General features: G+C 67.1%; 143 protein-coding genes, 2 pseudogenes and 2 riboswitches. Of the genes and pseudogenes, 69 read left to right on the plus strand and 76 right to left on the minus strand.

All coding sequences use genetic code 11. The annotated features are described in order from the left end of the window. From DIE11_RS22480 to DIE11_RS22490, 3 genes are all read right to left on the minus strand, one after another. Positions 1-152, minus strand: a 152-nt coding sequence (locus DIE11_RS22480; protein ID WP_124627112.1) for an FAD-dependent oxidoreductase, incomplete at its 3' end; no start/stop codon positions are given. Between the two features lie 34 nt (positions 153-186). After that, entirely contained in the window at positions 187-1977 is a 1791-nt protein-coding gene (locus DIE11_RS22485; protein ID WP_124627114.1) for an acyl-CoA dehydrogenase, read from the minus strand. Next, positions 1967-2281: a hypothetical protein gene (locus DIE11_RS22490; RefSeq protein ID WP_124627116.1), complete on the minus strand. Its 315-nt coding sequence runs from the start codon at positions 2279-2281 to the stop codon at positions 1967-1969. The genes DIE11_RS22485 and DIE11_RS22490 overlap by 11 nt, the downstream gene beginning before the upstream one ends. A 157-nt stretch (positions 2282-2438) precedes the next feature. Between DIE11_RS22490 and DIE11_RS22495 the strand changes: the two genes are divergently transcribed. The 3 genes from DIE11_RS22495 to pntB all read left to right on the plus strand — a co-directional run bounded on the left by DIE11_RS22495 (position 2439) and on the right by pntB (position 6513). Then, the gene (locus DIE11_RS22495; protein WP_124627118.1) at positions 2439-3029 is read left to right on the plus strand and encodes a dimethylsulfoniopropionate lyase; all 591 of its coding nucleotides are present in this window, start codon (positions 2439-2441) and stop codon (positions 3027-3029) included. 453 nt (positions 3030-3482) lie between these two features. Further along, on the plus strand, positions 3483-5084 hold the full coding sequence (locus tag DIE11_RS22500) for a Re/Si-specific NAD(P)(+) transhydrogenase subunit alpha (RefSeq protein ID WP_124627336.1): 1602 nt from the start codon (positions 3483-3485) through the stop codon (positions 5082-5084). 13 nt (positions 5085-5097) lie between these two features. Continuing rightward, a complete protein-coding gene (pntB, locus tag DIE11_RS22505) occupies positions 5098-6513 on the plus strand; it encodes a Re/Si-specific NAD(P)(+) transhydrogenase subunit beta (protein ID WP_124627120.1) in 1416 nt (471 codons plus the stop codon). 128 nt (positions 6514-6641) lie between these two features. On the opposite strand, the gene DIE11_RS22510 is transcribed toward pntB, so the two are convergent. From DIE11_RS22510 to DIE11_RS22565, 12 genes are all read right to left on the minus strand, one after another. Beyond that, complete coding sequence (locus tag DIE11_RS22510) at positions 6642-7079, minus strand: Lrp/AsnC family transcriptional regulator (protein ID WP_124627122.1); 438 nt, start codon at positions 7077-7079, stop codon at positions 6642-6644. After that, positions 7076-8005 (minus strand): homocysteine S-methyltransferase family protein, encoded by a 930-nt coding sequence (locus tag DIE11_RS22515; RefSeq protein ID WP_124627124.1) that lies wholly within the window; start codon positions 8003-8005, stop codon positions 7076-7078. The genes DIE11_RS22510 and DIE11_RS22515 overlap by 4 nt, the downstream gene beginning before the upstream one ends. Before the next feature lie 104 nt (positions 8006-8109). Then, positions 8110-9279: a PLP-dependent aspartate aminotransferase family protein gene (locus DIE11_RS22520; RefSeq protein WP_124627126.1), complete on the minus strand. Its 1170-nt coding sequence runs from the start codon at positions 9277-9279 to the stop codon at positions 8110-8112. A gap of 44 nt (positions 9280-9323) precedes the next feature. Beyond that, positions 9324-10019 (minus strand): ABC transporter permease, encoded by a 696-nt coding sequence (locus tag DIE11_RS22525; protein ID WP_124627128.1) that lies wholly within the window; start codon positions 10017-10019, stop codon positions 9324-9326. Positions 10020-10032: 13 nt separating this feature from the next. Further along, positions 10033-10716, minus strand: coding sequence for an ABC transporter permease (locus DIE11_RS22530; protein ID WP_260437157.1), 684 nt, complete (start codon positions 10714-10716; stop codon positions 10033-10035). A 66-nt stretch (positions 10717-10782) separates the two neighbouring features. Beyond that, a complete protein-coding gene (locus tag DIE11_RS22535; protein ID WP_124627130.1) occupies positions 10783-11562 on the minus strand; it encodes a transporter substrate-binding domain-containing protein in 780 nt (259 codons plus the stop codon). A 32-nt stretch (positions 11563-11594) separates the two neighbouring features. Then, the gene (locus tag DIE11_RS22540; protein ID WP_124627132.1) at positions 11595-12392 is read right to left on the minus strand and encodes an ABC transporter ATP-binding protein; all 798 of its coding nucleotides are present in this window, start codon (positions 12390-12392) and stop codon (positions 11595-11597) included. Between the two features lie 80 nt (positions 12393-12472). Further along, on the minus strand, positions 12473-13903 hold the full coding sequence (locus tag DIE11_RS22545; protein ID WP_124627134.1) for an aldehyde dehydrogenase family protein: 1431 nt from the start codon (positions 13901-13903) through the stop codon (positions 12473-12475). Continuing rightward, entirely contained in the window at positions 13900-14979 is a 1080-nt protein-coding gene (locus DIE11_RS22550; RefSeq protein WP_124627136.1) for a homoserine dehydrogenase, read from the minus strand. The genes DIE11_RS22545 and DIE11_RS22550 overlap by 4 nt, the downstream gene beginning before the upstream one ends. Positions 14980-15129: 150 nt before the next feature. Then, the gene (locus DIE11_RS22555) at positions 15130-15627 is read right to left on the minus strand and encodes an Lrp/AsnC family transcriptional regulator (protein ID WP_048021211.1); all 498 of its coding nucleotides are present in this window, start codon (positions 15625-15627) and stop codon (positions 15130-15132) included. A gap of 31 nt (positions 15628-15658) precedes the next feature. Further along, a complete protein-coding gene (locus DIE11_RS22560) occupies positions 15659-16339 on the minus strand; it encodes a hypothetical protein (RefSeq protein ID WP_124627138.1) in 681 nt (226 codons plus the stop codon). A 227-nt stretch (positions 16340-16566) separates the two neighbouring features. Next, the gene (locus DIE11_RS22565) at positions 16567-17487 is read right to left on the minus strand and encodes a LysR family transcriptional regulator (protein ID WP_124627339.1); all 921 of its coding nucleotides are present in this window, start codon (positions 17485-17487) and stop codon (positions 16567-16569) included. Positions 17488-17568: 81 nt separating this feature from the next. On the opposite strand from DIE11_RS22565, the gene DIE11_RS22570 reads away from it, so the two are divergent. Genes DIE11_RS22570 through DIE11_RS22595 form a run of 6 tightly spaced genes read left to right on the plus strand, consistent with a single transcriptional unit; the run spans position 17569 to position 21858 of the window. After that, positions 17569-18519 carry a ketopantoate reductase family protein gene (locus DIE11_RS22570; RefSeq protein ID WP_124627139.1) on the plus strand — a complete coding sequence of 317 codons (951 nt, stop codon included), beginning with the start codon at positions 17569-17571 and terminating at the stop codon, positions 18517-18519. Next, positions 18516-18908, plus strand: coding sequence for a VOC family protein (locus DIE11_RS22575; RefSeq protein WP_124627141.1), 393 nt, complete (start codon positions 18516-18518; stop codon positions 18906-18908). The genes DIE11_RS22570 and DIE11_RS22575 overlap by 4 nt, the downstream gene beginning before the upstream one ends. 2 nt (positions 18909-18910) lie before the next feature. Further along, positions 18911-19369 carry a MaoC family dehydratase gene (locus tag DIE11_RS22580; RefSeq protein ID WP_059606268.1) on the plus strand — a complete coding sequence of 153 codons (459 nt, stop codon included), beginning with the start codon at positions 18911-18913 and terminating at the stop codon, positions 19367-19369. After that, complete coding sequence (locus DIE11_RS22585; RefSeq protein ID WP_124627143.1) at positions 19369-20589, plus strand: CaiB/BaiF CoA-transferase family protein; 1221 nt, start codon at positions 19369-19371, stop codon at positions 20587-20589. The genes DIE11_RS22580 and DIE11_RS22585 overlap by 1 nt, the downstream gene beginning before the upstream one ends. Further along, entirely contained in the window at positions 20589-21422 is an 834-nt protein-coding gene (aroE, locus tag DIE11_RS22590; protein ID WP_124627145.1) for a shikimate dehydrogenase, read from the plus strand. Before DIE11_RS22585 ends, aroE begins: the two co-directional genes overlap by 1 nt. Before the next feature lie 19 nt (positions 21423-21441). Continuing rightward, positions 21442-21858, plus strand: a complete 417-nt coding sequence (locus DIE11_RS22595) for a type II 3-dehydroquinate dehydratase (RefSeq protein ID WP_260437158.1) — start codon at positions 21442-21444, stop codon at positions 21856-21858. Between the two features lie 90 nt (positions 21859-21948). Here DIE11_RS22595 and DIE11_RS22600 read toward each other — a convergent pair whose 3' ends face one another. Beyond that, positions 21949-23118, minus strand: a complete 1170-nt coding sequence (locus tag DIE11_RS22600; protein WP_124627147.1) for an AraC family transcriptional regulator — start codon at positions 23116-23118, stop codon at positions 21949-21951. Further along, positions 23118-24752 (minus strand): AMP-binding protein, encoded by a 1635-nt coding sequence (locus DIE11_RS22605; protein WP_124627149.1) that lies wholly within the window; start codon positions 24750-24752, stop codon positions 23118-23120. Before DIE11_RS22605 ends, DIE11_RS22600 begins: the two co-directional genes overlap by 1 nt. A 320-nt stretch (positions 24753-25072) precedes the next feature. Here DIE11_RS22605 and DIE11_RS22610 point away from each other — a divergent pair, with 320 nt between their 5' ends. Further along, positions 25073-26173: an AraC family transcriptional regulator gene (locus DIE11_RS22610; protein ID WP_124627151.1), complete on the plus strand. Its 1101-nt coding sequence runs from the start codon at positions 25073-25075 to the stop codon at positions 26171-26173. 275 nt (positions 26174-26448) lie between these two features. Here the strand turns inward: DIE11_RS22610 and DIE11_RS22620 are convergent, their stop codons facing one another. The 10 genes from DIE11_RS22620 to DIE11_RS22665 all read right to left on the minus strand — a co-directional run bounded on the left by DIE11_RS22620 (position 26449) and on the right by DIE11_RS22665 (position 40927). Then, on the minus strand, positions 26449-27942 hold the full coding sequence (locus DIE11_RS22620; RefSeq protein ID WP_124627153.1) for a HAMP domain-containing sensor histidine kinase: 1494 nt from the start codon (positions 27940-27942) through the stop codon (positions 26449-26451). Next, positions 27942-28661 carry a response regulator transcription factor gene (locus DIE11_RS22625; RefSeq protein WP_059606358.1) on the minus strand — a complete coding sequence of 240 codons (720 nt, stop codon included), beginning with the start codon at positions 28659-28661 and terminating at the stop codon, positions 27942-27944. The genes DIE11_RS22620 and DIE11_RS22625 overlap by 1 nt, the downstream gene beginning before the upstream one ends. Positions 28662-28953: 292 nt before the next feature. After that, positions 28954-29499, minus strand: coding sequence for a hypothetical protein (locus tag DIE11_RS22630; protein ID WP_185633806.1), 546 nt, complete (start codon positions 29497-29499; stop codon positions 28954-28956). A gap of 138 nt (positions 29500-29637) precedes the next feature. Continuing rightward, positions 29638-30687 carry a patatin-like phospholipase family protein gene (locus DIE11_RS22635; protein WP_124627157.1) on the minus strand — a complete coding sequence of 350 codons (1050 nt, stop codon included), beginning with the start codon at positions 30685-30687 and terminating at the stop codon, positions 29638-29640. Positions 30688-30779: 92 nt separating this feature from the next. Then, positions 30780-34232 (minus strand): adenylate/guanylate cyclase domain-containing protein, encoded by a 3453-nt coding sequence (locus tag DIE11_RS22640; RefSeq protein WP_124627159.1) that lies wholly within the window; start codon positions 34230-34232, stop codon positions 30780-30782. A 181-nt stretch (positions 34233-34413) separates the two neighbouring features. Further along, a complete protein-coding gene (locus DIE11_RS22645; RefSeq protein WP_124627161.1) occupies positions 34414-35955 on the minus strand; it encodes a UxaA family hydrolase in 1542 nt (513 codons plus the stop codon). Positions 35956-36024: 69 nt separating this feature from the next. Beyond that, positions 36025-37362, minus strand: coding sequence for an MFS transporter (locus DIE11_RS22650; protein WP_124627164.1), 1338 nt, complete (start codon positions 37360-37362; stop codon positions 36025-36027). A gap of 40 nt (positions 37363-37402) precedes the next feature. Next, entirely contained in the window at positions 37403-38710 is a 1308-nt protein-coding gene (locus DIE11_RS22655) for an enolase C-terminal domain-like protein (RefSeq protein WP_124627166.1), read from the minus strand. A gap of 64 nt (positions 38711-38774) precedes the next feature. After that, the gene (locus DIE11_RS22660) at positions 38775-39887 is read right to left on the minus strand and encodes a mannitol dehydrogenase family protein (protein ID WP_124627168.1); all 1113 of its coding nucleotides are present in this window, start codon (positions 39885-39887) and stop codon (positions 38775-38777) included. Between the two features lie 17 nt (positions 39888-39904). After that, a complete protein-coding gene (locus tag DIE11_RS22665; RefSeq protein ID WP_124627170.1) occupies positions 39905-40927 on the minus strand; it encodes a zinc-binding alcohol dehydrogenase family protein in 1023 nt (340 codons plus the stop codon). A gap of 377 nt (positions 40928-41304) precedes the next feature. On the opposite strand from DIE11_RS22665, the gene DIE11_RS22670 reads away from it, so the two are divergent. Further along, positions 41305-42006 carry a FadR/GntR family transcriptional regulator gene (locus DIE11_RS22670; protein ID WP_226117223.1) on the plus strand — a complete coding sequence of 234 codons (702 nt, stop codon included), beginning with the start codon at positions 41305-41307 and terminating at the stop codon, positions 42004-42006. Between the two features lie 158 nt (positions 42007-42164). On the opposite strand, the gene DIE11_RS22675 is transcribed toward DIE11_RS22670, so the two are convergent. The 8 genes from DIE11_RS22675 to DIE11_RS22710 form a co-directional block, all read right to left on the minus strand. After that, positions 42165-42683 (minus strand): AidA/PixA family protein, encoded by a 519-nt coding sequence (locus DIE11_RS22675; RefSeq protein ID WP_124627174.1) that lies wholly within the window; start codon positions 42681-42683, stop codon positions 42165-42167. A 64-nt stretch (positions 42684-42747) separates the two neighbouring features. Continuing rightward, positions 42748-43251 (minus strand): inclusion body family protein, encoded by a 504-nt coding sequence (locus DIE11_RS22680; RefSeq protein ID WP_124627176.1) that lies wholly within the window; start codon positions 43249-43251, stop codon positions 42748-42750. Between the two features lie 505 nt (positions 43252-43756). Then, positions 43757-44665, minus strand: coding sequence for an ABC transporter ATP-binding protein (locus DIE11_RS22685; RefSeq protein ID WP_059606234.1), 909 nt, complete (start codon positions 44663-44665; stop codon positions 43757-43759). A 45-nt stretch (positions 44666-44710) separates the two neighbouring features. Continuing rightward, positions 44711-45685 (minus strand): ABC transporter permease, encoded by a 975-nt coding sequence (locus tag DIE11_RS22690; protein WP_059449282.1) that lies wholly within the window; start codon positions 45683-45685, stop codon positions 44711-44713. Between the two features lie 64 nt (positions 45686-45749). Beyond that, on the minus strand, positions 45750-47636 hold the full coding sequence (atzF, locus tag DIE11_RS22695) for an allophanate hydrolase (RefSeq protein ID WP_124627178.1): 1887 nt from the start codon (positions 47634-47636) through the stop codon (positions 45750-45752). After that, positions 47633-51235, minus strand: a complete 3603-nt coding sequence (gene uca / locus DIE11_RS22700; protein WP_124627180.1) for an urea carboxylase — start codon at positions 51233-51235, stop codon at positions 47633-47635. Before uca ends, atzF begins: the two co-directional genes overlap by 4 nt. Before the next feature lie 37 nt (positions 51236-51272). Next, complete coding sequence (locus tag DIE11_RS22705; RefSeq protein WP_124627182.1) at positions 51273-51929, minus strand: urea amidolyase associated protein UAAP2; 657 nt, start codon at positions 51927-51929, stop codon at positions 51273-51275. Positions 51930-51940: 11 nt separating this feature from the next. Further along, positions 51941-52702, minus strand: coding sequence for an urea amidolyase associated protein UAAP1 (locus DIE11_RS22710; protein WP_124627185.1), 762 nt, complete (start codon positions 52700-52702; stop codon positions 51941-51943). Positions 52703-52759: 57 nt separating this feature from the next. Next, positions 52760-52893: riboswitch (guanidine-I (ykkC/yxkD leader) on the minus strand. Between the two features lie 432 nt (positions 52894-53325). Then, positions 53326-53447: riboswitch (guanidine-I (ykkC/yxkD leader) on the plus strand. Positions 53448-53583: 136 nt separating this feature from the next. Between DIE11_RS22710 and DIE11_RS22720 the strand changes: the two genes are divergently transcribed. From DIE11_RS22720 to DIE11_RS22775, 12 genes are all read left to right on the plus strand, one after another. Then, positions 53584-54624 (plus strand): ABC transporter substrate-binding protein, encoded by a 1041-nt coding sequence (locus DIE11_RS22720; protein ID WP_124627188.1) that lies wholly within the window; start codon positions 53584-53586, stop codon positions 54622-54624. A gap of 484 nt (positions 54625-55108) precedes the next feature. Further along, entirely contained in the window at positions 55109-56803 is a 1695-nt protein-coding gene (locus DIE11_RS22725; protein ID WP_124627190.1) for a 5-guanidino-2-oxopentanoate decarboxylase, read from the plus strand. Further along, positions 56800-58272 carry an aldehyde dehydrogenase family protein gene (locus DIE11_RS22730; RefSeq protein ID WP_124627192.1) on the plus strand — a complete coding sequence of 491 codons (1473 nt, stop codon included), beginning with the start codon at positions 56800-56802 and terminating at the stop codon, positions 58270-58272. Before DIE11_RS22725 ends, DIE11_RS22730 begins: the two co-directional genes overlap by 4 nt. A gap of 149 nt (positions 58273-58421) precedes the next feature. After that, positions 58422-59519, plus strand: coding sequence for a PotD/PotF family extracellular solute-binding protein (locus tag DIE11_RS22735; protein WP_124627194.1), 1098 nt, complete (start codon positions 58422-58424; stop codon positions 59517-59519). Between the two features lie 4 nt (positions 59520-59523). Beyond that, positions 59524-60450: an ABC transporter permease gene (locus tag DIE11_RS22740; RefSeq protein WP_124627196.1), complete on the plus strand. Its 927-nt coding sequence runs from the start codon at positions 59524-59526 to the stop codon at positions 60448-60450. Next, the gene (locus DIE11_RS22745; protein ID WP_059683865.1) at positions 60447-61289 is read left to right on the plus strand and encodes an ABC transporter permease; all 843 of its coding nucleotides are present in this window, start codon (positions 60447-60449) and stop codon (positions 61287-61289) included. The genes DIE11_RS22740 and DIE11_RS22745 overlap by 4 nt, the downstream gene beginning before the upstream one ends. A gap of 40 nt (positions 61290-61329) precedes the next feature. Continuing rightward, positions 61330-62400 (plus strand): ABC transporter ATP-binding protein, encoded by a 1071-nt coding sequence (locus DIE11_RS22750; protein ID WP_124627198.1) that lies wholly within the window; start codon positions 61330-61332, stop codon positions 62398-62400. A gap of 40 nt (positions 62401-62440) precedes the next feature. Then, entirely contained in the window at positions 62441-63259 is an 819-nt protein-coding gene (locus DIE11_RS22755; protein WP_124627200.1) for a transporter substrate-binding domain-containing protein, read from the plus strand. A 43-nt stretch (positions 63260-63302) separates the two neighbouring features. Then, positions 63303-64067, plus strand: a complete 765-nt coding sequence (locus DIE11_RS22760; RefSeq protein WP_059683861.1) for an amino acid ABC transporter permease — start codon at positions 63303-63305, stop codon at positions 64065-64067. Further along, positions 64064-64720, plus strand: a complete 657-nt coding sequence (locus tag DIE11_RS22765; RefSeq protein ID WP_124627202.1) for an amino acid ABC transporter permease — start codon at positions 64064-64066, stop codon at positions 64718-64720. Before DIE11_RS22760 ends, DIE11_RS22765 begins: the two co-directional genes overlap by 4 nt. A 40-nt stretch (positions 64721-64760) precedes the next feature. Continuing rightward, positions 64761-65486, plus strand: a complete 726-nt coding sequence (locus DIE11_RS22770) for an amino acid ABC transporter ATP-binding protein (RefSeq protein WP_124627204.1) — start codon at positions 64761-64763, stop codon at positions 65484-65486. A gap of 40 nt (positions 65487-65526) precedes the next feature. Continuing rightward, positions 65527-66471, plus strand: a complete 945-nt coding sequence (locus DIE11_RS22775) for a LysR substrate-binding domain-containing protein (RefSeq protein WP_260437159.1) — start codon at positions 65527-65529, stop codon at positions 66469-66471. On the opposite strand, the gene DIE11_RS22780 is transcribed toward DIE11_RS22775, so the two are convergent. Beyond that, positions 66407-67462, minus strand: a complete 1056-nt coding sequence (locus DIE11_RS22780; protein WP_124627206.1) for a LysR family transcriptional regulator — start codon at positions 67460-67462, stop codon at positions 66407-66409. The genes DIE11_RS22775 and DIE11_RS22780 overlap by 65 nt on opposite strands. 83 nt (positions 67463-67545) lie before the next feature. Beyond that, positions 67546-68289 (minus strand): SDR family oxidoreductase, encoded by a 744-nt coding sequence (locus DIE11_RS22785; protein WP_124627208.1) that lies wholly within the window; start codon positions 68287-68289, stop codon positions 67546-67548. Between the two features lie 192 nt (positions 68290-68481). On the opposite strand from DIE11_RS22785, the gene DIE11_RS22790 reads away from it, so the two are divergent. Next, positions 68482-70002 carry a PLP-dependent aminotransferase family protein gene (locus tag DIE11_RS22790; RefSeq protein ID WP_124627210.1) on the plus strand — a complete coding sequence of 507 codons (1521 nt, stop codon included), beginning with the start codon at positions 68482-68484 and terminating at the stop codon, positions 70000-70002. 349 nt (positions 70003-70351) lie between these two features. Next, a complete protein-coding gene (locus DIE11_RS22795) occupies positions 70352-70852 on the plus strand; it encodes an Ohr family peroxiredoxin (RefSeq protein WP_124627212.1) in 501 nt (166 codons plus the stop codon). A 114-nt stretch (positions 70853-70966) separates the two neighbouring features. On the opposite strand, the gene DIE11_RS22800 is transcribed toward DIE11_RS22795, so the two are convergent. Then, a complete protein-coding gene (locus DIE11_RS22800; RefSeq protein WP_124627214.1) occupies positions 70967-72175 on the minus strand; it encodes an NAD(P)/FAD-dependent oxidoreductase in 1209 nt (402 codons plus the stop codon). A gap of 229 nt (positions 72176-72404) precedes the next feature. Between DIE11_RS22800 and DIE11_RS22805 the strand changes: the two genes are divergently transcribed. From DIE11_RS22805 to DIE11_RS22825, 5 genes are all read left to right on the plus strand, one after another. After that, complete coding sequence (locus tag DIE11_RS22805; protein WP_124627216.1) at positions 72405-73406, plus strand: bestrophin family protein; 1002 nt, start codon at positions 72405-72407, stop codon at positions 73404-73406. Positions 73407-73702: 296 nt separating this feature from the next. Then, positions 73703-74482, plus strand: coding sequence for an acetoacetate decarboxylase (locus DIE11_RS22810; RefSeq protein ID WP_124627218.1), 780 nt, complete (start codon positions 73703-73705; stop codon positions 74480-74482). A gap of 15 nt (positions 74483-74497) precedes the next feature. Continuing rightward, on the plus strand, positions 74498-75280 hold the full coding sequence (locus DIE11_RS22815) for a 3-hydroxybutyrate dehydrogenase (RefSeq protein ID WP_124627220.1): 783 nt from the start codon (positions 74498-74500) through the stop codon (positions 75278-75280). A 10-nt stretch (positions 75281-75290) separates the two neighbouring features. After that, entirely contained in the window at positions 75291-76562 is a 1272-nt protein-coding gene (locus DIE11_RS22820; protein ID WP_226117197.1) for a patatin-like phospholipase family protein, read from the plus strand. A 22-nt stretch (positions 76563-76584) separates the two neighbouring features. Further along, positions 76585-77742, plus strand: coding sequence for a VTT domain-containing protein (locus DIE11_RS22825; RefSeq protein WP_260437160.1), 1158 nt, complete (start codon positions 76585-76587; stop codon positions 77740-77742). Positions 77743-78372: 630 nt separating this feature from the next. Here the strand turns inward: DIE11_RS22825 and DIE11_RS22830 are convergent. The 3 genes from DIE11_RS22830 to DIE11_RS22840 form a co-directional block, all read right to left on the minus strand. Continuing rightward, entirely contained in the window at positions 78373-79929 is a 1557-nt protein-coding gene (locus tag DIE11_RS22830) for a DHA2 family efflux MFS transporter permease subunit (RefSeq protein ID WP_124627222.1), read from the minus strand. A gap of 103 nt (positions 79930-80032) precedes the next feature. Further along, positions 80033-81349 (minus strand): HlyD family efflux transporter periplasmic adaptor subunit, encoded by a 1317-nt coding sequence (locus tag DIE11_RS22835; RefSeq protein ID WP_124627224.1) that lies wholly within the window; start codon positions 81347-81349, stop codon positions 80033-80035. Positions 81350-81383: 34 nt separating this feature from the next. After that, the gene (locus DIE11_RS22840; RefSeq protein WP_124627226.1) at positions 81384-83351 is read right to left on the minus strand and encodes an efflux transporter outer membrane subunit; all 1968 of its coding nucleotides are present in this window, start codon (positions 83349-83351) and stop codon (positions 81384-81386) included. 456 nt (positions 83352-83807) lie between these two features. Here DIE11_RS22840 and DIE11_RS22845 point away from each other — a divergent pair, with 456 nt between their 5' ends. From DIE11_RS22845 to gfa, 4 genes are all read left to right on the plus strand, one after another. After that, positions 83808-84308, plus strand: a complete 501-nt coding sequence (locus DIE11_RS22845) for an Ohr family peroxiredoxin (RefSeq protein ID WP_124627227.1) — start codon at positions 83808-83810, stop codon at positions 84306-84308. Positions 84309-84456: 148 nt separating this feature from the next. Next, the gene (locus DIE11_RS22850; RefSeq protein WP_124627229.1) at positions 84457-84936 is read left to right on the plus strand and encodes a carboxymuconolactone decarboxylase family protein; all 480 of its coding nucleotides are present in this window, start codon (positions 84457-84459) and stop codon (positions 84934-84936) included. A 4-nt stretch (positions 84937-84940) separates the two neighbouring features. Then, a complete protein-coding gene (locus DIE11_RS22855) occupies positions 84941-85345 on the plus strand; it encodes a cupin domain-containing protein (RefSeq protein ID WP_124627231.1) in 405 nt (134 codons plus the stop codon). Positions 85346-85783: 438 nt separating this feature from the next. Further along, a complete protein-coding gene (gfa, locus tag DIE11_RS22860; protein ID WP_059606341.1) occupies positions 85784-86359 on the plus strand; it encodes an S-(hydroxymethyl)glutathione synthase in 576 nt (191 codons plus the stop codon). Between the two features lie 166 nt (positions 86360-86525). On the opposite strand, the gene DIE11_RS22865 is transcribed toward gfa, so the two are convergent. The 4 genes from DIE11_RS22865 to DIE11_RS22880 form a co-directional block, all read right to left on the minus strand. After that, positions 86526-86972: a DoxX family protein gene (locus DIE11_RS22865; RefSeq protein ID WP_124627233.1), complete on the minus strand. Its 447-nt coding sequence runs from the start codon at positions 86970-86972 to the stop codon at positions 86526-86528. Position 86973: 1 nt separating this feature from the next. Beyond that, positions 86974-88863, minus strand: a complete 1890-nt coding sequence (locus DIE11_RS22870; protein WP_124627235.1) for an amidohydrolase — start codon at positions 88861-88863, stop codon at positions 86974-86976. Between the two features lie 19 nt (positions 88864-88882). Next, positions 88883-89050 (minus strand): DUF1427 family protein, encoded by a 168-nt coding sequence (locus DIE11_RS22875; protein WP_059606194.1) that lies wholly within the window; start codon positions 89048-89050, stop codon positions 88883-88885. A 169-nt stretch (positions 89051-89219) separates the two neighbouring features. Next, entirely contained in the window at positions 89220-89906 is a 687-nt protein-coding gene (locus tag DIE11_RS22880; protein WP_124627236.1) for a hydrolase, read from the minus strand. Positions 89907-90215: 309 nt separating this feature from the next. Between DIE11_RS22880 and DIE11_RS22885 the strand changes: the two genes are divergently transcribed. Beyond that, entirely contained in the window at positions 90216-90485 is a 270-nt protein-coding gene (locus DIE11_RS22885) for a XapX domain-containing protein (RefSeq protein WP_124627238.1), read from the plus strand. A gap of 328 nt (positions 90486-90813) precedes the next feature. Then, on the plus strand, positions 90814-91722 hold the full coding sequence (locus tag DIE11_RS22890) for a LysR family transcriptional regulator (RefSeq protein WP_059606188.1): 909 nt from the start codon (positions 90814-90816) through the stop codon (positions 91720-91722). 59 nt (positions 91723-91781) lie between these two features. Here DIE11_RS22890 and DIE11_RS22895 read toward each other — a convergent pair whose 3' ends face one another. The 3 genes from DIE11_RS22895 to DIE11_RS37015 all read right to left on the minus strand — a co-directional run bounded on the left by DIE11_RS22895 (position 91782) and on the right by DIE11_RS37015 (position 95635). Next, positions 91782-93245, minus strand: a complete 1464-nt coding sequence (locus tag DIE11_RS22895) for a mechanosensitive ion channel family protein (RefSeq protein WP_124627240.1) — start codon at positions 93243-93245, stop codon at positions 91782-91784. Between the two features lie 359 nt (positions 93246-93604). After that, the gene (locus DIE11_RS22900; protein WP_124627242.1) at positions 93605-95401 is read right to left on the minus strand and encodes a winged helix-turn-helix domain-containing protein; all 1797 of its coding nucleotides are present in this window, start codon (positions 95399-95401) and stop codon (positions 93605-93607) included. Between the two features lie 99 nt (positions 95402-95500). Then, the gene (locus DIE11_RS37015; protein ID WP_260436532.1) at positions 95501-95635 is read right to left on the minus strand and encodes a hypothetical protein; all 135 of its coding nucleotides are present in this window, start codon (positions 95633-95635) and stop codon (positions 95501-95503) included. A gap of 271 nt (positions 95636-95906) precedes the next feature. On the opposite strand from DIE11_RS37015, the gene DIE11_RS22905 reads away from it, so the two are divergent. Next, the gene (locus tag DIE11_RS22905) at positions 95907-96548 is read left to right on the plus strand and encodes an HD domain-containing protein (RefSeq protein WP_124627244.1); all 642 of its coding nucleotides are present in this window, start codon (positions 95907-95909) and stop codon (positions 96546-96548) included. A gap of 51 nt (positions 96549-96599) precedes the next feature. On the opposite strand, the gene DIE11_RS22910 is transcribed toward DIE11_RS22905, so the two are convergent. Next, complete coding sequence (locus tag DIE11_RS22910; protein ID WP_124627246.1) at positions 96600-97421, minus strand: alpha/beta fold hydrolase; 822 nt, start codon at positions 97419-97421, stop codon at positions 96600-96602. 59 nt (positions 97422-97480) lie between these two features. After that, on the minus strand, positions 97481-97906 hold the full coding sequence (locus DIE11_RS22915; RefSeq protein ID WP_124627248.1) for a DUF3331 domain-containing protein: 426 nt from the start codon (positions 97904-97906) through the stop codon (positions 97481-97483). Between the two features lie 552 nt (positions 97907-98458). On the opposite strand from DIE11_RS22915, the gene DIE11_RS22920 reads away from it, so the two are divergent. Then, positions 98459-99280, plus strand: coding sequence for an alpha/beta fold hydrolase (locus DIE11_RS22920; RefSeq protein WP_059606166.1), 822 nt, complete (start codon positions 98459-98461; stop codon positions 99278-99280). Between the two features lie 151 nt (positions 99281-99431). Here the strand turns inward: DIE11_RS22920 and DIE11_RS22925 are convergent, their stop codons facing one another. After that, a complete protein-coding gene (locus DIE11_RS22925) occupies positions 99432-101012 on the minus strand; it encodes an MFS transporter (protein ID WP_124627250.1) in 1581 nt (526 codons plus the stop codon). 83 nt (positions 101013-101095) lie between these two features. Here DIE11_RS22925 and DIE11_RS22930 point away from each other — a divergent pair, with 83 nt between their 5' ends. The 3 genes from DIE11_RS22930 (at position 101096) to DIE11_RS22940 (ending at position 104662) form a co-directional block, all read left to right on the plus strand. Then, positions 101096-102124, plus strand: coding sequence for an HlyD family secretion protein (locus tag DIE11_RS22930; protein WP_059606160.1), 1029 nt, complete (start codon positions 101096-101098; stop codon positions 102122-102124). Then, complete coding sequence (locus DIE11_RS22935) at positions 102121-103545, plus strand: efflux transporter outer membrane subunit (protein ID WP_124627252.1); 1425 nt, start codon at positions 102121-102123, stop codon at positions 103543-103545. Before DIE11_RS22930 ends, DIE11_RS22935 begins: the two co-directional genes overlap by 4 nt. A 148-nt stretch (positions 103546-103693) precedes the next feature. Next, a complete protein-coding gene (locus DIE11_RS22940) occupies positions 103694-104662 on the plus strand; it encodes a LysR family transcriptional regulator (protein WP_185633804.1) in 969 nt (322 codons plus the stop codon). Between the two features lie 80 nt (positions 104663-104742). Here the strand turns inward: DIE11_RS22940 and DIE11_RS22945 are convergent, their stop codons facing one another. From DIE11_RS22945 to DIE11_RS22955, 3 genes are all read right to left on the minus strand, one after another. Next, positions 104743-105417 (minus strand): response regulator transcription factor, encoded by a 675-nt coding sequence (locus DIE11_RS22945; protein ID WP_124627256.1) that lies wholly within the window; start codon positions 105415-105417, stop codon positions 104743-104745. A gap of 106 nt (positions 105418-105523) precedes the next feature. Next, entirely contained in the window at positions 105524-105895 is a 372-nt protein-coding gene (locus DIE11_RS22950; RefSeq protein WP_124627258.1) for a response regulator transcription factor, read from the minus strand. A 103-nt stretch (positions 105896-105998) separates the two neighbouring features. Next, positions 105999-107483 carry a winged helix-turn-helix domain-containing protein gene (locus DIE11_RS22955; protein ID WP_185633805.1) on the minus strand — a complete coding sequence of 495 codons (1485 nt, stop codon included), beginning with the start codon at positions 107481-107483 and terminating at the stop codon, positions 105999-106001. Positions 107484-107842: 359 nt separating this feature from the next. On the opposite strand from DIE11_RS22955, the gene DIE11_RS22960 reads away from it, so the two are divergent. Next, complete coding sequence (locus DIE11_RS22960; protein ID WP_124627262.1) at positions 107843-112927, plus strand: AAA family ATPase; 5085 nt, start codon at positions 107843-107845, stop codon at positions 112925-112927. A gap of 40 nt (positions 112928-112967) precedes the next feature. Here DIE11_RS22960 and DIE11_RS22965 read toward each other — a convergent pair whose 3' ends face one another. After that, on the minus strand, positions 112968-114245 hold the full coding sequence (locus DIE11_RS22965; RefSeq protein WP_124627264.1) for an NAD(P)/FAD-dependent oxidoreductase: 1278 nt from the start codon (positions 114243-114245) through the stop codon (positions 112968-112970). A 218-nt stretch (positions 114246-114463) separates the two neighbouring features. On the opposite strand from DIE11_RS22965, the gene DIE11_RS22970 reads away from it, so the two are divergent. From DIE11_RS22970 to DIE11_RS23035, 14 genes are all read left to right on the plus strand, one after another. After that, entirely contained in the window at positions 114464-114736 is a 273-nt protein-coding gene (locus DIE11_RS22970; RefSeq protein ID WP_124627266.1) for a ubiquitin carboxyl-terminal hydrolase 14, read from the plus strand. Positions 114737-114877: 141 nt separating this feature from the next. Next, positions 114878-115360, plus strand: coding sequence for a VOC family protein (locus tag DIE11_RS22975; RefSeq protein ID WP_124627268.1), 483 nt, complete (start codon positions 114878-114880; stop codon positions 115358-115360). Position 115361: 1 nt separating this feature from the next. Next, complete coding sequence (locus DIE11_RS22980; protein WP_059606133.1) at positions 115362-116588, plus strand: FAD binding domain-containing protein; 1227 nt, start codon at positions 115362-115364, stop codon at positions 116586-116588. 82 nt (positions 116589-116670) lie between these two features. Further along, positions 116671-117030 carry a DUF485 domain-containing protein gene (locus DIE11_RS22985; protein ID WP_124627270.1) on the plus strand — a complete coding sequence of 120 codons (360 nt, stop codon included), beginning with the start codon at positions 116671-116673 and terminating at the stop codon, positions 117028-117030. Further along, positions 117027-118667, plus strand: coding sequence for a cation acetate symporter (locus tag DIE11_RS22990; RefSeq protein ID WP_124627272.1), 1641 nt, complete (start codon positions 117027-117029; stop codon positions 118665-118667). The genes DIE11_RS22985 and DIE11_RS22990 overlap by 4 nt, the downstream gene beginning before the upstream one ends. Positions 118668-118707: 40 nt before the next feature. Then, positions 118708-119832, plus strand: a complete 1125-nt coding sequence (locus DIE11_RS22995) for an amidohydrolase family protein (protein ID WP_124627274.1) — start codon at positions 118708-118710, stop codon at positions 119830-119832. Between the two features lie 174 nt (positions 119833-120006). Further along, a complete protein-coding gene (locus DIE11_RS23000) occupies positions 120007-121131 on the plus strand; it encodes an FAD-dependent monooxygenase (protein ID WP_124627276.1) in 1125 nt (374 codons plus the stop codon). Positions 121132-121546: 415 nt separating this feature from the next. Continuing rightward, positions 121547-122827, plus strand: a complete 1281-nt coding sequence (locus DIE11_RS23005) for a cytochrome c (protein WP_124627278.1) — start codon at positions 121547-121549, stop codon at positions 122825-122827. Next, positions 122824-123324 carry a (2Fe-2S)-binding protein gene (locus DIE11_RS23010; RefSeq protein WP_059606119.1) on the plus strand — a complete coding sequence of 167 codons (501 nt, stop codon included), beginning with the start codon at positions 122824-122826 and terminating at the stop codon, positions 123322-123324. The genes DIE11_RS23005 and DIE11_RS23010 overlap by 4 nt, the downstream gene beginning before the upstream one ends. Next, a complete protein-coding gene (locus DIE11_RS23015) occupies positions 123324-125585 on the plus strand; it encodes a molybdopterin cofactor-binding domain-containing protein (RefSeq protein WP_124627280.1) in 2262 nt (753 codons plus the stop codon). Before DIE11_RS23010 ends, DIE11_RS23015 begins: the two co-directional genes overlap by 1 nt. A 76-nt stretch (positions 125586-125661) precedes the next feature. Continuing rightward, on the plus strand, positions 125662-126579 hold the full coding sequence (locus tag DIE11_RS23020; protein WP_059606109.1) for a LysR family transcriptional regulator: 918 nt from the start codon (positions 125662-125664) through the stop codon (positions 126577-126579). A gap of 176 nt (positions 126580-126755) precedes the next feature. Continuing rightward, positions 126756-126938, plus strand: a complete 183-nt coding sequence (locus tag DIE11_RS23025; RefSeq protein WP_124627282.1) for a hypothetical protein — start codon at positions 126756-126758, stop codon at positions 126936-126938. 184 nt (positions 126939-127122) lie between these two features. Continuing rightward, entirely contained in the window at positions 127123-128340 is a 1218-nt protein-coding gene (locus DIE11_RS23030; RefSeq protein WP_059606102.1) for an MFS transporter, read from the plus strand. 153 nt (positions 128341-128493) lie between these two features. Beyond that, positions 128494-129606, plus strand: coding sequence for an alkene reductase (locus tag DIE11_RS23035; RefSeq protein ID WP_124627284.1), 1113 nt, complete (start codon positions 128494-128496; stop codon positions 129604-129606). 86 nt (positions 129607-129692) lie between these two features. On the opposite strand, the gene DIE11_RS23040 is transcribed toward DIE11_RS23035, so the two are convergent. The 3 genes from DIE11_RS23040 to DIE11_RS23050 form a co-directional block, all read right to left on the minus strand. After that, positions 129693-130364, minus strand: a complete 672-nt coding sequence (locus DIE11_RS23040; RefSeq protein ID WP_124627286.1) for a phosphohydrolase — start codon at positions 130362-130364, stop codon at positions 129693-129695. Between the two features lie 96 nt (positions 130365-130460). Beyond that, on the minus strand, positions 130461-132350 hold the full coding sequence (locus DIE11_RS23045; protein ID WP_124627288.1) for an amidohydrolase: 1890 nt from the start codon (positions 132348-132350) through the stop codon (positions 130461-130463). A gap of 164 nt (positions 132351-132514) precedes the next feature. After that, positions 132515-135412 carry a winged helix-turn-helix domain-containing protein gene (locus DIE11_RS23050; RefSeq protein ID WP_124627290.1) on the minus strand — a complete coding sequence of 966 codons (2898 nt, stop codon included), beginning with the start codon at positions 135410-135412 and terminating at the stop codon, positions 132515-132517. Between the two features lie 398 nt (positions 135413-135810). On the opposite strand from DIE11_RS23050, the gene DIE11_RS23060 reads away from it, so the two are divergent. Beyond that, positions 135811-136719, plus strand: coding sequence for an AraC family transcriptional regulator (locus DIE11_RS23060; RefSeq protein ID WP_124627294.1), 909 nt, complete (start codon positions 135811-135813; stop codon positions 136717-136719). Between the two features lie 39 nt (positions 136720-136758). On the opposite strand, the gene DIE11_RS23065 is transcribed toward DIE11_RS23060, so the two are convergent. Both DIE11_RS23065 and DIE11_RS23070 read right to left on the minus strand, forming a co-directional pair. Beyond that, positions 136759-137700 (minus strand): MBL fold metallo-hydrolase, encoded by a 942-nt coding sequence (locus DIE11_RS23065; RefSeq protein WP_124627344.1) that lies wholly within the window; start codon positions 137698-137700, stop codon positions 136759-136761. Between the two features lie 199 nt (positions 137701-137899). Continuing rightward, entirely contained in the window at positions 137900-138550 is a 651-nt protein-coding gene (locus tag DIE11_RS23070) for a DsbA family oxidoreductase (RefSeq protein WP_124627297.1), read from the minus strand. A gap of 141 nt (positions 138551-138691) precedes the next feature. Between DIE11_RS23070 and DIE11_RS23075 the strand changes: the two genes are divergently transcribed. Then, a complete protein-coding gene (locus DIE11_RS23075; protein WP_059606070.1) occupies positions 138692-139597 on the plus strand; it encodes a LysR family transcriptional regulator in 906 nt (301 codons plus the stop codon). 18 nt (positions 139598-139615) lie between these two features. On the opposite strand, the gene DIE11_RS23080 is transcribed toward DIE11_RS23075, so the two are convergent. Genes DIE11_RS23080 through DIE11_RS23090 form a run of 3 tightly spaced genes read right to left on the minus strand, consistent with a single transcriptional unit; the run spans position 139616 to position 142807 of the window. Continuing rightward, positions 139616-141058, minus strand: coding sequence for an alginate export family protein (locus DIE11_RS23080; RefSeq protein ID WP_124627299.1), 1443 nt, complete (start codon positions 141056-141058; stop codon positions 139616-139618). Between the two features lie 26 nt (positions 141059-141084). Continuing rightward, positions 141085-142026, minus strand: a complete 942-nt coding sequence (locus tag DIE11_RS23085) for a glyoxalase (RefSeq protein ID WP_124627301.1) — start codon at positions 142024-142026, stop codon at positions 141085-141087. Positions 142027-142075: 49 nt separating this feature from the next. Beyond that, a complete protein-coding gene (locus DIE11_RS23090) occupies positions 142076-142807 on the minus strand; it encodes a YoaK family protein (protein ID WP_059606064.1) in 732 nt (243 codons plus the stop codon). 366 nt (positions 142808-143173) lie between these two features. On the opposite strand from DIE11_RS23090, the gene DIE11_RS23095 reads away from it, so the two are divergent. The 3 genes from DIE11_RS23095 (at position 143174) to DIE11_RS23105 (ending at position 145386) form a co-directional block, all read left to right on the plus strand. Continuing rightward, positions 143174-143893: a TetR/AcrR family transcriptional regulator gene (locus tag DIE11_RS23095; protein ID WP_059606062.1), complete on the plus strand. Its 720-nt coding sequence runs from the start codon at positions 143174-143176 to the stop codon at positions 143891-143893. 129 nt (positions 143894-144022) lie between these two features. Continuing rightward, positions 144023-144244 carry a hypothetical protein gene (locus tag DIE11_RS23100; RefSeq protein ID WP_124627303.1) on the plus strand — a complete coding sequence of 74 codons (222 nt, stop codon included), beginning with the start codon at positions 144023-144025 and terminating at the stop codon, positions 144242-144244. Further along, a complete protein-coding gene (locus DIE11_RS23105) occupies positions 144244-145386 on the plus strand; it encodes an FAD binding domain-containing protein (protein ID WP_124627305.1) in 1143 nt (380 codons plus the stop codon). Before DIE11_RS23100 ends, DIE11_RS23105 begins: the two co-directional genes overlap by 1 nt. Before the next feature lie 121 nt (positions 145387-145507). Here DIE11_RS23105 and DIE11_RS37415 read toward each other — a convergent pair whose 3' ends face one another. After that, a complete protein-coding gene (locus tag DIE11_RS37415; RefSeq protein WP_311767595.1) occupies positions 145508-146695 on the minus strand; it encodes a hypothetical protein in 1188 nt (395 codons plus the stop codon). On the opposite strand from DIE11_RS37415, the gene DIE11_RS37020 reads away from it, so the two are divergent. The 5 genes from DIE11_RS37020 to DIE11_RS23130 all read left to right on the plus strand — a co-directional run bounded on the left by DIE11_RS37020 (position 146694) and on the right by DIE11_RS23130 (position 151738). Beyond that, positions 146694-146822 (plus strand): hypothetical protein, encoded by a 129-nt coding sequence (locus DIE11_RS37020; protein WP_257129397.1) that lies wholly within the window; start codon positions 146694-146696, stop codon positions 146820-146822. The genes DIE11_RS37415 and DIE11_RS37020 overlap by 2 nt on opposite strands. Before the next feature lie 340 nt (positions 146823-147162). Then, positions 147163-147696: a peptide-methionine (R)-S-oxide reductase MsrB gene (msrB, locus tag DIE11_RS23115; protein WP_124627307.1), complete on the plus strand. Its 534-nt coding sequence runs from the start codon at positions 147163-147165 to the stop codon at positions 147694-147696. Positions 147697-147731: 35 nt separating this feature from the next. Continuing rightward, on the plus strand, positions 147732-149612 hold the full coding sequence (locus tag DIE11_RS23120; protein ID WP_124627309.1) for a cytochrome c biogenesis protein DipZ: 1881 nt from the start codon (positions 147732-147734) through the stop codon (positions 149610-149612). 60 nt (positions 149613-149672) lie between these two features. Further along, positions 149673-150416: a peptide-methionine (S)-S-oxide reductase MsrA gene (msrA, locus tag DIE11_RS23125; protein WP_124627311.1), complete on the plus strand. Its 744-nt coding sequence runs from the start codon at positions 149673-149675 to the stop codon at positions 150414-150416. 206 nt (positions 150417-150622) lie between these two features. Continuing rightward, positions 150623-151738 (plus strand): aromatic ring-hydroxylating dioxygenase subunit alpha, encoded by a 1116-nt coding sequence (locus DIE11_RS23130; protein WP_124627313.1) that lies wholly within the window; start codon positions 150623-150625, stop codon positions 151736-151738. Positions 151739-151765: 27 nt separating this feature from the next. Here the strand turns inward: DIE11_RS23130 and DIE11_RS23135 are convergent, their stop codons facing one another. The 8 genes from DIE11_RS23135 to DIE11_RS23170 form a co-directional block, all read right to left on the minus strand. Beyond that, on the minus strand, positions 151766-152155 hold the full coding sequence (locus DIE11_RS23135) for a cytidine deaminase (RefSeq protein ID WP_124627316.1): 390 nt from the start codon (positions 152153-152155) through the stop codon (positions 151766-151768). 129 nt (positions 152156-152284) lie between these two features. Beyond that, complete coding sequence (gene deoA, locus DIE11_RS23140; protein ID WP_124627318.1) at positions 152285-153601, minus strand: thymidine phosphorylase; 1317 nt, start codon at positions 153599-153601, stop codon at positions 152285-152287. A gap of 20 nt (positions 153602-153621) precedes the next feature. Further along, a complete protein-coding gene (locus tag DIE11_RS23145) occupies positions 153622-154896 on the minus strand; it encodes a NupC/NupG family nucleoside CNT transporter (protein ID WP_124627320.1) in 1275 nt (424 codons plus the stop codon). A 341-nt stretch (positions 154897-155237) separates the two neighbouring features. After that, complete coding sequence (hydA, locus tag DIE11_RS23150) at positions 155238-156695, minus strand: dihydropyrimidinase (protein ID WP_124627322.1); 1458 nt, start codon at positions 156693-156695, stop codon at positions 155238-155240. Positions 156696-156741: 46 nt separating this feature from the next. Further along, positions 156742-158250, minus strand: a complete 1509-nt coding sequence (locus DIE11_RS23155) for an NCS1 family nucleobase:cation symporter-1 (protein WP_124627324.1) — start codon at positions 158248-158250, stop codon at positions 156742-156744. 99 nt (positions 158251-158349) lie between these two features. Next, positions 158350-159657 (minus strand): NAD-dependent dihydropyrimidine dehydrogenase subunit PreA, encoded by a 1308-nt coding sequence (gene preA, locus DIE11_RS23160; RefSeq protein WP_059606025.1) that lies wholly within the window; start codon positions 159655-159657, stop codon positions 158350-158352. A 90-nt stretch (positions 159658-159747) separates the two neighbouring features. Beyond that, complete coding sequence (locus tag DIE11_RS23165) at positions 159748-161085, minus strand: NAD(P)-dependent oxidoreductase (RefSeq protein WP_124627326.1); 1338 nt, start codon at positions 161083-161085, stop codon at positions 159748-159750. A gap of 129 nt (positions 161086-161214) precedes the next feature. Beyond that, positions 161215-162495 (minus strand): Zn-dependent hydrolase, encoded by a 1281-nt coding sequence (locus DIE11_RS23170; RefSeq protein ID WP_059606020.1) that lies wholly within the window; start codon positions 162493-162495, stop codon positions 161215-161217. 362 nt (positions 162496-162857) lie between these two features. Here DIE11_RS23170 and DIE11_RS23180 point away from each other — a divergent pair, with 362 nt between their 5' ends. Continuing rightward, the gene (locus DIE11_RS23180; RefSeq protein ID WP_124627328.1) at positions 162858-163550 is read left to right on the plus strand and encodes a TetR/AcrR family transcriptional regulator; all 693 of its coding nucleotides are present in this window, start codon (positions 162858-162860) and stop codon (positions 163548-163550) included. A 112-nt stretch (positions 163551-163662) separates the two neighbouring features. Here DIE11_RS23180 and DIE11_RS23185 read toward each other — a convergent pair whose 3' ends face one another. Genes DIE11_RS23185 through DIE11_RS23195 form a run of 3 tightly spaced genes read right to left on the minus strand, consistent with a single transcriptional unit; the run spans position 163663 to position 167333 of the window. Next, positions 163663-164853 (minus strand): acetyl-CoA C-acetyltransferase, encoded by a 1191-nt coding sequence (locus DIE11_RS23185; protein ID WP_124627330.1) that lies wholly within the window; start codon positions 164851-164853, stop codon positions 163663-163665. 18 nt (positions 164854-164871) lie between these two features. Continuing rightward, positions 164872-165639 (minus strand): 3-hydroxyacyl-CoA dehydrogenase, encoded by a 768-nt coding sequence (locus DIE11_RS23190; RefSeq protein WP_059606011.1) that lies wholly within the window; start codon positions 165637-165639, stop codon positions 164872-164874. A 20-nt stretch (positions 165640-165659) separates the two neighbouring features. Continuing rightward, the gene (locus DIE11_RS23195) at positions 165660-167333 is read right to left on the minus strand and encodes an acyl-CoA synthetase (protein ID WP_124627332.1); all 1674 of its coding nucleotides are present in this window, start codon (positions 167331-167333) and stop codon (positions 165660-165662) included. A 136-nt stretch (positions 167334-167469) separates the two neighbouring features. Here DIE11_RS23195 and DIE11_RS23205 point away from each other — a divergent pair, with 136 nt between their 5' ends. After that, entirely contained in the window at positions 167470-168474 is a 1005-nt protein-coding gene (locus tag DIE11_RS23205; RefSeq protein WP_124627334.1) for an AraC family transcriptional regulator, read from the plus strand. Positions 168475-168596: 122 nt separating this feature from the next. On the opposite strand, the pseudogene DIE11_RS23210 reads toward DIE11_RS23205, so the two are convergent. Continuing rightward, positions 168597-168851 (minus strand): annotated as a pseudogene (locus DIE11_RS23210) (hypothetical protein); the annotation flags it as partial. A 264-nt stretch (positions 168852-169115) separates the two neighbouring features. Between DIE11_RS23210 and DIE11_RS36730 the strand changes: the two are divergent. Beyond that, a pseudogene (locus DIE11_RS36730) lies at positions 169116-169422 on the plus strand (GNAT family N-acetyltransferase); the annotation flags it as partial. Between the last annotated feature and the right edge of the window lie 162 nt (positions 169423-169584).

Below are 169584 nucleotides of genomic sequence, written 5' to 3' on the forward strand. Positions count from 1 at the left end.
ACGCACACGCCGATCTCGGTGCCTTTCTCGGCGGCCAGCTGCTTGAGCCGGATCGCCGCCGACAGCCCGGCGGGGCCGCCGCCGACGATCACGACGTCGTATTCCATCGATTCGCGCGGGCCGTATTGCGCGAGCAAGTCCTGTGTGGTCAAAATCCTGTCTCCTCCTGCGCCCCGACCGTTACGGTCAGAACTGGTCTTCCGTCAACGCGAGCACGCTCTCGCTACCCTTCGCGCCGACGATCGACGCTTCGAGCCCGCCTGCCTGCACGAGAACGTGTTCCGCGTAGCATTGTGCGATCGCGATCTTCGCATCGAAGAACGCCGTGTCGCTCGCGCGGTTCGCGTGCGCCGCCAGCAGCGCGCGCGCCATCTGCCATCCGCACAGCACCACGCCGGCCAGCTTCAGGTACGGCACGCTGCCCGCGAACACCGCGTTCGGGTCCTGCTTCACGTTCGCGACCACGTAGTCGACCACCGCCGACAGCGAGCGCGCGCCTTTCTCGAGCTGCGCCCTCATCGACGCGGCCGCAGCGCCGTCCACCTTGCCGAGCGCCGCGACGGTCTCGCCGATCTCCGCGATCAGCGCCTTCGCCACCGCACCGCCGTCGCGCATCGTCTTGCGGCCCACCAGGTCGTTCGCCTGGATCGCGGTCGTGCCTTCGTAGATCGCGAGGATTCGCGCATCGCGGTAGTACTGCGCGGCGCCGGTTTCCTCGATGAAGCCCATCCCGCCATGCACCTGCACGCCCAGGCTCGCCACGTCGTTCACCATCTCCGTGCTCCAGCCCTTCACGACCGGCACCAGATATTCGTAGATTGCCTGATGACGCGTGCGCGTCGCCTCGTCCGAATGGCGGTGGGCAATGTCGCTGTGCGCGGCTGCCACGTAGGCCAGCGCCCGCGCGCCTTCGGTCAGCGCGCGCATCGTGCCGAGCATGCGGCGCACGTCCGGGTGATGGATGATCGTCACCGACTGCTTCGCCGCCCCGTCGACCGGGCGGCTCTGCACACGCTCCTTCGCGAATGCCGCGGCCTTCTGGTATGCGCGGTCGGCCACGCCGATCCCCTGCATCCCGACGCCGAAGCGCGCCGCGTTCATCATGATGAACATGTATTCGAGGCCGCGATTCTCCTCGCCGACCAGGTAGCCGATCGCGCCGCCGTGGTCGCCGTATTGCAGCACCGCGGTCGGGCTCGCCTTGATCCCGAGCTTGTGCTCGATCGACACGCAGTGCACGTCGTTGCGTGCGCCGAGCGAGCCGTCTTCGTTGACGAGGAACTTCGGCACGATGAACAGCGAAATGCCCTTCACGCCTTCCGGCGCGTTCGGCGTGCGCGCCAGCACCAGGTGGACGATGTTGTCCGCCATGTCGTGCTCGCCCCACGTGATGAAGATCTTCGTGCCGAACACCTTGTACGTGCCGTCGCCCTGCGGCTCAGCACGCGAGCGCACCAGCGCCAGGTCCGAGCCGGCCTGCGGCTCGGTCAGGTTCATCGTGCCGGTCCATTCGCCCGAGATCAGCTTCGGCACGTAGCGCTGCTTCTGTTCGTCGGTGCCGGCCGTCAGCAGCGCCTCGATCGCGCCGTCGGTGAGCAGCGGACACAGCGCGAACGACAGGTTCGACGCATTCAGCATCTCGATGCACGGCGTCGCGATCAGCTTCGGCAGCCCCTGGCCGTCATATTCGGCCGGGTGCTGCAAACCTTGCCAGCCGCCTTCGACGAACTGGCGGAACGCGGCGCCGAAGCCGGGCGTCGCCGTCACGACGCCGTCCTTCCAGCTGCTCGGGTTGCGGTCGCCCTCGACGTTCAGCGGCGCCAGCACTTCACCGCAGAATTTCGCGGATTCGTCGAGCACGGCCTGCGCGGTGTCGTAGCCGGCTTCCTCGAAGCCCGGCAACTGCGCGACGGTGTCGATGCCCGCGAGTTCCTTCAGCACGAACAGCATGTCCTTGACAGGGGCGTTATAGCTCATGGTCGATGTTCCAAATCAGGCAGTGAATGAGGCGCGCGGCCCGGGCGGCTGCAGCAAAACCGGCCAGCGCCAGGCGACGTCGTGGCCCATCGTAATGCCGTGCCGGCGGTTTTCCATTGTCATATCCGGCCCACATGGTGACAAAACCGGCCACGCGATGCGCGCGGCGATGGCGGAAACGGGCGTCCGGGTGGCGGGTTCGGATGCCGATTGCGGCACAAACGACGCGCAATCCGCGTGCCGGCCCGATGGGTTGGCTGGCGACTCGAATCGCCGGCGAAGCCGAAGACCGGGAGTTGATCATGGAAAGTCGCCGACGGTGCCTCGGGATGGACGGAAGTCGCAGCGGGCGCATGGCGGCCGGTGCCAAATCGGCCGCCCTTTTTCGCTGTCCGGGCCGGCAGGTTTCTGCGTAGACTTTCGTGTCATCAGGCCAAGCAAGCGCGGGAGCAGAGACCAGAATGAGTGTACGCCCGAAAGACATCACGGATTTCGTCCGGGTCGCCGGCGATCTGTTCGAGTCGGACAAGCTTCCACCCGCCGCGCGCGCATTCGCGCCGCAAGTATTCGCACGGCTGCAGACCCCGTCGGACAATGGAACGCGGCTCCCGGCGCGATACCCTGCATGCGAATGGCTCGACCCGGCGCTCGAGTCGGTCGCGCGCGTCAGCCCGACGTTCGCCACCGTCGCAAGGCTGATCAAGTCGCTCGAACCCGTGATCGGATGGTCGCGTCGCACGTCCGGCAAGGACGGCAGCCCGAACTACATCGACGGGCACGTGAACGGGATGATCTGCGGGCCCGGCGGCGCCGAAAGCCGTGACGACATCCAGCTCGGCTTCTCGTTGATGATGCCCGACGTCAGATATCCGGATCACGGTCACGCACCGGAGGAAGCGTACGTGCTCATGACGGCCGGCGAATTCCGGCAGCGAAACGGCACGTGGTTCGATCCCGGGATCGGCGGCGGCATCCACAATGCGCCTGGCGCCGTGCACGCGATGCGCTCCGGCCACGCGCCATTCCTCGCGATCTGGTGCCTGCTGAATTGATCCGACGACCGACGCGTGATGCCAACGGACTCGCCTGCGACAAGCAGCCGGCCATTGACCAGCCGGTCGGTCGGAATCGCCAATGGGGAGCCGGCCATGGGAACCCGCGCAGGAAGCCGGTTATGGGAAGCCCATGCAGTCCCGCCGCGCGGCTGCGCCGCACCGTGGAAGCGGTGATCCGATCCCATCGTCAACATCCATTCGGCCGACGCGATATCGCCCGCGCGTGGATAAAACGCAACAGAACACCGGAAAACGCGTTCGACGCATTTGTGTCCCCGATAGCCTCATCGTTATGCGGCATACTCTATCCGCATTCAGCGAACGGTCGTTCTATTTTTGACACAGACCGTCACGCACTCCACTAAACACGCACATGATTCTGGTACCTTGACGCACCGGCCCGAGCGCTTCGCGATGGCCATCACCGATCTATCACCCATCTTTCATACTATGACACTACAGATTGGGATTCCTCTGGAGACAGCCACTCAGGAGCGGCGCGTTGCGTCCGTCCCCGAAGTGGTCGAGAAACTGATCAAGCTGGGTTTTACGGTGGCCGTCCAAAGCGGCGCCGGGGCCGGCGCGAACTTTGGCGACGACGCGTATCGCGCGGCCGGTGCGAGCATCGCCGCCACCGCCGCCGAGCTCTGGTCCGGCAGCGATATCGTATTCAAGGTCCGCCCGCCGAGCGCCGACGAAGTGGCGCTGATGCGCGAGGGCGGCACGCTGATCGGCTTCGTGTGGCCCGCGCAGAACCCCGAGTTGATGCAGCAGCTGGCCGCGAAGCGCGCCACGGTGCTGGCGATCGATTCGCTGCCGCGCACGCTGTCGCGCGCGCAGAAGATGGACGCGCTCACGTCGATGGCCAGCATCAGCGGCTATCGCGCCGTGATCGAGGCCGCGCATGCGTTCGGCCGCTTCCTGAACGGCCAGGTCACGGCAGCCGGCAAGATCCCGCCGGCCAAAGTGTTCATCGCCGGCGCCGGCGTGGCCGGACTGGCCGCGATCGGCACCGCCGCGAGTCTCGGCGCGATCGTGCGCGCGAACGACACGCGCGCCGAGGTGGCCGATCAGGTCAAGTCGCTGGGCGGCGAGTTCGTCAAGGTCGACTACGAAGAGGAAGGCTCGGGCGGCGGCGGCTATGCGAAGGTGATGAGCGAGGGCTTCCAGCAGGCGCAGCGCGCGATGTACGCGCAGCAGGCGAAGGATGCCGACATCATCATCACCACCGCGCTGATCCCCGGCAAGCCGGCGCCGAAGCTCATCACCGCCGAGATGGTGCAGTCGATGAAGCCCGGCAGCGTGATCGTCGACATGGCTGCCGAGCAAGGCGGCAACTGCGAGCTCACCGTGCCCGGCGAGGCGGTCGTGCGCCATGGCGTGACGATCGTTGGCTACACCGATCTCGCGTCGCGCCTGTCGCGGCAGTCGTCCACGCTGTATGCGACGAACCTGCTGCGCGTGATCGAGGAGCTGTGCAAGGCCAAGGACGGCACGATCAACGTCGACTTCGACGACGACGCGATCCGAGGCCTCACCGTGATCAAGGAAGGCAACGTCACCTGGCCGCCGCCGCCGATCAAGCAGGCGGCCGTCGCGCCCAAGCCCCCGGCAGCCGCACCCGCGGCGGCCGCCCCGGCGAAGTCGAAGGGCCACGGCCACAGCGGCGAGCCGATGTCGGCCAAGGCGCTCGCGATCGTATTCGCGATCGGCGCGCTGGCATTCCTGCTGGTCGGCCAGTTCGCGCCAGCCAGCTTCCTGTCGCACTTCACGGTGTTCGTGCTCGCGTGCTTCGTCGGCTACATGGTGATCTGGAACGTCACGCCGTCGCTGCACACGCCGCTGATGAGCGTGACCAACGCGATCTCGTCGATCATCGCGATCGGCGCGCTCGTGCAGGTCGCGCCGCCCCTCGGTGAGCTGGCCAACGCCGGCGACCGCCCGTCCGGGCTGATCCTGGGCCTGGCGGTGGGCGCGCTCACGCTCACGGCCGTCAACATGTTCGGCGGCTTCGCGGTCACGCGCCGCATGCTGGCGATGTTCCGCAAATAAGGGGACGACAACAATGACTTCCAACCTGACTACCGTCTCCTATATCGGCGCCGCGATCCTGTTCATCCTGAGCCTCGGCGGCCTCGCGAACCCCGAAACCGCGCGCCGCGGCAACCTGCTCGGCATGATCGGCATGCTGATCGCCGTCCTGGCCACCGTGGCCGGTCCGCGCGTGTCGGCCGCGGGCATTCCGTACGTGATCGCCGCGCTCGTCGTCGGCGGCGCGGTCGGCCTGTACGCCGCAAAGAAAGTGCAGATGACGCAGATGCCGGAACTGGTCGCGCTGATGCACAGCCTGGTCGGCCTCGCGGCCTGCCTGGTCGGCTTCGCGAGCTACATCGACACGTCGCTGCAATTCACCGGCGCGGAGAAGGCCATTCATGAGGTCGAGATTTATGTCGGCATCCTGATCGGTGCCGTCACCTTCGCGGGCTCGATCATCGCGTTCGGCAAGCTGTCGGGCAAGATCGGCGGCAAGCCGCTGCTGCTGCCGGCGCGGCACTGGATGAACCTGGCCGCACTGCTGATCGTGATCTACTACGGCCGCGCGTTCCTGCATGCCGAGACGATCCAGGACGGCATGCTGCCGCTCGTCGTGATGACCGTGATCTCGCTGCTGTTCGGCGTGCACATGGTGATGGCGATCGGCGGCGCGGACATGCCGGTCGTGGTGTCGATGCTCAACAGCTACTCGGGGTGGGCGGCGGCGGCCACCGGCTTCATGCTCGGCAACGACCTGCTGATCGTGATCGGCGCGCTGGTGGGCTCGTCCGGTGCGATCCTGTCGTACATCATGTGCCGCGCGATGAACCGCAACTTCATCAGCGTGATCGCGGGCGGCTTCGGCAGCGGCGCGGGCGCACCGGCGGCAGCCGGCGGCGGCGCGGCGCAGCCGGCCGGCGAGGCGGTCGCGGTGAGCGCGGCGGAGACGGCCGAGCTGCTGCGCGAAGCGAAGCGCGTGATCATCGTACCCGGCTATGGGATGGCCGTTGCACAGGCCCAGCACACGGTGTTCGAGCTGACGAAGCTGCTGCGCGAGAAGGGCGTCGACGTGCGTTTTGCGATCCACCCGGTTGCGGGCCGCATGCCGGGGCACATGAACGTGCTGCTGGCCGAAGCGAAGGTGCCGTACGACATCGTGCTGGAGATGGACGAGATCAACGGCGACTTCCCCGAGGCCGACGTGTCGATGGTGATCGGCGCGAACGACATCGTGAACCCGGCCGCGCAGGACGACCCGTCGAGCCCGATCGCCGGCATGCCGGTGCTGGAAGTGTGGAAGGCGAAGACGTCGATCGTGATGAAGCGCAGCATGGCGTCCGGCTATGCGGGCGTCGACAATCCGCTGTTCTACAAGGACAACAACCGCATGTTGTTCGGCGACGCGAAGTCGATGCTCAATGAAATCTTCGGTGCACTGAAAGCCTGAGTACGGCCACGCGCGTGGAGCGGGCAGCAAGCCGCTCCAGCGCCGCGTGGCTTCGATACGCCGACACGGACGCCGAACCGGGCGACGAGCAGTTCCCCACCTGCCCTTTTCCCATTGCGCCGGTTTAGTCAGCGCTTGTGGACAACGGAGTCGAGCACGAAACTGGTCGTCATGTTTTGCACGCCGTCCAGCGCGCTGATCGTTGCCCAGATGTCGCTGATGCGCTCGTGTGTGGCCGCCTCGATCTGCACGAGCAAATCGACCTCGCCGCTGAGGACCGCGCAATCGCGCACCTCGGCGATCCGCTCGAGCGCGGCGAGCACGTCGGCGCCGCGCATCCGGTCCTTGCGATACACCAGCATCACGGCGCGCACCGGCACGACATCGTCGGGCACTGCGAGCCGCACCGTATAGCCGGCAATGATGTTCAGCGCTTCGAGCCGGTCGATCCGGTTCCGGACCGCCTGCCTGGACAGACCAATCCTGTCGGCCAATACCGCGAGCGGAATCCGCGCATCGGCACACAACGCGTCGATTATCTTCTGGTCCAGGCCGTCGATCTTCATTGTCCGAATCCGGTGTACCCGGCGCCGCGCGCATCGACCGCGTCGCGCAATGCCGCGATGTGGCCGGGGCCGATTCCGCAACACCCGCCGACAATCCGCGCGCCCAGCGCGAGCCATTGCTCTGCCCATCCTGCATAGCCGGGCGGATCGATGTCGCCGCGCAGGCCGTCGAGCTCCTCGTTCGCGCGCGCATCGGCGCGCTGAGGCGGAAACGCGTTCGCATAGGCGCCGATCACGAGCGACGTTCCCGCTCTCGCGAGCGTGCGCTGCGCCGTCTCGATCGCCGCACCCATCACTTCCGGCTGGCTGCAGTTGAACAGCAGCGCGGTCGCGCGCGCGGACACGGCGGCGTCGATCGCTTCGTCGAGCGTCTGTCCCGATCGGAGTACCGGCGTGGCGCCTGCGTCGACGTCGTCGCGCAGCGTGAACGAGACCCAGAGCGGCTTCGGATTCGCATCGAGCACACGCCGGACCGCGCCGATCTCGTCCGTCAGGCTCTGCGTCTCGGCCAGCCACAGGTCGACGTATGGATCGAGCCCATCGACGAGCGTCGCCAGGATCGCATCCGCGCGCGCTGCGTCGAACAGGTCGGGTCGATAGGAACCGCCGGTCGGCGGCAGCGATCCTGCGACGCGCACGGGCCGCCCTGCGCGGTCCGCCGCTTGCCGCGCGAGTTGCCCGGCAAGTGCCGCGAGCGCGACTCCGTCGCGACGGAACCGCTCCTCGCCGATATGGAACGGCACGACCGCATAGCTGTTCGCGGTGATCACGTCGGCACCCGCCGCGATGAATGCGTCGTGCGCAAGGCCGACGTAATCCGGTGCTTCCATCAGTGCGAGCGCCGACCATTCCGGCTGTCTGAACGGCGCGCCCATCCGCGCCAGTTCGCGGCCCATGCCGCCGTCGAGTACCGTGATGTCATGCATAGTCCGTGCTCCGTCGTTGCAATCCGCGCATCTCGTGCGCGAATCGATTCAAAGGTCGGCGCGACGCGCGTCGGGCTTCGATCGAGCGTGCGCGCGAGTCCGTGTCAGATCTGCTCCAATGCCTGCGCGATATCGCTTTTCAGGTCGTCGATGTGCTCGATGCCAACCGAATAGCGGATGAAATTGAGCGGGATGTCGGCAGCGCGCATCTGCTCCGCCGACATCGTGCCCGCCCACATGGACGCCGTATGGATCGCGAGCGAATCGACGCCGCCGAGATTGCCTGCATTCAGCGGCAAGCGCAGCGCCTCGACAAAGCGCTGCGCTTCGCCGTAGCTTCCCCGCACACCGAACGCAACCACGCCGCCGAAACCGCGCATCTGCCGGCATGCGAGCCCATGCTGCGGATGGCTGCGCAGGCCCGGATAGAACACGCGCTCGATCTTCTCGTGCGCTTCGAGGAATTCGGCGAGCGCCTGAGCGTTCGCGTTGATCCGCTCGACGCGCATCGGCAGCGTGCGCAGCCCGCGCAGCAGCAGCCACGCGTCCATCGGCGACAGCACCGCCCCGAGCGTGATGTGCGTATGCCAGATCTGCTCGGCGAGCACGCGGCTCGTGCAGATCACGCCGCCCGTCAGGTCGTGATGGCCGCCCAGATACTTGGTCGCGCTGTGCACGACGATGTCGACACCGAGCCGGTGCGGTTGCTGATTGATCGGCGACGCGAAGGTGTTGTCCGCGAGCGTGAGGATGCCGCGGGCTCTTGCGATTTCGGTCACCGCGGCGATGTCGGTCACGAGCAGCAGCGGATTGACCGGCGACTCGAGCACGATCAGCCGTGTGTTCGGCCGGATCGCGCGATCGAACGCGGACACGTCCGTCTGGTCGACGAACGTCACCTCGACGCCGAACCGGCGCAGCATGTCGTCGAGCAGCTTCGTGGTGCTCATGTAATGACGCGTCTGGCCGACCACATGATCGCCGGCCTTCACGACACTGAGGATCGCGGTCGCGATCGCGCCCATTCCGGACGCCGTGACGAGCGCGGTCTCGGTGCCCTCGAGCTCCGCCATGATCGCCTTCACGCGCTCGTGAACCGGATTGCCGTAGCGGGTGTAGTTGCGCGGATGCTGCGGCACGCTCGACATCTCCGCGAATTCCTCGCTGCCGGCTGCCTTGAATACCGCCGAATAGTGGATCGCCGGCGCGACCGACTTCTCGTCGGTCACGTCGCGGTCCGCGGCGAGCGCCAGCGTTTCAAGCTTGTATCCCATGTCGTCCTCGGATCGTTCGTTGTGTCGCGTTCATGCGGCGCCCGTCAGGCACGCACGCTGCCCAGATGGCGATTCAGCAGACCTTCGACGCGTTTGAGCGCGGTCGAAAGCACAGCCGTGATACCGACGTACACTATGCCGGCCAGCATCAGCGCGTCGGTCGTATAGGTTTCGATGGAGATGCGTCGCGCGACACCGGTCAGGTCGAGCACGGTGATCGTGCTGGCAAGCGCGGTCGACTTCAGCTGCAGCACGATCTCGTTGCCGAGCGTCGGTGCGACGATGCCGATCGCGCGCGGCACGATCACGAACCAGGTGAGCATGAAGCGGCTCATCCCGAACGCGAGCGCGGCTTCCTTCTCGCCGGCGGGGACGCCGGCGATCCCACCCCGGATGTCTTCCGCCATGTAGGCCGCGAGATTGAGCGTCAGCGCGCACAATGCACACGAGAACGATCCGCCGACCAGCAGCCACAGAGGCGACGCACGCACGATCGAGAACTGCGCGAGCCCGTAATACAGCACGAAGATCTGCACCAGCAGCGGCGTGCCGCGAAACACCGACATGAACAGGCGGCTCGGTGTCGACAACCACCGGCGCGCCGACGTGCGCGCGACAGCCAGCGGCACCGCGAGCGCGAACGCAAGGGTGCATGACAGCACCAGCAGCTCGAGCGTGATCCATATGCCGTGCGCGACGTCCGGGCCGGACTGCTCGATGAGGGAAAGAAAGTCGTTCATCACATGGCCCTCTTCAGGTGCGTTTTGCGTAACCGCGGCCCGCGATGCGCTCGAGCCACGCGAACACGGGGTTGGATGCGGCGAGAAAGCCGAAATAGACGATTCCGACCGTCACGTAGAAGACGAACGGCTGCTTGGTGAACTGCGCGGCGATGTTCGCCTTGCGCAACATGTCCTCGAGCCCGACGATCGACACCAGCGACGTGTCCTTCAGCAGGTTCTGCCACATGTTGTTCAGGCTCGGCAGGCAGATGCGCCACGCCTGCGGCAGCCGCACGTACCACAGTGTCTGCAGGCGTGTCATCCCGAACGCGCGCGCGGCCTCGATCTGTCCGGCCGGCACCGCGATGAACGCGCCGCGGAACATCTCCGACGAGTAGGCGCCGAACACCACGGCGAGCGCGATCACGCCGGCGGAGAACGGGCTGATGACAAGGGCGCCATCGAATTGCGCGTTGAGCAGATGCGACAGCCCGAAGTAGCAGATCAACAGGATCAGGAACTCGGGAATGCCGCGCAGGAAATTGGTCAGTGCATAGGTCGCATGCCTGAGCCACCCCAGGCTCGACAGTTTTGCCGACGCACCGGCGATGCCGAGCAGCATGCCGACACACAGCGCGGCGACCGCAAGCTCCAGCGTGACGAGCGCGCCAGCCGCGATCTGCGCGCCGTAGTTCATCAAGATGTCCATCGTCATGTCGCTCCGTGTAAGACGCGGATCGCGCAGGCCGCCGTCCGGCGCCCGCGCGGTGCCGATGCGCGGTTATTGCGGCGCGATGCTGAACGGGAAATAGCGCTTGTTGGCCGCGGCGAACGTGCCGTCCGCCTGCACCTGCGCGATGCCCCTGTCGAACAGCGCCTTCAACGGCGCGTCGCCCTTGCGTACCGCGATCGCGGTGCCGTCGCCGAAGATCTCCGCATCGGCGATCGGCTTGCCGACGAAGTCGAAGCCCTCCTTCCTGCCGGCCTTCGTCAGCCAGTCGTACGCAACCGTGTTGTCGGCAAACACCGCATCGACGCGCCCGGCCTCGAGATCGAGCCACGCCTCGTCGAGCGTCTGATAGACCTTCACGTTGATGCCCGACTTGCTCGCCGGCAGGCGGCGGCGCAAATAGGATTCGTGCGTCGATGCCGTCTGAACCCCGATCGTCTTGCCACGCAGCGTGGCGGCGTTGTCCGTGATGCCCGAGCCCTGCTTCGCGACGAGCTGCACGGGCGCCGTCGTGAAAATGCGCGTGAAGTCCACCGACTGCTCACGCTCCGGCGTCTTCGACATTTGCGCGAGCACCGCATCGATCTGCTTCGCCTTGAGTGCAGGAATCAGCGCGTCGAAATCCATCGTCACCCACTGGCACTTGACCTTCATCGTGTCGCACATCTTCTTGCCGATGTCGATCTCCATGCCCTGCAGCTTGCCGGATGCATCCTTGTATTCGAACGGCGCGTAATCGGCGAGCGTGCCGACCCGCACGACCTGCTCGGCATGCGCGACCGAACCGAGCAATGCCGCGCCCACGCACAGCGACTGAAGCAGCTTTTTCATGATTTCCCCCTCCGGTTGACATTGAATCCGCATCAGATGATGCTGGACAGAAACTTCTGGAAACGCGGCGATTTCTGGCTCGCGAATACCTCGTCGGGACTGCCGTCTTCCTCGATTCGTCCCTGGTGGACGAACACGACGCGGTTCGCGACTTCGCGCGCAAATCCCATCTCGTGCGTGACGACGAGCATCGTGCGTCCCTCGTCCGCCAGCGAGCGCATCACCTTCAATACTTCGCCGACGAGTTCCGGATCGAGCGCCGATGTCGGCTCGTCGAACAGCATCACGTCGGGGTCGGTCGCGAGCGCTCGTGCAATCGCGACGCGCTGCTGCTGGCCGCCTGACAGCTGGTTCGGATAGTGTTCGCACTTGCCGGCGAGCCCGACCCGTTCGAGCATCGCGATCGCCTTGTCGCGGGCGTCGCGCTTCGGCACGCCGAGCACGCGCACCGGCACGAACATCACGTTCTGCAGCACGGTCATGTGCGCCCAGAGGTTGAACTGCTGGAACACCATCGCGAGCTTGCGGCGCACGCGCATCACCTGCCGCGCGTCGGCCGCGACGAGCGCGCCGGCGCGGCCTGCCCGTTTCAGCGCGAGCGTTTCGCCATTCACGCAGATCCGGCCACGGTCGGGCATTTCCAGCAAGTTGATGCACCTGAGGAAGGTACTTTTTCCCGACCCGCTGCTGCCGAGGATCGACACGACCTCATGATTCTTCGCGGTCAGCGAGATGCCCTTCAGCACCTCGACACCGCCGAACGACTTGTGAATATCCTCGACCACCAGCGCGTCCGCCGCCGGTTTGCATGCAGGAATTGCTGCTGGCATCCTCGACTCCTTCTTCGATACGTTGCTCACACCGCTCCGGTTCGCGCCGTGCCGGCCCGCGAGGGGCCCGCGCTTGCGCATCAGCTCGACAGCCGCCGGTTGCGCCTGAAGCAGACCACCTTCGGCTGCGTCATTTCCGTCATCGCGAATCGAACGCCTTCGCGACCCAGCGACCCATGCTTGAATCCGCCGAACGGCATGCCGTCGAAGCGGTAATCGGACGAATCGTTGATCATCACGCCGCCCGCCTGCAGGCGCTCGGCCGCGCCGAGCGCCACCTCCAGGCGGTTGGTGAACACGCCTGCATGCAGGCAGCTCTCCGACGCGTTGGCCGCGTCGAGCGCCTGCTGCAGGTCGGTGAATTTCTCGATGGTCACGACCGGCGCGAATACCTCGTCGGTCCATACACGCGCGTCGTGCGGCACATCCGCGAGCACCGTCGGTTCATACAGCGCCCCGCGCCGCCGATGGCCGGTCAGCACCGTCGCACCGCCCGAGATTGCTTCGTCGACCCAGCGCTCGATGCGGATCGCCTGCTCCTCGCCGATCATCGGCCCCATGTCGGTCGCATCGTCCAGCGGATCGCCGACGACCATCCTGCCGGTCAGTTCGACGAAATAACGCACGAACGGCTCGTACGCGGCCTCGGCGACGAAGATCCGCTGCGTGCCGATGCAGTTCTGTCCCGCCGCCCAGAACGCGCCCGACACGCACGATTCGGCGGCATCCTTCAGGTCACAGTCGGCCATGACGATCACCGGCGCATTTCCGCCCAGGTCCATCGCCATCTTCTTGAGCCCCGCATCGCGCGTGATGGCCTCGCCGGTCTGCGGGCCACCGGTAAAGGTCACCATCCGGATCCGCCGGTCGCGCACCAGAGCGGACGCGATATCCGCGCCGCCGTGCACGATCTGCAGCGCGGCGCGCGGCGCACCGGCATCCCACAGAACCTCGACGAGCGCCTGTGCGGACAGCGGTGCAAGCAACGAGGGCTTCAGGATGACCGCATTGCCGGTCGCGATCGCCGGCCCGAGCTTGTGTGCGACGAGGTTCAACGGGTCGTTGAAGGGCGTGATCGCGAGAATCACGCCCAGCGGCTCCAGCGTGTAGTAGCCGCTCCGATCCTCCGAGCCGGGATACCCGTCGAACGGGATCGTCTCGCCGTTGAGTCGTTTCGCTTCCTCGCCCGACAGGCGCAGCGTGTTCACGCAGCGCGCGACTTCCTTGCGGGCCTGCCGCAGCGGCTTGCCCGCTTCGAGCGCGATCGTGCGTGCGAACGTCTCCGCTTGTGCCTCGACGCTCACGGCTGCGCGAAACAGGATGTCGGCCCGCTGGCTGCGCGGCATGGTTGCGGCCGCGCGCGCGCCGTCGAGCGCGCGCTCGACGAGGACCGGCGCCGCATCGGCTCGCGACAGACGAACCTGGCCGACGATCGAGCCGTCATACGGCGACCGAACATCGGCTACGCCGGCTGCCGTGCAGTCGCTCATCACCGCATCGCGCGCGCTCATGCCGCCACCTCGTGCGAGGCTGCGCCAATCCTGTCCGCCAGTTCGATCAGGTCGGAGAGGATCGCGAACGCCGTTTCCTCGCGGCCGGCACCCGGCCCGCTGATCGTCACGCCGCCGAGCACGTCGGTGTCGAACGTGATCGCATTCGTCACGCCGCTCGCGGCAAGCAGCGGATGGCCGGCCGGCAGCTTGCGCGGTTCGACGCTCGCGGTAACGGTGCCGTCCGGATGGCGGATGGCGGATCCGATCAACCGCCAGGACGTGCGCTCCGCCGCCGCTGCGCGCACGTCGTGCTCGGTCAGTCCCACGATGCCGCGGCACGTCACGTCGCCACGCTTGAGGCCGGCATTCCACAGTGCGTTCGCCAGAATGACGACCTTCAGCTGTACGTCCGAACCGTTGACGTCGGCCGCCGGGTTCGCCTCCGCATAGCCGCGCTGCTGCGCATCCCGGATCGCCGCATCGAAGCTCGCGCCGGCCTCGACCTCACCGAGCACGTAATTCGACGTGCCGTTCAGGATGCCGGCGAAGCCGTGGATGTCGCAGCCGCGCAGCGAGGTCGCGAGCTGCCGCAGCACCGGCGTGCCGCTCATTACCGTGCCCTCGTACATCACACAAGCACCCGATTGCGAGGCGATCCGCGCCAGCGCCGGCTGCGCGAGCGCGATCGGCCCCTTGTTGGTCGTGATTACGTGCTTGCCGCATTCGAGCGCGGTACGGCAATGCGACAGCGCGGGCTCACCGGTGTTCGGATCGGTGAAGGTCGCCTCGATGACGACATCCACGTGTTCCGACGCGATGGCCTTCAGCACCGCGCCGAGGCTGACGTCCGGCGACACCAGCGTGCCGGGATCGCGACGCAACGCTTCGGCATCGACACCCCGCCGAGCGGTTTCGTCGAGGACGTCCAGCGCGATACCGCGAGGATTCGTCGCGATCCCGAGCCGCAGGTCGGCGACCGTCGTCACCGATACGTCGAGTCCCGCCGCACCCAGCATCGCACGCTTCTTTTTGAGCAAATCGACCAGTCCCTGATTGACTCCGCCGAAACCGACCAGTGCCAGTTTGAGTTCCATCTTGATCTTCTCCTGTTCATTGACGACACGACACAGGTTAGTTATGCGAATCGATTTTCAAATTAGGCGTTTCGCCCGATTCAAGTCATCATCCGTTGCGGTTTGTCATGCGGGACGGACGGATCGCCCGTCCCGCGCGAAACAAGTACGTCAGGTGGCCGGCGGTTCGTCGTCGCCGTCCTTGTCGACCGGCACGAACAGCCCGACCTTGACCGCGCTCAGCACGACATTCGTGTTGATCCGGCGGATCATCGGATTGCTCTGCATGATCCGCGCGGACAGCCGGTCGTACGCCTCGACGTCGTGCGCGGTGATGATCGCGATCAGGTCAACGGAGCCGGTCACGTAGTAGATCTGCTGGATTTCGTCATGCGCCTTCGACCACTCGCGGAACCTGGCGACCGTCTCGTAGTTTTCGCGTTCGATCTCGATTGCCGCGATGAACGTCATCGGCCTGCCGACCGCCGCGCGATCGACCACCGCGATTTCCGCCGAAATGATCTTTTCGGTGCGCATGCGCTTCAGCCGCTTTTGCACGGCCGACGTGGACAGGCCGATTCGTTCGGCAATGGCATCCGCAGTCGCGGTGCAATCGCGCTGGACGATATTCAGGATCTTGCGGTCGAAGGAGTCGAGTGCGTCGGTCATGGCGTGGCCTGCCGGAGAACGGGTGCTTGCGTCAAAGATAGAAAGGGCGCGCCGATCTTAGCCCGACCAGATGCCGGACACGGTCGAACGCGGTGACGAGCGTTTCGCGCCACTGCGCCGCCGGCCCGCAGATACGTACCGGTGCGAAATGGATCGTATCCACGCCCGCAGGAATTCGGAACGGACGCTCGATGCCATCGTCCGATTCGGTCACGAGTGCAGTGCCGTCGACTTCGGTCAGGCTCATCATCAGATGGGCGGATGCGGTCGCACCGAGCAGGTCGCGCAGAGGCGGCTCGTTCGCGGACAACTGTTCGAGCAGCGGCAACTCGTACGCGCCGGGCCACCAGGTGTCGTGCTCGTCGAGCCACGGGCCGACGCCCGGCATGCCGACCATCTCGAGGACCCGGTCCGCACCGAGATGCGCATAGGCGCGACACCGGCCGGCCCCGTCGGTCGAAGCGCGCGCCAGCCAGCCGCCGGCGCTCGGGACTGGGTTCGTCAACACGACGTTCGCAGGCTTCAGTCGACCGAGCACTTCAGCCGCGCTTGCAGCGGACTGGCGCCCTTCGCAGGACTGCTGCGCGTGCTCCGGGACGATCCTGCACACCCACTTGGGACCATCCTGCAAGGCGGCCGGAACGTCGCCGGCCCGGACTTGAGCGGTTCGCCTGCGGGCGTGTTCAACGATGACGATTGGCGTGTCCGGCATACAACTCTCTCGTGCTTGCGGGGCCGCGTCGCAGCGATGCTGGCGCGCTTCATGGTTTGGCCGACGATGTTGGGGCTGGAGAAATCATATCGCCTCGATGCGACTAAAAAAATCTCAACCGCATCAAACATCGACGCAAAACGTCGAAAAACACCGCTTGACGGACGTTTCGCATCCAGCCAGACGCCGGCCAGTCCGGCGTCCCTCGCGAACACCAAAGCCGCAGGTCACTGCGATGCACCGAACAGTTGAATCACGACGCCGCGCAGCCACCGGTTGCCTGCCTCATGGTGATATCGCGCATGCCAATGCTGCCGTACCGCAAACCCGTCGACCGGGATCGGACACGCATGAACCGCCAGATCACTCGCCTGAGCCAGTGTCTGGCCGATATGCCGGGGTAGCGTCGTGATCAGGTCGGTCGTCTGGACGATCGCACCCAGACCCAGAAAACCCGGCAACTCCAGCACGACGTCTCGCTCGATGCGCGCCTGCCGCAGCGCCTGTTCGAGGAGTTGCGCCCCGGTTCCCGCGGTGATGGCGACATGTCCTTCGGAACGATACTGCTTGGCCCCGAGGCGGCCGCGAATCCTCGGATGATGCCGGTTGGCCAGACATACCCAGTCCTGGTCGTACAGCTTCTGCTGATAGATGCCGCCACCCAGCCACGGCACATAGCCGATCGCGAGATCGGCTTCGCCGGATTCGAGCGCGCGTTCCGTATTGCCGTCGATCCGTGCGACTTCCAGCCGGACGCCGGGCGCCTGCGCCCGGACATGGGCCAGTAGCCTTGGAAGCAGCGTGATGTGGCTCGCGTCGGTCATGCAGATACGAAAGCGTCGCTGGGCCGTCGCTGGATCGAACGCGATCTCCCATGCGGTGAAGCGCCGAAGCGATTCGAGAATTTCCCGGCATGGCCCGATCAGCGCGTCGGCTTGCGGTGTCGGCGCCATGCCGCCGGGTGTCCGGATGAAGAGCGGATCGTGCAGGTGTTCCCTCAAGTGCCCGAGCCAGATGCTGACCGTCGGCTGGCTCTGGCCCAGTTGCTCGGCGACGCGCGTGACGCTGCGCACGTCGTACAGGAGATCGAAAAGCTGAAGCAGCTTCAGGTCGGGCAGGTCGGCGGGCATCGTGGCGTTATTGTCCATGGCAATGATGCCATTGTATCCATTGCATTGTCGGCATGAGCGGCGACTCCTATCGTGATGCCTTACGTCAAGGAGAAGCCATTGAAAATAGCAATTCTGGGCGCTGGCGCGCTGGGCTGCGCGATCGGCGCCACCCTTACCCAAGGCGGCCACGAGACCTGGCTGATCGACCGCTCGCCTGCACACGTCGATGCGATGCGCCGTGACGGCCTGCGCGTCGACGACGCGGGCGGCACCCGCCACGTACGCGTCCACGCGACGACTCAGGCTGACGATGTCGGCGTGGCCGACCTGGTGGTGGTGCTGGTCAAGTCGTTCCAAACCGACGCGGCCATCCGCGGCGCCCAATCGCTGGTGGGGCCGGATACCGCCGTGCTGTCGCTGCAGAACGGCCTCGGACACGAGGACATCCTGATCGACGTCGTCGGCCGCGAGCGCGTGCTCGCGGGCAAGACCTACGTCGGCGGCGTGCTGCGCGGCGCGGGCCATATCGAATCCGGCGTGATCGGCAAATACACCTATATCGGCGAACTCGACGGCCGCATCACGCCGCGCGTGCAGGCAATCGCCGCCGCGTTCGATGCCGCCGGCCTCGCCACGACGATCAGCGACAACATCGTCGGCACGATGTGGGACAAGCTGCTGGTGAATGTCGCGACGGGTGCGCTGACCGGCCTTACCGGCCTCACCTACGGGCAGCTTTACGATGAGCCGCTGCTGAAGGCGACGTCGCTTGCAGCCGTGGCCGAGGCGATCTCGGCGGCGCAGGCGGCCGGCGTCAAGCTGTCGATGACCGATCCGGAACAGGCCTGGACGCTCGCCGCCGAGGGGCTCCCCGCGACCTTCAAGACGTCGATGCTGCAAAGCCTGGAGAAGGGCTCGATCACCGAAATCGACTTCATCAACGGTTCGGTCGTGCGCTGGGGGCAGCGCTACGGCGTGCCGACCCCGGTCAATGCAACGCTCGTCGCCTGCATCAAGGGGCTGGAACGCGCGATGGCCGATCGCCAACGGCAGGAGACCGCCGCATGAATGCCACGAAAGCCTATCTCGAACACGTTGCGATCTGGGTGAAGGACATCCGCTGGCACATCCGCTTCTTCGAGGAAGTGCTCGGCATGACCCTGCGCGAAGTGGACGGCACGCTCGACGCGCCGCGGCAGTACTGGACGCTCGGCGGCCTGCAGTTCATCCACGCGCCGGAACACGATGGCCCGGAAGGCCGGCTCGCGCATCTCGGCGTGATGTGCGAAGACCTGGAAGCCGCGCTGGCCCAGGCACAACGGTTCGGCGTGTCGGAGATGCCGCAAGGGCGGAACTGGCTTCGCCTGCCCGACGGGCTCGCCGTCGAACTGATCCAGGCCCGGCCGGCTTCCTGCGTCGCGCAGGCACTGGCCATCAACCCGCGCGCGGAGGCATGACCATGACGATCGTCGAGAAATACTGGGACGACGCCCGCGAGGGTGACACGTGCACGAGCCCGAGCTACATCGTGACCAAGGAACGCATTCTCGCGTACGCCGACCTCACCGGCGACCATACGCCCGTCCACGTGGACGAGGAATACGCCAACGCGAGCCATTTCGGGTGCCTCGTCGCGCACGGGCTGTTCGGCTTGTCCATCGCCGACGGCCTGAAGACGCAGAGCGACTATCGCTTTCTGCCAGGCATGTCGCTCGGCTGGAGCTGGGATTTCCTGCTGCCGATCAAGGTCGGCGACGTGCTGCACGTGAAGTTCCGCGTCGGCTCGATGCGGGCCAGCAAGAGTCGCCCGGATTGGGGCATCGTCGTGCTGCCGTCGGAGCTGATCAATCAGGACGGTCAGGTCGTTCAACGCGGCGAGCATCGCCTGATGGTGCCGCGCCGCCCGGAGGCACTGTAATGCAGGCTCGCCCACTCGAAGGTATTCGCGTCGTCGACTACAGCCACTTCCTTGCCGGTCCGTATGTCGGGCGCTGTCTCGCGGCGCTCGGCGCCGAAGTCATCAAGGTCGAGCGCCCCGGATCGGGCGACGCCGGACGCCAGCACGCGACCGTGCTCGACGACCAGCAAAGCGGCTACTTCCTGCAGCTCAACATGGGCAAGCGCGGCGTGAGCGTCAACATGAAGGACGCGCGCGGCAAGGCGTTCATGCAGCGGCTGTGCGACTCCGCCGACGTGTTCATCGAGAACTATCGGCCGGGTGCACTGGACAAGCTCGGGCTCGGCTTTCCGGAATTGTCGGCGCGCAATCCGGGCCTCGTCTACTGTTCGATTTCGGCGTACGGGCACACCGGTCCGGACACGCATCGCGCAGGCTTCGGGCTGATCGCGGAAGCCAGGAGCGGAATCATGCAGATGGTGGGCATGCCGGGCGAGCGGCCGCCGCTGCTGCGCATCTCGCTCGGCGACATGTACACCGGCATTCATGCGGTCGCGGCCATCAACGCCGCGCTGCTGGGGCGCGTGAAGAGCGGCCGCGGGCAACACATCGACATGGCGCTGTACGACACGCTGGTATCGATGCACGAATATGCGGTGCAGTGCTACACGCTGCAGGGCGTGCTGCCCGAGCAGACCGGGCACGACATGCCGACCTCGACACTCTATGGCGTGTTCCGTGCCGCGGACGGCGATCTCGTGATCGCCGCACAAGTCGACGACGCGTGGAAACGCTTCGCCGGGCTGATCGCGACGCACGGCGGCCCGTCGGACTTCGGCGCCGACACACGGTTTCACGACAGCACCGGGCGCAACGCGCACCGCGCGGAGATTCTGTCGGTGGTCGAGCCGTGGGTGGCCGAGCGTTCCGTCGCGTCGGTGCTCGAACTGCTCGACGGCATCGACGTTCCGTGCGCGAAGGTGCAGCGCATCGACGAGGTATTGAACGATCCGCAGATCCAGGCGAGAGGCATGGTCGTCGAGCAACAGCATCCGCGCTACGGGACGCTGCGCCTGCCCAACCTGCCGTTCCGGTTTTCCGATTGCGATACGACGATTCGCGACGTCGCGCCCGATCTCGGGCAGCACAACGCGGAAGTCGCGCGCTCCCTCGGATTCGATTCGGCCGAAATCGACGCGATGCAGGCCGACGGCGTCCTCTATTCAAAAGCGAGCCAATGATGACCGACCCATACGCGGTGATCGGCAATCCGATCGGGCACACGAAATCCCCACTGATTCACGGCCTCTTCGCGCAGCAGACGCGTCAGGACATCAGCTATACGCCCATCGAGGGGCCCGTCGAGCCGGCAGGCGCTTTCGCAGCCGCGGTTCGTGCCTTTTTCGAAGGCGGCGGCAAGGGCATCAACGTCACTGCGCCGTTCAAGCTCGACGCGTTCGCGATGTCGGACGAACGCAGCGAGCGGGCGCAGCTCGCGGGCGCGGCCAACGCGCTCAAGTTCGACGGCGGCCGCATCCTGGCCGACAACTTCGACGGCATCGGCCTGGTTCGCGATATCGAGGTGAACCTCAATCTGCCGATGGCCGGCAAGCGTGTCCTGGTGCTCGGTGCGGGCGGCGCGGCACGCGGCGCGCTTTTGCCGTTCCTCGAAGCCGGACCGGCTGAACTGGTCATCGCGAATCGCAACGTCGACAAGGCGCGAGCCTTGGTCGCGCAGGTTGCCGGACGCGGTCCGCTCGTTGCCGGCGGCTACGCAGACCTCGCACGGATGGGGCGTTTCGACCTGGTCGTCAATGCGACGTCGGCGAGCCTGACCGGCGACCTGCCGCCGGTCCCGCCGAGCGTGTTCAGTCCGACCGGCACCGCCTACGAACTTGCATACGGCAAGCGTCTGACGCCGTTTCTGCGGCTCGCGAAAAACGCAGGCGTACACGGAATTGCGGATGGTGTCGGCATGCTGGTCGAGCAGGCGGCCGAAGCGTTTGCATGGTGGCGCGGCGTACGCCCCGAGACCAGCGCGGTGATCGATCGGCTGGCCGTGCCCTTTGATTGAACACGCGATGGAGATTCGCATGAAGAAGATCCTGATGCTGCACGGCATCAATCACAACATGTTCGGCAAGCGCGACCCCGCACAGTACGGGACGATCACGCTCGCGCAGATCGATGCACGGCTGCAAGGGTTGGCGGAGGAACTGGGTGTACAGGTGGAATCGTTCCAGACGAACGGCGAAGGCGCGATGTGCGAGCGCATTCATCGCGCTTTCGAGGAACGCCAGGATGCGGTGCTGATCAACGCCGGGGCATGGACGCATTACAGCTACGGCATTCGCGATGCCCTTGCCATCCTCACGCGCTCGCCCTGTCCGTCGAATTCGTCGAGCGCGACGCGACGCCGCTCGCTCGTGACGGCGAACGACGCGATGTGGACGATCTTCGCGATGCGCCATTCCCGATACAAAAAGCGCAACAGCATGCCGCACGCATGATGACGCGTGACGACGGGGAGCCGTCCATGGGAGCGCGCGAAGGATGCCGGTTATGGGAGCGGGATTGAAATCGGGTTCGAAAAAACCGCACTACGTGCGCCGCCGGTAAGTCCCCGGCGTGCTGCCCGTCCAGTGGCGGAACGCGCGATGGAACGCGCTCGGATCGTCGAAGCCGATATCGGCGCCGATCGCGGCGATCGTGTCGAGCGTATCGGTGAGCCGCTGGATCGCGATGTCGCGCCGCAGTTCATCCTTGAGCGCCTGGAACGTCGTGCCTTCCGAGGCCAGGTGGCGGCTCAGCGTGCGCACCGAACAATGCAGATGCTCGGCCGCCTGGTCGATCACCGGCAGGTCGGGCAGCGCCGCTGACAGGTATTGCCGCACGCGATGGCACACGAGCTGTTCGCTGAACGATTCGAAGATCCAGTCGCCGGGCGCGCGCGCGAGGAACTTGCGCAGGTTGCGCTTGCTCTGCCGGATCGGTGCGTCGAGGTAGTCGGCGCTGAAGCGCATCAACGTGCGTTCGCAATCGAACTGCACGGAACCGGTGAAGAAGTACAGGTGCTCGACCGCATGGCGCGGCCGCGGGCACGCGAACTCGATCTTCAGCAGCGGGATCTTCTGCCCGATCAGCCAGGAACACACGCCGTGCACGAGCTTGAGCATCAATTCCTGGCCGAGCGCGCCGATCGGGCCGACGGCCGGGTTCGGCCGCAGCAGCACCTGCGCGACGAGGCCGTCGCGCTTCGATTCGACGAAGAAGTCGTCGAGCAGGATATGGAAGAACTGGCCGAAACGGTGCAGCGCCGTTTCGAGGTTGCGCGCATCGAGCAGGCTCAGGCACAGGTACTTCAGCGTGCCGCCGCGCAGCGGGCGCGAGAAGATGCCGGGCATCTCGTCGTCGAGGTCGATCGCGAGCGTGCGGTACAGCGTCGAGAACTGCTCTTCCGTCACGCGCGCATGCGGCTCGCCGAGCAGCTCGAGCGGGATGCCGGCCCCGCGCAGGTAGCGCTCGACCACATCGCGCCGCGCGCCGGCGCTCGCCAGAAAACCGTTGACGAGCGAGATCGGCACCGTCGCGCTCGGCGACGGCAGCGCCTGCCCGGGCCGGGCGGAAGGTGAGTCTGAACCGGTCATCGCGTCCCCGTCGGTCGAACCGCTCGCATTGTACTTGAGCGGCCCGGACCGGGCCTTCGGGGCCTTCGGGGCTTTCGGCGTGCCGGCCCGCGCGCCGACGGGCGCGCGGCGCTTCGGCGCCATCAGTCGGCGCGGCTGAGTTCCCGGCGCAGGATCTTGCCGACCGTCGACTTCGGCAGCCGATCGACCAGGCGGATCAGCTTCGGCACCTTGTAGGCCGCGAGGTTCGCGCGGCAATGCGCGACGATCTCCGCTTCGGTAACGGCCGCATCCGGCGCAAGCACCACGAACAGCTTGACGGCCTCGCCCGTGCGCTCGTCGGGCACGCCGATACAGGCGCATTCGGCCACGCCCGCCAGCGACGTGGCCGCAGCTTCCACCTCGTTCGGGTACACGTTGAAGCCGGACACGATGATCATGTCCTTCTTGCGGTCGACGATCTTCAGGAAGCCGGCCGCGTCGAACACGCCGATGTCGCCGGTGCGGAAGTAGCCGTCCGCGGTGAACGCGGCCGCGTTCGCTTCCGGCTTCTGCCAGTAGCCGCCCATCACCTGCGGCCCCTGCACGCAGATCTCGCCCGCTTCGCCGATCGCCACCTCGCGATCCTGGTCGTCGAGCAGCTTCACGTCGGTTGATGGCAGCGGCAAGCCCGTCGTGCCCGTGAACGCGTCGATCGACTGCGGATTGAACGTGACCACCGGCGACGTTTCCGACAGCCCATACCCTTCGCGGATGAAGTTGCCCGTCACCGCCTTCCAGCGCGCGGAGATCACGTCGATCACCGCCGCGCCGCCGCCGGCCGACAGCTTCAGCCGCGACCAGTCCACTTCCTTCAGCCGCGGATGGCCCGCGAGCCCCGCATACAGCGTGTTGACGCCGACGAACACCGACGGCCGCGCCGCCTTCAGCACGTCGATGAAGCCGTCCATGTCGCGCGGGTTCGCGACGAGCCAGTTCTCCGCGCCGATCGCGAAGTAGGACAGGAAGTTCACGGTCAGCGCGAAGATGTGATACAGCGGGATCGCCGTGACGACGACCTCCTCGCCCGGCTGACGCGCGGCAGGTACGATCGCCGCGAACTGCTCGATGTTCGCGACGAGGTTGCGGTGCGACAGCGCGGCACCCTTCGACAGCCCGGTCGTGCCGCCCGTGTACTGCAGCAGCAGCAGATCGGCGCCGCCGAGCGCGACCGGCTCGAAGGCGAGCGATTCGCCGGCGGCGATCGCGTCCGCGAGCGGGATCGAGCCGGGCGGCAGCGCGTCGCACGCGCCGGCCGGCGCATCGACGACGCCAAGATCGCCGCGCCCGACGCTCAGCACGGTTCGCATGCGCGTCTTGCCGACCACGTCGGCGAACGTGCCCATCGATCCGCCGCACACCACGGCCACTTCGACGCCCGCGTCGTTCAGCTGGTGTTCGAGCTCGTGCGCGGTGTAGAACGGATTCACGTTGACCTGGATCGCGCCGATCCGCGCGAGCGCGACGAACGTCACCGGAAACGCGAGCACGTTGGGCAGCATCACGGCCACGCGGTCGCCTTTGCGCACGCCCACGACCTGCTGCAGGTATGCGGCGAGCGCGGCCGACAGGCGGTCGACGTCGGCGTAGGTCAGCGTGCGGCCGAATGCACGGAACGCGGGGCGATCGGCAAAGCGGCGCATCGCGTCGTCCAGCAGCGCGGTTACGGAAGGATGGCGATCGGCATCGATCTCGGCGGGGATCGAGCCGTACGAGCCGATCCAGTGTCTCTTCGTCATGTCCTGCTCCTCGGGGGACGGCGCCAGGCAGCGCCGTTCGCACGGCGGCCCGCGCACCGGATGCGCATGGGCCGTCGCCTGACCGACGACTATCGCCCGCCAACGGTGCTTTGAAAATGATCCGGGCGGTCGAAAAGATGATCGAAACGGACACGCGGGCGCGCGGCGCACCGCCAGCCACGGCTTGCGCTCGCGCGTCGGTTTGCCGTTGTCGGGCCGTGCAAGGCCATGCGCATCAGGGTGAACCCTATGGCGCGCCCGCGCGTTCCGGCGCAAAATCGCGAACCCGGAACGGTATCGAATCGGACGCAGAACCAGCCATGCCGCGCAGTGCGCTCTTGACCCCGACGGCCGCCGGCGCCGCCCCGCTGCCGGACGCCCCGCTCGCCCACGCGTTGCGCGAGAAGCGCTTCTCGCCGGCCAAGCTGGCCGTGCTGGTCGGTGTCGCCCAGGAACTCGGCCTCGACCCGACCGCCGTGCTCGACGGCACCGGCCTGTCGCCGGACGCCGTCACCGACCCATTCACGCTCACATCGCAACTGCAGTTCCTGACCGCCGCGCGCAACGCGATCGGCCGCTATGACGGCACCGATCTCGGCGTGCGCGTCGGCCGCCGGCTGCATGCGTCGAGCTACGGAATGTACGGCTACGCGATGCTGTGTTCGGAATCGCTCGCGCATGCGTTCGATTCGGCAGTCAAATATCACCAGCTCGCGAACGGGATGCTCGCGATCCGCTGGGTCGAACAAGGCGACACCGCGTCGTGGCTGTTCCCGGATCCGCACGAAGCCGCGCTGCCGGAGCCGGACCTGCCGCTCTACCGCTTCCTGATCGACATGCAATTCGCGCTGCACGTGACGATCATCAAGGACGTGATGGGCGCGTGGTGCGTGCCGGCCCGCGCGCAGTTCGCGCAGCCGCGACCGCCGCATGCGGCGCTGCTGTCCGATGCGCTCGAATGCCCGATCGCGTTCGACCAGCCGCACCATGTGTTGAGCTACCCGGCCGCGTGGCTCACGCGCGCGCCGCAGCTCGCGAATCCGATCACCGCCGCGCAGGTGTCGTCGCACTGCGCGCGCCTGCTCGACGAATTGCGCAGCCAGGCGGGCGTCACGCGGCGCGTCTACCATGAACTCACGCGCACGCCCGGGCAGTTTCCGGACATCGACGCGATCGCCGACACCCTGTGCATGACGTCGCGCACATTGCGCCGCAAGCTCGACGCCGAAGGCACGTCGTACAGCGAGTTGCTGACGAGCGTGCGCAAGGCGCTCGCGATCGACTACCTGAGCACCACCACGCTCAGCACCGAGGACATCGCGCTGACGCTCGGCTTCAGCGACGCGGTGGGATTCCGCCACGCGTTCAAGCGGTGGACCGGCACGACGCCGAGCGACGTGCGGCGCAAGCGCGGCGGGTAGACGCTACGCACGAGCGGGCATGAGCCCGACCGTATCCGTCACATCGGCATCCGTCGGCCATCGTTCGTGCAAATCTCGCGTTCTGCCGGTCGCACGTCGCGTGGTTCAAACGCGTCTGCACGATCAGCCAGACCGGCCCGGGCATCGATGCGTAGCGTCTCCGGCCACGCCGCACGCGGCGCCAACTGCCGTGGACGGCCGATGGGCTGGCGTCGGCCGTCCACCATTCCACGCATGCAGATCGGCAGAAATCGCGACGACGGCGCCGGTCGGTTTCAGCGCGCCTCTCCGGCCGCCGGCTGCGCGACCGTCAGCGCGAACTCGAACACCGCGCCCCTCCCCTCCCGGTCGACGAGCCGGATCCCGCTGCCGTTGAGCGCGAGCATCCGGTGCACGATCAGCAGCCCGAGCCCGCCGCTCGTCGCCGCACCGCCGCTCATCGGCCGTTGCGGCCGCTGGAACAGCCCTTCGCGCCGCGCCGGCGGAATCCCTTCGCCGGTATCCGACACGGTCACCACCACGCGGTCTTCCTGCGGCGTCAGCGCCACTTCGACTTCGCCATGCTGCGGCGTGTGCCGCAATGCATTGTCGAGCAGGTTGGTCAGCACGCGCTCGATCATCCCGAGATCGGCCGACACGACCGGCACGCGCGGCGGGATGCGCGCATGCAGCGTGACGCCGCGCGACTGCGCGGCGAGTTCGAACTTCTCGAATACGTCCTGCACGAGATCGACGAGCGAGAACGGCTCGCGCTCGGCCTGCACGCCGCCCGATTCGAGCCGCGCGAGCTCGAACAGCGCCTGCGCGAGGCGGCCGACCTTCGTGCTCTGCGCGAGCGCGATCGACAGGTAGCGGCGGCGCTCGGACTCCGCGAGCGCGTCGGACTTCAGCGACAGCGTTTCGAGATAACCGTGCAGCGACGTCAGCGGCGTGCGCAGGTCGTGCGAGATGTTCGTGATCAGTTCGCGCCGCTGCTGGTCCTGACGCGTCAGCGCGCGCCACTGGTCGCCGATCCGGTCGGCCATCTGCGCGAACGCGGATTCGAGCACCGCGATGTCGTCGCCGCGCCGCCCGGGCGGCGAACGTGGCACCGGCGGCTGCGTGTCGGGCGCCGCGTTCGCGTCGAAGCGGCGCATCGCATCGGTCAACCGGCGCAGCGGGCTCGTGATGAAACTGAACGCGGTCAGGCCTGCGAGCAGGCCGAGCAGCGCGACAAGCGCCATCGACCACAGCGTCGTGCGCAGCACGTTGCCGGCGTCGACGCGCGCGGCCAGCCGGTCGTGCGCTTCGCCGAGCAGCACCACGTAGATGTAGCCGGAAGGCGGCTGTCCCGCACGCTGCAGCGGCGCGGCGCTGAACACCTTGCGCGCGTCGGGGCTGCGCGGATCGTCGCCGAGGATCGGCAGAGGATCGCCCGCGATGAAGCGCTGCACCGGCGCCAGATCGACGCGGTCGCGCTTCACGTGGCCGGGCGGCGCGTCGTCACCCTGGATGTGCCCCGCGTTGTCGAGCAGGTACACCTCGACGCTCGGATTCACGCCCATCAACTGGCCGAACAACGAGCGCACGGCGTCCGGGCGCAGCCCGTTCGCGTCCATCAGCGGCGTGCTGCTCGCGATATGCGCGGCGAGATCGCGCGACAGGCCCTGCACGACTTCCTTCTCGCGCATGTCGTTCGCGCGGATCTGCAGCCATGCCGACGCCCCCGAGCACGCGAGCAGCAGGACCGAGAACACGAGCGACAGCCGCTGGGTGAGGGTCAGCTTCATCACGTGTCCCGCTGATCCGGCGCGGCGAGCTTGTAGCCGCGTCCCCACACGGTGAGGATGCGCACGGGTTCGGCCGGATCGGCCTCGATCTTCGCGCGCAACCGGTTGATGTGGGTGTTCACCGTGTGTTCATAGCCTTCGTGCTGGTAGCCCCACACGGCATTGAGCAGGTCCATCCGCGAGAACACCTTGCCCGGATGCCGCGCGAAGAAATACAGCAGGTCGAACTCGCGCGGCGTGAGGTCGATGCGCGCGCCATTGACGGCAGCTTCGCGCGCGATCGGGTCGATCGACAGCCCGGCCACGTCGAGCGTGCCCGCGTCGATCCGCGAATCGCGCGCGAGCGCGTCGACGCGCCGCAGCAACGCCTTGACCCGCGCGACGAGTTCGAGCACCGAGAACGGCTTCGCGAGGTAGTCGTCGGCGCCGAGTTCGAGGCCGAGGATCCGGTGCACCTCACTCGAGCGTGCGCTCGTGATGATGATCGGCGTGTAGCGCGCCATCGCGCGCGCGCGCCGGCAGATTTCCAGGCCGTCGACGCCGGGCAGCATCAGGTCGAGGATCAGTGCGTCCCAGTTGCCCTGTTCGAGCAGGCGCAGCCCTTCCGTGCCGTCCGCGCTGTGAACCACTTCGTAGCGCTCGTCGCGCAGGTGCAGGCTCAGCACGTCGGCGATGTCGGCATCGTCCTCGACGATCAGGATGCGTTTGGGGTGGTCCATGGCGGTCGGCGGCGGCACGTCGTAGTGGTTCCGGAAGTCGAAAGACGGGTTCTGATCTGCCCAGGGCCGAAAGACCGGCCAGCGAGGGCGAATCGCGGCAGCAACGCCGCGCTGCCGCCATTGTGCAAAATTTTGCAGCGGGAAGGGGTCACATTTCGTTTAAGTTTGGGTAGCGAGCGGGCTGACGGGCAATACCGGCGCGACGCTTCATTCCGGCCCCCAAAAATTCAGACGGCAATCGCCCGGGCTCGAGCACCGCTTCGATCGATCATCACGTCGGCGCAGCCGTTCTTCATTCCGATTCGGAAACCGGCAAACCGAGCCGCCAGCTCAAATTCCTGCGCGCCTGCATCTCGCAACGCGTGTAGAAGAAGTCCGTCAGATAGATGCGCGGACGCACGAGCAGCCCGCGCAGAATGGTTCGCTCATGAAGGTCGTAGGCCCGGTCGTCAAGATCGGGACGCTCCGCCCGCAGACGCCGGCCGTCTTCGCGAAACCGGCTGCGGGAAGCGCCGAGCACGGCCAGGTCGATGTCGCAGACGAAACGGGCATCCAGTCCTGCGGCAATACCCGAGTGGGTCGTCGCGAGAATCATCGCGCAAATCTGGTCGCAGGCGCGGATTCGCTCGTCCGCCCGGCGCCGGAACCAGTCCGCGCTGTTCTGCTCGTTGTCCTTCGCGCCGGGCACGAAGATCACGTCATGGAACCAGAGCGCGAGTTCGACGGCGTCCGGTTCGGGAATCGACTCGCGTGCCAGGTCGAACTGGCGCAAGCATCGCCGCACGTGGACGAGCGTGTGGTAATGGCGCGCCGGCTCCGCATAGCATCGCGCCAGCATCCGATAGACACCCTCGGCATCTGTCCCGCCGCTGCACGACCACAACGCGACGAACCGCTCCTGCATCCGGCTCACGTTCGCTCCTTGGCCCGGGGCGTCTGCGCATGATCGCCCCATGCCGACATTACCGCGATGCGTTCAGAGAAACTCCCTGCGGATGTCGATACTCGACCGCTGCCCGATGTTTCCGTAGTGATGCGCAAGCCATGCGTCGGCTTCGCGCCGACCGTGGTCATGCAGTTCGCTGAGAAATGCCCAATCCGCGTTGTACTTGCTCGATACGCTCAACGCGCACATGGCGTCGTCGGCGCGAATCGAATGGATCAGCATTTCCTTCATCTCGCCGCGATCGATCGTGCCCTGCTGGATCAGGTCGGTGACGAACGCGATCGCCCGCATCTCGCGCATCAGCGACGAATTGAAACTGATCTCGCTGATGCGATTGAGGATTTCCGCGGCCGTGATCGGCACGCCGCGTCGCACGAGCGGATTGATGTGCACGATCACGACGTCGCGCGTCGCGCAATTGTAGATGAGCGGATAGATGGCCGGATTGCCCATGTAGCCGCCGTCCCAGAAATATTCGCCATCGATCGAGACCGCCTGGAACAGTGTCGGCACGCATGCCGAGGCCAGCACCGCGTCCGCACTGACGTCCTCGCCCGTGAAGATGCGTATCTTCCCCGTCTCGACGTTGGTAGCGCACAGGTACAACCGGATCGGACAGTGCTTGCGCAGTGCGTCGAAATCGACGTGGCTTTCGAGCACTTCGCGCAGCGGATTCAGGTTGTTCGGATTGAACTGATACGGCGAAAAGACGCGCAGCATCATGTCTGCGAACGCATAGAGCGGCGAATGATCGAGCCCGAAGCTGTGCGTACCCTTCAGCCACGGCACCCAGCGCAGCGGGTTGTAGTGCTCCGCCGATCGCGCGACCGCCTGCCAGAAGTCGTGCAGTGCCTGACGCGCGCCGTCTTCGCCGCCTTGTTGCAGCCCGTACGCGAGTACGGCGGCGTTCATCGCGCCGGCACTGGTTGCACTGACACCCTCAATTTCGAGCCTGCCGTCTTCGAGCAGCCGGTCAAGCACGCCCCAGGTGAAGGCGCCGTGCATCCCGCCCCCCTGCAAGGCCAGCGCGATCGGTTTGCGCGGCAGATCGTTGCGGCGTCGCGTGTGCGTAATCGTCATGTCCGTCTCCCCAGTTCTTAGCTATACGGAACAACGGCAGTTCATGGACGGTGCGTCGTCACGCGATACGTCGTCGTGCATCGCAGGCCCATTCATTCTGCGCGCCCGTCCAAGGCATCCAGCAGCGCTTTCGCCTCTCGCAGATCGCACGTGTCGAATCCTTCCGTGAACCAGGCGTACACCTCGGACAGCGCCTGCCTTGCCTCGACGATCTTCCCCTGTCGTTGCAGTAGCCGAGCGAGGTCCGATGCTGCTCGCAATTCCAGCGCTCTGGCACCCTGCCGGCGCGCGCGCGCGATCGCCCGATGAAAGCAGTCAACCGCTTCGTCATCATGTGTGGCGGCAGCCCCCTCCTTGCTCGCCGCGCCGGCCAGATAGATTCCCGTGAGCCGGGACAGCTCGGCCTCGTAGCAATGCTCGCCGGAGTGCTCGACGATCGTCGTCGCCTCTTCCAGCATGTCCAGGGCGGCCCGCTCGTCACCCGCGCGCCAGTAACTGTCGGCGAGCAACGCAAGACAATAAGGCCGCTGATCTTCGCCGCCCGCTGCCCGCTGCGCGTCGAGGCCCAGCCGCATCTGCGCGATGCCGCCCTGGATGTCTCCTTGCACGCTCATCGCCCAGCCTCGCAGAAGCGTCCCCCACGCGAGCCAGTACGGCAATCCGTGCTCGGTCGATACGGCAATGACCGCTTCCGCGCGCTCGGCGGCAAGCATCGGCTCCCGCCTCAGTTGATGCAAGTGCGCCGTGTAGGTCAGACTGAACGCCAGAGACGGCCCATAAGAAAGATGCCGTGCGAGCGCAAGTGCCTCAACGCTGCGCTTGAGCGCCTGGTCGGGATACCCCTGAATCCACAAGGTCAGCACCAGGAAACTGAGCGCCCGGATACCGGGATCCACTCCGTGTGCGAAGACGTGCGCCTGATGCTGCTCCGGATCGTAGATCGCAAGGGCCTGTTCCAGGTGTGTGCGAGCCGTGCCGAAATCGCCCTGCAGAAAAAAGCACGAGCCCAATGCACTGTGCGCCTCGACGAGGAGACCCGGATCATTCGCATTCCTTGCGGTTACGAGCATCTGCTTGCCGAGATCGGTCGCGAGAGCGTACTCGCCGCGCACCAGGTGGTACATCCGCAATCCCAGCTGCGTCGCAAAGCGCTGCGATGCCTCGCCCGTGCGCTCGCACAAATCGAGCGCACGCGTATAGGTCGTGCCAACCTCCGTCGCGCCATACCCGCGCACGTCCATCAGGACCGGCCCGAGAGAAAGCAGCACCGTCAGTTCCCAATGCGCACGCATGGGTGTGTCCGGCAGGCCCTTCAGCAACGCAAGCGCCGCTCCAAGGTGATTCATCGCATCGTGATGGGCGGCATGGCGCAGCGCCTGCTGTGCCGCGCGATGCAGGTATTCGACTGCCTTGGGAATGTTTCCGCTCTGACCGTAGTGGTGCGCAAGTTCGCTGCAGTAATCGGCGATGCGTGTCGGGAACAGCATCTCGATCGCCTGCGCGGTGCGCTCGTGCAGCGTGGTGCGCCGCTCCGTAAGCAACGAGCGCCCGGCCACTTCCTGGGTCAGCGCGTGCTTGAACGAGTAATTGACTTCGGGAAAGGCCGGGCGCTCGAAGATGAACTCCGCTTCTTCCAGGTGGGCGAGCAGACGACGCAGTTCGTCGTCGCGCGCCGGCGCCTCACCGCAAATTTGCCGGATCAGACTGAACGGGAATTCGTGGCCAATCACCGCGAGCGCCTGCAGCAGTTCCTTTTCCTCGATGGGAAGCCGGTCGATACGCGCGGCCAGCACGCCCTGCACGGTGGTGGGAATGTGCAGCGTCGTCGGGGTCTCGACGATGTGATAACGCCCGGCATCGCCGAGCAGCGATTGCTCTTCCACGAGCGTCTGGACCACTTCCTCCATGAAGAACGGGTTGCCCTCCGTCTTCTCCAGAATGAGCTGCTTGAGCGGCACGAGCGTGCGATCCTCGCCGAGCAGCACCGCGAGCAGTCCTTGCGCATCGGACGGGCCAAGCGGTTCGAGCCGGATCCTGCTGCAATGATCCGCGCCGGCCCATGCGGGCTGATATTCGGGCCGGTAGTTCACGAGAAGCAGGATGCGTGCGTCGGGCACGTGGTCGACCAGGTAGGTGAGAAACGCTTCCGTTTCGCGGTCGAGCCATTGCAGATCCTCGAACAGCAAATGGACCGGCTGATTCCAGCTCTCTCGCACGAGAAGCTGCCTGATCGCGTCGAAGGTGCGGTCGCGCCGGATCTGCGGATCCATGTCGACGAGTACCGACCCGCCCTCGCCGATTCCAAGCAGATAGAGGACGTAGGGCACGAGGTCCTCGAAACTGCGCTCGAGCGCGAGCGCCTTGCCGATGACCTTCTCCCGGCAGCGCCGCTCGTCGTCCTGCGTCGTGATCTGGAAATAGTTCTTCAGGAGTTCGATGAGCGGTAAATTGGGAAACGCCTTGCCGTGCGAGACCGAGAACGTCTCCAGCACCAGCGCGCCACGTCGCGAGCGCTCCTTGAACTCGTGGAACAGACGAGACTTCCCGACGCCCGCCTCCCCCACGACGCCGACGATGCGCCCGTGCCCCGACCTCATGGCCTCCAGCGCACGGTTCAGATGCTCCATTTCCGTCTCACGACCGACGAACCGCGCGAGACCGCGATGGGCTGCCAGTTGCAGGCGCGTGCGCAATGCGCCCAGGCCAAGCACCTCGTATACGCACAGCGGCGCGGGAATGCCCTTGAGTTGTGTCGCGCCCAGCGCCTTGAACTCGAAATAGCCTTCAGCGAGCTTATGGGTGGACTCGCTGACGAGAATCGACGTGGGCGTGGCGATGCCCTCGATCCGCGACGCGATGTGGATCGTATGCCCGAGCGGATCGTATTCGGTGTGCAGGTCGACGGTGCGGATGGAACGGACGACGACTTCGCCCGTATGAACGCCGACGCGAATCTGCAGAGGAATGCCTTCCTGCAGACGAATGCGGTCGCCATGCTGCCGCATCGCCTGCTGCATGCGCAATGCGGCGAACAGCGCGCGCTGCGCATGGTCTTCGTGGGCGATCGGTGCGCCGAACAACGCGAGGATGCCGTCGCCGAGCGATTTCGCGACGTATCCCTCGTAGTAGTGGACCGCTTCCATCATCAGCTCGACCACGGGGACGATCAGGCGATGCGCCACTTCGGGATCGAGATCGTGGATCAGCGCGGTCGACCCGGCCATGTCGGCGAACAGCGCGGTAACGGTCTTACGCTCGCCGGCGCGCTCGCCGCGCGCTTCCATGGCCGCGTGTTCGGCACGGATGCGCTCGGCAAGATGATCGGGCGTGTAATGAATCGGGGTAGGTGGCGGTTCGCGGCCCGACGGTCGGGAAAACGACGGCGCGGCGGGCGGTGTCAGCGACGTTCCGCAATGGCTGCAGAAGCGGGCCGCCGGCGCCGCCTCATGCCCGCATTGCGGACATGTGCGGGACAGCACGGCCTGACATTCCTGGCAGAACCTCGCACCGGGAGGATTCTCGGACCCGCATATTGTGCAGCGCATAAAACCCTCTTCCAGCCAAGGGTCGACCTCGAAACATTATGCGCCACTCTCTGCCGGGAATCAGGGCCGCGAGCGTGATCGTATGTGCCGACAGGGTGAGGGTCAGCACGCGTTCGGCCGTCAGTTCTCGCAGCGCGCGCGACACCGTCATCCGGGCCACACCGCAACGAGCAAAACGCGATCAGGTGATCACGCCAACCTGCCAGGGCACGAATTCGTTCTGGCCGTAGCCGTGCAGCTCGCTTTTCGAGCGATTGCCGGACGCGCAGTCGAGCATGTGCTGGAAGATCGCGGCGCCGAGCTGGTCGACACTCGACGTGCCGTCGATCACCCCGCCGCAATCGATATCGATGTCGTCTTCCTGACGCACCCACAGCGCGGTATTCGTTGCAAGTTTCAACGACGGCGCCGGCGCACAGCCGTACGCCGAACCCCGCCCCGTCGTGAAGCAAATCAGGTTCGCGCCCGACGCGACTTGCCCCGTCGCCGACATCGGGTCGTAGCCGGGCGAATCCATGAAAACGAGGCCACGCGCATCGATACGCTGCGCATATTCGTATACGTCGACGAGATTCGTGGTTCCGGCCTTCGCGATCGCGCCGAGCGATTTCTCGAGGATCGTCGTGAGCCCGCCCGCCTTGTTGCCGGCCGACGGATTGTTGTCCAGCGCGGCGCCGTGACGTGCGCAATAGGCTTCCCACCACGCGATGCGCGCGAGCAGCTTTTCGCCGACGTCGCGGCTGACGGCACGCCGGGTGAGCAGATGCTCGGCGCCGTAGATTTCGGGCGTCTCGGAAAGGATCGCTGTGCCGCCCTGCCGTACCAGCCGGTCGACGGCCGCCCCCAGCGCGGGATTCGCCGAGATGCCCGAGTAGCCGTCCGAGCCGCCGCACTGCAGCCCCACCACGAGATGCGCCGCCGGCATCGCGACCCGCACCGCACGGTTCGCGTCCGCGAGCATGTCCGTGACCATCGCGATGCCGCGCTCGATCGTCCTGCGCGTGCCGCCGCTCTCCTGGATCGTGAAGTGGTGCAGGCGCGCGGCATCCGCATGCCCGCCTTCGCGCAGCACGTCGCCGATCTGGTTGGTCTCGCAACCGAGACCGATGAACAGCACCGAGTGGAAATTCGGATGCGCGGCGTAGCCCGCCAGCGTGCGCCGAAGGATCGCGATTCCGTCTCCCCGCGAATCGATCCCGCAGCCGAGCCCGTGCGTGAGCGCGATCACGCCGTCGATGTCTGGATAGTCGGCCAGCGCCCGCGGGTTCACCTCTCGCCGAAAATGATCGGCGATCGCACGCGCCACCGTGGCGGAGCAATTGACGCTAGTCAGTATGCCGATGTAGTTGCGCGTCGCGATCCGTCCGTCGTCACGACGAATACCCAGGAAGGTCGCCGGTGTGTCGTCGAGACGCGTCGGACTCGCGGCAGCGCCGAACGCGTGCTCGCGCGCAAACTCGGCCATGCCGAGATTGTGCACGTGCACATGCTGACCGCGCGCGATCGTCTCGCGCGCGACGCCGATGATCTGGTTGTAGCGCCTGACCGGCTCGCCCTTCGCGATGTCGCGCACGGCCACCTTGTGGCCCGGCGGAATCAGGCCGGACACGGCGAGCGCCTCGGACGCGATCAGGTCGCCGGACACGAGCTGGCGCGTCGCGATCACGACATCGTCGTTCGGATGGAGTCGGATCGCAACCGGCCCGGTAGGTGGAAAAGACATGACGGTAATCCTGGATTCAAGATGGGTGGTTCCGCGCCGGCAGGCCGCCTTGCGGCGCCGGCGAACGCTTCAGCGATGCGAACCGGCCTGCACGCCGCCCGGCCCGCTTTCCGCGCCCGCGTGCCCCATGCCGCGCAGCGAGCGCAGCAGCAGCACGCTGACGAAGCACAACGCCGCAACCACCACGAAGCCCGTGCGCGAATCGTGCGACGCCGCGTCCGCGAACGCCTTGATCTGCGGCGACACGAAGCCGCCGAGATTGCCGATCGACACGATGAACGCAATGCCGCTCGCCGCGCCCGTCCCGCCGAGATAACGTGTCGGCAGGCACCAGAACACCGGCTGGCACGCAACCAGCCCGGGGATCGCGATGCAGAAGGCGAGCAGCGCCAGCACCGGCGTGTTGATCACGGATATCGATGCGAATGCGAGAATCCCGACCGTCAGCATGCCGGTCGCGACCTGCAGATGGTTGTCGTGGCGATCCGCGAATCGCGTCGCGACGATCATCGCCGCAATCGTGCACAGCCACGGAATCATCAGCAGCAACCCGATCTTTCCATCGATCTGGGTGCCCATCGTCGCGGCGAATTTCGACGGCAGGTAGAACGCGAGCGGCGCATTGCCGATCTGGATGCAGAAGTACGCGGCAATGAAGGTCAGCACGCGACGGTCCTTCAGCACGCCGAACACGGCCGCGGACAGGTGCCGCGATTTCGCGCGCTCTTCCGCGTCGAGCGTGTCGCACAATGCGCGCTTCTCGTCGTCGGTCAGCCAGCGCGCGTCTTTCGGCCGGCTCGTCAGGTAGAAGAACGCGATCACGCCAACCACGGTCGCCATCAGCCCCTCGACCAGATACATCCATTGCCAGTTCCGCAGACCGAACATGTCATGCATCTGCAGCAGGAAGCCCGACAGCGGATTGCCGATCAGCATCGCGACGGGCACGCCGAAGTAGAACAGTCCGAGCGCGCGGGCGCGCCCCTTCGCAGGAAACCAGTAGGTCAGGTACAGGATGATGCCGGGAAAGAACCCGGCCTCCGCCGCGCCGAGCAGGAAGCGGATCGTATAGAACTGCGTCGGCGTATGCGCGAACATCATCGACGCCGAGACGAAGCCCCACGTCACCATGATCCGGCTCATCCACACGCGCGCGCCGATGCGATTCATGATGAGATTGCTCGGCACTTCGAACAATGCATAACCAATGAAGAAAATGCCGGCGCCGAATGCGAATGCCGCATCGCTCAAGCCCGTGTCGGCCTGATAGGCGAGCTTCGCGAAGCCGACGTTCGCGCGATCGATGAAGGCGAGCGCGTACATCAGCGTGAGGAACGGCAAGAGCCGGACGGCGGCCTTCCTGACCGCCCTGGCAAGGTGCTGCGATTGCTGCGAATCGTGGTTCATCGTTGTCTCCGATATGGTTCTTGTCGTGATGCCCGTTCGACTACGCTCGCCATTCGGGCCCGTCCGGGTACGCGAATGCATCGAGCGAAGCCGGCTTCATCGTGACGCCGTAACCAGGCGCCTCCTGCGGCATGTAGCGCCCACGGCGAATCACGATCGGCGCCTCGAAATGCTCGTGCAGATGGTCGACGTATTCGAGCACACGCCGCTCCAGCGAGCCCGACACCGCGATATAGTCGAACATCACGATGTTCTGCGAGTACTGGCACAGGCCAACGCCGCCGCCGTGCGGGCACACCGGCACGCCGAACTTCGCCGCCATCAGCACGACGGCGAGCACTTCGTTGAGCCCGCCGAGCCGCGCGGGATCGAGCTGGCAGAAATCGAGCGCGCCGGCCTGGAAGAACTGCTTGAACATCACGCGGTTGTGCGCATGCTCGCCGGTCGCGACACCGATCGGCCCGATCCGCTGCCGGATCGCCGCATGACCAAGAATGTCGTCCGGGCTGGTGGGCTCCTCGATCCACCACGGATCGAACCGCGCGAGCACCCGCATGTTCGCGATCGCCTCGTCGACGCCCCAGTTCTGGTTCGCATCCATCATCAGCTTGCGCTCCCAACCGAGTTCTTCGCGCAGGATGCGCGCACGCCGCACGTCCTGCTCGAGATCCGCGCCGACCTTCTGCTTCAGGTGGGTCCATCCGTCGGCCACGGCGGCGCGTGCGAGCGCACGCATCTTCTCCTCCGAATAACCGAGCCAGCCGGCCGCGGTCGTGTAGCCGGGAAAGCCGTGCTCGCGCATCTCCCGCTCGCGCTGCACCTTGCCGGGTGCGGCCCGGCGCAGCAACGCGACGGCCTCGTCGCGCGTCAGCACGTCGTCGATGTACGTGAAGTCGATGCAGTTCACGAGTTGTTCGGGCGGCATGTCGACCAGGAATTTCCAGACCGGCTTGCGCGCCGTTTTCGCCCAGAGATCCCAGATCGCGTTGATCAGCGCGGCCGTCGCGAGATGCACCACGCCCTTCTCCGGGCCGACCCAGCGCAACTGGCAGTCGCCCGCGACCATTTCGTGCCAGTACGCGCCGAAATCGGCCGTGATCTCGTCGAGCGACCGGCCGATCACGAACAGCTTCGCGAGCGCGTGCGCCGCGTCGACACACAGGTCGTTGCCGCGGCCGATCGTAAACGTGAGCCCGTGCCCGCGAAGGCCGTCGCCGGCATCGGTGACGAGCGTCACGTAGGTTGCCGAATAGTCGGAGTTGCCGTTCATTGCGTCCGAGCCGTCCATGCTCCTGGACGTTGGAAAGCGAATGTCACGTACCAGCACATCGATAATGCGTGTCGTCATCGTTGCGTGTCTCCATTCCATTTCATTTGATTTCACTTCGCTGGATGCCGGCCCGGACGCCCGCTCACCCGAGCGCCGCGATCAGGTACGGCTGCGCGACCGATAGCTTCAGCATGCGCGCCATCTCGACCACCGGGCGCAGGCGCCGTGTCTTCTTCATGTCGTGATTGCCCGCGATATCGGCCAGCCGGTGCGCGAGGAACGGGTTCAGGAAGCGTTCGCGCACGTCATCGAGGTAGGCCAGCGCCGCGTCGCGCTCGCCGAGCGCATCGAACACCGGCATCACCTCTTCGCTCCACACCGCCTCGAGTGGCGCGCGGTACGCGGGATCGTCCATCGCTGCGCCCACCGTCATGTCAGGCGAGCCGCCGCGCGTGCGCCATTGTTCGGCGAGCACCGTGTGCCCGAGATTGAGCAGCAGCAGCTTCAGGCGCTCGTAGCGTTCGAGATCGTCGGTCACGACGATGTCAGGGTGCTCGCACGGCAGCGTCATCCTCGCCGTGCGCCGCACCGCCCACAACGCATACGGTTCGGCGATCGCGCCGACCGGGTGAATCGGCTCCGACACGATCCGGTCGACGACCGAGTTGACCCACACGCAGCCGTCGATCAGGTAATCGACGAAAGCCGCGTCCGCGCGCCAGCCCCGCGCGACGGCAACCACCAGGTCGCGCAGCGTGTCGCCGTTGCGCGCGACGAGCTCGCACGGAAGCAGCGTGACGGGTGCCCCGCCCGCGCGGAAACGCTCGTGCAGCAGCACCGCGAGCTTCGCCGCGAAACCGCGCGGCGCGCGGTGGCCGGCAAGCAGATCGGCCCCGTCGTCGTCGAACGGTGCATAGCCGCTGTCGCCGGTGTTGGACACGATGGCCCGGACCTCGCATGCGACGCGCTCGCGCAACCGCGCCCAGTCGTCCGCCGCATGCAACGCTTCCGTGATCGCCGTGCAGTCGACCTCGCGATCGATCGTCTCGCCGTGCCGCCGGCCGCGAATCCGCACCGGGTAGCGCCCGGTCGCGCGCAACGCATCGATGCGGGCACGGCTTTCCGCGCTCGACGTCGTCTGCACCACGGTGATCGCACCGAGTGCGCGGCTGGCTGCCAGCGCTTCCGACACGAACAGGTCGACGTGCGCCTGGAGGAAGCGGCTGGTGCCGAACTGCAGGATCGGGTTGCCCATCGGTTCGCGCTCCGCGTTCAGCATTCGACGAGTGCCTTGATCACGCCGGCGTCCGGTTCGAGGAGTTCCGCGAACCGGTCGGGCAAGTCCGCGAGCGTCAGCGCGTGCGTCTTCAGCGCGTCGGTCGGCACCCGCCCCGCACGCATTGCGTCGAGCACGGTTTCGAAATCGGCCGGCGTCGCGTTGCGGCTCGCGAGCAGCGTCGTCTCGCGCTTGTGGAATTCCGGGTCGGAGAACGAAATGCGGCCCTTCACGAGCGAGATCAGCACGTACTTCCCGCCGTGCGCGACGAAGTCCAGGCCGCGCTCCATTGCGACAAGATTGCCGGTGGCGTCGAACACGACATCGAAGAATTCGCCGTCGGTGAGCGCCGCGAGGCGCTCGACATCGGCGCCGGCCCCGCTCGTGTCGAGCGGCACGGTGGCGTGCGCGCCCAGCGCCGTCGCGCAGACCGCCAGCCGGTCCGCGCGGCCGTCGAGCACGCTGACCTGCGCGCCGCGCAGCATGGCGAAGATCAGCGCGGCCATGCCAATCGGGCCCGCGCCGACAACCAGCACGCGTTGCCCGGCCCGGACCTCGGCACGCGCGACCGCGTGCGCGCCGATCGCGAGGAATTCGATCATCGCGGCCTGGTCGAGCGTGACGCCGTTGGCCGCGAACACGAAGGCCTGCGGAACGGCGAGGTATTCGACCATGCCGCCGTCGGCGTGCACGCCCAGCACCTGGATCCGGGTGCAGCAATTGGTCTTGCCCGCACGGCACGCGACACACGTACCGCACGACAGATACGGCATCACGTAGACCTGGTCGCCGGCCTTGACGCGTGCGCCCGCCGGCGCCGTCTCGACGACGCCGGCCAGCTCGTGCCCCATCACCCTGGGATAGGCGAGGTACGGCTGGTTGCCGGTGAAGATATGCATGTCGGTGCCGCATACACCAACCCGCTTCACGCGGATCAGGACATCGTCGGGGCCCACGGCCGGCACCGGGCGCTCGGCAACGACCAGACGACCGGGTTCTTCACAAATGACGGTTCTCATCGGTATCTCTGTAATGGGTGAAACAGGACGATGTGGCGCGTGCCACCACTAAACTGGCCTGACCAAACACATGCTATTGGTCTGGCCACCATTGGTCAAGCCAATTGCCGGGCATTTGGGGAAATCCCTAGAAGGCATGGTGACAAAGCGCGCATCGGATGGCTCGGATACGCCCACCTTTCCGCTTTTTCATTGGGCGTAAAGCGGAATCGGCAAGAACCGACTGGATTGAAAACTTGGTAAGGCCAATTAATCCATCCAGCTCCCTGCGACATCGAGCGACGTGATCGACTTGGCATGAATTGGTCAGGCCATTCAAAGTGCAGTAGACTGATCGCTTCGGAACAGACATCCGCGGTATGCGGCAAGGGGGAGCATTGCTGGACCAGTTCAAACAGGTGGATACACGCCGCCTGTATCAGCGCATCGCCGACCAGATTCGTTCGCTCATCGATGCGGGGCGGTTCGCCGACGGAGAACGCCTGCCGCCCGAGCGGGATCTGGCTCAGCAGCTGGGCGTGTCACGCCCGTCGGTTCGAGAGGCGCTCATCGCGCTGGAAATCGAAGGCATCGTCGAAGTCCGGATGGGCTCCGGCGTGTTCGTGTGCCCTCCAGCGAAGGCGTCGAATACCGCGGCGACACCGCTGGGCGAAAACCCGATCGAACTGACGAGCGCCCGCGCCGCACTGGAGGGCAGCGTCGTCGAACTCGCATGCGCACACGCGACGCCCGAACGGCTGGCGCCCGTGCGCCGCGCGGTCGATGCAATGCGGTCCGCCATCGCGGAAGGCCGTTCCCCGCTGCAGCACGATCGCGAATTTCACGTCGCGATTGCGGCGATGACCGGCAATTCGGTGCTGGTCAGGCTGGTGGGCGAACTGTTCGACGGACGCCACAGTCCGATCTCGTCGCGCGTCAGCGCGCGCACCGAAAGCAGGCAGACATGGGCCAAGGCTTTCGACGAACACGAGTCCATTCTTCACGCGCTGGAAAACGGCGAGGTGCTGATGGCCCAGGCGGCCATGCGCACGCATCTCTATGCATCGCAACGACGCTGGCTGGAACAGGAGCGAAACTAACGCTGGCGGGCCGTCCATGAAACGCGTGCGGCCCGCGAACCAAACGGTTCGGCGTCCTGCTTGAACGCGGCATTCGCGCGGAAGATCGCCGGGAAACCGGTATCGGGCGCCAGGTTGACGTTGCCGTCGCGGCCCGACGACGGCCTGAAATCGGGCTGCTACGAATCCGCCCCGCCTCCGGCGATCTCGATCGACGTCTCCCAGCGGAAATAGCCGGACACGGCACCATCGCGGTCCAGTACGGCGAAATCGGCCGTACACGTGGTGGCGCCCGCGGCCAGCACATCGCTGCGCCAGTAGTGGTCCGGCATCGGCCGGCACTGTGGATGGAGCAGGTCGTCGTCGGACGGCACCGGTGTCGCGGCATCGCGCACCTCCGGTTCGATCGGCGCGACGATGCCGGCATCCTTCAACGCGAACCGGATGAACAGAACGCTCGCTTCGGCACGCAGCGCCAGCGCCGTTTCGCGCAGGCGGAGCTGGTCGCCCGGCGACAGGCCGGCAAAGAGCCGGCTGTCGTTGCGGCCGAGCGGCCCGGTGTCGCCGGGGCTCACAACGTAGATGTGCCGGCCGTCGATCACGGTCGGCATATCGGCGTTCCGGCTCGCATCGGGATAGGTCGACAGCAGCGTGACGGCATCGACGATCGCAAGCACATCGCAACGAAGACCAGACATGGCACGTCCTCCGGAACGGGAATATGACGCGAGCGACCGCCACGCGGCCGCCCGCCGGCCGAGATCAGTTGTGGATCGAGATGAACGGATCCCACTGATAGCAACCCAGCGACTGGCAGTTGCGGTCGATGATCTGGAAGTAGAAGTGGTAGGTGACGCGGCCTTCCGACAGCGTTTCCGACGACCAGTAGTAGTTGTCCACCTTCTGGCAGGTCGGCGTCGAAGGCGAGCTCGGATTCGGAATCGGGATCGATGCGGTGGCCTTGCGCGGCGTCGGCGTCGAAATCAGGTCCTTGCCCTGGTTGGCGATGAAGCCGTAGAAGACCACCTGCTTCTCGAAGCCCAGGGACAAGCTCGTTTCGCGCCATCGGATCAGGTCGCCCACCTGGGCTTTCAGGTCGAGTTCGCCGCCCGCCTGGCCGGAAACGACGTTGTCCTGGTTCGTGACCATGTACACGTGCTTCCAGTCGATCAGCGTCGGGGTTTTCGGATCCCGGCTGGGGTTCGGATATTTCTGGAGAATCGTTTCGGTATCGATCGAGACGAGCACATCGGTAACGCGTGACATAGAAACTCCCGTTCAGGTAAATGGGGCTGCCGGTGCGCGGACCGTTCCATACGACTTCCGATCGCCGATCGAATGAAGAATCGCATGAAACCTTGAAAATTCAATTTGCCAACGCGATTTAAATTTACATCGATCAGCAATCCGATAAACCTGTAAACGCTGACAGCTCCCACCTGATTTTATAGAGACCGTTATTTAATAAAACAATATTATCAATTGTCTCAATACTTCATGCAGTCCGCGATAAAGCAAAGTGGACGGGGCAGGCGCGGCCGCCAGGCTGGCGACGCGCAGACCAAGAGGAACACTCCACCGTTTCAGCAGTATTTCTATTAACACCGCCCTTTCCTAAAAAAACCTCATTCACTTGATACGTAAATATGTGAATTGAATCCCGAATTCCACACCAAATCAAAACAAAATGATCGCGCGCGCAACGCGCATTATTTCGCCCCGCACGCCACCAGACACGATTAATAAAAAATCCGAACCATAACCACGCCCGTTACTCGACATTGTCCGAAACGTCCGTCATCCGGATCATGTGCGGCTTCACCCCCTCATCGTCCGCCGCCTCCTCCTTCGGATGGATCAGCGCTTCGAGCCGCGCCTTCGTCGCGATGAATTCGGGCGTATTGACCTGCGAATAGTCGCGCGGCCGCGCCACCGGCACCTCGATCAGTTCCTGCACGCCGCCCGGGTTCGCCTTCAGCACGAGAATCCGGTCCGCGAGGAAGATCGCCTCGTCGAGATCGTGCGTGATGAACAGGATCGTCACGTCGATATTGCGCCAGATGTCGAGCAGGTGTGTCTGCATCCGCGCACGCGTCTGCGCGTCGAGCGCGCCGAACGGCTCGTCCATCAGCAGGATGCGCGGACGGTTCGCGAGCGCGCGGGCGATCGCCACGCGCTGCTTCATGCCACCCGACAACTGATGCGGATACACGTCGGCGAAACGCGTCAGTCCGACCAGGTCGAGCCACTGCAGCGCCTCTCGCTCGGCTTCGCCGCCGCTGCTGCCATTCATTCGGAGGCCGAACATCACGTTCTTCTTCACGGTGAGCCACGGAAACAGCGTATAGCCCTGGAACACCATCCCGCGATCGGCGCCCGGCCCCTGCACGGGCTTGCCGTCCAGCAGCACCTCGCCGCTCGTCTGCGCCTCGAGCCCCGCCAGGATGCGAATCAGCGTCGACTTGCCGCAGCCGGACGGACCGATCACGCACACGAACTCGCGCCGGTGGGTGCGGAAGCTGATGTCGTCGAGCGCGACGCACTCGCCCTGCGGCGTCGCGAAACGCTTGCCGACATGCCGCACGTCGAGAATCACGTCGCGGGCTTTGAGTCGCGCGAAGCGCTCGCGCACCGCGTCGGATTGAATCAGGTAATCGGGAACGGCTTGCGGATTCTGCATGATGCCCTCTACGGAAATCGGTCGATGGATGCGCGTCGACGGGCGTCACGCCTTCAGCGTGCGGTCCCATGGAAACAGCTTGCGGCCGAGCAGTCCGAGCACGATGTCGGTGCCGAGGCCGATGATCCCGATCATCAGGATCGCCGCGTATACGTTGTCGAAATGCTGGTAGCGCGCCTGCTGGCTGATGTACCACGTGATGCCCGAGCTCGTGCCGACGAGTTCGGCCACGATCAGGTAGGTCCACGCCCAGCCGAGCAGGATCCGCTGGTCGCGATACAGATCCGGCAGCACACCCGGAATCACGACGTGCGTGAGCAGCTGAAGCTTCTTCGTGCCGAGCGTCATCGCGGCCTCGAACAGCCCGTATTCGAGCTTGCGCGTCGTGTTCGCAATGATCAGGACCTGCTGGAACAGCGTGCCGATCACGATGATCGCGACCTTCGGCGCGTCGTAAATGCCGAGGATCGCGACCATCAGCGCGCCGAATGCGGGCGCAGGCAGATAGCGGAAGAACTCCAGGAACGGCTCCTGCAGCCGCGCGAGCGCGCTGAAGGTGCCGCAGACGATGCCGAGCGGCACGCCGATCGCGGACGAGATCACGAAGCCCCAGAAGATGATCCGGATGCTGTGCCAGAGGCTCTCGTGCAGCCACACGCCATCACGCGATGCGGGCGGCGTCGTGAACGCCGTGTAGAACGCGCGCAGCACCTGGTGCGGCGCAGGCAGGTATACCGGGTTCGCGCGCACGCCCTCGGGCACGGCCGCGTGCGTCGCACGCGCATGCGCGAGCTCGTCGTCGAACACGTCGCGGTCGATCTGCATGCCGGTCTGGAAATAGTCGACGCTTCCCGGATTCGTGATGCGCATTTGCGGATGCCAGACGAACGGCACATAGCTGATCAGGCACCAGACGGCGAACGGCAGCAGAAAGGACGCCAGGCCGAGCGTCCATTTGCCGCGCGCCGTCAGCTCGCGGCGAACGGCGAGCCAGCCGGTCGTGTTGCGGGTCGTTGACATGGGAATCTCCGTATCGTTTCGGGTGCCGGTCGCGCGGGTGCCGGAGCAACGCGCGACCGGACGTTCATTGCAACGCGCCGCTGGCGGCCTGAGCGCGGTATGCGCGCCAGCCGCCGAAGCGCGTGATGTCCTGCGCATCGTCGAGCGCCGCGCTTTCACACAGGAAGCCCTGCACCCGCGAGCCGTCCGCGAGCGTCAGCGTGCCGATGCCGAGCGGCGCCGCAATCCCGGCGACGAAGCTGCCGTATGCGTCGACGGGCATCTCCCAGATCTCGACCGCGATCGGCGCGCCGCCGTCCGGCACGCGCACGAGGCCAGGCTTGGCGACGCCACCGCAGGCCGCCGCGGACAGCGCATAGAGTCGATAGGCGGCAGCCGTCGTCGTCGCGGCGACGAAGTGCGCGCCCCGCTGCGTGAGCTGCCCATTCAACGGCTCGCCACGCAGATGCGCGCCGACGACGGCCACGCGCACGACAGCGGACGACGCGTCGGAGGCTGATGCCACCGGCGCTGGCGACCCGGCATCCCCGACGGCCGCATCGCCGGCAGCGACGGCGCCGCCGGTCCACGCCTGGGCGAGATCGAGCAGCCGCGCATCGTCGTTTGCGCGGCCGACGAACGTGATCCCGAACGGCAAACCCGCATGCCGCCCGCTTTCGCACGTGCCGGCCGGCACGGCGATCGCCGACAGGTCGAGCAGGTTGACGAAATTCGTGTAGTAGCCGAAGCGCGAGTTGACGCCAATCGGATCGGCTTCGAGCGCGTCGACGGTCGCGGTCGTCGCCGAGGTCGGCATCACGATCGCGTCGAGCCCGTCCCATTCGCGCGCCGCCTCGACGCGCAGCGTCGCGAGCCGGTCGAATGCCGCGAACGCGTCGGCCGCGCTGAAGCGCGACGCGCCGCCGACGATTTCGCGGATCACCGGATGCAGCGCATCGGGTTCCCGCGCGGCGAATGCGCCGATCGCGGCGAGCCGCTCGGCAACCCACGGGCCGTCATACAGCAGCCGCGCGGCCGCCAGGAACGGGCCGAAATCGATCTCGACGACTTCCGCGCCGGTCGCGCGCAGGCGTTCGAGCGCCGCGCCCCAGGCCGCGCGATACGATTCGTCGCCGAAGAATTCGAGCTGATCGGCGCGCGGTGCGCCGAAGCGCACCTGCGCGAGCGGCCGCGCCGGATGCGCGCGCAGTCCGCCCGCGCCCGCCGGCGGCTGCCACGCGCGCCCGTAAGGATCGCCCTCGGTCACGCCATGCGCGACGTCGAACACCGCCCGCGCATCGGCCGGCGAGTGCGCGAACACCGACACGCAATCGAGCGACCGGCAGGCTGGCACGACGCCGAGCGTACTCACCACACCACGGGTCGGCTTGAGCCCGACGAGGCCGTGGAACGCGGCCGGCACGCGCCCGGAACCGGCCGTGTCGGTGCCGAGCGAGAACGTCGCGACGCCGAGTGCGACCGCCACCGCCGACCCGGAACTCGATCCGCCCGACGCATAGCGCGGATCGAGCGCGTTGCGGCACGCGCCGTAAGGCGAGCGCTGTCCCGAGAGCCCGGTCGCGAACTGGTCGAGATTGGTCTTGCCGACCGGAATCGCACCGGCCGCGATCAGCCGCTCGACGACGGGCGCGGTGCGCGCCGGCGTGTACGCATACGCCGGGCAGGCCGCCGTCGTCGGTATGCCGGCGAGGTCGATGTTGTCCTTGATCGCGAACGGCACGCCGTAAAGCGGCAACGACGCGACGTCGCGCCCGGCGAGCGCGTCGGCATACCGCGTCATCTCCGCGTGCGTCAGCGGACGGATCCACGCATGATGCGGGTCGCCGGCGTCGAAATGCGCGGCGATCGCGTCGACGAGCGCATGCGGCGTCAGGTCGCCCGCCACGTAGCGCGCGCGCAGCGCGGCAATCGAGCGCAGCCCGGGCAGGATGGAACGTTCCGCCGTGCTCATGCGACCTCCTCGGCGGCGCCCGCCTTCATCACCATCAGCCGCTGGCCGGCCACCACCGCCGCGCCCGGCGCACAATCGATCGTCTCGATCGTGCCGTCTTCCGTTGCCGTCACCACCACCTCCATCTTCATCGACTCGACGATCGCGACGACCTGCCCTTCGGTCACGCGCTCGCCCGCCTCGACCAGCACCTTCCACACGCTGCCCGACACGTCCGCGGCAATCGCCCGCTGCGTGTCGTCGAGCGCGCCCGCTGCCCGCGCCGCCTGCGCGTCGCCCTGCTCCGCGTCGCCGACGTATTCCGCGTGCCCGGCCGCCCGCCATCGCTCACGCTCGGCTTCGAACGCGGTTTGCTGCGCGTCCTTGAACGTCGCGATCGAATCCGCCTCGTCGCGCAGAAATCGGTTGTATGCGCCCAGATCGAACACGGACTCCTCGATCCTCAGCGCCGCGCGGCCCGCGATGAAATCCGCGCGCAGCGCGGTCAGCTCCGCCTCGCTGACTTCGTAAAAGCGGATCTCGTCGAAGAAGCGCAGCAGCCAGGGCTTGCCGGCCTCGAACTCGCGCGTGGTGCGGTGGCGGTTCCACATCTGCACCGTCCGGCCGACGAACTGGTAGCCGCCGGGCCCTTCCATCCCGTACACGCACAGGTACGCGCCGCCGATGCCGACCGCGTTCTCCGGCGTCCAGGTGCGGGCGGGGTTGTACTTCGTGGTCACCAGCCGGTGCCGCGGATCGATCGGCGTCGCGACCGGCGCCCCGAGGTAGACGTCGCCGAGCCCCATCACCAGATAGCGCGCGTCGAACACGATGCGCTTCACGTCGTCGATACTCGCCAGGCCGTTGATGCGCCGGATGAACTCGATATTGCTCGGGCACCACGGCGCATCGGGCCGCACCGACTGCATGTAGCGCTCGATCGCGACGCGCGTCGACGGGTCGTCCCATGACAGCGGCAGATGCACGATGCGGTTCGGCACGCGCATGTCGGCCACGTCGGGCAATTCGCGCTCGGCGGCCTGCAAATGCGCGAGCAGCGTGGCGAGCGGCAGCGTCCGCGCGTCGAACTGCACCTGCAGCGAACGTATCCCCGGCGTCAGGTCGAGCATGCCGGGCAGCCGGTGCGCGTCGAGCCAGCACATCAGCGCGTGCACGCGAAAGCGCAGGTTCAGGTCGAGCACGAGCGGCCCGTATTCGACGAGCACGTTGCGATCGCCCGAGCGCCGGTACACCACGCCGATGCCGCCGCCGGCCGACGGGTCGCGATGCAGCACGCAATCGTCCGGCGCGCCAGCGGATGCCGCGGGCGCGATCGCGATCGCGATCGAGGCGGCGGCAGGCGCGGGCGATACGCGGGCGCGCACGAACTGCACGGTATCGCCCGGGCGCAACTGCCCGAGCTTCCACAACTCGTCGCGCACGACCGTCACCGGGCACACGAAGCCGCCGAGGCTCGGACCGTCGGGGCCCAGGATCACCGGCATGTCGCCGGTGAAATCGACCGCACCGATCGCATACGCGTTGTCGTGGATGTTCGACGGATGCAGGCCTGCCTCGCCGCCGTCCACGCGAGCCCATTGCGGCTTCGGGCCGATCAGCCGCACGCCGGTGCGGCTGGAGTTGTAATGGACCGTCCACTGCGTGCCGTAGAGCATCGCGATGTCGTCGGGCGTGAAGAAATCGGGCGCGCCGTGCGGCCCATCGAGCACGCCGAGCGTCCACGCATGCGTCAGCGCGGGAACGTCGGCCGCGGCCAGCGTCGCGCCCGCGTCGCCGCGCCCCGCGTCCGCGTGCAGATGCAGCACGTCGCCCTTGCGCAGCGCGCGCCCCGCGTGGCCGCCGAACTGGCCGAGCGTGAAGGTCGCCTTGCTGCCGAGATAGTCGGGCACTTGCAGCCCGCCCTTCACGGCGAGGCATGCGCGCACACCCGCGCCCATCACGCCGCCGAGCTTCAGCACCGCGCCGGGCCGCGCGCGCAGCACCTGCCAGAACGGCGCGGGCTCGCCATCGAGCGTGGCCGCGAGCGGCGCGCCGCCGAGCACGAACAGCGTCGCCGTGTTGAAGCGCAGCGTCGCGCCGACCATCGTGAATTCCAGCCCCGCCGCGTCGCGCGCGTTGCCGAGCAGCGCGTTCGCGAGATCGAACGCGCGATCGTCCATCGGGCCAGACGGCGGCACACCGACGCTCCAGTAGCCGACGCGCCCGGGGGCCTGCTGCACGGTGGTCTGCACGCCGCCGTCGAGCACGTCGATCGTGTGCGGCGCGAACGAGAAGCGCGACAGGAATGCCGTCGTCGGCGCGCCGCGCGCGAACGTGTCCGAGCCGACGACGGCGCGCAGGTAGTCGAGGTTGGTCTCGATCCCGTACAGCTCGGTACGCGCGAGCGCGGCCTGCAATGCGGCCAGCGCGTCGCGCCGCGTATCGCCGCGCACGATCAGCTTCGCGAGCAGCGGATCGTAATGCGCGCTGATCTCGGTGCCCGCTTCGATCCAGCCGTCGACGCGCACGTCGTCCGGAAACGCGACGTGCGTGAGCAACCCCGCGCTCGGCTGGAACTGCTTGTGCGGATCCTCCGCATAGAGCCGCACCTGGATGCTCGCGCCGCGCGGCGCGACGGCGAGCGTGTCGAGCGGCGGCAGGTCGCCTTCGGCCTGCAAGATCATCCATTCCACGAGATCGACGCCCGTCACCGCTTCGGTCACGCAATGTTCGACCTGCAGTCGCGTATTCACCTCGAGGAAATAGAACTGCCGCGCGTTCGCGTCGAACACGAATTCGACGGTGCCGGCCGACGCGTAGCCGACCGCGCGGGCGAGCCGCACCGCGCTCGCATGCAGCGCATCGCGCTCGGCGCCGCTCAGGTCCGGCGCGGGCGTTTCCTCGATCACCTTCTGGTTGCGGCGCTGCACGGAGCAATCGCGTTCGCCGAGCGCGATCGCGCCGCCCAGCCCGTCGCCGAAGATCTGCACTTCGATGTGCCGCGCGTGTTCGACGAACTTCTCGAGATAGACCCCCGCATGCGCGAAGTTCGCGTTGCCGAGCCGCACGACGGATTCGAAGGCCGCCTCGAGCTGCGCGGCATCGCGGCAGAGCGACATGCCGATCCCGCCGCCGCCGGCGGTGCTTTTCAGCATCACGGGATAACCGATTGCGTCGGCTTCGGCGAGCGCCGTCGCCACGTCGTCGAGCAGGCCCGTGCCCGGCAGCAGCGCGACGCCCTGCGCAGCGGCGAGCGCGCGCGCGGTGTGCTTGAGACCGAACGCACGCATGTGATCGCCGCGCGGCCCGATGAAGCGCAGGCCCGCTGCCTCGCATGCATCGGCGAAACCGGCATGCTCGGACAGGAAGCCGTAGCCCGGATGCACGGCCTGCGCGCCGGTCTCGCGTGCGGCAGCGAGGATCGCCGCGACGTTCAGGTAGCTGTCGGCCGCCGGCGCGGGCCCGACACGCACCGCTTCGTCGGCGAGCGCCACGTGACGCGCGTCGCGATCGGCATCCGAATAAATCGCGACCGACGCGATGCCGAGCCGCTTGAGCGTGCGGATCACGCGGCACGCGATTTCGCCGCGGTTCGCGACGAGGACCTTGGCGAACCTCATGTTGCCTCCCGCGAACGAGAGTGAGCGTGGGTGTAGTTCATTGAGCCTCCCAGATCGTGAGGCGCACGGGCGTCGGGTTGTAGCCGTTGCACGGATTGTTGAGTTGCGGGCAGTTCGAGATCAGCACTGTGACGTCCATCTCCGCGCGCATCTCCACGTACTTGCCGGGCGCGGAAATGCCGTCCTCGAACGTGAGCCCGCCGAGCGGCGTCACTGGCACGTTCATGAAGAAGTTGACGTTGCCGACGAGGTCGCGCTTGCCGAGCCGCGCGCCCGCGCCGCACGTGCAGTGCGCAATCGCGTTGAGGAAGCTGTCGCGGCAGTTGTGCATGTAACGCTTGTCGAGCGCATAGCGCACGGTGTTGCTCTCGGCCGCACACGCGCCGCCGAGCGTGTCGTGGCGGCCGCAGGTATCGGCGACGATCGTCACCATCGGGTTGCCCCGGCTGGACAGCAGCACGCTGCCCGCGCTCAGGTACAGGTTGCGTTGCGCGCGAATCGTGTCCTGCGCGCTGTAGCGCTCCTCGATGTCGTCGGTGCGATAGAACAACGTGTCGACCGCCTGGTTGCCTTCCAGGTCGAGGATGCGGAAGACCTGTCCGCGTTTCAGGTCGTGCAGCCACGGTTCGCCGGCTTTCAGCGTGGTGTCGTGGATCGCGTCGCGCGGGTGGAGACGGCTTTCGATGATCGGCATTGAAGGGCTCCTTACGCGAACAGGCGGTCGGTGTTGGCGAAGCCGCGCATGTTCTCCGCGCATGCGCGGCGGCACGAGTCGTCCTCGGGCGCGGCGCCGTCCGCCGGATACGCGCGGTACGCGATCAACTTCACGGGCTTCGGTGCGTAGTCCGCACGCGGATCGAGCGGATGCGGCGCGGTCGAGAACGCCGCCAGCGTGTTCATCTCGAAGCGCAGGTCGAGCGCGCTGCCGGCCGGCGAATGGCCGGCGACGAAATCGAGCGTGCCGTCGTCGCGTGCGTCGAGCCTGCTGAAGAAGTTGACGTTCGCGGCGAGATCGCGCGCCGACAGTCCGTATTTCGCGAGCTCGAGCACGAGGCTGTCGCGACCGTTGCGGATCATCGCGTTGCGATCGGCCTGGTACGAGGTCGTGCCGTACTTGTGCGCGAACAACCGCGCATCGCCGACACCGCCGAGCGGGTCGTGCCAGCCGAGCGTGTCGGCCGTGATCGACGCGATCACGCGCCCCATGTCCGTATACAGCGCATGGCCGCGCGTGAGGTGCGCGGTGTGCTGCGCCTTCAGCGTGTCGGCCATGTTGTAGCGTTCGAGCGGATCTTCCTGGCGATGAAAGACGGCGGACAGGTTCGCGCCGCCGTCGACATCGACGATGCGCAGTGCGAGGCCGCGGCGCAGGATGCCGGACCAGTGGGTTCCTGCGGGGATCAGCGTTTCCCACGCGACGTGTGGCGGTGGCACAAGGACGGGGACGGCTTGGGGGCTCGGCGACATGGCGGCTCCGTGGTCGGTTGGACAAAAGGCGTGAGAGGGCGACCGAACGACATCGCGACCTCCCGGGCTTTTATCCCTCCGTGGAGCCTCGCCGTTTCCTCGAATCGAGGCAAAGGCAAGACCGGATTGCTCTCGGACCAGTCATCGCGCGGCGCGAACGCCGCACGACCGGAACCCTAGCGATCCTGAAGATGATGCAAATTGCTTCGCACCTCTCGGGTGTCGATAAAGCGAGTTGCGTGCCAGCCGCCGCGCAATCACGGCACGACGCGGCACGACGGCCCGATGACGCACGGCATGCACGCATCGGCGGCGGCGGCCTGCCCTCGCGGCGGGCGTGCGACGCACCATGCGCACGCGATCGCGCACCGTCGCAGTGCGCATCGCCCACGCGCGCACCGCGCGGTCCGCGATGGCATGGGCATTGCTGAACAGGTGCATCCTCACTCGATACCCCACTCTTCATGAACAAGCTCGACCTGCTCCGGCGCGCATTGAGCGCGCTGTTCTCCGCCCGCTTCATCGAACTTCAGCGCGCCGTCCGCCGCCGGTGAATCGCGTTGCCGCGCGCCATTGGCACGCTTCTCGCTCGGCATGATGCCGAGAGGTGCGGCGGCGTCGCATCTTAGGGGTGCTAGGGTTCCGGTTCATCGAACGTCTGGTCCGAGAGCAGCCCGGCGCGGGTTCGTCCGATCGCGAGACCGGATGCACGCGCGCTACACGGCGGGACAAAAGCCCGGGAGATTGGCGATGGCAACGGCCGTCGCGCCTCTCCGTGGCCGCTTCTCGTTCCGCATCCACAGGAACCGGCCACGCGGCCGGACCGTGCACAGGCACGGTCCGAATCGACGATCCCGATCCCGGTCTCCTGGAGAACAACGATGACCCGTCCCGCCCTGGCGTTCCGCCGCCTGCCGTCCACCCGCTTCTTCCATTTCTTCCGTCCAATCCGTCACGCATTCGGCGCCGCCGTCGCGGCAGCCGCGCTGCTGGCAGCGCCCGCCGTGCACGCGGCGGCGCCGCTGAAAATCGGCTACAGCGACTGGCCGGGCTGGGTCGCGTTCCAGGTCGCGCTCGACAAGGGCTGGTTCAAGGAAGCCGGCGTCGACGTCGACTTCGAATGGTTCGATTATTCGGCCTCGCTCGACGCGTTTTCCGCCGGCAAGCTCGACGCGGTCGCGGCGACCAACGGCGATGCGCTCGTCACCGGCGCGGCCGGCGCGAAGAACGTCATGATCCTGTTGACCGACTATTCGGCCGGCAACGACATGATCGTCGCGAAGCCGCCGCTGCGCACCGTCGAAGGCCTGAAGGGCAAGAAGGTCGGCGTCGAGCTTGGCCTCGTCGATCACCTGCTGCTCGAAACCGCGCTGCAGAAGCACGGGCTCAAGGACGGCGACGTCACGCTCGTGAATGCGAAGACGAACGAACTGCCGCAGGTGCTCGGTTCGTCGACCGACATCGCCGCGGTGGCCGCATGGCAGCCGAACGCGGGCGAGGCGTTGAAGCGCGCACCCGGCGCACGGGCGATCTTCACGTCGGCGGATGCGCCGGGGCTGATCTACGATGCGATCACGGTCGCGCCGGCGAGCCTCGCCGCGCGTCGGGCCGACTGGGCGAAGGTGGTCAAGGTCTGGTATCGCTGCGTCGCCTATATCAACGACCCGAAGACGCAGGCCGATGCGGTGAAGATCATGTCGGCGCGCGTGGGCCTCACGCCGGCGCAATATCTCCCGCTGCTGAAAGGCACGCACCTGCTCGACGCGGCGGCCGCGAAGCAAGCGTTCCGCAAGGGCGACGGGCTCGACTCGATCTACGGGTCGACCCGCAACGCGAATGCGTTCAACGTGCGCAATGCCGTGTACAAACAGTCGCAGGACGTCGACGCGTATATCGATCCGCACTTCAGCGAGCTGCATTGACCGTCGCGGGCTCGCTTGCAGGCCGAGCCGGGCATACCGGCTGCTGGTCTGGTTCGGCAACGCGGGATATCCGCGCGCACGCATGACCGATCGAATCAGCGGTACGTGGGCCTGGCATCGCATCAGGTCCGCGTACCGATGCTACTGAAGCGACGCCTGGACGAGAACGCGCGACGCAAATGCGGCCGGTAGCGGAATTCAGTCTGAACAGGGGGGCGCGCGTCCTTGGAGACGACGTCGACGCCCCTGGGATGTGCCTTCCTGCTTCACGCAGTGCGAAACGATACGGCAACCGTGCCATTGAACCGGTTCGTCGTAACGCCGATCGTGGCCGCGACAAGCAACGACTCCCCCATGCGCGGCGCTCATGCGCCGCATGAAAACTTATCGATTGTTGGCAGCGCCGATCAACACCGACAATCCGCTTCATGCCCCTTGCTTGCGGTACGGGCCACTCCCCCTCCCAATCGGCACGTCACGATCCATGAACCATCCAGCCCCCGTCTCCTGCATCGCCGAGGCCCGCGCGGCCACGGCGACACCGTTCCATGCCCGCCCCCGCACCTGCGGCGAAGCGCTCGTCGACCTCCTCGAACGCCAGGGCGTCGAATGCGTGTTCGGCATTCCCGGCGTGCATACCGTCGAGCTGTATCGCGGCCTTGCCGCATCGTCGATCCGTCACGTGACGCCGCGCCACGAACAAGGGGCCGGATTCATGGCCGACGGCTATGCCCGCGTCACGGGCCGGCCGGGGGTTTGCTTCATCATTACCGGGCCGGGGATGACCAATATCGCGACCGCGATGGCACAGGCCTATGCGGATTCGATTCCGATGCTGGTGATCTCGAGCGTCAACGCGCGGCGCGAGCTCGGCAGCGGCGACGGCCGCCTGCACGAGTTGCCGTCGCAGCGCGACGTGTTCGCGGGGCTCACCGCGTTCTCGCACACGCTGCTCGATGCGGCGGACCTGCCGCAGGTCCTCGCGCGCGCATTCGCGGTTTTCGAAAGCGCGCGTCCGCGGCCCGTGCACATCGAGATCCCGCTCGACGTGATCGTGATGCCGGCGCCCGCGCTGCCCGCCACTCCGCTCGCGCTGCCCGCGCGTCCGGCACCGGACGCGAACGCCCTTGCCACAGCCGCCGACCTGCTCGCGCACGCTCGCCGGCCGCTGATACTGGCCGGCGGCGGCGCGATCCACGCCGCGGCGGAACTGCGCGAACTCGCCGAACGCCTGCACGCACCCGTCGCGCTGACGATCAACGCGAAGGGCCTGCTGCCGGCCGGCCACCCGTTGCTGATCGGCTCCACGCAGTCGCTGCCGGCCACTCGCGCGGCAATCGGCGATGCCGACGTGGTGCTCGCCGTCGGCACCGAACTCGGCGAAACCGATTACGACGTCACGTTCGACGGCGGCTTCGCGATCGACGGCCGGCTGATCCGCATCGACATCGACGCGCAACAGTTGATGCGCAATGCGCGTGCGGAAATCGCCATCGCCGGCGATTCGCGGCTGGCGCTCGGCGCGCTGTCGACCCGCCTGCATGAACGGCCGGCGCCGGCACCCGAGCCCGGCTGGGGCGCGCCGCGGGTGGCCGCCGTGCGCGCGGCAATCGCGTCCGGTCACGACGGCGCCGCGCGTGCCCAGGCGCTGCTGATCGACACGATCGTCACGGCGCTGCCCGGTGCGATCATCGCCGGCGATTCGACGAGCCCCGTCTATGTCGGCAACTTCACGCACGACGCGCCTGCGCCTCGCAGCTGGTTCAACTCGTCGACCGGCTACGGCACGCTCGGCTACGGGCTGCCCGCCGCGATCGGCGCAAAGCTCGCCGCGCCCGCGCGGCCTGTCGTGTGCCTGATCGGCGACGGCGGCCTGCAGTTCACGCTGCCGGAGCTCGCGAGCGCGGTCGAGGCCCGCATGCCGGTGATCGTGATCGTCTGGAACAACCGCGGCTACGGCGAGATCCGCAAATACATGGTCGCGCGCGACATCACGCCGGTCGGCGTCGATCCGTATACGCCCGATTTCCAGGCACTCGCGCGCGGCTTCGGCTGCGCGGCGCACACGGCCGCGACGCCCGGCGCGCTGACCGACGCGCTGCACGACGCCACGGCACGCACGATTCCGACCGTGATCGAAATCGACGAGGCAACCTGGTTCGATCAGGTGCAGCGATGAGCACGACACCGGATCTCGCGTTCGAGCCCCCGCTGCACACGCGCCACTTCATCGACGGTACGTGGCGCACCAGCTTCAGCGGCGCGACGCTGCCCGTCGTCGACCCGTCGACGGAAGCGGTCATCGCCAACGTCAGCGCGGGCGGCGAGGCCGACGTCGAGCGTGCCGTTCAGGCTGCATCGCGCGCGTTTCCCGGCTGGAAACGCACCACGGGCGCCGCGCGCGCAGCCCTGCTCCGCGCGATCGCGCGCGGCGTCGACGCTCGACGCATGCGGCTCGCGACGCTGCAGTCGCTCAACAACGGCAAGCCGTTCGCCGAAGCCGAGATCGACGTCGCGGACGTGATCGCCACCTTCGACTACTACGCGGGCCTTGCGGACGCCCTCGACACCGACGGCGAAACCGAGATCGCCCTGCCGGGCGGCGACCATCGTGCATGGATCCGGCGCGAACCGGCCGGCGTCGCCGCGCTGATCGTGCCATGGAATTTCCCGATGGTGACGACCGCGTGGAAGCTCGCGCCCGCGCTCGCCGCCGGCTGCACCGTCGTGCTGAAGCCGTCCGAAATCACGCCGCTGCCCGAGCTCGAACTCGCCGCGATCATTGCCGAAGCGGGCCTGCCGCCGGGCGTGCTGAACGTCGTGACGGGCACCGGCCACGACGTCGGCGCCCGGCTGTGCGCGCATCCGCTCGTCGCGAAGGTGTCGTTTACCGGCAGCACGGCGGTCGGCGCACGGGTCATGAAGACGGCGGCGGACACGATCAAGGGCGTCGGTCTCGAACTCGGCGGCAAGTCGTCGATTGTCGTGTTCGACGACGCCGACCTCGATCACGCAGTCGAACTGATCGCGGGCGGCGGCCTGTTCAACGCCGGGCAGATGTGTTCGGCGACCTCGCGCGTGCTCGTTGCGGCCCCACTCGCCGACGACCTGATCGCGCGCCTCGCACGACGGATCGATACGACCGTCGTCGGCCCCCCGTTCGCGCCCGGCGTACAGATGGGGCCGCTCACCAACCGCGCCCAATACGAACGCGTGAAGCGCCACATCGCGCAAGGCCAGGCAGACGGCGCGCGGCTCGTGACGGGCGGAGACGTGCTCGCCGGCCCCGGCTACTTCATCCGGCCCGCGCTGTTCGCCGACGTGCCGGACACCTGCCCGTTATGGCGCGACGAGATTTTCGGACCAGTGCTGTGCGTCCGCAGGTTCGACACCGAGGACGACGCGATCGCGGCCGCCAACGATACCGAATACGGGCTCGTCGCCACCGTCGTCACGCGCGACGCGGCGCGCGGCAGGCGGGTCGCCAATGCGCTCGAGGCGGGCGTCGTCTGGATCAACACGCCGCAACTGATCTATCCGCAAACCTCATGGGGCGGCTACAAGCGCAGCAGCCTCGGGCGCGAGCTCGGCCCGTTCGGGTTGGCCGCATTCCAGGAGATCAAGCAGGTCATGACGCCGGCCGGCTGAGGCCGCCGGCCCATGCGTTTATGTCATGCCGCGCATGCGGATATTTCGTTTGTTGCGGAAATTTGACCTCCCTACAGTTCATCCACACCCCGCGCCGCAGTTCGGCGACCGGCATCGGACCACACGGCATCGTTCATAAGGAGACGGCCATGCAACACTTCAAGGCGGGAAGAAGGCAGGTGATCAAAACGCTCGGCACGGCACTCGCCGCATCCGCCATTCCGATGCCGTTCATCAGTACTGCGAAGGCACAGTCGAGCCGTTTCGCCGGCAAGACGCTGCGCCTGCTCACATGGTCTGACGATACCGGCGCGGCCGCGCTGCGCAACATCGCGGAAACCTTCAGCAAGCAGACGGGCGCGCGCGTGGTCGCCGACCGCGCGGACGGCACGTCGGGGATGGTCGCGAAGGTCAAGGCCGCGGGCGAGCGGCCGACCTACGACGTCATCACGCTCGCGGGCGTCGGCGCGGCCGGCCTCGCCGACGCGGGCCTGCTCGCGAAGCCCGACCTGAACCGGCTGCCGAACCTGAAGGACGTCGCGCCGCAATACCGCACGGGCGCGAACGGCTTCGGCATCGGCTACCTGCTGTGGTCGGACGGGTTGATCTACAACACGGCGACCGTGAAGAGCGCGCCGTCGAGCTACGAGGCGCTGTGGGATCCGAAGTATGCGGGTCGCTTGTTCCTGCCGCCGCCGGAGTGGGCCGAAGCGGTCGACCTCGCGATCATCGCCGCGAAGCTGGCGGGCGGTTCGCAGCAGAACATCGATCCGGGGTTCACGAAGCTCGCGCAGCTCAAGGATCGCGTGATGACCCTCGGTGAAAACCCGAACCAGGTCGCCGACCTGTTCCGCACCGGCTCGCTCGACATCGGCGGCATCTATTCGCCGGCGTTCTTCCCGGATCAGATCCGCAAGCCCGACTACAAGATGGGCGTCACATACGGGATGAAGGAAGGCTTCGCGACGCAACTGATGTTCTCCGTGATCCCGAAGGCGCATCCTGGCGACCTCGACCTGATCCACGCATTCATCAACCATTCGCTCGACGCGGGCGTGCAGGGCCGGATGGCGGCCGACGTGCTCAACGGGCCCGTGAACGCGAAGGCCGTGATTCCCGTGGAAAGCCGCGCGTTCGTGCCGTCGCCGCAGCAGATCGCGGAGAAAGCCGTGCTCCATGACGACAAGGCGCTCGCGATCGTCCAGCCGGCGTGGATCAAGCGCTACACGAGCCTCTTCTCGGCGTAACGACATGGCCTCTCTGTCCTCCCCCCGCGATACGGCGCCGGCCGCCGCCGCTTCGGCCGGTGCCGGGTCGGACGCCGCGCCCGCGCTGCCCGGCGTGCCGCCCTGGCTGCTGCTCGCGCCAATCCTCGCGTTCCTCGCGGTGCTCGCCGCCGCGACGCTCACGGTGTTGCGAATGAGCGTCGGCGTGTCCGGCGACGAATGGCGGACCTTCACGCTGCAGAACTACATTGACCTCGCGGACCCGTACTTCGCGACGTCGCTGTGGCTCACGCTGCGCCTCGCGTTCCAGAGCATGGTGTGCGCGGTGCTGCTCGCGATCCCGGTCGCGCTCGCGATGGCGCGCACCGAATCGCGGCTCGCGCGCCGGCTGCTGCTCGCCGGCGTATTGCTGCCGCTGCTCGTGAACCTGCTGCTGCAAGGCTATGGCTGGCTCGTGATGCTCGGCCCGGCCGGATTGATCAATCGCGCGCTGCTGGCCACCGGCGTAGTCGATCGGCCGCTGCAGCTGCTGTACCGCGAGCACGGGGTGCTGCTCGGACTGATCCAGACCGCGTTCCCGCTCGCGGTGCTGCCGCTGTCGAGCGCGCTGCGCGCGGTGTCACGCGCGTACGACGAAGCCGCCGCGACGCTCGGCGCGAGCCGCTGGCAGACGCTGCGGCACGTGACGCTGCCGCTCGCGATGCCCGGCCTCGTCTCCGGCGCGCTGCTCGTGTTCGCGTACAACGCCAGCGCGTTCGCGGTGCCGCTGCTGCTCGGCGGCCGGCGCGTGCCGATGCTCGCCGTGCTCGTGCACGACCAGGTCGCGCCGCTGCTCAACTGGCCTGCCGCCTCGGCATCCGGCGCCGTGCTGATGGGCGCGACGCTCGTCGTGATGGCGGTGTCGCAGCGCCTCGTGCACGCCCTGCGACGTGCCGACGAGGTGAACCGATGAATGCCCTGCTCCTGCGCGCGCCCATGCCCGGCCGCCTCGGACGCGTGACCGGCGCCCTCGCGACGCTCGTGCTGTTCCTCGCCTCGCTGCCCATCGTGACGATGATCACGATGTCGTTCGGCGCATCGGGCACGCTCGAATTCCCGCCGCGCGAATTCAGCCTGCACTGGTATCGCACCGCGTGGCAGACGTTCGTGTCGTCCGATGCGGGTAGCGCGCAATCGATGGGCGCCGCGCTGACGACGAGCCTCGTCGTCGCGGTCGCGACGATGCTGATCGCGACCGCCGTATCGGTACCCGCGGCTTACGCGCTCTCCCGCTACCGCTTCCGCGGCAAGACGCTCGTCGAGCAGCTCGTCGCATTGCCGATCGTCTATCCGCTCGTGATGCTCGGCCTCGCGCTGCTGATCGTGTTCAACGCGCTGCCGGTCGAACTCGGCATCGTGCGGCTCGTCGTCGCGCACGTGATCCTGACACTGCCGTTCACGGTGAAGAACTGCGCGGCCTCGGTCGCGTCGATCGGCCCCGATTTCGAAGAAGCCGCGTGCCTGATGGGCGCGAGCCCGCGCCGCGCGCTCGTCGACGTCGTGCTGCCGCTGATGCGGCCCGGCATCCTCGCCGGGATGCTGTTCGCCTTCATCGTGTCGTTCAACGAATTCACGGTGACGTTCTTCCTGTACAGCATCGACACGATGACGCTGCCGGTCTGGCTCTACAGCCGCACCGTGTCGTCGCTCGACCCGACCGTGTTCTGCTTCGCCGTGTTCACGGTCGCGATCGACTTCGCGCTGATCTGGATGCTCGAAAAACTCGTCGGCGACAAGGGTGTCGCGCTCTGACGCGCGCACAGCCTCGCCCTCGCCCGTGCAAGGAACCCTCATGAACCAGCTCATCCTCCAGAGCGTGACGAAGCGCTTCCATCAGGCGTATGCGGTCGAACATGTCGACCTGTCGGTGCCAGACGGCAAGCTCGTCTGCTTTCTCGGCCCGTCCGGCTGCGGCAAGACCACGCTGATGCGGATCATCGCCGGTCTCGAAACGCCGACCTCCGGCACCGTGACGTTCGCCGGCCGCGACCTCACGCACGTGCCCGCCAACCGGCGCGACTTCGGCATGGTGTTCCAGTCGCTCGCACTGTTTCCGCACATGACGGTCGCGCAGAACATCGCGTATCCGCTGCGGCTGCGCAAGACGGACAAGGCCGCGCAGGCTCGGCGCGTCGCCGAGCTGCTCGAGCTGATCCAGCTGCCGCACATGGCCGACCGGCTCGTCACGCAACTGTCGGGCGGGCAGCGCCAGCGCGTCGCGATTGCGCGCGCAATCGCATCGTCGCCGCGCCTGCTGCTGCTCGACGAACCGTTGTCGGCACTCGACGCGAAGCTGCGCGAGGCGATGCAGGTCGAGATCCGGCTGCTCCAGCAACGGCTCGGCATCACGACGATCATGGTCACGCACGACCAGCGCGAAGCGATGACGATGGCCGACGAGATCGTCGTGATGGAGAAGGGCCGGATCCAGCAGGTCGGCCGGCCGCTCGACATCTATCGCGATCCGGTCAACGAATTCGTCGCGGACTTCATCGGCCTCGGCAATATCCTGCCGGTCGCGTGCGACGGCGACGACGCCATCGTCCTGCCCGGCGGGCAGCGTCTCGCGATCCGGCGCGCGCCGGACACGCCACGCGGGACCGACGCCGTGCGCCTGCTGATTCGTCCCGAGGACGTGTGCGTGCGTCCGGGCCAGCCGGCTGCGGCGCCGAATACGCTCGCCGGCACGATCATGTTCGTGCGCGACGTCGGCGCATCGATCGAAGCGACGATCAACTGCCGCGGCTTCACGCTGACGGCGACGACGACGCCGCGCGAGACGCCCGACCTGCACGTCGGCATGCCGGTTGCCGCCGAACTGCCCGCGCATGCATGCAAGCTGATCGCCGCACGCGGCGCCTGACTTTCCCTTTCCTCCCCAGCGCAGCAACAAGGATCTCACCATGAACGCATCGACCCAAGCCAACCGCCTCGTGCGACGCCTGCTCGCCCGTACCGCCCTCCTCTTCGCCTGCGCCAGCGGCCTTGCCGCCTTCGCGCCGCTCGCGCACGCCGACGCGCTCGACACGATCGCGAAATCGGGTGTCGTCCGCATCGGCGTGTTCGAGGACTACCCGCCGTTCGGTTCGATCGGGCCCGACATGAAGCCGCAAGGCTATGACATCGACATGGCGAACCTGATCGGCAAGGCGCTCGGCGCGATGGTCGAACTCGTGCAGGTCACCGGCGACAACCGGATGGCGTATCTCGCCGACCGCAAGACCGACATGCTGCTGTCGGTCGGACAGACGCCGGAACGCGCCAAGGTGATCGACTTCTCGAACGCGTATGCGCCGTACTATCTTGCGGTGTTCGGCCCGAAGTCGCTCGCCGTGAAGGGCAACGCCGATCTCGCCGGCAAATCGGTCGCGGTTGCGCGCGGCACGCTCGAGGACCTGAGCGTCAGCAAGGTCGCGCCGCCCAGCGCGACGATCAAGCGCTTCGACGACCCGAACGGCGCGATCGCGGCGTTCCTGTCGGGGCAAGCGCAGTTGCTGGTGGTCGGCAACGACGTTGGCGCCACGATCATCGCGCGCCATCCGTCGATCGATCCCGAACAGAAGTTCTCGCTGTTCAGCTCGCCCGACCACGTCGGCCTGAACAAGAACGAACCGCGTCTGATGCAGAAGGTCAACGACGCGATCGCCGGCGCGAAGAAGAACGGCACGCTGAACACCTTGTCGCAGAAGTGGCTGCACGCGGCACTGCCGACCGATCTGTGATGCGCACCGCCTCCGCCCCGCATTCTCGACCCAAGGCATCGCGATGACCTACGTGTTCGACTTCAGCGATTTCGGCCCCTACGCCGGCATGCTCGCGCGCGGCATCGGCGTGACGCTCGGCCTGACCGCGGCCGCCACCGTGCTGGGCGGCCTGATCGGCACCGCCGGCGCGTGGGCCGCGCTCGCCGGCCCGCGCTGGGCGCGCGCGCTCGTCGCGTCTTACGTCGAGCTGATCCGCAATACGCCGTTCCTGGTGCAGTTGTTCTTCATCTTCTTCGGGCTGCCAGGAATCGGCGTACACATCGACGAAGCGCAGGCGGCCGTGCTCGCGATGACGATCAACCTCGGTGCCTATGCGGTCGAGATCCTGCGCGCCGGGATCGAATCGGTGCCGCACGGACAAGTTCAGGCCGCGCGTGCGCTCGGGCTGCACGGCCGGCAGGTGTTCGGCCACGTCGTGCTGCCGCAGGCGCTCGCGAACGTCTACCCTGCGCTGCTCGGGCAGGTCCTGATCGTGATGCTCGGCTCGGCGGTCGTGTCGCAAATCTCGGTGCCCGACCTGACCTACGCGGCCAACTTCATCCAGTCGCGCAATTTCCGCGCGTTCGAGATCTACATCGTCGTGACAGCGATCTACCTGCTGCTGTCGATCGCACTGCGCATGCTGCTCAATCGCGTCGGCCGCCGGCTGTTCTCCGGCCGCGCGCCGCACGGCGCGGCGGCCGCGCCGCGGCGCACCCGGGTTGCCCGCCTCGCGTGGCGCGCCCGCTCCCCCGAGACCCACTTGCCGACGGAACGTGCGCGATGATCGAATTCACTTTCCAGAATATTGCATGGAACCTGCTGCTCGCCGCGCGCTGGACCGTGTTGCTGTCGCTGATCACGTTCGGTGGCGGCAGCATCGCCGGGTTCGCGCTGCTTGCGATGCGCATCTCGCCCGTGCCAGCACTGCGCCGCTTCGTGATCCTGTACGTCGAACTGTTTCAGGGTACGCCGTTGCTGATGCAACTGTTCCTCGGCTTCTTCGGGTTGCCGCTCGTCGGCATCGACGTGACGCCCTGGGTTGCGGCGTCGGTCGTGCTGACGCTGAACGCAAGCGCCTATCTGGCCGACATCTGGCGCGGCTGCGTCGACGCGGTGCCGCATGGCCAGTGGCACGCGGCGGCGAGCCTCGGCATGACGTGGGTGCAGCGGCTGCGCTACGTGGTGTGGCCGCAGGCGTGGAAGATCGCGCTTGCGCCGACCGTCGGTTTCCTCGTGCAGGCGGTGAAGAGCACCGCGCTCACGTCGATCATCGGGCTGACCGAACTGACCAAGACCGGCAACATCATCACCAACGCGGTATTCAAGCCGTTTCCGATCTACGCGATGGTCGCGCTGCTCTACTTCGCGATGTGCTTCCCGCTGACGTGGTATGCCCGCGCGCTCGAGCAGCGCCATCGCGTCGCGAAGGCGCGCTGAACCGGCGCCGCGCGCGCCTCATTACGATGCAGGTACTTTCATGATTTCCATCAGTAACGTTTCGAAGTGGTACGGCCAGTTTCAGGTCCTCGCCGATTGCACGACCGACGTGAAGAAAGGCGAAGTGGTCGTCGTGTGCGGCCCGTCCGGCTCGGGCAAGTCGACGCTGATCAAGACCGTCAACGGCCTCGAGCCGTTCCAGCACGGCGAGATTCTCGTGAACGGCCAGTCGGTCGGCGACAAGAAGACGAACCTGTCGAAACTGCGCTCGAAGGTCGGGATGGTGTTCCAGCATTTCGAGCTGTTCCCGCACCTGTCGATCACCGAGAACCTGACGCTCGCGCAGGTCAAGGTGCTCGGACGCGGCAAGGACGAAGCGACCGACAAGGGCATGAAGCTGCTCGATCGCGTCGGCCTGAAGGCGCATGCGCACAAGTTTCCGGGCCAGCTGTCGGGTGGCCAGCAGCAGCGGGTCGCGATTGCGCGCGCGCTGTCGATGGACCCGATCGCGATGCTGTTCGACGAACCGACGTCCGCGCTCGATCCCGAGATGATCAACGAGGTGCTCGACGTGATGGTCGAGCTCGCGCAGGAAGGGATGACGATGATGGTCGTCACGCACGAAATGGGCTTCGCGAAGAAGGTCGCCCATCGCGTGATCTTCATGGACCGTGGCGCGATCGTCGAGGACGACCGCAAGGACGATTTCTTCTCGAATCCGAAGTCGGATCGCGCGAAGGACTTCCTCGCGAAAATCCTGCACTGAACGATACCGCGTCGCCGCCCGCTCCACGCCAGTTCTCCCGATGAAACGACTTCCTTCCCTCAACGCGCTGCAGGTCTTCGACGTCGTCGCCCGTCACGGCAGCTTCACGCGCGCCGCCGGGCACCTGTGCCTGACCCAGGGCGCCGTGAGCCGGCAAATTCTCGCGCTCGAAAGCTTCTATCAGTTTCCGCTCTTCAAGCGCACGCCCAAGGGACTGACGCTGACGGCCGAGGGCGAGCTCCTGTTGCCGACGGTGCGCGAGAGCTTCGCGCGCATCGAGGAGGTATCGATGCGTCTTTCACGCAGGCGCACCGAGCTCGCGCTGAAGGTGCCGACCTGCATGATGCAGTGGATGCTGCCGCGAATCATGCGGTTCCAGGCCGAGCATCCCGAACTTCAGGTGCAGATCACGACCACCTGGGAGCATCACGTCGATTTCCGCATGGAACCGTTCGACGCCGCGGTGATCTACGCCCCCGGCGCCGGTCCCGACATGCACGCGATCCCGTTGTTCGAAGAGCGGCTCACCCCTGTCTGTGCCCCGAGCCTGCTGGACCGGCAACCGCTCGCGAGTCTCGGCGACCTGGCCCGTCATACGCTGCTGCATCCGACTCGCGATCACCGTGACTGGAAACGGTGGCTCGACCATGCGGGCGCGCCGCACGTCGACTCGACTCGCGGATTGAGCTTCGAGACGCTGGATCTCGCGACACATGCGGCGATCGACGGTTACGGCATCGCGATCGGCGACAGGACGCTGGTGGACGAGAGCGTGGCGGCACACCGGCTCGTGATGCCGTTCGACATCTCGTTGCCGACGGGGATGGGCTATTACTTCGTGTATCCGGGCGGAACCGAACAGCAACAAAAGATCCAGCTGTTTGGCGACTGGATTGCGGACAAACGCGCGTGGAGCTGCGTCAAGCCGCCAGCCCCGCCGACGCGGCCGACGCGGCCGACGACAACACCGGCACTTCCGGATTGAACCGCGTCATGCAGTTCAGATCGAGCGCGCGAATCTGCTCGGTCATGAAGTCGACGAAGATCCGGATGCGCGTCGGAAGGTGTTGCCGGCTCAGATAGCAGATGTAGTGACCGCGATCCTCCGGCACGTGCTTCGCCAGCGCGACGACGAGTTCGTTCGACGCGAGATGGTCGCGGATCTGGTAGCCCGCCATCTGCGCGATGCCCGATCCGTTCAGCACCGAACGCAACACCAGATCCGCGTCATTGAACGTGAGGCGCGACGTCGGCAGGTACTTCTGCACGCGGCCGTCCACGTTGAACTCCCATTCGAACAGGCGCCCGCTCGCAAACCGGAAATTGATGCACTCGTGCCGGTCGAGGTCCTCGACGCTCTGCGGGAGACCGTGCCTCGCCACATACGACGGCGCCGCGCAGAGCGCCATCTGCATCGGAATCAGTTGCCGGGCGATGATGCTGGAGTCCTCGATGCGGCCGTTACGGAACGACACGTCGATCCGCTCGGACACCAGATCGACGGGCCGGTCGTCGAGCAGCAGATCGATGATGATGTCCGGATAGGCGTGCGCGAACTTTTCCAGCAGCGGCGCCACGATCTTCCTGCCGAATCCCACTGCCGAGCTGATGCGGATGAGGCCGCGCGGCGGCCCCTGCCGCAATTCCAGCATGTCGTTCATGGCTTCGACGATCTGCGCCACGCCCTGGTGGCAATTCTCGAAGAAGCGCCGGCCCTCGCAAGTCAGCTCGGTCGTGCGCGTGGTCCGCTGGAACAGCCGCGTGCTCAGCTGCGCCTCCAGCTTCTGGACGTTCCGGCTCACGGCCGGCCGCCCGACGCCGAGCAGTTCGGCGGCCTTGGTGAAACTCCCCTCGCTCGCCACGGCAACGAATGCAAGGATGCCTGCATAGCTCGCACCGAAGCTCGCCGACAGTGCATCGGCGCGACTGGCCAGCTCGCGACGCGCGCCGTGTTCCGATGGTTCCGAATGATTCATTTCCGCTGCCCCCACTCGTGCTGCTCACACGGATCGACTCGTCGCCGGCATGCGCCGGCGTATCGCATACGTGCGAACGTGAATCAGCTTCTTACCAGCCACTGGTCGAGACCGATGCGGCCCAGCCGCGCGTCCCCGAGCGGCACCAGCGACGTTTCCTCGACGCGGCCGCCGTAGTAGCGGGCGTCGCGATCGGTCACCACCGCGCGCGTGTCGCCGACCGACTTCAGGTAGCACGCGACGATCTCCGCGAACGGCGCGCGATCCGGACCCGCGATCTCGATCGTGCCGTTCTGCGGCCCGGCGAGCGCGGCCTGCGCGACGAGTGCCGACACGTCTTCCGCGGCGATCGGCTGGAACAGTCCGTCGCCGATGCGCACGGTGCCGTCAACCGTGCCGAAATCCGCGATGCCGCCGATGAATTCCATGAATTGCGTCGCGCGCACGATCGTGTACGGTACGCCCGCCGCCTCGATCGCCTGCTCCTGCGCGACCTTGGCCGCGAAATAGCCGTTCTCCGGCATCCGGTCGCAACCGACGATCGACAGCGCGACGTGATGGCGCACGCCCGCGGCCACTTCGGCCTTGCCGAGATTGCGTGCCGACGTGCGGAAGAAGTCCAGGACCGCCTGCGGTTCCCATGACGGTGCGTTCGCCACGTCCACGACCACGTCCGCGTCCGTCAATGCGTCGGTCAGGCCCTCGCCCGTGATGGTATTGACACCGGTGCGCGGCGATGCGGCAACCGCCCGATGGCCCGCTTCCTCGAGCAGCGTGACGACACGCGAGCCGATCAGGCCCGAACCGCCGATGACAACGATCTTCATCGCAAAATCTCCTGACGAATGGATTGCATGTGAATGCGAGGGGACATGACGGGTGCCGGATCCGGTGAAGGCGGTGATGACCGTCGCATCGCGTGGAGCAATTGTGGAAGAATCATGTCCTATCCATCAGTGCCAAGAATCGTCGATCGGACTGGTCCATGCCGCGTCTGTTCCGTTACCCACGAGGCCGTCATGTCTGCGCAATCCTCCATGCTGACCATCGAAATCGACCGGCAGCATCAGTTGCCGATCTATCTGCAGATCTGTGAGCGGTTCAGAACCGCGATCGCCGCGGGCCACCTGCGTCCGGGCGATCGCGTGCCGGCGTTACGCGGTCTGGCGACGCAATTGAACACGGCGCGCGGCACCGTCGAACAGGCTTACACGATCCTGGTCGACGAGGGATATCTGCAAATGCGCGGCGCGGCAGGCACGTTCGTCTCGCCGTCCTTGCCGAAATCGCTGCCGCGGGCGACCCCCGCGCATGACGACGAATCGGCGGCGCACGTCGACAGCGTCGACGTGCTTCAGGTACCGGGCATGTCGCGCGACAGCCCGCCTCCGCGGCGCGCGCAACCGATCGCCGTCGCAATGAGCGGCGAGCCGCGCCCGTTGCAGCCCGGGGTCCCTGCCCTCGACGCCTTTCCGCGCAAGGTCTGGCACCGCCTCGTGTCGCTGCGCGCGCGCAGCGGCGACCGCGCGCTGCTGGGCTACCCGAATCCGGCCGGTTACAGGCCGCTGCGCGAACACATCGCCACCTATCTGGGGCTGTCGCGCGGCGTCACCTGCGTGCCGGAACAGGTGTTCATCACCAGCGGCTACCGCGCCACGCTGGAACTCGTGCTGCGCAGCCTCGCGCGTCCGAACGACCGCGTCTGGTTCGAGGACCCCGGCTATCTGCTCGCACGCAGTTTCCTCTCCGAGACGGGCGTGCACCTCGTCCCGGTGCCGGTGGATGCCGAGGGAATCGACGTCGAGCGCGGCCTGCAGCTGGACGCGCACGCGCGCTTCGCGCTCGTGACGCCGTCGCATCAGAGCCCGCTCGGGCATACGCTGTCGCTGTCCCGCCGCATCGCGCTGCTGGACTGGGCCGAAAAGACGTCCGGGTGGATCGTCGAGGACGACTACGACAGCGAGTTCCGCTATCTGGGCCGCCCGCTGCAGGCGCTGAAGAGTCTCGACCGGCGCGATCGCGTGATCTATTGCAGTACCTTCAGCAAGGCGATGTATCCCGGCTTGCGGCTCGCGTACGCAGTCGTGCCGGAGCGTGCGGTGGAGCGTGTCGAACGCGTGGCCTGCAGCATGAACGCAGGCTCGCCGGCGCTCCTGCAGGCGGCCCTGGCGGATTTCATCGAACAGGGTCACTTCGCCCGGCACCTGAAGCGCATGCGCACGCTGTATGGCGAGCGCCGCACGCTGATCGTGCACGCATTGCGGCAGGCGTTCGGCAAGCGGCTGATCGTCGACCTGCCGCCTGGCGGCATCCAGTTCGCGGTGCGGTTCACGGCGGGGCCCGAGGGGCCGGTCGACGATGTCACCGTCGCCGCGCGCGCCCGCGAAGCCGGGCTCGCGGTCCTGCCGCTGTCGATCTGGTACACGAACAGCCACACGCAGCAAACGCCACGCGGCCTCATCATCGGGTTCGCGAACATCGCCGACGCGGACGAAGCGCAACGTCACGCACGAGCGCTGCGCGCGTGCCTGGGCCGCTGACGCGCGGCGTGCACCAATCGCGTGCGGCCTTGCGTGCCGGCAACCGCTGCCGCCGGGCGCCTGATTGAAATTCGTGCCGCGTTCCCGATTGGTGTCCAACGGGAAACATACAATCGCCCGGAACGGCCATACCGCCATCCCGCGCGCGCCTCTAGCATGGAAGCGTCTTTCTCCCGTAGACGAACCGGGAATCGGGCTGCACCGGAAGATTGCCGCATTCCTCGGACGATCCTCCGTGCCCGTCATTCCTTGACGACGCTACTTGCCCGGGCGTTCCGGCCCCTTCGCAAGACGTTTCGACGATCGAATGACCGAGGTCGAAGCGTGTCGCTGAATTCGAGCACGCATCATGGATGACAACAAGCTGCAAGCCCCGCCGCTTTCCCTCCTCGACAGGTATCGAGGCCGGGATTTTCAACCGCTTTACACCACGACCGTCACCGTGTCCGGCGGCGAGACGGGACACGGCCGCGCATCCGGCGTCGTCCGCTCGGACGACGGAAATCTCGCCGTCAACTTGCGCCTGCCCACCGAGTTTGGCGGGCCCGGCAACGGGACCAATCCGGAGCAATTGTTCGCGGCCGGCTTCGCCGCGTGCTTCCACGGCGCGCTCAATCTGCTCGAGAAACGCGCCGATATGGAAACCCCCGATACCGCCGTGGAAGTGCAGGTTTCGTTCGGCCGCGATCCCATGGACGGCGGCTATGCGTTGCTCATCGACGTTCGGGTACGGATGCCGGGCGTCGATCGAAACGTCGCGGAAGAAATGGTTCGAACCGCGGAACGCTTGTGCCCATATGCGAAGATGGCCCGGCAAGGCACCGTCAATATCGTGACCGTCGTCGACTGACCCGGCGCCTGTCGCGGCGCGACAGCGCGTCGTCCGCCGACGGCGTTCGTTGCCGCAGCGGCGTGCTCCTCCCCCCGCGGCGCATCTCGCGACGCGCGCGCGGGGGGCGATCGGTCAATCGAACGATGCCTGCGGGTTACCGGCCGCCAGTGCCTCGGCACGATTCGGTGCCGGCGGATAGATCCATTGCGTGTTGATCATCTGCTTGCGCGCCTTTCCTTCGGCATGCGTCAGTTTGATCTGCCGATCCCAGCCTTCCGAGTACACGGCGCCCCAATCGCCCAGGTCGACGCATGTCGCATAGAACGGCTGCCGGTATTCCAGTGTCGGCACGCCGATCAGATCCGCCGCGACGTTGTGCCCGCCGAATTGCCCCATCACGATCGCGTGCTGGCACGACATCAATGCATAGTGCCCGTCATCGTCGCTGCGCGCCCGCGCCACGTCTCCTGCGACGAATACGTGCGGCGCTTCCGCCGCGCGAAGATCCGGTGTGACCTCGACGCGCCCGAGCGGATCCAGGTGCGACGAGACTTGCGACGTCAGCGGGCTCGCAAGCATTCCGCCCGCCCAGATCACGGTCATCGCCTCGATGTGCATGCCCGACGCGGTACGCACGCCGTCGGCCGCGACCGACACGACGCGCGATCCGAGCACGGCCTCGACGCCGAGCGACGCGAATGCTTCGGCGACATACGGCCGAGGATTCGGGCCGAGATCGGGACCGATGTCGTCCTGCGCGCCGATCACGACGACACGCCCCTTCGTCTGCGGGCCGAACCACTCGCGCAAACGCTTGGGCAACTCGGTGGCAACCTCGATACCCGTAAAGCCGCAACCGACCACCGCGACCGTATTGCGTGCCGGCGATTCCGGCAGTTTCGCGAGCGCCGCGAAGTGGTCGTCGAGCGCGACGGCGTCCTCGATGCGATCGACCGAAAACGCGTGTTCCGCGAGCCCCGGCACCGGCGGCTTGCCCAACCTGCTGCCGCTGGTCAACAACAGCCTGTCATACGCGAGCAGACGTCGCTGGCCGTTGGCGCACGCGACACTGACCGTCTTCTCGCGGACGGAAATCTCCTCGACGCTACCTTCGAGAAACTTCACGCCGACCGCATCGAGCAGCGGCAGCAACGGTGCGGCCATCCGCTGCGGCTCGCTTTCGTACAGCCGCGGCCGGATCTGCAGTTCCGGTTTCGGGGAGATCAACGTGATCTCGACGTCGCCGCTCGTCACACCGGCACCATCCAGCACGCGCGCCGCGCCCAGTGCGCCCCACACGCCGGCAAAACCGGCACCCACTATCAGGATCTTCTGCGACATGATCATTGCCCTCGGTTGATGTCGATGGCGGCAACTCGCCGCACGAAGTCATCCTAGGTCGACACGGCATTGCGCAGTAGATCCGCAGTCGTGCTCACGATGTTGCCGCTTCGGCACCAATCCATCACACGCCGCACTGATCGATCGCGGGCATGATGTCGACGAACGATCGCACGCGACTCGAACGCCGTCTTCGTCACCCACCTGACTCAACGATGAGGCAAATAAAATGCATATGGGGAAATCGTACAAACTGTCGGAGTTCCTGATCTGGACGCGCTGGAAAATTTACGAGCTGCTCGTTTTCGGTTCCGTTCCGGTTGTGCTGTACAAATTTTTCTCCGTCACGTGGCTGTCGATCCCCCTGACGATCGTGGTTCTGCTCGGAACTGCGACGTCGTTCATCGTCGGCTTCAAGAACGTCCAAACCTACAACCGCGCAATGGACGCGCTGGACATCTGGACGGATATCCTGAGCAAGAGCCGGCGCTGGGGCCAATTCGTCCGCGACTTCGTCACCGATGACGAGATCGCCCGAACACTCGTCGATCGCCACCTGGCGTGGCTGACCGCGCTGCGCTACGACCTGCGCCGCCCGCGCATCTGGGAAAGCACGAACAAACGCTACAACGCAGAGTACCGCCGGTTCTATCGTGTTCCGGAGTGGGAAAAGGACATCAGCGAATTGTTGCCGAAGTACCTCTCCTCGACCGAAACGGAACAGTCGCTCTCCTCGGCTTGCATCGCAACGTTCGTGCTGAGCCTGCAGGGCACTTCGCTCCGGACGCTTCACATGGCCGGGCATCTGAATTCGAACTTTTACATGGAGCTTCAGAAAACCGTCGGCGATTTCATCGATCTCCAGGCAAGATCGGAACGCTTCAAGAACTTTCCCTACCCGCGTCAGTATGCGACCGTCAGCTCCCTGTTCGTCCGGTTCTTCTGCCTGTCGCTTCCGTTCGGTCTTCTGAACGAATTCAACCGGTTGAACGATAGCGTCAGCGGTTTCATGCACGGCAACATGGTCTGGCTGGTCGTGCCGTGCAGCGTCGCCGTTTCCTGGATGTACACCTCGCTCGAGCAGGTTGGCGAAAGCACGGAAAACCCGTTCGAAGGCGGCGCCAACGACGTGCCCATTTCAACGCTGTGCAGCACGATCGAGCGCGATCTGAAAGCGATGCTCGGCGAACATGCGCGCGATCCGTCGAGCCGCACGATCATCGCGCTGTAGCGCGTCACACGTCTTTCGTTTCGCCATCCTCCGTTCGTCGATTGTTGTCGCCGAGACAACATGATGAGGTCCGTCGCGACGCTACTGCCGCACGAGCACATCGCCTACGCTTGGCGATGACGGTGGCCGTGCATGCATGCCCGATCCCCTCCGGGAAACGGACACGACACCGCAAGTGCAACGTGCGACCCGCGCGGCCGTCTGCGCCGCGTCGCGTCGTCGCGCGTCATTGGCCGCGGCAGCCAAGGCTGTTGCCATGGGTGTGACCCAGCACCTCATCAACCGAGGAACGATCCGTGACAGAAGAAGATATCCGCAGCAACGCATTCGCGATGCCCGTGCACAACCCGGCGTATCCGCGTCCGCCCTTCCGCTTCGTCAATCGGGAGTATTTCATCATCTCGTACGAGACGGACATGGACGCCCTCCGGGCCGTCGTCCCGGAACCTCTGACGGTCGACCAGGCCGTCGTCCATTACGAGTTCATCCGGATGCCCGATTCGTCGGGATTCGGTGACTACACCGAAAGCGGTCAGGTGATCTCCGTTCTCGACGAGGACGGCACGCGAGCCAATTTCACGCATGCGATGTACCTCGACGACGAAGGCCCCATCGCCGCCGGACGGGAAATCTGGGGATTTCCCAAGAAACTGGCGTCGCCGCGGCTCTGCGTCGACGGCAAGGACACGCTGCTCGGCACGCTCGACTACGGCACGCAGCGCATCGCCACCGGAACGATGGGTTACAAGTACCGCGCGCTCGACACGGAAGCCGAGCGCCGCAAGCTCGCCGGCACGCCCAACTATCTGCTCAAGGTCATTCCGCACGTCGACGGCACCGCGCGCATCTGCGAACTGGTGCGCTTCTTCCTGCGCGATGTCGACGTGATCGGCGCATGGGAGGGGCCTGCCGCGCTCGAACTGCATCCGCATGCGCTCGCGTCGGTTGCCGACCTGCCGGTTCGCAAGGTGATCGGCGCGCGCCACGTCATCGCACATCTCACGCTCGATATCGGCGAAGTGGCCCATGACTACCTCGCCCCCGCCGCGTCGCTGAAGCTCGCGGTCAACCAGTAAACCTCCGGAGGACGTATGCCACTGAATGACAAGGTCGCGCTCGTGACGGGCGCGGCAAGCGGTATCGGCGATCTGTGCGCACGCAAGCTAGCAGCGGACGGCGCCACGGTCGTGATCGCCGATCTGAACCTCGCGGCCGCGCGCAAGGTTGCGGACGACATCGTCGCGAGCGGCGGGAAGGCGTTGGCGATCGCGATGGACGTCACCAGCGAGGAAGCCGTCGATGCGGGCATGGCCGAAACGGTGAACCGGCTGGGCGGAATCGACGTGCTCGTGTCGAACGCCGGCATCCAGATCGTCAACCGGATCGAGGACTACGCATTTTCCGACTGGAAGAAGATGCTGGCCATTCACCTGGACGGTGCATTCCTGACGACGCGTGCCGTCATCAGGCACATGTACGCGTCGAACAAGGGCGGCACGGTGATCTACATGGGCTCGGTGCATTCGCACGAGGCCTCGCCGCTGAAGTCCGCCTACGTGACCGCGAAGCACGGGCTGCTCGGTCTCGCGCGCGTCGTCGCGAAGGAAGGCGGGCCACGCGGCGTACGCGCCAATGTCGTGTGCCCGGGCTTCGTCAGGACGCCGCTGGTCGACAAGCAGATTCCGGAGCAGGCGAAAGCGCTGGGCATCTCCGAACAGCAGGTCGTCAAGGACGTGATGTTGAGAGAGACCGTCGACGGCGAATTCACGTCGGCGGCCGATGTCGCGCACACGGTTGCGTTCCTGGCGGGCTTCGAGTCGAACGCGCTCACCGGACAATCGATCGTCGTCAGCCACGGCTGGTTCATGCAGTAAGGAGGACACCATGTATTCGAGCCAGCGTAACAAGCTCAAGCAGCCCCATCGCATCAAGCTGCCCGCGTATGACGAAATCGGACTCGTGCTGCAGGGTGGCGGCGCACTCGGCTCCTATCAGGCCGGCGTGTATGAAGGCATGGCCGAAGTCGGCGTGGAGCCGACGCGAATCGCCGGCATATCGATCGGCGCGCTGAATACGGCGATCATCGCCGGCAATGCGCCGGCGGACCGCACGGACGCGCTCCGAGGCTTCTGGAACACCATCAGTCAGCCGGGCGATCCGCTCGCTCACGTCGGCGCGTGCATGTCGGCGTGGCCCGGGCTTGCCGACGTGGGGCGCAGGTGGTCGAGCGCATGGGCCGCCACGCGAACGCTGATGGAAGGCCAGAACGGATTCTTCTCGCCGCGCACGCACGTGCCTTTCGCCGGATTCGGCGCAAAGCGTCCCGATCAGGTCAGCTACTACGACACGTCGGCGTTGCGTGAAACGCTCCTGCGGTACGCCAACTTCGACCGCATCAACGACGGAAACATTCGCGTTTCCGTCGGAGCGGTCAACGTGCGAACGGGCAATCTCGTCTATTTCGACAATACGAAAATGCGCCTGGCGCCGGAGCATTTCATCGCGTCCGGCGCGCTGCCGCCGGGCTTTCCGGCCGTCGAGATCGATGGCGAGTTCTACTGGGACGGTGGCCTCGTTTCCAATACGCCGCTCACCGAGATCATCCGCGAAAGCCAGCACAAGGACACGCTCGTCTTCCAGCTCGATCTGTGGAGCTCGCGCGGCAAGTTGCCGGGCAACTTCCTCGATGTCAGCGAGCGCACCAAGGACATTCAGTATTCGAGCCGCACGCGCGCGATCACCGCGTTCATGTCGCAGAACCAGAAACATGCGCAGATGATCAAGGCGCTGCTCGAACACATTCCGGAACACGTGCGGCTTGCCCACCCGCTGCTGCGGGAAGCTCAGAAAACGGCGGATGGCAGTGCCGTGAACGTGGTGCACCTGATCTACAAGAACAAGACGTTCGAGGGGCACTACAAGGACTATGAGTTCAGCAAGGACACGATGCGCGAGCATTGGGCGAGCGGTCTCGAGGATATTCGCCGTTCGTTCGGACACCCGGAGTGGTTCGAGATTCCGAGCCGGGAAATCGGCTTCGTCACGCGAGACGTGCACCGCTATCGGCACGACGTGGACGAAGCCGGCAGCCTCGGCAAGCATGCTTCTCCCGCGGAACAACTGCCGCCTGAGAAGGAATCCTCCGTCGCCGGGTAACCCGTATCGACGCCAGCCGCGGGTGAGCCGGGCGGTCGGCCGCGTGCCGGCGACGCGTGACCGGCGGCCCGCCTGCTCTGTTCCCGACTCGCGGAACCGCCCTTGCAGGACCGCTTCAGGTGGAGCCATGACCGATCGTCGAGATCGCGCATGCGCCCGCCTCAAGGAGAGCACCATGATGTCGCACGAAATGATCGCGCGGTACGGCACGTTGATCGTATTCCTGAACGTTCTCGGGTCGTCGCTCGGCCTGCCGCTGCCTGCCATTCCGACCTTGGTCACGGTAGGCGCAGGCATCGCGCTCGTGACCCATGTCGCGTCGTCGACGCTGCTGCATTTCTCGACGATACTGGCCGCCGCCGTGGTTGGCGGCCTGCTCGGCGACCTGGTCTGGTACCAGGGTGGAAAACGGTACGGCAAGCGCACGCTTCACACCGTCTGCAAACTGACACCGTCGCGCGACGCGTGCGTCAGGACGACGGAGCGCTTCTTCGGGCGTTGGGGCGTTCGCGTGCTCGTGATCGCGCGGTTCGTACCCGGCCTGTCACTCGTGGCCGTTCCGCTATGCGGCGCGATGGCCGTCAGGTTGCGCGCCTTTATCTTGCATGACTGCGTCGGCATTGCGCTGTGGGCGTCGATCGGTCTGGCCGTCGGCACACTGTTCGCCTCGCAGATCGACGCGGTCTTCGCCCTCGTCACTCGTCTTGGCTGGCATGTGCTCATCGTGATCGGCATCGCACCGGCGTTGTATCTTCCGTATCGCCACTGCCGCCGACGGATGCTGGCAAGCGCCCTCGGAAAAGCGCGGATCAGCGCGGGTGAACTGCATGCGTTGCTCGCGAGCAATCCGCGGCCGGCCGTGATCGATATCCGTTCCGCCGAGCGAAGAATGCTCGATCCGTTCGTCATCCCGGGCGCGGTGATCGGCGATGAACGCAAGCCGCGCCAGATCATGGAGCGCTACGGCACGAACCGGACGCTCGTCATCTATTGTGCGTGCCCGCACGAAACGTCCGCCGTGTCGGTGGCCAGGCAGTTGCGCCTGTCCGGTGTCAAGCTCGCGTTACCGCTCACCGGCGGTATCGATGCATGGCGCGTCGCGGGCTTCGACGTGGAGCCGATGGTCGCGATGAACGACGCGGCAATCGCCCCGGAAGAGCGGAAAGCCTTCACGTATTGACGCCGTGGCGCGCCCGGGTTCCTGGGCAGCGCGGTATCGCACCGTTGGCGGCCTGTCGGGACGTCGATTCGCCTGGCGACGGACAACGCCTCCATGGCACCTCCATCGGCTCACGCAGCGAGTGCCGGACCTCGGCATCGCGACCCCCGCTAGCCGGGTTTCACGCCTCTTCTTGGTCACATCCTCGGCGGACCTGACACCCTCTCCCGACCACAGTTGCGCCATGCGGCGACTGCGCCGCTTGTCTCGAACCCGGGGCAAGACGATCTGTCGATCGCGTAACGGATAAAGCGTTCCTTCCGCCGTTGCGCGCCTGGCGGGCACATTCCCCGACACAGACAGTGAGATCGGCGTAACGGACGTTCGACGTCAGCACGCTTGGAACGCCATCCGGCGCGTTTCCGTGACGACGGAGGCACTGGTTGGCCTCGGACGGCTTGATCAGTTTGACGAAGCGTTTGATGCAAGGTGTAGCCGCTTCCCGCAACGACCCGCCCGGTCCGCCGAATGCGACCGCATGGTGTCCATCATTTTGACGGACACCATGCCGACATCGATCCTCAAGGGTTTGGCGCATCCCGGCTCGGCGGCGTGCGAGCGATCGCCACCGCGCGACGCCAGCGGCCTCGTTCAGTGACCGCCTGCCGCGATCCCGCCGCCGCCGCCCTTGCCCGGCCGGGTGAGCCAGACCAGCGGAATGATCACGATGAAGATGATCGACGACAACCAGAAGATGTCGTTCAGCGCGAGCATCGCGGCCTGTGCATTCAGCGTGCGTTCAAAAAACGCCGACGCCTGATCGACGCCGCCGCCGAGCGTCGCCTGGAGCTGCGTGACGGCACTCGTGTAAGCGGGGTTGTTCACGCTGGATTGCTCGGCGAGCCGCGCATGATGCAGGATCGTCCGGTCGTTCCATCCGGTCGCGATCAGCGAGGTGCCGACGCCGCCCGCGAACACACGCACGAAATTCGACAGCCCGGCGGCGGCCGGAATCCGGTCGGGCGCGAGGCCCGACAGAATGATCGCGGTAAGCGGCGTGAAGAAGAGCGCCATCGGAATACCCTGCAACAGGGTCGGCAGCACCAGCGTGTAGGGGTCGACGCCCGTCGTGTAACGCGAGCGCATGAAGAACACGCCCGCGAAACCCACGAAGGCCAGCGTCGCGAGCACCCGCGCGTCGGACTTCGGCATGATCTTCGCCATCAACGGTGCGAGCAGCACGGCGAAGATCCCGAGCGGCGCCGTCACGAGTCCGGCGTCCACCGATCGATAGCCGAGATAGCCCTGAATCCATTGCGGCAGGATCACGAGGTTCGAGAAGAATACCGCGTATGCGACCGAGATCGCGATCGTGCCGCCGCGGAAATTGCGCACCGCGAACAGGCGAATGTCCACGATCGGGTTGCGCGCCGTGAACTCCCAGATCAGGAAGAACAGGAAGCTGACGGCCGCAATCACGGCAAGCGAGCAGATCACGGGCGAGCTGAACCAGTCGAGATCCTTGCCCTTGTCGAGCATGATCTGCAGCGTCGCGACCCATACGACCAGCGACATCAGGCCGACTTTGTCGATGGGCAGCTTGCGCACCTGCGTCTCACGGTCGCGATAGATCATCCACGTCACGCCGGCCGCGAACAGGCCGACCGGAATGTTGATGTAGAAGATCCACGACCAGCTGTAGCTGTCGGTGATCCAGCCGCCCAGCGCGGGACCGGCGATCGGGCCCACCGTCGCGGTCATCGACCAGAGCGCGAGCGCGGTCGAGCTCTTCTCCTTCGAATACGAACCCAGCAGGATCGCCTGCGAAAGCGGAATCAGCGGCCCCGCGACGGCGCCCTGCAATACGCGCGCGGCGAGCAGCACGAGCAGGTTCGGCGCGATGCCGCACAGCCACGACGAGAACACGAACAGCACGATCGCGGCCACGAACAACCTGATCTGCCCGACGCGCTGCGTGAGCCATCCGGTCAGCGGAATTGCGACGGCATTGGCCGCCGAGAACAGCGTGATCACCCACGTGCCTTCGTCGACGGATACGCCGAGGTTTCCGGAGATGGTCGGAATCGCCACGTTGGCGATCGACGAATCGAGCACGTTCATGAACGTCGCGAGCGCGACGGCGAGCGTCGCCAGCACCAGCTTTCCGCCCGTCAGCGGTGGCGGCGCGGGTTGAGTCGAGGAATTCATCTTGCTCACACTCCGAAGGTCGACCGCGCCGGCACATCGTTCCGGCCAGTCGGATGATTGAATCGACCGGAACGCGACTGCCACGCGTATCCGGGTCGACGGTTCAACTCGCGCGCCGCGTCGTGTCGCGCGGGTCCTTTGCATCGCGCGTGGCGGAAGCCGTCGGCTCGCCGCCACGCGCCGTCGTACCCGCACGCCCGATGACGATGTTGCGCGCGATGATCTTCTCGATCTCGGCGTCCGCCTGTGCGCCGTATTCGGCAAACACGTCCGTGCGATATGACGTGTTCGTCGCCGCGCCGAGCTGCGGGCCCGTGTCGTCGCGCGTATCCACGTCGACGTCCATCGACAGTCCGATGCGCAGCGGATGCGCGTCGAGTTCCTTCGGGTCGAGCTGGATGCGCGCGGGCAGGCGCTGAACGATCTTGATCCAGTTACCTGTCGCGTTCTGCGCGGGCAGGCTCGCGAATGCGCTGCCCGTGCCCGCCGAGAAGCCGACCACGCGGCCGTGATACCTGACCTTTCCGCCGTACACGTCGGCCGTCAGCGTGACGGGTTGACCGATGCGCATGTTGCGCAACTGGCTTTCCTTGTAGTTCGCGTCGACCCACACGCCGTCGAGCGGCACGATCGCCATCAATGGCATGCCGGGCGATACGCGCTGGCCGACCTGAACCGAGCGCTTCGCGACATAGCCGGTGACGGGCGCGGGCAGCACGTTGCGCGCGTACGCCAGATACGCGTCGCGCACCTTCGACGCGGCCGCCTGCACGTTCGGGTGCTGATCGATCGTCGTGCGGTCGGTCAATGCGCGGTTGGCCTCCGCCTGTCGACGCGCGGCGTCGAGCGCCGCCCGCGCGGCCGCCACGGTGTCGCGCGCGTGCGCGATGTCCTCGGCCGACACGGCGCCCGTATCGGCGACGGCCACGCGACGACGCAGGTCCTCCTGGGCTCGCACGAGATCGGACTGCTTCTGCGCGACGTTCGCGGCATACAGATCGTCGTTCACGTAGAGACTGCTCACTTGCCGCACGGTCTGACCCAGCGCCGCTTCGGCGTTGCCGAGCGCGACTTTCGCATCGGCGGCGTCAAGCGTGACGACGGGTTCCCCCGCCTTCACGATCTGCGTATCGTCGGCGTTCACGGCAACGACGGTACCCGCCACCTGCGGCGTCAGCTGCACGAGATTGCCGCTGACGTACGCATCGTCGGTGGATTCGTGGTAGCGCGCGAACGTCAGGTAGTACGCGGTGTAGGCAACCGACGCCGCCACGACCGTCACGCCGAGCAGCGCCAGCAGCAGCCGGCGGCGGCGCGGCGCGTCTTCGCTTGCGACATCGTCGCCTCCCGACGGCGACGTATCACGATTCACGCGGGGTGTGTCGACCGGCTTGCGTACCGGGGGATCGATTTCGCTCATTTCAATTCTCCAGGCAGATTCGATGGATCGCCGCTCAGCGCGCGGCGACAGCGGGCACGGCCGATACGCGCGCATCGGCATGTGCCGCGGTGCCCGCGCCTGCGAATGACGCGTCGACGAAGCCGCCGCCCAGCGCGGACGCGAGCGCAATCTGACGATCGCGGCGGTCCATGCGCAGATTCGCGACGCGCTGATCGGCGGAAAGTGCGTTGACGTCGGCGTTCAACACGGTCAATTGATTCGTGAGACCGGCCTTGTACTGCACGAGCGCCAGCGCGGCCGCCTTCAGCGCGGCTTGCTGCGCGGTCTGCGCATCGACCAGCTGTGCGTCCGTCGAACGCACGTCGGCGACTTGCGTCGCGACTTCGCTCAGCGCGGTGACGAGCGCCTGGTTATAGGTCGCGACGGCGAGATCGAAGTCCGCATAGCGCCCCTTCAGTTGCGCACGGAGTGCGCCAGCGTCGAAGATCGGCAGGTGGATGGCCGGTCCGACCGACGCGGTGCGGCTCGCCGCCGTCAGGAAACGGCCGAAGCCGAACGCATCGAGTCCGATCGCGGCGCTCAGGTTGATGTCCGGATAGAACTCGGCCTTCGCTTCCTTCACGCCGTGCGCGAGCGCATCGACACGCCATCGGGCAGCCACGATGTCGGGGCGCCGGCTCACGAGATCCGCAGGCAGATTGTCGGGCAGGCGTACCTCGTTGCCGGTGCCGAGCGTCGGTCGCGCGATCCCCAGGCCGCGATCGGGACCGGCGCCGACCAGCGCGGCAATCTGGTAGCGCGCCGCGAGGATCCGGCCGTCGAGCGATTTCAGCAACGCACGGCTGGTCGCGAGATTCGCACGGGCGGTCTCTCGCTCGACCTGCGTATCGAGCCCGGTCGCGATTCGGCCCGCGGCGATGCGATCGATCTGCTCGCGCCGGGCGATCTCCCGCTGCGCGATGTCGTGCAACAGGAACAGGCGTGCAAATTCGTTGTAGGTACGCGCGATCGCGGTCGTGAGCGTCAGCCTGACCGCTTCCGCGTCGGCGCGGCTCGCCTGCAGATCGGACACTGACGCGCGCAGCGCCTCGCGTTTCTTGCCCCAGAGGTCGAGCTCGTACGAAGCGCCCAGGATGCCGCGGTTCTCCGTCTGCCATGACCCGCCGTACGGCGGCGGCACGAGCGCCGTTCCGGAAAACTGCTGACGCGTGAGCGCGTAGCTGGCGTCGACGCGCGGCATCGTCCCCGCTCGCGCGGATTCGCTGTAGGCCTGCGCGGCCGCCACGCGTGCACGCGCCTGATCGAGCGTCGGGCTGCTGTTGAGTGCCTCGTCGATCAAGGACTTCAACTGGCCGTCACCGAACTGATCGGCCCAATCCGCGGTCGGCCAATGTCCTTGCTCGAACGGCAGGCTCCATTGCGTTGCGTAATGCTGTGGATCGGTCATCGCCGCATCGCCGTGAATGCCGGCGTAGTTCGCGCATGCCGACAACGCCGATGCGACGATCACCGGCACGCCGGCTCGGGACACGCGCGATCCATACCGCCACGCGGTTGAAAGCATGGTCGTCGCGCGTCCCTTCACGAGCGCGATCAATGTCCGGATGCCGATCCATGGATTCAGCAAGCCGCGGCGTACCTGCCCGCTGTGACCGACACCGCACACGCACCAGCTGCAGAAGTGCTCGCAGTTGTTCGTCAGGAGCCGATAGTGGTCCTCGCCGAGGCGCGACCAGGCCCGCTCGACGACAGCGATTCCGGTATAGATGGCGTCCGGATCCGCCTGGACACGGATGCCGTTTCCCGCCGCGAAGCGACGCAACGGGATGCATTCCACCGGACACCGCCTCGCGGAACGATCGAAGCCGCCGTAGTGAACAACCAGGCCGTCTCCCACGTAGATGCCGTGATGCACATACCCGTCGCGCTCGCTGACGAGATGCGCGCCAGCGTCGATGTTGGGTTCCGACCGAATCGGTACGTGCGAAAGCGTCGGCCAATCGATATTCAAAGTGTCCATCGCGAGCCTCCGATTGCGTAGGTGTGCCGCATGTCGCGCCACCGATGGGTTGCCTGCATGCGCGAACCGAAGGTCGGCCCGCATTCCCGTGCCGTCATACTAGGATCCGCACTCACGCGCAGGTAGACCCGCATCGGAACACTTTCCCGTTCCTCATCGGCACCAATCGGCTGCGTCCCCGCGGTCGTGGAACGCTCGATGCGAGCGACATCCGCCGCTCTCGCCGCATTGGTGCGAAGCGGGAAACACCATGCATCCCTGAACGATCTGGTCCGACGATCCGTCTTTGCCTAGCATGCAAGAGCGCTGGGGCCATCGTTCGGATGGCGGTCGTGGGGAACGGCCTGCAGGCAAGCGTTGCACCATTGCGCCGATTCGCTTCGGGAAACGACGCGCCGCGCCGATCCGCAGGGCTCGGAACACTCGCGCCGATCAATACAAGCAACCGGGAGGAATATGGAGAACGAGAGGTTGCAACCTCCGCCGCTGACGCTGCTCGACAAATACCGCGGACGAGAATTCGCGGCGCTCTACACGACCACGGTCACCGTATGCGGCGGCCAGTCCGGTCATGGCCGTGCATCGGGCGTCGCACGATCCGACGACGGCTGTCTCGCCCTCGACCTGCGATTGCCGACCGAACTCGGCGGCCCGGGCGGCGGGACCAACCCCGAACAACTTCTCGCTGCCGGCTACGCCGCGTGCTTTCACGGCGCGCTGAGCCTGCTCGCGCAACGCGACCGGATCGACATCCGGGAAGCGACCGTCGCTGTCGAAGTGACGTTCGGTCGCGATCCGGTCGATGGCGGATATGCGCTGACCGCCAACGTCACCATCCGCATGCCGGGCGTGAACCGGCATGTCGCGGAGCGTCTCGTCCGGGACACGGAGCGCCTGTGCCCCTATTCGAAGATGGCGCGGCAGGGAATCTGCAATGTCGTCGCCGTGTCGACGTGATTGGTGCCGAAGCGGCAACAGAGTGCGCACGTTCCCGGTTCTACCGGCCCGCTGGACCCGCGATTACGATGGTTGACAGGCAGGTCGTGCGATGCATCGCCATGCGCACGGCCACTCGTGCCACTTTCACCAATCAGGACAACGGATCATGACGCAACGTATCAATTATTTTCAGCAATCGCCGGATCTGACCAGGAAACTCGTCGAACTCGACGGGTTGTTTCAGAAGACGACGATCGAGGTTCCGGTGCGCGAGCTCGTCGAGATTCGCGCGTCGCAGCTCAACGGCTGCGCGTTCTGTGTCGACATGCACATCAAGATGGCGAAGATCCATGGCGAGCGTGAACTGCGCGTGCATCACGTCGCGATCTGGCGCGAGTCGCCGCTGTTTTCGCCGCGCGAGCGCGCCGCGCTCGAATGGACCGAGGCACTGACGCATCTCTCGTCGCATGGCGTGCCGGACGATCTCTACGAACGCGTGCGGGCCCATTATTCCGAGAAGGAACTGTCGGATCTCACCGTCCTCGTGGGTGCGATCAACTGCTGGAACCGGCTGAACGTCGCGTTCCGCGTCGTGCCCGGCTCGTTCGACAAGATGTTCGGGCTCGACAAGGCCAACCTGGAGTAACGACATGAAACGCATCCTGCTCGCACTTGCACCGCTTGCGCTGTCGCTGCTGATTCCCGTTCAGCCGGTCGCCGCCGCACCGCAAGCCAAGGTCACGCAACTGACAACGGAACCGTTGCCCGAGTATCCGGGCAAGGAAGTCGAGATGATCGTCGTGGATTATCCGCCAGGCAGCGTCGACCCCATCCATCGCCACGACGCACACGCATTCGTCTATGTGATCGACGGCAGCATCGTGATGGGCCTGAACGGCGGCAAGACGGTCACGCTCCATGCCGGCGACACATTCCACGAAGGCCCGGAGGACGTGCACACGGTCGGACGAAACGCCAGCAGCACGAAGCCGGCAAAATTCGTCGTGTTCCTGATCAAGAACAAGGGCGCCCCCGTCCTCACGCCAGTGAAATAGCGGGACCGTCGTCGAGGCCCGGCAGCGCCGGGCCCGCCCCGTACGTTCAACCTGCCGGAGGCGCGCTCAGGCGCGCCGGACGAAATTGGGCGACGCCCGAGCGTGGCGTCCGTGTGGCACCCGTTCGGCGTGCCCCGTCTCGACGATCGCCGCCCTCGGTTGATCGCCGGGTATACTCCCCGCCAGTATCCGCATATACTCCCCCCCAGTTTGATGCCAGCGCGTAAGAGCCAACATGCGGCCGGAGCACGGATGCGGGCTCCCGCATCCGTGCGTTGCGATGAAAGGCAGATCGATTCTTCAGCGGATTGCAGCCGTGCATGGCGCGCTCAAAGGGTCGATGATGGAGCCTCGGCGCAAAGACGCACCCGATCTGATGCACGCAGGAAAGTCGATCCGAACCGTCGTTCAACTGAAGCAACGAAGAGGAGCATGAACATGTCCGTCGCCATTCATCCCGCTGTCGATCAAGGCATTCAGAAGGGAGCCGCCGAATTCGCGGGCGGTACGCTGCGCTGCCTGTGCACGCAGGATCCGGTCGAGGTTCGGGTCGACGCCCAGGTCGCGTTCAATCACGCGTGCGGCTGCACGAAGTGCTGGAAACCGGCTGGTGCGCTGTTTGCAGTCGTGGGCGTCGTGCCGCGCGACAAGGTCACCGTGACCGCGCACGGCGAGAAACTGCGGGTCGTGGACGACAAGGCGCTGATCCAGCGCCACGCGTGCACCGCCTGCGGCACGCATCTGTTCGGGCGAATCGAAAATGCCGATCATGCGTTTTACGGCCTGGACTTCATCCATACCGAACTGTCGCAGGATGTCGGCTGGGACGGCCCAGGCTTCGCCGCGTTCGTATCGTCGATCATCGAGAGCGGCACGCCGCCGTCGTTGATGGCGGACGTGCGCGACACGCTGCGCGGCAAGGGACTGGAGCCCTACGATTGCCTGAGCCCGGCGCTGATGGACATTCTGGCAACGCATACGGCCAAGGCCAAGGGGACGTACCGGGAGGCGTGAAGGCGCGGCGCCACGGCCGGCGCGCGGCACGCGTCGTCGTCGCGCCGGTCGTCCGTCGGGTCGGCGATGACGACGAAACCGTGCGCGATCTTCAGTGCAAGTCATGGCGCCGCGAACGGGCGCCATGATCGAACAACCTTCCTGATGCGCCATGCCGCCCTGGCGCTCAGGCGCGACCGCCCCCCTCCACACGCGGGGCGTCGCCGACCATCGTGACGAGAACCAGCGCGGCAATCAGGCCCAAGTGCTCGAAGAAGCTGTTGAGCGCCATGAAATGTTCGACGCCCGAGCGGTTCCAGAAATCGTTCGCCACGACCATCGCGACGAGCGTCAACATGCCGAGGCTGCCGGCGCCGAGCCACGTGAAGCGGCGAAACACCACGCAGAGCGAACCACCGATCTCGACGACAATCGCCAGCGCAGCCCAAAGCGCGGCCGGGTGCAGGCCGAAATGCGCCTGCTCGGCCACCGCTTCGTCGAAATGCATCGCCTTGTTGATGCCGCCGATCAGAAACGCGGAGACGAGTGCAAGCCGTACCAGCGCACCGATCCACGGCTGCGCGAGCAGCACGCGGACCCATGCCGGGTTGCCGTAGAAGGTGCGCGTCGACATGTCAGATCGCCCAGCACGAACAGCCGAACGCGCCCCAGAAGCCCTTCGCGTCGGACGTCGGCAATGCGCTTGCCCATGCACCCCCGTGCGCATGCTGGTGCACGTTGCAGGCATTCGCGCAACCGCACATCGCTGCGGCCGCCGCCCGTTGCAGCGGTGCGCCGTTGCGCTGCGTCGCGCCCCAGCCGCCATAGCCGCCGTACTCGCGCACGGGCGACCAGTCCGGCATCGCGGGCGGAATCGGCGCGTCGTGCGACGCGAACGGCCCTGCGCCCCATACGATCTTTCCGCCGACCACGGTCAGCAATGCGGTCGTGCCCGCAATGTCGTCCTCGGCGCACGCGAAGAAATCGCGATCCGGGACCACCAGGTCGGCAAGCTGCCCGACGGCCACACGCCCTTTCTTCCCTTCCTCGTTCGAGAACCACGTCACGTATTCGGTCCACATGCGCAGCGCGGTCTCGCGATCGAGCAGGTTGCGCTGCGGATACATGCGCAGGCCGCCGACCGTCTTGCCCGTCACCAGCCACGCGAGCGACACCCACGGGTTGTAAGACGCCACGCGTGTCGCATCGGTGCCAGCCGAGACCTTGAGCCCCTTGCCGAGCATCTTCGCGACGGGCGGCGTTGCTTCAGCCGCCTGCGCACCGTAGCGCTCGACGAAGTATTCGCCCTGGTACGCCATCCGGTGCTGCACCGCGATGCCCCCGCCCAGCGCCGCAATACGATCCATCGATTTTTCGGTGATCGTCTCCGCGTGATCGAAGAACCAGTTCAGCCCTTCCAGCGGGATGTCCTTGTTGACCTTCTCGAACACGTCGAGCGCGCGGCTGATGGTTTCGTCGTAGGTCGCGTGCATGCGCCACGGCCAGCGGTTCTGCGCGAGCACGCGCACGACGCCTTCGAGATCGTCCTCCATCTGCGCGGGCAGGTCCGGACGCGCGACGCGGAAGTCCTCGAAATCCGCCGCCGAGAACACCAGCATCTCGCCCGCGCCGTTGTTGCGGAAATAGTCGGTGCCGTCGTGATACTTGGTGCTCTTCGTCCAGTTCACGAAGTCTTCCTTCTCGGCGTTCGGCTTCTGCGTGAACAGGTTGTACGCGATCCGGATCGTCATCTCGCCCGCGTCGTGCAGCTTGCGGATCACTTCGTAATCGTCGGGGTAGTTCTGCGAACCGCCGCCCGCGTCGATCACGCCGGTCACGCCGAGACGGTTCAGTTCGCGCATGAAATGGCGCGTCGAGTTGTACTGGTATTCGAACGGCAGCTTCGGCCCCTTCGCGAGCGTCGCGTAGAGGATCGTCGCGTTCGGGTTCGCGAGCAGCAGGCCCGTCGGGTTGCCCGCGGCATCGCGCAGGATCGTGCCGCCCGGCGGCTCGGGTGTGTCCTTCGTATAGCCGACCACGCGCAGCGCGGCCGCGTTCAGCAGCGCGCGGTCGTACAGGTGCAGGATGAACACCGGCGTATCGGGCGCGGCCGCGTTGAGTTCGTCGATCGTCGGCAGGCGCTTCTCGACGAACTGATGTTCGGTGAAGCCGCCGACCACGCGCACCCACTGCGGCGCGGGCGTGATCGCGACCTGACGCTTGAGCATGTCCATCGCGACCGCGAGCGAAGGCACGCCGTCCCAGCGCAGCTCCATGTTGTAATTCAGGCCGCCACGAATCACGTGGCAGTGATTGTCGATCAGGCCCGGCAGCACGGCGCGGCCCCCGAGGTCGACGACCTTCGTCGCACGGCCGGCCAGCGGCATGACGTCCGCCTCGTTGCCGACCGCGACGAAGCGGCCCGCGGCGATCGCCACCGCCGTCGCGGTGGGGTTTGCGCGGTCGAGAGTCGTGAACCTTCCGTTGTGAAGGATCAGATCCGGTTGGGACTCGGTTGCGGTCATATACATCACCTCGTTTCGGTCAGAAGCCAAAGAGCTGTTTGAGGGTGGGGATGACCTGCACGCCGATCACCATGCCGAGCAGCCCGACCAGGGCAATCAGCGGCGGTGCCGGAGAGCGGACCTTGATTGCGCTGTAAATGACACCGATCAGCAAGCCCGCACCAAGGGAAACCAGATAAGGTTCCATACGATCAATTTCTCGGACAGGTTGGAATGCAGGCCCTAGGTCCTGACAAACGCCTGGCGGACGGCATCGTGAATCGTCACGTTCCACCGTCCGCGTCGACGCATCGCCGAGGCGGCGCGTCCGGATCGAACACGCCGCTTCGGCATCGACAGTCGCTGACTGTCCGCGCTTACTTCGCCGGCACGGCCGGGATCGACTCGTGCGGCGTCGCGGTGCGCGGCGCGGCCTTGTGGACCATCGTGTACGCGTAGTCGACGCCCATGCCGTACGCACCCGAATGTTCCTTGGCGATTGCCATCACGGCGTCATACGTCTCGCGGTGTGCCCAGTCGCGCTGCCACTCGAGCAGGACCTGCTGCCACGTCACCGGCACCACGCCGGCCTGGATCATCCGTTGCATCGCGAAGTCGTGCGCGTCCTTCGACGTGCCGCCCGATGCATCGGCCACCATGTAGATCTCGTAGTCGCCTTCGAGCATCGCGCAGAGCGCGAACGTCGTATTGCAGACTTCGGTCCACAGGCCCGAGACGACCACCTTCTTGCGACCGTTCGCGGCCAGCGCGTCGCGCACCTTCTGGTCATCCCACGAGTTCATCGACGTGCGTTCGAGCGTCTTCTGGTTCGGGAACACGTCGAGCAGTTCGGGATAGGTGTGACCCGAGAAGCTGTCGCTTTCGACGGTCGTGATCGTGGTCGGGATGTTGAATACCTTCGCGGCCTTCGCGAGCCCGACGACGTTGTTCTTCAGCGCCTGACGATCGATCGACTGCACGCCGAATGCCATCTGCGGCTGCTGGTCGATGAAGATCAGCTGGCTGTTATGGGGGGTGAGTACTTCAAGCTTCGGATTGCTCATGGCGGTCATGTCCTTTGACGCGGAGAAAAATTTGCCTGCCTCGCCGGCAAGCGGGAGGCGCCCAATGCGCTGTGCCGGAAGGTTCGCCTGCCAGCCGTTGTCATTCAACACGCGAATCGATGGTAATGCCACTTAATCAATTCTATTAATAAAATCCCTAAATTCAGGCCTTAAAAGATCTTAAAAACCGCAGAATTCAACGGTCACATCAGAAAAGACCTGCTAGGCTATCGAATGAATTCATGCTCGTCTCCGGATCGGTAGTTATCCGTATTTTTCACACGGTTGTCATTCACTTGTCTCTGAATCATGAAGCCGTACATTTCATCGCTGCTTGCCGGAATTCTCGCCGGCGCTGTCTACTACCTGATCGGCGTGCCGTCGCCTGCTCCGCCCACGATCGCGCTGGCCGGCCTGCTGGGCATTCTTGCCGGCGAACAGATCCTGCCGGTCGCACGCCGGATGCTCGGAGGGATTCATCTGAAAACCGCGTGGAACGAGGCGAAGTGCAGCCAGCACATGTTCGGCGCGCTGCCCGGCGCCCAGGCATCCGATGCCGCCGCGAAGAAACCTCAATAGACACCGTCGTACCCCAAGCTGATCGACCGGATTCGCGCAGGCAGATTGGCAGGCCCACCGATCTGCCGACGCCGACGGCACGCGGGTACGCCAAAGCGTGCAGCACACGCGAAGCGCGGCCCCGGTCGGCACGGCTCCCCCCGTGTGCCGACGCTCCGGAAACGGCACACACCACCAATACCGATCGGACGCCGCAACCGCGAGCGGCAATCCTGCGCGGACAGGATGGTGCCCCGGCTGCGATTCACGGACGAATTGTTCCGAATCGTATTGGACTCGGCGGTGCTTGGCGATAACATGGCAGGCCGACGCCCCCGTGGAATTCATCATGAAGCTGTCATTCGAAGCGCTCGAGGCACTGGACGCGATCGACCGCACCGGCACGTTCGCCGAAGCCGCGGAGCTCCTGCACCGCGTACCGTCCGCGCTGACTTATCTCGTACAAAAGCTCGAAAGCGACCTCGACGTCGCACTGTTCGACCGGAGCGGGCGCCGCGCGAAGCTCACGCACGCGGGTCGCGTGGTCGTCGAAGAGGGCCGCCGGCTGCTGCATGCCGCCGAACAGCTCGAACTCAAGGCGCTGCGTGCCCAGCAAGGCTGGGAAACCGAGGTTCGCATCTGCATCGACGAGATCCTGCCGTTCGAGGCGTTGTGGCCCTACGTGCATACGTTCTACGGACTCGAGATGAACACGCGGCTGCGCCTGTCCACCGAAGTCCTCGGCGGCACCTGGGATGCGCTGATTTCGCGCCGCGCGGATCTCGTCGTCGGCGCGGCGGGCGAGCCGCCGGAACTGCCGGACATCGTCGCGCGGCCGATCGGCACGCTCAGGCACGTGTTCGCCGTCGCCCCGACCCATCCGCTCGCGGCGCTGCCCGAACCGCTGTCGATGGCGTCGGTCATCGAGCATCGCGGCGCCGTCATCAGCGACACCTCTCGCGAACTGCAGCCACGCTCGGTCGCCGTCGACGCCGGGCAGCCGTATCTCGCGGTCCCCACGCTCGCCGCAAAGCTGGCCGCGCAGTGCGAAGGACTCGCGGTGGGCACGCTGCCGGATTGCATCGCGGCACGCGCGATCGCGCAAGGCAAGCTCGTCGCACGCAAGGTGACCGGCATGCGCGACACGACGCATTGCTATATCGCGTGGCGCGGCGACGAGGCCGGACGCGCGTTGCACTGGTGGGTCGATCAGCTCGCCCACCCCGATCTCGTCGACCGCTTCACCGCGCTCGCCTGATTCCGCCGCCCGTCGGCCGCGCCCCTCGGTCGAACGTTTTCCCAAGATCTCCCGCCGCATCAGCCGAACGAATCGTGCAGGCGCTTCATCTCCTTCTCGAGCCATTCGATCAGGTTGAACGACGCGTGCGCCTTCGCGGCCGGCGGGATCATCATCTTTTCCTCGGTCGCGATGTGTTCGGTCAGGGATTCGCACATCAATCGCCCGAGTTCCGGCTTCCTCGCGATCAGCGGCGTCAGGTCGCGGCTGCTCAACTGATAGGCCGTCACCGCGGTCACGGCATAGACACTCGCATGAAGTTGCGTGCCGGCCAGCACGACGGACTGGCCGATCGCGTCGCCGGGCGCCATCCGCCTGACCTCCATGTCGCCCGTCGCGCCCGGCACGAACACCGATGCGACGCCGGACCCGACGATCGTCAGCAGGCGCGTATCGGAATTCGACGCGTAGATCACCTCCCCTTTGTGGAATACGCGTGACGCCAGCGCGTCGGCCAGCACCGCCAGATCCTCGTCACCGAGTTGCCGGAAAAGCTCGACCGCGCGCAGCAGGCGTTGACCGCGCGACGCCGGCCGGTGCGCCGCGGCCGCTCCGCCAAGCGGGCGCAACGCGATGTCCGCGGCGGCCAGATGCCGATGGGCCAGATCGTAGAGCCGGTTACGCACCGCCACCTTTTTTTGCAGCGCGTCGACGTAACAGACGAGTTCGTATTCGACGGAGTTGGTCCTGAATGCCTTGACCACCGCGACCGGCGCGGGGCTGGCCAGCACGTCGAGCGAACTGGAGGCAGCCCGGTCGAGCGCATCGACGACGACGGCCGGCCGCACTTCCGGATCGATCTCGATCGTCAGCGTCACGCCGTGCACGCTCGGCGGTTCGCTCAGGTTGACGATCGTCGCCTTCGCCGCGGTGCTGTTCGGCACGACGACCAGGTTGCCGAGGCTATTGATCATCTTGGTCGCGCGCCAGTTGCTTTCGACGATCCGCCCTTCCAGCTCGCCGATGGCCACCGTATCGCCCAGGCGAAACGGCTGGGTGGTATTCAGGACGAGGCCCGAGAACACGTCGTTCAGCGTGTTCTGGACGGCCAGGCCCAGGATCACGGCCACCGCGCCCGAGGTCGCGACCAGGCCGCTCAGCGGCAGACCCAGGACGTAGCCCAGCGCGGCCACCGCGGCCGCACCGAACACGGCGCCTGCGGCGATGTCATGAAACAGCCGCTGGTTGCGCCACGCGCGCGGCAGCAGCAGATGGTCGAGCATCAGGCTGAACACCAGCGCGCACTGCAGCCACCACGCGACACCGATCGCCTGGATCGCCAGCCGGTCGAACCTGTCGGGCGACGCCGGCACCGCGAGCGGGCTCACACCGGTTGCGAACAGCACATAGGTCAGCGCGGCGAACGATGCACAGCGCCAGACCGCTTTCGTCGTCGAACGGCCTGGCCCGAGCAACCGCCATGCAACGAGGTCGGCAACGACGATCGGCGCGCCGTAAGCGACCGTGACCGACAGGTTCAGCATGCCGGAACGGGCCGCGTGCGCGTTGCGCGACGGGCGGGGAATCCGCGCGATCGCATGGCGCGCTACCCGATCCGGCGAGCGGCCGCCGGCAGCGAATCGTGGCGAGAAAGGTCGGGCTGGACAGGTTTCATGCGGTGGTCGTTCGATGACGCGCGAAGTCGCGGCGGCAACGCATGTGTCGCTGCCGCCCCGCGCTGGCATTCAGTGGCGTCGCGACATCGATGCTGCGGTGCGAGCCGGTCTGCTGCGCGCACGCCTGCGAATCGCCGACGGTCTCCGTACATGCAATGTAGACGCACCGGCCGGCCCGGTCCTGAGTTCAGGCTGAAACGTTCTGAATTCGCCGGCGGCGCGCGCCGTTACGATTCGCGCGGCGGCAACTCGGCCTCGCCCGCTTCGAACCCGAACGCGTGCACTTCGGACCACGCGTCGTGTACGACGTGCGTCGGCCCCGAGGTATGGGCGAGCGCGGCGGCATAGGCGGCCAGCAGGCGCACGCGCGCATCCTCGCGCGCCCGTGTCTCGTCCATGTTCCGCATTGCATCGAGCGCCGCGCGCGCCCGTTCGCGACATTCGTCCACCAGCGACAGGTCGAACAGGCATGGGACCGCGACAGCCGCCAGCGCGACGCCGATGTCCGCATCGCCATTCGGCGAAAATGCCCAGTCGAGCGCCGCGCGCAGATTGCCGAGTTCGCGCCGGATCAGGTCGAGCCGCGATTCGGTCCGCGGCCCGTCGCCGCCACCGCCGGGCGCAAGCCTGAACAACGTATGGAAGTAGTTCGCATGCGCGCGTGCCGCGGCCGCGCATTCGCCGTTGTTCTCGAGCTGCTGCAGCGCATACGCACGCGTCGTAGTCAGCAGCCGGTAGCGCGGTGCGCCGTGCGCGCTCTCGAGGCTCAGCAGCGACTTCGAGACGAGGCCGGCGATCGTGTCGAGCAGATCCGCATCGGCCAACCCCTTCGTTCCGACGATATCCCGCACCGCGTCGATCGAGAAGCTGTCGCGGAACACGCCGAGCCACCGCAACAGCAGGCGCTCCGCGTCCCCGAGCAAGCGGTAGCTCCAGTCGTACATCGCCTGCAGCGTCTGATGACGCGGCAAGGCCGTGCGAAAACCGCCGGTCAGCAACCTGAAATGGTCGTCGAGATGCGCGGCCAGCACATCGATGCCGAGCACGGCCGCGCGTGCCGCTGCCAGTTCGATGGCGAGCGGGAGACCGTCGAGACGACGGCACACCGACGCCATCAGCGCCACACTGCGTTCGTCGAGCGGAAAGCGGGGATCGGCGGCACGCGCGCGCGCCGAGAACAGTTGCACCGCGCTGGCGCTCAGGGTCTGAGTATCGTCGGCGCCTTCGCCGGGGACATCGAGCGGCGGAATCGGACACAGCCGCTCGCCCTGGATACGCAGCGCCTCGCGGCTGGTCGCGAGGACGCGCAATCCGGCGTCGGATTCGGTCAGTGCGGTCGCGATCTGCGCGGCGGCGTCGAGCAGATGCTCGCAATTGTCGAGCACCAGCAACATCCGGCGGTTCGCCACGCTGGCCAGCACCGCTTCGAGCGTCAGCGATCCGGTCGGCTCCACGATGCCGAACGCACCCGCCAGTGCGTCGGGCACGAATCGCGGACTCGCCACCGTGGCCAGCGACACGAACGCGGCGCCATCCGGAAAGCGCGCCTCGGCCCGCATCGCCGCTTCGAGCGCGACCCGCGTCTTGCCGATGCCGCCCGCCCCGACCAGCGTCACGACGCGCGCGGTGTCGAGCGCCGCAAGGACGTCGGCGACGGTCTGCTCGCGGCCGACGAGCGCCGTCGGCGCGGCCGTCAGCCGCGACGTTGCGGGAGGTGCGGGCGCCGCGCCTTCGGCGTGGCCGCCAACCAGCCGATAGCCGCGCCCCGGCACCGTGACGATCAGGTTCCGGTCGTCGGCGAGCGCCTTGCGCAACGCGGCGATATGCACCTGCAGGTTGTTTTCCTCCACGATCGTGTGCGGCCACACGCGCTGCATGATTTCGTCTTTCGATACCAGTGCGCCGTTCGCACGAATCAGGAGTTCGAGAATTTCGAATGCGCGACTGCCGATACGCAGCAGCTTGCCGTTCGAGCGAATTTCACGTCTGTCGAGAAAAACGTGAAGTGTTCCAATCCGGATCATGGGAATTTTTAATCGATTGCATTCATCGATGCCCTGTCAGAAATGACACCGGTCTGACGGCAATGCTACGGCATTTGTCCGGTCAAATGATTCAAATTATCAGAACTCAAACAGCAAATTTTTTGAATAGATGAATGCCGCGATCGCCACGACGACGTGCCCCGCCCCAACTGGCAAGGCACGACGCACCACGGCAACCTGCATTTTCAATGCGTGAAATAGCCGTTTACTCATGAACCTGTTTCGTAGGATAAAACGGCCGATTGACCGAACTTGATTTCGTAGTCTCGTGAATTGAGATGGCGGTTCGGATGGCTCCCGAGAAAAAAGCCGGTAACAACGACGTGCAAGGCGCAGCGAAATCGATTCCGGCCGTGACGGCCGGTCGGATTTTCCGTTCAGAACGATTCAGGCGCCGCTCAGGACATTCAGCGGCGCGACGCGCGACGATGGTTCCACGGCGCCAGCGTCGAGCGACTGCCGTCACGCCGCGAGGAACACGACCATGGGCAACCGTATCGCCGGCATCCGGATTCCCGACGGCCCGATCGCACGGGAGGCCGCCGCGGCCGTGCGCGCCGGCAAGCCGGAACTCCTGTTCCGGCACGCGATGCGCGTGTTCGCGTTCGCGTCGCTGATCGGGCTGCGTCGCGGCGTCGCATTCGACGCCGAGCTGCTGTACGTCGCGGCGCTGTTCCATGACTTCGGACTGACGGAGCGCTACCGGCATTCGCGCCGGCGCTACGAAATCGACGGTGCGAATGCCGCGCACGCATTCCTCGGCGGATACGGCGTCGCTGCCGACGATGCGGCTGAGGTGTGGCGTGCAATCGCGCTGCACACGACCTTTGGCATTCACCCGTACATGACGCCGTTGACGGCGCTGCTCGGCGCGGGCATCGAGACGGATCTCTTTGCTCGCCATTTCGACGAAGTGAGCCGGTCCGAACGTGACGAGATCCTCAACGCGTGGCCACGCGGCCCGTGTTTCAAGGAACTGTTCCTCGAGGCGCTCGCCGCGGGCACCGCGCATCGCCCCGCGACTGCGTTCGGCAACGTCTGCGCCGACGTGCTCGAGCGGTGCGACCCGGACTATCGCCGGACGAATTTCTGCGGCCTCGTGCTCGGGTCGAAGTGGACGGAGTAAGCCGGCCGGCCAGGCTCGCTCCGCCACGTCACGGCAGCAACCGCCGTCGAGTCATGCGCGGGCGAACGCCAGCAGCTCGTCATTCAATCGTCGCGCGTGCGTCAGATACAACGCATGCGGCCCGCCCTCGTAGACGCTCAGCGTCGCGTGCGGCACGCGCTTCGCCGCGGCGGCGCCCGTGAGCGCGAGCGGCACCGTCTGGTCGTCGTCGCCGTGAATCACGAGCGTCGGCACGTCGAACTTGTCGAGATCCGCCCTGAAATCGGTCTCGGAAAACGCGCCGACGCAATCGAGCGTGCCCTTCAAGCCGCCCTGCAGCGCCATGAAGGACGTCCAGTCGAGCGCGGCGCGCGAGATCGTCGAAGCGGCCCGGTTCGAACCGGTGAACAGCGGCCAGAATTGCTCGAAGAATGCCGCGCGGTCGGCCATGATGCCCGCGCGGATACCGTCGAACACGGCCACGTCGACACCGTCCGGATGGTCGTCGCGCCGCGCGACCAGCGGCGTCACCGATCCGATCAGGACGGCCTTCGCGATGTGTCGCGTGCCGTGCCGGCCGATGTAGCGGGCCACTTCGCCGCCGCCCATCGAAAAGCCGACGAGCGTCACGTCGCGCAGCCCGAGCGTCTCGATCAGCGTCGCGAGGTCGTCCGCCAGCGTATCGTAGTCGTAGCCCGTCCACGGCTGGCCGGACCGGCCGAAGCCGCGCCGGTCGTAGGCGATGCAGCGAAAGCCGTTCGACGCGAGATGATGCATCTGGACGTCCCACATGTCCGCATTCAACGGCCAGCCGTGAATGAACACGACCGGTCGCCCTGCTCCCCAGTCCTTGTAGTGAATCGAAACGCCGTCGCGTGTCGTGAACGTGCTCATGTGGGTTTCTTCCTCAGCGGTGAAAAAGTGGCGGCCGCCAGCCAGGGCCGACGGACGGATCATGAACGGGACAGCCTGGCGATGAACCGCTCCAGTTCGGACGCGAGGATCACCTCCCGGTAGTTCGCGGGGCGCTTCGCGCCGCGCCATTGCGGCTTGTAGATCGCATCGCCCGTGTGAATCGTGATGCCGGTCAGCGCGCAGCGCCCGAGGGCGCGAGACTTTGCGCTGATCCAGCGCTGCTCGTCGTAGCGGCAGCGCGTCGGGTCGCTCCACGAGATCAACACCGACGAATCGGTCTGCCGCTCGGCGGCGACGATCGCGCACCGGCGGCGCGCGCCGCCGCTCGACGCGGGCGGCGCGTCGTCACGATGGCGACGGCGCACGGGGTCCGGGTCGCGAAGATGCGACGGCGCACACCGACTCGCGGCCGGCGACGGGTCGAGCAGCGTCATCACGTGCTCCCAGCGATTGAATTCGTCCATGGCGGCGTACCCAGGCAAGTGGCGAGCGGTCCGGATGTTGCACACCCGCCCGCGTCGCGATCGCCATCCGCCGACGCGGACCGGCACCGACCCGCGACGGGATGACCTGATGCTGACGATAGCGAGCCGCCGCTGAAGAGTCTTTATTCCGGGCTTAAATTTTCTGGCCGGTGCATTTGCGCGGCATGCGCCGCGACCGGCTTCATGAAAATTCAGCCCGATTTCAGTACATGGCGCATGACCGCGGGATAGGCTCCTGTCGACGTTCGTTCGCTGCCTTCGCGCGCCTGCCGGCCCGCGACCGCGAACGCACGCCGGCTGCCGGCGCGATTGCCGCATGCGGGCAGATCCGAACCATCCATCCAACGCGGCATCGTTCCACCGCACGTTCAAGGAGTTCCCATGCGTCCAGCAGACATCGACGCCGTTCCCTCGGCGCGTCGCCGAGACATGCTGCTTGCCGGCGCGACCGCCGTTGCAGCCGCCGCGCTGCCGGCCGCCGCCGCCGCCGCCCCCAAACACGCCGCTTCCGCCCATCAAGGAGCCCATGCGATGAATACGATCACCACCAAAGACGGTACGCAGATTTACTTCAAGGACTGGGGCAGCGGCCGCCCGGTCGTCTTCTCGCACGGCTGGCCGCTGTGCGCCGACGCGTGGGACTCGCAGATGCTGTTCCTCGTGCAGCACGGCTACCGCGTGATCGCGCACGATCGCCGCGGTCACGGCCGCTCGAGCCAGCCGTCGCAAGGCAACGACATGGACACGTATGCCGACGATCTCGCGGCGCTGATGAATGCGCTCGACCTGCGCGAAGCCACGCTCGTCGGCCACTCCACCGGCGGCGGCGAAGTCGCGCACTACATCGGGCGCCACGGCACGAAGCGTGTGTCGAAGGCCGTGCTGATCGGCGCCGTGCCGCCGCAGATGGTGAAATCGGCGTCCAATCCCGGCGGCCTGCCGATGGACGTGTTCGACGGGATCCGCAAGAACGTCGCCGAGAACCGTTCGCAGTTCTACAAGGATCTCGCCGTGCCGTTCTTCGGCTTCAACCGTCCGAATGCCAAGGTGTCGCAGGGCACGATCGACGCGTTCTGGGCGCAGGGCATGATGGGCGGCATCCATGGCCAGTATCTGTGCGTCAAGGAATTCTCCGAGGTCGACTACACCGACGACCTGAAGAAGATCGACGTCCCGACGCTGATCCTGCACGGCGACGACGACCAGATCGTGCCGATCGACGATTCGGCTCGCCTGTCCGCGAAGATCGTGAAGCACGCGGAGCTCAAGGTCATCCCCGGCGGCGCGCACGGGATGTGCGTCGTCGACGCAGACCGGATCAATGCCGAACTGCTCGCGTTTCTGAAAGCGTAAGCGCACGCGTCACCGTACGGCGCGCCCGGCCACCACGCCGGCGCGTCGTTTGGCACGTTTCAGGATTTTTCAGGTCGTCGCGATTCCGTTGCGGCGTGCACGATCGCCAGGATCGTCGATGCGGGATATCCGCCGATCCGGCGTCGGGCGCTTACGACGCACGCGCCGGCCTGAGCAGCATGCCGATCAGCGCCCCCGCGACCGCGAACGTCATCGCGACACGGAAATTGTCTGCGAGTGCGAGCGTCGTCGCCTGGACGCGGACGGCCCGATCGAGCAACACATAGGCCGCCTGGTCGCCGGTCGCGAAGGTCGCGCCGTGCGACACGAGCGACGCCGCACCGGCCCGCAAGCGCTCCAGCGTTTGCGGATCCGACAGCGTGACATGCAGACCGACGAGATTCGAATGGGTAGCCTCCATGATGCGCTGGATCACCGCGATCGACGTCGTGCCGAGTTGCCCGCTCAGCAGGCGCGTCGTCTGCACGACGGCGCCGAACGTCAGCGCGTGCTCGGCCGTCACGTGCTTGCCGAAGAAGAACACGACCGACGTGAGCGCCATCGTCTGACCCAATGCCTGAAGCAGCTGCGACGGGATGAAGTCGGGTTCGGCCCAGACGGGCGTGAGTTGCGCGCCGAGCGCGAACGCGACCGCCACCATCGCAAAGCCAGCCACGATCAGCCGGCGCGGATCGACGCGTTGCAGCAGCCACGCCACGCACGGCGCGAACAGCAGTTGCGGCATCGCGATCCAGCGCAGCGTGTCGCCGATCTGCAGCGGGCGCAGCCCGTAGGTGCTCGCGAGAAACGCCGACGGAATGAAGCTCGTGTTGAGCACGGTAAAGCGCACGAGGCCGACGAGCAGGATCAGCAACGCGACGTTGGGCAGCGCGAGGTAGCCGAGATCGAGCCCGGCCCGTCGCGACGCCAGTTCGTGGATCAGGAACGCGGCCACCATCACGACGCCGATGCACAGCAGCGCGACGATCAGCGGCGACTGGAACCAGAACAGCCGCTCGCCCTGATCGAGCGCGACGCACAGGCACGCGAACCCGCCGGCGCCGAGCAGCATGCCGCGCGCGTCGATGCCGGACGCGAGGCGCTTGATCGGCTCGGTGGACAGCGACAGCATCAGGCAGACGATGAACGGCACGGTCAGCAGCGCGTTCTGCCAGAACAGCCAGCGCCAGCTCAGGTGTTCGCTGTACCACCCTTCGAGCGTCGCCGAGAGGTTGAGCGACATCTCGAGGTTCATCGCATACGCGGCGATGCCGAACGGAATCAGCCGTGGCGGCAGCGTGCGGACGACGAACCCGACGGTCAGCGGCACGAACACGCCGGACGCGAAACCGGCCACGCTCTGGAACACGATGAACGTGCCGAAATTCGTGCACAGCGGCAGCACGCTTTCGACGACCAGGAATACCGCGGCACCCGCCAGCAGCACGCGACGCGTGCCGAACACGAAGGCCGCCGCGATCGCGAGCGGCCCGACGAACATCTGCGATGCGATGAACACGGTGTTGATCCACGCGCCCTCGTCGAAACCGACGCCGAGCGCGCCGCGCACGTCGGCGAGCCCGAGCGACGTGATGCGCGACGTCAAGGTCGAAATGATCGCGCCGAGCAGCACCGCCGCGATCGCGGCGATCGAACGAAACGTCGGTATGTCGGAGGCCGGCGCTGCGGCCGGCGCCGGTGTCGTGCCACCGGGGGCGAACGTGGTGTTCATCGTCGAGCGGCTCCCGCACAAAAGGCTCGCGCAAGCATAGCGCGATGTGACGAATCCCGTCTGTTCCATGGAGTATCCCGATCGTGACCACGAACTCGCCGGACGTGCCGCCCACCTCCCCCGCGCGCTCGCGCAAGTGGCCGGTCGTATTGATCGCCGGATGCGCGCTGCTGCTCGTCGCGCTGCTGGTCTATGAATTCGACGCGCATGACCGCGGCACCGACGACGCGTACGTGACAAGCCACCTGCACGTGATCTCGCCGCGCGTGGCCGGCACGGTCGAGCGCGTGCTGGTGGACGACAACCGGTTCGTGCATGCGGGCGACCCGCTCGTGCGGCTCGATCCGCGCGATTTCGACGTGCGCGTCGCGCTGCAGCGCGCCCGCGTCGCACAAGCGCACTCCGATGCGAGCCGTGCGAAGGCGCTGGTCGAGCAAGCCGACGCGGCGCTCGTGTCGGCACGCGCGGACGCCGAGAAGGCCGAGCTCGACTACGCACGGGCACGCGAACTGACCCGCGAAACCCCGCGCGGATTGTCGCAGCAGGAATTCGATGCCGCCAACGCGGCGCGCAAGTCCGCCCGCGCGCGCATCGACGCGGCCGAAGCGCAGCAGCGCAGCGCGCAGGCCGCGCGGCAGGCCGCCGATGCCGTGTCGAACCAGAACGACGCCGAGTTGCGCGATGCGGAGCTGCAGCGTCAGTACACGACCGTCGTGGCGCCGTCGGACGGCTACGTCGGCAAGAAGACGGTCGAGACCGGCGAGCATGTCGCACCCGGTCAGGCGCTGCTCACGGTCGTCGAACCGCACCCGTGGGTGGTTGCGAACTTCCGTGAAACCCAGCTTCGGCATGTGCGCACCGGCGACGTCGTGCAGTTGCGCTTCGACGCGCTGCCGGACCGGACCTTCAGCGGACACGTCGACAGCCTGTCGCCCGCGACGGGCGGGCAATTCTCGCTGTTGCCGCCCGACAACGCGACCGGCAACTTCACGAAGGTCACGCAGCGGGTGCCCGTCAAGATCCTGCTGGACGGCCCGGCCTCGACCGAGCCGCGTATTCGGCCCGGCCTGTCGGTCATCGTCTCGCTGCAACGCAGCCGCACGCAGCCATGACCCGCCTCGCCGCCCTGCTCGCCGCCGGCCTGCTGAGCGCGTGCACGATCGCGCCGCAGCCGCTCGCTCCCGTCGCGGTCGGCTCCGACCGGTTCCGCCATGCGGATGCGCCTGGCGAACCCGCACCGTCGCTCGTCGAATGGCCCGCATCGTTCGGCGATCCGCCACTCGTCGCGCTCGTCGATGCCGCGCTCGCCGGCAATCAGGACATCCGCGCCGCCGCGGCGCGCGTCGACCAGGCGCAGGCGCTGCTCGGCGTGCGCGAAGCCGCGCTGGCGCCGACCGTCGGCGTCGATCCGTCGTTCAGCCGCTCGCGCGTATCCGGCACGGTCGACAACGCATTGCCGAAACGCACGATGCACAACTGGTCGGTGCCGTTCAACGCCAGCTATGAAGTCGATCTGTGGGGGCGCCTGCGTGGCGATGCGGAGATCGGCAGGCAGAACGTGCTGCAGGCCGACGCGGATCGTGCAGCCGTTCGACTACGCGTCGCGACGGATGTCGCGAGCGACTACCTGACGCTCCATTTCGTCGAGCAGGATCTCGCGACGCTCGCCCGCGCGATCGAGCTGCGACGCACCGCGCTCGACGTGATCGCCGCGCGCGTGCGGGCCGGCGCGGCAAGCGATCTCGACGCGCTGCGTGCGGCGGCCGATCTCGATACGGCTCGCGCCGATTTCGCGGACAGCCGGCGGCTGCGCGAAAACCTCGTCGATGCGCTCGCCGTGCTGACGGGTGTGTCGCCGACCGCCTTCGCGGTCGCGCCAACCGCGTCCGCCATGCGCGTGCCGGAAGTGCCGCCCGGTCTGCCGTCCGCGCTGCTCGCGCAACGCCCGGACGTCTATGCGGCGGCGCGCCGCGTCGACGCGGCGTCCCTCGAAATCGGCGTCGCCCGCACCGCGTGGCTTCCGACCTTGACGCTGACCGCCCAGGGCGGATTCGCCAGCCGCGACCTCCACACGTTTCTCGACCGCAACAGTTCGCTGTGGGGCCTCGGCGCGAGCGTGGCCGAAACGGTGTTCGACGGCGGCAAGCGCGAGGCCGCAGTGGCCGCCGCGACGGCCGGCGCGGCACTCGCCGACGCGAACTATCGCGCGACCGCGCTGGGCGCGTTGCGCGAAGTCCAGGATGCGCTCAACGACATCGCCGCGCAGAAGGAGCGGATCGTGCGCTACGACAGCGCGGCCCGCGCCACCGAAGCAGCGGCGCGGTTGTCGCTGAACCGTTACGGGCACGGCTACGTCAGCTATCTCGAGGTCATCGACGCGGACCGGGACGCACTGACCGCGCAACGCCAGCTGATTCATAGCCGCCAGGCACTCGCCATCGCGACGGTCGATCTCGTGCGCGCGCTGGGCGGCGGATGGGCGCCGCCTGCAGCGAAACCGGCGAACGTCGCGAATCGCGAAGACCGGTTCTGAAAAAACATCAACGCGCCCTCGGCCTCGGTTCAAACGGCCTCACGTATTTTCATATCGCTCTTAAGCTAACCTAACGTTTTTTGCGTTGCCTGGCGCCGGCGTGCCGCATAAATTGGTCATGTCCGAATCCACTGAAGCGAGACGTGTCATGGATCGCCTGAAAACACTCGAGATACTCAAGACGGTTGCCGAACAAGGCAGCTTCACGAAAGCCGCCGAAGCCCATCGGCTCGGCGTTCCCTGCATCAGCCGCGCGATCCGGTGCCTGGAAACGTCGCTCGGCGTGCTGCTGTTTCACCGCACGACGCGCAAGGTGACGCTGACGCGCGTCGGCGAGGACGTGCTCGAGCAGGCGCGCGCGTTGCTGGAGCAATACGAGCACTTTTCGGATTGCTGTCACGCCAATGCCAGCGAGATGGACGGCGACATCTCGATCGAGGTGTCGAACCTGTTCGGCGTCGATCGCCTGGTGCCGGTGCTGGCCGATTTCAATCGGCAGCATCCGCTCGTGCGAATCCGGGTCGACTGGGTCGACCACCCGAGCGCGGCCCTGAGCGGCGAAACGGATCTCTCGATCGTCACCGAACGCACGTCGAGCCTGACGTGCATCGAGCGGCGCCTTGGGCGCATCCCGATGGGCCTTTACGCGAGCCCGGTGTATCGAGCCGCGGGTGGGGCAACCGACTCGCCACAGGCGCTCGAACGCATGGATGCGCGCGGCGGCAAACCGGGTAGCGGCTCGGTATGGCCGCTGCGGCACCGGCGTACCGGCGCGAGCGCCGAGATACGGCTGGCCGGCGCGATCCGCTCGAACTGCCTCGATGCGCTGATTCTCGCGACAGCCCGCGGCACCGGCTTCGCGGTGCTTCCGGAGCATCTCGCGCGGCCGCTCGAGCGCGACGGCGCACTCGTTCGCCTGCTGCCCGACTGGCAGGTCGGTGACCTCGACGCATCGCTGCTCTATCACTCGCGCCGGAACCTGCCCGCGCGCATCAGAACGCTCGCCGAACATCTCGTCGCGGCGTTCGACGACAACCCCGATACCCGGCCGGCAGCGCGACACGACGCGCGCGCCGTCACGCACACCGCGGATGCCGACAGCGAAGTGGCCGCATGAATGCCGTCGTCCGCATCGTAGCGGCCCGGCGCACCGCGTCGAAGCCGGCGCCGTTGCGTCGAACGATCAGGCCGTCCCGCTCAGTCGCGCGCGCCGGCCGGGCCCACGCCCAGCGCCTCGGCTTGCCGCACGAGATCCGGCAGCGTGCGGACCTGCATCTTCTTCATGACCTGGGCCCGATGCACCTTCACCGTGATTTCCTGCAGCCCGAGATTCGCTGCGATCTGCTTGTTCATCAGGCCAGCGACCACGAGGCTCATCACTTCTCGTTCGCGTGGCGTCAACGACGCATAGGCCGCGCGCACCGCGTCCAGCGCACGGTCGCGCGCGAGGCGCTCGCCATCGCGGGCCAGTGCGTGACCGACGGCATCGAGCATCGCATCGTCGTCGAACGGCTTCGTCAGGAAGTCGAGCGCGCCGCCCTTCATCGCCTTGACCGTCGTGGCCACGTCGCCGTAACCGGTCATGAACAGGATCGGCACGTTCAGGCCCGCTCGCACCGCTTCCTCCTGAAGGGCCAGCCCGCTCTCGTCGGCGAGACGCACGTCGAGGATCAGGCAACTCGGCACGGCAGGCCGCTCGAACGCGAGAAACGCCCGCGAAGACGCAAACGTCTCGACGCGCCATCCCGCCGAACGCAACAGCGAGCTCAACGCGCGCCGCAGCGTTTCGTCGTCGTCGACCACATAGACGATCGGGGCGGAGTCGCCCCCGCCCCGGTTGCCGATCGACGTCATATCCGGCGTGCTCGCCATTGCATTTCCTGTGTAGGCATCCGCTTCATTATCGAATGATAAACTAAGAACAGGCCGACCGGAACCGCCGCGCCGCCTGCGGCGCGGCCGGTCGATGGGCCGCCGCTCACGCAGGCGGCGCGCCGGATGCGATGTGATCGATCAGGTTGAGCATATCGTCCGATGGAAACGGCTTGCGCAAGAACGCGACCGCGCCTTGCGCAAGCGCGCGACGGACCGACTCGTCGTCGCCGTGCGCCGACATGAAGATGACCGGAAGCGTCGCCTTGCGCTGGACCAGCAGACGCTGGACGTCGAGACCGCTCATCCCCTTCATCTTCAGATCGACCAGCACGCAAACCACGTCGTCCAGCGGGCCGGCCGCGAGGAATTCCTCGCCCGACGCGAACGGCAATGCGGTATGGCCAGCCGATTTCAGCAGGCTGGCAAGACTCTTACGGACCGACGCATCGTCATCGATGATGCAAACAATGGCCATGAAATGAGAACCTGAAAATTTTGTCAATCCAGAACATCGCCATGCAGCTTACGCCGCGTCGGACGGCGTTACCGCTGCGCGCCACGCGCGCACAACCCGTGTGTCACGCCCACGACCGTGCCGCCAGCAGCGGTTGCACGGACGTCGCCTGCGCCGGCGGCAGCGTCTCCGCGCGCGCCTCGCCGACGAAGGACGCACACCGGGCATGCAGGCGGCCGGCTTCGCCCGACTCCGCCAGCTTCTCGAGCGCATACGCACGCACGACCTCGAGCAGCGAATAATGCTTCGAGAGTCCGACCGAATGGACGACCAGCAGCGATTTCGATGCAAGGCTGACCAGGCAGTCGAGCACGCGGGCGGCACCCAGTTCGTCGCAGGCGGCCAGCGCGCACGCCGCATCGAGCCGGAACGCATCCGGAAATACCGCGAGGCGGCACAGCACGGTGCGCTCCGCATCGTCGAGCAGCCGATAGCTCCATTCGATGGTGGCCCTGAGGTTCTGCTGGCGCGGATGCGCCGTACGCAGACCGCCGGACAACGACAGGACAGACTTGTCGAGATCGGCTGCCAGCCCCTGGATCCCGAGCAACGCGACGCGGGCCGCGCCGAGCTCGAGCGCGAGCGGCAGGCCGCTCAGGCGGCGGCAGATGGTCGCGATCGCGTCCAGCGTCTTCGCATCCGCGGGAATGTCGGTGCCCATCGCGCGCGCCCGGGCCAGAAACATGCGCACCGCACCGCACGCGACGATCTCGCCCTCGTTCGCGCCGGCCGGCGGCACGGGCAGCGGCCCGACGCGATAAACGCGCTCGCCGGCGACACGCAGCGGTTCGCGGCTGGTCACGACGAGTATCGTGCCGGCATTCGCCTCCGCGATCGCTTCGCAGAGGTCCGCCAGTTCGTCGACATGCTGCTCGGCGTTATCGAGCACCAGCATGACGCGCTGCGCGGCGATCGCGCGCACGACGTCGGCCGGCCCGGCGGCCGGGCCGAGCGGCAGGTCGAGCGCGTCCAGCACCGCGGACTCCAGCGTCGCGCCGCCCTGCCAGCCGGCAAGATCGATCCGGACCATCTCGATGCCGCGCACCGCCGACCAGGCCGTCGCCACCTCCAGCGCGAGATGCGTCTTGCCGACGCCGCCGGGGCCGACCAGTGTCACGAGCGCTTCGCGCTCGAGCAGCGTGTGCAGTTCGGCCGCTTCCTGCTCGCGGCCGATCAGCGGACATTTGCGCGGGGCGGTGCCCGCGCGGGTGCCGCGCGCCGGCTCGACCCGGTCCGGCTGACGGTCCGCATAGGCCAGGTCGGCCGGCGGCGCGAGCCGATAGCCGCGGCCCGATTCGGTTCGTATCCACCCGTGCTTGCCGCCGAACAGCTTGCGCAGCGTCGAGACGTGCACCTGGATGTTGTTCTCGACCACGATCGTGTTCGGCCACACCGCTTGCATGATCTCGTCCTTCGACACGAGCCTGCCGGCCGCCTTCACCAGCAGCTCGAGAATCTCGAATGCCCGGGCGCCGATATACCGGGGCTGCCCGTCGACGCAGACTTCGCGACACTCAAGGGAAACCGTCACCCGCCCGAACGTGTACATGATCCGCACTCGCTTATGCTGCTCCGCACCTTGCGCCGCCTCGCGAGGCGACACCCCCTGTTCGGCCCGCCGGACACGCATCGATGCGTGTCGGGAGGCTTGAACCTATCGTATGGCGTGGCAGGCGCGCCGGCCATTATCTATAGGTTTAGTCGGGTACCGGCCGGCTCGGTCGTCGGGAATGGTGCGCGGTGGGGTACTGCAGAGTTCGTCGGACTGATGGACAATGCACGGGCCGCCGCCCGAACGTGCGCAATCCAGCCCGGCCGATTTCGTATGACGCGCCGGTTACACCCTGCTCCACCGAACCTGCCCCTACCGTGAACCAACCCTTGCGCGCCCCGGACGACACGAAGCGAATGGATGCCGACTGGCTGGCGCGCGCCCGCCTGTCGAATGCCGTCCGATCGGGCGACGTGCTGTGGTTCGACCTGACCGACGCAGGAACGGGGCAGGTGTGGTCCGCGTGCCAGACCGGGTGGGAATCCGACCAGCGCTGCCGGCAATTCGAGCACGAATACGCATTGAACGAAGCGCTGGAGCCGGCGTGGGCGCTCATGCCGGTTTCGCTGATCCGCGCCGCGGACGGCCCGGTGCTCGTCTATCCCCGCCCGGACGTGCGTGGCTTCGACACGCTGGCGGACGGGCGGCTGCCGCTCGACGTCTTTCTCGACGCGGCGATCCAGGCCGCGCGCACGCTCGGGGAGCTTCATCGGCGCGGCTGGCTGCATGGCGATCTGCAACCGGCCAGTTTCGTCATCGCACCGGACGGCACGGTGATGCTCCGCTCGTTCGCCCATGCGTGGGACCGTCGGACGGAACGCGCCGTGGCGAGTACGATGCGCACCGATTTCGCGGCCTACGCGGCGCCCGAAGTCTCCGACGGCTCATGCGTCGACGAGCGTTCCGACCTGTATGCGTTCGGCATCACGCTGTTCCGACTGCTGACGGGCGCGATGCCTTACAAGGCCACGTCGACGTCCGAATGGGTCCACGCGCATGTCGCCATGCAGCCGGCGACGGCCACCACCTTTCGCGACGACCTGCCTGCCGTCCTGAGCGACCTGATCCTGAAACTGATCGCCAAGGAGCCCGCCGATCGCTACCCGTCCTGCGAAACGGTGCAGCACGATCTCGAACGTATCCGGCGCGACTGGCTGGCCGCAGGCCGCGTCGAGCCGTTCGCGCTCGGCGGCAGCGATCCGCTCGCCGGCTTGCGCGCGCCCGATCAGCTGGTCGGCCGCGAAGCCGAATCCCGCCGGCTCGAGGCGGTGCTGGCGGCCGTATCGCGAACCGGCGAAACGGCCATTGTCCTGATCGACGGGCCGGCCGGCGTCGGCAAGACCGCACTGGCGGAGGACTTCATGCGCCATGCGCGAGCGGCGCGGCGCACGGCCTGGTGCACGTCGGCGAAGGTCGATCAATTCCAGCCCGCACGGCCCTACGCGCCCGTGCTGCAGGCATTGCGCGCGCTGTTCGGCAGCGCGCTGGCCAGGCCCGACGACGAAATCGCGGCGATCGCCGCGCGGCTGCGCGACTGTGTGGGCCGTCAGGCCAGCCTGCTGTCCGGCATCCTCCCGGAGATTGCGTGGCTGCTCGATGTCGAGCCCGTCGCGTTCGACCATACCGATGCGATTCCGGAATTTCATCTGTGCCAGATCGTCGTGAATGCCTTCCGTGCGTTCGCGGCGCCGGCCGAACCGCTGGTCATGGCGCTGGACGACATCCAGTGGGCAGACGACGCGACGCTCGCGTTTCTTGCGTCGATCGCGGTCGATCCGCCCGCCAATTTCTACATCGTGGCCGGTTATCGAAGCGGGCCGCAACACGATCACACACCGGCGTTCCGCCGCTTCCTGCAACAGCTCGACCCCGTCCGCCTGTCGGCCTTGACGCTGGCGCCGCTCGACGCACCCGACGTCACGCACATGCTGGCCGGCATGCTCGGGGAGGCGCCGGCCCGGCTGTCGGGGCTCGGCGACATCGTTCACCGCAGGACGGGCGGCAATCCGTTCCACATCCAGCACCTGCTGCGCACGCTGATCGACGAGCGGCTCCTCGGCTACGACCCGATGCGGCAAACGTGGCAGTGGCGTGCGTCGGACATCGACGCGCACCACCCGACCGAGAACATCGTGAGCCTGCTCGCGATCCGGATGCAGCGGCTGCCGCCTGAATCGAGAACGCTGCTGTCGCTGCTGGCCTATATCGGCACCGATGCCGACGACGCGCTGTTGTGCGCCGCCGCCGGCAAGACGTGGGCCGAACTCCGTTTCTGGCTGGACCCCGCGCGCCAGGCGGGCCTCGTGTCGCTCTCCGGCAACCGCTGGCGCTTCGTTCACGACCGCATCCTCGAAGCCGTCCACGCGCTTGCCGGGCGCGCGGAGCGCGCGCAGTCCCACGCCCGGATCGCCGCCGCGATGCTCGGCCGCGCGAACGCGCGGTCGACCGAATCCCTGCTGGAACTCGCCACTCAGATCGAGCAGGCGAAAACCGCGCCGCTCGACGGCGTGCTCGCGCTCGCTTTCGCGGATGCCCTGGTCGCCGCCGCAGAGGCGGCGGCCCCCGCCGCCGCGCGCGATCGCGCGCTGTCGTTTCTCGCGTCCGCGCAAGCGCTGCTCGGTCCTCATGCGTGGTCGCAGCACTACGGTCTCGCGAGCCGGATCGGCATCCTGCGCAGCGGCCTGCTGCTCGCGATCGGCGAAACCGCGCAGGCATCCGACGCGATCGACGAGCTCATGGCGCGTACGCGCACGCCGGCCGATCGTGCCGAGGCGCACCGGCTGAAGGCCGCGCAACTCACGGTGGAGTCGCGCTACCGGCAAGCCGTCGACGTCGCGCTGGCCGGGCTGGCGCTGCTCGGCGTGGAACTGCCGGCCGAGCCGGCCGAAGCCGATCTCGCGGCAGCCTGCGACGCCGTGCGGGAAGCCCTCGACGGCCGCGCCATCCGCGACCTCGTCGACCTGCCCGTGATGACCGATGCGCGCGTCGAAGCCACGATGGCGCTGCTGACCGCACTCGAAGCCGCGATGTTCTATCCGAGCGGCGGGCTGATGTTGCTGCATTTCGCGACGATGGTCCGGCTGACCCTGCGCCACGGCATCACCGCCGCGTCGGTGCAGGGGCTTGCGTGGTACGGCGTCAGCATCGTCGGGCATCACGACGCGTATGAAGACGGCTTCGAATTCGCGAAGGTCGCGCTCGCACTGGTCGATCGCCACGGCTTCGAGCGCTACCGCTCCGCGACGCTGATCGCGCTCGACCAGGTGAGCGTCTGGACCCAGCCGCTGTCCTACGCACTCGAGCGCGCACGCGATGCGAAAGCGGCAGGCAATGCAAGCGCGGAGCTGCGCTGGATGTGCTACAGCTGCAACCATATCGTCAGCGATCTGCTCTCGATGGGCGAAGCACTGCCGGCGATCCGCGACGAGATCGATCCGCTGCTGCAGATCGCACGCGGCGCGCGTTACGACGACATCGTCGATCTCGTGTCCACCCAGTCCGAATTCATCGACGCGCTGCAGCTCGGCTACCACCGGCCGATCGGCTCCTGGCGTGCCCGGCCGTCGACGAAGACACCGATGTCGGTCCTGCAGTTCTGGACCGACGTGCTCGCCGGCCAGGCGGCCTTCATTTTCGGCGACGCGGACGCGGCGCGTGCGTCGCTCGAGGCAGCCGCTTCGAGCGCGTGGTCGACGCCCGCGCACATCATGCTGTCCGACTTCCACCTGTTCGGCGTACTGGCCGGCATCGCGAGCGACCGCGGCGCCACGCCGCCCGAGCGGCTGCTCGAACGCCATGCGCCGCAACGCGCCCGCTTCGCCGCGTGGAGCGAACGCAATCCGGCGACGTTCCGCAACAAGCTCGCGCTGATCGACGCCGAATTCGCGCGCGTGCGCGGCGACCATATCGTCGCGATGCAGCAGTACGAGGCGTCGGCCAGCCTCGCGGCGGAACATGGTTTCGTGCACGAACAGGCGCTCGCGCACGAACTGGCCGCGCATCACGCCACGTCGCTCGGGCTCGCCGGCCCCGCGCGACACCAATTGCGGCTCGCCCATGCGTGCTACCGGCGCTGGGGCGCGACCGGCAAGGCGCAGGCGATGGAAGCGCAGCATCCGTTCCTCGTGATGGACCCGTCGCCGGGCGGCCCTGCCCTGCCCGCGCGCGAAGATCTCGATTTCGCGCTCGCGATGCGCGCGGCCCATTCGCTGTCCGAAGAAATCGTGCTGGAGCGCCTGATCCAGACGCTGATGCGCAACATGATCGTGTACGCCGGCGCACGCTATGGCCTGCTGCTGCTCGCCCGGCACGACCGGCTGACGATCGAGGCGACCGCGCGCGTCGTCGGCAGCGACGTGATCGTCGATATTGCCCGCGGCGAACCGACCGAGCAGGATGTCCCGCTGTCGATCCTGAACACCGTCGCCCGGACCCGCAAGCCGGTCGTGCTCGCGAACGCGCAGCGCGAAGGCATGCCGGACCACGCCGACAGCCTGCGCGCGCATCCGACGCGCTCGCTGTTCTGCCTGCCGCTGTTGAAGCAGGGTGCGCTGATCGGCGTGCTGTATCTCGAGAATGCGTTGACCAACGGCGTGTTTTCGCAACGGCGCATCGCGATGCTGGAAGTGCTCGCGCCGCAAGCGGCCAATGCGCTCGAATCCGCCCGGCTCTATGCGGAACTGATCGACGAGAACGCGCGCCGGCTCGAGACCGAGGCCGCGCTGCGGCATGCACGAACCGAGCTCGCGCGCACCGCGCACATGACGGTGATGGGCGAACTGGCCGCATCGATCGCGCACGAGATCAATCAGCCGCTGACGAGCATCGTGTCGAGCGTCGGCGCGTGCATGCGCTGGCTGCGCGGCACGCAGCCCGATCTCGGCGAAGCGCTCGCGAGCCTCGAGGACATTCGTGCATCCGGCGTGCGGGCGGCCGACATCGTCCGCGCGTTGCGATCGCTCGCACGCCAGGCACCGCCCGCGCTGGCGCCGCTCGCGATCGACGACCTGATTCGCGACATGCTGCACCTCACCGCGACCGAAATCGACGCGAAGCAGGTCGCGCTGTGCGTCGACCTGCATTGCAACGACATCCACGTGATGGCGGATCGCACCCAGATCCAGCAGGTGATCCTGAACCTGGTCACCAACGCGCTCGACGCGATGGACGGACTGGCCACAACGTGCGAACTCGAGATCGCGTCGCACGTCGGCGACGGTTACGCGGTCGTCTCCGTCGCCGACCGCGGCGCCGGTATCGATGCCGAGATCGCGAACCGGATCTTCGATCCGTTCTTCACGACGAAATCGCACGGCATGGGAATGGGCCTCGCGATCTGCCGATCGATCGTCGAAGCGCATGGCGGCACGCTCGAAGCCGCGCCGCGCGACGGGAACGGCACCGTACTGACGTTCCGGCTGCCGGTTTCAACGACGCGATGACGCATGGGCCGAGCACGCGGCGGAACCGGCGCCGCGCGGCTCAGGCTCGAGTGCCGCTCGACCGATGCGCGTCTTCGCCGAGGAACCGGTGCACGAACGTCACGGCCATCGCCCCTTCGCCGACCGCCGACGCCACCCGCTTGACCGAACCCGAGCGCACATCGCCCGCCGCGAACGAACCGGGCACACTCGTTTCCAGATAGTAAGGCCGGCGCTCGAGCGGCCACACGCGCTCGAATGCCGGGCAGTCGTACAGGTCGCTGCCGGTCACCAGATAGCCGCCCGGATTGCGGATGATGTTCGTATCCCGGGCCCATTCGGTGTTCGGCGCACCGCCGATGCAGACGAACAGGTGCGTCGCCGGCAGCACTTCGCTTGCACCGTCTTCCGAACGAATCACGATCGCTTCGAGCCGGCCGTCGCCGTGCAGCGCGTCGACGGTCGAGCCGTAGCGCACCGTCACGTTCGGCATGCGCTCGATCCGGTCGATCAGGTAGCGCGACAGCGTCGCCGCCAGCGACGCGCCCCTGACGATCATCGTGACTTCGCGCGCGTGCCGCGCGAAGTTCATCGCGGCCTGCCCCGCGGAATTGCCGCCGCCGACGATGAATACGTGCTTGCCTTCGCACATCGGCGCTTCGCTCGACCCCGCGCCGTAGAACAGCCCGGCGTTGAGAAACTTCTGTTCGTCGGGCAGGCCGAGACTGCGGTATTCGATCCCGGTCGCGCAGATGTTCGAGCGCGCGGTCAGGATCGAGCCATCGGCCAGGTCGACGCGAATTTTTCCGTCGACGAACGTCGCGTGCACGCCCTCGCGCATCATCAGCAGTTCGACGCCGAACTTCACCGCCTGCTGGCGCGCGCGCTCGGCCAGCTCGGCGCCCGGAATGCCCTCCGGGAACCCCATGTAATTCTCGATCAGCGAACTCGTGCCCGCCTGCCCGCCGATCGCATCGCGTTCGATCACGACGGCCCGCAGCCCTTCCGACGCCGCGTAGACGGCCGCCGACAGGCCGGCCGGACCGGCGCCGTAAATCGATACGTCGTACTCGATGAAACGCGGCCGGGCGACCCAGCCGAGCTTGGCGGCAATCTCCGGCAGCGTCGGCTGGAAAATGCACGAGCCGTCCGGAAAAATGACGGCCGGCAACCGGATGTCGCGCAGCGGCGCGATGCCCAGCTCGCGCACGCAATCGGTGTCGGACGTCAACTCGCACCATTCGTACTCGACCACGCCGCGCTTCAGGAAGTCGCGGATTGCGTAGGCCTCCTTGCTGTTCGGCAAGCCGATTACCTTGACATGCTGCGACTGAGTCATAAGCGCCTCCCGATGATCGCCATGTCGGATTCCGGCCGGATGTGGCACCGGCCGCACTCGTGACTGTACGTCCTCCCTGCCCTCCGGGCCGACACGCTTAACAAGAATTAAGGTCCGCTCGCGACACGACCGTCCACAATGAACCGTATCCAACCCCGCTCGCAGCTTCGCGCCGGCCGCGCCGCGAGCGATCTCCTGCGCCGGCATCGGAGCGGAAGATGGCTACGAACTGCACCCATCTCGGTGAAGCACGCATCCTGACCACCGATAAGGACTACTGCGAGGAATGCGTGAAGTCCGGCAGCCGGTGGGTGCATTTGCGCCTGTGCCTGACTTGCGGGCACGTCGGCTGTTGCGACTCGTCGCCGAATCGCCACGCCAGCCGGCATTTCCACGAAACGACTCACCCACTGGCGCGTTCGATCGAACCCGGCGAGCGCTGGGTCTGGTGCTATGCGGACGACGTCATGGCCGGCGAAATCGCGTCGTAGCGCACCGCGCACCGCGCACCGGCATCCGGCACCGTTTCGGGCCTAGGGTTAACACGATTCGATTGCGGCTTTTTCTCACCGCTTTTTTCGACTAGTATTTATCGAACGATAACTTATCTTTCGATAAACAAGAGGTTCGCCATGCCAGTATCCCGACTCGCGCACTACTCGATCCGCACGCTCGATCTCGAGAAATCGTGCCACTTCTACGAACGTGTGCTCGGCTTCAAACGCGGCTATCGCCCGCCGTTCGACTTTCCCGGCGCATGGCTCTACAAGGGCGGCGACGAAGCCGATTTCGGCACGGTCCACATCATCGGCGTCGATCCGGCGAACCCCGACGGACTCGCGGCCTATCTCGGCGACAAGGATCTTCCCGCAACGGGCACCGGAACCGTCGACCACATCGCGTTCCTCGCGACCGGCGTCGAGGCGATGTGGGACACGCTGCGTGCCGAAAACATCGCGTGGCGCGACCGCACGGTGCCGAGCCTCGGGCTGCACCAGGTCTTCATCGAGGATCCGTCCGGCGTGACGATCGAGCTCAACTTCCCTGCCGCCGAGGTCGCCTGCCTGACACTTCCCGCCGCCGCTGCAACGGCCGGCGGCACCCACGGAGACTGACATGAACAACCGCACTTCGACGAATCGCAAGGCCGCCATCATCGGCGGTTCGCTGGGCGGCCTGTTTGCCGCGAATCTGCTGCTGCGCAACGGCTGGGACGTGGATGTGTTCGAACGCGTGCCCGAGGCGCTCTCGGGCCGCGGCGCCGGCATCGTCACGCACCCGGAACTGTTCGACGTGATGCTCGCCGCGGGCGTGCGCATCGACGCATCGATCGGCGTGAAGGTCGAATCGCGCATCACGCTGGCCGCGGACGGCACCGTGGAGTCGGAACGCACGCTGCCGCAGACGCTCACCGCGTGGAGCAAGATGTACCACGTGCTGCGCGCCGCGCTGCCCGACCAGCATTACCACTCGGGCGGCGTCGTCACCGATGTCGCGGACGGACCGGATCGCGCATCGGTCACGCTGTCCGACGGCTCGGTCGTGCATGCCGATCTCGTGATCGCGGCCGACGGATTCCGCTCCGCGATCCGCGAGAAATTCCTGCCGGATGCGCAGTTGCAGTACGCGGGCTACGTCGCCTGGCGCGGGCTGGTCGACGAAGCCGATCTGTCGGACGCGACCCACGCGACACTGTTCGATAAATTCGCGTTCGGCCTGCCGCCGCACGAGCAGATCCTCGGCTATCCGGTCGCCGGCCAGGGCAACAGCACGAAACCCGGCGAGCGCCGCTACAACTTCGTCTGGTATCGCGCGACTCGCGAAGCGTCCGACCTGCCGAACCTGCTGACCGACGAGACCGGCAAGCTGTGGGCGGGCGGCATTCCACCGACGCTGATCCGGCGCGACGTCCTCGCCGAGCTGGAAGACGCGGCGCACGCGCTGCTTGCGCCGCAGTTCGCCGAGGTCGTGGCGCGCGCGACGCAACCGCTGTTCCAGCCGATCTACGACCTCGAAGTGCCGAACATGGCGTTCGGCCGGATCGCGCTGCTCGGCGACGCCGCGTTCGTCGCGCGGCCGCATTGCGGAATGGGCGTCACGAAAGCCGCCGGCGATGCGCTCGCGCTCGTCACGGCGCTCGCCACGCGCACCGACACGCTCGACGCGCTGTGCGAATACAGCGAAACGCGCACGGCATTCGGTGCCGCGATCGTGCAGCACGCGCGCCACCTCGGCGCCTACATGCAGGCGCAACTGAAGAACGACACCGAACGCGAAATGGCCGAGCGCTATCGCACGCCGGAAGTCGTGATGCGGGAAACCGCCGTTCCGCCGCATTTCTGATCGGGCACGGGCGCGGCGTGCGCGACGCGCGGCGCCCTCTGCCCGTTGCCCGGCCCGGATACCCAAACCAAAAGGAGACACCGTGAACCACCCCATTCCGGCTGCCGCCGGCACCGCGCCGGACCTGGACGCGCCGGCGCAGGCCACGCATCCGCTGCTGCGCGATGCCCGCTTTCGCGATCTCGTCAGGCGCAGAAGGCTGTTCGCCTGGTCCCTGACACTCGTCATGCTCACCCTCTATTTCGCGTTCATCCTGACGCTGGCGTTTTCGCCGACGCTGCTCGGACAGCCAATCGTGCCGGGCCGGCCTACGCCATGGGGCATCCCGATCGGGTTCGGCATGTTCGTCGTCACGTTCGCACTGGTCGCGCTTTACGTGTATCGGGCCAATTCGGCATTCGACACGATCGTCGCGTCCATTCGTCACGGAGGCGATCAATGAAACGCCTGCTCCTCGCATCGATCTTCTTCGTCGCCGCCGGCACGGCGCCGGCATTCGCGGCCAGCCCCGCGACGCTGGCGCACGGGCACAATCCCGTCGCGATCGGCATGTTCCTGCTGTTCGTCGCGTCGACGCTTTTCATCACGCGCTGGGCCGCGCGCAAGAACCACAGCGTGGCCGACCACTACGCCGCGGGCGGCAAGATCACCGCGTTCCAGAACGGCTGGGCGATCGCCGGCGACTACATGTCGGCGGCGTCGCTGCTCGGCATCTCCGCGCTGGTGTTCACGAGCGGCTACGACGGCCTGATCTATTCGGTCGGCTTCCTCGCGAGCTGGCCGATCATCCTGTTCCTGATCGCCGAGCCGCTGCGCAACCTCGGCAAGTACACGCTCGCCGACGTCGTGTCCTATCGCCTCCGGCAACGGCCGATCCGCGCGTTCGCGGCCTCGAGCTCGATCGTCATCGTGCTGCTGTATCTCGTGTCGCAGATGGTCGGCGCGGGCAAGCTGGTCGAGCTGCTGTTCGGCCTGAACTACACGGTCGCGGTGCTGTTCGTCGGCGTGCTGATGGTCGTCTACGTGTTCTTCGGCGGGATGCTGGCGACGACCTGGATCCAGATCATCAAGGCCGTGCTGCTGCTCGCCGGTGCGGCGTTCATGGCGATCATGGTGCTGAGCCGTTTCGGCTTCAGCCTCGATGCGCTGTTCGCGCAGGCGATTCTCGTCCATCCGAAACACGCGGCGATCATGCGCCCCGGCGGCCTGGTATCCGATCCGGTCTCGGCCGTGTCGCTCGGCCTCGCGCTGATCTTCGGCACGGCGGGCCTGCCGCACATCCTGATGCGCTTCTTCACGGTCGGCGACGTCAAGGCGGCCCGCAAGAGCATCCTCTATGCGACCGGCATCGTCGGCGCCGGCTACGTGCTGATCATCATCATCGGCTTCGGCACCATCGCGCTCGTGGCGTCGGACCCGCAATACCACGACGCGTCCGGCGCGATCACGGGCGGCGCGAACATGGTGGCGATCCATCTCGCGCATGCGGTCGGCGGCAACGTGTTCCTTGGCTTCATCTGCGCGGTCGCGTTCTCGACCATTCTGGCCGTGGTCGCCGGACTGACGCTCGCGGGTTCGTCGGCGATCTCGCACGACCTCTATGCGAACGTGCTGCGTCGCGGTCAGGCGTCCGATCGTGAGGAAATGCGCGTGGCCCGCGGGACGACCCTGGTACTCGGCGTGCTCGCGATCCTGCTCGGCATCGCGTTCGAGAAGCAGAACATCGCGTTCATCGTCAGCCTCACGTTCTCGATCGCGGCAAGCTCGAATTTTCCCGTGCTGCTGCTCTCGATCTACTGGCGCGGCCTGACGACGCGCGGCGCGGTGCTGGGCGGCCTGACCGGGCTCGCGACCGCCGTCACGCTGACCGTGCTGAGCCCGACCGTCTGGGTGCAGGTGCTCGGTCATGCGCATGCGGTCTATCCGTACGAATATCCGGCACTGTTCTCGATGGCGGCGGCGTTCGCCGGCGTCGTCCTGTTCTCCGTGACCGATCGCTCGGCCCGTGCGCAACGAGAACGCGCGCAGTTCGACACGCAGCTCGTCACATGCGAAATGGGCGCGACGCAACGCGGCTGATCCGCACGCACCGAAAAATCGACATCCCATGAGAGACACCATGTTGAATTGCACCTGCTGCATGTCGCCGGCGCGGCGCCGCCTGCTCGGCGCGTTTGCCGCGCTCGCCGGTACGGCCGTCGCCGGACGCCCCGCATCGGCGGCCGACACCGCGAGCGCACCTGCCGCCGTGCCGCCGCACCGGCCCCGTTCGATCGACATCCACGCGCACTACTACCCGGAGAGCTTTTGCGACCTGGTCGGCGGCGAAGGCAAGCGCTTCGGTGGCGCGTTCACGTGCGACGACGCGTCGTTCACGTTCCGGACGCCCGCCGGCGGCCTCGGGCCATTGCCGATGAAGTTTATCGACGTCGACCAGCGGCTCAAGGACATGGACGCATCCGGCGTCGACGTGCAGGCGCTGTCGCTCAGCGTGCCGATGGCGTACTGGGGCGACCGGCCGTTCAACGCGAAGCTCGCGCGCGACTGGAATTCGGCCGCGTCGCGCGTCTACCAGCGGCACCCGACGCGTTTCGTCGTCCTCGCGACGCTGCCGATGCTGAACGCCACCGACGCGATCGACGAACTCGAGCGCGCTGCGCAGTTGCCGGGCGTGCGCGGCGTGTACATGGGCACCAACATCGACAACCGCGATCTCGACGATCCGCTGTTCGCGCCGGTGTTCGCACGCATCGAGCAACTGGGCCTGCCCGTGTTTCTGCATCCGCAGCAAACGGTCGGCGGCGCGCGGCTCGGCGATTTCTACCTGAGCAACCTGCTCGGCAATCCGTTCGATACGGCGATCGCGGGCTCGCACCTGATCCTGGGCGGCGTGCTCGACCGCCACCCGACCCTGCACGTCACGCTGCCGCACGCGGGCGGCGCGTTGCCGATCCTCTTCGGGCGCCTGGACGCGGGCTGGACCGCCCGCCCCGAAACGCGCCGGCTCGCGCAAAGGCCCAGCAGCTATCTGCGGCGCTTCAGCTACGACACGGTGTCTCATTCGGGCCCCGTGCTGAACTTCCTGATGGAGAACGTCGGGGTCGACCGGCTCGTGCTCGGCAGCGACTACTGTTTCGACATGGGTTACGAGCAACCGGTCCGCTTTCTTGACCGTCTCGACCTGACGGCGGAACAGCGTTCGATGATCCTCGGCGGCAACGCGGGCAAGCTGCTGAGAATCTAGCGCGAACATTCCGACCGGCGTTGCGTGGGCGTCGGACGACGCCTGCACGCTCGGCGCAGCCCGTTGCCGGACATGGCATCATCCGGCGAACCGCGAGCACCGGCGTGCGACGCCACGCATCACGACAGCCGGCCTGCAACGCACACCGCGTTTCGAACACGGGAGTCACGCACGATGAAGATAGTCATTGCAAGCGGTTCGATCGCAGGCCTCGCGGCCGCGCTGACGCTCGATTGCATCGGGCACGACGTCACGGTCTGCGAGCGTTCGCGCACGCCGCTGCGCGGCCAGGGCGGCGGCGTGGCAGTGCTGCGACGCATGATGTCGTTTCTCGAACAGCATGGACGCCATTGCCGCCAGATGATCAGCGTGCCGACGCATCGGCGGCGCTGGATCGATCGCGACGGCATCGTCACGCGCGACGAACCTGAGATGCTGCCGTTCTCGTCGTGGGACGCCGTCTATCGCTCGCTGTGCGAGACGCTGCCACGCGGGCGCATCCACTACGGCCGCACGGTCACCGGTTTCGACCAGGACGCGGACGGCGTCGACGTGCACGTGGACGACGAACGCATCCGCGCGGATGTGCTGATTGCCGCCGACGGTTCCGGTTCGAACCTGCGCGCGCGCATCTTCCCCGGTTATACGCCATCGTTTGCCGGTTACCTCGCGTGGCGCGGCATCGTCGACGAAGCCGATTTCGACGCCGCCGCGATCGAGTCGCTGATCGAGAACATGACGCTGCACAAGGCGCCGGGCGAGCTGTTCATGGCGTTCCTGATTCCCGCGCTCGACGGCTCGCTCGCGCCGGGCGCGCGCCGCTTCAACTGGCTGTGGTATCGCAACGAAGCCGATCCCGACGCGCTGCGCCGCCACCTGACCGATCGGAACGGCAACGTTCATCACGCGTCCGTGCATCCGGGGCAGCTTGCCGACGACACCGTCGCGACGCTGCGGCAACTCGCCAGCGAACGGCTGCCTGCTTCCCTGTCGCAACTGGTACTCGCGACGCGCGCGCCATTCAACCAGGCGATTTTCGACGCATTGAGCCCCGGCTTCGTCGACGGCCGCGTCGCGCTGATCGGCGACGCGGCCTGTACCGTGCGCCCCCATAAGGCGTCCGGCACGTCGAAGGCGGCGAGCGATGCCGTGTCGCTCGCCGAAGCGCTGCCGGCGGACGCGACCGACGTCATCGCGCGCCTCGCGCAATGGTCGACGCGGCGGCGCGAGGAAGTGACGTCGCTGCTCGACAAGGGTCCGCAACTTGCCGCGGCGTTCGGTCTCGGCACGCCGCGCTGACGCATGAACGCAAGCGCCGGAACGGTTCGTGCGCCCGTTCAGAACGTTTCAGCGCAGCTTCAGGAAATGGCGTCGGCGCCCGCGTAGACTGCCTCCACCAACGAGCGCGCCGGCCACGGCCCGTGCGCAGCCCCCATCCCTGGAGTAACGACATGATCTCCGCCGCGAATCGCTGCCGCCGAGCAGGCCCGACATGGCCGAATCGATCGGCGATGCCGCACCGCCAGCCGGCGGCGCCGACCGGAACGCACGTCGCGAGCGCGCGCACGCCGGGCCGCACACGTGGGCCCGTCCGTCTCGGCAACCGGATCTGCGGTACCGCGTGCAATCGTCACGAGAACGCACACGGCCGACGCGCCGTCCATTGCCCCGCCTGTCGAACGACGCCGGATGAACCGGTTCGCGTGGAGCGCGCATGAAGCACAAACGACTCTGGATCGGCGCGGCAGGCGTCGCGATCATCGGCCTGGCGGCCGCGATCGGCATCATGTATCGGCCGTCGATCGCGCCGATCGATCCGCCGGCCCGCGCGTCGTTCGATCTGCAACTGATCAAGGCCGGCGCACGCGTGGTCGCGCTGGGCGACTGCATCGTCTGCCACACCGCGAAGGACGGCAAGCCGTTCGCCGGCGGGCTGCCGCTCGCGACGCCGTTCGGCACGATCTACGCGACCAACATCACGCCGGATGCCGACACGGGCATCGGCCGCTGGTCGCAGGCCGCCTTCGCGCGCGCGCTGCGCAGCGGCATCGCCCGCGACGGCCATCCGCTCTACCCGGCCTTTCCGTACATTCACTTCACGCGGATGTCCGACCAGGACATCGCGGCCGCATACGCGTACCTGATGACACGCGAACCGGTTCAAGCGAAGACGCCGGCGAACGACCTGATCTTCCCGCTCAACTTCCGGCCGCTGGTCGCGTTCTGGAACATCCTGTTCCTGCGCGAAGGCGCGTACCAGCCGGACCCGTCGCAATCCGCGCAATGGAATCGCGGCAAGCTGCTCGTCGACGGCCTCGGACACTGCGCGTCGTGCCATTCGCCGCTCAATGCGATCGGCGGCGAGGAAGCAGGCAAGGCGTTCGACGGCGGCATCGTCGACGGCTGGGAAGCCCCGCCGCTCAATACGCTCGGCAACGCGGTCCACCCGTGGACGCAAGCGCAACTGGTCACGTACCTGCGCACCGGCCGCGCGAGCGAGCATGGCGCGGCCGCCGGGCCGATGCTGCCCGTCACGCGCGATCTCGCGACGGTGCCGGTCGAGGATGTCGAGGCCATCGCGGCCTATATCCTGTCGATCCAGAAGCCGGCCGCCGCACGGCCCGCGACGACCGTCGCCGAACGCCATGCGACGACACCTGCCGGCCAGCGCGGCGCGGTGTTGTTCCAGGCGTCGTGCGCGCAGTGCCACGGGCCGGCATCGCCGATGCAGTCGATCGGCGAGCGGCCGACGCTCGCGTTCAGCACGGCGATCGCTGCCGACACGCCGCGCAACGCGATCCAGATGATGTTCAACGGGATCGGCTGGCATGGCGAGGACACGCTGAACTACATGCCGTCCTACCTCGACCAGTACGACGACGCGCAGATCGCGGACCTCGCCGCATACATCCGCGAGACGTACTCCGATCGCCCCGCGTGGAGCGGCATCGATACCCTCGCCGCGAAGCTCAGAAAGGAGGACCGCACGCAATGATCACCCTCACCGTGAATGGCGTGCGGCACACGCTCGACATCGATCCGTCCACGCCGCTGCTTTACGCGCTGCGCAACGACCTGCACCTGCACGGCGCGAAGTTCGGCTGCGGCCTCGGGCAATGCGGCGCGTGCACCGTGATCGTCGACGACAAGCCGATGTTCTCGTGCCTGATCCCGGTCGCCGCGATCGGCGAGCGCCGCGTCAGGACCATCGAAAGCCTCGGCACCGCCGAGCATCCGGGCAAGCTTCAGCAGGCGTTCATCGATCATCAGGCGGCGCAGTGCGGTTATTGCATCGCGGGCATGATCATGCGCGCGCAGGCGCTGCTCGAACGCAACCCGAAGCCGACCGAACGCGAGCTGCGCACGCACATGGAACCGAACCTGTGCCGTTGCGGCACCCACATGCGGATCCTGGCGGCCGTGCGCCAGGTCGCCGGGCTGCCGGAGCCGGAACCGTCTGCCGCGCCCGTCATGATCAATAAGGAAATCTGATGAACGCACCCGACGACATCGACGAAGGCCGCCGGCACTTCATGGTTTCCGGTGCGCTCTTCGTCGCGTTCACCCTCGCGCCGGCCGCGCGCGCGCTCGCCGAGGTCGTGATCGCGGACGAAGGCGCCGCCGTCCACGTCGCCAAGGCCACCGAAACGCTGGCCGGCAGCCTGAAGACCAACCCGCTGCTGGACGCGTGGATCAAGATCGCGCCCGACGGCAAGGTCACCGTGTTTACCGGCAAGGTCGAGCTCGGCACCGGCGTGCGCACCGCATTGCTGCAGGTGGCCGCCGAGGAGCTGAACATGAAGCCCTCGCTGATCACGTTCCTGACCGCCGACACCGGCGCGTCGCCCGACGAAGGCCTGACGGCCGGTAGCCACACGATGGCGGACAGCGGCTCCGCGTTGCTGAACGCCGCCGCGCAGGTGCGCGGGCTGCTGGTCGACGGCGCCGCGAAGCAGTTCGGCGTCGATCCGCGCGCGCTGACCGTCGCCGATGCCGTCATCAAGGCGCCGGACGGCCGCACGATGCGCTACGCCGACGCGGTGCGTACCGTCGACCTGCACCGCAACGCCACGCCGACGTCGCCGCTGAAACCGCCGGCCACGTTCGCCGTGATCGGCACGTCGCTGCCGCGTGTGGACATTCCGAACAAGGTCACGGGCGGCGTCAGCTACGTGCAGGACATGGACTTGCCCGGCATGCTGCATGCACGTGTCGTGATGCCGCCGGTGTACGACGCGACACTGCTGTCGTTCGACGAAGCCGCGATCCTGAAGATGCCCGGTGTCGTGCGGATCGTGCGCAACGGCAGCATGCTCGCGGTCGTCGCGCAGGGCGAATGGCAGGCGGTCGTCGCGCAGCGCGCGCTGTCCGCCGGCTGCCGCTGGTCGCCCGGCCGGGCGCTGCCCGATCCCGCGACGGTCCACGCGGACCTGAAGCGGATCGCGACACAGCGCATCGAGATCGCCAACACGCATGCGCAAGCCGCGCCGGCGACGAAGACGCTCTCCGCCACGTTTTTGAAGAACTACCTGCTGCACGGCTCGATCGGGCCGTCCTGTTCGGTCGCGCATCTCGAGAACGGCACGCTGACCGTGTGGACGCACTCGCAGGGCGTGTATCCGCTGCGCGACGCGCTCGCCGAGATGCTGTCGATGCCGAAGGCGAACGTGCGCTGCATCCACACCGAGGGCTCCGGCTGCTACGGACACAACGGTGCGGACGACGCGGCCGCGCATGCGGCGCTGATCGCGGCCGCGATGCCCGGCAAGCCGATTCGCGTCCAGTGGATGCGCGAGCAGGAACATACGTGGGACCACTTCACGCCGGCGATGGTCACCGAGCTCAGCGCGTCGCTCGACGCGAGCGGTCGCATCGTCGACTGGAACTACGCGCTGTGGAGCAGCTCGCACAACGAGCGCATCGTCAATGCGGGCCGGCTGCTGCCCGCGCGGATGCTCGAGCCGCCGTTCGTCTCCGCGCCGTCGACGCCGATGCTGCAGCCCGAGGGCGGCGGCGATCGCAACGCGATCCCGCTGTACGCGCTGCCGAACATGCACATCGTCAACAACTTCTCGCCGACGATGCCGCTGCAGACGTCGGCGATGCGCTCGCTCGGCGCGCACACGAACGTCTGGGCGATCGAAAGCTTCATGGACGAGCTGGCGCACGCCGCCGGCGTCGATCCGGTCGAATTCAGGCTGCGCCACATGCAGGATCACCGCGCGAGTCAGGTGATCCAGCTCGCCGCCACCAAATTCGGCTGGCCGCGGCCGCCGCGTGCACGCAATCGCGGCGTCGGCTTTGCGTTCGGCAAATACAAGAACCTGATGGCCTACGTCGCGATCGCGGTCGAGGTCTCGGTCGTTCCGGAAACCGGCCAGGTGACGCTCGAACGTGCGGAAGCGGCCGTCGACGCCGGCCAGATCGTATCGCCCGACGGCATTCGCAACCAGATCGAGGGTGGCATCATCCAGTCCGCGAGCTGGACGCTGTACGAGGCATTGAAATACGATACGCAACGCGTGCGCAGCTTCGACTGGAGCAGCTATCCGATTCTCCGCTTCGGCGCCGCACCGCAAAGCATCAAGGTGCATCTGATCAATCGTCCGGGCGCACCGTTCCTCGGCGCGGCCGAGGCGTCGATGGGGCCGACCGCGGGCGCGCTCGCCAACGCGATCTTCGACGCGACCGGCCAGCGCCTGCGCGAAATGCCGTTTGCCGGTGAAGGGCTCAGGAAACGCATCGACGCGTAGCGGCATCACACGACCACAACAAATCGCGCCGGCACGAACCGGCGCGGGCAACAAACAGGCTGGAGATTTCTGAACGATGGATACCTTGCTTTCGATGCGCGTGTTTACGCGCATCGTCGAGACGGGCAGCTTCACGCGCGCGTCGGACACGACCGGACTCACGACGCCGCGCGTGTCCGCGCTGCTGAGCACGCTCGAACAGCATCTCGGCTGCCGGTTGCTGAACCGCACGACGCGCCGGATTTCGCTGACCGAGGACGGGCAGGCCTATTACGAACGCTGCGTCGGCGTGCTGCGCGAGATCGACGACATGGAAGCGGCCGTCTCGCAGGCGCGCAACGTGCCGCGCGGCCGGCTGAAAGTGAACCTGCCGCCGGCCATGGCCAAGCAGATCATGGTGCCCGCCCTGCCCGAGTTTCTCGCCGCCCATCCGGGCATCTCGATCGAGCTCGGCGTGACCGATCGCCAGATCGATCTCGTCGGCGAGGGTGTCGATTGCGTCGTGCGGATCGGCGCGCTCGACGATTCGGGGTTGGTTGCGAAACGAATCGGCAGCCTGACGACCTGCACGTGCGCGGCCCCCGCGTATCTCGAACGATGCGGCGCACCCGAGACGGTGGACGATCTCGCGCAGCACGTCGCGGTCAGCCACATCTCGGCCGATACGGGCCGCCCGCGGTCCTGGGACTACGTCGTCGACGGCGAAACGCGAATCATCCAGATGTGCGGCACGGTCGCGGTCAACGACGCCGACACCTACATCGCGGCCGGCGTCGCGGGCATCGGCCTGATCAAGACCTCGCTCTACCTGGTCGAGCCGTATCTGCAATCGGGCCGCCTGCGCGAGGTGCTGACCGATTTCAACACGCCGCCCCGGCCGATCTCGATCCTGTATCCGCCCAATCGGCATACGCCCGTCAAGCTCAAGGTCTTCGTCGACTGGCTCGCGGGGCTGTTCGCGCAGATTCCGACGCTGCAGGGCAAGCGCGGTTGAAGCCGGTAGTCGAAACCCGCCGTTGAAACCGATCGTCCGCGCCGCCGCGCGCACCGCATGAATCAAGTGAATTAAGACGCGGTTTAGGACTATTCAGTCCGGTCGATCCAGACTGCTCTCATCGGGCTTCGCGATCCGCGACATCCGCGCCGGAGGCCCGTTTCGAGAGGCGCATCATGAAGATCGCGATCGCCGGCGGTTCCATCGCCGGCCTGGCCGCCGCCGTCACGCTGAATGGCATCGGCCACGATGCCGTCGTCCACGAGTGCCGCGACCGGCCGTTGCCCGACCCCGGCGGCGGTCTCGCCGACGCCGGCGTGCGGTTAGCGACCGATCTCGGCCTCGCCGCCCACGCATGAACCCGCCCACGGTCCGCCCCCTTTGCGTGCCGCGCAATGCTCGATTGCGTCCCGGACGTATTCCCTTGTTATCGATCGATCAATAATCTTGACGGCAATGCGGCTGCTTCCGCTTCGCCGCGACGGCAATCGTAACGCCCGCCCGATGAACGGGCACCCGACATCTCTTTTCAAGGAGTCGACCATGTCAGCAGAATCCACCCCGGTTGCGGCCCACGGGCACGCGGCCAAGCTCACGCAGAGCCTCATCCTGCTGTTCGCGTTCAGTTGCGGCGCGATCGTCGCGAACCTGTATTACGCGCAACCGATCACCGAACTCATCGCGCCGAGCCTGCACATGTCCGGCGAAACCGCGAGCCTCATCGTGTCGCTGACGCAGATCGGCTACGCGCTCGGCCTGTTCTTCATCGTGCCGCTCGGCGACCTGCTCGAAAACCGCAAGCTGATGATCGTCACGGCCGTCGTGTCGATCGCGAGCCTCGCGGCGGCCGCGGTCGTCCAGACGCCCGGGCTGTTCCTCGCGATTTCGCTGCTGGTCGGCTTCAGCTCGGTTGCCGTCCAGATCCTGGTGCCGCTCGCCGCGCACCTCGCGCCGGATCATTCGCGCGGCCGGGTGGTCGGCACGATCATGAGCGGGCTGCTGCTCGGCATCCTGCTCGCGCGCCCGCTGTCGAGCGTGGTGGCCGACGCGTTCGGCTGGCGCTTCGTGTTCGCGGCCGCCGCCGTGCTGATGACGCTCGTGACGGCCGTGCTCGCGCTGACGATCCCGTCGCGCCAGCCCGATCATCGCGCGACCTACTTCGAACTGATCGGCTCGCTGCTGCATCTGGTCCGCACGATGCCGGTGCTGCGCCATCGCGCGTTCTACCAGGGTCTGATGTTCGCGTCGTTCAGCCTGTTCTGGACCGCCGTGCCCGTCGAGCTGACGCGTCACTACGGGCTGTCGCAATCGGCCATCGGCCTGTTCGCGCTCGTCGGTGCGATCGGCGCGACGTCGGCGCCGGTCGCGGGCCGCCTCGCGGATGCCGGCCATACCGTGCGGGCGACGCTGATCGCGCTGGTCGCCGGCACGCTGTCGTACGCGGTTGCGCTGATCCACGGCGCCGGCCTGTATGGCCTCGTCGTCACGGGCATCGTGCTCGATTTCGCAGTGCAGATGAACATGGTGCTCGGCCAGCGCGAGATCTACGCGCTGCATGCGGCGAGCCGCAACCGCCTGAACGCGCTGTACATGACGAGCATCTTCGTCGGCGGCGCGGTCGGCTCCGCGCTCGCGAGCCCGCTGTACGAGCATGGCGGCTGGCCGCTCGTCGCCGCCGTCGCCGGCGCGTTCCCGATCATTGCGCTTGCTCACTACCTCGTGATCGGGCGTCCGCACGCCGAACGCCACGCACAAGCCTGAACCAGCGCCGGCACCGGTTCACGCGCGAATCCCGCCCGGGCCGTTCGCGCGCCGGAACGCTGCCGGCACGTCACCGGCATCCCAACCGAACGTTCCGCAGGGCCCGTCGGACGATACGCGCCGCCGCCCTGCTCCACGCAAAAGGAATCCATCATGTCTTCCCTGCTCAGCCACTACGATCTGCACGGCCTGCCGCTTCCCAATCGTGTCGTGATGGGGCCGATGACGCGCTCGCGCGCGCCGTCGCGCGGCCAGCCGACCGGACTCATGGCCGAATACTACGCACAGCGCGCGTCCGCCGGCCTGATCGTGACCGAAGCGACCAACGTCAGCCCGGCCTCCGCGGCGTTCGAACTGACGCCGGGGCTCGTCACCGACGAGCAGGCGGCCGGCTGGAAGCAGATCACGGACGCGGTCCATGCGAACGGCGGCCGCATCTTCGCGCAGCTGTGGCACGGCGGCCGGGTCAGTTCGCTGACGCTGCTCGGCGGCGACGCGCCGCTGTCGCCGTCCGGCGTCAACGACGATCTCGAGCAGTTGCAGGTGTGGGCGCAATTGCAGAACGGCTATTACACGAAGATTCACGCGACGCCGTCGCGCGCGATGACGACGGACGAAGTCGCCGCGACGGTCGGCGAATTCCGCCAGGCAGCCGTCCGCGCGATGGCAGCCGGCTTCGACGGCGTCGAGATCCACGCAGCCAACGGCTACCTGCCGCACCAGTTCCTGTCGTCGACGCTGAACCGCCGCGACGACCGTTACGGCGGGTCGGTCGCGAACCGCGCGCGCTTCCTCGAGGAAATCGTCGACGCGGTCGGCGGCGTGATGCCGCTCGCCCGCGTGGGCGTGCGCATCTCGCCGTACGCGAAGTACAACAACGTGCGCGACGCCGATCCGGATGCGACGTACGCATACGTCGGCCGCATGCTCGACGAAGCCGGCGTCGCCTATCTGCACGCGGCCGACACCAACGGCTGGAGCGGGGAGCCCGACCTGCCGCGCATCGTCGAGAACACGCGCAAGCACTTCGGCGGCACGCTGATCGTCAACGGCGGCATCGCGCCGGATGCCGCGAATGCGCTGATCGAAGCGGGCGACGCCGATCTCGTCGCGTTCGCGCGCGCGTATATCGCGAACCCCGATCTGGTCGAACGCCTCGCGGCGAATGCGCCGCTCGCCGCGCCGAAGACGGTCGGCTGGTATGGCGGCGACCGCGCGGGATACGTCGACTACGCGCGTCACGACGTGGCGGGCCGGAACGCCTGAGCCCGCACCGGCGGCCACCCGGCGCGACAATCGCCGGGCGGCCCCGACGGCCGACGAAACCGGCCGGATCGTCCGGAACAAACCCTTCAGGCGTCTTTCCAGCGCGCGCCCAGCACGCGTCCGCAGAAATTCGGCCGGTGAAAATCCGGATCGGCGCGCTCGAGCACATCCGCGCTCCACGTGCCGAACGTCGTCGCCGGCCGGTGCGCGACCCCGCGTGCGATCGCGTCGAGAAACGCGTCGCCGAACCCGTCGCCGCGCGGATACGCGGCGAGCAACGCCCGCCGCTCGTCGGCCGAATACGCGTCGAAGTCGGTTGCCATCAGGTCGGTCGCTACGGCGGACGCCAGCGCACGCGCGAGCGGCGACATGCGCGCGGCCACGCCGGGCGTCGTATGCAGTGCGATCGCGCGCCACACGTCGTCGCGCATGCGCTGCGACGTCTGATGGCGCAGCAGGAACGCCTGCGCGGCATCGGCGCTGTCGAGCTCGTAGCGCTCGGTCGAGCGGCCATACGCGGTGCTCAGTCCCATGTTCGCGTACATCGCGGCCACGTACAGCGCATCCGCATCGAGTGTCTCGCCTGCCCGGCGCGCAGCCAGCGACGCGAGGACGAACACCCGGCAAGCGTGATCGGTGATCACCTGCGGTAGCGACGCGCATGCCGCTTCGGCGGCGTCGATCGCCATCGGCGTCCGGGGAATGCGGACGCCGGCGACTTCGTCACCGGCCCGTGCGCAGGTGTGCGCAGAACTCATCTCGTCTCCTTCTGCCCCGCGCCGGGGGCGAATAATCATCCATTCATCGCGCGACACGTGCCACGGTAGCCGGCCTGCCCGTTGACCGACGCCATCCTAAAACGCGAGACCGGGTTGACCGAATGCTTCGCACTGCTCGACAGCCTCCATCGCTGCCACATGAAGGCGCTGGGCGAAACGACGCCCGCGACCGCGCGCGAAACCGGCGTCCGGGCCGTCGCCGGCCGCCGCGCGCGGCTGCGCCGACGCGGCCGGACGACGTTGGCCGATTCCGCCGGCGCCGCCGAATTCGGCCACCGGCGACCACGCGGGGCTGACCGGCAGCGGCGGCGGCGCGAGCGGCGCGAACTCGTCGTCCGCATGCACGACCTTGCCGTCGACGACCGTCAGCACCGACGACAGCGACTTGATCCGCGGTTCGTCGATCGTGAAGTAGTCGTCCGTCAGCACCGCGAAATCCGCATACTGGCCGGGCACCAACGCGCCCTTGCGATCGTCCTCGTTCGAGAACCATGCACTGCCGACCGTGTAGCGGCGCAGCGCTTCCATCCGGCTGAGCCGGTTGCGTTCGGGATAGAGCGCCGTGCCGCCGACGGTGCGCCCGGACACCATCCAGTACAGCGACACGAACGGGTTGTAGCTCGCGATGCGCGTCGCATCGGTGCCCGCGCCGACCGGCAGCCCGGCCGCCAGCATCGCGCGGATCGGCGGCGTGCGGGTGGCCGCTTCCGCGCCGTAGCGCGCAATGAAGTACTCGCCCTGGAACGCCATCCGGTGCTGGACCGTCACGCCGCCGCCGAGCGCGGCGATGCGCGCGATGTTCGCATCCGAAATCGTCTCGCAGTGATCGAAGAACCAGCGCAGCCCGTCGAACGGCATGTCGCGGTTCACGGCTTCGAGCACGTTCAGGAAGCGGCCGATCGATTCGTCGTAGGTCGCGTGCAGCCGGAACGGCCAGCGATGCCGCACCAGCAGCCGCACCACCGAGGCCAGTTCGGCCTCGAGCACGTCGGGCAGATCGGGGCGCGGTTCGAGAAAATTCCCGAAGTCGGCCGCGGAGTACACCAGCAGTTCGCCCGCGCCGTTCATCCGCAGGAACGCGTCGCCGTCGCCGGGCTTCGCCAGCGTCACCCAGCGCGCGTAGTCGTCGAGTTCGCGTCCGGGATGCTGCACGAACAGGCTGTATGCGATGCGCACCGTCAGTTCGCCGCGATTCGCGAGCGCCAGGATCGCGCCGTAGTCGTCCGGAAAGGCCTGGAAATCACCGCCGGCGTCGATCGCGCTCGTCACGCCGAGGCGGTTCAGTTCGCGCATGAAGTGCCGCATCGAATTCATCTGGTCGTCGTGACCGAGCTTCGGGCCCTTCTCGAGCGCGGTGTGCAGGACGGCCATGTCCGGTCGCGCGATCAGCATGCCGGTCGGCCTGCCGAGACGATCGCGCTGGATTTCGCCGCCGGGCGGATCGGACGTGTCGCGGCCATAGCCGATCGCGCGCAGCGCGGCCGCGTTCAGGAGCGCGCTGTCGCCCAGGTGCATGATGAAGACCGGCGTGTCGGGCGCGATCGCGTTGAGCTCGGCCACCGTCGGCCCGCGCTTTTCCGCGAACTGGAATTCGGTCCAGCCGCCGACGACGCGCACCCACTGCGGCGCAGGCGTGCGCAGCACCTGGCGGCGCAGCATGGCGAGCGCATCGGCCAGCGTCGGCACGCCGTCCCAGCGCAGTTCCAGGTTGAAATTCAGGCCGCCGCGAATCACGTGCAGGTGCGAATCGTTCAGCCCCGGGATCACGGTGCGGCCGTTCAGGTCGATGCGAAGCGTGTCGGCGCGCGCGTGGCGCATTACGTCGGGCCCGCTGCCGGCCGCGAGGATCCGGCCGTCCTTCACCGCGAGCGCGGTCACGAACGACTGCCGGTCGTCCTGCGTCGCGATCTTGCCGTTGTATACGATGAGGTCCGCCGATTCCGCGGGTTCCGTCGCCTTAAGCACCGTCCTGCCTCCTGCTTGCGCCCAAAGCCGGCATACGGCCGCACGCGGCAGGCACCCGGACTGACGATACACGGACCATCCACTCCCCCTTGAACATTGAACGATCGGACCGGCAGGCCGCGGCGCGATGGCGCGGCGGCGTCTTGCACGGGCCCGGCGCGCCGTTACGCCACCTGCTGCATCGCATCCGCCGCCTCGTGCCGCATGCGCGTACGGGCCGTCGACGGCGTCGTCTCCGGGCGAACGAAGTTCTGCACGCGTGCCAGCCGGCGAACATCGAACGCGCGCGATTGCGGATCGAAATGCCCTGGCAGATTGGCCACCAGCGACGAAGCCTGCGCGGTACGCCCACGCTCGATCAGGTGATCGGCGAGATCCAGCATGCCGCGCAGCGCCCACATGGCTGCCCCTTGCCCGTTCGCGGTATGGATCCCCATCAGCAGATGACGGTGCCCGTCGGCTTCGCAGGCGATCGCGAGGTCCGCATCGGCCGTGCGGGCCTGTTCGAGCATCGCGAGCCCTCGGGCGCGCAACAGTTCGGGCACGAACAGATGCTCGCCGTGCGCGCGGCAGCGCGCGAGCGTCGCGTCGAGCTTCGTGCATGCCTCGGCCGCGCGGCCGGTGCGCGTCAGTCCTTCCGCGTACGCGACGGTCAGCGGTGCGAGCGCGCGCCGGAATCCGCTCGTTTCGATGCGCCGCAGCGCAGGCTCGAGCCGCGCGAGACCGGCACCGGGGTGCCCGGTCTGCATGTCGAACTGCCCGGCCAGACATTCCGCGTGACTGAGCCAGATGTCGAATCCGTTCGCCTCGGCGGTCGATCGCAGCGTGCCGAGATAGTCGGAAATCACGTCGTGATCGCCATAGTGCAATGCAATCGGCACGGCCGCGGCGCCGAGCACGACGCACAACGCCAGCCCCGCCCCGGCGCGGCGCGCGCATTCGACCGCCTGCGCCGCCAGTCGCATCGCATATTCCGGATCACCCTGCATCCACACGAGCCGCGTCAGCATCGTCCGGCCGAGCGTCGCGACGTCGATCCCCAGCGCTGCCTCCACGCACGACGGTTCGCCGGCCTCGGCCAGTTCGTCCGTCGCCGCCTCCAGCCGCTCGCGCGCCTGCGCGTGTTCGCCGAAGTAATGCAGCGAGGTCGCGACCATCGCGTTCGCCAGCAGCCGCTGCGACCGGTCGCCCCGCCGCTCGGCGGCGCGCTCGAAGCGCGTCGCGTAGCGCAACGATTCGTGGATGTCGGAGCGCGTCAGCATCGTGTTCCACAGCCCGACCAGCGCACGCGCGTCGAATGCCTCGTCGCCGATCCGGCCCGCGAGCGCGAGCGTCCGGTCCCACATCGCGGCGGCCGTATGCGTATCGCCATCGGTATGCAGCAGCGCCGCCGCATAGGCCGCGAGCAAGCGCATCTCGCGCGCCGCGTCGACGGACGCGGCCCCCCCGGCCTCGATCGCGTCGAGCGCTCGCCGCGCCGGTATCGAACATTCGCGCATCCGCGCCGGCGCCAGCAACGCGAGCGCCAACGCGTCCGCCTCCAGCTCCAGCGCCTGCGGCTCGGCCGCCGCAGGCTCGCGTGGTGCCGGCGCACCGGCGGCCGGACGCAGGCTCGCGAGGTCCGCGGCTTGTGCCTGCGTCTGCATCCGTGCTTCCGCCTGCTCGCGCTCGTACCGCGCATGGCGCTCGGCGATGGCGTCGAATTCGCCCTCGTTGTGCAGCTTTTCGAGCGCATACGCGCGCGTCGATTCCGTCAACCGGTAGCGCGCTTGCGTGCCGTCGAACTCGACGGTCACCAGCGACTTCGCGACCAGTTCGCCGAGCACCGCGATCATCTCGGCGGCCGACATGCCAGGCTCCATCGCAACCTCGCGGGCGGCATCGAACGTAAACGGGCCGATGAAGCACGCCATCCGGCGAAACAGCGACCGCGTGGCCGCATCCAGCAGCACATAGCTCCAGTCGAACGTCGCCCGCAACGTCTGGTGGCGCGGCAGCGCCGAGCGCAGCCCGCCCGTCAGCAGATTCAGCCTGTCGTCGAGACGGGACGCGACGATCTCGAGCCCGAGCGTCGCGACGCGCGCGGCAGCCAGCTCGATGGCAAGCGGCAGCCCGTCGAGACGCCGGCAGATGTCGCCGATCAGCCGGATGCCGGCCGGATCGACCGCGCAATCGGGCGTGGCGGCACGGATCCGCGCCAGGAACAGCTCGACGGCCGAATAGCGCTCGATCTCGTCAACGGATGCACCGCCGTCCGGCACCGCCAGCGGACTCACGCGAAACACGGCTTCGACCGAGATATGAAGCGGTTCGCGACTCGTCACGAGCACACGCAGCGATGTGGCGCGCGACGTCAGCGTATCGACGAGGTCGGCAACCAGATCGACGACGTGCTCCGCGTTGTCGAGCACAAGCAGGCCTGGCGACGCGGCGAACGCATCGCCGATCCGGTCGATGCCCGGCAAGCCGTCCGTCTCGAGTCCCAGTTCCGCGGCAATCGCGAGCAGCACGTCGTCGCGCGTCGCGGCACTCGCCAGCGCCACGAACAGGACGCGCTCGCCGGACCGGCTGCGCAGTTCGTGCGCGACCCGGTCGGCCAGGCTCGTCTTGCCGATGCCGCCCGCACCGACCAGCGTGACGACCGGCGCGCGTTCGATCATGGCGACGATCTGCTCGATCTCGGCCTGACGTCCGACCAGCGGAACCGGACGGGCAGCGACGACGGCGTCCTGCGGCAACGCGGTCGCGCGCGGCGGCGCCTCGTGTGCGACGGCGGGATTCGCGATCAGCAGGTAACCGCGGCCCGGCACCGTCTTGATCAGGTCGCGGTTCGCGCCCAGCGCCTTGCGCAACGTCGCGACATGGACCTGCAGCCGGTTCTCCTCGACGATCAGGCCGGGCCAGACGGCATCCATGATGTCGTCCTTCGACACGACGGAACCGTTGGCGCGATGCAGTACTTCCAGTATGTCAAGCGCGCGTGCGCCGATACGCAACGACGCGCCGTGGCAGCGAATGTCTCGCTGCTCGAAATCCACCGACAACGTCCCGATCTGGATCATGGCCGCCTCCAGGTTCCCCACGATGACCGCCATGTGAACACGGCAGTTCACCGGGGCGGGAGTGCGCACCCGGCCAGCCCTACGGGCCGGGTGCGATATCTCAAAAAGTGGGCCGAGTGTAAACGCCGTATAAATAAAAATCTTGAAGGAAAATGCACTGGCGACCTCCGCATGGGCACGCCCCCGAACCCGCGTCGCGCAAATACAAATGGGGCAACATCGACCGGAATAGCGCCTTCGCGCGCCTGCCGGGCCGGCGCGGCACGGATCGGTTCGCGGCAAGCATTTCGTCAGCCAGCGGACATTTATTCAAGTTATCTTGGGGGCTGCCGGACGCACCGTATAAACTGCGCGTAAAAATGCCCTCGCGCCGTACCCAACCGAAGGATTGTTCCGCCATGCAAGTCCCCCTCGTCGCGCCACCCGCGGCGCCGCCGAAAGACACGCTCGGATGTCTGTCGAGCCTGCTGTCCAAGGATATTGAAAGGTCGGTCGGCGGCCTGAAGCTCCATCGCAAATGCATGCGCGACGAGCAATTCGAGCGCATCGAGATGGCGGCCAGCGATCGCGGTTTCCTGATCGGCGTGTCGCTCAATGGCGGGCACCGGCGCACGATCTACGGCGGGGCCGGCAAATCCGAGCGGCGGTTTCAGCACAACTCGATCTACATTCGCGACTTTTCCCGGAATTTCCGCGCCGACCTGTACGGCAAGTTCGACTTCGTGCTCGTCGAGCTGTCGCACAGCTACCTCGACCGCCTCGGCCGCGAGCACGACGGCACGGAAATCGGCGGGCTGACCTGCGCGCCCGACGTGCAGGACGCGGTGCTGGGCCATCTCGCGCACGCCGTCGCCGACAGCCTCGACGCGCCCGGCGCGCTGAATACGCTGTTCGTCGAGCAGATGGGCCTCGCGATCGGCACGCATCTGGCATGCCGCTACGGCAATACGCGCGCGCGCGACCTGCAGCGCAAGGGCGTACTGTCGCCGGCCAAAGCCGCGCTCGCCAAGGAACTGCTGATGGAAAAGGCGGATCTCGGCGTGTCGATCGAGGAAGTCGCGAGCGAATGCGACCTGTCGCGCGGCTATTTCATCCGTGCGTTCTCGCGAACGACGGGACGCACACCGCATCAATGGCTGCTCGAACAGCGCGTGATCCGCGCCCGGCAACTGATCGAGACGACCGACATGACGCTCGCGGAAATCGCGGTCGCCTGCGGCTTCTCGGACCAGAGCCACCTGAATCGCGTGTTCGCGCGGATCGTCGGCCATCCGCCCGGCGCATGGCGGCGCGAACTGTCGCGCTGATTCCGTCACGCGCGGCCACTGCTGCCGCGCGCCTTCGCGTCACCGAACCGGTGTCGTGTCGTAGTTGACCGGCACCCAGTCATACTGCTCCCCGTCCCTGCGCAAATGCCCGAGCCCGGGAAACGCGATGTGCGCGGCACCGACCAGATAACGCTTGTCCGCGACGCGCTTCAGCGTATCGCGCCGGGTGCGGCGCGCCGTGTCGGCATCGCTGTCGTACTGGACGGTCGCGTCCGGATCCTGCAACTGGATCGCCGCGACGTGCACGATGTCGCCCCACGCGAGCAGCCCGGCGTTACCGCTCTCGATCAGATAGGCCGTATGGCCCGGCGTATGACCGGGCATCGGCACCGCGCGAATGCCCGGGGCGAGCGTCGCTTCGCCGCGAAACGTCTTGAAGCGCCCGGCCGCGACGTACGGCGCGACCGACGCGGCCGCCGCATCGAAAAACGACGCGAGGAACGCCGGCGCCTGTGCCTTGTTGTCCGGATCGAGCCAGTAATTCGCCTCGACCTCGTTCACGCGGACGACCGCATTCGAAAAGGTCATCCTGCCGTTCGACACGATGCCGCCGACGTGATCCTTGTGCAGGTGCGTGAGCAACACTTCGTCGATCTGCTCGGGCGCATAGCCTGCCGCACGCAAGTTGGCGAGCAGCTTGCCGCAGCAGTCACCGTACAGCACGCCGGCGCCGGTATCGACGAGAATCCGCTTCGTTCCCGTATCGACCAGGAACGCATTGATCGACCCCTGTACCGGCGGTTCGAGAAACGCGCGATCAAGATCGCGCCGGATTTCGGCCTTCGACACATCGCGGAAGACCGTATCGATCGGAAACGGATGCGTGCCGTCAGACAGCGCGACGATCTGCAGATCGCCGAGCTTCTGCCGATAGAAGCCGGGGGCCTGGTCGCCGCCGCCCGGCTCTGCGGCGAACGCGACCGATGCGAGGATGCCGAAGCACCACGCGACGAGCAGCATCCCGCCCGCGCGCGTGCGCCAATTCAGGTTCTTCATGTCCGTTTCCCGGTTGCATATCGACGTTGCGACATTGCGCGCCGGCTTGCCGGCCCGGCCGGCGACGTGCGCACGACACCGAGCTTACCGGCCCGGTTCGCAATAATCCTGAGCGGGACATGAATCGTTCTGAAAGCCGTGCCTCGGCGGCGCCGGCCAAGATTCAGGCGATCTGGTCGAGCGCGCGCTGCGCGTCAATCAATGCATCGCGAAAGACGGCAGCCGGCTGCGCGCCACTGACGACCGACAGGCCGATGCGCGTCGACGGCACCGAAGCGACGCCTTCACGCACCGCCTCCGCTTCGAGCGCGACCACCGCGTCGAGCCCTTCGCCGGACGCGAGGAACGCACGCACCGTGTCGCCCGGCAAACCGGCGCCCGTCGCAATCTCGACCAGCACGTCCGCGTCGCCGATATCGCGGCCGTCGCGGAAATACGCGGCGAACAGCGCATCGACGAGCGCGATGGCGCTGCCGCGTTGCTGGGCGAACCAGACGAGCCGGTGTGCAAGCCGCGTGTTCGGCGTGCGCGCGATCCGCGCATGATCGAACACGAGGCCCGCCGCGCGGCCGGCTTCGGCCACATGCGCGTCGAGTGCCTGCGAGCGCGCCCAGCTGCCGAACTTCGCGCTCCGGTACGCCTTGCGGTCGATGCCGCCGGCCGGCATCGTCGGGTTCAGTTCGAACGGCACGAACCGGACGCTCACGTTGCCGGCCAGGCCTGCTTCGTCGATCGCTTCCGCGAGCCTGTGCTCCGCGATCCAGCACCACGGGCAGATGAGATCGTAGGTCACCGTTACTTCGAGGGGTTTCATCGCACGCTCCTTCCTGTACATTGCCAGTCCTGAAGATAGCGCTTGCGGGCCGGCGATAGAATGCGAACGGCACGCAACGCATCGTTGCGATACGCACAAAGGCACAAAGGCACGAAGTCACGAAGTTACAAGGGCGACGACATGGACAAGTTCTCCGCGCTGCGCGCGTTCGTGGAAGTAGCGGAAGCCGGCGGCTTCTCGAGCGCGGGCCGACGTCTCGAACTCGCGGCCTCGTCGGTGGTGCGCGCGGTGGATGCGCTCGAGGCGTCGCTCGGCACCGTGCTGCTGAACCGCACGACGCGACAGGTCACGCTGTCCGATGCCGGCTCCGTGTACTACGCACGCGCGAAGCGGCTGCTCGAGGAACTCGCGGAAGCCGACGCACTGGTCGCCGATCGCGGCGACGAGCCGTCCGGGCCGCTGCGCGTGTCGGTGCCGGTCGCGTACGGCATGCGCCGCATCGCGCCGCACGTCGCGGCCTTCCTCGCGCGCTATCCGAAGCTCGATCTCGACCTGCAGCTCACCGACGAACGCGTCGATCTCGTCACCGGGCGGATCGACGTCGCGATCCGGCTCGGCGAAGCGGCCCCGTCCGCGGAGGTCGTCGCGCGACAGCTCGGCACGTTCCAGCGCTATGTCGTCGCGAGCCACGACTACCTCGATGCACACGGCACGCCATCGGCGCCGGGCGAGCTGGTCGATCACGGCTGCCTGCGCTTTCATTTCGGCGGCGACCAGCAGGCGTGGACGTTTGCGGATGCGCACGGCACGACGAAAGTGCTCGTCACCGGGCGCCTGAAATCGAACCACAGCGAAGTGTTGCGCGATGCCGTGCTCGACGGCGCCGGCATCGCACTGCTGCCCGACTGGCTGGTCGATGCCGACGTCCAGTCGGGCCGCTTGCGCAGGCTCTTCGAACAGTACGACGTCATGCCCGATGCGGCGCGCTCGGTCGTCACCGCGCTGTACCTGCCGAATCAGCGCGGCTCGAAGCGCGTCACGGCGTTCATCGATTTCGTCGAGACGCTCGCCGGCGCGCAGCACTGAGCCGCGCGGCACGCCGCGTCACCAGCCGAACTTCGCCTCCACGCCGACATAGTCGGCATTGCGCGCGCCCAGCGCGCGAATCGAATCGGCGAGCTGGAAGTGCACCGCCTCGACCGCCAGCGCCGTGTTCGCATTGACGAGCCAGTCCACGCGGGCCTGCGCGTACATGCCCGTCCACGCGCCGCCCTTGCCGGCCGTGCCGGGCACGGCCTGCATCCCTTGCCCGTAGATCGCGTCGGCCGTCGTCTCGCGCCACTGGAAACCGACCGCGGTCAGCACTGTCACGTTGCCGGCCGGCTTGAACGTCAGCGACGGCTTCACGTGAATCAGGTTGGTGTAGCCCGTATAGCCGGCGAGCGTGAAGTAAGAGCCGTTCGGGAACAGCGGGTTGAAGGTGCCCATGCGTCCGTCACCGGGATGCTTGTCGCCCGACGCGCCGTCGACCTGGATGCCGATGCGCGGCGTGCCCGGCGTCTTCGCGAACGTGTAGCCGCCCAGCGCGCCGAACGCCCATGCACCGATCGTGTCCTGCCCGATGTGCCCGGTCTGCAGCATCGCCTCGGCGTCCCAGTCGAACCCGGAAGACTTGCCCGCGTAGCGCATGTCGAACACGTCGCGCCGCTCGGTGCCGGCCCCGCCCAGATAGCGCGCGTTGTCGCGCGTATAGCGCGACCAGTAGCCCGACAGGTCACCGGGCCCCACATCGTTGCGCTCGACGCGCACGCCGTCGAATCTGAGGTGCCGGTTCGACACGTCGTCGAATACCGCATCGTTGCGATACTGCACAGGACGCGTCGCATAGCCGATCAGCCGCCACTTGCCGATTTCGTAATCGGCCCACAGCGCATCGAACGCCTGGCGCACGTTCGGGCCGTCGCGCACCGACACGAACCGTTGCAAGTCGAACGCCATCTCCTGCCGGCCGATGCGCGCCTTGAACGTGCCACCGCCCAACTGGTCGACATACGCGACGAACGCCTGCTCGATGTCGAGCTGATCCTTGTCGACCGGGCCGACCGTATCCTTGCCGAACGGCCGCGCATCGACGAACTGGACGAACGCCTGGAAATGTCCGGCATAGCGCAGATCCGCGTGCACCGTCGCGCGCTGGATCACGTAGTTGTCGTCGTGGGCGGCGCCGAGCCCGAACAGCGGCGCGTTGTTCAGCTCGAAGCGCTCGCGCAGGTTCGCGCCGAGCGACAGGTAGGTCGACGGGTCGGCGCCGAGCGGGATGTACTTCAGCCCGTCGAGCGGCTTGCGCGGCACGCATGGATTCGCGAGCACCGACCAGTCTTCCTGCCAGCGGTTGAACAGCACCACAGGACGCGTCGCGGTGCACGTCGCGGCGGCGGTCGATGCCGGCGCCGCGGTTTCCTCGGCGCCAGCGGCCGTCCCGGCGTGCGTCGCGACGCCGCCCACCAGCATGGCGGCCGGCAACGCGCCCCGCCACGCCCGCTTCATCGACCGCCTCATCGACCGCCGGTCCATCACTTCGACCGCGCGTGAATCTCGGCGACATAGCCGCCCGGGAACTGCACGAGCGCCGCATCGCGCCCGTCCGACGTGAAGGTCGGTACCAGAACGGTCACGCCGGCGGCCTTGGCCTTCTCCAGCGTGGCGGCAAGGTCCGCCACTTCGTAGCCGGTCATCTCGCGCCCGAACGGATAAGGCAGATGGCCGTCGGTGGCGAGCACGGTCATCTTGCCGAAGCCCGACTCGATGCGGATGCGGCGGTACGCGTCGTTCGGCCGGCCGATCTCGATGCCCGGCGCCTTGCGCACGTCGGACACGACCTTGCCGCGCGAGAACGCGACGAAGTCGTGCACCAGCTTGCTCGCGCTTTCCGGCGACACGTACACGCGGTTTTCCGGCACGGTCTGCAGCGGATCGTAGTGCGGCGCCTGGGTGTGCCAGTACAGCTGCATGTTCACGCCGCCCGGCCAGCGAATGATCGCGTCGCGGCCGATCGGATCGGGGAACGTGTCGACGACCACGTCCGCGCCATGCGCGCGCGCCGACTTCATCGCGACGTCCATATCGGTGACGAGGTAGCCGGTGCGCTCCTCGCAGAACGGGTATGGGATCGGCGTCTTGAAGCCGAACACCGAGATCGTGCCGGATGGCGTGAACACGAGCTGCGACATCGTCTGGCTCGGCGTCGGCGTGACCTGGAATACGCCCTGCTGCGACTTCTTGCCGCCGAACGTGGCGACGAAGCTGTCGGTGAAGCGGTCGAAGTCTTCCGGCGCGACGCACACGTGCGTCGTGTCGTATTGCGGGCCGACCGAGACGGCCGGCACCTTCGCGGACGAGGTCTCGAGCAGACGCGTCTCGTCCGCATGGGCCGGCGCGGTCGCCAGCAATGCGCCGAGCACGGCCGTCGACGCGGCCGTCATCCGCAATACCTGTCGCAACTTCAGTGCAATCATCGAAATTCTCCTTGAAAGTGGTAAGCGCTGCCGTGCGTCGCGCGCGGATTCAGCGTGATGCCGGCCCGTCGTCGGGCCGGCCGGATCGGTAGGCGAGGAAGCACAAGGTCGCGAGCGGCAGCGCCAGCGCCCAGAAGGCGGCGAATACGTACGCCGCGGCCCCCGCGCCCGCACCGAGCGCGAAGGCCGCGACCGGCGGCAGCGTGCGCCGCAGTCGCGCGCGCGCGGCGTCGCGTTCCGCCGGCGCGGCAAGCGGCACGAGCCAGTCGAACGCATCGATCACCGCCTGCGTGACGTTGCCGGTCATCACCGTGTTGGCGACGACCGAGCGTGCCGTCAGCCGGCCGTGCGCATTCTGGACACCCATTGCCGCGGCGCCGAGCAGACCGCACAGGATCGTGCGCGGCGCATCGGCGTCGGCGATCGGCGACGCCATCACGCCGGCCAGCATGAACCCGGCCAGCAGCACGGCCTGAAGCGCATAGAGCGAACGCGCGCGCGGGCCGTGGCCCAGCGAACGCATCCGGTGATCGAGCACGCGCGCGCCGACGATACCGGCGATGAAGGCCGGAAACGCGAGCCATTTGATCGCGAGCCCTTGCCCGACGCCGGCCAGCCCCGAGCCGATCAGGATGAAGTTGCCGGTAACGTGCGCGGTAAACAGGCCGAACAGCGCGACGAAGCCGAGCGTGTCGACGTAGCCGGCGATCGACGCAAGAAAGACGTCCTCGCCACGCACGTGATCGGGTGCCGCGGCCGCGGTTACCGGCTGCGTCGGCATGCCGCGGCCTCCTGGATGGCGACGGTTGCGCCGGCGCACGCGATGCCTGCGTCCGGCGAGATCAGATCACGCATGTTCCGCTCCGGTTGTGCCGAACGGCCCGGCGGTGCCGACTGGCGTCCGGTCCAAACGGCTGTTCGGAAGCAAGACTAGTTAAGGCGCGTCTTAATGTCATGGCGATGGGCCTGAATTTTCCTGAATTGGCTGCCCGGACGCCCGGACGGACGGCGCGGTCGACGCGACGCGCGGCACGTGCGCAACGGTTCGCGCATCGCGTCGGCAGGCACGCCCCGAGCGGCCCTCGCGGTCCGATCGTGTTATTTTTCGATCGATAGCTTAAGAGCGCACGCGATCAGGAGCCGATGCATGACCGAAAGAAAACGCAGCACGCCAGCCCGCGAGCGCGGGACGGATGCCGACGGCAACGCCGTCACGCCGGGCCGGCGCCTCGCGCCGGAAGCGCGCGAACGGCAAATCGTCGAGAAGGCGATCGAGCACTTCGCGACGCACGGCTTTTCCGGCAGCACGCGCGAGCTGGCGCGGCAGATCGGCGTCACCCAGCCGCTGCTGTACCGGTACTTTCCGAGCAAGGAAGCGCTGATCGATCGCGTGTACGACGAGGTCTACACGTGGAACCCGGACTGGGAAAAAATGATCGCGGATCGCACGGTCCCGCTGCAGGAGCGGCTGGTCGCGTTCTACCGCGCGTACGCGCAAACCATCCTGCGGCGCGAATGGATCCGCACCTTCATCTTCGCGGGGCTCAGCCGCGAGGGCTTCAACACGCGCTATCTGTCGCGGCTGCGCGAACGCGTGTTCCTGCCGGTGCTGCGCGAACTGCGCCACGAATACGACATCGCCACGCCGGCGACGGAGGCCCAGCGCAACGCGGAAATCGAGCTCGTCTGGAGCCTGCACGCGAGCATCTTCTATTTCGGCGTTCGCAAGTGGGTGTACGGGTTGCCGGTGCCCGACGATCTCGACACCGAAATCGAACGCCTGGTCGACGCGTTTCTCCACGGCACACCCGCTACGCTCAAGCAGCTCGCGTCCGGCGCGGCCGCTCGGCGACGCCGCCGCGTGTAGCGCGGCCCCGCGCGCCGCCCGACGAATTCAGAACAATTCATCCGGTGTGCCGGTCGCTTCGCCTATCCTCGAAAGGCATTTGCGCCCGCGTCCGGGCGCCCGCGGACCGAACCGCACTGGGACCGTCACATGACCACCGACACGTCTTCGATCACGCATCGCACCGTCACCGCGAACGATCGGCGCCAGCACTACATCGACGCCGGCAGCGGGCCGGCCGCCGGCCACGACAAGCGCAAGATGGCGCGCGAAGAACAGCCGGAGCGCGTGAACGCGTTGCCGGTCGATTTCCTGAAGCATTGGGAACGGACGAGTCGGCGCGCGCGACGAATCATCGCGGGAGCGGAATGATGAGCGACGTTGCGGGCCCTTCGGCGATCGTCATCGGCGGATCGGTGGGCGGGCTGTTCACGGCGACCGCGCTGCGCGCGGCCGGATGGCGCGTCAAGGTATTCGAACAGTCGCCCAACGACCTCGACAGCCGCGGCGGCGGCATCGTGCTGCAGCCGCCGATCGAGCGCGCGTTCGCATTCGGCGGCGTGCCGGTGCCGCGCGATGCGGGCGTCTATTCGGTCGACCGGATCTATCTCGACGAGCACGACCGGATCGTGCAGCGCCTTTACATGCCGCAAACGCAGACCGCGTGGAACGTGATCTACACCGCGCTGAAGCGCGCGCTGCCCGCCGGCGTCGTGCACGCTGGCGTATCGTTCGAGCGGTTCGAACAGGATGGCGCGCGCGTGATCGCGCATTTCGCGGACGGGCGCGTCGAGCATGCCGACCTGCTGGTCGGCGCGGACGGCGGCCGCTCGGCCGTGCGCGCCCAGCTGCTGCCCGACGCGCGGCCCGCGTATGCGGGCTACGTCGCATGGCGCGGGCTCGTCGACGAGCACACGCTTCCCGACTCGGTGCTGCAGGTGCTGCGCGATCGGTTCACGTTCCAGCAAGGCAACGCGCATCTGTTCCTGACCTACCTCGTGCCCGGACGCGACGGTGCGATCGAGCCGGGCAAGCGGCGCGTGAACTGGGTCTGGTACCGGCGGCTCGAGCAGGATCGCGTGCCGTCGCTGTTTCTCGCGCAGGACGGCACGCAGCGCGACGGCTCGCTGCCGCCCGGCGCAATGCGCGACGACAACCGGCTCGAACTCGTGGACACCGGCCGCCGGTTGCTCGCGCCAACGCTCGCCGCGCTCGTCGAGGCGACCCAGGCGCCGTTCGCGCAGGCGATCCTCGATCTCGCGGTCGAGCGCATGGCGTTCGGCCGCGCGGTGCTGCTCGGCGACGCGGCCTGCCTCGTGCGACCGCATACGGCCGCCGGTGTCGCTAAGGCGGCGGAGAACGCGGTTGGTCTCGCCGAAGCGCTGCGCGGCGGCATGCACGCAAGCACATTCGACGCCGCGCTGTCGCGCTGGGAGGCCGCCCAGCTCGCGAACAACGCTTCGCTGTCCGAACTCGGCATCTCACTCGGCACGCGGATCATGGGACGGAAGTGACCGGCGGCAGGCCGGTGTCGAGATGCCGCGTGCCATGTTCGGCCGCGCGAGCTTCGAGCAGACGCAGCCGACTCGTGCGGATCGCCTGCCAGGCGCGGACCCGGCAGGTTCGCGCACCCGCTTACTGCTCCCGGGGCGCGCCGCGCGAAACGCCGCCAGCGAACCGGTTTCGCCACTGCCCGCCGGCGAACGCAACGACGATCAGCGACAGGTAGCCGGCGACGAGAAGATGCCGCCAGCTGTCGAGCGCGGCGCGATGGGCAACCAGCGTCGCGTCGGGGGCCGCGACGGCGAGACTGCCCGGCACCACCGCCCGCGTCATCTGCACGAATCCGGCCGCCGACAGCACGGGCAATAGTACGAGCACCCCCAGCAGCACAAACCTCGCGCGACGGAAAAACGCACGCCGGCGCAAATGAAACCACAACCCGAGGCTGCCGTGCACCCACCCCGGCGCGAGCAGCGCGATCTGCAGGCCCTGCGTGCCGCTCGTCAGCAGCGCCACGACGACCCGTGCGTAGTTCGGTTCGAAGCCGTAGAACGACGTTGCGACGCGTGTGCCGACGACGTGGCGGATCAACAGCAGCGGCAGGCCGAGTCCCGCCCAAAGACGCAGCCATTCGGCCGGCGGCAGCGCCCAGTGCCGGCGGCCGTAGACGGTGCGGAGCGCCAGCGCGAAATGCAGGCCGGCCGCGCCGTACAGCAGGATCGTTCCGGGCAGGCTTTGCCAGACACCGATCGCCAGGTGCAGGCCACGCTCGGCAACGTCGACCGACCAGATGCCGAGCGCATGATTGACCATGTGAACGGAAATATAGATCCACAACATGATGCCGGAGCCGAGTTGCAGCCTCCGCGCTATCTTGTGCAGCCCGCCATGCGCGGACGCCGGCTTCCCGGCATCGGCATCGTGCGCGTGCTGCGCGGGATACGGTGCGCGGTCGTGCGACGGCGAGCGCATGTCGACGTGTTCCCGGAAGGATGGTGACACCGAGGCCTCGTCTGCGTTCGCGGGAACCTCGCGAACGCGCCGCGCTCGGCGCAGGATGTCGCGAGTTTGCGTGGGCTTGTCGTTCATCGAAACCTCCCCGTCGAAACGTGCGCTGAGTGATGCTGCCTGATCGGCATACCACCGAGCGGTCCCGTTTATTCCGGCGACGCGCGGCATCCGGCGCATGAAGCGCATCGCGCGGCCTCGGGAATAGGCGCCGGGCTCGCCCGGTATACCGGGTGTGAGCACGACGGATGCCGATCGCGATGCAAAGGCCCCCGCCACAACGACGCCAGCGAAATCAAGGAGGCCCATCATGTCCAACGTCCTGTCCCACTGGATCCTGATCGGCTGCGACGCATACGACGAGTACGTGTTCGTGCCGTGGCTCAATAAAGCCGTGTATCAGCGCACAGTGACCTTGCAACGCGTTTGCCTCCTATGACGACGAACCCTCCGGCAGTTTCAACTGAACGGGGCCTGACTGCGCCACACCGCCGCCGTACTCATCCCGCCTGATTGCTGCCGCAGCGAACACCGGGAAGCAGTCGCATACTCGATGCATGGCCGTAGTTGGAGACACCTCTTGCTCATGGTCACGGCAGAACCCGGCGCGGCCGACTATCGAGCCCTGGCCGGCCGGCGCTTGGCCGGACACCATCCCGTCGACGCGGCCGCCTCCTCCGGCAAACATCACAATTCATTTAACTTTCCGTGAGGACTTCGACACCGGCCGCTGACTACGATGGGCGCATGTTTTCAGGACCTGCTTCCAGGAGCCCATCATGCCCACCCGCAGACATCTGCTGCTGTTCGCCGGCGCCACCGGCCTCGCCACGCTCGCGGCGCTGTCGTCGGCCGGCCGCCGCACACTGGTCAGCCGCGCGTTCGCCGCGTCGACGGCTGCGCCGAAGATGGCCGCGCCATACGAGGTCACCCTCAGCGACGCCGAATGGCATCGTCGGCTCACGCCCGCCCAGTACGCGATCCTGCGCGACGCCGGCACCGAGCGGCCATACAGCAGCCCGCTGAACGAAGAGCACCGCCCCGGCACGTTCGCGTGCGCGGGCTGCGGCCTCGCGCTGTTCTCGTCGGCCACCAAGTTCGACAGCCACACGGGCTGGCCGAGCTTCTGGAAGCCGCTCGACCACGCGGTCGCGACCGACGCCGACACGTCGTTCGGGATGGTCCGCACCGAGGTGCACTGCCGCCGCTGCGGCGGCCATCTCGGCCACGTGTTCGACGACGGCCCGCCGCCCACCCACCTGCGCTACTGCATGAACGGGCTCGCGCTCGCCTTCCACCCGGCCGCCGCCTGATCCGGCCCCATCCCCGACCGACTGGAGAACGCATCATGCTGCTCATCGTCCTTGCCTATCTCGGCGGCGTGCTCACGATCCTTAGCCCGTGCATCCTGCCCGTGCTGCCGTTCGTGTTCGCGCGCGCCGACCAGCCGTTCGTGCGCACCGGTCTGCCGCTGCTGGCCGGCATGGCGCTCACGTTCGCCGTCGTCGCGACGCTCGCCGCCGTCGGCGGGGGCTGGGTCGCGCAGGCCAACCAGGCCGGCCGGTGGGTTGCCATCGTGCTGCTCGGGGTATTCGGCCTGACGCTGCTGATGCCGCGCCTCGCCGAACACCTGACGCGCCCGCTCGTCGCCGCAGGCAACCGCCTCACCGGCCTCGCGCAGCGCGACGGCCGCCCGGCCGGCCCGCTGTCGTCGCTGCTGCTCGGCGTCGCCACCGGCCTGCTGTGGGCGCCGTGCGCCGGCCCGATCCTCGGGCTCGTGCTGACCGGCGCCGCGCTGCGCGGCGCGAGCGTCGGCACGACGCTGCTGCTCGTTGCGTATGCGGCCGGCGCGGCGACGTCGCTCGGCGTCGCGCTCGTGATCGGCGGCAAGGTGTTCGCCGCGATGAAGCGCTCGCTCGGCGCGGGCGAATGGATCAAGCGCGGGATCGGCGCCGCGCTGCTGGCCGGCGTCGGCGCGATCGCGCTCGGCCTCGATACGGGTGCGCTCGCGCAGTTGTCGACCGTCACGACGGGCGGCCTCGAGACGAAGCTCGTCGACCGGCTCGGCGGGCGCTCGAACGGCGCGCCGGCGGCGATGGCCGCGACGGGTTCGCCGGCAGACGGCTCGGCAGACCGCACCTCGAACGGTTCAGGCGGCGCCATGATGGCCGTGACGGCCGATGCCGTGCAGTCCGGCGGCGCGATGATGCGCGCGGCGGAAATCACGCCCGCGCCGCAAGCGCCGGCCGCGCTGCCCGTCGAAGGCACGCTGCCGTCGCTCGACGGCGCCGTGCAGTGGCTGAATTCGCCGCCGCTGACCGCGGCCGGCCTGCGCGGCAAGGTCGTGCTCGTCGACTTCTGGACCTACTCGTGCATCAACTGCCTGCGCACGCTGCCGTACACCACGGCCTGGGCACGCAAGTACGCGCCGTACGGTCTCGTCGTGATCGGCGTGCACGCACCGGAGTTCGCGTTCGAGCGCGACATCGGCAACGTGAAAAAGGCCGTGCACGACCTTGGCATCGACTTCCCGGTCGCGATCGACAACCACTACACGATCTGGCGCGCGTTCAGCAACGAATACTGGCCCGCGCACTACTTCGTCGACGCACAGGGACGCGTGCGCCGCCACCACTTCGGCGAAGGCGAATACGCGCAGTCGGAACGCGCGATCCAGTCGCTGCTCGCCGAGGCCGGTCACCCGGAAGCGCTGAACGTGCCGCTCGGGCTCGCCGGCGCTCCCGCGAAAGGCGCGCTCGCGGCGGCCGACAGCGCCGACGTCCGCTCGCCCGAAACCTATGTCGGCTATGCGCGCGCGGACGACTTCACGTCGCCGGGCGGCGTGGTGCGCGACGCGGCACACCGCTACGACGCGCCCGCCCACCCCGACCTGAACGACTGGGGCCTCGCCGGCACCTGGCAGGTCGGCGCCGAGCGCGCGTCGCTCGCCGCGCCGGCCGGCCGGATCGTCTACCGCTTCCATGCGCGCGACCTGCACCTCGTGCTCGGCCCGGGTGCGAACGGCAAGCCGGTGCGCTTTCGCGTGACGCTCGACGGCGCGGCGCCCGGTGCCGCACACGGCACCGACGTCGACGCGCAGGGCTACGGCACGGTCACCGGGCAGCGCCTGTACCAGCTCGTCCGTCAGCCGGGCGCCATCGCCGACCGCACGTTCGCGATCGAGTTTCTCGATCCGGGTGTCGATGCGTACGCATTCACGTTCGGTTGAACGCATGCCAGGCCGACACCCGACCGCCGTCTTCCCCAACGCATTCCGAAGGAGCCCACCATGAACCCGACACCCACCCGCGCTTCCACGCCGCGACGGCGCGCAGCGATGCTGCGCCGCATCGGCGCCCTCGCCGTCGCGGCCGCCGCCGTGTTCGGCTACCAGCGCATCGTCAACTCTGCCGAGCCGATGCGCACCGTGCCCGCGCCGACACTCGACGAAACACCCGGCGCATCGCACGACGAGACGGCCGTGCTTGCCGGCGGCTGTTTCTGGGGCGTGCAGGGCGTGTTCGAGCATGTGAAGGGCGTGAAGCAGGTCACGGCCGGTTATGCGGGCGGCGCATCCGAAACCGCGCACTATGCACTCGTCGGGTCCGGGCTGACGGGGCACGCGGAATCGGTACGCATCGTCTACGACCCGACGCAGATCACCTACGGCCGGCTGCTGCAGGTGTTCTTCTCGGTCGCGCACGATCCGACCGAACTCAACCGGCAAGGCCCCGACGAAGGGTCGCAATACCGGTCGGCGATCTTCCCGACCACCGGGCAGCAACGCGCGGTCGCGTCCGCGTACATCGCGCAGCTCGGCACCGCGCATGTGTTTCCGGCGCCAGTCGTCACGCGTATCGAGGACTACAAGGGGTTCTACCCGGCCGAGGCCTATCACCAGAACTACCTCGAGCTGCATCCCGATGCGCCATACATCGCGTTCAACGACCTGCCGAAGGTCGCCGGGCTGAAACACTACTTCCCGGCGCTGTACCGCGCCGATCCGGTGCTGTGGCGCGATGCCCGCTCGTGACCGGCACGCGGCCGCAGCCGGGCGGCCGCGCATGCCGCGGGTGCCGCCCGCGCCCCGGATTGCGCCGCATCAAACAAACCGCGCCCGCCGTGCCGGTGCAAACCCGCATCGCGTCCGACATGCGGTGCAACTTCGCGTAGACTTCTCCCAAGCCACGCCGCTTGTTGCGGCGTCCGGACCTTCCGTCCAGCCAGGAGGCGTCACGCATGCGCGCAGTGCCTTTGTCTGACAGCAGCACCCTCGAAGAACCGTCCACCGGCGCGGTCGTGCGCGACCTGCGCCGCGTGCCCATCCATCCCGATCACTGGTATCCGCTCGCGTGGTCGCGGGAGCTGAAGCGCGGCAAGACGCTCGGCGTGCGCTTCGCCGGCGATCCGATCGTGCTCGTGCGCACCGAATCCGGCGCCGTGTATGCGCTCGAAGATCGTTGCGCGCACCGCCAGGTGCCGCTGCATGCGGGCGTCGTGAGCGGCGAAACGCTGCGCTGCTGCTACCACGGCTGGACCTATGCGTGCGACAGCGGCCGTTGCGTCGACGTGCCCTACCTCGGCCGCGAGCGTTTGCCCAACGGCGTGCGGGCGTACCCGTGCCGCGAGGCGCACGGACTGATCTTCGTGTTCCCCGGCGACGCGACGCTCGCCGACGAACGCCCGTTCCCCGCGCTCGAATCGGCGGACGACCGCGCATTCAAGACGCGCCGCTTCGGCCGCGAGGTCAAGTGCCACTACTCGTTCATGCACGAGAACCTGATGGACATGAACCATCAGTTCCTGCATCGCAAGCAGATGGGGCAGATGCGGGCGCGCGCACTCGGCCGGCGCCGCGGCGACGACTGGGTCGAGGTCGATTACACGTTCGCGCGCATGGAAGGCAAGCAGCCGGTCGGCGAGGCGCTCGTGTTCGGCTCGAGCAAGAAGCCCGGCGACCAGGCCGACAAGAGCGTGATGACGGTTCGCACCGGCTACCCGTACCAGACGCTGCAGATCCGCTCGAGCGAAGGCACGCTCGTGATGGACCTGTGGATCGTCTACGTGCCGCTCGATGCGGAACAGCGTACCAACCGCACGTTCGGACTGCTGTCGATCCACAAGCCCGGCATCCCGTTCGCGCTCGATCTCGCGTGGCCGCTGCTCGTCTGGTTCACCGAGCGGATCTTCCGCGAGGATCGCTGGATCGTCGAGCGCGAGCAGGAAGCGCACGACCGGCAGGGCGCCGACTGGAACCACGAGGTGTTTCCGGTCATCAACGAACTGCGCGACCTGCTGCGCCAGTGCGGCGCGCGCACCGTGATCCCGATCCGGGACGCGCGCGACGGCACGTGATGCGCGCAGCGTGCCGCAGCGTGTCCGTTACAGGCTGAACGCGCCCGGCAGCAACGCGCGGGCCGTCGTGACCTCGACGGCCCCTTTCAGGTTGGCCAGGATCACTTCGATGTCGGGCTTGCCGATCTCGATGATCACCTGACGGCACGCGCCGCACGGCGCGATCGGGCCGTCGGTATCGCCGACGACCGCGAGCCGCGTGAAGTCCCCCGGACGATAGCCGGCCGCGATCGCCGCGAACATCGCCGTGCGTTCCGCGCAATTGCACAGTCCGTACGACGCGTTCTCGACGTTGCAGCCGTGAAAAACCGTTCCGTCACGCGCCTGTAGCGCAGCGCCGACCTTGAAGCGCGAATACGGCGCATACGCGCGTTCGCGCGCCGCCTTGGCCTGTTCGATCAGTTCGTCTCGTTCCATCTCGATGGTGCCTCCAGTCGTGTGCGGGGATACATCGACACGACGCATCCCGGCCGGCACGATACTCCCCCGTCATGTGAGGCGGGCACCGATACCCGCCCGTTCCGCCGTGCCGGCATCGGCGCACGGTCAGCCGATCTGCTCGTAAATGGTCGGGTTCACCTCGCCCGTCTCGCCCAGCACGTAGCTTTGCCGCACCTCGTCCACCGCACGTGCGGCCGCCGCGTCGTCGCGGGCATGCACATAGCCGAGCGGCTGGCCGGCTTCGACACGCTGCCCGATCTCCGCGAGTGCCGTCAGGCCGACACGGTAGTCGATCGCATCCTCCGCGCGCGTGCGGCCGCCGCCGAGCGCGACGACCGCGAGCCCGAGCGCGCGGCAATCGACCCGCTTCACCACGCCACTCGCAGGCGACGGAACCGGCACGATCACATCCGCCCGCGCAAGATGATGCGCGGGCGCTTCGATCAGGTCCACGGGGCCGCCGAGCGTCGCCACCATTCGCGCGAAGCGTTCCGCCGCCGCGCCCGAGTCGAGCGCCTGCTGCAACATCGTGCGCGCCTGCGCGACGTCGCGCGCCAGCCCGCCGGTGACGAGCAACTGCGCCGACAGCGCCATCGTGACGTCATGCAGGCGCGCCGGTCGTGACTTGCCCGTCAGGTAGTCGATCGCACACGCGACTTCGAGTGCATTGCCCGCGCACGGCGCGAGCGACTGGTTCATGTCGGTCAGGATCGCGGTCGTCTTCATGCCGGCGCCGTTTCCGACGTCGACGATGCTACGTGCCAGCTCGGCCGACTTCTCGGCGGTCGGCATGAACGCGCCGGAGCCGACCTTGACGTCCATCACGAGCCCGTCGAGCCCCGCCGCGAGCTTCTTCGACAGGATCGACGCGGTGATCATCGCGACCGACTCGACGGTCGCCGTCACATCGCGAATCGCATAGATGCGCTTGTCCGCCGGCGCGAGCCGCGCGGTCTGCCCGATGATCGCGACGCCGACCTCACGCACCGTACGACGAAACGTGTCCGTGTCCGGTGTCACGTCGTAGCCGGGGATCGCACTGAGCTTGTCGAGCGTGCCGCCGGTATGGCCGAGCCCGCGCCCCGAGATCATCGGCACATAGCCACCGCATGCGGCCACCATCGGCCCGAGCATCAGCGACACGACATCGCCGACGCCCCCCGTCGAATGCTTGTCGATCACCGGTCCGCCGAGATCGAGCGCACGCCAGTCGAGCACGTCGCCCGAGTCGCGCTGCGCGATCGTCAGCGCGACACGCTCATCGGTGCTCAGGTCGTTGAAGTACACAGCCATCGCGAACGCCGCCACCTGGCCCTCGGTCACGCTGCCGTCGGTCACGCCGCGCACGAACGCGGCAATCTCGTCGCGATCGAGCGGCTGCCGGTCGCGCTTGCGGCGAATGAACTCCTGCGGCAGAAACATCGTTGCGTCTCCTTGCTCGCTCAGTGCAGCGAAAAGAACAGGCCGGCAATTGCCGCACTCATCAGGTTCGACAACGTCGCGGCCGTCAGCGCACGCAAGCCATGCCGTGCGACTTCCGAGCGGCGCTCCGGCGCGACCGCGCTGAAGCCGCCCGCGAGAATGGCGATCGACGAGAAGTTCGCGAAGCCGCACAGCGCGAACGACACGATCGCGAGCGTCTTCGGGTCGAGCACCTGCAGGCCGGCCGCCGCGACGTGCGCGCCACCCTTCAGATACGGCGACAGGTCGCCGTACGCGACGAACTCGTTGAAGATCAGCTTCTCGCCGATGAAGTTGCCGGCTAGCGCCGCGTCGTGCCACGGCACGCCGATGATCCACGCCAGCGGCGCGAACAGGTGGCCGATGATGCCCAGCAGCGTCACCTGCGGAAAGCCCGCGAACGCGGCCACGCCGCCGACGATGAGGTTCATCAGCGCGATGAGCCCCACGAACGCGATCAGCATCGCGCCGACATTGATCGCGATCCGCAGGCCCACCGACGCGCCGGACGCCGCAGCCTCGATCACGTTGGCGGCCCGCTTGTCGTCGAAATCGAGCCCGTCGACCACGACACGGCTCGGCTCCACGGTCGGGAACAGCAGCTTGCCGAACAGCAGCCCGCCCGGCACCGCCATGAACGATGCAGCGAGCAGGTACTCCATCTTCACGCCGAGACCGGCGTAGCCGACCAGCACCGAGCCCGCGACCGACGCCATGCCGCTCGCCATCACCGTGAAGATCTCGGCGCCCGTCATGTGCCGCACGAACGGCTTCACGAGTGCGGGCATTTCGCTCTGCCCGAGAAAGATCGTCGCGACGGCCGAGCACGCCTCGATGCGGCTCACGCCGAGCACTTTCGCGAGCCCCGCGCCGAGGATCGCGACGATCCACTTCATCACGCCCACGTAATACAGCACCGCGATCAGCGCGGTGACGAAGATGATCATCGGCAGCACGCGCAGGCCGAACACGAACCCACCGTCGCCGAACAGCTGGAACATCCGGGCGTCGACCAGCCCGCCGAACACGAACGCAATGCCGTGATTGCCCATGTCGAGCACGCGATTGACGCCGTTCGCGGCCGCCGCCAGCGCCGCGCGGCCCGACGGCACGAACAGCACCAGCGCGCCGATCGCGAACTGCGTGAGCAGCGCGGCGATCAGGGTCCGGCCGCTCACAGCGCGCCGGTTGTTCGACAGCAGATAGGCCACCAGCAGCAGGAACAGCATGCCCAGGAGACTGCGCAGAATATCCACCTCGTACTCCTTTCTCTCGATGTTTATTTGAATGATCGGCAGGCGGCCCGGCACGCCCGTTTAACGCCGTCGGTGGATATTACTCGCCGTCATGCATGACGACAACGCAATCAAAATGGCATGCTCCGTGCGGGTTCGCTTGCGTCGTCGATTTGCTCAGTTCTTCTATGTACCTGGAAATCGGATGGACGTGACGATGCCCGATTCGTCCCATATATTGAGAGAATCGACGGAAGGCCGAGAAGAGGCAGGGCCGGCGATGCACGTGACCGGCCGCGTAAACGTGCGCGGGGCGTGCCGTTCGAACAGACACGCCCCGCGCAACGGACGCAGTACGCCGCTCAGCCCGCGCGTTCAACCGGATGCGGCTCGCGCAGTCGGTTCGCGATGCGCGCGGCCTCGTAGTAGCCGGCCGCGGGTGGCCGCTTCAGATAGCGGCCCGCGCCGCGCACCGCACGCAGCTCGCCGTCGGCCCAGGCGAGCGCACCGCGCGTGAGGGTGTGGGTCGCGACGCCCTGCACCGTCATCCCTTCGAACACGTTGAAATCGACCTGCTGGTGATGGGTCTTCACCGAGATCGTCTTCGTCGCGGATGGGTCCCACACGACCAGATCGGCATCGGCGCCGACCTGCACTGCCCCCTTGCGCGGATACAGGTTGAAGATCTGCGCGGCGTTCGTCGACGTGATCCGCACGAATTCATTCGGCGTGATGCGGCCATGATTCACGCCGTGATGCCACAGCACCGACATGCGATCCTCGACGCCGCCGCAGCCGTTCGGGATCTTCGTGAAGTCCTCGCGGCCCATCGCCTTCTGCGACGCGCAGAACACGCAGTGATCGGTCGCCGTCGTATGCAGCTGCCCCGCCTGCAGCCCGCGCCACAGCGCCTCGCGATGCTCCGCCGAGCGGAACGGCGGGCTCATCACGTGCGCGGCCGCACGCGTCCAGTCCGGGTCGCGATACACCGACTCGTCGATCACCAGGTGTCCCGGCAGCACCTCGCCGAACACGCGCAGCCCTTCGCTGCGCGCGCGCGTGATCGCGTCAACCGCGTCCTTCGCCGACACGTGCACGATATACACGGGCACGCCGAGCACCTGCGCGATGCGGATCGCGCGGTTCGCAGCCTCGCCCTCCACCTCCGGCGGTCGCGACAGCGGATGCGCCTCGGGCCCCGTCATCCCGCGCGCGAGCAGCGCCTGCTGCAGCCGAAACACGAGTTCGCCGTTCTCCGCGTGCACCGTCGGCAGCGCGCCGAGTTCGAGCGAACGCGAGAAGCTGTTCACGAGGACCTCGTCATCGGCCATGATCGCGTTCTTGTACGCCATGAAGTGCTTGAAGCTCGACACGCCGTGCTCGCGCACGAGCGTGCCCATGTCGCGGTGCACCGATTCGTCCCACCACGTGACGGCCACGTGGAAGCCGTAGTCGGCCGCGGCCTTCTCGGCCCAGCCGCGCCACTCGTGGAACGCGTCCATCAGCGGCTGCTTCGGGCTCGGGATCACGAAGTCGATGATGCTGGTCGTGCCGCCCGACAACCCGGCGGCCGTGCCCGAATAGAAGTCGTCGCTCGCCGTCGTGCCCATGAACGGCAGTTCCATGTGCGTATGCGGATCGATGCCGCCCGGCATCACGTACTGGTCGTGCGCGTCGACCACCGTCGCGCCGGCCGGCGCGTCGATCGTCTGAGCGATCTGCAAGATCGTGCCGCCGTCCTGCGGGTCGGCACACAGTACGTCCGCGCGATAGGTGCGGTCCGCATCGACCACGGTGCCGCCGCGAATCAGGATTGCCATTTGGTTGCCTCCTCGTTGACTGTCGGGTGCCGCATGCGTTCGCGCATCAAGCGCTCGCGATCTGCGCGCGCTGTCCGGCGCGCCACTTCATCCAGGTACCGTACACGCCGGACGCCAGCACGAGGCCGACGAACCACGCATACGTGTAGAGCGTGTTGAAGAACGCCGGCACGTTCGGGAACGACGCCGGGAACGCGGTGTGCAGGAAGCCGGGCAGGTTCGGCAGCACGCCGATCGCGAGCGCCGCCAGCGCGGCCGGGTTCCAGCCGCGCGCGTAGCTGAAGTCGCCGCGCTCGTCGAACAGCGCGCGCGTATCGAGCCGCGTGCCGCGAATCAGGAAGTAGTCGACCATCAGGATGCCCGCGACCGGCCCGAGCAGCGCCGAATAACCGACGAGCCAGGTGAAGATGTAGCCGTCCGTCGTCGCGAGGATCTTCCACGGCATCATCACGATCGCGAGCGTCGCGGTGATCAGCCCGCCCGTGCGGTACGAGATCGCCTTCGGCCACAGGCTCGAGAAATCGTAAGCAGGACCGACCAGGTTCGCCGCGAGGTTGCAGCACATCGTGTCGAGCGTCAGGATCACGAGCGCAATGCCGACGCCGATGCCGGTCATCCGGCTCGTCAGGTCGATCGGATCCCAGATCGCGTTGCCGTAGATCACGACGGTGGCCGACGTCACCACGACCGACACCACCGACAGCAGCGCCATCGGCAGCGGCAGCCCGATCGACTGCCCGATCACCTGGTCGCGCTGCGAATGCGCGAAGCGCGTGAAATCGGGAATGTTCAGCGCGAGCGTCGCCCAGAAGCCGACCATCGCGGTCAGGCCCGGCCAGAACGTCGCCCAGAAGAGTCCCGCCTTCTTGCCGCCCGCGACGAACTGCGACGGTGCAGACAGCATCGTGCCGAAGCCGCCCGCCTGCGACGTCGCCCACCACACGAGCGCGATGCACATCACGACCTTGATCGGCGCGGACCAGCTCTCGAGCCAGCGGATCGAATCGGTGCCGTGCCAGATGAAGTACAGCTGCAGCGCCCAGAACACGAGGAAGCACGCAAGTTGCCCGAACGAGATGCCGACGAGCGGCAGCGCGGCGCCGTGCAATGCGTTGCCGGTCAGGATGTTCAGCAGCGTATAGATCGCGCTGCCGCCAAGCCAGGTCTGGATGCCGTACCAGCCGCACGCGACGATCGCGCGCAGCAGCGCGGGCAGCTTCGCGCCCTGCGTGCCGAACGAAGCGCGCACGAGCACCGCATACGGAATCCCGTGCTTCGCGCCCGCATGGCCGATCAGCAGCATCGGCACGAGCACGATCAGGTTGCCGAACAACACGGTCAGCACGGCCTGCCACGGCGACATGCCTTCCTGGATCAGTCCGGCCGCAAGCATGTACGACGCGATGTTCATCACCATCCCGACCCACAGCGCCGCGAAGTGATACCAGCGCCACGTGCGCTGTGACGCCGTCGTCGGCGCGAGGTCGTCGTTGTACAGGCTGCCGGCCGGCGCCGCGGCGCTGTCGGGATCGGCGGGAATCGCTGCTGGTTTCATCGGACGCGCTCCACGTAAACGTCAGCGCCGGCATCGTGCGATGCCGGCAGAACAGGACACAAGCAGCAGTGCGGACGATGCCGCGCCGCCGGCCGCCGGTCAGGCCGCCTTCGCATGCTTCGCGGGTTCCGCCGGGCTCGCACCCGCGTCGGCACGCGCCGGGTTGTTCGGATGCGTGGTCCAGTTCGCGTAGTCGCCCGCGTCGACCCGCTCCATCGTGATGCATTGCTCGACCGGACACACATGCATGCAAAGATTGCACCCGACGCACTCCGCGTCCACCACCTCGAAGTGCCGCACGCCGTCCTTCTCGGCCGTGATCGCCTGGTGCGACGTATCCTCGCACGCGATATGGCACAGCCCGCACTGGATGCAGCGGTCCTGGTCGATACGCGCCTTGATGTCGTACTTCAGGTTCAGATATTTCCAGTCGGTCACGTTCGGCACCGCGCGGCCGCGCACGTCGTCGAGGGTCGCGTAGCCCTTCTCGTCCATCCAGTTCGACAACCCGTCGGCGAGGTCCGACACGATCCGGAATCCGTAATGCATCGCGGCAGTGCACACCTGCACGCTGCCGGCGCCGAGCACCATGAACTCGGCCGCGTCGCGCCACGACGAAATCCCGCCGATGCCGGAGATCGGCAGGTTCGGCGTTTCCGGGTCGCGCGCGATCTCCGCGACCATGTTCAGCGCGATCGGCTTGACCGCCGGGCCGCAGTAGCCGCCGTGCGTGCCCTTGCCGTCGACGGTGGGCATCGGCGCCATCTGGTCGAGGTCCACCGCGACGATCGAGTTGATCGTGTTGATCAGCGACACGCCGTCCGCGCCGCCCTTGTAGGCGGCACGCGAGCCCATCCGGATGTCGCTGATGTTCGGCGTGAGCTTCACGAGGCAGGGCAACTTCGTGCCTTCCTTGACCCAGCGCGTGACCATCTCGACGTATTCCGGCACCTGTCCGACCGCCGCGCCCATCCCGCGCTCGCTCATCCCGTGCGGACAGCCGAAGTTCAGCTCGACCGCATCGGCGCCCGTATCCTCGACGAGCGGCAGGATCCATTTCCAGTCGCGCTCGTTGCACGGCACCATCAGCGATACGATCAGCGCGCGATCGGGCCAGTCGCGCTTCACCTGCGCGATCTCTTTGAGGTTCACGTCGAGCGGCCGGTCGGTGATCAGCTCGATGTTGTTCAGCCCGGCGATCCGCTGGCCGTTCCACTGCACCGCACCGTAGCGCGAGCTGACGTTGACGACGTGCGGATCGAGCCCGAGCGTCTTCCAGACGACGCCGCCCCAGCCCGCCTCGAACGCGCGATTGACGTTGTACGCCTTGTCGGTCGGCGGCGCGGAGGCCAGCCAGAACGGATTCGGCGAAGTGATGCCTGCGATGGTGCAGCGAAGGTCGGCCATGTTCGGCTCCGTAAAAATGGGGCGTCTATCGTGATTCGCGTGGCGCGCGCAATGCACGCGATGCGCGGGATGCCGTTGCGTATGCCGCGCTCACGCGGCCTTGGCGGCGCGCCGCGCAAGCGCCGCGTCGATCGCCGCCGCCGCGCGCTTGCCGTCCTGCACGGCCTGCACCGTGAGGTCGATGCCGTCCGTCGCCGCGCAATCGCCGCCGGCCCACACGTCGGGCAACGCCGTGCGTCCGTCCGCGTCGACCGCGATGCGCGTGCCGTCCGCCGTCAGCAGCGCGGCCGCGACACCGTCCGGCACCAGCGTCTGGCCGATCGCCTTCAGCACCATGTCCGCGTCGACGGTGAAACGCTCGCCCGACGCGGCCTCGAATTCGACACCCGTCACATGCCCATCCGCGCCCGTGATACGCACCGGCTTCGCGTGCGTGACGAGCGTGACGCCGCTCTTTTGCGCGAACTCGCGTTCGGCCCAGGTCGCGCTCATCGCGTCCACGCCGCGCCGGTACACCATCGTCACGCGCTCCGCACCGAGCTTGCGGCTCTGCACGGACGCGTCGATCGCCGTATTGCCGCCGCCGATCACGACCACGCGCCGCCCGACCGGCACGTTCTCCAGCGCGTCGGCCTGCCGCACCTGCTCGATGAAGTCGACCGCGTTCATCACGCCGCTCAATTCCTCGCCGTCGATCGCGAGCGTGCGCACGCCGCCCAGGCCCATCGCGAGAAACACCGCGTCATGCTGCTCACGCAGCGCGTCGAGCGTGACGTCGCGGCCGAGCGCAACGCCCGTCTGCAGCGCGATGCCACCGACCGACAGCAACCACTCGACTTCGCGTTGCGCGAAATCGTCGACCGTCTTGTACGCGGCGATCCCGTATTCGTTCAAGCCGCCCGCCTTCGGCCGCGCGTCGAACAGCGTGACGCGATGCCCGGCGAGCGCGAGCCGGTGCGCGCAAGCGAGCCCGGCCGGCCCCGCGCCGACCACCGAGACATGCCGCCCCGTATCGGGCGCACGCGTGAAGCGCACCGCGCCGCTCGCCATCGCCCAGTCGGTCGCGTGCCGCTGCAGCGCGCCGATCGCGACCGGCTGCGCATCCTGGTGATTGCGCACGCACGCGCCTTCGCACAGGATCTCGGTCGGGCAAACGCGTGCGCACATCCCGCCGAGCGGATTCGCGGACAGGATGTCGGTCGCGGCACCCTTCAGGTTGCCGTTACCGATCTTGCGAATGAAGCTCGGGATGTCGATCTGCGTCGGGCAGGCCTGCACGCACGGTGCGTCGTAGCAGTAGTGGCAGCGGCTGGCGGCGGCCGCGGAGGCAGTCGGATCGAGCAGCGGCGCGATATCTGCGAATTCGCACGAGAGTTGCGTGGACGACAGGCGATGCGCGGCGATATCGCCGGTTGGCTTGGTGGTCATACGCGTTCCTTCGACTGGGTGGAGACAAAGCCGTCCCCGCCGGCTGCGAATGCACAGTCGGGGCGGTCCTGCTTGGGAATGCCACGGTCAGGCGATGAGCGGCCTGCCGGCTGCGCTAGATCCGGTCCGTCATGAAGCCGGCTCGCATGCGCGCGACAGCATCGCGTGCAGCAGCACGTTCGCGCCAGCCTCGATCCATGCGGGCGTCGCGTCCTCGATCTCGTTGTGACTGATGCCGTCGACGCAGGGTACGAACACCATCGACGTCGGCGCAACCTGCGCCAGATAGCACGCGTCATGCCCCGCACCCGACACGATGTCGCGATGTGAGTAGCCGAAGCGATCGGCCGCGCCGCGCACGGCCGCCACGCAGGCCGGATCGAACGCGACGGGCTTGTAGTAGAAAATCTGCTCGAGCGCGGTTTCGAGCCCGATCTCGCCCGCGATGCGCGCCACACCTTCGCGCAATGCAGCATCCATCTTCGCGAGCACCGCGTCGTCCGGATGACGGAAATCGACGGTGAAGAACACGCGGCCGGGAATCACGTTGCGCGAGTTCGGGTGAACCTGCATCATGCCGACCGTCGCGCAGCCGAACGGCGCGTGATCGAGGCCGATCCGGTTCACGAGATCGACCACGCGCGATGCGCCGAGCAGCGCATCGCGGCGTCGCGGCATCGGCGTCGGCCCCGCGTGCGCTTCCTGGCCGGTGAACGTGATCTCGTACCAGCGTTGCCCCTGCGCGTCCGTCACGACGCCGATCGTCTTGCACTCGGCCTCGAGAATCGGCCCCTGCTCGATATGCAGCTCGAACGCCGCATGCAGCTTGCGGCCGCCGCAGGGTACGTCGCCCGCGTAGCCGATGCGCGCGAGTTCCTCGCCGATCGTCTTGCCGTCGACATCCTTGCGCGACAGCCCGTACTCGAGCGGGAACACACCCGCGAACACGCCCGACGCGACCATCGCCGGCGCGAAACGCGAACCTTCCTCGTTGGTCCAGATCACGACCTCGACCGGATGCTCGGTCTCGATGCCGTGATCGTTCAGACTGCGAATCACCTCGAGGCCGCCGAGCACGCCGTAGATGCCGTCGAAGCGGCCGCCCGTCGGCTGCGAATCTGCATGCGAGCCGGTAACGACCGGCGCCGCGTCGGCCACGCGGCCCGCGCGGCGCATGAACACGTTGCCCATCGTATCGACCGTCACCGTGCAGCCGGCGGCTTTCGCCCAGCCGACGATCAGGTCGCGTCCGGCCTTGTCGAGATCGGTCAGCGCGAGGCGGCACACGCCGCCCTTCGGCGTCGCGCCGATCTTCGCGACTTCCATCAGGCTGTCCCACAACCGCTTGCCGTCGACCTTGATCGACGTGTCGAATGCTGCCCGCTTCACTGTTTCCGATACCGCGTTCATTCGTATCGCTCCTGTGGGGTCGGTCATGTTGTCATTCCGGTTGCCGCCGGTGCACGCCTTGCCGCTGTCGGGGCAAGCCTGCACCGGCAAGGTGCAGATGCGCATCGTTCGTGTGATTCGTCCGACCGATCGGCGGATTGCCGGCACTGCATTCCGTCGATCATCAAATCCTGTCCGATTGGACAGGTTTTAGACGATCAAAATGCCCAGCGCAATGTCTTTCTTGCGTGAATCGAACGAGCGAGAAACGTGCCACCGCATTGCAGCATCACGCGCGCCGATGTGGGCGGGCACGTGCGTTCGATGCGAACCAGCGGCTAGAATGAAGCGCAACGCGGCATGCAAGCCGCGCGAGGGTAACGATGAAACATGACGAAGCGGCCGCCGAAGCCACCGGCGACGACGAAACGAATATGCCCTTGCGGCGACGCAAGGCGCATATCCGCGAGTCCAACGAAGCGCATCTGCTGGCCTGTGCGGAAGCCGTGTTCGCGGAGCGCGGGCTCGACGGCGCGAGCACGGCGATGATCGCCGAACGTGCGGGCCTGCCGAAGGCGAACCTGCATTACTACTTCCCGACGAAGCTTGCGCTGTACCGTCGCGTGCTCGACGACCTGTTCGAGGACTGGCATCGCGCGGCAGGTTCGTTCGAGGCCGGCGACGATCCGGTGGAAGCGATCGGCGGCTACGTGCGCGCGAAGATGGATCTGTCGCGACGGCGCCCGCTCGGCTCGAAAGTGTGGGCCAACGAGATCATCCACGGCGCCGCGCACATGCAGGACATCCTGTCGGAACGCGTGAAGCCCTGGTTCGACACGCGCGTGAAGGTGATCGAGGGCTGGATCGCGCGCGGGCTGCTCGCGCCGATCGATGCACACGCGTTGATGTACCTGATCTGGGCGACGACGCAGCACTATGCGGATTTCGATGCGCAGATCCGCGCGCTGAGCGGCAAGCGTGCGTTCACGCAGAAGGCGTTCGCCGAGAAGACCGAGCAGGTCGTGCAGCTCGTGATTCGTGCGTGCGGTGCGGTGTCGCCGGAGGCGAACGCGTAACGCGATCGCGCACGCGCCGGAAAGCGAAACGGGCGACGGGCACGATGCCCGCCGCCCGCGTCGCGAGACGGCATGAATGCCGTCTCGCGCGTGATACATCAATGCGTTCGCGTTACGCGACCCGCTCGATCGCGATCGCCGTCGCCTCGCCGCCGCCGATGCACAGCGACGCGACGCCGCGCTTCAGGCCGTACGTTTCGAGCGCGGCCAGCAGCGTCACCATCACGCGTGCGCCCGATGCGCCGATCGGATGGCCGAGCGCACACGCGCCGCCATGCACGTTGACCTTGTCGTGCGGCAGGTCGAGATCGCGCATCGCGGCCATCGCGACCACCGCGAACGCTTCGTTGATCTCGAACAGGTCGACATCGCGCAGGTTCCAGCCGGTCTTCTCCGACAGCTTGCGGATCGCGCCGATCGGTGCCGTCGCGAACAGGCCCGGCTTGTTCGCGTAGGTCGAATGCCCGACGACCACCGCCTTCGGCGCGAGGCCGAGCCGATCCGCTTCCGAGCGACGCATCATCACGAGCGCGGCCGCGCCGTCAGAAATCGACGACGAATTGGCCGCCGTCACCGTGCCGCCTTCGCGGAATGCCGGCTTGAGCGTCGGAATCTTGTCGAGCTTCGCTTTGCCCGGTTGCTCGTCGATCGACACGACGGCTTCCGTCTTGGCGGCCTTCACGGTCACCGGCGCGATCTCCGACACGAAGCGTCCTTCTGCAATCGCACGCTGCGCGCGCGTCAGCGATGCGATCGCGAACGCATCCTGCTCCTCGCGCGTGAACTGATATGCCTGCGCGCAATCCTCCGCGAACGTGCCCATCAGCCGGCCCTTGTCGTACGCGTCCTCGAGCCCGTCGAGGAACATGTGATCGAGCACCTGACCATGCCCCATGCGCATCCCCGCGCGCGCCTTCGGCAGCAGGTACGGCGCATTCGTCATGCTCTCCATCCCGCCCGCGACGGCCACGTCCGCCGATCCGGCCAGCAGCAGGTCGTGCACGAACATCGCGGCCTTCATCCCGGAGCCGCACATCTTGTTGACCGTGGTCGCGCCCGCCGCCAGCGGCAAGCCCGCCTTCAGCGCGGCCTGCCGCGCCGGTGCCTGACCCTGGCCGGCCGGCAGCACGCAGCCGAACACGATTTCATCGATGCGCTCGGCGGGCACGTTCGCGCGTTCGAGCGCCGCACGAATCGCCGCCGCGCCAAGCTCGCTCGCGCTGGCCGCGGCCAGGTCGCCCTGAAAACCACCCATCGGCGTGCGCGCCGCGCCAACGATTACGATCGGATCCTGTGTCGTCATGATTGCATTCCTCCAGTGTCAGCGCGGTGCCATGCGCAGCGCGCCATCGAGACGGATGACTTCGCCGTTCAGCATCGTATTCTCGGCGACGTGGCGCACCAGCGCCGCAAATTCTTCCGGGCGGCCGAGCCGCGGCGGGAACGGCACGCTCTTGCCGAGCGCGTCCTGCACGTCCTGCGGCATGCCGGCCATCATCGGCGTCGCGAAGATGCCCGGCGCGATCGTCACCACGCGAATGCCGAACCGCGCGAGTTCGCGCGCGATCGGCAGCGTCATGCCCACCACGCCGCTCTTCGATGCCGCATACGCGGCCTGCCCGATCTGTCCGTCGAACGCCGCGACCGACGCGGTGTTGACGATCACGCCGCGTTCGCCTTCCGCGTCGGCGTCCTGCTTCGACATCGCTTCCGCCGCCAGCCGGATCATGTTGAACGTACCGACCAGGTTGATCGACACCGCACGCGCGAAACGGTCGAGCGAATGCGGGCCTTCGCGGCCGACGACCTTCTCGCCCGGCGCGACGCCTGCGCAGTTCACGAGCGCATCGATGCGGCCGAACGCGTCGCGCGCGGCGGCAACGGCGGCCTGCCCGTCGGCTTCGCTCGTCACGTCGGTCTTCACGAAGCGTGCGGACGTACCTAGTTCGTGCGCGAGGCTCGCACCGGCGTCTTCATTGACGTCCAGCAGTACGGCCTTGCCGCCTTCGGCGACCACCATGCGCGCCACGGCTGCGCCGAGGCCCGAACCGGCACCCGTAATCAGAAAAACGCGATCCTTGATGTTCATTCGCAGTCCATAGTCAATATTCAAGATTGAGCGGTCTTCTCGGCTTCCAGCTTGCGCAGCATGAAGCGCTGGATCTTGCCGCTCGGGGTTTTCGGCAGCGCGTCGACGAAGTCGATCGCGCGAGGATAGGCGTGTGCCGACAGCCGCCGCTTCACGTGCTGGCTCAGTTCTTCGGCCAGCGCCGGTGTGCCGTCGAAGTCTTTCGACAGCACGACGAACGCCTTGACGATCTCGGTGCGCTCCGGGTCCGGCACGCCGATCACCGCGGCCTCGCTGACGGCCGGATGCTCGATCAGCGCGCTTTCCACGTCGAACGGACCGATCCGGTAACCGGACGATGTGATCACGTCGTCCGCGCGGCCGATGAAGCTCACGGTGCCGTCCGGCTCGAGTTCGACGTTGTCGCCGGTGCGGTAATAGCCGCCCGCGATCGCCGGCGTGTCTTGCTGCCAGTAACCGTCGAACCACAGCAGCGGCGAGCGCGCGATGTCGATCGCGAGGATGCCGGGCTCGCCGGGGCCGAGTTCGTGACCGGCTTCGTCGAGCACCGCGACGCGATAGCCGGGCATCGCGAAACCCGCCGACCCGGCATGGACGACGTGCGCGAGCCCGTGATGATTGTTCACGACCATCCCGAGTTCGGTCTGGCCGTAGTGGTCGTAGATCGGCGCGCCGAGCGCCGCGTGGAACCAGCGCACGACTTCCGGATTCAGCGGTTCTCCCGCGCTGCTGACAACCCGCAGTTGCCCTTTCAGGCGCGCGGCCGCTTCGGTGCCGGCCGCCATCAGCATCCGGAACGCGGTCGGCGAACCAGCGAGGCTCGTGATGCCGAGCCGTTCGATCACGTCGTAGGTACTGTCGACCGTGAAAGCGCCCTCGTACAGCGTCGTTGCATGGCCGAGCAGCAGCGGGCCCGTGATCGCGTAATAGAGGCCGTATGCCCAGCCCGGATCGGCGATGTTCCAGAAGCGGTCACTGGCGCGCAGGTTCACCGCGTCGCGCATGTACGCGCCGAACGCGAGCAGCGCGCGCAACGGCACCGGCACGCCCTTCGGCAAACCCGTCGTTCCCGACGTCGACATCATCATGAACAGGTCGGTGCCCTTGCGCGGGACCGGTTCAAATACGTCGCACTGCGCGTCGAGTGCCGCGCGGAAATCGATGTCGCGCGCCGGCAGCGTGTCGCCCGACTCGCGCACCGTCGCGACCCGCGGGCAATCGACGATCTCGTCGAGCTTCGCGCGATTCGCGATGTTGGTGACGACCAGCCGCGCATCGCTCATGCGCAACCGGTGCTCGATCGCCTTCGGCCCAAACGCGGTGAAGAGCGGCTGATAGACGGCGCCCGCGCGCCACGTGCCGAGGATCGTCGCGACGAGTTCGGGCGTGCGCGGCAACAGGCCGGCAACCACGTCACCCGGCTTCACGCCCTGCTCGACCAGCAGGTTTGCGACCCGCGCCGACAGCGCCTGCATCTGCGCGAACGTGAAGCTGCAGTGCCGGCCGCCGACGTCGATCCAGTCGAGTGCGATCGCATTCGCGTCCGCCGCCGCATGCCGGTCGCAGCATTCGACGCAGGCGTTCAGGCCCTGCTCCAGGTCGCCGTGCAGATATGCGGCGGCGGTCTCGATACGGAAGCCGGCCACGGCGTCGGCGTAAGCCGGCACCACCCGGGGGGTTGCTCCATCACGCATGCGTGTCTCCTGTTCGTTATGTCCGCCGGCGAACCGGGGGTATATCGATGATGGTAGACAGCCGTCACATTGCAATCAATGACAAACAGAATCTAGAATCGTGATCGCTTTTGCCATGTCTGGAGGACATGAAAAAATGGGGCCGCAGATGATCTCGCCGGATTTCGTCGAGGACGCGCTCGAGAGCCTGCGCCGGCAGCGGATTCCGACCGAGCCCGTGCTGCGCGTTGCCGGCCTGCCGGCCACCGTGCGCGAGCCCGTCACGCCACAACAGTACGGTCGCCTGTGGCTGGCGATCGCCAACGCGATCGACGACGAATTCTTCGGGCTCGCGGCCCGCCCGATGCGACGCGGCAGCTTCACGCTGCTGTGCCACGCCGTGCTGCACGCGGGCACGCTCGAGAAGGCGCTGCGGCGTGCGCTGCAGTTCCTGCGCGTGGTGCTCGACGAACCGCGTGGCGAGCTCGTGGTCGCCGACGGCCAGGCGCAGATCGTCCTCACGCAGGCGGGCGCACCGTATTCGGCGTTCGCGTACCGGACGTTCTGGCTGATCCTGCTCGGCGTCGCCTGCTGGCTGATCGGCCGACGCATTCCGCTACAGCGCATCGATTTCGCGTGCCCGAGCCCCGACCAGCGCAGCGACTACCACCAGTTCTTCGGCGTGCCCGTGCATTTTGACCGCCCGGACAGCCGGCTCGCGTTCAACGCCGCGTACCTCGCGCTGCCGACGATCCGCTCCGCGCAGGCGCTGAAACCCTTCCTGCGCGGCGCGCCCGGCAACCTGCTCGTGCGCTATCGGCACGACACCGGCTGGGTGGCGAAAACGCGTGCGCATCTCAAGGCGCAACCGGCCGCCGAGTGGCCGGACTTCGACACGCTGGCCGTGCGCCTCGGCACGACGCCCGCGACGCTGCGGCGGCGATTGCGCAGCGAGGGGCAGAGCTTCGCGTCGATCAAGGACGAGCTGCGCGGCGCGCTGGCCCAGTCGCTGCTGCGCGGGCACACGCTCAGCGTCGCGGAAATCGCGGCGGAACTCGGTTTTACCGAGCCCAGCGCGTTTCATCGCGCGTTCCGGAAATGGACCGGGACGAGCCCGGGCGCATTTCGGCGGGATGTCGATGCGGCGCAGGCGGAGCATTGAATTGCGGCGCGGGCGCGCGTCACACTCGGTGCGAGCGCGCAAAAGGGTAACGCTGACGTGCATGACCACTGTGAATTTCAGCAGTCGATCGATCCTTCTATTGCCTCCGCTGAGATCTCGAGAAACAGGCACGCGACGAAAGTCAGAAAGCAGGTGAGTGCGATCGCCGCCGTGCACCATGCGGACGGTTCGGCACCCGCAACCAACTGGCCGGCGACCGCGATCGCCGTGACGACCGACCAGATAAGCCACGTGAACAGGTGCGGCCGAACGCCGCGCCGGTAGATTGCGCGCGCGTGCGGAATGGCTGCCAGCAAGGACACGGCAGATCCCACGACACCCAGCACTGAAGCGGCACCCTGATCGACAGTCACCATCAATGCGGCCTTGTTCGCATGGGCCGGTCAGTATGTGGTCAGGCAGCGCAACGCGCAACTTGGGACCGGCATGCGGCGTGGTCGATGCTGCGTCGTGTCGTTGGCGCAGCCGGAGGCAATTGAGCGCCAACAAACTGCAGAGTAATCACGTGCTCGCAGCCGAATCGATTGCGTGGCCGTCGAATGCGCAGGAATCGCCTCTTGAAGCAAAAGAGAACGGTTCTGCCAGAACTTCCTTTGAAGGCCAACAGCCTGAGCAACCGCACGGGCTACGTCGCCGAAGCCGGAGGGATGGTGATCGGGTTCTGAATCCGGCCGTCGGCGGATTCGGATCTCCCGACGCCCGGTGAGCTATTCGTCCACCTGGAGCATATGGGGCAGGGCGTTGCCCGCGCGCTAGGGAAGGAGATCCGGACGGAAGCGGCCAGGAGAGGGGCCGATGCTTTGTGATCGAGGCGGATCACAATGCCGTGCCGTTCTATCTGACGCTCGGGGCCGAAAAAATCGGTTAAAAAAAGAGTCTTGCATGCTGCCGGGCAGAACCTTTCCGATCTTGCGGATCGTGATCTGATCGATCGGCAATCCGGACACCTCCCTGCACTCGCGCTTTTCGCCGCGCAAATGCAAAAACCCCCGCCTTGTCGGGCGGGGGTTCTTGGCTTAGGGAGCCTGACGATTACCTACTTTCACACGGGAATCCGCACTATCATCGGCGTAGAGTCGTTTCACGGTC

The organism is Burkholderia sp. Bp9012, from assembly GCF_003853825.1.
In the GTDB taxonomy this organism is placed as follows: Bacteria; Pseudomonadota; Gammaproteobacteria; order Burkholderiales; family Burkholderiaceae; genus Burkholderia; species Burkholderia diffusa.

Coding starts and splice junctions, on each gene's coding strand:
- DIE11_RS22485 (WP_124627114.1), bottom strand. CDS start 1,977: ATGAGCTATAACGCCCCTGTCAAGGACATGCTGTTCGTGCTGAAGGAA.
- DIE11_RS22490 (WP_124627116.1), bottom strand. CDS start 2,281: ATGATCAACTCCCGGTCTTCGGCTTCGCCGGCGATTCGAGTCGCCAGC.
- DIE11_RS22495 (WP_124627118.1), top strand. CDS start 2,439: ATGAGTGTACGCCCGAAAGACATCACGGATTTCGTCCGGGTCGCCGGC.
- DIE11_RS22500 (WP_124627336.1), top strand. CDS start 3,483: ATGACACTACAGATTGGGATTCCTCTGGAGACAGCCACTCAGGAGCGG.
- pntB (WP_124627120.1), top strand. CDS start 5,098: ATGACTTCCAACCTGACTACCGTCTCCTATATCGGCGCCGCGATCCTG.
- DIE11_RS22510 (WP_124627122.1), bottom strand. CDS start 7,079: ATGAAGATCGACGGCCTGGACCAGAAGATAATCGACGCGTTGTGTGCC.
- DIE11_RS22515 (WP_124627124.1), bottom strand. CDS start 8,005: ATGCATGACATCACGGTACTCGACGGCGGCATGGGCCGCGAACTGGCG.
- DIE11_RS22520 (WP_124627126.1), bottom strand. CDS start 9,279: ATGGGATACAAGCTTGAAACGCTGGCGCTCGCCGCGGACCGCGACGTG.
- DIE11_RS22525 (WP_124627128.1), bottom strand. CDS start 10,019: ATGAACGACTTTCTTTCCCTCATCGAGCAGTCCGGCCCGGACGTCGCG.
- DIE11_RS22530 (WP_260437157.1), bottom strand. CDS start 10,716: ATGACGATGGACATCTTGATGAACTACGGCGCGCAGATCGCGGCTGGC.
- DIE11_RS22535 (WP_124627130.1), bottom strand. CDS start 11,562: ATGAAAAAGCTGCTTCAGTCGCTGTGCGTGGGCGCGGCATTGCTCGGT.
- DIE11_RS22540 (WP_124627132.1), bottom strand. CDS start 12,392: ATGCCAGCAGCAATTCCTGCATGCAAACCGGCGGCGGACGCGCTGGTG.
- DIE11_RS22545 (WP_124627134.1), bottom strand. CDS start 13,903: ATGAGCGCGCGCGATGCGGTGATGAGCGACTGCACGGCAGCCGGCGTA.
- DIE11_RS22550 (WP_124627136.1), bottom strand. CDS start 14,979: ATGGAACTCAAACTGGCACTGGTCGGTTTCGGCGGAGTCAATCAGGGA.
- DIE11_RS22555 (WP_048021211.1), bottom strand. CDS start 15,627: ATGACCGACGCACTCGACTCCTTCGACCGCAAGATCCTGAATATCGTC.
- DIE11_RS22560 (WP_124627138.1), bottom strand. CDS start 16,339: ATGCCGGACACGCCAATCGTCATCGTTGAACACGCCCGCAGGCGAACC.
- DIE11_RS22565 (WP_124627339.1), bottom strand. CDS start 17,487: ATGGACAATAACGCCACGATGCCCGCCGACCTGCCCGACCTGAAGCTG.
- DIE11_RS22575 (WP_124627141.1), top strand. CDS start 18,516: ATGAATGCCACGAAAGCCTATCTCGAACACGTTGCGATCTGGGTGAAG.
- DIE11_RS22580 (WP_059606268.1), top strand. CDS start 18,911: ATGACGATCGTCGAGAAATACTGGGACGACGCCCGCGAGGGTGACACG.
- DIE11_RS22585 (WP_124627143.1), top strand. CDS start 19,369: ATGCAGGCTCGCCCACTCGAAGGTATTCGCGTCGTCGACTACAGCCAC.
- aroE (WP_124627145.1), top strand. CDS start 20,589: ATGACCGACCCATACGCGGTGATCGGCAATCCGATCGGGCACACGAAA.
- DIE11_RS22595 (WP_260437158.1), top strand. CDS start 21,442: ATGAAGAAGATCCTGATGCTGCACGGCATCAATCACAACATGTTCGGC.
- DIE11_RS22600 (WP_124627147.1), bottom strand. CDS start 23,118: ATGGCGCCGAAGCGCCGCGCGCCCGTCGGCGCGCGGGCCGGCACGCCG.
- DIE11_RS22605 (WP_124627149.1), bottom strand. CDS start 24,752: ATGACGAAGAGACACTGGATCGGCTCGTACGGCTCGATCCCCGCCGAG.
- DIE11_RS22610 (WP_124627151.1), top strand. CDS start 25,073: ATGCCGCGCAGTGCGCTCTTGACCCCGACGGCCGCCGGCGCCGCCCCG.
- DIE11_RS22620 (WP_124627153.1), bottom strand. CDS start 27,942: ATGAAGCTGACCCTCACCCAGCGGCTGTCGCTCGTGTTCTCGGTCCTG.
- DIE11_RS22625 (WP_059606358.1), bottom strand. CDS start 28,661: ATGGACCACCCCAAACGCATCCTGATCGTCGAGGACGATGCCGACATC.
- DIE11_RS22630 (WP_185633806.1), bottom strand. CDS start 29,499: ATGCTGGCGCGATGCTATGCGGAGCCGGCGCGCCATTACCACACGCTC.
- DIE11_RS22635 (WP_124627157.1), bottom strand. CDS start 30,687: ATGACGATTACGCACACGCGACGCCGCAACGATCTGCCGCGCAAACCG.
- DIE11_RS22640 (WP_124627159.1), bottom strand. CDS start 34,232: ATGCGCTGCACAATATGCGGGTCCGAGAATCCTCCCGGTGCGAGGTTC.
- DIE11_RS22645 (WP_124627161.1), bottom strand. CDS start 35,955: ATGTCTTTTCCACCTACCGGGCCGGTTGCGATCCGACTCCATCCGAAC.
- DIE11_RS22650 (WP_124627164.1), bottom strand. CDS start 37,362: ATGAACCACGATTCGCAGCAATCGCAGCACCTTGCCAGGGCGGTCAGG.
- DIE11_RS22655 (WP_124627166.1), bottom strand. CDS start 38,710: ATGACGACACGCATTATCGATGTGCTGGTACGTGACATTCGCTTTCCA.
- DIE11_RS22660 (WP_124627168.1), bottom strand. CDS start 39,887: ATGGGCAACCCGATCCTGCAGTTCGGCACCAGCCGCTTCCTCCAGGCG.
- DIE11_RS22665 (WP_124627170.1), bottom strand. CDS start 40,927: ATGAGAACCGTCATTTGTGAAGAACCCGGTCGTCTGGTCGTTGCCGAG.
- DIE11_RS22675 (WP_124627174.1), bottom strand. CDS start 42,683: ATGTCTGGTCTTCGTTGCGATGTGCTTGCGATCGTCGATGCCGTCACG.
- DIE11_RS22680 (WP_124627176.1), bottom strand. CDS start 43,251: ATGTCACGCGTTACCGATGTGCTCGTCTCGATCGATACCGAAACGATT.
- DIE11_RS22685 (WP_059606234.1), bottom strand. CDS start 44,665: ATGCAGAATCCGCAAGCCGTTCCCGATTACCTGATTCAATCCGACGCG.
- DIE11_RS22690 (WP_059449282.1), bottom strand. CDS start 45,685: ATGTCAACGACCCGCAACACGACCGGCTGGCTCGCCGTTCGCCGCGAG.
- atzF (WP_124627178.1), bottom strand. CDS start 47,636: ATGAGCACGGCGGAACGTTCCATCCTGCCCGGGCTGCGCTCGATTGCC.
- uca (WP_124627180.1), bottom strand. CDS start 51,235: ATGAGGTTCGCCAAGGTCCTCGTCGCGAACCGCGGCGAAATCGCGTGC.
- DIE11_RS22705 (WP_124627182.1), bottom strand. CDS start 51,929: ATGCCGATCATCGAAAGCCGTCTCCACCCGCGCGACGCGATCCACGAC.
- DIE11_RS22710 (WP_124627185.1), bottom strand. CDS start 52,702: ATGTCGCCGAGCCCCCAAGCCGTCCCCGTCCTTGTGCCACCGCCACAC.
- DIE11_RS22720 (WP_124627188.1), top strand. CDS start 53,584: ATGACCCGTCCCGCCCTGGCGTTCCGCCGCCTGCCGTCCACCCGCTTC.
- DIE11_RS22725 (WP_124627190.1), top strand. CDS start 55,109: ATGAACCATCCAGCCCCCGTCTCCTGCATCGCCGAGGCCCGCGCGGCC.
- DIE11_RS22730 (WP_124627192.1), top strand. CDS start 56,800: ATGAGCACGACACCGGATCTCGCGTTCGAGCCCCCGCTGCACACGCGC.
- DIE11_RS22735 (WP_124627194.1), top strand. CDS start 58,422: ATGCAACACTTCAAGGCGGGAAGAAGGCAGGTGATCAAAACGCTCGGC.
- DIE11_RS22740 (WP_124627196.1), top strand. CDS start 59,524: ATGGCCTCTCTGTCCTCCCCCCGCGATACGGCGCCGGCCGCCGCCGCT.
- DIE11_RS22745 (WP_059683865.1), top strand. CDS start 60,447: ATGAATGCCCTGCTCCTGCGCGCGCCCATGCCCGGCCGCCTCGGACGC.
- DIE11_RS22750 (WP_124627198.1), top strand. CDS start 61,330: ATGAACCAGCTCATCCTCCAGAGCGTGACGAAGCGCTTCCATCAGGCG.
- DIE11_RS22755 (WP_124627200.1), top strand. CDS start 62,441: ATGAACGCATCGACCCAAGCCAACCGCCTCGTGCGACGCCTGCTCGCC.
- DIE11_RS22760 (WP_059683861.1), top strand. CDS start 63,303: ATGACCTACGTGTTCGACTTCAGCGATTTCGGCCCCTACGCCGGCATG.
- DIE11_RS22765 (WP_124627202.1), top strand. CDS start 64,064: ATGATCGAATTCACTTTCCAGAATATTGCATGGAACCTGCTGCTCGCC.
- DIE11_RS22770 (WP_124627204.1), top strand. CDS start 64,761: ATGATTTCCATCAGTAACGTTTCGAAGTGGTACGGCCAGTTTCAGGTC.
- DIE11_RS22775 (WP_260437159.1), top strand. CDS start 65,527: ATGAAACGACTTCCTTCCCTCAACGCGCTGCAGGTCTTCGACGTCGTC.
- DIE11_RS22780 (WP_124627206.1), bottom strand. CDS start 67,462: ATGAATCATTCGGAACCATCGGAACACGGCGCGCGTCGCGAGCTGGCC.
- DIE11_RS22785 (WP_124627208.1), bottom strand. CDS start 68,289: ATGAAGATCGTTGTCATCGGCGGTTCGGGCCTGATCGGCTCGCGTGTC.
- DIE11_RS22790 (WP_124627210.1), top strand. CDS start 68,482: ATGTCTGCGCAATCCTCCATGCTGACCATCGAAATCGACCGGCAGCAT.
- DIE11_RS22795 (WP_124627212.1), top strand. CDS start 70,352: ATGGATGACAACAAGCTGCAAGCCCCGCCGCTTTCCCTCCTCGACAGG.
- DIE11_RS22800 (WP_124627214.1), bottom strand. CDS start 72,175: ATGTCGCAGAAGATCCTGATAGTGGGTGCCGGTTTTGCCGGCGTGTGG.
- DIE11_RS22805 (WP_124627216.1), top strand. CDS start 72,405: ATGCATATGGGGAAATCGTACAAACTGTCGGAGTTCCTGATCTGGACG.
- DIE11_RS22815 (WP_124627220.1), top strand. CDS start 74,498: ATGCCACTGAATGACAAGGTCGCGCTCGTGACGGGCGCGGCAAGCGGT.
- DIE11_RS22820 (WP_226117197.1), top strand. CDS start 75,291: ATGTATTCGAGCCAGCGTAACAAGCTCAAGCAGCCCCATCGCATCAAG.
- DIE11_RS22830 (WP_124627222.1), bottom strand. CDS start 79,929: ATGAATTCCTCGACTCAACCCGCGCCGCCACCGCTGACGGGCGGAAAG.
- DIE11_RS22835 (WP_124627224.1), bottom strand. CDS start 81,349: ATGAGCGAAATCGATCCCCCGGTACGCAAGCCGGTCGACACACCCCGC.
- DIE11_RS22840 (WP_124627226.1), bottom strand. CDS start 83,351: ATGGACACTTTGAATATCGATTGGCCGACGCTTTCGCACGTACCGATT.
- DIE11_RS22845 (WP_124627227.1), top strand. CDS start 83,808: ATGGAGAACGAGAGGTTGCAACCTCCGCCGCTGACGCTGCTCGACAAA.
- DIE11_RS22850 (WP_124627229.1), top strand. CDS start 84,457: ATGACGCAACGTATCAATTATTTTCAGCAATCGCCGGATCTGACCAGG.
- DIE11_RS22855 (WP_124627231.1), top strand. CDS start 84,941: ATGAAACGCATCCTGCTCGCACTTGCACCGCTTGCGCTGTCGCTGCTG.
- gfa (WP_059606341.1), top strand. CDS start 85,784: ATGTCCGTCGCCATTCATCCCGCTGTCGATCAAGGCATTCAGAAGGGA.
- DIE11_RS22865 (WP_124627233.1), bottom strand. CDS start 86,972: ATGTCGACGCGCACCTTCTACGGCAACCCGGCATGGGTCCGCGTGCTG.
- DIE11_RS22870 (WP_124627235.1), bottom strand. CDS start 88,863: ATGACCGCAACCGAGTCCCAACCGGATCTGATCCTTCACAACGGAAGG.
- DIE11_RS22875 (WP_059606194.1), bottom strand. CDS start 89,050: ATGGAACCTTATCTGGTTTCCCTTGGTGCGGGCTTGCTGATCGGTGTC.
- DIE11_RS22880 (WP_124627236.1), bottom strand. CDS start 89,906: ATGAGCAATCCGAAGCTTGAAGTACTCACCCCCCATAACAGCCAGCTG.
- DIE11_RS22885 (WP_124627238.1), top strand. CDS start 90,216: ATGAAGCCGTACATTTCATCGCTGCTTGCCGGAATTCTCGCCGGCGCT.
- DIE11_RS22890 (WP_059606188.1), top strand. CDS start 90,814: ATGAAGCTGTCATTCGAAGCGCTCGAGGCACTGGACGCGATCGACCGC.
- DIE11_RS22895 (WP_124627240.1), bottom strand. CDS start 93,245: ATGCTGAACCTGTCGGTCACGGTCGCTTACGGCGCGCCGATCGTCGTT.
- DIE11_RS22900 (WP_124627242.1), bottom strand. CDS start 95,401: ATGATCCGGATTGGAACACTTCACGTTTTTCTCGACAGACGTGAAATT.
- DIE11_RS37015 (WP_260436532.1), bottom strand. CDS start 95,635: ATGAGTAAACGGCTATTTCACGCATTGAAAATGCAGGTTGCCGTGGTG.
- DIE11_RS22905 (WP_124627244.1), top strand. CDS start 95,907: ATGGGCAACCGTATCGCCGGCATCCGGATTCCCGACGGCCCGATCGCA.
- DIE11_RS22910 (WP_124627246.1), bottom strand. CDS start 97,421: ATGAGCACGTTCACGACACGCGACGGCGTTTCGATTCACTACAAGGAC.
- DIE11_RS22915 (WP_124627248.1), bottom strand. CDS start 97,906: ATGGACGAATTCAATCGCTGGGAGCACGTGATGACGCTGCTCGACCCG.
- DIE11_RS22920 (WP_059606166.1), top strand. CDS start 98,459: ATGAATACGATCACCACCAAAGACGGTACGCAGATTTACTTCAAGGAC.
- DIE11_RS22925 (WP_124627250.1), bottom strand. CDS start 101,012: ATGAACACCACGTTCGCCCCCGGTGGCACGACACCGGCGCCGGCCGCA.
- DIE11_RS22935 (WP_124627252.1), top strand. CDS start 102,121: ATGACCCGCCTCGCCGCCCTGCTCGCCGCCGGCCTGCTGAGCGCGTGC.
- DIE11_RS22940 (WP_185633804.1), top strand. CDS start 103,694: ATGGATCGCCTGAAAACACTCGAGATACTCAAGACGGTTGCCGAACAA.
- DIE11_RS22945 (WP_124627256.1), bottom strand. CDS start 105,417: ATGGCGAGCACGCCGGATATGACGTCGATCGGCAACCGGGGCGGGGGC.
- DIE11_RS22950 (WP_124627258.1), bottom strand. CDS start 105,895: ATGGCCATTGTTTGCATCATCGATGACGATGCGTCGGTCCGTAAGAGT.
- DIE11_RS22955 (WP_185633805.1), bottom strand. CDS start 107,483: ATGTACACGTTCGGGCGGGTGACGGTTTCCCTTGAGTGTCGCGAAGTC.
- DIE11_RS22960 (WP_124627262.1), top strand. CDS start 107,843: ATGGATGCCGACTGGCTGGCGCGCGCCCGCCTGTCGAATGCCGTCCGA.
- DIE11_RS22965 (WP_124627264.1), bottom strand. CDS start 114,245: ATGACTCAGTCGCAGCATGTCAAGGTAATCGGCTTGCCGAACAGCAAG.
- DIE11_RS22970 (WP_124627266.1), top strand. CDS start 114,464: ATGGCTACGAACTGCACCCATCTCGGTGAAGCACGCATCCTGACCACC.
- DIE11_RS22975 (WP_124627268.1), top strand. CDS start 114,878: ATGCCAGTATCCCGACTCGCGCACTACTCGATCCGCACGCTCGATCTC.
- DIE11_RS22980 (WP_059606133.1), top strand. CDS start 115,362: ATGAACAACCGCACTTCGACGAATCGCAAGGCCGCCATCATCGGCGGT.
- DIE11_RS22990 (WP_124627272.1), top strand. CDS start 117,027: ATGAAACGCCTGCTCCTCGCATCGATCTTCTTCGTCGCCGCCGGCACG.
- DIE11_RS22995 (WP_124627274.1), top strand. CDS start 118,708: ATGTTGAATTGCACCTGCTGCATGTCGCCGGCGCGGCGCCGCCTGCTC.
- DIE11_RS23000 (WP_124627276.1), top strand. CDS start 120,007: ATGAAGATAGTCATTGCAAGCGGTTCGATCGCAGGCCTCGCGGCCGCG.
- DIE11_RS23005 (WP_124627278.1), top strand. CDS start 121,547: ATGAAGCACAAACGACTCTGGATCGGCGCGGCAGGCGTCGCGATCATC.
- DIE11_RS23010 (WP_059606119.1), top strand. CDS start 122,824: ATGATCACCCTCACCGTGAATGGCGTGCGGCACACGCTCGACATCGAT.
- DIE11_RS23015 (WP_124627280.1), top strand. CDS start 123,324: ATGAACGCACCCGACGACATCGACGAAGGCCGCCGGCACTTCATGGTT.
- DIE11_RS23020 (WP_059606109.1), top strand. CDS start 125,662: ATGGATACCTTGCTTTCGATGCGCGTGTTTACGCGCATCGTCGAGACG.
- DIE11_RS23025 (WP_124627282.1), top strand. CDS start 126,756: ATGAAGATCGCGATCGCCGGCGGTTCCATCGCCGGCCTGGCCGCCGCC.
- DIE11_RS23030 (WP_059606102.1), top strand. CDS start 127,123: ATGTCAGCAGAATCCACCCCGGTTGCGGCCCACGGGCACGCGGCCAAG.
- DIE11_RS23035 (WP_124627284.1), top strand. CDS start 128,494: ATGTCTTCCCTGCTCAGCCACTACGATCTGCACGGCCTGCCGCTTCCC.
- DIE11_RS23040 (WP_124627286.1), bottom strand. CDS start 130,364: ATGAGTTCTGCGCACACCTGCGCACGGGCCGGTGACGAAGTCGCCGGC.
- DIE11_RS23050 (WP_124627290.1), bottom strand. CDS start 135,412: ATGATCCAGATCGGGACGTTGTCGGTGGATTTCGAGCAGCGAGACATT.
- DIE11_RS23060 (WP_124627294.1), top strand. CDS start 135,811: ATGCAAGTCCCCCTCGTCGCGCCACCCGCGGCGCCGCCGAAAGACACG.
- DIE11_RS23065 (WP_124627344.1), bottom strand. CDS start 137,700: ATGCTGCTCGTCGCGTGGTGCTTCGGCATCCTCGCATCGGTCGCGTTC.
- DIE11_RS23070 (WP_124627297.1), bottom strand. CDS start 138,550: ATGAAACCCCTCGAAGTAACGGTGACCTACGATCTCATCTGCCCGTGG.
- DIE11_RS23075 (WP_059606070.1), top strand. CDS start 138,692: ATGGACAAGTTCTCCGCGCTGCGCGCGTTCGTGGAAGTAGCGGAAGCC.
- DIE11_RS23080 (WP_124627299.1), bottom strand. CDS start 141,058: ATGAAGCGGGCGTGGCGGGGCGCGTTGCCGGCCGCCATGCTGGTGGGC.
- DIE11_RS23085 (WP_124627301.1), bottom strand. CDS start 142,026: ATGATTGCACTGAAGTTGCGACAGGTATTGCGGATGACGGCCGCGTCG.
- DIE11_RS23090 (WP_059606064.1), bottom strand. CDS start 142,807: ATGCCGACGCAGCCGGTAACCGCGGCCGCGGCACCCGATCACGTGCGT.
- DIE11_RS23095 (WP_059606062.1), top strand. CDS start 143,174: ATGACCGAAAGAAAACGCAGCACGCCAGCCCGCGAGCGCGGGACGGAT.
- DIE11_RS23100 (WP_124627303.1), top strand. CDS start 144,023: ATGACCACCGACACGTCTTCGATCACGCATCGCACCGTCACCGCGAAC.
- DIE11_RS23105 (WP_124627305.1), top strand. CDS start 144,244: ATGAGCGACGTTGCGGGCCCTTCGGCGATCGTCATCGGCGGATCGGTG.
- DIE11_RS37020 (WP_257129397.1), top strand. CDS start 146,694: ATGTCCAACGTCCTGTCCCACTGGATCCTGATCGGCTGCGACGCATAC.
- DIE11_RS37415 (WP_311767595.1), bottom strand. CDS start 146,695: ATGATGGGCCTCCTTGATTTCGCTGGCGTCGTTGTGGCGGGGGCCTTT.
- msrB (WP_124627307.1), top strand. CDS start 147,163: ATGCCCACCCGCAGACATCTGCTGCTGTTCGCCGGCGCCACCGGCCTC.
- DIE11_RS23120 (WP_124627309.1), top strand. CDS start 147,732: ATGCTGCTCATCGTCCTTGCCTATCTCGGCGGCGTGCTCACGATCCTT.
- msrA (WP_124627311.1), top strand. CDS start 149,673: ATGAACCCGACACCCACCCGCGCTTCCACGCCGCGACGGCGCGCAGCG.
- DIE11_RS23130 (WP_124627313.1), top strand. CDS start 150,623: ATGCGCGCAGTGCCTTTGTCTGACAGCAGCACCCTCGAAGAACCGTCC.
- DIE11_RS23135 (WP_124627316.1), bottom strand. CDS start 152,155: ATGGAACGAGACGAACTGATCGAACAGGCCAAGGCGGCGCGCGAACGC.
- deoA (WP_124627318.1), bottom strand. CDS start 153,601: ATGTTTCTGCCGCAGGAGTTCATTCGCCGCAAGCGCGACCGGCAGCCG.
- hydA (WP_124627322.1), bottom strand. CDS start 156,695: ATGGCAATCCTGATTCGCGGCGGCACCGTGGTCGATGCGGACCGCACC.
- DIE11_RS23155 (WP_124627324.1), bottom strand. CDS start 158,250: ATGAAACCAGCAGCGATTCCCGCCGATCCCGACAGCGCCGCGGCGCCG.
- preA (WP_059606025.1), bottom strand. CDS start 159,657: ATGGCCGACCTTCGCTGCACCATCGCAGGCATCACTTCGCCGAATCCG.
- DIE11_RS23165 (WP_124627326.1), bottom strand. CDS start 161,085: ATGACCACCAAGCCAACCGGCGATATCGCCGCGCATCGCCTGTCGTCC.
- DIE11_RS23170 (WP_059606020.1), bottom strand. CDS start 162,495: ATGAACGCGGTATCGGAAACAGTGAAGCGGGCAGCATTCGACACGTCG.
- DIE11_RS23180 (WP_124627328.1), top strand. CDS start 162,858: ATGAAACATGACGAAGCGGCCGCCGAAGCCACCGGCGACGACGAAACG.
- DIE11_RS23185 (WP_124627330.1), bottom strand. CDS start 164,853: ATGACGACACAGGATCCGATCGTAATCGTTGGCGCGGCGCGCACGCCG.
- DIE11_RS23190 (WP_059606011.1), bottom strand. CDS start 165,639: ATGAACATCAAGGATCGCGTTTTTCTGATTACGGGTGCCGGTTCGGGC.
- DIE11_RS23195 (WP_124627332.1), bottom strand. CDS start 167,333: ATGCGTGATGGAGCAACCCCCCGGGTGGTGCCGGCTTACGCCGACGCC.
- DIE11_RS23205 (WP_124627334.1), top strand. CDS start 167,470: ATGGGGCCGCAGATGATCTCGCCGGATTTCGTCGAGGACGCGCTCGAG.